Below are 222,697 nucleotides of genomic sequence, written 5' to 3'. Positions count from 1 at the left end.
GCGGTCGCAGAGCACCGTCGTGAGGTCGAGCACGTCCCACGAGGCCATCGCGACGTCGTCGAAGCCGATCACCGTGAGGTCGTCCGGCACGGCCAGCCCGAGGCTGCGGGCGGCGTTCAGAGCGCCGAACGCGAGGTAGTCGTTGCCGCACACGAGCGCCGTGGGCCGGTCGTCCTGGACGAGGATCTCGAGCGCCGCCGCACGGCCGCCGCGGGCGTCGAAGTCGATCCGTCGCGTCCACCGATCCGGGACCTCGACGCCCAGCCGCTCCAGCTCGTCTCGCAGCCCCTGCTCCCGCTCGATCCCCGTCGACAGGTTGGAGGCGCCGGCGAGCACGCCGACGCGCCGGTGGCCGAGGTCGTGCAGGAGGTGCGCGATGCGACCGGCGCCGTCGCGGTTGTCGAAGGCGCACGCGATGTCGTCGGGATCGTCGCGCACGCGGTTGACGAGCACGTACGGCAGCCCGTGCGCCAGCAAGGCGCCGGGCAGCCTCGAGGTGCGCGTGGCGGTCGTGATGATGACCCCGTCGTAGGAGCCGTCGGTGAGCGTGGCGGCAGTGAGCGCGTCGTCCTCGCTGTCGGCCACGAGCACCACCCGATAGCCCCGCTCCCCCAGGCGTTGGCGCAGGTGGTCGAGCAGCTCCGGGTAGAACGGGTTCATCGGCGCCTCGGAGACGATCGCGATGCGCCGCGTCACGCGCGTCGAGAGGGCGCGGCCCGACTCGTGGGGCACGTAGCCGAGCTGCTCGGCGGCGCGGGCGACGCGCTCGCGCGTCTCCGGCGTGATGTTCGGCAGATCGCGGAGCGCACGCGAGACGGTGGCCTGCGAGACGCCCGCGAGCCGCGCGACATCGAAGCTCGTGACCCGCTTGCTCATGCCGCAACGATAGGCGTCCCTCGACTCGAGATCGGTTCCCGAGCGTCGACGAGGACGACCGCTGGTGGTCGCGCCTTCGCATGACCCTCTACGCCTCGAAGCGCTCGTGGTTGCCGTCCGTGACGACGACTGACCTCCTTGCGTAGGCTCTGCCCATGCGAGCGATGCCCACCATCAGCGCCGAGCTCGTGCTCGAGAGAACCCGGGAGCTCCTGGCCGCACCCGAACGGCGGTCGCACATCACGTGGGTCTGGGGAGGCACCTACCGCGACTCGATCGTCGTCGTGTACCGATGGCTGCGTGAAGCAGGCCTCTGCGCGTACTCACGAGACATGGCCGAGTACGCGCAGCTGTTCGACCCGGTGGATGAGACGCTCCTCGCAGAGATCGCTTCCCTCGAGATCGAGGAGCCGGGCAAGAGGCCGGTGCACGTCGACGACGCCGTTCGGGCGATCGTGCCACTGCATCTCCAGCCCGGTCTTGCCTGGGACATCTGAGGCTCGAGCCGCTTCCCTCTGGTCGTGGTGAGCGCGCCTTCTCGAGGATGACCCGACGACGGATCCGGGCAACGCGAGCGGCCGGGCAGTCGAGGACCGCATCAGGTCCGATCCCCGGCGCTGCGCATCTCGACCCAGCGGAGCGGTGGATCCATCGCCAAGGCCGTCACGACACGGCGAGCACGGCTACAAGGCGTGCGCTGCAGGGGCGCAGCGCGCTCGACGGATCGCCCGCGCAGAAACCAGAAGAACCGCGGTCACCCGCGGTTCTTTGGTGGATCTGGGGGGACTCGAACCCCCGACCCCCTGCATGCCATGCAGGTGCGCTACCAGCTGCGCCACAGACCCTCTGCTGCTCTCGGAGCAACCAGATAACTCTACAACACGTTGGGACGGGAAGTCACATCGGCGGGCGTATAGTCGTCGCTCGTGCACGCCACGCGCCCCCACCGGGGGCTCACCCACTTCTGGCAACGCCAGCATCCCGCTCGTCGAATCTTCACCGGCTTCGTCGTGCTCAACCTCACCGGTTGGGCACTGCTCATGCTGCCGATGTCGAAGCAGGGTCCGGGCGGCGCCAGCTGGATCGAGGCGCTGTTCACCGCCGTCTCCGCTGCGTGCGTGACCGGCCTCACGGTCGTCGACACGGCGCTGTACTGGACGCCCTTCGGCCAGGTGGTCATCCTGCTGCTCATCCAGCTCGGCGGTCTCGGCGTGATGGTGTTCGCGAGCCTCGTCGGCATCGCCATCGTGAAGCGCCTGAGCCTCGGCTCGCGGCTGACGACCGCGCAGGAGGCGCACGCGACCGGCATCGGCGGGCTGCGCCAGCTGGTCATGAGCATCCTGCGCATCGCGCTCGTGGTCGAGGGCACCGTCGCCATCATGCTGTGGCTGCGGTTCTGGCTCGGCCGTGGCGAGGATCCCCTGCACGCGCTGTGGCTCGGGGTGTTCCACGCGGTCTCGAGCTACAACAACGCCGGCTTCGCGCTCTTCAGCGACAACCTCATGGGATTCGTCGACGACCCCTGGATCCTGCTGCCGCTCGCCGGCGCGACCATCGTCGGCGGCCTCGGCTTCCCGGTCATCATGCAGGTCCTCAAGCACGCGCCGCACCCGCGCCGGTTCTCGATGCACACGTGGCTCGTGCTGGTGGGAACGGTGGCCCTCCTCACCCTCGGCACGGTCGCGATCGCGGTGCTGGAGTGGGCCAACCCCGCGTCACTCGGCGCGCACCCGACGGGCGTGCGCATCCTCGAGGCATTCTTCCACTCCGTGCAGACGCGCACCTCGGGCTTCAACGCGCTCGACATCGGCACCTTCCGCCCCGAGACACTGCTCGTCATGGATGTGCTGATGTTCATCGGCGCCGGACCGGCCGGCACCGCCGGCGGCATCAAGATCACCACCTTCGGCGTGCTCGCGGCGATCATCATCGCCGAGGTCCGCGGCGACCCCACCGTGACGCTCTTCGGCAAGCGGCTCTCGCGCGCGGTCCACCGCGAGGCGATCACCATCGCGCTGCTCTCGGTCGGGCTCTGCTTCGTCGCCACTCTCGCGATCATGCACCTCACCGACGTCGACCATGACCGCGTGCTCTTCGAGGTCATCTCCGCGTTCGGCACCGTCGGCCTCTCGACCGGCATCACGGCATCCGTCGGCACGCCGAGCCAGCTGATCCTCGTCCTGCTCATGTTCATCGGCCGCGTCGGGCCCATCACGGTCGCCACGACGCTCGCCCTCCGACCCCGCAGGCTCGCGTTCGAGCTGCCGAAGGAAAGGCCCATCATTGGCTAGGCTCCGCAACCCCTTCGATCCGAGCACCATCGGATCCGCCTCCTCGGTCGCCGTCGTCGGCCTCGGCCGCTTCGGCACGTCGCTCTCACTCGAGCTCATGGCGCACGGCACCGAGGTGCTCGGCATCGACGCCGACGAGGAGGTCGTCCAGGCGCTCAACGGTCGACTCACGGCCGCGGTCACGGGCGACGCCACCAAGCCGGAGCTGCTCGAGCAGCTGGGCGTGGCCGACTTCGACCGCGTCGTGGTGGCGATCGGCACCGACGTGACCGCCAACATCCTGGTCACGAGCCAGCTGCTGCGCCTGGGCGTGCGCGAGGTGTGGGCGAAGGCGCTCGACGAGCGCCACGCGCTGATCCTCGACCAGCTGGGCGTGAAGCACGTCGTGCGCCCGGAGGCCGACATGGGCCGTCGCGTCGCGCACATGGTGCGGGGCGCGCTCGAGGACTTCATCGAGGTCGAGGCCGGGTACGCCGCGGTGCTGCTCGAGGCGCCCCTGCCGCTCCTGGGCGTGCCGCTGCGCGAGCTGGGGCTGCAGGCGAAGCACGGCGTCGGCATCGGCGCCGTCAAGCGCGAAGGCTCGTGGATCCTCTCGACGGTCGAGATCCGCTTCGAGCGGGGCGACATCCTGCTCGTGCACGGCCCGACGCCGAAGGTCGAGGCGTTCGCGGCCGCCGCGGCGAAGCTGCGGGCGAAGGCCTAGCGGCCGCTCCCTGGCCCAGCCGGATCAGGGGGCGGGGTGCTTGGGAGGCCACGGCGCCCACCCATCGGGGAGCCGCCGCAGCACGGGGGCGGCCGCGCGCACGCGATCGGCAGGCAGGTCCCGCGCCGACGTCCGACCGGAGGTAGAGCCGTCGGCGAAGGTGAGCGAGTGCTCGACCAAAGGACGGAATCCGGGCCCGATGTGCTCGCGGTAGTGCCCACCGACGACCGCGAGCACGAGCCGCTCCAGTTCGCCGGCCTCCGCCTTCCAGGTGGAATCGCATGCGTCGCAGCCGCAGACCGGGAAGTGGAAGTCGTGCAGCAGGCCGGCATGCACGAAGACGCCCGGGTAGTCGGTGAAGACGACGGTGAGCGACGCACTCGCCGGATCCCGAGGACGGATCCGGACCGCGCGCTCCAGGTCTCGGGCAGCGTGCAGGAGGTCCGCCACGACCTCATCCCCCTCGTCGAGGTCGACGTCGTAGGCGGCCCGCAGGTGGGCGATCAGCGCGTCGGCCACAGCGTGGATCGGTGCGAAGCGCTCCGGATGCGTGTCGACCGAGTAGGTGTCCTCTGGCGGCATCTCGCCGCCCCACCGATCGCCGTAGTCGATGACCTCGCCCGCGGCGTCGCGGAAGACGGCAACGTCGATCGAGGGTCGCTGGTAGCTGATCACCGGCTCATCCTCCAGCATCCGGATGCGGAGGTCGGCTCGGCCTACGCCGACTGCGCCGCGCTCGTCGCCGCCGAGCGCGTGAGCGTCTCGGCGCCGGGCACGACGAGCGCGGCGATGGCCGTCGTCGCGGGGATCGCCAGCACCAGGCCGATCGATCCCACGAGCGTGCGGACGATCTCCTCGACCACCTCACCGGTCGTGAGCTGCAGGTCGAGCGGCGCATCCGTCAGCGACAGCACGAGCAGCAGCGGCAGCGCGGCGCCGACGTAGGCGAAGGCGATCGTGTAGACGGTCGACGCGATGTGGTCGCGACCGATGCGCATCGCCCGCGAGAAGAGCTCCCGCCTCGACGCGCCCGGGGCGACGGCGCGCAGCTCCCAGACGGCCGACGCCTGCGTGATCGTCACGTCGTTGAGCACGCCCATGCCCGCCAGGATCAGCCCGCAGACGAACACGTCCGAGAGATCGACCGTGGTCTGGGTGAACAGCAGCCGCGACTCCTCGGTGCTCGTGCCGAGGATGCGCGACGAGCCCGTCGCGATCCAGGCGAGCGTCGCCGTGAGCGCGAGACCGAACATCGTGCCGAGCAGCGCTGTCGTCGTGCGCGTCGTGAAGCCGTGCGCCACGTAGAGCACGATGAACATCACGATCGACGCGGTGACGAGCGCGACCGGCAGCGCCGGCCGCCCGGAGAGCAACGCGGGCAGCGCGAAGCCCCAGATGGTCGCGAAGGCGCCGGCGAGCCCGACGATCGCCGCGAGGCCGCGCCACCGGGCCACGAGCACCACGACGAGCACGAACGCGGCGGCGAGCAGCAGCAGCGGCACCTCGCGCGCGAAGTCGACGAACACGTAGGAGGTGCCGAACCCCTCGGCCTCCGGGATGTCGAAGACGCGCATCCGGTCGCCGGGCCCGACCTCGGCGACCGCCTCGGGCGACATCACGACCTCGACGAGCGAACCGTCGTCCAGCTGCGCCGCGACGAGCGAGGTCTCGGGGTTTGCGGCGCCGATCGCGGTCGCCTGCAGCACGCTCGCGCCCTCGCCCAGGTACGCCATCCGCTCTGGCATCGCATCGGCTTGCGGCCACAGAGCGATCAGGCCGCCGAGCGTCGCGAGCAGCAGCGGCGCGAGGATCAGCCAGAGCACCATCCGCGACCGGCGGCTGACCGGCTGCGCCGTGCCGCCGCCGTGCCCGTGCCCGTGACCGCCGGCGCTGGCGCTGTCGCCGGCGTCGGCGCGCAGGATGCCGTGGCCCGTCGCCGCCTCATCGCGCGCGGCGACGCTGCGCGAGCGACGCTCGCCGCCCCAGGCGTGGATGGGCTCGTCGTCGTCGGCGGCGTGCCAGTCCGGCGAGTCGAGCGGGCCGCGGCTCCCGCGAGCGCGGTGGCGCTGGCTCCGGTAGCCGTCGTCGTCGCGTCGCTCGTCGTCCCCGTCAGTGCGCTCTCGCCCCACGCCGTCTCCCCCGCTGTCCGCTCGGCGCGCGCAGGCTATCAACGGCGCGTCGGCCGGGCGGCGAGCTGGCCCGCGCGTTGAGGGTTTGCGTCCGAGTTGCTCTCACCTCGGACGCAAACCCGCAACGCGCGCGGGTCAGGCGCCGAACGACTTCTCGAAGCCGAGCGAGCGGGCGATGATCGCGAGCTGCACCTCGGTCGAGCCCTCGCCCAGGGTGAGGATGCGGCAGTCGCGCAGGTGGCGCGCCACCACGTTCTCGTTCATGAAGCCGGCGCCGCCCCAGATCTGCGTCGCGTCGTTCGCATTCGCGACCGCCGCCTCGGAGCCGATGAGCTTGGCGAGCGACGCCTGCTCGGTGAAGGGCAGACCCTGGTCGATGCGGCGCGCCGCGTCGTGCATGACGGCACGCGCTGCGTGCACGCGCGACCGCATCCGCGCGATCGTGAAGGCGATGTGCTGGTTGTCGCCGATCGGCCGGCCGAAGACGACGCGCGTCTTGGCCCGCTCGATGGCCTGCTCCAGACAGCCCTGCGCGGCGCCGACGCACAGCGCCGCGAACGCGACGCGGCCCTCGTCCAGCACCGACAGGAAGTTCGAGAACCCCTTGCCGCGCGCGCCGAGCAGGTTGCCCTCGGGCACGCGCACGTTGTCGAAGACGAGCGGATGCGTGTCGGAGGTGTTCCAGCCGATCTTGTCGTAGGCAGGCAGCGCGGTGAAGCCGTCGATCGGCGTCGGCACGATGATTGTCGACAGCTCGGGCTTCTCCTGGCCGTCCTTGCCGACCTTGCGGCCGGTGACGCACGTGACCGTCACCACGGAGGTGATCGGCGTGCCGGAGTTGGTGATGTACTGCTTCGTGCCGTCGATGCGCCACCAGCCGTCCTCGAGCACGGCGGTCGTCTGCGTCGCGCCGGCGTCGCTGCCTGCCTGCGCCTCGGTGAGGCCGAAGGCGGCGAGCGCCTCGCCGCGAGCGAGCGCAGGCAGGTAGGTGCGCTTCTGCTCCTCGGTGCCGAACCGGTAGATCGGCATCGCGCCGAGCCCCAGGCCCGCCTCGAGCGTCACGGCGATCGACTGGTCGACCCGGCCGAGCTGCTCGACGGCGACGCACAGCGACATGTAGTCCTTGCCCTGCCCGCCGTACTCGACCGGGATCGGCAGGCCGAAGAGGCCCATCTTGCCCATCTGGGCGATGATCTCCATCGGCAGGCGGCGCGCGGTGTCGTACTCGTAGCTCGCGGGCGCGACGACCTCGTCGGCGAAGCGGCGGACGGTGCGGGCGAGCTCCTGGTGCTCGGGGCTCAGCATCTCGGTGCCGTCGACGACCTCGTCGGCGGCGGGGCGGTTCAGTGCCGTGGTGGTCATGGCGTGCTCCCATTCGTGGTGGTGGCTGCGGCCGATCCCCGGGCGACGACGCTTCTGGCGAGTCGGAGGATCGGTTCGTCGACCATGCGTCCCTCGAAGGAGAAGACGCCTGGCGTGGTCTCGGCGGCAGCGAGGATGCGCTGCGCCTCGTCGAGCTGCTCGGCCGTCGGCGCGAAGGCGCGGCGGTAGGGCTCGACGTGGTTCGGGTGGATCGCGGCCTTCGCGCCGAAGCCGGATGCCGCGGCATCCACCGCCTCGGCGTGGGCGCCGTCGAGGTCAGCGATGTCGGTGCGGATGGCGTCGATCGCGGTGACGCCGAACGCCCCGGCGGCGAGCAGGATGCGGCTGCGTGCGTGGGCGGCGACGTCGCGGTAGGCGCCGGTGTCGTCGCGGCTCGACGTGCCGCCGAGCGAGGCGACGAGGTCCTCCGCGCCCCACATCATGCCGACCACCGACGGGTGGGCGGCGAGCGCTTCGGCGGCGAGCACGCCGCGCGCCGTCTCGCACAGGGCAACGACGCGCACGCCGGGCAGCGCCGCGACGACGCGGTCGACCTCCTCGACCGACTCGGCCTTGGCGAGCATCACGGTGCGGAACGGAGAGCCGGCGACGGCGGTGAGGTCGTCGTCGAAGCCGTAGGCGGTGGCGGCGCTCACCCTGACGATCGTGCGGTCGACATCGAGCCGGGCAGCGACGATCGCGTCGCGGGCGGCGGTCTTCGAGTCCGCGCCCACGGCATCCTCGAGGTCGAGGATCACCGCGTCGGCACGATCGGCCGCCTTCTCGAAGCGATCGGGCCGGTCGCCCGGGCAGAACAGCAGCGCCGGTCCCATGCCCAGCTGCTTCGGAGAGAGCATGCTCACGACGCTCCCTCCGGGTCGGCCTGCATGAGCACCTGCCGCACCGCCTTCGCGACGACCTCGCCGTGCTGGTTGCGCGCGCGGTGCTCGAAGGTGGCGATCCCCTGCCCTGGCCGCGACCGGGACGCGCGCTTCTCGAGCACGCGCGTCTCGCAGTAGATCGTGTCGCCGTGGCGCACCGGCGCCGGGAACGTCACCTCGCTGAACCCGAGGTTCGCGACGATGGTGCCCTGGGTGAGCTGCCCGACCGACAGGCCGACCATGGTCGCGAGCGTGTGCATCGAGTTGACGAGCGGCTCGCCGAACTCCGTGGTCGCGCTGTACGCGCGGTCGAGGTGCAGCGGCTGCGTGTTCATCGTCAGCGTCGTGAAGAGCACGTTGTCGGTCTCGGTCATCGTGCGACCGGGGCGGTGCTCGTAGACCACGCCCTCCTCGAGCTCGTCGAACCAGAGCCCTCGCTGGGTGACGCGCCGCTCGGCGGGCTCGGTCGCGGGCCCTGCCGCGGTCGTCTCGTCGGTCATGCCGCTGCCTCCTCGGGGGTCACGGTCGCGAGCTCCTGCCCGCGCGTCACCTGCTCGCCGACGGCGGCGTACAGGCGCACGGTGCCGGCGACGGGTGCGCGCAGCACGTGCTCCATTTTCATGGCCTCGACGCTCACGATGGCCTGCCCCTCCGCGACCGTGTCGCCGTCGGCAGCGTGCGCGGCGACGACGGTGCCCGGCATCGGGGATGCGAGGGTCGGCTGCACGGGACCGCGGCCGCGGCGGATGCGCGCGGGCGCCTCGACGAGCCAGTCGCCTCCCTGCGTGCCGACCCACGTGCCCTCGTCGGTCCGCAGGATCGGCGCATCTCGCGGGGTCGTGATGTGGTCGACCTGGCCGTCAGCCCGAGTGACGATGCATCGGTCGCCGAGCACCTGCACAGCGGCCAGCCCGTCGCCGTCACGGAGGCGGACACGTCGCCCGACGGCTCCGCCGATGCGCCAGCCGTCCGGCCGCCAGGCGCCCAGGACGTAGGGCAGCAGGGCCATCGGGTCGGCTGCCGCCATCGCCAGCACATCGCTGGGGATCGGCACCGAGGCGATCCGCTCGCCCTCCCTGTCGATGAAGCCGGTGTCGAGGTCGCCCGCGCGGACGCTCGGCTCATCGAGCAGCGCGCGCAGGAATCCGCGGTTCGTGACGACTCCGAAGATGCTGGTCTCGGCGAGCGCGCCACGCAACCGCTCGAGCGCCGCGTCCCGCGTGGGGGCGTGGGCGATCACCTTCGCGATCATCGGGTCGTAGCTCGAACCGACCTCGGTGCCCACATCCACGCCGTCGTCGACCCGGATGCCGCCGTGCCAGTCGCCATCGAACGGCCAGGTGAGGTCGAGCACCGTGCCACCGGTCGGCAGGAAGCCTGCCGCCGGATCCTCGGCGTAGATGCGCGCCTCGATCGCGTGCCCCGTGAGCGTCACGTCGTCCTGCGCGATCGAGAGCGGCTCCCCTGCCGCCACGCGCAGCTGCTGCTCGACGAGGTCGATGCCCGTGACCATCTCGGTCACCGGGTGCTCGACCTGCAGGCGCGTGTTCATCTCCATGAAGAACGGCTCGTCCGGTCGGTCGGCCGCGACGATGAACTCGACCGTGCCCGCGCCGACGTAGCCGACGGAGCGGGCCGTCTCGACGGCGGCCGCGCCGATGGACGCGCGCTGCGCCTCGGTGAGGAGCGGGCTCGGCGCCTCCTCGATCACCTTCTGGTGGCGGCGCTGCAGCGAGCACTCGCGCTCGCCGAGGTGGATGACGTTGCCGTGCGCGTCGGCGAGCACCTGCACCTCGATGTGGCGCGGGTTCGTCACGAAGCGCTCGATGAAGAGCGTGTCGTCGCCGAACGACGACGCGGCCTCGCGCCGAGCTGCGGCGAGCGCCGAGGGCAGGCCTCCGGCCTCATCGACGCGGTACATGCCCTTGCCGCCACCGCCGGCGGCAGGCTTGATGAGCACGGGGAAGCCGACGCGCTCGGCGCCGGCGATGAGCGCCGCGTCGTCGAGCGCCGGCTCCGCGATGCCCGGCACGGTCGCGACACCACGCGACTCGACCGCGTGCCGTGCGGAGATCTTGTCGCCCATCGTCTCGATCGCCGAGGCGGGCGGTCCGATGAAGACGATGCCGGCGTCCGCGCACGCCTGCGCGAACGCGGCGTTCTCGGAGAGGAAGCCGTAGCCCGGGTGGATCGCCTGCGCGCCGGTGTCGCGCGCCGCCTGGATGATCTTCTCGATCGACAGATAGGTGTCCCGCAGCGGACCGGCGCCGAGCGAGACGACCTCGCTGAACCGCAGGTGGTGCGGCGACGGGTCGTCCTCGGCGCGCACGGCGACCGAGTGGATGCCCAGCTCGTCGAGCGTGCGGGCGATGCGGCTGGCGATCTCGCCGCGGTTGGCGACGAGGACGGTGTGGAACATCTGCGATGCCATGGCGCTCACATCCTGAAGACGCCGAAGCGCGGCTCGGGCAGCGGCACCGCGGTGACGACGTCGAGCGCCATCCCGAGGATCCGGCGCGTGTCTGCGGGGTCGATGACGCCGTCGTCCCAGAGCCTGGCGGAGGCGTAGTAGGGGTTGCCCTGCGTCTCGTACTGCTCGCGCACCGGGCGCTCGAAGTCGGCCTGCGCCTCCGCCGACCACTGGTCACCCGCGCCTTCGATCTGCTCGCGCTTGACGGTGGACAGCACGGATGCGGCCTGCGGCCCGCCCATGACGCTCACGCGCGCGTTGGGCCACAGCCACAGGAATCGGGGGTCGTAGGCGCGGCCGCACATCGAGTAGGTGCCCGCGCCGAACGAGCCGCCGACGACGACCGTGAGCTTCGGCACGCGCGTGGTCGCCACCGCGGTGACCATCTTGGCGCCGTGCTTGGCGATGCCGCCGCGCTCGGCCTCCGAGCCGACCATGAAGCCGTTGATGTTCTGCAGGAAGACGAGCGGCACGCCGCGCTGGTCGCACAGCTCGATGAAGTGCGCGCCCTTCATCGCCGACTCCGAGAAGAGCACGCCGTTGTTGGCGATGATGCCGACGGTGTGCCCGTGCAGCTCGGCGAAGCCGGTGACGAGCGTCTCGCCGTAGCCGGCCTTGAACTCGTGGAACTCGGAGCGGTCGACGATGCGCGCGATGATCTCGCGCGCGTCGTAGGGCGTCTGCAGGTCGGGCGGGATGGCGTCGTAGAGCGTCGACGCGTCGATGGCGGGCTCGTCGCTGCCGTCGCCGAACGCCGAACCGCTCAGCGGCGCGTAGGCGAACCATCCGGCCGAGTCCGAGCGCTGGGGCACGGTGCCCTGCGGACGGGCGCGGTCGGCATCCGGCAGCGCCTCCACCATGTCGCGCACGATCTCGAGCGCGTGCTCGTCGTCGTCGGCGAGGTGGTCGACGACGCCGGAGACCTCGGCGTGCAGCACGCCGCCGCCGAGCGACTCGGCGTCGATCACCTCGCCGGTCGCCGCCTTCACGAGCGGCGGACCGCCGAGGAAGATCGTGCCCTGGTCGCGCACGATCACCGTCTCGTCGCTCATCGCCGGCACGTACGCGCCGCCGGCGGTCGACGAGCCCATGACGGCCGCGAGCTGCGGGATGCCGAGCGCCGACATCTGCGCCTGGTTGAAGAAGATGCGACCGAAGTGCTCGCGGTCGGGGAAGACCTCGTCCTGCATCGGCAGGAACGCGCCGCCCGAGTCGACGAGCGCGATGCACGGCAGTCGGTTCTCGCGCGCGATCTGCTGCGCGCGCAGGTGCTTCTTCACCGTGAGCGGGAAGTAGGTGCCTCCCTTGACGGTCGCGTCGTTCGCGATCACCATCACGTGCCGGCCGTGCACGAGGCCGATGCCGGCGACCACGCCCGCCGACGGCGCATCCTGGCCGCCGGTGCCGTCGAGGTCCTTGCCGTAGACGCCCCACGCCGCGAGCGGCGCCACCTCGAGGAACGGGCTGCCCGGGTCGAGCAGCGCGTCGATGCGGTCGCGCGCCAGCAGCTTGCCGCGCGCGACGTGCCGCTGCCGCGACGCCTCGGGCCCGCCGAGCGCGACGAGGTCGAGCCGCTCGCGCAGCTCGGCGACGAGCGCCTCCATCGCGGCGCGGTTCGTGCGGGCGGCGTCGCCGCCAGGATCGACGTGGGTCGGGAGCCGGTGCATGCCCCTACCGTGCCAGTGCGAGGCTGGGACGCTCGAGCACCGCGGCGACATCGGCGAGGAAGCCGGCCGCCTCGCGCCCGTCGAGCACCCGGTGGTCGAACGAGACGGTGACCGTGCAGACGTCGCGCAGCACGATCTCGCCCTCGTGGGCCCACGGCATCTTCCGCACCGCGCCGAGCGCGAGGATGACCGACTCCCCCGGGTTGAGGATCGGGATGCCGCCGTCGACGCCGAAGACGCCGACGTTCGAGACGGTGATGTTCGACGACGTGAGCTCGGCCATCGACAGCGCGTTGTCGCGGGCGCGCGTGGCGCGGTCCTTGATCGCAGCGGTGAGCGCGAGCGCGTCCATCGCCTCCGCCTCGTCGATCGACGCGACCACGAGCCCGCGGTCGGTCGAGACGGCGATGCCGAGGTTGACGTGCGCGAAGCGCTCGAGCTCGTTCGTGTCGGCGTGGAACGACGACGTGACGTCGGGCCAGCGCTTCGCGGCGAGCAGGATCGCGCGGCACGCGAGCGCGAGGAACGACGCATCGCCCGAGCGGGCGAGCGCGAGCGTCTCGGTGACGTCGACCTGGTGGAAGGTCGCGGCGTGCGGCACCGTCAGCGCCGACTGCGACATCGCGGCAGCGGTGTGCTTGCGGAGTCCCGTCACCTTCTCGCGGGTGGACGCGGGCGCGGCAGCGGTGGCCGGTGCAGCGGATGCGCTGCCGTGCGACTCGAGGTCGGCGCGCGTGACGAGCCCGTCGGTGCCCGACGGCCGCACCGACTGCAGGTCGATGCCGCGCTCCTTCGCGAGCTTCCGCACCGGCGGCATGGCGCGGTTCGCGCGACGCTCGGCGGGGCGCTCGGTGCGCGAGAAGGGCGCGACGTCCCAGGTGCGCTTCGCGCGCACGGGCTTGCCGCCGTGCACCGTGATGGAGCCGACGAGCACCGAGACCTTCTCCGGCTTCGACTCGGGCTCGATCGCCGCGGGCGTCTCCTCGATCGTCTCGTCGGGGGTCGCGACCGGACCGGCCTCGGGCGACGGCACTGCTTCGTCGGCGATCGGCTCGTCGGCCGCCGGCGCATCCGCTGCCGGTGCACCGCCCGCACCGTCGACGTCGAACTCGATGAGCGGCGCGCCGACGGCGACCGTCTCGCCCTCGGCCGCGTGCAGCTTGGTGATGACGCCCTCGTAGGGGCTCGGCAGCTCGACGACGGCCTTGGCCGTCTCGATGTCGGCGAGCGGCTGGTTGAGCTCCACCGTGTCGCCCTCGGCGACGCGCCAGGAGACGACCTCGCTCTCGGTGAGGCCCTCGCCGAGGTCGGGCAGCAGGAACGTCTTCATCGGGCGGCTCCTGCCGTGACGAGTGCGGATGCCGAGTCGAGCTCGTCGCGCGAGCTGCGGCGGCCGAGCGTGCGGTCGACGGCGTCGAGGATGCGGTCGAGGCTCGGCAGGTAGTCGTGCTCGATCGCCGACGGCGGGTAGGGCGTGTCATACCCGGTGACGCGCTCGGGCGCCGCCTCGAGGCTCGAGAAGGCGCGCTCGACGACGGACGTGATGAGCTCGCTCGAGACCGAGACCTCGCCGGGCGCCTCGTGCGCGACGACGAGCCGGCCGGTGCGGCGCACCGACTCGACGACGGTGTCGACGTCGAGCGGAGAGATCGAGCGCAGGTCGATGACCTCGATCTTGATGCCCTCGTCGGCGGCGGCGATCGCGGCGCGCAGCGCGGTCTCGACCGTCGGGCCGTAGGCGGCGACCGTCACGTCGCGGCCGGCGGCCACGACGTTGGCGGTGTCGAGGTCGCGGACGATCGAGCGGTCGACCTCGCCCTTCGTGTAGTACTTGCCCTTCGGCTCGAAGAACAGCACCGGGTCGTCGCTCGCGATCGCGGCGCGCAGCGTCGAGTACGCCTCCTGCGGCGTCGATGCGGTCACCACGCGGAGGCCCGCGGTGTGCGCGAAGTACGCCTCGGGCGACTCGGAGTGGTGCTCGACCGAGCCGATCGCGCCGCCGAACGGCACGCGGATCGTGAGCGGCACCTTCACGCGGCCCTTCGAGCGGAAGTGCAGCTTCGCCACCTGCGCGACGATCTGGTCGAAGGCGGGGTAGATGAAGCCGTCGAACTGGATCTCGGCGACGACGCGGAAGCCGCGGTAGCCCATGCCGATCGCGGTGCCGATGATCGCCGACTCGGCGAGCGGCGCGTCGATCACGCGGTCCTCGCCGAAGCGAGCCTGCAGGCCGTCGGTGACGCGGAAGACGCCGCCGAGCTTGCCGATGTCCTCGCCCATGAGCAGCACGCGGTCGTCGCCCTCGAGCGAGTCGGCGAGCGCCGCGTTGACGGCCTTCGCGAGCGTGAGCGTCTCGGTGGTCATCGGTTCCCCTCGATGGATGCGGCGAACGCGCGGCGCTCGGCCTGCTGGCGCTGGATGCGCTTCGTCGGCTGGTCGTAGACGTGCTCGAACATCGCGTCGGCGTGCGGCGCGACGGCGTGCTCGGCGGCGGCGCGGAGCTCCTTGGCGAGCTCGTCGGCGCGGATCTTCGCCTCGGCGCGGACGGCCTCCATGTTGGCGCCCATCCGCTCCAGGGCGCGCTCGACGCGGTCGATCGGGTCCTTCGCGGTCCACTCCTCGAGCTCGGCCTCGTCGCGGTAGCGCTTGGGGTCGTCGGTCGTGGTGTGCGGGCCCCGGCGGTACGTGACGGCCTCGATGAAGGTCGGGCCGCCGCCGGAGCGGGCGCGCTCGAAGGCGATGCGCGCGGCGGCGTGCATCGCGAGCACGTCGTTGCCGTCGACGCGCATCGAGGGGATGCCGAAGCCGGTCGGGCGCAGCGCGAGCGGCGTGCCGGACTGCACGCGCACGGGCTCGGAGATCGCGTACTGGTTGTTCTGGCAGAGGAAGACGACGGGCGCCTGGAAGGCGGATGCCCAGACGAGCGCCTCGTTGACGTCGCCCTCGCTCGTCGCGCCGTCGCCGAAGCAGGCGAGCGCGACGTCGTCGGAGCGGTCGAGCTTCGAGGCCATGGCGAAGCCGGTCGCGTGGAGGCTCTGTGCGCCGATGATGATCTGCGCCGGCGCCATCCGGATCTCCTGCGGGTCCCAGCCGCCGTGCGCGTAGGCCTTCCAGACGTTGGCGAACTCGGCGAGGTCGACGCCCTTGAGCAGCGCGAACGCGTGCTCGCGGTAGGAGCCGAAGACCCAGTCCTCGGTGCGCAGCGCGCGGGCCGGGCCGACCTGCGCGGCCTCCTGGCCGAGCAGCGGCGGCCAGAGCACGAGGTGGCCCTGGCGGGTGAGGGCGAACGCCTCGGTGTCGAGCCGGCGCACGCGCACCATGTCGACGTAGAGGTTCGTGAGGGCCGACTCGTCGATGTCGGTCAGGTGCGGATCGAGCAGCGCATCCGGCAACCGGGAGCCGTCGAGGTCGAGCACGCGCAGCGGGCAGTCGAGGCCGACGGCGAGCGCGGGGTCAGGTGCTGGCACGGTGATCGACACGGTCGAACCTCCTCGTTCGAAGCGCCTCTTGAGCGCCTGTCGGCTGCGCCGGACGGGTGCATCCGGTGAGCGTGGCTCGACGCTACCTCGGGGGCGCACTTCGCGCAATCAGCGACACACCGCCTGCGCTTCTCGCCCATTCCGGTGCGCTCTGGGCTGCGCTAGATTGCGCACCATGCGCATCGTCGATGACACCGACCGCAGGATCCTGCTCGAGCTGACGCGGCATCCCCGGATCACGAACGCCGCGATCGCCGAGCAGCTCGGCCTCGCGCGCAACACCGTGCAGTCGCGCGTCGCCGCGCTCGAGGCGTCGGATGCGCTGCAGGGCTTCGACCGCCGGTTCCACGCCGCAGCCCTCGGCTACCCGCTCACCGTCTTCATGGCCACGCACGTCGACCAGCCGCGCATCGACGCCGTGGTCGAGCAGCTGCGCGAGATCCCGGAGGTCGTGCAGGCCTTCGGGCTCTCGGGGCAGGCGGACGTGCTCGTGCGCGCCGTGTGCCGCGACGCGGAGGACCTCTACCGGGTGAACAAGCTCGTGCTCGCGTGCGACGGCGTCGTGCGCACCGAGACGTGGCTGTCGATGGGCGAGCTCATCCCCTTCCGGCTCGCGCCGGTGCTGGAGCGCGACCTCGGGCGCCGCTGACGCAGGCGCCGACGACGTCAGCCGCGCGCGTCGAGCGCGTCGTCGAGCGCCGCGACGAGCCTCTCGCGCCGCTGCCGCAGGGCGGCGGATGCGTCGGACCCGTCGCGCTCGAGCGTCGCGAGGTTGAGGTCGGCCGCGCGGAGCGCTGCACGGGCGGCGCCGGCGATGAGGTCGCCGCCCGACAGCACGTCGCTGACGAGCGCGTGCTTGACGACCGGCTCGGCCTCCGCGGCGAGCGCGAGCGCGTCGACGAGCGCCGCCAGCAGCTCGAGCGGCCGCTCGGTCGCCGCGACCGTCGCCGACTCGAGGGCCGCGTCGTCGCCGCCGTCGCCGCTCGCCTCGATGACGGCGCCGAACGCGGCGACATCCGCGTCGGCGGCCGGCGTGACGCGCTCGAGGATCGCCTCGCCCCGCTCGCGCAGGCTCGCGGGCGCATCCTCGGTGATGCTCAGCGCCATGAGCACGAGCGCGATGCCGAACGCACCCGCGACCGCCGCGACCGAGCCGTTGCCAGGCGTCGGCTCCGACGAGGCGGTGCGCCGCAGCAGCTCGTCGGCACGCAGGGACCACACGCTGCTGCTCACGACCGAGGAGCCTAGCCGGGCGGTCCGGGCGCCCGCCCGGAATGCCGGCCGGCCGCGGGCGTTGCCTCCTGTGGAGGAACCATGACCACGATCGACCTGCTGCCCGACGCCACCGCGATGGGCCCCGTGATGCTGAAGACCGCGAAGCTCGCGCGGCTCGTGCACTGGTACACCACCGGTGTCGGCCTGCAGCACGTCGCCGAGCGGCCGGGCGCGGTCGAGCTGGGCGTCGACGGACGCACGATCCTCGTGCTCGAGGAGGCACCCGACCTGCGCGGACCGAACCCGTCCGACGCGGGGCTCTTCCACACGGCGATCCTCTACCCGACCCAGGCGGCACTGGCGGCAGCGGTCGTGCGGATGTCGCAGATCCCGGGCATCCAGTTCGCCGGCACCGGCGACCACCACGTCTCCGAGGCCTTCTACTTCGCCGACCCCGACGGCAACGGCGTCGAGCTGTACGCCGACCGGCCCCGCGATCGGTGGGAGTGGGCGAACGGGCACGTGCACATGACGACGGAGTTCATCGACCCGAACCGCTTCGTCGACGAGCACCTCGATCGCGGCGCGTTCGGCACCTCGCAGATCGCGCCCGCCGACGCGAAGGTCGGGCACGTGCACCTGCAGGTCGGCGACGTGCGGACCGCTCGGGCCTTCTACGTCGACGCGCTCGGCTTCGCCGAGACCGCGTCGCTCGGCGGCACCGCGCTCTTCGTGAGCGCGGGCGGCTACCACCACCACATGGCGATGAACGTCTGGAATTCGCGCGGCGCCGGCCGTCGCGCCGACACGCTCGGGCTCGGCCGCGTCGAGATCACCGTGCCCGATGCGGATGCGCTGGGCGCCGCCCGCCAGCGACTGGCGGCGCGCGGCGTGGCCGTCGCGGACGACGGCCGCAGCATCCGCTTCGACGACCCGTGGGCGAACGCGATCACCCTGACCCCCCTCGCCCCCGCCGAGTAGCAGCCGCCCCTCCCCGCTCGTCGCCGAAGGCCGCGTATCGAGACGACCTCGCGCTCCCGTCGAGTAGCCGCCCCTCCCCGCTCGTCGAGTAGCAGCCGAAGGCCGCGTATCGAGACGACCCCTCGCCGCCCGCCGAGGGGCGGCCGCCCAACCCCGCTCGTCGAGGAGCAGCCGAAGGCCGCGTATCGAGACGACCTCGCGCCGCCAGTCGAGGAGCAGCCCCTACCCGCTCGTCGAGTAGCAGCCGAAGGCCGCGCATCGAGACGAATCGAACCGTCACCTTGCACCGGTCTCGATACGGGCGGCTCCGCCGTCCTCCTCGACCAGCGGTGGAGGTCTCGATACGGGCGGCTCCGCCGTCCTACTCGACCAGCGATGGAGGCACCGACAAACTCTCAGCATCATCGCGAACACTGTTTGGAAACCGCGACGGGAGGGTGCGATGACCTCGGTGCAGAGGCGGAGGTCCGGGAGTCGGACCGTCGCTCCGGATGACATTCCGCCACGGAGCGCTATGCGAGCCCCGGGCAGGCGCTGGCCGCGCCTCGAACGATGAGCGGCCGGCACGCGCCCGACGAGCGCGCGCAGGCCGAGCGGCTCGTTCGCCATCGACGACGCGCCATGCGGTTCGTCGCCCTCGGCGTCGTCGTGACGGTGCTGGGGCTGGCGCTGCTCCCCCTCACCGAGCCCACCACGACCGCCGGGCTGGAGCAGCAGCCGCGCGCGTGGGCGGTCGGCGTCGTCGTGCTCGGTCTGTGCATGACCATCGCGTCGCTGCTCTCCCGCTCGGCGCCGTCGACGGAGCCGCGGTCGAGGCGACCGGGCCGACCCTCGTGGCTGCTGCTGGCGATCGCGGCGTGCGGGCTGATCACGCTGGCTGCGACCGTCAGCGCGGGCTACGAGCATCCATGGAGCTACGTCTCGCCCACCCTGCTGACCGTGTACCCGCTCGCGATGTACTCGCACCAGTCGTGGCGCTATCGGCGCTTCGTGAGCGCGCGAGCGGCCTCACCGCGGCGGCGCGCGGTGGGGTGATCTGCTCGATCACCCGTTCTGGCGGGCGAGGATGCGCTCCGCGCGCGCCCGCATCGCCTCGTCGACCATCTGGCCGTCAGCGAGCGTCGTGACGCCCCCGCCCTGGGCGAGCGCGGCGAGCACGCCATCCGCCCACGCCACGTCCTCCGCACTCGGCGCGAACGCCCGGCGGATGACCTCGATCTGCTTGGGGTGGACCGCCGTGCGCCCGCCGAAGCCGAGCGCCGCCCCCGCCCGGCAGTCGGCCTCGAGCCCGTCGAGGTCGGCGATCGCCGGGTACACCGACATGAGCGGCGCCGGCAGTCCCGCGCCCCTCGCGGCGAGCACGAGCAGGATCCGCAGGTGCTCGATCATCGCCGGGCTCGTCGCGCCGAGGTCGCTCCGCAGGTCGGACTCCCCCAGCGCCACCGAGGCGACGGCGGCGTGCGCGGCGATCTCGTCGAGCCGCGCGACGCCGACCGCATCCTCGACGATCGCGTGCAGCCGTCGCGAGTCGAGATCGAGTCGGTCGACGACCGCGTCGAGGTCGGCCGCGCCGCGCACCTTCGGCACCCGCAGCTCCACCTCGTGCGCCGCGAGCACCTCGAGGTCGTCGAGCCCGCCGATCCGCACCTGCAGCCCGCCCGGGCCGCGCTGCCGCAGGAACGCGTCGACCGCCTCTCGTGCGACCGCCTTGCGGTCCTGCCCCACCGCGTCCTCGAGGTCGAGGATGACGACATCCGCGCCCGACTCGACGGCCTTGCCGAAGCGGTCGGGCCGATCCCCCGGCACGTACAGCGCGACGGTCACACGATCCCCCGCTCCCGCAGCGCCCGAGCCTGCTCGGGCGTGATGCCGAGCTCGGCGAGCACCGCGTCGGTGTCCTCGCCGTGCCGCCTGCCGGTGTGGCGCACCTCGCCGGGCGTCGCCGACATCCGGAACAGCACGTTCTGCATGCGGATCTCCCCCAGCTCGGCGTCGTGGATGGGCAGGATCGTACCGAGCGACGCGTACTGCGGGTTCGTCATCACGCCCGAGATGTCGTCGACGACGCCGATCGCCGCCTCGACCCGCTCGAACTCGCCGACGACCTCGGCGAGCGTGCGCTCGCCGATCCAGCCACCGACCGCCGCATCCAGCTCCTCGACGTGCTCGACGCGCGTGCGGCCGGAGGCGAACCAGGGCTCGGCGATCACGTCGGGACGGCCGACGAGCGCCATGACGCGCTCGGCGACCGACTGCGACGACGTCGATACCGCCACCCAACGGCCGTCGGCGGTGCGGTAGACGTTGCGCGGCGCGTTGTTGACCGAGCGGTTGCCGACCCTCGGCTGCACGAGCCCCAGCTGGTCGAAGGCGGTGATCTGCCCGCCGAGCAGCATGAGGATGGGTTCGATGATCGCCATGTCGATCACCTGCCCCTCGCCCGAGCGCTCCGCGTGCCGCAGCGCGATCGCGCAGGCGTAGGCCGTCGCGAGCGCGGTGATGCCGTCGGCGAGGCCGAAGGGCGGCAGGATCGGCGGCCCGTCCGGCTCGCCGGTGATCGCGGCGAACCCGCTCATCGCCTCGGCGATCGAGCCGAAGCCGGGCTGGCGCGCCATCGGACCGGACTGCCCGAAAGCGGTGACGCGCGCGATCACGAGCGCCGGGTTCGCATCGTGAAGCTGCGCCGGCTCCAGGCCCCACCGCTCGAGGGTGCCGGGCCGGAAGTTCTCGATCAGCACGTCGGCGCCGCGCGCCAGCTCGAGCAGCAGCGCCGCACCCTCCGCCTGCGAGAGGTCGAGCGTCGTCGTGCGCTTGCCGCGCCCGAGCGTCTTCCACCACAGGTTCACGCCGTCCTTGGCCGGGCCGTGCCCTCGCGACGCGTCCGGGCGCCGCGGATGCTCCACCTTGATCACGTCGGCGCCGAAGTCGCCCAGGAAGGTCGCCGCGAGCGGGCCGGCGAAGAGCGTCGAGACGTCGAGCACGCGCACGCCCTCGAGCGGGCCGGTCATCGCGCATCCCCCTGCTCCGGTCCGGAGCCGGGCTCGAGGTCCCAGGCCAGCCGGAAGCCGATCGCGCTCGAGCGGTCGATGCCCGTGCGCAGCCATGCCAACGACCGCTCCGGCGGCTGCGGGCCGCCGTCGGCGTACCAGTCCGAGCCGGTGACGGCGCGCTCGCTGCCGCCCTTGAGGATCGTCCTCCGCGTGATGCCGTCGGTCATCTCGCTCTCCGTCCAGTTCCACACCCTCGGGCTGCGCCGCTCCAGCTCGGCGCCCGCGACCTGCCACTCGTGGTCCGTCGGCAGCCGCGCGCCGACCGCGGCCGCGAACCGGCGGGCGTCGTCGAGGTCGACGTGCGTCACGGGCGCGTCGGGCGCGCCTTCGCGCGGCTCGAGCCCCGCATCGCGGGCGGCCGCGTTCCAGTCCGCCACGCTCACCTCCCGGCGCGCGATCGCGACCGCGTCGAGCTCGGCGCGCACCTCGATCTCGCGCTCGTCGTGCAGCCGCGGCGGCAGCGGCTTCCACTCCTCGACGTACGGCGCCTCGCCGTAGAGGCCCGTCTCGCGCCGCCGCCACTGCACCCGCAGCTCGTGCACGCCGGCCGGCACGAGCACGGCATCCTCCGGCGGCGCGGCGCTCGACCTCGGCACGCGGATGCGCTCGGTCGCCCGGGCGGGGAACGCGGCATCCGCCCACGCCGGGTCGTCATGCGCAGGATCGGCGGCCGCCGCCTCGAGCAGCGCCGGCAGCCACGCCGGCGCCTCGCCGCGCACCGCGAGCACCGCGGCGATGCCGTGCGCGGGGATCGTCAGCTCGCCGTCGGTCGCAGCTCCCCGTGCCAGGTCCCACAGCGCGCCCTCGACCGGCGCGAGGAAGCGCCCGGTGACCGGCTCGTCGCCGCGATGCACGAGCGTCACGAGCGTGACGTCGCCGAACGTCCAGGTCGTGCCGTGGACGCCGAGCTCTGCCGCCTCGGCCGTCGCGCCGGCGAGCGGCGCCCACTCCCCCTGCTCGAGCAGCTCGTGGCACGCGCGCTGCACCCGGGAGATGGCGCGCAGCGTCGCGCGATCGCGCGCGCTCCAGCCCACCCACACGCCGAAGACCGCATCCCAGACGAGCACGCCCGTGCCGTTCATCCACGCCGTCTGCAGCTCCTCGGCGTGCGAGCGGTTCCAGCGCCGCACGCCGTGCAGCATGTGCCGGCGCTCGACGAGCCGCGCGCGCTGCACGCCCGGCGCGCGCGAGTCGGCGAACCACTGCGACCACGACAGCACGTGGTCGCGCAGGCGCTCGTTCGGCGCCCGCGACTCGCCCTCGAGCGCGAGCGGTCGGTCGCCGCCCACCGCCGCGAGGAACGCGGGATCGGCCTGCTTCAGCGTGTCGAGGAAGACGCCGTCGGCGCCGAGGTCGTCGGCGACGAGCCGCAGCGACTCGCCGTCCGAGCGCTCGCGGCCCGACGCATCCGTCTCGCGCCGCGTGCCGGTGTCCCACGGGTTGTAGTCGAGGAAGACGCGCACCCCGGCCGCGTGCAGGTCGGCGACGAGCGCGGCGAGGCCCGGCACGTCGCGGTACCAGTCGAACTGGTTGCGCTCGTCGATGCCGATGCACGGGTAGGCGTGCCAGAGCACGAGCCCGTCGAGGCCGCCGAGGTCGTCGTAGGCGGCGAGCAGCCGATCGGGCGTGAAGCGCCGCTCCCGCCAGTCCCACAGCCGCTCGTCCCAGAGCCAGATCTGCGCGGCGACGCGGCAGCGCGCGGCCCACGGGACGGCGTCGTAGGCGGCGTCGTCGTGCGCGAGCCGCGACCGCGCGTCGGCGGCGAGCGCGGCGAGCTCCTCGCGCCAGGCGGGCCAGTGCGCAGGGTCTTCGGGCGCGGCGAGGATCTTGGCGATGTCGACGGCCGCGGCGTCCAGCCGCTCGTCGCCGAGCGCGGGCAGCGGCACGGCGGTCGGCAGGTCGATCGGGCGCGGCACGAGCGGGTCGAACGCGTTCGTGGGCGCCTCGTCGGGGTCGATGGTCACGAGCCGGCCTCCGCGAGCGCGAGCGTGCGTGCGGCGAGGTCGTCGAAGCGCACGCCGTCGAAGCCGGCGAGGGTCGTGCGGTAGACGCCGCGGATGGGCGCGGCGAGGTCCGCGGGGATGGCGGCGGTGCCGGCGGCGCCGAGCAGCCCGCCGACGCTCGCACCGACCGAGTCGGTGTCCCAGCCGCCCGCGACCGCGAGCCCGACGCCGCGCGCGAAGTCGTCGCGGCCGCGGAGCGCCGCGAGCACGAGCAGCGCGGTGTTGCCCAGCACGTGCACCCAGTGGAGGTGGCCATAGGCGCGGTGCAGCTCGTCGAGGCATGCCTCGTCGTCGCGGTCGCTCGCGGCGAGCGACTGCCCGAGCCGCACGGCATCGGCGAGCCGCGAGCCGCTCGGCACGCAGCCGAGCCCTGCCTCGACCGCTGCCTCCACGCCTGCTCCGGCGACGGCCACCGCTGCGGCGCCGGCCATGAACGCTGCGCCGTGGACGCCGGCGCGACGGTGCGTGAGCTTCGCATCCGTCACCGCGAGCTCCGCCGCCGCGGCCGGATCGCCCGGATGCGCCCAGCCGTAGGCGTCGGCGCGGATGAGTGCGCCGATCCAGTCGACGAACGGGTTGCCGCGCACCGCGGCGACGTCGGGCTCCTCGCCCGAGAGCAGGTTGCGGTAGGCGATGCGCTCGGCCGTGAAGACACGGCCGGCGGGCAGCTGGTCGAGCCAGAGCTGCGCGATCGCGCTGGTGGTCAGCTCGCCTGCGGTCGCGCGCTCCTGCGCCACGAGCGCGAGGATCGCGAAGTTGAGGTCGTCGTCCTCGGGCATGCCGTCGATGACGCCGTCGAGGCTCGTCGGCCGCGAGCGCCGGTTCCACGGCCAGCGCGCCGCGATCTCCGGGTCGAGGCCCTGCTCGGTGAAGTAGCCGCGCACCGGCCAGCGGCCGGTCGACTCGGCGATCGCGCGGATGCCGTCTCGCGGGATCTTCTCGACCGGCTTGCCCACGAGGCAGCCGATGGCGCGGCCGAGCCACGCGCCACGGAGGCGGTCGTCGAGGCCGTCGGCGACCGGCACGGTCGGCGGCTCGAGCGCCATCGAGGCCCAGGCGTCGGGCTCCCGCTCCAGGAGCGAGGCGGGCCGCGGCAGCGCGGTCGCCGCCTCGGTGACGCGGGCAGCGGTCGCGCGCAGCCCCTCGTCGGCGCGGTCGGGGGTCGCGCCGCTCACCGGTGCGGTGAGCGACCCGCCGGCGGCGACGAGCTCGTCCTCGAGGGCCGAGACGTCGAGCCCGTCGAGCCGAGCGGCGACGAGGGCGTGCGCGGCGAGGTCCTCCGGCTGGGTCCAGCTCAGCCGCAGCATGGGGCCCGCGCTCACGCCTCGAGGCCCAGTGCGAGCGCGGCGCTCCGCCGCTCGCGGTGGCGCTCGTCGTCGGCGCGCCACACCTCGGCGGCAACGCCCGCCATGACGGCGCCGCTCGCGCGCAGGTCGAGGCGCGATGCCGTGCCGACCTCGTCGATCCACTCGGCGGGCACGCTGCCGAGACCCCCGAGCGCGCCGGCGACGGAGCCGGCCATGACCGCGATCGAGTCGGAGTCGCGTCCGTAGTTGACGGCGCCGAGCACGGCCTCGCGGTAGTCCCCGTCGCACGCGGCGAGCAGGCCGAGCGCGATCGGCAGCTCCTCGATCGCCTTCGTGCGGCTCGGCAGCCGGGCGTCCATCGCCGGCTGCCGGTACACATCCCCGACGGTGTCGAACGGGCGCACCGCGTCGCGCAGCACGGCGAGGCCGCCGTCGCGCCAGCCGTCGAGCCGGTGCCCTGCGCCGACGACCGCCTCGAGCGCCGCCCGGGTGCCGTCACGGGCGAGGCCGATCGCCGCGTCGAGCACGCCGTCGAGCGTGGCGCCGGGGGCGGATGCCGCGGCCACGGCGGCGGCGAAGACGCCCGCCGCCTCGCGGCCGTAGCTCGACTGGTGGGCGCCCGCGATGTCGATCGCCTCGGCGTAGGCGCCCCGCGCGTCGCCCGCGTTCACGAGCCCGACCGGGCCGACGTACATCGTGGCGCCGCAGTTCACGACGTTGCCGACCCCCGCCTCGCGCGGGTCGATGTGCCCGTAGTGCAGGCGGGCGACGAGCCACTTCTCGGCGAGGAAGACGCGCTGCAACGGCAGCGCCTCGGCTTCGAGCTCTGGGATCCACTGCACCTGGCCGATCATGCGCGGCACCAGGTGATCGGCGATGTCGTGCGCCGTCAGGTGCCGGCGCACCTCGGCGTAGACGTCGACGAGCAGGTTCGTCATGAGGGTGTCGTCCGTGACGTGGCCGTCGCCCTTGTGGTACGGCGCGATGGGGCGAGCGTGCCGCCAGTCGTCGAGGAAGGGCGGGACGATCCCCTCGATCGTGCCGCCGTAGCGCTGCTGGATCGTCTCGGGGGTGTTGCCCTCGGCCGCGCCGCCGAGGGCGTCGGCGACGGCCGCTCCCGCGAGCGACGCTGTCGCGATGTCTGCGAAGGATGCGTCGGTCATGTCGTCTCCGGATCGGTGCGGGCGTGCGCGGTCGGTGCCGCGCAGGGGGCGGCGTGCGCCCCCTGCGCGACGATGCGACTACTGGATGGAGTCCCAGCCCTCGGTCAGCTGCGTCGACAGCTGCTCGAGGGTGATGGCGTTCGAGAGGTACTGCTGGAACGCGGGCGTCGCGTACTGGTCCTTCCACTGCGGGTAGTTCACCGCGAGCTGGAACGGCGCAGCCTCGAGCACCGCGCCGGACGCGAGCATCTCGGCCCACCCGGTCTGGCCCTCGGTGGCGGTCGCGAGCGCGTCGCGTGCCGCGCCGGTCGTCGGGATCAGGCAGTCGCCCTCGCCGACGGCCGCGAGGTTCTCGGCCTGCATGTAGTAGTCGATGAACGCCGCGGCGCGATCCACGTACTCGGAGTCGGCCGAGACCGAGAGGGTCTGCGGCGAGGTGCCCTGCGCGGCGCCCGCGCTGCCCGCGAGCGGCGGCAGCACCGTCCACTCGAAGCCCTCGGGCGCGGTGTCGGCGATCTGCTGCGCGAGGAACGAGCCGCCGATGTACATGCCGTACGACCCGCCGAGGAAGCCCGGCAGCACGTCGGCGCCGGTCTGCGTGAGCGTGACGGGGTCGAGCGACTGGTCCTCGTAGGCCATCGCGTGCACCGTCTCGGGGATCGCGAGCTCGCCCTCGCCGATCTCGATCGTCGCCTCGCCCTCGGGGTCGACCTCGAAGAAGGTGCCCTCCTCGCCGAGCGCGAGGTTCATGAACGGCGCGGTCGGCGACTTCAGGCCCCAGCCGAGGCCGTAGGTGCCGTCGGCAGTGAGCTCCTGCGCGATCGAGCGCAGGTCCTCCCAGGCGAGCGACTCGCCGGTCGGCACCTCGACGCCGGCCGCCTCGAACGCCGCCGTGTTGGCGAACGCCACGTACGACTGCATGATGGTCGGCGCGGCGAAGATCTGGTCGTTCGCGGTCACCGTCGACCACACGCCCTCCGAGACGTCGCCCCGCAGCTCCTCGCTCAGGAACGGCGTCAGGTCGGCGAGGTAGCCGTCATGGGCGAAGCCGGCCATGTCGGACGCCTCGTTGTGGATGATGTCGGGCGCGTCGCCGCCCTGGAACTGCGTGACGAGCTGGTCGTGCACGTTGTCCCAGGAGCCCTGGACGAGGTCGATCTGCGTCTCGGGGTGCTCCGAGTTCCAGGAGTCGACGATCGACTCGGTCGCCGCGATCGTGGCGTCCTGGAAGGCGAGCGACTGGAAGGTGAGCGTGACCTCCTCGGTGGGGTCGGTCGTCTCGGTGGCGGTCGGCGCCTGGCCGCCGCCGAAGGCGCAGCCGGTCAGCAGCAGAGCGCCCGCCGCGAGCGTCATCGCGGCGCGGGGTGTGCGGTGCATGGTGTCTCCTCGGGATGGGTGGGGTGGAGATGGATGGATGGGTGGGTCGTCAGCCCTTGACGGCGCCCGAGAGCAGGCCCGACGTCAGGCGACGCTGGATGAGCGCGAAGAACAGCAGGCTCGGGATCGCGGCGAGCAGCGATGCCGCGGCGAGCTGGCCGAGCTGCACCTGGCCCTCCGCGCCCACGAAGAGCGCGAGCCGCTGCGGCAGCGTCTGCAGCGCCTCGTCCTTGATGAGCACGAGGGCGAAGAAGAACTCGTTCCACGACCCGATGAAGGCGAACAGGCTGGTCGCGACGAGCCCGGGGGCGAGCAGCGGCAGCACGATCGAGATCAGCACGCGCCACTTCGGCGCCCCGTCCATCGCGCCGGCCTCCTCGAGGTCGACGGGGATGGACGCGACGTAGCCCTGCAGCATCCAGAGCGCGAAGGGCAGCGACCAGACGACGTAGACGACCACGAGCCCGCCGAGCGAGTTGCCGAGCCCGAGCGGCTGCAGCATCAGGTAGAGCGGGACGATGATGAGGATGAACGGGAAGACCTGCGACAGCAGGATCCAGCCGGTCGCGAGCTTGCGGAGCCGGGTGCGGAAGCGCGCGAGCGCGTAGGCGGCCGGCAGCGAGACGGCGACGACGATGAGCGTCGTGACGAGCGCCACGATGAGGCTGTTGCCCGCCGCCTGGATGAGGTTCGCCCGGTCGATCGCGGCCGTGAAGTTGTCGAGGTTCCACTGCGCCGGCAGCAGCTGGGGATCGGGCGACTGCAGCTCGCGCTGGCTCTTGAAGGCCGTCGTGAACAGGAACAGCAGCGGGAACGCCAGGAAGATCATGAACAGCACGATCGCGACGTACTGGAGCATCCGTCCGATGCGGAAGCGGCGTCGTCTCATGCCTCTCGCCCCCTCGCCTGCGAGCGCAGGTAGAAGAACAGGAAGATCGCGATCACGATGACGATGACGTTGCCCATCGCGCTGGCGAGCCCGAAGTTGCCGTAGCGGAACGCCTCGTTGTAGGCGAAGAGCATCGGCAGCATCGTGCCCCACGCCCCCGCCGTCAGCACGTAGACCAGGGCGAAGGAGTTGAAGTTGTTGATGAAGTCGAGCGTGGTGATCGCGATGATCACCGGCTTCAGCGCCGGCAGCGTCACCGAGAAGAAGCGCTGCCAGGTGCCGGCGCCGTCGATCTGCGCCGCCTCGTGCAGCTCGGCGTTCACGCCCTGCAGGCCGGCGAGCAGCGTGATGGTGGTCTGCGGCATGCCGGCCCAGACGCCGACGACGATCGCGGCGGGGAGCGCCGTCGACGCCTGGCCGAGCCAGTTGATGGAGTCGGGCAGGCCGACCGCGCCGAGGCCCCCGTTCACCGCGCCGTAGGTCGGGTGCAGCATGAGGCGCCACATGATCGCGATGATCACCGGCGGCATCGCCCACGGGATGAGCGCGAGCGTGCGCGCGATGCCCTGGCCCCAGAGGTTCGCGTTCAGCAGCAGCGCGAGGCTCAGCGACGCGAAGAACTGGATGATCGTGACCGAGAACGCCCAGATGAGACCGATCCCGAACGAGTTCCAGAAGAGCTCGTAGCCGGCGAGCTCGACGTAGTTCTCGACCCCGGTGAACTCGACGGTCGCGTTCCGCGCGGCCGTCGCGTTCGTGAAGCCCAGCGCGATGCCCTGCAGCAGCGGCCAGACGCTGAAGACCAGGATCGGCAGCATCGCGGGCAGGAACAGCAGCCACGCGCCGCGCTCGGGACCGAACCGCGATCTGCGGGTCAGCCTCCGCTCGGCGACGACGACATCGACGGCGCTCATGGGCGGTCCCTCCTGGTGGACGACTCGCGCACGACGAGGCGCGGCACGACGGTGGCGTGCGAGGTGGCATCGGCGTCGCCGCGGAGCGACGCGAGCAGCTGCTGGGCGGCGAGCGTGCCGCGCGCCTCGGCGCCGAGGTCGACGCTCGTGAGGCTCGGGATCGCCATCTGCGCGAGCTCGGTGTCGTCCATGCCGACGACGAGGCAGTCGCCCGGCACCGCGATGCCGGCGTCCGACAGCACGCGCAGGGCAGCGAAGGCGATGAGGTCGTTCGCGGCGACGATCGCGTCGAACGATCGCGCGGACCGCTCGAGCAGCGCGTCGATGGCGGGCAGCGCGGCCGCGTGCGTGAAGTCGTCGGCGGCGACGACGAGCGCGGGATCGAAGGCCAGCCCCGCGGCATCGAGCGCCAGGCGGTAGCCCTCGAGGCGCATGCGCCCCGGAGTCGTGTCGACCGGGCCGTTCACGAACGCGATGCGCTGCGCGCCCTGCGCCACGAGGTGGTCGATCGCGAGCTGGACGCCGGCGCGCGAGTCGGCGCCCACGGCCCCGTGCACGGCCGTGGGCGGGAGCGAGCCGATCACGACGGTCGGCACGCGCGCCGCGTCGAGCGCCTCGAGCACCTGCTGCTCCGGGCGCAGCGGCACGACGATCAGGCCGTCGATCGTGCTCGGGCCGAAGCGGCCGATCGCCGCGGCGACGTCGGCGGGGTCCTGCGCCTGGGCGACGAGCAGGTGGCGGTCGTCGGCGGCGAGCTCGTGCTGGACGGCGCTCGTCATGCGGGCGTAGACGGGGTTGGCGGCATCCGGCACGATCATGGCGATCTGGCCGATCGTGCCGCCCTGCAGCGCACGGGCCACCGCGTTGGGCCGGTAGCCGAGCTGCTCGGCGACGAGGCGCACGCGCTCGGCCGTGGCGGCGGAGGCTCCCCCGCCGTGCAGCGCTCGGCTGGCGGTGGCGACGGAGACGCCCGCGACCTGCGCGACCGCGGTGATCGTCGGGAGACCGGCCATCCCCTGCTCCGCTCCGAGCGCCATCGCTCATCCCGTGGTCGTCCCGACTGGAAACGTTTCCAATCGGTCGAGTGCGACGATACGACACGGCCGAGGTGGAGCGCAAGCCCGACCTCGGAGCCGCCGATCACGAACCTCCCAAACGCGAAGCAGCGCGCGGCCGGGGGCCGCGCGCTGCTCGATCGTCGAAGGTGGAGGGCTACTGCGTGGAGGACTCCGGTGCCGCGGGCAGCTGCAGGTCGATCACGCCGGCATCGCGCCAGAGCCGCTCGAGCTGGTAGTACGTGCGCTCCTCCTCGTGGAAGATGTGCACGACGATGTCGGAGAAGTCGAGCAGCACCCAGCGGCCGTCGGCGCGGCCCTCGCGGCGCACCGGCTTCGCGCCGACGAGGATGAGCGCATCCTCGATCTCGCGGGCGATCGCGCTCACCTGGCGCTCGTTGCGGCCGGTCGCGATGAGGAAGACGTCGGTCAGCGGCAGCTGGCCGGAGACGTCGAGCCCGACGAGGTCGACGGCGAGCGCCTTGTCGGCGGCGAGCGCTGCGGCGCGGGCGAGCGCGACGGCCTTCTGGTCGGCGCTCATCGAGCGCCCGTGGTGTTCAGTGCCATACCTGGTCAGAGCCATCCCTGCGTGAGCGCCAGCGCGAGGAAGCCCGCGACGGCGACGGCGAATCCGCCCGCACCGACGCCGATGGCGATGGGCCACACGGTCGAGCGCTGCTTCTGGGGTGCGATCTGCACCCGAGCGTTGGCATAGGAGGAGACGGCCTTCGATGCGCGCACCGGCGCCGCCTCGGGGCTCGAGACCTCGCCGTCGGCGACGTCGGCGTCGACGTCGCTCCCGTCGATCGAGGCGCTGCCGCGGCCGGACGAGGCGAAGCCCTCCGGCACGTCGATCGAGCCGGTGACGAGGAGGCCGTCGGCGCCCTCGAGCTGGAAGTCGGGGGCGTCCGAGCCGGCCGGCAGCACGAGCGCGTTCGCCGTGATCGACGAGGCCGACGAGCCACCGGTGCCGGCGACGCCCTGCTCGCGCAGGTCGGCGATGTGGTGCTCGGAGGTGTCGGAGACGACGTTGACGATCACGGGGAGGCGCTGCGACTGCCCGCGGGTCGGCCCTGTCTGGATGAGCTCCTCGGCCTCCGCGGCGGCGCGGTGGTCCTCGAGCTCGGCGGGCGTCGACTCGGCGACGCGGCGCGACGAGACGCGGGGCAGCTCGACGATGACCTCGTCGATCTCGAGGCCGTCGACCTCGGCGTCGTCGACGGTGTCGAGGCCCTGCACGTCGTCGACCGGCACGGCCGAGCGGCGCGCGGACGACGGCGCGGGCACGGATGCCTTCGGCTCCGGCGCGATCTCCGCCTCGATGACGTCGAGCTCGTCGACCTCGTCGGGCTCGATGCGGTCCATCGCGACCGTGGCCTCGAGGACGGGCTCCTCGCGGACGGGCTCGTCGCGGACGGGCTCCTCGACCTTGGCCTTGCGGCGGCCGAAGAAGCGGCCGACCGGGTTCGCGGGGCGCTCCGGCTCGACGGCCGGCTCCGGCTCCGGCTCCGGCTCGGATTCGATGGCCTCAGCCTCGACCGGCTCGTCGTCGACGGGCTGCGCCTCGACGGCGTCGACCGGCTCGAGCGCGGGCGCTGCGTCGTCGAGCGGCTGCGCCTCATCCGGCGCGGCGGGCACGCTCGGCGCGGAGTGCCGACCCTCGTGGGCCGGAGCATCGCTCGGCCCGGGGTGCTCGGGCTCCTCGTCGGGAACCGGCGGCGCCTCGCCCGTGCGGGCCAGCTCAGCAGCGCGCTCGAGCTCTCGAAGCTGCCGTCGCGTCAGCGGGCGGCCCTCGTTCGCATCGGTCATGCTGTCAGTCTCCGGTACAAGTCGTGCTTGCTGATGTATTGAACCACCCCGTCAGGGACCAAGTACCAGACGGGATATCCGGCGCGGACGCGCGCACGGCAATCGGTCGAGGATATCGCAAGTGCCGGGATCTCCAGCAGTGAGACACGTCCCGGCGGGAATCCGGAGATCGAGAGGTGGTGCCCAGGGCGGGTGACGGCGACGAAGTGGGCGAGCTCCCAGAGCTCGTCCTGGTCCTTCCACTCCACGATCGAGGCGAACGCATCCGCCCCCGTGATGAAGAACAGCTCGGCCTCGGGATGCATCGCCCGCACGTCGCGGAGCGTGTCGATCGTGTAGGTCGGGCCGGCGCGATCGATGTCGATGCGGCTGACGCGGAAGCGTGGGTTCGACGCGGTCGCCACGACCGTCATGAGGTAGCGGTGCTCGCTCGGCGACGCGTGGCGCTTCTGGTACGGCTCCCCGGTCGGCACGAACACGACCTCGTCGAGGCCGAAGTGCTGCGCGACCTCGCTCGCCGCGACCAGGTGGCCGTGGTGGATCGGGTCGAACGTGCCGCCCATGATGCCAAGGCGGCGGCGACGCTCCGGTGCGGCGTCGATGTCAGGCGTTGCCGTGGACGTCGTGCCGCTCAGCGCGGTGCGAGACGTCGCGGAAGGAGCGCAGCACGATGGCCGAGATGATGAAGACGGCAGCGGCGATGCCGCCGGCGATGTACGGGCCAGCGCCCGCAGCCTCTTCGGCGTGCTCAGCCGCGGCGGCGAGGAGTGACAGGGTCATCATGGGTGTGCCTCCGATCCATGCCAAGCCTAGCGCGGGTCAGGCCCGCACCTGGCCCGTGCCGCGCACGATCCACTTGCTGCTCGTCAGCTCCGGCAGGCCCATGGGTCCGCGCGCGTGCGACTTCTGCGTCGAGATGCCGACCTCGGCGCCGAAGCCGAACTCGCCGCCGTCGGTGAAGCGGGTGGATGCGTTGTGCATGACGACCGCGGAGTCCACCTCCGCGAGGAACCGCGCCGCCGCATCCGCATCGTCCGTCACGATCGTGTCGGTGTGGTGCGTGCCGTAGCGGTTGACGTGCTCGATCGCCGCGTCGACGTCGTCGACGACGCCGATCGCGATGTCCATCGACAGGTGCTCGGTCGACCAGCCGCCCTCACGGAGCGGCGCGGCGTCGACGACGCCCGGGAGCTCGCCGTCGGCGTGGATCGTGACGCCCGCCTGCTGCAGGGCGAGCGCGATGGCCGGAACGGCCGTCGCGGCGATGTCGCGGTGCACGAGCACGGTCTCGAGCGAGTTGCAGACGCTCGTGCGCTGCGTCTTCGCGTTGAGCACGATGTCGAGCGCCATCGGCAGGTGTGCTGCGCGATCGACGAAGGCGTGCACGACGCCCGCGCCGGTCTCGATGACGGGCACGGTCGACTCGGTGACGACGCGCTCGATGAGGGCGGCGCTCCCCCGCGGCACGAGCAGGTCGATGAGGCCGCGGGCGCGCATGAGGCGGCCGGCGCCGTCGCGGCCGAACCGGTCGATGGTCTGGACTGACGCGCGCGGCAGGCCGGCGCGCTCGATGGCACCCTGCATCGCCTCGACGAGCACGGCGTTCGTCCGCTCGGCCGCGGAGCCGCCGCGCAGCACGACCGCGTTGCCGGAGCCGAGCGCGATGCATGCGAGGTCGACCGTGACGTTGGGGCGCGCCTCGTAGATGACGCCGATGACGCCGAACGGCACCCGCACCTCGGTCAGCTCGAGGCCGTTCGGCAGCGTGCGCTCGCGCAGCACCTCGCCGATCGGGTCGGGCAGCACGGCGAGGGCCCGTGCGGCGGCGGCGAGGCCGGCGATGCGCGAGGCATCGAGCAGCAGCCGGTCGAGCAGCCCCGCGTCGAGCCCGGACGCGCGGCCGCGCTCGAGGTCGTCGGCGTTCGCGGCGAGGATCGCGTCGGCGGCGTCCTCGATCGCGTCGGCGATCGCCTCGACGGCGGCGTGGCGCTGCTCGGCCGGCGCGACGCCGAGGCTGCGCGAGGCGCGCTTCGACTCGGTCAGCAGCGCGTCGAGCTCGTCAGGCATGCCTCGATCCTAGGAGGCCACGCCGACCCCTCCGCACCTGCCTGTTGAGGGTTTGCGTCCGCGTTGCCCGCAACTGGGACGCAAACCCTCAACACGGACGGCGAGCAGCCCAGCGCGTTGAGGGTTTGCGTCCGAGTTGGGCTCAACTGGGACGCAACGCCTTAACACGGACGACGGATCGCCCGCGCGGGCAGGCGGCGGTCAGCGGCGGGCGTCGGGGTTCGGCTCGAACTCGGTCCCGAGCCGCTCGCCGCTGATGAGGCGCTCGAGCAGCGGCGTCGCGGTGACCGTCACGCGCACGCCCGCGTCGGCCGCGAGCCGAGCGGCGTCGACCTTCGTCATGGCGCCGCCGGAGCCGATGTGCGAGCCGCTCGCGCCCAGGCGCACGCCGTCGAGCGGGTCGCCGTAGGCCACGTGCTCGATGGGCTCGGAGCCCGGCTCGTCCGGCGGCGCGGTGCGCAGCGAGGCGATGTCCGAGAGCAGGATGAGCCGGTCGGCGCCGACGAGCCGCGCGACGAGCGCCGCGAGCCGGTCGTTGTCGCCGAAGCGGATCTCGTGCGTCGCGACCGTGTCGTTCTCGTTGACGATGGGCAGCATCCGCAGCTCGAGCAGCCGCTCGAGCGCGTTCCGCGCGTTGACGCGGTGCGAGTCCATGTCCATGTCGGACGCGGTGAGCAGGATCTGCGCCGCGACCAGCTCGTGCCGCGTGAGGCTGCGCTGGTAGCGGTTCATGAGCACGTTCTGCCCGACCGCCGCGGCCGCCTGCTGCATCGGCAGGTCGGCGGGCCGGGCGTCGAGGCCGAGGTAGGGCATGCCCGTCGAGATCGCGCCGGACGAGACGAGGATGACCTGGCCCTCGCGGTGCAGTCGGGCGAGCCCGTCGACGAGCGGCTCGATCTGGCCGCGCCGCTCCCCCGAGATCGACGACGAGCCGACCTTCACGACGATCCGCTCCCCGGCCCGGAGGTCGAGGGTCGTCATGCCTTGTCGTCCCAGCGCTGGACCTCGAACCCCTCGTCGTCGGTCCAGACGCCGCCGTCGCGCTCGCCCAGCAGGTCGTCGCGCGCCGCCTGCTTGGCGTCCATGCGCTCGTGGTACTCGCGGCGGCGCTCCTCCGTCGTGCGACGGTCGTTGCGGTCGAGGCGCGGGTCCGTGCCGCGGTTGCCCACGAGCTCGGCGGCAGAGGCGATGGTCGGCTCCCAGTCGAAGACGATGCCGGCGCCCGGGCCGATCACGACGGTCGCACCCGCGACCGCGCCGGCCTTGAGCAGCGCGTCCTCGGTGCCGAGCTTCGCGAGCCGGTCGGCGAGGTAGCCGACGGCCTCGTCGTTGCGGAAGTCGGTCTGCGCGACCCATCGCTCCGGCTTCGCGCCGAGGATGCGGTAGACGGGTCCGTCGTGGCTGCCCTCGACCTTGACGACGTAGCCGTGGTCGTCGATCGCCTTCGGGCGCAGCACGATGCGCTCGGGCACCGGCTCGACGGCCTTCGCCGCGCGGTCGGCCTCGACGAGGTCGGCGAGCGCGAACGAGAGCTCGCGGAGGCCGGTGTGGGCGACCGTCGAGATCTCGAACACGCGGTAGCCCATCGCCTCGAGCTCGGGCCGCACGAAGTCGGCGAGCTCGCGCGCCTCGGGCACGTCGATCTTGTTGAGCGCGATGAGCTGCTGGCGCTCGAGCAGCGGCGTCTGGCCGTCGGGCACCGGGTACGCCTCGAGCTCGCGCAGGATGACCTGCAGGTCGCTGATCGGGTCGCGGCTCGGCTCGAGCGTGGCGCAGTCGATGACGTGCAGCAGCGCCGAGCAGCGCTCGACGTGGCGGAGGAACTCGAGGCCGAGCCCCTTGCCCTCGCTCGCGCCCTCGATGAGGCCGGGCACGTCGGCGATCGTGTAGCGGGTCTGGCCCGACTCGACGACGCCGAGGTTCGGGTGCAGGGTCGTGAACGGGTAGTCGGCGATCTTCGGCCGCGCGGCGCTCATCGCGGCGACGAGGCTCGACTTGCCGGCGCTCGGGAAGCCCACGAGCGCGACGTCGGCGACGGTCTTCAGCTCGAGTGTGACGTCGCCCTCGACGCCGGGGGTGCCGAGCAGCGCGAAGCCCGGGGCGCGGCGCTTCGTGCTCGAGAGCGCGGCGTTGCCGAGCCCGCCCTGGCCGCCGGCGGCGACGACGAGCCGCATGCCGGGCTGGTTGAGGTCGGCGAGCTGCTCCCCCGACGCATCCGTCACCACGGTGCCGACGGGCACGGGCAGCTCGAGGTCCTGGCCGGACGTGCCCGACTTGTGGTCGCCCTGGCCGGGCATGCCGTTGTCGCTCGAGCGGTGGGGTGCGCGGTGGTAGCCGAGCAGCGTCGTGATCTGCGGGTCGGCGACGAGCACGATGTCGCCGCCGTCGCCGCCGTTGCCGCCGTCGGGGCCCGCGAGGGGCTTGAACTTCTCGCGCTTGACGGAGACGCAGCCGTGACCGCCGTGCCCTGCGCGCAGGTGCAGCGTCACCTGGTCGACGAATGTCGCCATGAACTGTCTCCTTCGATGCGAGAGCGGGGCGGGCCGAAGCCCGCCCCGCTCATCGGATGCTGATGTGGTGCGTCAGACCGCTGCCACGATGTTGACGACCTTGCGGCCGCCCTTGTTGCCGAACTCGACAGCGCCGGCCTCGAGGGCGAACAGCGTGTCGTCGCCGCCACGGCCGACGTTGGCGCCGGGGTGGAAGTGGGTGCCGCGCTGACGGACGATGATCTCGCCGGCCTTGACGACCTGGCCGCCGAAGCGCTTCACGCCGAGGCGCTGCGCGTTCGAGTCACGACCGTTGCGGGTGGACGATGCGCCCTTCTTGTGTGCCATTGTCTGTCAGCCCCTTTACTTGATCTCAGTGACCTTGAGGCGCGTGAGCTCCGAGCGGTGGCCCATGCGGCGCTTGTAGCCGGTCTTGTTGCGGTAGTGCTGGATGCGGATCTTCGGGCCGCGGAGGTCGGTGACGACCTCGGCCGTGATCTTCACCTTGGCGAGCGCGTCGACATCCGTCGTCACCTTGTCGCCGTCGACGAGCAGCACGGGGGCCAGCTCGACGTTGCCGTTGTCGTCACCGGCGATGCGGTCGACGACGAGCACGGTGCCGACCTCGACCTTCTCCTGCCGGCCGCCGGCGCGCACGATTGCGTACACCACGATGGGATCCTCACTGTTGGTACGACTCCCGGCCGAACCGGGACGAAGCTTGTAGCGCGCGCGAAGTCGCGACGTGCGCCAGCGAACAACGATACAGGTTCGCAGCGCTCTCGGTCAACACGGCCGGGCCCGCGTGGCGCGGACTACGGTGGGCGGATGGCGATCCTCGTCGACGAGCCCCTGTGGCCGAACCACGGCACGATGTGGGCGCACCTCGTGAGCGACGCATCGCTCGACGAGCTGCACGCCTTCGCCCGCGCCGCGGGCATCCCGGCGCGCGGCTTCGACCACGACCACTACGACGTGCCGGCGGAGCGGATCGACGCGCTCGTCGCGATGGGCGCGCAGCGCGTGCCCCCGAAGGAGCTCGTGCGGCGGCTCATCGCGAGCGGGCTGCGCGTGAAGGAGCGCGACCGCCGCTAGCGCTGCTCGTCGGGCTTCGCGGTGATGACGCCCGAGGATGCGCGGCGCGAGCGCCGAGCGGCCTTGCCGGTGCCGGGCGCGGGCGTCGCGATGGCGTCGAGCGCGCTGCCGAGCAGCCCGTCGAGGTCATCGGGGGTCGCCTTCGCCGCGACGGGCTCGTGCGCCGGAGCGACCGGGATGTCGAGGATCGTGACGACCGGCTCGGCCGCGACGGCCTCGACCGCCGCCTTCGAGGGGGTCACGATGCCGCTGACCGGCTCGGCCTGCCGCTCGCTGCGCTGCTCGCGCTGCTCGACGGGCTGCTCGACGTGCTGCGGTGCCTGCTGCTCGTCGCGCGCATCGCCGGCCGGCGCGTGGTGGCCGTGCTGCTCGCCCTCGACCTTGCCCTTGCCAGCTGCGGCGATCTGCGAGAGGCCCTTGCGCAGGTCCTCCGTGATCGCGTGCGTGCCGCCCGCGGGCTGCTGGTGCTGGTGCTGGTCGGGCTGCTGCGAGTCCGACTGCTTGCCGCGGCCGCGTCGGCTGCGGCCGTTGCCGGCGCCGCCGCTCTCGGGCTGCTGCTGCTGGCGCTGCGACTTCGAGATGGGCTCGTGGTGCACGATCACGCCGCGGCCCGCGCAGACCTCGCACTGCTCGGAGTACGACTCGAGGAGCCCGAGGCCGAGCTTCTTGCGCGTCATCTGCACGAGGCCGAGGCTCGTCACCTCAGCCACCTGGTGCTTCGTGCGGTCGCGGCTCAGGCACTCGATGAGGCGCCGCTGCACGAGGTCGCGGTTCGACTCGAGCACCATGTCGATGAAGTCGATCACGATGATGCCGCCGATGTCGCGCAGCCGGAGCTGGCGCACGATCTCCTCGGCCGCCTCGATGTTGTTCTTGGTGACCGTCTCCTCGAGGTTGCCGCCGGCGCCGACGAAGCGGCCGGTGTTGACGTCGACGACCGTCATGGCCTCGGTGCGGTCGATCACGAGCGAGCCGCCCGAGGGCAGCCAGACCTTGCGGTCGAGCGCCTTGTCGATCTGCTCCGAGATGCGGAAGTGCGAGAACGGGTCGTCGGTGCCCTCGTAGGCCTCGACGCGGTCGAGCAGGTCGGGCGCGATCGCCTCGAGGTACTCGCGGATCGTGGTGAGCGCCTCCGAGCCCTGGATGACGAGCTTGTGGAAGTCCTCGTTGAACACGTCGCGGACGATCTTCACGAGCAGGTCGGGCTCGGCGTGCAGCCGCTGCGGCGCGGAGCCGATCTTCTTCTGCTGCTGGATGCGCTCCCACTGGCGGGTGAGCCGCTCGACGTCGCGCGTGAGCTGGTCCTCGGTCGCGCCCTCGGCGGCGGTGCGCACGATGACGCCCACGCCCTCCGGCAGCACCTGCTTGAGGATCTTCTTGAGGCGCGCGCGCTCGGTGTCCGGCAGCTTGCGCGAGATGCCGTTCATCGAGCCGCCGGGCACCGACACGAGGTAGCGGCCGGGCAGCGAGATCTGGCTCGTCAGGCGGGCGCCCTTGTGGCCGACCGGGTCCTTCGTGACCTGCACGAGCACGGTGTCGCCGGGCTTGAGGGCGAGCTCGATCTTGCGGGGCTGGCCCTCGAGCTCGGCGGCGTCCCAGTCGACCTCGCCGGAGTAGAGCACGGCGTTGCGGCCGCGGCCGATGTCGACGAAGGCGGCCTCCATGCTCGGCAGCACGTTCTGCACGCGGCCGAGGTAGACGTTGCCGATCAGGCTCGACTCGGATGCCTTGGCGACGTAGTGCTCGACGAGCACGCCGTCCTCGAGCACGGCGAGCTGCACGCGGTCGTGCTTCGAGCGCACGATCATCTGTCGCTCGACGGCCTCGCGGCGGGCGAGGAACTCGGTCTCGGTGACGACCGTGCGGCGGCGACCGGCGTCGCGGCCCTCGCGGCGGCGCTGGCGCTTGGCCTCGAGGCGGGTCGAGCCCCGCACCTTCTGCGGCTCGGTGATGAGCGGCTTCTCGTCCTCGGCCTCGCGGGGCGTGCGACCGCGCGTGCGGGTGCGACGCGAGCGGCGGCCGCCCTGCGGGCGCTCGTCGTCGTCGTCGTCCTCGTCGTCCTGCTCGTCGTCGTCGCGCAGCGACGGGAGGGCGGGCAGCGCGGCGAGGTCGGGCGCGTGGAACACGATCCCGAACGGGCTGGTCGGCAGCTCCGGGAGCGCCATCGCGGCGGCGCGCGGGTCATCCGCGGGCTCGTCGGATGCCGGGGCGTCGCTCGCCGGGTCGGTCAGGCCGGGCTCGTGGCCGGGCTCCGCCGGCTGCGAGCCGGCGAGCGCCGGCGCGGCGGTGTCTGTCGCTGCGGTGTCGGCCGCTGCGGTGTCGGCCGCTGCAGAGTCGACTGTCGCGGTCTCGGGCCGGACGCGCTCGAGCACGGTGTTGGCCGTGATCGGGTCGGCGGCGCCCGCCACGAGGTCGGTCGCAGCCGCCTCGGTGCCGGCATCCGGCGTCTCGGGCACCGCATCGAGCGTCGCGTCGTGCGCCGGCGCATCCGCTGCGGACCGCTTGCGCGTCGTCGCTCGCTTGCGCTTGGGCCGCTCGGCGGGCGCCTGGGCCTCGCCCGCAGTGCTCCCGGTCGGGAGGGTCGTGTCGTTGTCCACCATCGCTGGCGCTCTCCTGCCGCAACCGGCGCCGCCGGTCGCCATCTCGCTCGCGACCGGGGCGCGCCCCGGCGCGAATCCTTCCTGGCACCCCCTTGCGGGGATGGCCCGGGCTAGACGTGCTGCCCGGAAAACTGTGGTGTGCGCCCGGAGGGCGCGCTGCCGGGAAGTCTACCCCACGGCCGACGATCTCTCACGGCAGCACGACGCGCACCGCGAGGGCGACGAACGCGAGGGCCGCGACGAGGGTGGCGCCGATCGCCGGCCAGCCGTGCGGCTGGACGCTCCTGCCCACCTTCGCGCCGATCAGCACGACCGCCGCGAGGTAGGCGGCGGAGATGAGCTCGAGGATCAGCATGAGCACCGCGAGGTCGCCGAGCGGCGTCGGCGAGTCCGGGTCGATGAACTGCACGAAGAACGACGCGAAGAAGAGGATCGCCTTCGGGTTGAGCAGGCTCGTGACGAGCGCGGTGCGGAACGGCGCGAGCCGCGGGCGGGCGATGATCGGGTTCGGGGCGGTCGGCGGGTTCGTCGGGTTCTCGGTGGGGGCGGGCTCGGCGGAGCGGCGCCGCTTCGCCGCGATGCGGGCGACGGCGCTGCGCACGAGGCCGATCGCGAGCCAGCAGAGGTAGGCGGCGCCCGCCCACGTGAGGATGCGGAAGACGATCGGATTCGTCGAGAGCGCCTGCGCCGACAGCACCGCGAGCACCATGAGGATGGCATCGCCGAGGAAGACGCCGAAGGTCGCCCGGAAGCCTGCGCGGCGGCCGGCACGCAGGGCGGTGGTCGCGACGTAGAGACTGTTGGCGCCCGGCAGCAGCACGATGACGACGACGCCCGCGGTGAAGGCGGCGAGGGTGGCCGCGTCGAGGCTCATCGGGCCGACCCCGGGCGGATCGCATAGCGCGGGCTGGTTGGATGGGGCGCAGGAGGCTCCATGAACGACACCCGTCCCGCCCAGATCGCCGCACCCGTGTGGCTCGGCGTCGTGCTCATCATCACCGGCCTCCTCGGCCTGCTCGGGGCGTTCTCGCTCTCGGTCGAGCGCATCGAGCTGCTGCTGCACCCCGAGGAGGCGCTCGGGTGCGACCTGAACCCGTTCCTCACGTGCTCGGGCGCGATCGAGTCCGACCAGGGCGCCGTCTTCGGCTTCCCCAACCCGTTCCTGGGACTCATGGCGTTCCCGGCTCCGATCATCATGGGCGTCCTCACCCTCGGCCGCGTCGCGATGCCCCGCTGGGTGTGGACGGTCTTCTCGATCGGCGTGCTCGGCGCGATCGTGCTCGTGCTCTGGCTCGCGCAGCAGTCGATCTTCGTGCTGGGCTTCGTGTGCCCGTGGTGCTTCCTGGTGTGGCTCGCGATGTACGCGATGGCGTTCCCGCTCTGGACCTGGGCGTTCGGCGCCGGCGCGCTGCCGGCGCCCGCCGGGCTGCGACGCGTCGCGGCGCGCTACTCGGCGTGGGGTTGGGTGCTCTCGCTGACCCTCGCGGTGATCCTGGTCGTGACGATCATGATCGCCCTGCCCGGCATCCCCCGCTTCCTCTTCGCCTTCTAGGCCCCCGGTCTACGTCGAACTTCCCCGAACTCCGGGTTTCGGTCGTCGAAACCCGGAGTTCGGGGAAGCTCGGCGGATGCGGGACAGGTCAGGCGAACCAGAGCGCGAGCTCGCGCGCGGCCGACTCCTCGGAGTCGGAGCCGTGCACGAGGTTCTGCTGCACCTTCAGGCCCCAGTCGCGGCCGAGGTCGCCGCGGATCGTGCCGGGCGCGGCGGTCGTCGGGTCGGTGGTGCCGGCGAGCGAGCGGAAGCCCTCGATCACGCGGTCGCCCTCGAGGCGGATCGCGACCGACGGGCCGGAGAGCATGAACTCGACGAGCGGCTCGAAGAACGGCTTGCCGCGGTGCTCGTCGTAGTGCTCCTCGAGCAGCGCGCGCTCGGGCTGCACGAGCTTGAGGTCGGCGATGACGTATCCCTTGGCCTCGATGCGGGCGAGGATGGCGCCGGTCAGCTGGCGCTGGACGCCGTCGGGCTTGATGAGGACGAGGGTGCTCTGCATGCCGCCAGCCTACCGAGCCGCTCACGCACGCCCGTGAGCGGTCACTGCGGCACGTGAGCGGTCACTCCGGCACGTGAGCGGTCACTCCGGCGCCTGAGTGGTCACTGCGGCACCTGAGTGGTCACTCCGGCGCCTGAACGGTCACTCCGGCACCTGAACGGTCACTCCGGCACCTGAGCGGTCACGCAAGGCGTGAGTGCTCACTGCGACACCAAGGCTGAGCGCGCCTCTCGCACCGCGCATCCCGGATGCCCGACCCATCCGACGCCCGACCACCCCGACGCGCGCGCCGATCACCGTCACGAGTGACCACTCACGCGCGGGAGTGACCACTCACCCGCGGCAGTGACCACTCACCCGCGGGAGTGACCACTCAGGTGCCCGGGGCTCCCCGGGGGTCGAGGCCCTGCGCACGCCGCTGCCGCTCGATCTGGCGCGCCTTCACGAAGCAGTAGATCCACAGCCCCACGAGCACGATCGCGACGACGCCCCACACGGGCTCGAACCAGGTGAGCGCGACGACCGCGGCCTGCGTGACGAGGCTCACGATCCAGCCCCACGGGCGGCGCAGCAGCGGCATCGTCGCGATGAGCAGCACGCCGACGACCGCGAACGCGAGGGGCCCCGGCCAGTCGCGCGTCACGCCCCAGACGGCGAGCGCGCCGAACGCGATGCCGGCGGTCTGCAGCCCGTGCACGATGCGCAGCAGCGACTCCATCGCGCCGCGCGCCGGGCGCTGGCGCGGGCTCACAGCTGCTCCTCGTCGGTGATCTCGACGGTCGCGGCCTGGCGGCGCGCATCCGGTCGGCGCAGCCATCCCTGCTCGCGCGCGTGGCCGAGCACGTCGCCGAGCAGCGTGATCGAGCCCGTGACGACCACGGCGCCGTCGCGGTCCGCGGCCGCCTCGCGCGCCGCCTCGACGGCGGTGCCGAGCTCCGGCTCGACGAGCACGCGGTCGGCGCCGAGCACGGCGACGGCCTGCGCGGCGAGGTCGTCGGCGGGCAGCGCGCGCTCCGACGTCGACTGCGTCACGACGAGCTCGTCGATGACGGGCTCGAGCTCGGTGAGCACGCCCGTGACGTCCTTGCCGACGAGCACGCCGAGCACGAGCGTGACCTTCTCGAGCCCGAACACGTCGCCGAGCGCGGCACGCAGCGCGCGGGCGCCGTGCGGGTTGTGGGCGGCGTCGAGCACGACGAGCGGATGCGCGCCGACCACGTCGAGGCGGCCGGGCGAGGTCGCCGCGGCGAAGCCCTCGGCGAGCACCTGCGCGGTGAGCGGCTGCGAGCCGCCGCCGAGGAAGGCCTCGACCGCGACGAGCGCGAGGGCCGCGTTCGCGCCCTGGTGCGCGCCGAGCAGCGGCACGAGCTGGTCGATGTACTCGGCGGCGAGGCCGCGGACCGTGATGAGCTGCCCGCCGACCGCGACGGTCTGCGAGGCGAGCGCGAAGTCGCGGCCCTCGACGAGCAGCCGCGCGCCGACCTCGGCGGCGCGCTCCTCGAGCACCGCGAGCGCCTCGGGCTCCTGCGCTGCCGAGACGGCGATCGCGTCGGGCTTGATGATGCCGGCCTTCTCGCGCGCGATCGCCTCGACCGTCGTGCCGAGCCGGTTCGTGTGGTCGAGCGCGACGGGCGTGATGACGGCGACGTCGCCGTCGGCGACGTTCGTCGAGTCCCAGGTGCCGCCCATGCCGACCTCGAGCACCGCGACGTCGACCGGCGCATCCGCCATGATCGCGAAGGCGAGCACGGTGAAGGCCTCGAAGAACGTCAGCCGCCGCTCCCCCGCCGCCGCGAGCTCCGCGTCGACGAGGTCGAGGAACGGCGCGATGTCGTCGTAGCCGCGCGCGAACGCCTCGTCGCTCACCGGCTCGCCGTCGATCGCGATCCGCTCGTTGACGCGCTCGAGGTGCGGGCTCGTCAGCAGCCCCGTGCGCAGGCCGTGCGCTCGGAGCAGCGCATCCGCGATCCGCGCGGTCGAGCCCTTGCCGTTCGTGCCGGTGATGTGGATGATCCGGAACGCCCGCTGCGGGTCGCCGAGCAGCTCGACGGCGCGGCGGGTCGCCTCGATGCGGGGCTCGACGGCCTGCTCCCCCGCTCGCTCGAGCAGCGCCTGGTAGGCGGCCTCGGCCGCCTCGCGGTGCTCGAGCGACTCGAGGATGCGGTCGTCGATGCTGCCCTGGTCGTCGCTCCCCTGGTCTGCGGTGAGGTCGGTCATGCGGCCACCTTCTCGATCGTGATCGCGAGCGGCGACCCGTCGCCCACGCGGTGCGCGGTGCGGCCGTCGGCCAGCTCGCCCATGGTGTCGTCGATGCGCTCGACCGAGAGCTCGGTCGCGAGCGTCTCGGCGGCGACGAGCGCGCGGTTCGCCTCGAGGGCGGCGACGCCGTGGGCGTCGGACCCGAGGGCGAGGCGGATGCGGTCGGAGACGTCGAGGTCGGCCTCCTTGCGCGCCTGCTGCACGGCGCGGACGACGTCGCGCGCCAGGCCCTCGGCCTCGAGCTCCGGCGTCGTCGCGGTGTCGAGCACGACGAAGCCGCCGGTGGGCAGGAAGCCCACCGCCGCCGTCTCGTCGGCGACCTCGAGCGCGAGCTCGAACTCGCCCTCCTGCAGCGCGATGCCGCCGGCGACGACGGTCTCGCCGTCGGCCGTCCAGTCGCCCGCGCGCGCGGCCTGGATCGCGCGCTGCACGTCCTTGCCGAGGCGAGGGCCCGCGGCGCGCGCGTTGACCTGCAGGCGGCGGGAGATGCCGTAGCGCTCGAGCGCGTCGGGGCCGGCGGCCTCGAGCACGACCTCGCGCACGTTGAGCTCGTCCTGCAGCACGGCGGCGAACGGCGCCACGTCGACGTCGCCGACGACGGTGAGCGTCGGCAGCGGCAGCCGGACGCGCTTCCGCGCCTGCTTGCGGAGCGCGTTGCCGACGCTCGCGATCGCGCGCACGGCGTCCATCTGCGCGACGAGCTCGGCGTCGGCCGGGAGGTCCGCGGCATCCGGCCAGTCCGTCAGGTGCACCGAGCGGCCGCCGGTGAGGCCCTTCCAGACCTCCTCGGTGACGAGCGGCGAGAGCGGCGCGGCGACGCGGGTGAGCGTCTCGAGCACGGTGAAGAGCGTGTCGAACGCCTCGGAGCCCGAGCCGTCCTCCTGCACGCCCTCCCAGAAGCGGTCGCGCGAGCGGCGCACGTACCAGTTGGTGAGCACGTCGATGAACTCGCGCACGGCGAGCGTCGCGCCGGTCGCGTCGAGGCGCTCGAAGGCGGCGGTCGCCGTCTCGACGGTCTCGCGCAGCTTCGCGAGGATGTAGCGGTCGAGCACGTCGGTCGACGTCGTCGAGCGCTGCGCGAGGTACGGCTGCCCGCCGCTGGCGCGATTGGCGTACGTCGCGAAGAAGTACCAGGTCGACCACAGCGGCAGGTGGAACTGCCGCAGCGCCTCGCGGATGCCCTCCTCCGACACGATGAAGTTGCCGCCGCGCAGGATCGAGCCCTGCATGAGGTTCCAGCGCACCGCATCCGACCCGTAGGTGTCGAACGACTCGTTCACGTCCGGGTAGTTGCGGCGCGACTTCGACGCCTTGAACCCGTCGTCGCCGAGGATGATGCCGTGGCTGATGACGTTCTCGAACGCCGGGCGGCCGAAGAGCGCGACCGAGAGCACGTGCATGACGTAGAACCAGCCGCGCGTCTGGCCGATGTACTCGGTGATGTAGTCGGCGGGGCTGTGCTCCTCGAACCACTGCTCGTTCTCGAACGGGTAGTGGAACTGCGCGAACGGCATCGAGCCGGAGTCGAACCAGACGTCGAGCACGTCGGGGATGCGGCGCATCGTCGAGCGGCCCGTCGGGTCGTCGGGGTTCGGGCGCGTCAGCTCGTCGATCGCCGGCCGGTGCAGGTCGGTCGGGCGCACGCCGAAGTCGCGCTCGAGCTCGTCGAGCGAGCCGTAGACGTCGACGCGCGGGTGGTTCGGGTCGTCGCTCTTCCAGACCGGGATCGGGCTGCCCCAGTAGCGGTTGCGGCTGATCGACCAGTCGCGCGCGCCCTCGAGCCACTTGCCGAACTGGCCGTGCTTGACGTTCTCGGGCACCCAGTTGATCTGCTCGTTCGCGGCGAGCAGGTCGTCCTTGATCTCGGTGACGCGCACGAACCAGCTCGAGACCGCCTTGTAGATGAGCGGGTTGCGGCAGCGCCAGCAGTGCGGGTACGAGTGCACGTAGGAGGCCTGGCGCAGCACGCGGCCGGCGTCCTTGAGCAGCTTCGAGAGCGGCTTGTTGGCCTCGAACACCTGCATGCCGGCGACCGGCGCGACCGCGTCGAGGAAGCGGCCTCCGTCGTCGACCGAGAGGATGGTCGGGATGCCCGCGGCGTTCGACACTCGCTGGTCGTCCTCGCCGTAGGCGGGCGCCTGGTGCACGATGCCGGTGCCCTCGCCGGTGGCGACGTAGTCGTCGACGAGGATCTGGAAGGCGTGCTGGGTGCCCCAGGCTTCCGCGTCGGCGTAGAAGTCGAAGATGGGCGCGTAGCGCACGCCCGCGAGCTCGGCGCCGGCGAGCGTGCGCGTCGCGGCGTCGACCGCGTCCTCCGCGGAGTCGTAGCCGAGGTCCTTGAAGTAGCCCGCGATCGTGGCGGTCGCGAGCAGGAAGTCGCCGTCCCCGGCGCTCGTGCCCTGCGGGCCCGCGGGCACGACCGAGTACTCGACCGCGGGGCCGACCGCGAGCGCGAGGTTCGTCGGCAGCGTCCACGGCGTCGTCGTCCAGGCGAGCGCCTTGACGCCGGTGAGGCCGATCGCATCCGCCGCCTCGCCCTCGAGCGGGAAGGTGACGGTGAGCGTGGTGTCCTGGCGGTCCTGGTAGACGTCATCGTCCATCCGCAGCTCGTGGTTCGACAGCGGCGTCTCGTCGCGCCAGCAGTACGGCAGCACGCGGTAGCCCTCGTAGGCGAGGCCCTTGTCGTGCAGCGTCTTGAACGCCCAGATGACGCTCTCCATGTAGGTGATGTCGAGGGTCTTGTAGCCGCCCTCGAAGTCGACCCAGCGCGCCTGGCGGGTGACGTAGTCCTCCCACTCGTCGACGTAGCGCAGCACCGACTCCTTCGCCCGCGCGTTGAAGACGTCGACGCCCATCGCCTCGATCTCGGCCTTCTCGGTGATGCCGAGCTGCTTCATCGCCTCGAGCTCGGCCGGCAGGCCGTGCGTGTCCCAGCCGAACACCCGCGGCACCTGCTTGCCGCGCATCGTCTGGAAGCGCGGGAAGACGTCCTTCGCGTAGCCGGTGAGCAGGTGGCCGTAGTGCGGCAGCCCGTTCGCGAACGGCGGGCCGTCGTAGAAGACCCACTCCTCGCAGCCCTGGCGCTGCTCGAGCGACGCCTTGAAGGTGCCGTCGCCCTTCCAGAAGGCGAGGATCCCCTGCTCGATCGCCGGCAGGTCGGGGCTCGCGGCGACGCTGCGCTGGGCGCCGGCCTCGGAGGTGAGCGGGTATCGGCTCTGCTCGGTCACGCTGGGTCTCCTGCATCCTCGGAACTGTCGGATGCGGGGACGCTCTCGCGCGGTACCACCCCGCTTGCGGTCCGCACGCGGACCGCCGCTTCGTGCTCGGGCTGTGACGGGCCTGCCCCGTTCGGATCTACTGGGCGTCGCCGCCGTTCTCCCGACCGCTCCCCGGTGATGGCCGGATCGATGCGTGTGCCCCGATCCTACCGGCTCTCGCCCCGCAGCGCGACGCTGCCGGCGCTCACCTGCACGTCGATCGTGGCGCGCGCATCCGCGTCCTCGGCGACGTCGATCGTCGCGTCGCCCGCCGAGACATCCTGCGTCACGGCGTAGTCGCCGGCCGGGATCCCGAGCTCGATGCTGCCCGCGCTCACCTCGGCGTCGATCGACGTCGGCTGCTCGCCCGTGAGGGCGCCGATGATGCGGCCTGCGCTCACGTCGAGCACGACGGCGCCCGGAGTCGCGAGGTCGAGCCGAGCCTCGCCGGCGGAGACCTGCAGGCCGAGCGACTCGGCGTCGCCGGCGAGGTCGATGCTGCCGGCGCTCAGGCTCACGTCCGCCGTGCCCCAGGTCGCGTCGGCCTCGAAGCTGCCGGCGGCGACCTCGGCCGCGAGGTCGAGCCCCTCCCGCTCGAGCTCGGCGGGCAGGGTCAGCACGACGTGCTCCTCGCCGCCGCGGCCGCCGAACCAGCCGCCGAAGCCCCACCAGCCCCACCGGCGGTCGGTGTCGACGCGCAGGGTCGCGCCGTCGCGCTCGAGGCGCCACCGCTGCACGGGGCCGCCGTCGGTCGAGGCGTCGAGCCGGGCCTCGGCGACGTCGTCGAAGCGCACCTCGAAGCCAGCGGCCGCGCTGTCGATGCGCAGCGCCTGCACGCCGTCGGCCGACGCCGTCCACGACTGGCTCGTCGGGCTGTGCGCGGCGACCCCGCGGATGACGCCGCCGCCGACGGCGAAGACGAGGCCGATCGAGCCGAGCACGATCAGGATGATGCTGATCCACCGGCCGGGCCGGGTGGAGGTGGTGGGGATGGTCATCGGATGCCTCCGGGCTGGTCGTTCGGTCGGTGCGAGTCGTGGTCGGTCGGCGCGTCGAGGTGCGCGAGCACCGCGAGCACGCGGCGGTTGCCGTCCTCGGGCTCGAGCTCGAGCTTCTGGAACACCGCCGAGATGTGCTTCTCGACGCTGCCCGCCGAGACGTAGAGGCGGTCGGCGATCGCCTGGTTCGACGACCCCTCCGCCATGAGGGCGAGCACCTGCCGCTCGCGCGGCGTGAGCCGCTCCATCCGCGCGTCGCGCCGGCGACGGGCGAGCAGCTGGCTCACCACCTCCGGGTCGAGCACCGTGCCGCCCGCGGCGACCTGCTCGACCGCGCTCAGGAAGTCGCGGATGTCGGCCACGCGGTCCTTCAGCAGGTAGCCGAAGCCCGACGGGCCGCTCGCGATGAGGTCGGCGGCGTAGCGCTCCTCGACGTACTGCGAGAGCACGAGCACCCTCGGCCGGTCGCCGCGCGAGCGGATCCCGATCGCGGCGAGGATGCCCTCGTTCGTCCGCGTCGGCGGCATCCGCACGTCGAGGATGGCGAGGTCGGGGTCGGTGGCCGCGATCGCGGCCTCGAGCGCGCTCGCATCGGGCAGCTGCGCGATCACGTCGTGGCCGGCGTCGGTGAGGAGCCTGGCGATGCCCTCGCGGAGGAGCACGCTGTCCTCGCAGATCAGGATGCGCACGGGACCGTCACCTCGATCGCGGTCGGGCCGCCTGCGGGGCTCGTGAGGGTGAGGGTGCCGCCGACGCCCGCGACGCGGTGCGCGAGGCCGTCGATGCCGCCGCCGATCTGGCGCTCGGCGCCGCCGATGCCATCGTCCTCGATGCGCGCCCAGAGGGTCGCGACGCCGTCCTGCGTCTGCCGGGTGCGGATCGCGACCCGGATGCGGCTCGCCCTCGCGTGCTTCTGCGCGTTCGTGATCGCCTCCGCGATCGCGAAGTAGACGGCGGTCTCGGCGTCGCGGGAGCAGCGGCGGTCGAGCCGCGCATCCACTTCGACGGGGATGGGGCTGCGGGCGGCGAGCGCCGAGATGGCGGCGTCGAGGCCGCGGTCGTCGAGCACGGCCACGTGGATGCCGCGGGCGAGCTGCCGGAGCTCGGTGACCGCCGACTTCGACGAGGCGTGCGCCTCCTCGATGAGCGCCTTCGCGCCCTCGGGGTCCGCCTCGATGCGGTCGCGGGCCATGCCGAGCTGCATCGCGATCGAGACGAGGCGCGGCTGCACGCCGTCGTGGAGGTCGCGCTCGATGCGCGTGCGGTCGAGGTCGGCGGCGCGCACGGCGCCGTGGCGGCGGTCGCGCTCCTCGCGCGCCTCCTGCTCGAGCCGCTCGCGGTCGTCGGGCACGAGCAGGCCGAGGGTGACGTTGCGGTGCGCGATGGCGAGGCCGATCGTGCCGGCGACGCCGGCGGCGAGCGCGAGGATGCCCAGCAGCGGCGCCCACTCGACCGGGACGGCGAAGCTCGTGAGCGGCACGGTGACCGTCTCTGCGGCACCGAGGCCCGCGAGGGCGAGCGGCACGCCGATGCCGACGAGGCCGAGCAGCGGCAGGGTGATCGCGCCGAAGATGCTCGCGAGGAAGAAGCTGAGGAGCGCCCGCCAGTGCTGGCCGTCGGAGACGATGCGCAGCAGGCGGTGCGGCACCCGGAGCCAGTCGGTGCGCGGCGAGCCGCGCCAGACGGCGGCGGGCACCGGTGCGCCGTAGAGGCCGGCGATGCGCTCCCGCTCGAACCACGCGACGGCGAGCATCGCCAGCATCGCGAGCGCGAGCAGCAGGAAGCCGACGAGCACGACGAGCGTGGCGATGCCGGTGGCCGTCAGCACGGCGATCGTGGTGAGGACGGGGAGCCCCAGCGACCCGAGGAGCGCGAGGTGCGCGACGGTCGCGAGGATGGTGCCGGTTCGTTGCATGGCTCCACGCTAGGACTGGCGGGAGCGCCCGGTACGGCGGCTGTCCGGAAGCCTTGCGGGGGCTATCCCCCAGCAGCCGCCGGTCGGCGCATCCATGGCCCCCACCGGTACCCTCGCCCCATGATCGACACGCGCATCCGCACCGCCGCCGCAGCGCTCGTCCTCGCCGCCGGCCTCGTCGTGAGCGGCTGCGCGAGCGCGCCGACGCCGAGCCCCTGGGCGACGGCAGACGCGGCGACCCCGACCGCCGAGCCGCAGACGCAGGCGCAGCAGTGCGCGCAGCTCATGACGGATGTGCAGGGCATCGCCGCCGACGTGCCGCGCGTCGGCGAGCTGCTCGGCACAGACCCCTTCGGGGCGCTCGCGCTCGTCGGCGACATCTCGAACCGGGTCGGCGACCTGCACCTGCGGGTGACCGACCCGGAGCTCGTGCAGCGCATCGAGCAGATCCAGGCCGGCTGGGACGCGATCGTGCAGGACGCCCAGGAGTCGCTCGGCTCCGGCGACGTGACCGCGATCGAGCGCGTCAGCGCATCCCTCACCGAGCTCGGCCAGCAGGTGTCCGACCTGCAGCAGCTGTGCGCGGGCACCCCGTGATCGTGAACGGCACAAACGCCCGCGGCACAGGCGCCCGCGCTCGCCGTGCGGGCCTCGTCGTGCTCGCCGCGCTGGCGATGAGCGGCTGCGTGATCCTGCCGCCGCCGCTGCCGACGGCCGCGCCGGTCCCGGTGCCGACCGTCGCCGAGCCCGCCGTCCCGTCCCCGTCGGCGAGCGAGCCGGGGCCGGCCGAGCCCGAGCCGAGCGAGCCGGCGCCGAGCCCGGAGCCGGCTGAGACCGCGCAGGCGCCCGAGCTGCCCGAGCCGACGGCCGAGGAGTGCGCCGCGGCCGACCAGGCGCTCGCCGCGATCGTCACCCGCTCGTCGCAGGTGCTCGACGCGGTGCCCGCCGACGGCGAGCCCGACTGGGCGGCCGCCGACGCGGTGGTCGCCGAGCTGCCGGTCATGCGCGACGCGTTCATCGCCCAGACGACGAGCGTCGCGCTCGCCGAGAGCTTCCGCGAGCTCGACCAGCCCATCGTCGACATGACCGAGGCGGTCGGCACGCGCGACAGCCTGGTCGTGACGCTCTCGTCGGCATCCGTGGCGTTCGCGGCCCCCGCCGCGCTGCTGCCGTGCGCGGGCATCCTCTGATCGCGCCCCTACGCTGAGCGCATGGCCGCTCCCCTGCTCGCACTCCTCGACGGCACGATCGCCGACGTCACCTCCCCGCTCGTGCGGGCCGACGACCTCGGCGTGGTCCGCGGCGACGGCGTGTTCGACGCGACCCTCGTCCGACTGGGCGCCGACGGCGCGCCGCACGTGCGCGACCGCGAGGCGCACCTCGACCGGCTCGAGCGCTCCGCCGAGATCCTGCAGCTGCCCGCGCCCGACCGGGCGGGCTACCAGCGGGCGATCGACGCGCTCGTCGCGGCGTGGGACTTCGACACCCGCCCGGAGGCGCTCATCCGGCTCGTGCTGACGCGCGGTCCTGAGTCGGGCGGCGATCCGACCGCGTTCGCGCTCATGGCGCCGCTCGCGGGCTCAGCGGTCGAGGAGCGCGAGCGCGGCATCGCGATCACGCTGCTGGGGCGCGGCCACGACGGCGACGAGGTCGCGGCGATGCCGTGGCTGCTGCCGGGCGCGAAGAGCCTGTCGTACTCGATCAACATGGCGGCGAAGCGGCATGCCGTGCAGCACGGCTTCGACGACGTCGTCTTCGTCGCGCCCTCCGGCCGGCTGCTCGAAGGGCCGACGTCGACGCTCGTCATCGACCGCGGCGGGAGGCTCCTGACGCCGTCGCAGGACGGCATCCTCGCCTCGATCACGCTCGAGCACCTGATGCGCGACGCACCGGATGCCGGGCTCGAGGTGGCGTTCGCGGCGCTCGAGCCGGCCGACCTGCTGGGCGCCGATGGCGCGTGGCTGCTCTCGTCCGGGCGGCTGCTCGCCGCCGTCACGAGCGTCGACGGGGAGCCGCTGCCGCGCTCGCCGCTCGACGGCGAGCTGCGCCGCATCCTCGACGTCTGAGCCCGCCTCAGGGCACGGCCGCGACCTGCGCCCGCACGAGCGCGGTGACGGCCTCGGGCGGCGCGCCCTCGTGGACGACCGCGATGAGGATGGCGCCGTCCGCGGCAGCGTCGACCACGAGCGCGGCGCCGTCGCCCGACAGGACGGCGGCCGCCGCGAGCGTGGGGACACCGCTGCCGAGCGTGCCGTCGGGGGTCGCGACCCCCTCGCAGGCGGCGCCGAGCGCCTGGATCGCGGCGACGGCCGCTTGGGCGGCGGCCTCGCTCGGGTAGCGCACGACCACGAGGTCGATGGGCGCGCCGGGCGCGGGATCGGCGTGCAGCGTCGTGGATGCCGCCTCGAGCGCCTCGCCGTCGACCGCGTCGGCGGCGCTCGCGCAGCTGCCGGTCGCCGACCTCGCTGCCGCGACGTGCGGCAGCGCGACGCCGGGCGCGATGGCGCCGGGCGGCGCCACCTCGACCCAGGGGGCCGTGTGCGCACCGGTCGCGTCGGCCCACTCGAGCGGCGCGAGCGCCGCGGCGCGCGGCAGCAGCGCGACGAACGAGGTGGGTTCGGGCGTCGGCGAGGCCGACGGCGTCGGTGAGGGCGACGGCGGTCGCGACGACGTCGGGGTCGCAGGCCGCGGCGTCTCCCGCGACTCGGGCGGCGTCGCGCTCGGCCGGAGCGGCGTGTGGCGCACCGTCGGGGCCGGCGGCTCGGGCACGCCGGTCGGCGGGGAGAGCGAAGGAGGCTGCGCGACCGCGACGGGCGCCGGCGTGACGATCGGCGGCGGCGACACCACGGCGACCGGGGGCGGCTCAGCCGGCAGGGCGCAGCCCGCGAGCGCCGCGCCCGCCACGATGGCGGCGGCGGCCATCACCGAGCGAGGAGGGCGCCACACGAGCACCATGATGCGCCTCGATGGCGCTGTCCCCCATCAGCCGCGCGGATCGTTGCCCAACCGTGACGCCGCGGCGATCGGCTCGAGCGCGGCGCGCATCGCGTCGGCCGCTCGAGGACGGCCTGGTGTGCCGGCCCAGGCGACGAGCGCCGCGCACGCAGCGGCGACGATCGCGACCGGGGCGACCGCGGCATCCACCGACTCCGGCAGCGCGTCGCGCTCGAGCGCGAGCGCGAGCGCGGCGCGCTCGACGAGCGGCTGCAGGCGCGCGGGGGCGCCGTCGCGCAGCGCCTCCTCGGCGCGCATGGCGCGCGCATCCCGCAGCGCGGTCGGCGGGGTCGCGTTCCACGGCTCGACCGCGCGTGCGATCGCCGCGACGAGCCGGCCGACGGCATCCGGGCCACCGGCGTCGAGCGCCGCGCCGGCGCGCGCGATCGCGGCGTCGAGCTCGACCCAGAGCGCGTCAGCCTTCGAGTCGCAGTACGTGAAGACGGTGCCGCGGGAGACGCCCGCACGACGGGCGATGTCGTCAACGCTCACGGCGTCGTAGCCGTGCTCGAGGAACAGCTCGAGCGCTGCCTCGTGGATCGTCGCCGCGCTCGATGCGCGCGGCCGACCGGGGCCCTTCTTCGCGGTCATGGGAATCCTTTCGTGGCGCTATTGTTGCACTCGGTACGACAACCCCGCGCCGCGGACGGCGCGCCTGAGGAGCAACCGTGAGCACCACCACCGCGCCCGCGCGCACAGCCACGTCCCGGGTCGCGGCCGCCGCCACCGTCGGCACCGCGCTCGAGTCCTACGACTTCTACACCTACTCCTACTTCGCGGCGTTCTTCGCCGGGCCGTTCTTCTTCTCGGCGCTCGGCGCCACCGGCGCGCTGCTCGCCTCCTTCGCGACGATCGGCATCGCCTTCGTCGTCCGGCCGATCGGCGCGGTGCTCTTCGGCCACCTCGGCGACCGCATCGGCCGCCGCGCCACGCTCATCATCACGATCACCCTCATGGGCGTCGCGACGGGGCTCGTGGGCCTGCTGCCGACGGGCGAGGGCTGGGCGATGTTCGGCGGGGTCGCGCTCGTGCTGCTGCGCGTCGTGCAGGGGCTCTCGCTCGGCGGCGAGTGGGGCGGCGCCGTGCTGCTCGCGACCGAGCACGCCGATGCCCGTCGGCGCCCGTTCTTCGCGTCGCTGCCGCAGCTCGGCTCCCCCATCGGCTCGGTCGCTGCGGGCGGCCTGATGCTCGTGATGTTCTCCACCCTCGGCGGCGAGGCGATGGCCGCGTGGGGCTGGCGCATCCCGTTCCTGCTCGCGATCCCGCTCATCGCCGTCTCGCTCTACCTGCGCTGGTCGGTCGACGAGACGCCCGTCTTCAAGGCCATCGCCGCGCAGGGCACGCGCGAGCGCAACCCCGTGTGGGCCGCGGTCCGCACGCAGCCGGCCGCCTTCGGCGTCGCGATCCTCGTCGCGCTGCTCGGCATCGGCTCCTATTCGCTCATGAACACCTACACGATGGGCTACGGCGTCGCGGAGCTCGGCTACGACGAGATGCAGCTGCTCGCCGCGGCGACGATCGGCGGCCTGCTGCAGTTCGTGACCGTGCCGTTCTTCGGCTGGCTCGCGACGCGCATCGGCTCTGCTCGTGTCGTCGCGCTCGGCGCGGTCGGCACGCTGCTCATCGCCTTCCCGATCTACTGGCTGCTCGGCTCCGCGACCTTCGCGGTGCTCGTCGCGCTCATGGTGGTCGGCGGCATCCTGCCGACCGCGTCGTGGGCCGCGCTCGGCGGCACGATGCAGGAGCTCTTCCACGGCCGCCACGCCTACTCCGCGCTGTCGCTCGCGTACGCGATCGCCGCGGTGCTCTCGGGCTTCATCCCCTACCTCACGGCCGAGCTCGGCACCCTGACCGGCGGTGCATGGTGGCACCCGGGGCTCGTGCTCGCGGCGCTCTCGGCGCTCACGCTGATCGGCGCGATCGCGGCCGGCCGGATGCGTCGCCTCGGCGACGAGGACGCCGACGCCGCGCAGGCGATCGTCGCGGAGGAGCAGCCCGTCCCGGCCTGAGTTCGAGCCTGACCCTGAGCGGTCCAGGCGTCAGAGCTTCGGCGGCAGCGCCTGCAGCATCGCGGGCGTCGCGCGGTCGACGCTCGCGCCCCACTCGTCGGCGTGCCGCTCGACGTACTGCTTGACGAGCGGGCAGACGGCGACGATGCGGAGGCCCTCGTCGCGCGTCGCCGTCAGGGCGCGCTCGATCACGAGGTTCGCGAGGCCGTGACCCGAGAACTCGGCGCTCACGACGGTGTGGAAGAAGATGCGATGCCCGTCGTGGTCGTGGAACTGCGCGAAGCCCGCGGCGATGCCGTCGGCCTCGACGACGAACCGGTCCGGGCCGCTCTGCCTGCTGACGGAGGTCTCCATGCCGCCAGCCTGGCACCGCGGGCGCGCGACGGCGAGCCCCATCCGCGTCGTGCTCAGCCGAGCGTCCGGGCGACCTCGATCGCCCGCCCCGCGTAGCCGCCGCCGAACAGCAGCGTGTGCACGAGCAGCGGCTGCAGCTGCTGCATCGGGATGCGGCCCTGCCAGCCGTCGGCGAGCGGTGCCGCCTCGTCGTAGGCGGCGAGCACCGCGTCGAGGCGCGGCAGCCCGAAGAGCGCGAGCATCGCGAGATCCGTCTCGGCGTGCCCGCCCTGCGCGTGGGGGTCGATGAGCACCGCGCCGGTGTCGACGTCGCTCCACAGCACGTTGCCGCTCCAGAGGTCGCCGTGGATGCGCGCGACCGACGGCACGCCCGCCGGCTGCGGCGCGTCCAACGCGCCCTCGGCCATCCGATCGACGGCACGCGCGACGACGCGCGCCCCATCGGCGTCGAGCCTGCCGAGCGCGACGCAGCGCTCCAGGATCGGCCGCACCGAGGTGGCCGCCCACGCCTCGCCCCAGCCCTCGCCGGCCGGCTCGGCGGCGAGCAGCGTGCGCGACGAGCCCACCTCGAACGGTGCCGTCGCCCCGGGCGGCGGGCAGCAGTGCCAGCCGGCGCCGCTCGCGTGCAGCGCGGCGAGGCTGCGCCCGAGCGCCTCGGCGCGAGCGGGCGTCGCCGCAGCCTCCGCCACCCGGGCGACGTGCAGCGCCGAGCCGTCGAACCGGGCGCGCGCGATCCGCGTGCCGCCGACGTCCTCGGCCTCCGCGAGCCACGCGAGCCCGGCGGCCTCCATCGCGAGCGCGTGCGGCGCGCCCGCACGCGCCCGCTTCACCACGTCCATGGCGCAACCCTGGCACGGCGTGGCCGATAGCGTGGTCGGCATGGCACGCTCCCCCAAGCCCGCGCCGCTGTGGATCTGGATCGTCGCGGCGGCATGCTTCGCGATCGCCGCGCTGCTGCAGCGCGACATCCTCAGCCAGGTGCTCTTCGGCGTCGCCGCCGCAGCCCTCGCGGTCACCGCCCTCCTGCAGTGGCGCAGGTCCAGCGCGCGCTGACCGCCGTAGACTCTCCCCAGCACAACCAGGCATCAAGCCGCGGCCTCGTCCCGAGGCGGCAGCACAGACGCGATGCCGCGCACATCGAAAGCGAGACGCCATGAGCGCCATGCCCACGTCCGGGACGCCCGCCACGCCGGGGATGCCCGAGAAGCCCGCCCTCGAAGGACTCGAGGCCAAGTGGGGCGAGCACTGGGAGGCAGCGGGCACCTACCGCTTCGATGCCGCCGAGCTCGACCGCGACGCGATCTACTCGATCGACACGCCGCCGCCCACCGCATCCGGCTCGCTCCACGTCGGCCACGTGTTCTCCTACACGCACACCGACCTCATCGCGCGGTTCCAGCGCATGCGCGGCAAGCACGTCTTCTACCCGATGGGCTGGGACGACAACGGCCTCCCGACCGAGCGCCGCGTGCAGAACTACTACGGCGTGCGCGTCGACCCGACCCTCGCCTACGACCCCGACTTCACGCCCCCGCAGCAGGGCGGCGAGGGCAAGAGCTCGAAGGCCGCCGACCAGCTGCCCGTCTCGCGCAAGAACTTCATCGAGCTGTGCGAGCGCCTCACCGAGGAGGACGAGGAGCGCTTCGAGCACCTGTGGCGCACGCTCGGCCTCTCGATCGACTGGTCGCAGACCTACCGCACCATCTCCGACGACGCCCGCCGCACCTCGCAGCTCGCGTTCCTGCGCAACTTCGAGCGCGGCGAGGCGTACCAGGCGGATGCGCCGACGCTCTGGGACGTGACGTTCCGCACCGCTGTGGCCCAGGCCGAGCTCGAGGACCGCGAGCAGCCCGGGGCGTACCACACCATCGTCTTCACCAGTCAGGACGGCGACCTGCGCATCGACACGACGCGCCCCGAGCTGCTGCCGTCGTGCGTCGCCGTGGTCGCGCATCCGGACGACACGCGCTACCAGCACCTCTTCGGCACGACCGTGACGACGCCGGTCTTCGGCGTCGAGGTGCCGTTCGTGGCGCACGAGCTCGCGCAGATCGACAAGGGCACGGGCGTGGCGATGATCTGCACGTTCGGTGACGTGACGGACGTCACGTGGTGGCGCGAGCTGCAGCTGCCGAACCGCTCGGTGATCGGCTTCGACGGCCGCTTCGCCGCCGAGGCGCCCGAGGCGCTCTCGAGCGACGCCGCGAGGGCCGCCTACGCGGAGCTCGCCGGCAAGACGGTGTTCAGCGCGAAGAAGGCGATGGTCGAGCTGCTGCAGGCCGCCGGCCGCATGATCGGCGAGCCGAAGCCCATCCAGCACCCGGTGAAGTTCTACGAGAAGGGCGACAAGCCGCTCGAGATCGTCTCCACCCGCCAGTGGTACATCAAGAACGGCGGCCGCGACGAGGCGCTCCGCGAGCGGCTCGTCGAGCTCGGCCGCGAGATCGCCTGGCACCCGGAGCACATGCGCACCCGCTACGAGAACTGGGTTCACGGGCTCAACGGCGACTGGCTCATCTCGCGCCAGCGCTTCTTCGGCGTGCCGATCCCGGTCTGGTACGCGCTCGACGAGGAGGGCGAGCGCGACTTCGACCGCGTGCTGCTGCCGACGCCCGACCAGCTGCCGCTCGACCCGACGAGCGACCTGCCCGAGGGCTACGACGAGTCGCAGCGCGGCGTGCCCGGCGGCTTCGCCGGCGAGATCGACATCATGGACACCTGGGCGACCTCGTCGCTCACGCCGCAGCTCGCCGGCGGCTGGGCGCGCGGCTCCGAGCTGTGGGACAAGCTGACGCCCTTCGACCTGCGCCCGCAGGGCCAGGACATCATCCGCACGTGGCTCTTCTCGACGCTGCTGCGCTCGATGTTCGAGGACGGCCGCGCGCCGTGGCAGCACGCCGCGCTCTCCGGCTGGATCCTCGACCCGGACCGCAAGAAGATGTCGAAGTCGAAGGGCAACGTCGTCACGCCGCTCGGCATGCTCGAGGACCACGGCTCCGACGGCGTGCGCTACTGGGCGGCGTCGTCGCGCCTCGGCGTCGACGCGACGCTCGACCCGCAGAACCCGAAGATGATCAAGATCGGGCGCCGCCTAGCGATGAAGGTGCTCAACGCGGCGCGCTTCGTGCTGTCGATGGAGGGCGCGCCCGGCGAGGTCATCGAGCGGCTCGACCGCGAGATGCTCGCCGAGCTCGCCGCCGTCGTGCGCGCCTCGACCCGCGCGTTCGAGGGCTACGACCACGCGAAGGCGCTCGAGACCACCGAGGCCTTCTTCTGGACCTTCTGCGACGACTACCTCGAGCTCGTGAAGGAGCGCGCCTACTCGGGCGACGCGGCCGGCCGCGCCTCGGCGATCGCGGCGCTCCGCACGGCGATCGACGTGCAGCTGCGCCTGCTCGCGCCGTTCCTGCCGTTCGCGACCGAGGAGGTCTGGTCGTGGTCGCACGACGGCTCGATCCACCTCGCCGCCTGGCCCGAGGCCGACGAGCTCGCCGCGCTGCCCGGCATGACGGATGCCAGCCCGACCGGCATGCTGTCGGCCGTCGGCCAGGCGCTCATCGGCATCCGTCGCGCCAAGACGGATGCGAAGGCGAGCCAGAAGACGCCCGTCGCCTCCGCCGTGATCGCCGTGCCCGAGGCGCTCCGCGAGCACCTCGAGGCCGCCGCCGTCGACCTCAAGGCCGTCGGGCGCATCCGCGACCTGTCGATCGTCGAGGGCGACCAGCTCGCCGTCGGCGAGATCGTGCTCGAGGAGTCCTGATGCAGATCGGCACCCGGTGGGCGGTCGGCGGCGAGGCTCCGCAGACCGTGCCGGTCGCGATGCGCGCGGCCATCGACGACGAGGAGCGCACCCTCGTCGAGCTGGGTGCCGACACCTCGACGTGGCGCTGGACGCTCACGTGGCTCGAGGGGCTGCCCGTCGTCGAGCTCGACGACGGCACCACGATCCGCCTCGACGGCGACGACGTGCTGGTCACCCGAGCCGACTGACCCGATTCTCAACGTCGCGGGTGGTCGCGCGTCGCGCTCTGCGCCTCGAGCGACCACTGGCGACGTCGAGAGATCAGTCGCGGGGCGGTGGACCGCCGACGCGGATCAGGTTGTTGTCGGGGTCCATGAACGAGAACTCCCGCAGCCCCCACGGCTCGTCCTGCATCGGCGTCGCTCGAGCGAGCGACTCGCCCCGCGCCCATCGCGCGCGCAGCTCGGCATGGCTGAGCGCGAGCGCATCGTCGAGCTCGAGCGCGACGCGGACCGCCTCGACGTCGTCGACGAAGACATAGGCCATGCCCGCCTGCGAGAAGGGGTCGAAGCCGCCGGTCTCGGAGACGTGCAGCTGCACCCCCTCCGATCGCACGAACGCGTAGCGCCCCTCGGCGGAGATCTCCACGTCGAAGCCGATGCCGCGGTAGAACGTGACCGAGCGGTCGAGGTCGGCGACCGGCAGGATCGGGACCGCAGCTCCACGCCAGACCGCGACCATGGGCTGCACGCTACCCGGCGGTTCCGTCGCTCGCCAGGATCCAGCCGTGGATCATGGCCATCCAGCCGTCGTCGTCGGCCGTCCAGTCTGCCCAGGCGGCCGCGATCGCCTCGCGCTCCCGCGCGTCGGCGAGGCCGTGGCGCTCCGTGCCGTCGGCGAACGCCGAGTGCAGCGCGCGCTCCTGCCACTGCCCGCCCCAGAACGCCCGGCCGCGCTCCGACTCGAAGCACCACGTCTCGACGTCGGTCTCGATGCGGCCGAATCCCGCGGCGCGCGCCCAGGCCTTGAGCCGCGCGCCCGCGTCGCCATCGCCGCCGTTCGCGCCCTGCAGCGCCACCATCAGCTCGCGCCAGCGCGCGAGCTCGGGCGAGAGCGGATGGATCGTCGTCGCGGAGTAGATGACGTCGCGGGCCGCGACGAGGTCGCCGGCGGCCCGCCAGGCGGTCAGCGCCGCGACCGGGTCGCCGAGGTGCTGCAGCACCTGGTGCGCGTGGACGACGTCGAAGCGCTCGCCCGGCGCGGGATCGTAGGCGTCGCCGACGCGGAACTCGACGTTGGGCACGCCCGCCTGCTCGGCCGCCGCGCGCGCCGTCTCGACGACCTCCGCGCTCATGTCGATGCCGACGACGCGGCCGGTGGTTCCCACCCGGCGGGCGAGGTCGATCGTGATCGAGCCGGGGCCGCAGCCGACGTCGAGCACGCGCATCCCCGGCGCGAGCAGCGGCGAGAGGTAGGCGGCGGAGTTCGCGACGGTGCGTGCGGCATGCGCGGCGACGACGCTCGCGTGGTGGCCGTGGGAGTAGGTGGCGTGCCCCATCCCCGGAGTCTACGACCGCTGCAGGGTGGGCGTCCTAGGGTGGTGGGATGACCAATCCCTTCCTCTCGCCCAGCACGCTCCCCTACCAGCTGCCGCCGTTCGCCGACATCCGCGACGAGCACTACGAGGAGGCGCTCGAGGCCGGGTTCGCCGAGCAGTCCGAGGAGGTGCGCGCGATCGTCGAGGCTGACGACGAGCCCACCTTCGAGAACACGATCGAGGCGCTCGAGCGCAGCGGCCAGGTGCTCTCGCGCGTCGCCCACGTCTTCTTCAGCATGACCTCGACCGACTCGTCGCCGTTCCTGCAGGAGCTCGAGGAGCGCTACGCCCCCCGCTTCGCCGCGCACGCCGACTCCATCACGCTCGACCCGCGCCTCTACGCCCGCGTCGCCGCGCTGCACGAGTCGCCCGACCCCTCCTGGACCGAGGAGCAGCGCTACCTCGTCGAGCGCAAGCACACGGAGATGACGGTCGCCGGCGCAGGCCTCGAGCCCGAGGCGCGCGAGCGGCTCAAGGAGCTCAACCAGCAGCTCGCGACCCTCTCGGCGCGCTTCGACAAGCACCTGCAGGCCGACACGAACGACCTCGCCGTGGTCATCGACGACGCCGCCGCGCTCGACGGGCTGTCCGCCGGCGAGATCGAGGCGGCCGCGCAGGCCGCAGCCGACCGAGGCCTCGAGGGCAAGCACCTCGTCACGCTCCCGCTCTTCTCGGGCCACCCGTGGCTCGCGTCGCTCACGAACCGGGGCGTGCGCCAGCGCATCATGGAGGCGTCGCTCGCCCGCGGCACGCGCGGCAACGAGCACGACAACCGCGCGACCGTGCTCGAGCTCACCGCGCTCCGCGCCGAGCGCGCCGCGCTGCTCGGCTTCGCGACCCACGCGCACGCGATCATGGCGGATGAGACGGCGCGCGACCCCGAGCGCGTGCTGTCGATGCTCACCCGGCTCGCGACGCCCGCCGCGGCGAACGCCGCCGCAGAGGCCGCGGCGCTGCAGGCGCAGATCGACGCATCCGGCGAGTCCTACGAGCTCGCCGCCTGGGACTGGGACTACTGGACCGAGAAGGAGCGCACCGCGCGCTTCGACGTCGACACCGCGGCCCTCCGCCCCTACTTCGAGGCCGAGCGCGTGCTGTGGGACGGCGTCTTCCACGCCGCGAACCAGGTGTACGGCATCACGTTCGAGGAGCGCGCGGACCTGGTCGGCTACCACCCGGAAGTGCGCGTGTTCGAGGTGCGGAACGAGGACGGCAGCGAGGTCGGCCTCTACCTGCTCGACCTCTACACGCGCGACTCGAAGCGCGGCGGCGCCTGGATGAACTCGCTCGTGCAGCAGAACGCGCTGCTCGGCCAGCCCACCGTCGTGATGAACAACCTCAACGTGCCGAAGCCCCCGGCCGGCACGCCGACGCTGCTCACCTTCGACGAGACCACGACGCTCTTCCACGAGTTCGGGCACGCGCTCCACGGGCTCTTCGCCCAGGTGACGTACCCGTCGTTCGGCGGCACGAACACGTTCCGCGACTTCGTCGAGTTCCCGAGCCAGGTGAACGAGATGTGGATGCTGTGGCCCGGCATCGTCGAGCACTACGCGAAGCACATCGAGACGGGCGAGCCGCTCCCCGCCGACGTCATCGAGCGCCTGCAGGCCTCCGAGTCGTTCAACCAGGGGCACGACACGAGCGAGTACCTCGCAGCCTCGCTGCTCGACCAGGCATGGCACGCGCGCACGGCCGGCGACGAGGTGACGGATGTCGCGGCGTTCGAGCGCGACGCCCTCGAGCGGGTGGGCCTCCTGAGCGACACCGTGCCGACGCGCTACTCGACCGGCTACTTCCAGCACGTCTTCTCGGGCGGCTACTCCGCCGGCTACTACTCGTACATCTGGTCGGAGGTCATGGACGCCGACACGGTCGAGTGGTTCAAGGCGCAGCCGTCGATCCGGGAGGCCGGGCAGCGCTTCCGCGAGCGGCTGCTCGGCGTCGGCGGCTCGAAGGACCCGCTCGAGGCGTTCCGCGACTTCCACGGCCAGGACGCCGACCTCACGCACCTGCTGAAGCGCCGGGGGCTCGACGCCGCGGCCTGACTCGCGCGTCCCACCGGCCGGCCGCTGACCCGCGAGGAGGGTCAGCGGCCGCGTCAGCGGGAGCGGCCCGCCTGCAGCACGAGCCAGATGAAGTACGGGATGCCGACGAGCGCGGTCATGATCCCGGCCGGCAGCTGGGCCGGCGCGATGAGCGTGCGGCCGAGGGTGTCGGCGAGCAGCGTCAGCGATCCGCCCAGCAGCGCAGCGAGCGGCAGCAGCACCCGGTGCCTCGCGCCGACGATCGCCCGCGCGGCATGCGGCGCGACGAGCCCGACGAACGCGACGACGCCGATCGCGGCGACCGCCGTCGAGGCCAGCACGACCGCGATGGCGAGCGCGACGATCTGCACGGCCGTGAGCCGCACCCCGAGGAGCCTCGGCGTGGCCTCGTCGAGCTGCGCGAGGTCGAGGTCGCGGTGCATCCAGGTGAGCGCGAGCAGCGACAGCACCACGGCGATCGCGACCGGGATCACATCCTCGAAGCCGCGGCCGTAGGTCGAGCCCGAGAGCCAGACGATCGCCTTGCCGCGGTTCCACGGGTCGGTGATGACGATGAGCATGCTCGTGAGCGCCGCGGTCGCGGCCGAGAGCGCGAGCCCCGTGAGCACGAGCCGGAGGCTGCCGAGCCTGCGCCAGCCGACGAGCACGAGCACGAGCACACCCGCGATGGCGCCGCCGGCGAGCGCGCTGCCCGCCACGAGCCAGCCGGTCGCGACCGGCACCAGGGTGATGATGCTCACCGCGCCGAGCCCTGCACCGCCGGCGACCCCGAGCAGGTAGGGCTCCGCGAGCGCGTTGCGCGCGACCGCCTGTACGAGCGCGCCGGAGAGCGCGAGCGCGACGCCCGCGAGCACCGCGGCCGCGACCCGCGGGGTGCGGGTGTCGAGCGTCACGCGCACAGCATCGCCGGCGCGACCGGCGAGCCAGTTGACGACGTCGCCGAGCAGCAGCAGCCGGTCGCCCAGCAGCACGGCCGCGACGGTCATCGCCGTGAGCACGACCGCCGCGATGACGATCGGCACCCACGCGTGCTTCGCGATCGTGCGGGCGCCGAGCACCGACATCGACTCGGTCTCGGCGGCACCGGCCATCGTGCGGGCGAGCACGATGATGCAGACGGCGCCGACGAGGCTCGTCACGACACCGGTCGGCACGTCGAGCGAGGCCGAGCCGGGCAGCGCCGCACGCAGCAGCACATCCGCGCCGACGACGAGCACGGCGCCCGCGAGCGCGGCGAGCGGGATCGCGACGACGTGGCGGGCGGCACCCGGGATGCGGCGCGCGACCATGCGGATCACGATCGGCGCGGCGAGGCCGACGAAGCCGATCGGGCCGGCGATCGCCACCGCGGCCGCGGCGAGCGCGACCGAGGCGATGAGCGTGCCGAGCCGCAGGCGGCCGACGCCGACGCCGATCGTGGTCGCGGCCTCCTCGCCGAGCGCGAGCACGTCAAGCCGGCGAGCGAGCACGAGCAGCACCGCGATGCCGACGAGCACGATCGGCAGCAGCTGGGCGACGGTCTCGATGCCGTTCTGCGACAGCCGTCCGACGCCCCAGGCGTAGAGGCCCGCCGTCTCCTGCTCGTTGAGGATGATCGTGACGGTCGTCACCGACTGCAGCGCGAGCGCGAGCGCGGTGCCGACCAGCACCATCTGGGTCGTCGACCCCCGCCCGCGGCCGATGGCCACGACGGCGAGGGCGGCGATGAGGCCGCCGGCGAAGGCGATGCCGGCGCCGCCGATGCCCGGCAGGCTGATGCCCGCGACGGCCGCGATCGCGATCGCCGCGCTCGCGCCGCCGTTGACGGCGAGCGTGTCGGGCGAGGCGAGCGGGTTGCCGGTGAGGGTCTGCATCGCGTAGCCGGCCGCGCCGAGCGCGAGCCCGACGACGATCGCCGCGGCGATGCGCGGCAGCCGGCTCTCGACGATCACGGACGCGTGGCTCGCGTCGCCGCCGAGCCAGCCCAGCAGCTCCTGCAGCCCGAGGTCCGTCGTGCCCTGCGTGGCGTGCCACCCCGAGAGGGCGACGAGGCCGACGAGGAGGGCCGCGCCGAGCGCGAGCCCTCCCGGTCGGATGCGTGTCACGGGGCGGGCGAGAGCGCCGCGACGAGCGCGTCGAGGTAGGCGGTCATCGACTCGACGCCGCCGAAGAGCCAGATGCCGTCGGGCAGCCGGTGCACGTTGCCGGCCTGCACGGTCGGCAGGTCGGTGTAGATCGCGTTCGACGCGAGCTGCTGGGTGAAGACGTCGCGCTCGCCGACCGTCATGTAGACGATGTGCGTGCCCTCCTCGAGCGCCGTCAGGCCCTCGACGTCGGTGACGCCGAGCCCGTACTGCGCGTCGCCCTCGCCCGGCCAGCCGTTGACGAAGCCGATCGACTCGAAGGCGGCGGGCAGCAGCGCGCCGTCGGCATAGGGCCGGATCTCGACCTGGCCGCCGTTCTCGTAGCCGTCCATGTGCGCGAGCGGCGTGCCGGTGAGGCCTGCCTCCTCGACGGTCGCCGCGAGCTCCTCGACGTGCGCCTCGTACTCGGTGATCGCCGTCTCGACGGCGTCCTGGCCGCCCACGGCCTCGCCGACGAGGCGGAGGTCGGCGTACATCGTGCCGATCGGGTCGGCGGCGTCGGCGCCCTGCAGCACGAGGACGGGCGCGATCGCCTCGAGGTCGGCATAGGCCGCGTCGTCGGCGCCGAGAACCGTGACGATGAGGTCGGGCGCGAGGCCGGCGATCGCGTCGATCGAGGGCTCGATGCGCGTGCCGACATCGGTCGGCTCGCCCTCGAGGGGCGCGCCGGTGCCCGACCAGTCGGTGTAGCCCGCGACGTCGGCGACGCCGACCGGCGGCAGGCCGGCGACCTGCAGGTGCTCGACGGCGGCCCACTCGAGCGCCACCACGTCCTCGACCTCGGCGGGGATCTCGACCTCGACGCCGCGCGCGTCCGTCAGCGTGACGGCCTCGCTCGAGGCGCCGGGCGCGGCGCTCTCGGCGGGCGCCTCGGTGGTGCCGCACGCGGCGAGGGCGAGCGCGGTGAGCACCGCGACGCCGGCCAGGACGGGCCTGGCGGGCAGGATTCGCTGGGACATGGTCAGCCTTCCTCGGCCCGAGGCGGAGCCTTCGGGCCTGATGTGGAGCGAGTCACGCGGCGCGGGACACGGTGAGCCGGCGGCGGAGCCGCTGCGGCCGGATGCGCAAGCCCTCTGCGAGGGGCTCGACGTCGATGGGCACCTCGTACGCGGCGCTGAGGCGCTCGGCCGTCAGCACCTCCGTGGGGGTGCCGGTGGCGATGATGCGGCCGTGCACGAGCAGCACGACCTCGTCGGCGACCTCGGCCGCCTGCTCGAGGTCGTGGAGCACGATGCCGACGGCGACGCCGTCGTCGGCGAGGTCGCGCACGATCTCGAGGATCTCGCGCTGGTACCGCATGTCGAGGTAGGTCGTGGGCTCGTCGAGCAGCACGATCCCGGTCTGCTGCGCGAGGCATGTGGCGAGCCAGACGCGCTGGCGCTGCCCGCCCGAGAGCTGCGAGACGGGGTGGTCGGAGAGCTCGGCGATGCCGGTCGCGGCCATGGCCCGGTCGATGACGTCGGCGCCCTGGGGGTCGCCCGCACGGAAGCGGCCGCGGTGCGCGAAGCGGCCGTAGGCGACGACCTCGCGCACGCTCACGCCGGAGGGGTCGGGGTGCGACTGGGCGAGCAGCGCGATCCGGCGGGCGAGCTCGCGCTCCCCCAGTGCCGACGCGCTGGCGCCGTCGGCGAAGACGACGCTGCCGTGGGTCGGGCGGTGCAGCGCGGTGAGGCCGCGGAGCAGCGTCGACTTGCCGCTGCCGTTCGGGCCGACCAGCGCCGTGACCGAGCCGGGCTCGAGCGCGATGGATGCGTCGTGGACGATGCGCTCGCGCCCATAGGCGAGGCTGACGTCGGTGGCGCGCAGTGCGCCGGGTCCCGTGGAGGTCACGAGGTAAGGATAGCCTTACCTCAGCGCTGGGAGCAATCCGGGCGGCGAGGCGGCCTCGGATCCGCTCAGGCGGAGAGCTCCTCGATGTCGTCGGCCGTGAGGATCACCGGCGACTCGGCGCCGGCGACCGACTCCTTCGTGACGATGACGCGCTCGACGGAGTCCCGCGAGGGCACCTCGAACATCACCGGCGCGAGCACGGTCTCGAGGATGGATCGCAGGCCGCGGGCGCCGGTCTTCCGCTCGACCGCGAGGTCGGCGATCGCCTCGAGCGCCTCGGCCTCGAAGTCGAGCTTCACGCCGTCGATCTCGAACATCTTCTGGTACTGCTTGACGAGCGCGTTGCGCGGCCCGGTGAGGATCTCGACGAGCGCCGACTGGTCGAGCGGCGAGACGGTCGCGATCACCGGCAGGCGCCCGATGAACTCGGGGATGAGGCCGTACTTGTGCAGGTCCTCGGGCAGCACGTCCTGGAAGACGTCGAGGTTGGGCTTGAGCGACGCCACCGGGGCGCCGAAGCCGATGCCGCGCTTGCCGGAGCGGTTCGCGATGATGTCCTCGAGGCCCGCGAACGCGCCGGCGACGATGAACAGCACGTTCGACGTGTCGATCTGGATGAACTCGGAGTTCGGGTGCTTGCGGCCGCCCTGCGGGGGCACCGACGCGACCGTGCCCTCGATGATCTTAAGCAGCGCCTGCTGCACGCCCTCGCCGGAGACGTCGCGCGTGATCGAGGGGTTCTCGGCCTTACGCGCGACCTTGTCGATCTCGTCGATGAAGACGATGCCGGTCTCGGCGCGCTTCACGTCGTAGTCGGCGGCCTGGATGAGCTTCAGCAGGATGTTCTCGACGTCCTCGCCCACGTAGCCGGCCTCGGTGAGGGCTGTGGCGTCGGCGACCGCGAAGGGCACGTTGAGCTGGCGCGCGAGCGTGGCGGCGAGGTACGACTTGCCGCAGCCGGTCGGGCCCACCATGAGGATGTTCGACTTCTGGATCTCGACGCCGTCGCCGGCCTTGTCCGCCGACTCGAGCTGCTGCATCGCGGCGATGCGCTTGTAGTGGTTGTAGACGGCGACCGCGAGCGACTGCTTCGCGCTGCGCTGCCCGACGACGTACTCCTCGAGGAACGCGAAGATCTCGCGCGGCTTCGGTAGCGTGAAGCCCTCCTGCGCCGTCGTCTCGCCGGCCTCGGCCATCCGCTCTTCGATGATCTCATTGCACAGCTCGACGCACTCGTCGCAGATGTACACCGCGGGCCCCGCGATCAGCTGCTGCACCTGCTTCTGGCTCTTGCCGCAGAACGAGCACTTGAGCAGGTCGCCGCTCTCTCCGAGTCGCGCCATGTCGCTTCTCCACATCGTCGTAGGCGCAGGCCGCGCCCGTGCTACGAGCCTAGGACACCCCGGTGACACGGGCGACGCCCACGCCGAGGCGGCGCAGATCCGCGGCGCGTACGCTGAGCGCATGATCGCCGCCATGACCGCCGTCGCCGTCGCCCTGCTCCTGCCCGCCCACGCATCCGTCATCGGCTCGACGCCCGAGGACGGGGCCACGATCACCGAGCAGCCCGGCTCGCTCAGCGTCGTGCTCAACGAGGCGATCATCGACGTCCCGGGCGCCGAGGGCGGCAACGCCCTCGAGATCACGGATGCCGCGGGCCTCTACTACGGCGACGGCTGCACGACCGTCGACGGCGACACCATCTCGCTCGACGCCGAGCTCGGCGCCGCGGGCGACTACACGCTCGCCTACCAGGTGGTGTCGGCCGACGGCCACGCGGTCTCCGGCGAGATCGCCTTCGCGTTCGAGCCCGTCGACGCCGTCGGCGGCCCTGACGGCGCGGCCGCCGCGCCGGTGTGCGACACCGCCGCCGCCCCCGTCGAGACGCCCTCCGGCACGACCCCCGCGACCGCCGAGCCTGCGACCTCGGCCCCCGCCGAGACCCCGTCCTCGAGCGGCGAGGTCGCCGCACCGCAGACCACGGCGACCGGCCCCGACGAGCCCGAGTCGACGGATGCGCCGGGCGTCGACCCCGGCACCGACTCGACCGGCCCGTGGCCGACGGTCGCCGTCTTCGTGCTCGCGATCCTCGCGGCGCTCGCCTTCATCGCCTACCGGGTGAACCGCCGTCGCAAGGACCGCGGCAACGCCTGACGCCCGCTGCGCACGCAAGAGGGCCGGCCCCGCGGGGCCGGCCCTCTTCCATGCGATCGCGCTGCGGTCAGACGACCAGCTGCGCGGTCTTCCGGCTGCCGAGCACCTGGTCGATGAGCCCGTACTCGAGCGACTCCTCTGCCGACAGGAACGTGTCGCGCTCGATGTCCTTCGACACCCGCGCCACATCGTGGTTCGAGTGCTTCGAGAGCGTCTCCTCGAGCCATCCGCGCATCCGCAGCACCTCGCGCGCCTGGATCTCGATGTCGGAGGCCTGGCCGCGGCCGGCGTCCGAGGTCGCCGGCTGGTGGATGAGGATGCGGGCGTTCGGCAGCGCCAGGCGCTTGCCGGGCTCACCGGCAGCGAGCAGCACGGCAGCGGCGGAGGCCGCCTGGCCGAGGCACACGGTCTGCACCGCGGGACGGATGTACTGCATCGTGTCGTAGATCGCCGTCATGGCCGTGAACGAGCCGCCGGGCGAGTTGATGTACATCACGATGTCGCGGTCGGGGTCCTGCGACTCGAGCACGAGCAGCTGGGCCATGATGTCGTCCGCGGACGCGTCGTCGACCTGCACGCCGAGGAAGATGATGCGGTCCTCGAAGAGCTTCGCGTAGGGGTCCTGGCGCTTGAAGCCGTAGGGCGTGCGCTCCTCGAAGCTCGGCAGGATGTAACGCGAGCTGGGCATCTGCAGCGCGTTGCCGCCCGCCTGGAACGTGGGAGTGTCCATCAGTTGCCCTCCTGGCCGGTGATGTCGTCGAAGGCTGAGCCCTCCTGGTCGGTGCCGCCGCCGCCGGTGACGTCGGTCGCGGAGTCGCGGACGTGGTCGACGAAGCCGTACTCGAGCGCCTGCTGCGCGGTGAACCAGCGGTCGCGGTCGCCATCCTCGTTGACCTGCTCGACGCTCTTGCCCGTGCGCTCGGCGGTGATCTCGGCGAGGCGCTTCTTCATGTCGAGGATGAGCTGCGCCTGCGTCTGGATGTCGCTCGAGGTGCCGCCGAAGCCGCCGTGCGGCTGGTGCAGCAGCACGCGCGCGTTGGGCGTGATGTAGCGCTTGCCTGCGGTGCCGGCGGTGAGCAGCAGCTGCCCCATCGAGGCGGCCATGCCGATGCCGACGGTGACGATGTCGTTCGGCACGAACTGCATGGTGTCGTAGATCGCCATGCCGGCCGTGATCGAGCCGCCGGGCGAGTTGATGTAGAGGTAGATGTCCTTGGTCTGGTCCTCAGCCGCGAGGAGCAGGATCTTGGCGCAGATCTCGTTCGCGTTCTCGTCGCGCACCTCCTCGCCGAGCCAGATGATGCGATCGCGCAGCAGTCGGTCGAAGACCGACGGCGCGAAGACGGGTTCAGCCACGGGTGACTCCTTCTCTCGATTCGTCTCCAACCCTAGGCGGCGAACACGACGCGATCTGCCGTGTTCGCCGCAGGCGGAGGGTGCGGCGGAGGACGGCCCGAGCACACGAGAGGGGCCGGGCGCGCAGCCCGGCCCCTCGTCGTGGATCAGTCCTCGGTGTGCTGCGCGGCGAGCTTCGCCTCAGCCTCGCGGATGGCGCCCTCGACGTCGTCCTCGTCGACCTCGTTCGACGGCAGGAAGTCCGACAGGTCGACCGTCTCGCCCTTGTCGTCGACGACCGTGACGCGGCCGAGCAGCGTCGAGAGCGTCTTGCCGCGGAGGATGTCGCCCAGCAGCACCGGCAGCTGGCCGTTCGCCTCGAGCGCGGTGACGAGCTCCTGCGGCGCCATGCCGTACTGCGCGGCCTGCTGCACGATGATCTGCGTGAGCTCCTGCTGCGTGACCTGCAGGCCCTCCTCCTCCGCGAAGCGGTCGAAGATCATCTGCTGCTTCAGCACCTTGCGGGTCTCCTGGCGGACCTCCTCGCCGTGCTCGGCGTCCTCGGCGCGGTTCTCGGCCTCGAGGTGGCGGACCACCTCGTCCTCGACGACGGCCGAGGGGATCTCGATCTCGACGGCGTCGACGAGCTCGTCCTGGAGGCGCTGGCGCGCCTGCTCGGCCTGGCCGAGGCGGCCGCTGCGGCCGGCCTGCACCTTGAGGTCCTCGCGCAGCTCGTCGATCGTGTCGAACTGGCTCGCCATCTGGGCGAAGTCGTCGTCGGCCTCGGGCAGCTCGCGCTCCTTGACGGCCTCGACGACGACCTTGACCTCGGCGTCCTTGCCGGCGTGGTCGCCGCCGACGAGCGTCGAGGTGAAGGTGGTCTCCTCACCGGCGGTGAGCGACTCGACGGCCTCGTCGATGCCGTCGATCAGCTCGCCGGAGCCGACCTCGTACGAGATGCCGCTCGCGCTGTCGACGACCTCGCCGTCGATCGACGCCGTGAGGTCGAGCTGCACGAAGTCGCCGTTGGCGGCCGGGCGGTCGACCGTCACGAGCGTGCCGAAGCGGCCGCGGAGCTCGTCGAGCTCCTTCGCCACGGCCTCCTCGCCGACCTCGATCGCGTCGACGGTGATCGTGCGGCCCTCGACGGTGGGCAGCTCGAAGTCCGGGCGGACGTCGACCTCGATCTCGAGCACGAGGTCGCCGGAGAAGTCCTTGACCTCGGGCCACGCGGTGACGTCGGCCTGCGGGCGGCCCATCGGGCGGATGCCGGCCTCGGCGACGCCCTGGCGGTAGAACTCGTCGATCGACTCGGAGACGGCCTGGTTCAGGATGTCCTCGCGGCCGACGCGCTGGTCGATGATCGCGGTGGGCACCTTGCCCTTGCGGAAGCCGGGGACGCTGATCTGCTCGGCGACGGTCTTGTACGCCTGGTCGATCGCGGGACGCAGCTCTGCCGGCTCGACCGCGATGGTCAGCTTCGTGCGCGTGTTCTCGATCTTCTCGACCGTGGTCTTCACGAGGTGGTCTCCTGTGGTTCGTCGTTGGGCGGGCACTGGATGCCCGCGGCGCGCGTGGGCACGCCGGATCCGCCGCGAGAGGGCGGACCACCGCCCGAGTCTACCCGCTGCTCCGCCGAGTCCAATCCGAGAGGGCGCATGTGACGAACCACCGTCATGACCGCGCTCGCCCTCGTCGCTCCGCCTGCAATACTCAGGCGCGTGGAGACGACCCTCGAGCAGTGCCTCGTGCGCGCCGCTGACGGCGACCAGCGCGCCTTCGCGGAGCTGTACGACGCGACGTCGTCGCGCGTCTTCGGGCTCGTGCTGCGCATCCTGGTGGATCGCGCGCAGGCCGAGGAGGTCGCGCAGGAGGTCTACCTCGAGGCCTGGCGGCAGGCGAAGCGCTTCGACCCCGACCGCGGCGCCGCCATCAGCTGGCTGCTGCAGATCGCGCACGCCCGCGCGGTCGACCGCGTGCGCGCCTCGCAGTCGCAGCGCGACCGCGACGCCCGCATCGGCGTGCGCGACACGGCGGTGCCGGTCGACATGGTGTCCGAGCAGGCGGAGATCTCGCTCGAGGCCGCTCGCGCCCGGAAGGCGCTGCGCGAGCTGAGCGACACGCAGCGCGAGGCGATCGAGCTCGCGTACTTCGACGGGCTCACGCAGACGGAGATCGCCGAGCGCGTCGGAGCGCCGCTCGGCACGGTCAAGACGCGATTGCGCGACGGCATGGTCCGTCTGCGCGGCATCCTGGGGGTGACGGCATGAACGGCGACCAGCGGTCCATCGACGACCTCGCCGCGGCGTATGCGCTCGACGCGCTGAGCGCAGACGAGCGGGCCCGGTTCGAGGCGCTCGCCTCGCCCGAGGCGAGGGAGGAGGCGGCGGCGCTCGCCGACACCGCCACGCTGCTCGCGGGCGACGCCGTCGCGCCCCCGCCCTCGCTGCGCGCGTCGGTGCTCGACGCGATCGGGCGCGAGCCGCAGCTGCCGGCGGCCGAGCCGGCAGAGCCCGCCGAGCCCGTGCGTCTCCCGTCGGTCCAGCCGGCCGCGCTCACGCCCGTCTCGATCCAGCCCGAGTCGTTCGGCGGCGGGTCGGTCGACCCGAGCCGCACGCGACGGCCCACCTCCGGCGGCCCCGGGCCGGCCGAGCGCCGTGCCCGCGCGCGCTGGCGCCCGCTCCGCGCCGTCGGTGCGGTCGCGGCCGGAGCCGCGCTGCTCCTCGGCGGCGTCGCCCTCGGCACGCAGCTCGGCGGCGACTCCCGCCAGGAGGCGCTCGGCGCTGTCGTGAGCGCGTCCGACGCGGAGCGCACCGAGGTCGAGATGCCCGACGGCTCGATCGCGACGGTCGTCTGGTCGGCCGAGCGCGGCCAGTCGGCGATCCTCTTCGACGGGCTCAGCGCCGCACCGGAGGGCAGCACCTACCAGGCCTGGTACATCGACGCCGACGGCCCGCAGAGCGCCGGCACGTTCGAGGCCGGCGGCGGCGCGACCGCGTTCCTGCTCGACGGCGCCCTCACCGCTGGCAGCGCGGTCGGCGTGACGGTCGAGCCCGACGGCGGCTCCGACGCCCCGACGACCGACCCCATCCTCGTCGTCGAGACGTAGGCCACACCGACCCTGCGATACTCGGCAGGATGTCCGAATCGCCTGCCTCGCACGAGCCCGACGCGTCGCGAGGCCGGCTCGGCCCCGTCGCCATCGCCATCGCGGCCGTCGCGCTCATCGCCACGTGGAGCTCCGGCTTCGTCGGCGCCGAGCTCGCGGCACGCGCGGGCGGCGAACCCGTCACCGTGCTCGCGTGGCGATTCCTCGTGCTCGCGGCGCTCCTCGCCGTCGTGATGCTCGTGCTGCGGCGCCACTGGCCCGGTCGGCGCAGCTGGCTTCGGCAGGGCACCATCGGGCTGCTCAGCCAGGCCGGCTACCTGCTGCTCGTCTTCGAGGGCGTGCGCGCCGGTGTCGACGGCGGCACCGCATCCCTCATCGCCGCCCTGCAGCCCATGCTCGTCGCGACGATCGCGGGCCGCGTGCTCGGCGAGCGCGCCACCCGGTGGATGTGGTGCGGCATGGTCGTGGGGCTCGCGGGCGTCGCCCTCGTGGTCTCCGGCGCGCTCGGCGGCGGGGGCGCACCGCTCTGGGCGTACGCGCTGCCGTTCGGGGCCGTCCTGTGCCTCGGCACCGGCACCGTGCTGCAGCGCCGCTGGCACCTCGACGACGACCTGCTGCAGACGATCACGATCCAGGCCGTGGTCGCCGCCGTCGCCTTCATGGCCGTCGCGCTGCTCCGCGGTCAGGCCGCGCCGCCGACGACGCCCGAGGTCTGGTTCGCCATCCTGTGGCTCGTGCTGCTCGCGAGCCTCGGCGGCTACGTGCTCTACATCACGGTCACGCGCTCGCACGGCGCGACGTTCGTGAGCACGCTGCTCTACCTGACGCCGCCGACGACGATGCTCTGGGTGTGGCTGATCTTCGACGTGCCCGTCACGCCGCTCGGTCTCGCGGGGCTCGCGGTCGCCGCCGCCGGCGTCGCCATCGTGCTCGTGGCGCAGCGGCGGGCTGCTCGGGGCGACTGAGCTCGTCGATCAGTCGATCGGCTCGACCCCGGTGAGCCGCAGCTCCTCGACGTCGAGCCGCGACTGCACGCGCCTGGCGACCGCGTCGTCCACGACGCCCTCGCGGCGCAGCTGCTGCAGCACCTCCCGCTTGCGATCGAGCAGCGCGAGCCGAAGGTGCGCGTACTGCTCGTGCCGCGCACGGGGAGGCGCGGGCTGCGGCCGCGGAGCGTCGACGAGCACGGCGGACTCCCCCGCCTCCGTCTCGGCGCGCGCAGCCGACTCGTCGCGTGCATCCGTCGTCACCAGGTGGTCCTCGTAGTCGCGCAGCAGGCGGGCGCGCGTCTCGTCGTCGATGCCGTGCTTCGCGGCGAGCTCCCCCATCGCCGCGAGCGCCGCATCGGTGATGGCGCGCTCGGCCAGCTGCAGCTCGCGCTGCTCGGAGGCGTCCTCGGGCAGCCGCGCCCAGCGCACCACCGCGGGCAGCGCCGGCCCCTGCACGAGGAGCGTCAGCACGATGACGCCCGCAGCGACGAAGATGATGTCCTCGCGGCCCGCGAGCGGCGTGCCGTCCGGGGCGACCGTCGGCACCGAGAGCGCGATCGCGAGCGACACCGCGCCGCGGAAGCCCGCGACCGAGCTCACCACCCGCGCGCGGTAGGTCATGCGGCGTGCGCGCTGCGACGGCCGCCGATCGAGCATCCGGATCGCGTAGGCGCTCAGCGACAGGAAGGTGAAGCGCACGAGCAGCAGGCCGGTCCAGACCGCGACGGTGAGCGCGACGAGCCTGCCGAGCGCGGCCGCGTCGGTCTGGTGCGCGATGAGCTGCACCTCGAGGCCGATGAGCACGAAGAGCGCGCCGTTCAGCACCGCGGCGCCGAGCGGCCACGCCGCCTCGGTCTGCCGGCGCGACGCCGCGGTGCTGATGCGGCTGCTGGCATAGGAGACCGCGAGGCCCGCGACGACGACGGCGAGCACGCCGGAGCCGTGGATGAGCTCGGCGGCGAGGAACGCGGCGAACGGTGTGACGAGCAGGGCGATGTTGATCGACATCGCGTCGCGCACCCGGCGCAGCACCAGCAGCGCGAGGCCTGCGACCGCGAGCCCTGCCGCGGCGCCGCCGAGGTACGAGAGCAGCACCATCCCGGTGATGTCGAGCGGCGTGAACCGGCCGCCCACGGCGACGCCGACCGCGATCGCGTACACGACGAGCGCGGTGCCGTCGTTCGTGAGGCTCTCGGCCTTCAGCAGCATGAAGTTGCGGCGCGGCAGCGAGCGTCCGAGCGCGGCGACGGCCGTCGCATCCGGCGGCGCGACCGCCGCACCCAGGATGAGCGCGACCTCCCACGGCACCCCGAACAGGTGCGCGATACCCGCGACGGCGAAGGCCGTCGCCACGACGAGCAACGTGCTGGCGATGACGATGCCGCGCAGGTCGCGCCGGATGGAGCGGAGCGAGGTGGTGAGGCTCTCCCAGAAGAGCATCACCGGCAGGAAGACGAGCAGCATCGTCTCGGGCGGCAGCTGGATCTCGCGCAGCTCCGGCACGAAGCCGAGCAGCAGGCCGAGCAGCACGAGCAGCAGCGGCGCCGCGAGGCGCAGCCTGGGTGCGAGCAGCACCCCCACGAGCACCGATGCGCCGAGCAGCACCGTCACCTCGAGTCCATCCATCGCGCACCTCCCCTGCAAGCGTCCCGCGCGGCCGTGTCGCCGCGATGACGCAGCGATGTCGCTTCGGCGACGGATCTCCATGGTGCGGCCGGTGGGGACGACCGCGGCAGGGCCTGTCGGTGCCCCTCTCGCGCTGCCGGTCGCGCTCACGGGGCCGCACGGCGAGACTGGGAGCCGATCCAGGAGGACGCCATGGCCGCCGATCTGCTCTCGAGCCTCGACCTCGCGCGGCGCGACGAGCCCACGCCGCAGCCGGACGTGCACGCGAGCCTGCTCGACTGGCTCGCGTTCCAGCGGCACGAGTTCCGCCGCAAGTGGCGCGACCTCTCCCCCGAGCAGCTCGCCGCGTGGTCGGTGCCGCCGGCCGAGCTGTCGGTGCTGGGCCTGATCCGTCACATGCAGCAGATGGAGCACCACTACCTGACGTGGGGACTCGGCGGCGGCGAGCGCATCGAGACCTATGGCGACGACGACTACGCGGGCGGATCCGCGGCGACCGTCGAGGACGACGTGCGGCTGTACCTCGCGGAGATCGAGCGGGCGGACGCCGCCATCGCCGCCATGCCGGCGCTCGACGCTCCCGGGCGCGGCAGCGCGGCACCGCTCTCGCATGTGCTCATCAAGATGATCGACGAGTACGCGCTGCACGCTGGCCAAGCGCACATGCTGCGCTTCGCGGCGCTCGGGCGGGTGCAGCGGTAGCGACCGCTACTTCAGCTGCCCGCGGATCTCACCCGGCGGGTTGGTCGGGGTGTGCACGTTGACGTAGTAGCCCCGCGGGTTCGCCTCGATGGCGGCGAGCAGCATCGGATCGGCGGTCGTGCACGTGTCCACCTCGAAGCTCGTGGCGGCGACGACGGACAGCGGGACGACCACACGACCGGGCGCGTTGCGCGGTGCCACATGGATGTGCGCGGCGACGGCCGGAGCCGACAGGCCGTCGACCTCGAGCGTGTAGCAGAGCTGGTCGCCGTCGATCTCGTAGCTGAACCAGCCGTGCGCGCCGAAGTCGTTCGGTGCGGGCACCTCCTGCCCGCCGTTCAGCGGGATCGCGGGCGCGGCATTCGCGGCACCGGCGGAGGCGAGCGTCAACGCCGCAGCTGCGGCGAAGGTGAGGGCGGTGATGCGGGTGGTGCGTGTCGTGCGCATGGCGTGTGCTCACTTCTCAGGGCCGACCCCTGGTCGATCCGGACGCTACGCCGAGCACGTGCCGCGCACAATGCCCCGTTCAGCCGCTCAGGGTTCAGCAGCTCAGCGCTCAGGCGTGAGGTCGTCGAGGATCTCGGCGATCGGCGCCTGCCTCGCCTCCCGCCAGCCTTCGCCCGCCCAGAGGTGCAGCCGCGACGCGTCGCCCGCGGCTGCCGCCTCGGCGCGCATCGCGCGCGTGAGGTGGTGCAGCGCCGGGTAGCCGGAGGGCGCGCCGGCGTCATGCCGCTCGACGAAGCCGTTGACGAGCGCCCGCGCCGGACGGCCGGTGAAGGCGCGCGTGAGCGTCGTGCGCTCGAACGGGGGGTCGGCGAGCGCGGCGCGATGCGTCGCGGAGGTACCCGCCTCGTCGGCGAGGAGGGCGGCGGTGCCGATCGCGACCGCATCCGCGCCGGCCCCGAGCAGCGCCCGCACCTGCTCGCGGCGGGCGATGCCGCCCGCGGCGACGATCGGCAGCGTCGATGCGGCGCGCACCTCTGCCACGAGCTCGAGGAGCGGCATGTCGACCGGCAGCGCGTCCTGCGCCCAGATGCCGGAGTGCCCGCCTGCGGCGGAGCCCTGCACGACGAGCGCGTCCACGCCGGACGCTGCGGCGTCTCGAGCCTCGTCGACCGAGGTGACCGTCTGCATCGTCGCGATGCCGGCGTCCGCGAACGCGGCCAGGACCGCGCGGTCCGGCAGCCCGAACGTGAACGACACGAGCGGCACGCGTGCCTCGAGCAGCAGCGCGACCTTCGCATCCCACGCGTCGTCGTCCTCGCGATTGGCGGCGACGGGTCCGGCCCCGAGCTCGTCGCTGATGCGCTCGGCGTAGGCCTCGTAGTCGGCGTCGGCGATCGGGTGGAGGTTCGGCACGAAGAGGTTGACGCCGAAGCGCTCGATCCCGCGAGCGCGCACCTCGTCGATCTGGCTCGCGAGCGCCTCCGCGCTCTTGTAGCCGCCGGCGAGCTGGGCGAAGGCGCCCGCCGTGGCCGCCCGTGCGACCAGCTCGGGCGTGCTCGGCCCGCCCGCCATCGGCGCGACCATCACCGGGCGGGCGTCGTGCAGCAGTGCGGCGAGGGTCACGCCTCCATCCTGTCGCAGGGCCGACTCCGCCGGTGCGGCCTCGCTACGCTCTGCCCATGCGCGCGGCTGCCTTCGGCGGGATCCTCCTGGTGACGCTCGCTGTGGGAGCCTGCGCATCGGCGGAGGAGGACCGCCTCGAGCGTCCGCGCATCGCGAGCGCGAGCGTCGTGACGTGCGATCTGCAGACCAACGACGTCTTCCTCCCACCCGGCAGCGAGCAGATCGCCGCCGCGCTGCGCTCGGCTCCCCTGCCCGAGGGCATGCACCTGTCCACCCGGACGATCGTCGAGCGGACCGATGCCGACCCGACCATGCTCGAGGCCCACGTGCGCCTCTGCGCCGAGGAGCCGCCGACTCGGGACGAGCTCATCGTGGCGGGCACGGCGCTCGCCGTCGCGATCGGCCAGAGCGAGGTCAGCGACCTGGTCCAGCAGGTGAGCGTGCGGGCATGGCACGCCGACGCGTCGGGGACCCTCGTCGACGCCGGGGAGCCGGTCCGCACGGACTTCCAGGCGCGCGATTGGGCGCCCGGCGACCCACCGGATCCGAGCCGCTGGGAGTAGCGGCGCGCCGACTCGCGCCCGCAGCGGCCGATCGCGAGGACGGCACTGTGGCACGCCTGCCCTCGCCGGATGCGGCGGCAGACCTCAGCTCGCAAGCCGCTCCCGCGTCTGGTCGTGCGATGCGTCGATCGCGTCGATGTAGGCGGTGATCGCGTCGCGGTTCTGCGTCAAGAAGGCGATCTTCTCGGTCATGCGGTCACGCTCGCTGACGAGCAGCTGCCGCAGGCCCGGTTCCGCGTCATGGACGACGATCGTGCGCGACTGATGCAGGCACGGGAGGATGTCCGCCACGATCCGAGTGGGGATGCCCGCATCCACGAGTCCCCGGATCTTCTGCACCCGGTCGACGAGGTACTCGTCGTAGTCCCGATAGCCGTTGCTCAGCCGATGGGGCGTGATGAGTCCCTGCTGCTCGTAGTAGCGCAGCATCCTCGCCGGCACCCCGGTCTTCGCAGCGAGCTCTCCGATGCGCATGTGCACGATCCTGACGTCGACTTGACCTTGACACTGATGACAACGTTGAGACTAGCAGTGCACGTTCGGACGCCAACAGGAGGAGCACCATGACGACCATCGGCTTGATCGGCAGCGGCAACATCGGCGGCGGGATCGCGCGCCTGGCGATCGCCGCGGGCTACGAGGTCGTGCTGAGCAACAGCAGGGGTCCGGAGACGCTCGCTGACCTGGTCGCGGAGCTCGGTCCCGGTGCACGAGCCGCGACGCCGGCAGAGGCCGCAGCCGCGGGCGACCTCGTGGTCGTCTCGGTGCCGCTGCGCGCCTACCCTGACGTGCCGGTCGCCGAGCTGCGCGGCAAGACCGTCATCGACACGAACAACTACTACCCCGAGCGCGACGGTCACATCCCTGCGCTCGACGACGAGTCGACGACCACGGCGGAGCTGCTGCAAGCCCACCTGCCGGAGTCGACCGTCGTGAAGGCGTTCAACAGCATCTACTTCCCGCACCTGGCGAGCCTGGGCCGGCCGTCCGGCGACCCCGACCGCTCGGTGCTCCCGATCGCCGGTGACGACACCGCGGCGAAGGCGGCGGTGACGGCGTTCCTCGATGCGATCGGCTACGACGCGCTCGACGTCGGGCCGCTGGCCGAGGGGTGGCGCTTCCAGCGCGACATGCCCGCGTACACCGCCCCCTACTTCGCCGGCACCGACCCGAACGAGGGCGGACCCGTCGGGCGGGAAGAGCTGAGCGACCGGCTCGCCGAGGCCAAGCGGTACCGCGACCTCTGAGCCGGCACCACCCAATGCCGCGGGACGCCCCGCGGCCGATCCGCCGCGCCTCGGCACGCCTGCCGAGCGCCGCATCCACGAGAAGGACGAACTTGAGCAACGACCGCACGATGATCCTGGGGATGCACCTGGGCAACGGATACGGATCCCAGGGAGCCGCGTGGCGCTTCCCGGGCGTGGATCCCGCGAACTACGCCAGCTTCGACGCGCAGGTGCGCTACGCGCAGGCCGCGGAGCGCGGGAAGCTCGCCTTCCTGTTCCTGCCCGACTTCCCCGGCCTGCAGGGCGATCTCGCCAGCGAGTCTCCCCAGATCACGCTCGAGCCGATGCTGACGCTCGCGGCGATCGCGCGCGAGACGGAGCGCATCGGCCTGGTCGCCACCGGCTCCACGACCTTCAACGAGCCGTTCAACATCGCCCGGCAGTTCAAGGCGCTCGACGTCATGAGCCACGGGCGCGCCGGCTGGAACGCCGTCACCACGAGCGACCCCGGCGCGGCCGCCAACTACGGCCAGGCGATCGCGCCCCGGCCGGAGCGCTACCAGCGGGCGCACGAGACGATCCAGATCGCGCAGGCGCTCTGGGGCAGCTGGCAGCGGGACGCGTGGCTGCGGGACGTCGAGGGCGGCCGGTTCGCCGACCCCGAGAGGATCCAGCCGATCAACCTCCAGGGGCAGCACGTCGCCTCCCGCGGCCCGCTGCCGATCCCCCCGTCCGAGCAGGGGCAGCCCGTCATCTTCTCCGCGGGCGGCGGAGCGAACGGCGTGGAGCTCGCCGGACGCTACGCGAGCGGCGTCATCGGCGCGGCCTTCACCATCGAGGATGCGCGCAGCCAGCGCGACGCCGTCCGGGACGCCGCACGCCGGGCCGGCCGCGACCCCGACGAGGTGAAGTTCTTCGCCGGGGTCATGCCGGCGATCGGCCCCACGAAGCGGGCGGCGCTCGATCGACGAGTGATGCTCGGCCAGCACAGCGCCCCAGCCCGCGTGTCCTACCTGGGTTCGATGCTGGGCCTCGCCCTCGACGCGAGGCAGCTCGACGACCCGCTGAGCGCGTCGCAGCTCGCCATCGCGCGCGCCAGCGAGTTCGACCCGCGCTCCGCACACGCGCTCGAGGTCGCGCTGGAGGGGTGGACGCTGCGCGAGATCCTCGCCCACGGCGTCATCGACTACCACCCGACCCCCGTCGGGACCGCCGCCGTCACCGCCGACCACATGCAGGAGTGGTTCGAGGCGGGCGCCTGCGACGGCTTCTGGGTCTCGATCGACGTGAACGAGGACGGCATCGACACCTTCGTCGACGAGGTGGTGCCGATCCTGCAGGAGCGCGGGCTCTTCCACCACGACTACGAGGGAGCCACCCTCCGCGACCACCTCGGGGCGCCGGCGCAGTACGGCCTCGACCCGCGCGTCTCATAGGTGGGCCGCGAGATGCCGCACCAGCACGCGCAGTCCCCGACCGTCGAGGCGGTCCTCGACCAGGATCGGTACCGCGCGATCTTCCGCCAGCATGCAGCCGCGGTCGCGGTGGTGACGCTCGAGGGGTCGACGGGGCCCGTCGGCTTCACCGCGACGTCGGTCATCTCCGTCTCCGCCAGCCCGCCGGTGCTCGCCTTCTCCGTCGCCGGCACGTCATCGTCCTGGCCCGCGCTCTCGACTGCCGAGACGATCGTCGTCAACTTCCTCTCGGCCGACCAGGCCGACGTGTCGGCTCGCTTCGCGACGCCCGGCATCGACCGGTTCGCCGACCGCGGGTGGGATCGCCTGCCGACAGGCGAGCCCGTGCTGCATGGCGTGCGGGCGCGGGTGCGGGCCCGTGTCCTCGACCGGATCCCCGCCGGGAGCAGCTTCCTCGTCACCCTGCTCGGCCTCGAGAGCGATGCTCCGCGGCGCGACGCACGACCGCTCATCTACCTCGACCGCACGTACCTCGGGCTGCGCAGCCAGGGCACGTACGATGCAGCGTCACACCGTCCACCAGCCGCGGGCTGACCTGCCACTCGTCTTCCCCGGGAGCGCACCGCCCGTGCCGATCCTCACCCGAGCGTTCGCGCGATCTCGGCGATGGCGGTTGGGCCGACTCGACAGCATCCGCCGATGAAGCGGGCGCCCGCCTCGGCCCAGGAGCCGGTGAGCGCGGCGTCGAATCCAGGCTCGCCGATCCATCGACGGCCTGCGCCGTCCCAGCTCTCGCCGGAGTTGGGGTAGACGACAGCGGGTTTGCCGCTCGCCGCGACCGCGGCGCGCACCGCCCGCAGCGCATCGCCGGGCGCACAGCAGTTCACGCCCACCGCCACGATGTGCTCGCGGTCGGCGGCGAGCGCGAACGCCTCGGCCATCGGACGACCGTCCCGCAGCCGATCTCCGGCGATGGTGCACGACAGCCAGGCGGGCGTTCCGAGCTCCTCAGCGAGATCGAGCAGGACCGAGACCTCGTCGAGATCCGGGATCGTCTCGAGTGCGAGCAGGTCGGGCCCGGCGCTCACGAGCAGCTCCATGCGTGGCCCGTGGAAGTCGCGGAGCGCGTTCCGGGTCATGCCGTAGCGGCCGCGGTACTCCGACCCGTCGGCGAGCACAGCGCCGTACGGGCCGACGGATGCGGCGACCAGCCGGACCGCGCGGTCGCCGGTCACAGCGGTGACCTCGTCACGCGCCTCGCGGGCGATCGTCACGCTCCGCCGGATGAGCGCCTCGGCCTCCGCCCGAGCCATGCCCGCGTGTTCGAACCCGTCGACGCTCGCCTGGTAGCTCGCCGTCGTCGCGACCTGCGCGCCCGCCTCGAAGTACGCCCGGTGCACGGCAGCGATCTCGCCGGGTGCATCGCGGAGCAGGCGGGCGGTCCACAGCTCGTCCGTGAGGTCGTGACCGCGGTCGGCGAGGGCATTGGAGAGCCCGCCATCGAGGACAACGACCGGCGACGTCTTCGGTGCCACCACGAGCACATCCTCTCCGAAGGTTGGAGTCGGGGCGACAGGATTCGAACCTGCGACCTCCCGCCCCCAAAGCGGGCGCTCTAGCCAAGCTGAGCTACGCCCCGTAGGGATCGCTCCCGTACGAGTGGCGAGTCTACCGGCGGCTGAGGCGACGCCATCCACAGCCGACGCGACCCCTTCCCGCCAACCGGACCCGTTGCAGCGGGTCGAGTCGACGGGAAGGGGTCGAGTCGGCAGAGCGGGGAGCCCGAGATGCGCCGGACTCCCCGCAGCCTGCGACGCGGTCGATCACCGCGTGCGCTCAGCGCCCGCCGATCACCCGAAGGTGAACGAGTAGGCCTCGACGCCCGCCGGCACCGTCACCTCGATCGTGCCCTCCTGGCTCGCATCGGCTCGCAGCAGCTCGTACGACCGCGGCGTGCCCGAGACCGGGATCTCGACGCGCTCGCCATCGACGTCCGCGACGACCGTGCCCTCGCCTGCCAGCACCATCCGCACCTCCTGGCCGCGGTACTGCAGCCGCACGTCCGCCGAGTCACCGCGCGGGGTGACGAACTGCGTCTCGAGCTGCCACGCGCCGTCGAGCGCGAAGGTGTCGGCAGCCTGCTCGGCCGGGTAGGCGAAGTCCTCGGTCTGCGTGGAGTAGCGCTCCTCGCCACCGAAGTTCTGCACCTTGGTCGTGCCGAGGTACGACTCGGGCGTGATCTCGGTGTTCACCGGCGTCTCGTCCGACATCTCGGTGACAGGGGGCAGCTCGACGTCCGGGTTCGCCTGCTGCAGCAGCTCGCGGATCATCTGCTCGCCCTCGCGGTACTGCCCCTCGCCGAAGTGCACGTTGCGCACGGTGCCCTCGGCATCGATGAGGTAGCGCGCGGGCCAGTAGGCGTTGCGGTAGTTCGTCCACGTGGAGAGCGAGTTGTCGATCGCGACCGGGTACTCGATGCCGAGCGCTTCGGCGCCCTGGATGACGTTCGGGCGCTCCTTCTCGAACGCGTACTCGGGGCTGTGCACGCCGATCACCTGCAGTCCGGCATCCGCGTAGGCGTCGTACCAGGCGTTCATGTGGGGCGTCGAGCGCTGGCAGTTGATGCACGAGTATGCCCAGAAATCGACGAGCACGACCTGGCCGCGCAGCTCCGCGAGGTCGATCGGCTGATCGCCCTCGGTGTTGAACCACGAGTCGATGCCGCGGATGCTCGGAGCCGTGCCGCACTCCTGCAGCTCGGTCGCGCCCGGGTCGCACAGGTCGAGGTCCTGGTTCTCCTCGGTCTCGAGGCCGCCGATCGAGATGGCCTCCTGCACCTCCTCGTTGCCGGCGATGTACTCCTGGATCGCCGACGTGTAGTCGGGCACCAGCCGCTGCAGCCGTGCGGGCACGTCGAAGACGAGGCCGAGCGCGAGCAGCAGCATGAGCGCACCCGAGACGGTGCGGATGACGCCCTGGCGCTTGCGGAACGCCTTGATGCGCTCGGCGAGGCCGCGGCCCGCGAGCGCGAAGAACAGCAGCGGCAGCGCCGCGCCGATCGCGAAGGAGACGGTGAGCACGACGGTGTCGGCGCCGATCTGGCCCGTGGAACCGGCGACCGTGATGGCCGCGAGCACGGGTCCTGCGCACGGCACGTAGACGGCGCCGAGCGCGAGGCCGAGCGGGAAGCCCTGGAGCTTCGACGACTTCTCGCCCGCGGTCTGCAGGAACGGGAGCTTCTCGAAGGGCTTCTCGAGCAGGTGCTGGAACTGCGGCACGATGAGGCCGACGCCGATGAGCGCGAGCACGATGATGCCCGCCCAGCGCAGCACGTCCTGCGGGAGGCCGAGGAGGCTCAGCACCAGGCTGCCGGCGAGCGTCATGAGCGTGAAGCTCACGACGATGCCCGAGATCACGAGGTAGGGCCGCCAGCGCGAGATCGACCGCTGCTTGACGCTCGCGCGCGTCGCGGTGGCGACGCCGCCGCTCCCCTGCGCGGCGTCGGCGGACGCATCCGACGCCTGCTCGTCGCGCGCGGACTGCATGCCGCCGGAGAAGAGGATGACGGGCAGCACCGGGATGATGCAGGGCGAGATGCCGGTGATGAATCCACCCAGCAATCCGATCAGGGCGAGCATGGTGCCTCCTTGGCGAGTTGCCGTTGGTTCGGCGCGGCGGCCCTCCCGGATGGCCTCGGATGTCGATGAGCGATCTTCCAATCCGCGCTCCGCACGCCTCCGAACCCCTGGCATCACCGGCTCGCACGGGCCGGCAACCCAACAGGGAAGGAGAGCAGCGATGCTCACCAAGAAGAACCCCAAGATGGCCGGGCTCGTGCTCGTCGGCACGGCGACGCTCGTGCTCGCGGGCTGCTCGATGGGCGGCTCCACGACGGCCGACGAGACGATGGAGCCGACGACGGCCCCCAGCGCCTCCGAGGAGTCGATGGAGACCGAAGCCGCGATGGACCCCGCCTACGACAACCTTGTCGGCGCCGGCTGCGCGATGTACGACGAGGCGGTGCCGGACGGCGCTGGCTCGATCGTCGGCATGTCGCAGGACCCGGTCGCGGTCGCGGCCTCGAACAACCCGATGCTCACGCAGCTCGTCGCGGCCGTCTCTGGCCAGCTGAACCCGGATGTCGACCTCGTCGACACGCTGAACGGTGACGAGTTCACCGTCTTCGCACCGGTCGACGACGCCTTCGCGGCGCTGCCCGCTGAGACCGTCGAGATGCTGCAGACGCCCGAGGGCGCCGAGACGCTCGAGTCGGTGCTGACCTACCACGTCATCCCCGGTCAGATCGCGCCCGACGCGATCGCCGGCACGCACATGACCGTCCAGGGCGAGGAGCTCATGGTCGAGGGCGACGCTGACGAGCTCATGGTCAACGGCGACGCCGCGACCGTCGTCTGCGGTGGCGTCCAGACCGCCAACGCCACGGTCTACCTCATCGACTCGGTGCTCATGCCGCCGTCGATGGGCTGATCCAGCAGCACACGCATCGAAGGGGCCGGTCCGAGAGGATCGGCCCCTTCGACGTGCGTGCCTTTCACCGGCTGAACGCGTTCAGCCATGATGGGTGCATGACGAACCAGCGCGGGGCCACGAAGGGCGCCCGCACCGCAGCCCGCATCCGCGAGGTCGCGTTCGCCGCGCTGCGCGAGGACGGGTGGCGCACGACGACGATGCGCGGCATCGCCGACCGCGCCGGGGTGTCGCCCGGCACGATCTACCTCTCGATGCCCTCGAAGGACCACCTGCTGCTCGCGCTCTACGACGAGACGGTCGTCCGGATCGAGCAGCGGGCGACCGAGGCCATCACGGGCGTGCGGCCGTTCGCCGCGCGGCTGGGCATCGCGCTCGACATCGCGCTCGACGAGATCGCGCCGTTCCACCGGGTGGCCACCGAGGCCATCGGGCAGGCGATCACCGCCGACTCCCCCGTCAGCCCGTTCGGCGAGGCGTCGAGGGCGTCGCGCGAGCGGATGGTGGCGCTGTTCACGACCCTCGTCGAGGGATCGGACCTGCTGACCGACCGCCAGCTGCGCCGAGCCCTCCCCGAGCTGCTCTGGGGATTGCTCATGGCAGGCATGCTGGCGTGGACGAGCGACCGCAGCCGCGACCAGCGGCGCACCCGGGCGCTGCTGCAGCAGGCGGTGCCCATGATCGACCGCGCGATCCGGATCACCGCGGTGCCGCTGCTGCGGGCGCAGGTGCGGGACCTGCTCGCCCTCACGGCAGCGCTGAAGCAGCTCCCCGATGACGACGCGTGAGCGGCGCCACCGCGCCAGCAGCTAGAGCGTGCGCTCCCGGATCATCCGCGCGAGCTCGAGCCCGGAGTCCTTCACGGTGCGCTCCTGGGTGTCGTAGTCGACCCGCACGATGCCGAAGCGCTTGTGGTAGCCCCATGCCCACTCGTAGTTGTCCATGAGCGACCAGTAGAAGTAGCCCTTGACGGGCACGCCCGCGTCGATGGCGTCGAGCACCGCGCCGACGTGGAGGCGGAGGAACTCGACCCGCTCGGCGTCGTGGACGCGCTGCTCGCCCGTCGCCGCATCCGTGTCGAGCACGTCGTCGTACGCCGCGCCGTTCTCGGTGACCCAGAGGTCGACACCCTTCGGGCCGGCGTAGTCCTCGTGGAGGCGGCGCAGCAGCCGGGTGAGCCCCTCGGGCTGCACCTCCCAGCCCATGGTCGTCGTCGGCAGCCCGCGCGGGTGGATCTCGACACCGTCCGCGGCAGGGAACGGGCTGCGGATCGGCCGGTCAGTCGGCGCATCCTGCAGCATCGGCTCCGCCAGCGGCTCGAACGAGCACGCGTCGCCGTGGTAGTAGTTCACGCCCAGGACGTCGATCGGCGCGCCGATGATCTCGAGGTCGCCGTCCTGCACGACGGCGTCGAGGCCGAGGTGGCCGACGTCGGCGAGCAGCGTCTCGGGGTAGCTGCCGCGCAGGATCGGGTCGACGAAGAAGCGGTTGTACTGCTCGTCGATGCGGCGGGCGGCGTCGACATCCGACGGATTGGTCGGGTCGACCGGGTCGGCGACCGTGAAGTTGAGCGTGATGCCGAGCCGCTCCGCGCCGGCGTCGCGCAGCGCCTGCACGGCCATGCCGTGCGCGAGCAGCAGGTGGTGCCCGGCAGCGAGGCCGTCGGCGACGCTCTGCCGGCCGGGCGCGTGGGCGCCGGCGATGTAGGAGAGGAACGACGAGCACCACGGCTCGTTGAGGGTCGTCCAGTTGTCGACGCGGTCGCCGAGCTTCTCGTGCACGGCCAGCGCGTAGTCGACGAAGCGGCTCGCGGTGTCGCGCGACGGCCAGCCGCCCGCCTCCTCGAGCACCTGCGGCAGGTCCCAGTGGTAGAGCGTGAGCCAGGGCATGATGTCGGCGTCGAGCAGCTCGTCGACGAGCCGCGAGTAGAAGTCGAGGCCGGCGGGGTTCGGCGCGCCGCCGTCAGGGCATACGCGCGACCAGCTGGTCGAGAAGCGGTACGACTGCAGCCCGAGCTCGCGCATCATCGCCACGTCGGCGGGCATGCGGTGGTAGTGGTCGCACGCGACGTCGCCGGTGTGGCCGTCGATCACGGCGCCCGGCACGCGGGCGAACGCGTCCCAGATGCTGGGGCGACGGCCGTCCTCGGCCGCGGCGCCCTCGATCTGGTAGGCGGCGGTCGCGCCGCCGAGGATGAGGTCTGTGGGGATGCTGCGCTGCACCGCACGAGCGTATCCCGCCATCCGGGGTGCCGATGTGCATGCCGGATGCGGTGCGGATCGCGCCGACCGGATGCGGTAGATTCGACCAGTCCCGACGCGCGAGCACGGGGCACGCGGGCGTAGCTCAATGGTAGAGCCTCAGTCTTCCAAACTGATTACGCGGGTTCGATTCCCGTCGCCCGCTCCGTCAGCGGTACAGCTCGAGCGCAGGCTCCTCGGCGTCCAGGGAGCTCCAGCCCTGCACCTCGCTCCACGCGAGCGGAGCGTCGGCGTACATCGGCTCGATGATCGACCACATCGCCGCATGGTCACTCCCGCCGAAGAAGACCTGGTAGATCTCACCGTCGGATCCGTTGCCGTCGAGATAGCCGACGCCCGCATCGAGCAGCGCCTCACCAGCCTCGAGCTCGAGCGCGAACATGTCGTGCCACACAGCGTCGTCCGTCTCTGCGGGCCAGCCGGTGAACGTCATCATGATCGACTGCCCGGCCTCCTCCAGCGCAGGGTCGATCGCCTCCCAGTGCTCCTCGACGCGCTCGACATGCTGGACGTCGGTGATCGGCACGCCGCCGGGCGACGATGGCGGGGGCGTGATGCACGCCGTCATGCCCATGAGCGCCACGAGCACCGCGCCCGCGCCAGCGGTCCGACCTGACAGAGCACGTCGACCGCGCGCAGTCGTGTCTCGTGCGAGCATCCGAGGCTCCTGTGATCGATCGGTCGTGCGTCTGGGAGAGCATATGTGGCTCGCGAGCAGTGGCCCGCATGAGGCACGAGGATGCGATCTCGGCCGTCGAGGGCAGTGCTCTCCACAGGCCCTTCCACGTCGCGCTGATCGGCCGCCCCATGTCAGTGGCCGGTGGGAGACTGCGCCCATGTCGACGGAGATCCAGGCCTCGCGGTGGCCGACGCACCGGCAGCTGCCGGTGCCGCTCGACCCCGCCGCGGCGCAGGGTCCGCTGTGGCTGCGGGGTCCGCGACCCGGCGATGTCGCCGAGTCAGGCGCCCCCGCGGTGACGCCGGTCGAGGCAGGCACGGAGATCGCGCCCGTGCCCGTGCCGACGGTGCAGGATGTGCGCGCGTCGGCGATCAAGATCGTCGTCGACCTCGACGCCGCGATCGCCGGGCTGCAGGCGATGCGCACCCATGCGCTCGCAGGTCTCGGGCTGCTGGCGCTCGAGGAGGCAGGCGACGCGCACCTCGACGCCGGGATCGTCATGCGCGACCTCGCGAACGAGCTCGCCCTCCGCCAGCGCCGCAGCGACCGCACCGTCGAGGCAGAGATCGACCGCGCCATGCGGATCCTCGACGAATGGCCCGCAACGCTCCGCGCCTGGGGCGAGACCCGCATCCACCAGGGCCACCTCCGCGTCATCACCGACATCGGCGCACCCCTCAAGACGCCGGAAGCCCGAGCCGCGTTCGAGGCTGCGCTGCTTCCGGTCGCGGAGACGACGACGCCGGCGCGGCTGGCGAGGATCGCCCGCCGCGAGCTCGAGAAGCTCATCGAGGAGCCGCTGACCGAGCGGCACCGCGTCGCCCGGGACGGTCGCGAGGTGTTCGTCACCGACCTCGCCGACGCCATGTCGAGACTCGTGCTCGTCATCCCCACCGTCCTCGCCCACGGCATCCTCGACCGCTCCATCGAGATGGCGCGCGCCGCCGACCCCGACGACCCGCGCACCGTCGACCAGCGCCGAGCCGACGCCTGCTGCGACCTGCTCCTCACGGGCGAACCCACCGACCGGGCGTTAGCAGGCATCCGCGCACAGGTCAGCATCGTCATCCCGGCGACCGTGCTCCTCGGCGAGGACGGCAGCGACGACAGCAGCAGCGGTGACAACGCCAGGCTGCGCAGCGGCGCGCTCGTCGACCCCGACACCGCCCTATGGCTCGCGGGGGTGACCAAGACGTGGACCCGCGTGTTCACCGACCCCGTCAAGGGACATGTCATCGCCGCCGACACCTACCGGCCATCGCGCAAGGTCCGGCGGCTGCTCCGCGAGCGCGACCAGCGCTGCCGATGGCCCGGCTGCTGCGCCAAGGCCGAGCACGCCGACATCGACCACACCATCCCCTGGATCGACGGAGGCAAGACCACCCCCGGCAACCTCGCCCACCTCTGCCGACGACATCACATGCTCAAGGGCGCCGTGCTCCCCGCCGGCAGACGATGGAAGGTCACCCAGCTCGAACCCGGCGTGCTGCGGTTCGAGTCGCCCATGGGCGCCGTCTACGTCGACGAGCCGGAGCAGGTCGGACCCCGGTTCACCGAGAGCCACACCGAATGGCTCTGGCGAGGCACGTTCGGGCCGGCACCGAAGGCGCCGTTCTAGTCGATCGGTCTCGATACGCGTGCCGCTTCGCGACGCGCTACTCGACCAGCGTGGTGGCGGCGCCCGCGCTCACAGCCGCACGCAGTAGCGTGCCGGTGTGCAGGCCAGGCTCGTCTCCCGTCCCCGCCGGCAGGGCTCGACCCGGCTCGGCGCGGCCCTCGTCGCGATCGCATCGCTCGCTCTCGCCGCCTGCGTCGCGATGCCGCCCTCGACGCCCGACGACCCGGCCATCCCTGCGAGCCCCACGCCGGTCTTCAGCGACATCGCGCCCGCGCCGACCACCAACGGTCCCACCGACCCCCCGGTGCCGACGACCGCCCCTGGCGAGTTCTCCTACGGCGACACCGTAACGATCCACACCGACCGCGGGTCCACGTGGGAGGTCACGGCCCTGCGCTCGATCGACCCGGCCGACGACCTGGCCGCGATGACAGGCGGAGTGCCGCGCGCCGGCGAGCGCTTCGTCATCCTCGAGCTCGAGATCACGAACGTCGGCGTCATCACGACGCATCCGATGCACGACATGACCTTCGCCTACCAGCCCGACGGCGGACCCTTCACCGACCAGAACTCCGCGTCGACCGCCGCAGCGCCGAACGACCTCGGCTACATCTACGACTTCGCGCCCGGCGACAGCGAGGTCGCGCAGGTGATCGTCGCGGTGCGCGCCGACGACCCGACCGGGTCGTGGGTCATCAGCCCGTCGGAGTCGGGGATCGACGCGGCGACGCTGTATCGGTGGCGCTGAGGCGCGACGTCAGAGCTGGCAGCCGGGGCACCAGTAGAGCTTGCGCCCCTGCATCGTCTCGAGCGCGATCGAGGTGCCGCAGCGACGGCACGGCTGCCCCTCGCGCTTGTAGACCCAGTGCCGGTCGGCGCGGTTCGCGAGCGCCGCGGCCCGACGCGCGCCGCGCAGCCCGTCGATCGTGAGCATCTGCCCGGTCTCGACGCCGATCCGCAGCAGCTTCACCCAGTCCCGCCAGAGCCGGCGCAGCTCGTCCTCCGGCACGACGTTGCCGGGGCGATGCGGATCCATCCGCGCCCGGAACAGCAGCTCGGCCCGGTAGACGTTGCCGATCCCGGCGACCACCGACTGGTCCATGAGCAGCTGTCCGATCGCCTGGCCCGACCGCGCGGCGCGCGCGACGAAGCGGTCCTCCGCGCGCCGACGCGACTCGGTCGGCGCCTCCGGATCGGGCCCCAGCCGATCCGCGAGCGCCCGCACCTGCGCGGGCTCGAGCACCTCGCACACGGTCGGACCGCGCAGGTCGGCGACGGCGGCCGCGGTGAGGATGCGCACGCGCACCTGCCCGACCGGCTCCGGCGGGAAGTCCGCGACCTCGCTCGCCGTCTCGCGCTCCCCCGCTCGCAGCCGGGCGAGCCGCGGCGCTCCGATCGAGGCGATCGAGTCCTCGTGCTCGCCGTCCGTGCCGGCGCCGCCGCCGACGCCGCGCATGCCGGTCTGCCCCATCCGGGCGGTGCCGACCGCGAGCGTGCTCGCGAGGATCGTCGGATCGACCGAGATCGCGCCGGCGAAGTCCCACGCGCCGTAGATGCCGAGGTGCACGTGCAGGACGCGGTCCGGCGCCGCCGCGGTGCCGTCGAACCCCAGCAGCAGGTGCTTGCCGATCGCCTCCGACGAGGTGATGGTGCGGCCGTCGAGCTCGGCGGCGCCCACCTCGAAGCGGCCCTGCGGACTCGTCACGGCGGCGCGGCTGCCGACGAAGTTCGCCCCGAACTGCCGGGCGATGCGATGGACGGAATGCCCCTCAGGCATCGGAGCCTGCCGCCATCAGTGGATCTCGTGGCCCGCGATGCTGCCGGTCGTCTCGTACTCCCCCAGCTGCGCGATCCGCCGCGCGTGGCGCTCAGCACCGGAGAAGGGCGTCGCGAGGAAGGCGTCGATGATGTCGAGCATCTCCTGCTCGGAGTGCTGACGCGCACCGACGGCGACCACGTTCGCGTCGTTGTGCTCGCGCGCGAGCTCTGCGGTCGGCAGGCTCCAGGCGAGCGCCGCACGCACGCCCTCGACCTTGTTCGCCGCCATCTGCTCGCCGTTGCCGGAGCCGCCGAAGACCACGCCGAGCGCCTCGACGCCCGCACGCTGGTCGCGCACGACCGCCCGCGCGGCGTTGATGCAGAAGGAGGGGTAGTCGTCCTCGGCGTCGTACTCGGCCGGGCCGTGGTCGACGACCTCGTGGCCGGCGGCCTCGAGGTGGGCGACGAGCCGCTTCGACATCTCGAAGCCAGCGTGGTCGGTGCCGACGTGCACGCGCATCAGGCGACCTGCGGCTCGTCGGCGACGCGGTCGAAGACGGGACCGCGCGTGCGGGAGCGCTTGAGCTCGAAGAAGCCGTCGATCGACGCGGCCGCGACGACGCCGTCGAAGAGCCGCAGGGCCTCCTCGCCGGTGGGCGCCGGGCTCACGACCGGTCCGAAGAACGCGACGTCGTCGACCGCGACGACCGGAGTGCCGACGTCGTCGCCGACGAGGTCGATCGCCGCCTGGTGGGTGCCGCGCAGCGTCGCGTCGCGCGCATCCGTCTCGTCGGCGAGCGACGCGTCGAGGCCGACCTCGGCGAGCGCCTCGGCGACGACCGCGTCGTCGTCCTTGCGGCGGTCGTGGTGGATGCGCGTGCCGAGCGCGTCGTACAGCGGCTTCACGACCGCGTCGCCACCGGCCTCGCGAGCCGCGGTCACGAGGCGCGTGAGGCGCATCGACCGCGGCATCCGTGCCAGGTACTCGGCGGGGAGGTCACGGCCCTCGTTCAGCACGGCCAGGCTCATCACCTGCCAGTCGACGTCGAAGCCGCGGGTGTCGGCGACCTCGCCCAGCCAGCGGGACGTCATCCACGCCCACGGGCAGGTCGGATCGAACCACATCCGCACGCGCGGCTGGGCCTCGGGGACGGTCTCGATCGGGGTCGTCGCACTCATGCCTCGATGCTAGCGACGGCACGGCGGGGGCCGCGCCGCGCGGCACTACGCTGGTCGCACCTGCACCACAGTCACAAGGAGTCCAGCGTGCCCGGAGAGAACCTCACTCGCGTCGAGGCCCAGGAGCGCGCGGCGCTCATCCAGGTCGAGAGCTACGACATCGCCCTCGACCTCACCACCGGCGACGAGGTGTTCCGCTCGACGACGAGCGTGCGCTTCACCGCGGAGGCCGGCGCCTCGACGTTCATCGACCACATCTCCCGCACCGTGCACTCGGTCACGCTCAACGGCGCCGAGCTCGACGTCGCGAGCGTGAACGACGGCGTGCGCATCCAGCTGGACGGCCTCGCGGCCGAGAACGAGCTGACGGTCGTCTCCGACGCGCTGTACGTCAACACCGGCGAGGGCCTGCACCGCTTCGTCGACCCGGTCGACGGCGAGGTCTACCTCTACTCGCAGTTCGAGGTGCCCGACTCGCGCCGCGTCTTCGCGGTCTTCGAGCAGCCCGACCTCAAGGCCACGTTCCGCTTCACGATCACCGCGCCCGCTCGCTGGCAGGTCGTCTCCAACCAGCCCACGCCCGAGCCGGCCGTCGACGGCGAGACCGCCGTCTGGTCGTTCGAGCCGACGCCGCGCATCTCGAGCTACATCACCGCGCTCGTCGCCGGGCCCTACGAGGTCACGCGCTCCGAGCTCACGTCGAGCGACGGCCGCGTGATCCCGCTGGGCATCTTCTGCCGCGCGTCGCTCGCAGAGCACATGGACGCCGACTACCTCTTCGACATCACCCGCAAGGGCTTCGCCTTCTTCGAGTCGCAGTTCGGCGTCGCCTACCCGTTCGAGAAGTACGACCAGCTCTTCGTGCCGGAGTTCAACGCCGGCGCGATGGAGAACGCCGGATGCGTGACGTTCACCGAGTCGTACGTGTTCCGCGCCCAGGTGACCGACGCCATCCGCGAGCGCCGGGTCGTGACCGTGCTGCACGAGCTCGCGCACATGTGGTTCGGCGACCTCGTGACGATGCGCTGGTGGAACGACCTGTGGCTCAACGAGTCGTTCGCGGAGTGGGCGTCGACGCTCGCGACCGCCGAGGCGACCGAGTGGACGAACGCGTGGACCACGTTCCAGGCCATGGAGAAGACCTGGGCCTACCGCCAGGACCAGCTGCCCTCGACGCACCCGATCGTCGCCGAGATCCGCGACCTCGAGGACGTGCAGGTCAACTTCGACGGCATCACCTACGCGAAGGGCGGCTCCGTCCTCAAGCAGCTCGTCGCCTGGGTGGGGCTCGAGGCCTTCATGCAGGGCGTCGGCGCGTACTTCCGCAAGCACGCGTGGGGCAACACCGAGCTCGCCGACCTGCTCGCCGAGCTGGAGACGGCGAGCGGGCGCGACCTCACCGAGTGGAGCCGGCTGTGGCTCGAGACGGCCGGCGTCAACACGCTGCGCCCGCGCATCGAGACGACCGCCGACGGCATCATCTCGTCGTTCACCATCGAGCAGACCGGCCCCGCCGAGTGGCCGACGCTCCGCCCGCACCGCCTCGCGATCGGCTTCTACGAGCAGGAGGACGACGTGCTGCGCCGCACCCACCGCGTCGAGCTCGACGTCGACGGTGCCGAGACCGCCGTGCCCTCCCTCGTGGGCCACATCCGCCCCTCGCTGATCCTCATCAACGACGAGGACCTCGCCTACGCGAAGATCCGCCTCGACGAGTCGTCGATGCGCGCCGCGCTCTCGGGCCTCCGCACGATCGAGGACCCGCTCGCCCGCGCGCTCGTCTGGGGCGCGGCATGGGACGCGACGCGCGACGCCGAGACGCCCGCGAGCGACTACGTCGAGCTCGTGCTCGCCAACATCGGCGCCGAGACCGAGTCGACCACCATCCGCCTCGCCCTCGCGCAGCTCGGCCTCGCGGCCCGCTCGTACGTGCACCCGTCGCGCCGCGCCGAGACGATCCGACGGGTGGGCGACGGCCTGTGGGAGCTCGCCGCCTCCGCCGAGGCGGGGTCGGACGCGCAGTTCCAGTTCGCAGGCGCCTTCGCGGGCCTCGCGTCGACGCCCGAGCACGTCGAGATCCTCCGGGGTCTGCTGAGCGGCGGGACCTCGCTCAGCGGCCTCGAGATCGACGCCGACCTGCGCTGGCAGCTGCTCGACGGGCTCGTGCTGAACGGCGCGGCCGGCGAGGAGGAGATCGCCGCGGAGCTGGCGGCCGACGACACCGCGACCGGCCGGCAGTTCGCCGCTCGTGCGCGCGCGACCATCGCCACGCCCGAGGCGAAGGAGGCCGCGTTCGCGTCCGTCGTCGACGAGGCCGGCGCCTCGAACATGATCGTGCGCTACACGGGCCTGGGGCTCGCGCACGTCAACGACGCCACCGTGCTGACCGGGCTCATCCCCCGCTACCACGACGCGATCCAGCAGATCTGGGACTCGCGCACCTACCAGGTGGCCGAGGGGCTGCTCGTCGGCCTCTACCCGGCGTCGCTCGCGAGCGAGGAGCTCGCGGATGCCACCCGCGGCTGGCTCGCGGACAACACGTCGGCCGTGCCGGCGCTGCGCCGCATCGTCGTCGAGCACCTCGCGGGCGTCGAGCGCGCGCTCGCCGCACAGGAGCGGGACGCCTGATCGGGGCCGCCGGGATGAGGTTCGAGACGAGCACGCCGCCCGACGGCGTGGACTGGGCCGCGGTGGCGGGCTGGTGGGACGTGTGGGGCGCGCCGATCGGCATCCTCATCGTCATCGTCGGCGCGTTCATCGCGTTCCGGATCGTGAGGACGATCATCGGCCGTGTGGTCGGCGGCGTGGTGAGCGGCGTCAAGCGCCGCGCCGACGCCGCCGACACCGAGGCCCTCTCGAACTCCCCGCTCGCGCAGGTGCGCGTCGTGCAGCGCACCCGCGCGATCGGCAGCGTGCTCAACACGATGCTCGCGTGGGTGACCGCGGCGCTCGCGCTCATCCTCATCCTCAGCATCCTGGGGGTGAACGCCGCGTCGCTCGTCGCGATGGCGAGCTTCCTGGGCGCCGCGGCGGGCATCGGCGCGCAGGGCGTCATCAAGGACTTCCTCAACGGGCTGTTCATGGTCTTCGAGGACCAGGTGGGCATCGGCGACCTCGTCGACCTCGGCGCCGCATCCGGGGTCGTGGAGTCGGTCGGCATCCGCGTGACGCAGGTGCGCGACGTCGAGGGCACCCTCTGGTACGTGCGCAACGGCGAGATCCTGCGGGTCGGCAACCGGTCGCAGGGCTGGGCGCGCGTCATCATCGACCAGGCGGTGCCCTACGACGCCGACGTCGACCTCGTCGAGCGGCAGCTGCTCGACGTCGCGACAGCGATGAGCGAGGAGCCCGCGTGGCTCGGTCGCGTCATCGACAAGCCGGAGACCTGGGGCATCGAGTCGGTCTCGCCCGATGCGGTCGTGCTGCGGCTCGTCGTGCGCACGCGCGCCAACGCGCGCGATGACGTCGCCCGCGAGCTGCGCCGCCGCGTCAAGGCAGGGCTCGACGAGCTCGGCCTCGACCTGCCGTCGGTGCAGAAGGTCGTCGGAGACGGGCTGGAGGCGAAGCCGTGATCCAGTCGCTGCACGAGGCCGTCGGCGGCGAGCCCTTCTTCCGCGCGCTCGTGCACGAGTTCTACGAGCGCGTGTGGGCCGACGACGTGCTGCGGCCGATGTATCCCCAGGACGACCGCGCGGGTGCCGAGGAGCGCTTCCGGATGTTCCTCGAGCAGTACTGGGGCGGGCCGCAGACGTACAGCGAGCAGCGCGGCCACCCGCGACTGCGGATGCGCCACGCGCCGTTCCCCGTCGACCCGGATGCGCGCGAGCGCTGGCTCGCCGCGATGCGCGGCGCCCTCGACGCGCTCGATCCTGCGCCGCTGCACCGCGCTGAGCTCGACGAGTACTTCGAGCGAGCCGCGACGGCCATGCTCAACCGCAACCCGCTCATCCGCTGATGGACGTCATCGTCATCGGCGCGGGCCTCGCCGGCCTCGTCACCGCGTGCGAGGCGCTCGATCGCGGCCGCACCGTGCGCATCGTCGAGCAGGAGGGACCGCAGTCGATCGGCGGCCAGGCGTACTGGTCGTTCGGCGGCCTGCTGCTCGTCGACTCCCCCGAGCAGCGCCGCCTCGGCATCGCCGACTCGCTCGAGCTCGCCAGGGCCGACTGGCTCGCGAGCGCCGGCTTCGACCGCGACGAGGATGCCTGGGGCCGGCGGTGGGCGGAGGCCTACCTCGACTTCGCCCACCGCGAGCTGCGCCCGTGGCTGCGCGAGCTCGGCGTGCGGCTCTTCCCTGTCGTCGGCCACGCGGAGCGCGGCGCCCGCACGCCCGGCGGGCACGGCAACACCGTGCCCCGCTTCCACATCGTCTGGGGCACCGGGCCAGGCCTCGTCGCGCCGTTCACGCGACGGCTTCGCGACGCGGTGGCCGATGGCCGCGCGTCCCTGTCCTTCCGGCACCGCGCGACGCGCCTGCTCGTCGAGGACGGCCGGGTCGTGGGCGTCGCCGGCGACCGGCTGGCCGACGACCTGACCGTGCGGGGCGAGCCGTCGAGCCGCGACGTCACGGGCTCGTTCGAGCTGCGCGCCGAGTCGGTCGTCGTCGCGACCGGCGGCATCGGCGGCGAGCTCGAGCGCGTGCGCGAGCTGTGGCCCGCGCGACTCGGCGCGGCGCCGCGCGAGGCCGTGCGCGGCGTGCCGCTCCACGTCGACGGCTCGGGCCTGGCGATCGCGAACGACGCGGGCGCCCGGCTCGTGAACGGCGATCGCATGTGGCACTACACCGAGGGCATCGCGAACTGGGATCCGGTCTGGCCGCAGCACGGCATCCGCATCCTGCCGGGTCCGTCGAGCCTGTGGATCGATCACCGCGGGCGCCGGCTGCCCTCGCCCAACTACCCCGGCTTCGACACGCTCACGACGCTCGAGCACCTGCGGTCGGTGGGCGCAGAGCACTCGTGGTTCGTGCTCACGCAGTCGATCGTCGAGAAGGAGTTCACGCTCTCGGGCTCGGAGCAGAACCCCGATCTCACCGGCCGCAGCATCCGCCGGCTCGCGCAGCGCGTGCTGCCCGGTGCGCCCGCGCCGGTGCAGGCGTTCCTCGACCACGGCGAGGACTTCGTCGTCGCGCACAGCCTCACCGAGCTGCTCGACGGCATGCAGCGGCTCGAGGACATCGACCGCGCCGCCGTGGTCGCCGCGATCGAGGAGCGCGACGCCGCGGTCGCCGACCCGGCGTCCACCGACCCGCAGGCCGTCGAGATCCGCCGCGCGCGCGAGTACGTCGGCGACCGGCTCGTGCGCACCGCGGCGCCCCACCGCATCCTCGACGAGCGCCACTGGCCGCTCATCGCGGTGCGGCTGCGCACGCTGACCCGCAAGACGCTCGGCGGCATCCAGACCGATCTCGACGCGCGAGCGCTCGGCGCCGACGGCGCACCCATCCCCGGGCTCTTCGCCGTCGGCGAGGCGGCGGGGTTCGGCGGCGGCGGCGTGCACGGCTACCGCGCGCTCGAGGGCACCTTCCTCGGCGGCTGCCTGCACACCGGGCGCCGCGCGGGTCGCGCCGTCTGACCTCAGGAGCGCCTCAGGCGATCCACCGGGCCCGCCCGCAGGAGCGCCGCATCACCTAGGCTCCCCTCGTCGGACCGCTCCGGGGAGGCCCTGTTGTCGACGCTCGCACTCCCCGTCTCGCGCCGCTCCGCGATCAGCTGGATCATGCGGTCCGGCATCCGCTACTGCCTCGCCATCTGGCTGCTGCAGCGCATCGGCATCCAGCTCGTCGGGCTCGTCGTCGTGCTGGTCGCGGGCGGGCCGGAGTACGCCCCCGACGGCTTCTTCGGCCTCTTCTACCGCTGGGACAGCGGCTACTTCGCGTGCGTCGCCTCCTACGGCTACGTCGGGCAGCCGTGCGACGGCGGCTCGGGCATCGAGCGCATCGCGTTCTTCCCGCTCTACCCGATGCTGTCGTGGGCCGTCGCCTGGGTGGTGTCGCTCGGCGCCGTCGGCCTCGACAGCATCGCCTTCGGCATGTGGCTCGTGGCCGCGATCGCCTCCATCGTCGCGACCGTCGGCGTCTACCGCATCGCGCAGCACCAGTTCGACGCCGGCACGGCCCGCCGCGCCGCAGCGCTCTTCGCCTTCAGCCCCTACGCCGTCTTCCTGGTCGCCTCCTACTCGGAGGCGCTCTACCTCGCCGGCGCGGTCTGGGCCTGGCACGCGTGCCTGCGCGGCCGGTACTGGCTGGTCGGCGTCCTCGGGATCGTCGCGACCGCGAGCCGCGCGAGCGGCATGTTCCTCGTCATCGCGCTGCTGGTGCTCTACCTCGTGGGCCTCAAGCGCCGCGGCGAGCGGTTCCGCGTCATCGACCTCATCGCCGTCGGCAGCTCCGGGCTGGGCGTGCTCGCCTACTGGGTGTGGCTCTACGTCGCGACCGGCGACCTGCTCGCGTGGTTCCACGCGCAGAGCGAGGGATGGAACCGGCGCACCCGCTGGCCCTGGGAGACGCTCTTCAACCAGGGCATCCACGTGCTGCGCGAGCCGAAGCTCGACTGGCAGATCCAGGCGGTCCTCGAGGTCGTCGCGGCCGTCGGCATCGCCATCTGCGTCGTCGTGCTCGCCCGCCGCAAGGACTGGGGATCGGCGACGCTCGTCGGCACCACCGCCGCATCCCTGATGACGAGCAACAGCTACCTGTCGCTCGCCCGCAACACGCTCACGATGTTCCCGATCTTCATCCTGCTCGCCGACCTCACCCGCGGCCGGCGGAGGCGCTGGTTCTGGGTCGCGCTGTGGCTCGGATGCGCGCTGCTGCTCTACAACACCGTGCAGCTCGCGCTCGGCAACTGGGCCGACTGAACGACACAGCGCCCCGTCCGATGGACGGGGCGCTCTGTCGTTCGAGAAGGAGGTGCGTGCGTCAGCGGCTGAAGTTGCCGCGGTAGTACTCGTACACCCAGCCGACCAGCATGATCAGCAGCAGGCCCGCGCCGATCGGGATGAGGAAGGTCGGTCCGGCCAGCGAGACGAACAGCAGCGCGAGCGAGCCCGCGAGCAGGATCGGCCACCAGCTCCACGGCGAGAAGTGCCCCTCGTCCGGGTCGGCGTCGTCGATGTCGGCGTCGAGCAGGTCGGAGGGGTGCTCCGCGTGCTGCGAGCGGCGCGTCAGCACCAGGTAGAAGCCGATGAACGTCGACATGATGCCCGTGAGCGCGAGGCCCAGCGTGCCGGTCCACTCCACCGTGCCGTCGTAGGCCGCCATGTGCCACAGCGTGTACACCGCGGCGGAGAGGAAGAAGAACGCGGCGAGCACGCCGAGGATGATGATGTTCGCGCGCATGTCAGCGCACCTCTCCGTCTGCCAGGTCGACCACCGGTCGCTGCGGGGCGTCCTTCAGCGGCCCCACGCCGACCCCGTACTGCGGACCCGCGTTCGGGTGGTGCAGGTCGAAGGCGGGCGACTCCGAGCGGATGCGCGGGATCGAGGTGAAGTTGTGGCGCGGCGGCGGGCAGCTGGTCGCCCACTCGAGCGAGCGGCCGGTGCCCCACGGGTCGTCGACGGTCACCTTCGGCGCGGTGCGCGCGGTGATCCAGACGTTCCAGAGGAACGGCACCATCGACAGCGCCAGCAGCATCGCGCCGATCGTCGAGACCTGGTTCATCCAGGCGAAGCCGTCCTCCTCGAGGTACGTGTAGTACCGACGGGGCATGCCGATGACGCCGAGCCAGTGCTGCACGAGGAACGTCATGTGGAAGCCGATGAAGAGCATCCAGAAGTGCACGTGACCGAGGCGGTCGTTGAGCATCTTGCCGGTCCACTTCGGCCACCAGAAGTAGAAGCCCGAGAACATCGCGAAGACGACCGTGCCGAACACCACGTAGTGGAAGTGCGCGACCACGAAGTACGTGTCGGAGATGTGGAAGTCGAGCGGCGGCGAGGCGAGGATGACGCCGGTGAGGCCGCCGAAGGTGAACGTCACGAGGAAGCCGAGCGCCCACAGCATGGGCGACTCCCACGTGATCGAGCCCCGCCACATCGTGCCGATCCAGTTGAAGATCTTCACGCCGGTCGGCACCGCGATGAGCATCGTCATGAGCGCGAACCACGGCAGCAGCACCGTGCCGGTGACGTACATGTGGTGCGCCCACACCGTCACCGAGAGGGCAGCGATCGAGATCGTCGCGCCGACGAGCGTGTTGTAGCCGAAGATCGGCTTGCGCGAGAAGACCGGGATGACCTCGGAGATGATGCCGAAGAACGGCAGCGCGATGATATAGACCTCGGGGTGCCCGAAGAACCAGAACAGGTGCTGCCAGAGCACGACGCCGCCGTTGGCCGGGTCGTAGACGTGGCCGCCGAAGATGCGGTCGACCGCGAGGCCGAAGAACGCCGCCGCCAGGATCGGGAACGCGATCACGACGAGGATCGACGTGATGAGGATGTTCCAGCTGAAGATCGACATCCGGAACATCGTCATGCCGGGCGCGCGCATCGTGATGATCGTGGTGATGAAGTTGACGCCACCCATGATCGTGCCGAAGCCCGAGAGCGCGAGGCCGAGGACCCAGAGGTGCCCGCCGACGCCGGGCGAGAAGGCGCTGTCGCTCAGCGGCGTGTAGGCCGTCCAGCCGAACGCGGCCGCGCCCTGCGGGGTGAGGAAGCCGGCCACCGCGATGAACGAGCCGAAGGAGTACATCCAGAAGGCCATCGCGTTGAGGCGCGGGAAGGCGACGTCGGGTGCACCGATCTGCAGCGGCATGAGCACGTTGGCGAAGCCGGCGAAGAGCGGCGTCGCGAACATCAGCAGCATGATCGTGCCGTGCATCGTGAAGAGCTGGTTGTACTGCTCCTCGGTCGGCACGATCTCCAGGCCCGGCGCGAACAGCTGGGCGCGGATCAGCAGCGCCATGACGCCGCCGATCAGGAAGAACACGAACGACGCGATCAGGTACATGTACCCGATGGTCTTGTGGTCGGTGGAGGTGATCCACTTGACCAGGACGTTGCCCTTGCGCTCAGCGGTCGGGCTGACCGCGGGTCGGGTCGCCGTGGCGGTCATCACTCGCCCTCGCCTTCATTGGTCGTGTCGACGCTCTCGTCGCGCTCCGGGTCGATGTTGCCATCGCCCGTGTGGGTGTTGAGGGTCTCGTCGATCGGGCCGACGAAGCCCTGCTGCTCGAGGCTCTCGAGGTAGGCGTCGTACTCCTCGGGGCTGACGAGCTCGACGTTGAAGAGCATGGCCGAGTGGAACTCGCCGCAGAGCTCCGCGCACTTGCCGGCGAGGATGCCCTCCTGGTCGCCCGTCTCGAAGTACATGTGGTTCGTGACGCCCGGGAGCATGTCCTTCTTGTAGAGGAACTCCACGATCCAGAAGGAGTGCGCGACGTCGCGCGACTCGAGGGTGATCTCGATGGACGAGTTCGTCGGCAGCACGAGCGTCGGCAGGGTGCTCGCGTCGAGCTGGCTCGAGTCGGGCTCCTCCTGCACCTGGATGCTCTGGTAGTGCACCGGCTCCTGGCCCTCGCGGTCGTACACGAAGTCCCACGCCCAGCGCTTGCCGTAGACGGTGATCGAGTAGTCGGGGTCCTCGATGGGCTCCTCGATGATCGCCTGGTCACGCGCCGTGAACGCGAAGAAGCCGGCGACGAGGATGACGGGGACGATCGTGAAGAAGATCTCGATCGGCATGTGGTAGCGGAGCTGCACCGGCAGGCCGGTCTGGCCCTTGCGACGGCGGTAGGCCACGGCGGCCCAGATCATCAGGCCCCACGTGATGAGGCCGACGGCCAGCAGCACGATCCAGGAGGTCGTCCAGAGGCCCATGATGCGGTCGACGTGGTTCGTCAGGCCCGGCTGCGACGGCATCCATCCCTGGAGCTGCGCCTGGGTGCATCCGGCCAGCGCAAGCGCGACCACCACCGCCAGCGGGGCAGCGATCAAACGGGTTCGACGATTGCGCAATGTCTTCCTCCGGGTCTGTCAGCGTCTCCCTCGATCCTAGTACCCACAGACCCCGCTCAGGCGCCTGCGACGCGGCCCACAAGGCCCCGTGGAACGCGACGACGCCGCCGATCCGGAGGGGATCGGCGGCGTCGGTCGGCCGTGCGTCGGGGATCTAGTGGAACGAGTCCCCGCAGGCGCACGAGCCCTGCGCGTTGGGGTTGTCCATCGTGAAGCCCTGCTTCTGGATGGAGTCCTCGAAGTCGATCGTGGAGCCGTCGAGGTAGGGCACGCTCATGCGGTCGACGACCACGCCGACGCCGTCGAAGTCGCGCACGACGTCGCCGTCGAGGGTGCGCTCGTCGAAGTAGAGCTGGTAGATCAGGCCGGAGCAGCCGCCGGGCTGCACGGCGACCCGCAGCCGCAGATCGTCGCGGCCCTCCTGGTCGAGCAGTCGACGCACCTTGTCGGCGGCCACGTCGGTCAGGGTCACCCCGTGCGTCGCCACCTCGGACACCTGCTGATCCGTCATCTGCTGCTCCTCTCGCCAGTCTCTGCCGGGACAACGCCCGACAGCACCATCCTATTCCGCGCTGCTACCGGCCGTGCGATCCCCTGCGCGGGCGAGCAGCAGCGCCTCGGCGCCGATGGCCCGGCGCAGCACGCCGAGGTGCTGCGACTCGTTCGGGCTGTGCGCCATCGTGGCGGGGTCCTCGACGCCCGTCACGAGGATCTGCGCGCCCGGGAACTGCTGCACGAGGTCGGCGATGAACGGGATCGAGCCGCCGATGCCGGTCTCCACCGGGTCGGCGCCCCACGCATCCGCCATCGCCTGCTTCGCCTCGGTCGCGCCCCAGCCGCTCGCGTCGACGAGGAAGGGGTCGCCGAGGTCGATGCTGTCGAACTCGATGTGCGCGCGGAACGGCGTGTGCGCCCGGATGTGCCGCTCGATCGCCGCGAACGCGTCGGCGGCCGACTGGCCGGGTGCGATGCGGGTGGAGAGCCGGAACCGGACGGTCGGCAGGATCGTGTTGGACGCATCCGGCACGCTCGGCGCGTCGACGCCGGTGATCGTCGCGGCCGGCTTCGCCCAGAGGCGGCGCAGCAGCGGGCCGGTGCCGATGAGGTCGACGCCGTCGAGCACGGCGCCCTCCTCCCGGATGTGCGCCTCCGACTGCTCGGGCACGTCGAGGTCCGCCTCGGTGAGGCCCTCGATCGCGACCGAGCCGTCCTCGCTCCAGAAGCTGGCGGCGAGCTTGGCGAACGCCATCATCGCGTCGGGCACGACGCCGCCGAGCATGCCGGAGTGGCTGGCGTGCCCGAGCGTCGTGAGCCGCACGTTGAGGGCGACGTTGCCGCGCAGCGCGATCGTCAGCGACGGCACCTCGGTCGACCAGTTGTCGCTGTCGGCGACGACGATGAGGTCGGCGCTCAGCACGTCGGCGTGCTGCTCGAGGAAGCGCTTGAAGGAGCGCGAGCCGTGCTCCTCCTCCCCCTCGATGAACAGCGCGATGCCGACCTCGGGGTCGAGCACCTCGGCGAGCGCGCGGACGGCGGCGATGTGCGCGATGACGCCCGCCTTGTCGTCGGAGGCGCCGCGGCCGTAGAGGCGCTCGTCGACCTCGATGGGCTCGAACGGCGGCGTGCGCCACAGCGACTCGTCGCCCCACGGCTGCACGTCGTGGTGCGCGTAGAGCAGCACGGAGGGGCGGCCGGCCTTGGCCGCGCGGGTCGCGAGCACGGCGGGCTGGCCGAGCGCATCGGTGTCGCCGATCGGCGCGCGCTCGATCGACACGCGCTCGAAGACGCCGGTGCCCTCCGCGAGGGCGGCGACGGCTTCGGCGCTCGCCTGCACGTGGGCGGGGTCGTAGGCGTCCCACGCGACGCTCGGGATGCGCACGAGGGCCTTGAGGTCGTCGACGGCGCGGTCGAAGCCGGCGTCGACGGCGGCGAGCACCGCGCGGTCCCTGTCGGAGAGTCCGGCGCGCTCGGAGGGGTCTGTCGGAAGGGTCATGCGCTCGATCCTAGGCGGCGCGCCCGCACATGCTCGGCGGTACCATGGGATGCTGCCGCCGGGGCGATCCGACGGCGCAGCCCTCCGGCGCCGACGCACTCCGCGTCGACGCATCCGACGTCGAGAAGGACCTCACGTGCCGCTCTTCAGCCGCTCCGACGCCAGCAAGGCTCAGCCCGAGCCGCAGCCGGAGGTGCGCCGCACGCCGAAGCAGTCCGAGCAGGTCGCGCGCAACCGCCGGCCGCTCGTGCCCGCCGACCGCAAGGAGGCGCGCAAGCAGTCGCAGGACAAGATCCGCGCCGAGCGCGAGAAGGCCCGCCGGGGCTTCGAGCAGGGCGACGAGAAGTACCTGCCCGCGCGCGACAAGGGCCCCGTGCGCCGCTACGTGCGCGACTTCGTCGACGCCCGCCTCTCGATCGGCATGCTCGCGATGCCGATGATGATCGTCGTGCTCGTGCTGACCTTCATCAACGACCCGCAGTGGCGCATCATCGCGAACCTCGTGCTGTGGGGCTTCGTCGTCGTGGTGATCCTCGACTCGGTGCTCATGGCCTGGCAGCTGCGCCGCGCGATCCGCGCGAAGTTCGGCGACAAGGATGCGAAGGGCCACGGCTGGTACGCGACCATGCGGTCGGTGCAGCTCCCGTTCATGCGCATGCCGAAGCCGAAGACGACGCTCTTCAAGTACCCGGTCTGAGCCCGGCCCTCGCGCGAGTGGTCAGGACACGCCGCGAGCCGCGACTGTGAACCGACGTGTCGTGACCACTCGGCCTAAGCGTGCGGGGCGAGCAGCCCGCGGTTGATCTCGCGCGCCCAGCCGGGACCGCGGTAGATGAAGCCGGTGTAGCCCTGCACGAGGCTCGCACCCGCGGCGATGCGCTCGCGCACGTCGTCGGCCGTCTCGACGCCGCCGACCGAGACGACGTCGACCTCCGCGGGCAGCGCCGCGCGCAGCAGCCGCAGCACCGCGAGCGAGCGAGCCGCGACGGGCGGGCCCGAGAGGCCGCCCTGACCTGCCGAGGCGACGGCATGCGCCGGGCTCCGGAGGCCCTCGCGGCTGATGGTCGTGTTCGTCGCGATGACGCCGGCGAGGTGCACCCGTGCAGCGAGCGCTGCGATGCCCTCCACCTGCTCGTCGTCGAGGTCGGGCGCGATCTTCACGAGCACGGGCACGTCGCCGGCCGCGCCGCGGATCGCCGCGAGCAGCGGTTCGAGGAGCCGCTCGTCCTGCAGGCCGCGCAGCCCCGGGGTGTTCGGCGACGACACGTTGACGGCGAGGTAGTCGGCCACCGGCGCGAGCGCCCGCGTCGACGCGAGGTAGTCGCGCTCGACGGCGGGGGCGTCGTCGGCGTCGACGATGCGGCTCTTGCCGATGTTCACGCCGATCACGGGGCGCGAGACGGCTTCGCGGGCCGCCGCGATGCGATCGGCTGCTGCTGCCGCTCCCCCGTTGTTGAAGCCCATCCGGTTGACGAGCGCGCGGTCGTCGACGAGCCGGAACAGCCGCGGCTGCGGGTTGCCGGGCTGCGCGTGCGCGGTCAGCGTGCCGACCTCGATGTGACCGAAGCCGAGCGCGCCGAGGCCGGCGATCATCGTGGCGTCCTTGTCGAAGCCGGCGGCGATGCCGAACGGCGTCGGGAACTCGCGCCCAAGTGCCCGCGTCCGCAGCCCGGCATCGGTGCGGACCCCCGGGCGGGCCGCACCGATCGCGCGGATCGCGCGCGCGCCGAGGTGGTGCGCCGCCTCCGGGTCGACGCGCGAGAAGCCGTGCCGGAACAGCAGGTCGTAGGCGGTCACTGCTGCACGGGTCACTGGTGCTCCTCGTCGGGCCGCTGGTCCTCGCGCAGCGCGCGGATGGCGTCCTCGAAGTCGTCGAGGGAGTCGAACGCGTTGTAGACGCTCGCGAACCGCAGGTAGGCGACCTCGTCGAGCTGCCGCAGCGGCGGCAGCACCGCGAGGCCGATCTCGTTCGCGTCGATCTGGCTCGCGCCGGTCGCGCGGATCGTCTCCTCGACCGACTGCGCGACGCCCGCGAGGTCGGCGTCGGTGACGGGTCGGCCGCGCACGGCCTTCCGCACGCCCTCGATGACCTTCTCGCGGCGGAAGGGCTCGAGCACGCCCGACCGCTTCACGACCGAGAGGCTCGCCGTCTCGGTCGTGGTGAAGCGACGGCCGCACTGGGTGCACTGGCGGCGACGGCGGATGGAGGTGCCGTCGTCGCTCGTGCGCGAGTCGACGACGCGGGAGTCGGGGTTGCGGCAGAAGGGGCAGTGCATCAGCGCGCCTCCTCGAAGCGCGCCTCGATCGCCTCGCCGTGCGCGGGCAGCCCTTCGGCGGCGGCGAGCGCGGTGACGGCCGCGCGCACCTCGGCGAGCGCGGCGCGGTCGTAGCGCACCACCTGCTGCGGGCGCAGGAAGGTGGCGGCGCCGAGCCCGGCGACCCTGCGCGCCTGGCCGCCCGTGGGCAGCACGTGGTTGGAGCCGGCCGCGTAGTCGCCGAGGCTCACGGGCGCGTGCGGGCCGACGAATATCGCCCCGGCGTGGTGGATGCGCGCGAGCAGCGCGTCGTCGTCCGCCGTCAGCAGCTCGAGGTGCTCGGGCGCATAGGCGTCGCTCACGCGCGCCGCGGCCGCGAGGTCGGCGACGAGCACGATCGCGGACTGCTCCCCCATCAGCGCCGCACGCACCCGCTCGGCCGCGGGGGTCTCCGCTGCACGGCGCTCCACGGCGGCGTCGACGCGGTCCGCGAGCCCGGCGTCGTCGGTGACGAGCACCGCGCTCGCGAGCTCGTCGTGCTCGGCCTGGCTGACGAGGTCGGCGGCGACGAGCTCGGCGTCGGCGCTCGCGTCGGCGATGACGAGGATCTCGGTCGGCCCCGCCTCGGAGTCGACGCGCACGACGCCCGAGACGAGCCGCTTCGCGGCGGCGACGAAGACGTTGCCGGGGCCGGTCACGACGTCGACCGCGTCGAGGCCGATGCCGGCCACGCCGTGCGCGAGGGCAGCGATGGCGCCGGCCCCGCCCATCGCGTAGACCTCGTCGACGCCCAACAGCGCGCACGCGGCGAGGATGGTGGGGTGCGGCAGCCCGCCGTGCTCGGCCTGCGCGGGGCTCGCGACCGCGATCGAGGCGACGCCGGCCGCCTGCGCCGCCACGACGTTCATGACGACGCTCGACGGGTAGACGGCCTTGCCGCCGGGCACGTAGAGGCCGACCCGGTCGACCGGCTGCCAGCGCAGCTCGACGACCGCGCCGGGCGCGAGCTCGACGCGCGAGGGCGGCGGCACCTGCGCCGCCGAGCCGACCCGCACCCGGGCGATCGCCGTCTCGAGCGCGTCGCGCACCGCGGGCGCGAGCGACGCCAGCGCACCGGTGATCTCGGCCACCGGCACGCGCACCGCCGCCGGGCGGACCCGGTCGAAGCGCTCGGCCTGCTCGACGAGCGCCGCCTCGCCGCGCTCCCGCACGTCGCGCACGAGCTCGGCGACCGCGGGCAGCGCCGCCTCGACGTCGACCGCCGGCCGCGGCAGCAGCGCGCGGAGCGTGCGGTCGTCGGGCAGAGAGGTCAGGTCGAGGCGTCGGAGCACGTGCTCCATCGTATTCGCGCGGCACCCGCTGCCGCCCCGAGCGGTCACTCCCGCGCGTGAGCGGTCACTCCCGCCCGCGAGCGGTCACTCCCGCCCCCGAGCGGTCACTCCCGCCCCCGAGCGGTCACTCCCACGCCCGAGCGGTCACTCCCGCACCTGAGAGGTCACTCCCGCGCCCGAGCGGTCACTCGCGCACCTGACCCGCTAACCCGAGGGGCGCGGGTCCTTGGCGTCCGCACGACGGAGCGCCCGGCCCTCGCTTCCCGGATGCGCACCGCATCCACCGCACTCGCGACACGCTGCGCGCACGACTCACCCGCCGAGTGACCACTCACCCGCCGGAATGACCACTCACCCGCGGTCATGACCACGCACGTGCGCCAGCCGGCCGCACCAGGTCAGGCGATGGACGCCGGGCCCAGCAGGCTCTTCAGCTCGCCGAACAGGTCGCTCGAGACGCGCACCTGCTGCGGCAGCGCGAAGACCCGCTCGATGTCGGGGCGCTCGAGCGCGAGCCGCACGTCGGTCGGGCCGGCGTGCCGCTCGAGCAGGCCGCGCAGCTCGCGCATCGCGGTCATCGACGCGCGCCGCTCCGGGATGCGCAGCTCGAGCGGGCGGGTCTCGTCGACCGGCTGCACGTCCGGCGTGTCGATGCTGTTCGCGTGGATCGTGAAGCTGTCGTCGCGGGTGCGCACGCGGCCCCGCACGACCACCACCTGGTCGGCCTGCAGCGTGTGCCGGAACTCCGTGTAGCTCTTGCCGAGCACCATCACCTCGAGCTCGCCGCCGAAGTCCTGCAGCGCGAAGATGCCGTACGGGTTGCCGGAGTTGCGGGCGACGCGGTGCTGAACGCTCGTGACGAGCCCGGCGAGGATGACGGTGTCGCCGTCCTCGGCGGTCTCGGCGAGGTCCTGGATCTGGTGCGTCGCGTGCTTCGCGAGCTCGAGCTCGAGTCCCGCGAGCGGGTGGTCGGAGACGTAGAGGCCGAGCATCTCGCGCTCGAACGCGAGCTTGTCCTGCTTGCCCCACTCGGGCCGGTCCGGCACCCGGTCGGCGACCGTGTCGAGGTCGTCGAAGATGTCGCCGAAGAGGTCGACCTGGCCGTTCGCCTCGTTGCGCTTGATCGAGACGGCCGCGTCGACGGCATCCTCGTGGATCTCGAGCATCGCCCGCCGCGTGGCGCCCATGGTGTCGAACGCGCCCGACTTGATGAGCGACTCGACGGTCCGCTTGTTGGCGACCCCGAGCGGCACCTTCTTCAGGAAGTCGTGGAACGACGTGTAGGCGCTCTCGCGCTCGCGCGCCGCGATGATGCCCTCGACGACGCCCTCGCCGACGTTCCGCACGGCGCCGAGGCCGAAGCGGATGTCGTCGCCGACGGCGGTGAAGTAGAGCGTCGACTCGTTGACGTCCGGCGGCAGCACCGTGATGCCCATCCGCCGGCACTCCGACAGGTAGATCGCCATCTTGTCCTTGGAGTCGCCGACGCTCGTCAGCAGCGCCGCCATGTACTCCGCCGGGTAGTGCGCCTTGAGGTAGGCGGTCCAGTAGGAGATGACGCCGTAGGCGGCGGAGTGCGCCTTATTGAACGCGTAGTCCGAGAACGGCAGCAGCACGTCCCAGAGCGCCTTGACCGCGCCGGCCGAGTAGCCGCGCTCGAGCATGCCGCCCTCGAAGGCCGCGTACTGCTTGTCGAGCTCGGCCTTCTTCTTCTTGCCCATCGCGCGCCGCAGGATGTCGGCCTCGCCGAGCGTGTATCCGGCGACCTTCTGCGCGACCGCCATCACCTGCTCCTGGTAGATGATGAGGCCGTAGCTCTCCCCCAGGATCTCGGCGAGCGGCTCCTCGAGCTCCGGGTGGATGGGCGTGTTCTCCTGCAGCCCGTTCTTGCGCAGCGCGTAGTTCGTGTGCGAGTCGGCGCCCATGGGGCCGGGCCGGTAGAGCGCGATGACGGCCGAGATGTCGCCGAACGAGTCGGGCTTCATGAGCCGCAGCAGCGAGCGCAGCGGCCCGCCATCGAGCTGGAAGACGCCGAGGGTGTCGCCGCGCTGCAGCAGCTCGTAGGCGCCGCGGTCGTCGAGCGGCAGCGTCTCGAGGTCGATCTCCTCGCCGCGGTTCGCGCGGATGTTGTCGAGCGCGTCCGAGACGATCGTGAGGTTGCGGAGCCCCAGGAAGTCCATCTTGATGAGGCCGAGCGACTCGCACGCCGGGTAGTCGAACTGGGTGATGATCGCGCCGTCCTGCTCGCGCTTCATCACCGGGATGATGTCGATGAGCGGGTCGGACGACATGATGACGCCGGCCGCGTGCACGCCCCACTGGCGCTTGAGGTTCTCGAGCCCTCGCGCGGTCTCGAAGACCGTCTTCGCCTCCGCGTCCGTCTCGATGAGGGCGCGGATGTCGCCCGCCTCCTTGTAGCGCGGGTGGTCCGGGTCGAAGATGCCCGAGAGCGGGATGTCCTTGCCCATCACCGCGGGCGGCATCGCCTTCGTGAGCTTCTCGCCCATGCCGAAGGGGAAGCCCAGCACGCGCGACGAGTCCTTGAGCGCCTGCTTCGACTTGATCGTGCCGTAGGTGACGATCTGCGCGACGCGCTCCGATCCGTACTTCTCGGTGACGTAGCGGATGACCTCCGGCCGGCGCCGGTCGTCGAAGTCGATGTCGAAGTCGGGCATCGAGACGCGGTCGGGGTTGAGGAAGCGCTCGAAGATCAGGCCGTGCTCGAGCGGGTCGAGGTCGGTGATGCGCATCGCGTACGCGGCCATCGAGCCCGCGCCGGAGCCGCGGCCGGGGCCGACCCGGATGCCGTTGTCCTTCGCCCAGTTGATGAAGTCGGCGACGACGAGGAAGTAGCCGGGGAAGCCCATGTTCGAGATGACGTCCATCTCGTAGTCGGCCTGGCGGTGCACCTTCTCGGGCACGCCGCCCGGATAGCGGCGCTCGAGGCCGACCGCGACCTCGTGCCGGAACCAGGTGTCCTCGGTGTGGCCCTCCGGCACCGGGTAGCGCGGCATGTAGTTGGCCTGCTCGTCGAACGTGACGTCGCAGCGCTCGGCGATGAGCAGCGTGTTGTCGCACGCCTCTGGCATGTCGCGGAAGAGGTGCCGCATCTCGGCGGCCGACTTCACGTAGTAGCCGCCGCCCTCGAGCTTGAAGCGGTTCGGGTCGTCCATCGTCGAGCCCGACTGCACGCACAGCAGCGCCTCGTGGCTCTTCGCGTCCTCGGCGTGCGTGTAGTGCAGGTCGTTCGTCGCGAGCAGCGGCAGCTCGAGCCTGCGGCCGATCTCGAGCAGGTCCTCGCGCACGCGCTTCTCGATCTCGAGGCCGTGGTCCATGATCTCGAGGAAGTAGTGCTCGCGGCCGAACAGGTCGCGGTACGACGCGGCCGCCTCGACGGCGGCGTCGAACTGGCCGAGCCGCAGGCGCGTCTGCACCTCGCCGGAGGGGCAGCCGGTGGTCGCGATGAGGCCGCTCGAGTGGCGCTCGAGCAGCTCGCGGTCCATGCGCGGCTTGAAGTAGAAGCCCTCCATCGACGCGTACGACGAGAGTCGGAAGAGGTTCTTCAGCCCCTCGTCGTTCTCGGCGAGCAGCGTCATGTGCGTGTACGCGCCGCCGCCCGACACGTCGTCGCCCGAGGATGCGTCCTGGCCGCCCCACTTCACGCGCGTCTTGTCGGACCGGTGCGTGCCGGGCGTGATGTAGGCCTCGGTGCCGATGATGGGCTTCACGCCCTGCGCCCGCGCGGCCTTCCAGAACTCGTAGGCGCCGAAGACGTTGCCGTGGTCGGTCATCGCGACGGCCGGCATCCCCTGGTCGCCGACGGCCTTCATGAGCTCGCTGATGCGAGCTGCGCCGTCCAGCATCGAGTACTCGGTGTGGACGTGGAGGTGCGCGAAGGAGTCTGCCATGGCCCCTCGATCCTACGGGCGGGGGCCGACGCGACAGGCCGGGGTTACTCCTCCCGGAGCTGCTCGAGCGCGCCCGCGAGGTCGACGGGGTAGGTCGACTCGAAGACCACCTGCTCCCCCGTTCCGGGGTGCCGGAAGCCGAGCCGCATGGCGTGCAGCCACTGCCGCGAGAGGCCGAGCCGGGCGGCGACGGTGGGGTCGGCGCCGTACATCGTGTCGCCGAGGCACGGATGCCGGCGGGCTGCCATGTGCACGCGGATCTGGTGGGTGCGGCCAGTCTCGAGCTCGATCTCGAGCAGGCTGCCGCCGCGGTACGCCTCGAGCGTCTCGTAGTGGGTGATCGCGTGCTTGCCGCTCGACACCACCGCGAAGCGCCACTCGTGGCTCGGGTGGCGGCCGATCGGCGCGTCGATGGTGCCGGTGAGCGGATCCGGGTGGCCCTGCACGGCGGCGTGGTAGATCTTCTCGACCTCGCGGTCGTGGAACGCCGCCTTGAGCGCCGAGTAGGCGCGCTCGCTCTTCGCGACCACCATGAGCCCGCTCGTGCCGGCGTCGAGGCGGTGGACGACGCCCTGCCGCTCGGCGGCGCCCGACGTGGCGACCTGGAAGCCGGCGGCTGCGAGCGCGCCGACGACGGTCGGCCCCTGCCAGCCGACGCTCGGATGCGCCGCGACGCCTGCGGGCTTGTCGACCACCACGATGTCGTCGTCGTCGTGCACGATGCCGAGGTCCGGCACGGGCGTGGCGACGAGCCGGGGCTCCTCGCGCGGCCGCCAGCTGAGGTCGAGCCACGCGTCGGCACGCAGGCGGTCGGACTTGCCGAGCACCGTGCCGTCCTGGACGGCGCCGCCGTCGTCGAGCATCGTGACGACCGCGGTGCGCGACAGGCCGAGCAGCTTCGCGAGCCCGGCGTCGGCGCGGGTGCCGTCGAGCCCCGGCGGCACCTGCAGGAAGCGCGACTCCATCAGGGCCGGTCCTCCGGGTCGAGCGGCTGCGTCGCGTCGAGGTCGACCGGTCGCCGGCGCTTCGGCTCGTCCGTGCGGCGCACGCCGTCGAGCCCGATGTTCAGGAGCACGAGCAGCACGACGCCGATCATCGACGAGACGATGAAGATGTCGGCGATGTTGAAGATCGCCGGGAAGCCCCAGACCTGGATGAAGTCGATCACGTGCCCGACGAAGAAGCCGGGCTCGCGCGTCAGCCGGTCGGTGAGATTGCCGAGCGTGCCGCCGAGCAGGCCGCCGAACGCGATGGCCCAGAGCGGCGAGCGGATGCTGCGCAGCTGCGTGACGATGAAGACCACCACGGCGGCGGCCAGGATCGTGAAGATCCAGGTCGAGCCGGCCGCGAACGAGAACGCCGCGCCGGGGTTGCGGACGAAGTGCCACTGCAGCAGCTCGCCGAGCACCGGCCGCTGCTCGCCCTCCGCCATCGAGGCGAGGACCCACTCCTTCGCGAGCAGGTCGGCGCCCCAGACGACGACAGCGGTCCCGAGGACGAGGCCCAGCATCCGCCAGGCGGTCGACCTCGGGACCGTCGTGCTGTCGCCAGCCGTGCTGTCCTCAGGCAAGGAGCGCGCGCTCAGCTTCCGCCCTGGCCGCCGAAGGCGAGCGAGGACGAGCGGTCGAGGTCGCGGAGCTGGCTCTCGATGTAGCCGCGCAGCTTGAGGCGGTAGTCGCGCTCGAAGCTCTTGAGCTCGTCGATCTTCGCCTCGAGCGCGGTCTTCTGCTGCTCGAGCTTGCCCTTCTGGTCGTCGAACTCCTGCTCGAGCACGACCTTGCGCTGCCGGGCGTCGTCCTCGATCTGCTGCGCGGCGGCCTCGGCCGCGGCGATGAGCTCGTCGCGACGCTGCTCGCCCGCGGCGACGTGCTCGTCGTGCAGGCGTGTGGCGAGGGCGATGAGGCTGTTGGCCTCGGTGCTGCCGGCCGCGGCGGCTGCGGGCACCTCGGCGATCGGCGCGGGCTGCTCCTCCTGCTGCTGCTGGGGCTCTGCGGGCGCCTCGGCCGGCGCTGCGTCGCGCTCGGCGAGCTGCTGCTTGAGCTGCTCGTTCTCGGCGCGCAGGCCGTCGAGCTCTGCGGTGTCGACCGGTGCCTGGACGACCGGGGCGGCGACCTCGCCGCCGGACCGGAGCGTGGCGTTCTCGGCGCGGAGCGCGTCGTTCTCCTCGGTGAGGCGTCGCAGCTCCGTGACCACCTCGTCGAGGAAGTCGTCGACCTCGTCCTGGTCGTAGCCGTCGCGGAAGCGCGTCGTCTCGAAGCGCTTGTGGACGACGTCGTCAGGAGTCAGAGCCATGGCATGCCTTTCTTGCTCGGCTGCGGCCCCGATCGGGCCTGCAGCGCAGATTCACTGTACCCGTCGCGGACGGCGTGGTGACGATCCTAGCCCGAGGGCCCGATCCACCCCGGCGTCAGGCGAAGCGGAAGGGATTGACGATCGCGATGAGGATGATCAGCGCGAGCATGAGCACGAGCATCGCGAGGTCGAGCATGACCCCGCCGACGCGCACTGGCCGCACGACGCGGCGCACGAGGCGCAGCGGCGGGTCGGTCACGCGGAGGAGCCACACCGACAGCACGAGCCAGAAGCCCGAGGGCTTCCAGTCGCGCCGCAGCTGCCGCACCAGGTCGAGGATGATGCGCGCCCAGAGGATGTAGAGCGCGAGGTTCGCGGCGGTGTAGACGATCCACGCGAGGATCGAGACGAAGGGCACCCGTCAGTGCGCGAAGACGGCCGAGTCGGTGTCCTCGTCGACCGAGCGGCCGCCGGAGACGGCGATGTGCTCGGGCGTCAGCAGGTACACCTTCGTCGTGACGCGCTCGATGCGTCCCTCGAGCCCCTGCGTGAGGCCCGCGGAGAAGTCGATCAGCCGACGGGCGTCGCCGTCGGTCATCTGCGACAGGTTGATGATCACGGGGGTCCCGTCGCGGAACGCCTCCGCGATCGCCTTGGCATCCTTGTACTGGCGCGGGTGCACCGTCAGGATCTCGCTCATGTCGCTCACCTTCTGCGCCGGGCGGAGCTTGGTGACGGGCGCGCGACGCGGCTCCTCCACCCGCTCCCGCGGCTGCGGGGCACGGTCGTGCCGGTCCTGCTCCTCGGTCCGCTCAACAGGGCGGACCTCCTGGGTCAGCTCGTCCTCCTCGGCGAAGCCGAAGTAGATCGCCGCCTTCTTCAGTGCGTTGCTCATGGGTCCTCCTCGTGGCTGGATTCACGCTATCCGTCGGCCGGACGGTTTCCGGTGATTGCGGTGCCGATCCGCAGGTGTGTCGCGCCGTGCTCGAGCGCCTCGCGCCAGTCGGCGCTCATGCCTGCCGAGATCCACCGCGCATCGGGGTCGATGGCGCGCACGCGCTCCGCGTGGCGGGCGAGGCGCTCGAAGGCCCTGCCCGGCTCCTCGCCGAGCGGCGCGACCGCCATGACGCCGCGCAGGCGCAGCGCCGGCGAGGCGGCGACGCGCTCGGCGAGCGCGTCGAGGTCGGCCGGCGCGACGCCGCCGCGACCGGGATCGTCGGTGAGGTTGATCTGCACGAGCGCGTCGCGCTGCGGCCGCTCGTCGCCGCCCTCGAGCACCTCGACGAGCTCGGTCGAGTCGATCGAGTGCAGCACGTCGGCGTAGCGCGCGACCTGCCGCGCCTTGTTGCGCTGGAGCTGGCCGACGAAGTGCCACGTGAGCCCGAGGTCGGCGAGCTCCTCGGCCTTGTCGCGCGACTCGGGGTGCCTGCTCTCGCCGAAGTCGCGGTGCCCCGCCTCGGCGAGCTCGAGGACGAGCGCGGCGGGATGCCGCTTCGTCACCACGATCAGCGTGACGCCGCGCGCCCGGCGCGCGTCCTCGAGCTGCTCGAGGAACGCGGCCAGGCGCGCGGCGGGGGCGTCGGTCACGTCAGCGGAGGAAGTCGGGGAGGAACTCGTCCTCCTCCTCGTCCACCTGCGTGAGCGGCTGCACCGGACCGGTGAGGTGATCGGCGACCGGGGGCGTCGGGACGACCCGGCGCTCCGGCTCGGCCGCGGGCGTGCTCGAGCTCGCGGGGCGGAGCCCCATCTCGGTGCGCGCGGCGGTGCGGATGACGGAGTCGTCCTCCTTCGCCACCGGGCCGGGGCCGTCGAAGCCGGCGGCGATGACCGTCACCCGGACCTCGTCGCCGAGCGTGTCGTCGATGACCGTGCCGAAGATGATGTTCGCCTCGGGGTGCACGGCCTCCTGCACGAGCTTCGCCGCGTCGTAGGTCTCGTGGATGCCGAGGTTGCTGCCGGCCTGGATCGACAGCAGCACGCCGTGCGCGCCGTCGATCTTCGCCTCGAGCAGCGGGCTCGCGACCGCGAGCTCCGCAGCCTTGATGGCGCGGTCGGCGCCGCGCGACGAGCCGATGCCCATGAGGGCGCTGCCCGCACCCTGCATGACGCTCTTCACGTCGGCGAAGTCGACGTTGATGAGGCCCGGCGTGGTGATGAGGTCGGTGATGCCCTGGACGCCCGCGAGCAGCACCTGGTCGGCGGTCTCGAAGGCCTCGACCATCGAGATGCCCATGTCGCTGATCTCGAGCAGGCGGTCGTTCGGCACGACGATGAGCGTGTCGACCTCGTTCTTGAGCGCCTCGACGCCGGTCTCCGCCTGCTGCCGGCGACGGTTGCCCTCGAACGAGAACGGCTTCGTCACGACGCCGACGGTGAGCGCACCGAGGCTCTTCGCGATGCGCGCCACGACGGGTGCGCCACCGGTGCCGGTGCCGCCGCCCTCGCCCGCGGTCACGAAGACCATGTCGGCGCCCGCGAGCGCCTCCTCGATCTCCTCCGCGTGGTCCTCTGCTGCGCGACGGCCGACCTCGGGGTCGGCGCCCGCGCCGAGGCCCTTGGTGAGCTCGCGGCCGACGTCGAGCTTGACGTCGGCGTCGCTGAGCAGCAGCGCCTGCGCGTCGGTGTTGATGGCGATGAACTCGACGCCTCGCAGGCCGAGATCGATCATGCGGTTCACGGCGTTCACGCCGCCGCCGCCCACGCCGACCACCTTGATGACGGCGAGGTAGTTGTTGTTGGAAGTCACGGTTCCGGCCCCTCGATCGAAGTCTCAACCTCTAGTTGAAGTTTAGAGAATTCCTCACTTCATGTTGACGAGGACGACGCTACGGGCGGGGGCGGCATGCGCTCGGGAGCGACTCGGTGTGTCGCGACCCGATCTCGCAAGAAAAAGAATCGTCAGGTTCGAGCGGGCTCAGGAGCCGCGCACGACCGGGTGCTCGGGGGCGCGCACGTCGAGCACGCGGGCGACCGCGGGGTCCTGCGTCGCGAGCAGCGCGGCGACCACGTCGGCCTTGAGCCGGCTCTCGTCGGCACCGCCCCACTGCACGACCTGCCCGCTCGCGAGGGTCAGGCGGATGTCCGAGGGAGAGCCCGCCTCGATCGTCTGCGTGGCGGAGAGCACCTCGGTCGGCACCGACACGAGCACGCTCGCGACGGCGTCGAACTCCTCGCTCCCCGGCTCGATCCCGACGAGCCGCGGCAGCGACCCGGTGTCGGCGGCCACGCCCCCGAGCACCACGCCCGCGGCGTCGATCACGGCCTCGCCCCCGTCGCCGGGCACGATCGCGACCGGCCGGCGCTCGACGATGTGGACGATGACGGTCGACGGCGGCACGACCTCGAGCCGGAACGACTCCACCTGCGGGATGGCCTGCAGCCGCTCGGCGACGCCCGCCTCGGTGACGGTGGCGATCGGCTCGCCGACGCTGTCGGCGAGCGCCGCCTGCACGGCAGCCGGGTCCAGCCGCTCGGCGCCCTCGACGCGCACGTCGCGCACCGACATCAGCGGCGACCACACGAGCCCGACGAGCAGCAGCAGCGCGAGCACGAGCCCGCCGACGCTCAGCAGCGCCGTGCGCAGCTGGCGGCGACGGCCGGCGGTGAAGCGCCGCACCTCCGCCCGCTCGCTGCGGACGCGCGCGCGCCGCGCCTGCGCGGCGGCACGCCGGGCCTCGCGGGCCTCCTCGCGCTCGTCGGCGCGCTGCGCCTTCTGGGCGGCGCGCCACGCGCGGTCGACGCGCTGGGCGTGCGAGCCGCGCTCGGGCACGGGCTCGGCCGCGGGCTCGACGACCGGCTCGTCGTCGAGGTCGGCGTAGGCACTCAGCGCCCAGCGTCGCTGCGGCGGCTCCGCGTCCTCGGCGGGCATCACGGCGGGATCCACGACCGGGCCGCGCGGCGACGCGCCCGGCTCCGCCTGCTCGGCCGGCTCGTCGAGCCGGTCGAACCCGTCAGGTCGCCTCACGCGCCGTCGCCCACCTCGAGCGCCGACAGCACCTGCGGGATGATCCGGTAGACGTCGCCGCACGAGAGCGTGACGATGATGTCGCCCTCGCGCGCGATCGCCGCGGCCCGCTCGGCGGCCTGCTGCCAGTCGGGCAGGAAGTCGACGTCGCTCGGGTCCTCGAAGCGCTCCGCGACGAGCGCGCCGGTGACGCCCGGGATGGGGTCCTCGCGCGCGCCGTAGACGTCGAGCACGACCGTGTGGTCGGCGACCCGCTCGTAGACGGCGGCGAAGTCGCCCGCCATGTCGCGGGTGCGCGAGTAGAGGTGCGGCTGGTGGATCGCGATGATGCGGCCGTCGCCGATGACGGTGCGGGCCGCGGTGAGCGCGGCGTCGACCTCGGCGGGGTGGTGCGCGTAGTCGTCGAAGACGCGCACGCCGCGCCGCTCGCCGTGCAGCTCGAAGCGGCGGCCGGTGCCGCGGAAGGCCGCGAGCGCCCTGGCGCCGTCGACCGGCGCGACGCCCATGGCGACGAGCGTCGCGAGCGCACCGGCGGCGTTCACGGCGTTGTGCCTGCCGGGGACGCCCGCCTCGAGCTCGAAGCGCTCCCCCGCGATCTCGACGGTGCACGACGCGACGGCGCCCACGCGGATGTCGACGATGCGCACGTCGGCGCCCTCGGCCTCGCCGAAGGTGATGACGCGCTCGTGGCGCATGAGCGCGCGCACGCGCTGCGCGCCGGGGTCGTCCGCCGAGATGACGACCGCCTCGCTCGCGCGGTCGGCGAACTCGGCGAACGCGGCGTCGAACGCCTCCGGCGTGCCGTAGTGGTCGAGGTGGTCGGTGTCGATGTTCGTGATGAGCGCGACCGCGACGTCGTAGAGCAGGAACGAGCCGTCGGACTCGTCGGCCTCGAGCACGAACGCGTCGGAGGTGCCGTGGCCGCTCGAGGCGTCGAGGCCGCCGATGACGCCGCCGTTCACGAAGCCCGCGTCGATGCCGAGCCCGTGCAGGCCGACGACGAGCATCCCGGTCGTGGTCGTCTTGCCGTGGGCGCCCGCGACGGCGATGACGCGCTTGCCGCGCGCGAGCACGTGCAGCGCCTGCGAGCGGTGCAGCACGGGCACGCCGCGCTCGCGGGCGGCGACGAGCTCGGGGTTGTCGGGCCACAGCGCGCTCGTGACGACGACGGCGTCGACCTCGGCGGGCAGGTGCGCGGCGTCGTGGCCGATGCCCACGGACGCGCCGCGCTCGACGAGCCGGTCGACGGTGGCGGAGCCCGAGCGGTCCGAGCCCGACACGGCGATGCCGGCGTCGAGCATCATGTGCGCGATGCCCGACATGCCCGAGCCGCCGATGCCGATGAAGTGCACCCGCTCGATCGTCTCCGGGATCGGCTGGGTGAGGTCCGGTTCGATCACGACTGCCTCCTCGTGGCTGCGGCCCGTTCGATGAGGTCGCTCATCCGGTCGCTGCCGTCCGTCGCGCCGGCTCCCGCGCTCGCGGTGGCCATCGTGGCGATGGCGTCTGCGTCCCGCAGCAGCGGCACGAGCCGTGCGCGCACCCATTCTGCCGTGAACTCGGCGTCGGCGACGAGCAGTGCGCCACCAGCGGAAACCTGATCGGCCGCGTTCATCCCCTGCTCGCCGTTGCCGTACGGCAGCGGCACGTAGACCGCGGGGAGGCCGACGGCCATGAGCTCCGACACCGTGAGGCTGCCGGCGCGGCAGACGACGAGGTCAGCGGCGGCGAGCGCGAGGTGCATGCGGTCGAGGTACTCGATCGCGACGTAGTGCGGCACCCGGGCGGGCTCGAAGTCGGTCTGCCGCCCGCCGGAGAGGTGCAGCACCTGCCAGCCGGCGTCGACGATGTCGGGGGCGGCGGCGACGATCGCGCGGTTGATCGAGCGCGCGCCCTGCGAGCCGCCGGTGACGAGCAGCGTGGGCCGCGCGGGGTCGAGGCCCAGCTCGACGCACGCGTCGTCGTGCAGGCCCGCCCGGTCGAGGCCGGTGATCTCGGGGCGCAGCGGCATGCCGACGAGCTCGCCCTCGAGCCTGGTCGACCGGTACGAGAGACCGACGAAGTCGGTCCAGCGCGCGCCGAGCAGGTTGGCCATGCCCGGCTTCGCGTTCGCCTCGTGGATGACGATCGGCACGCGCTCGAGCCGCGCGGCGCGGTAGGCGGGCGCGGACGCGTAGCCGCCGAAGCCGACGACGACGTCGATCCGACGCTCACGGATGAGCGCCCGCACGTCGCGGACGGCGCGCCGCCAGCGCGCGGGGAAGCGCAGCGCGGCGAGGTCGGGCCGACGCGGGAAGGGCAGCTTCTCGATCGTCACGAGCTCGAGCCCGGCGCGCGGGACGAGCTCGCGCTCGAGCCCCTCGCGGGTGCCCAGCACGACGAGCTCGGCGTCGGGGTGCCGCTCGCGCAGCCGCTGCGCGGTCGCGAGCAGCGGGTTGACGTGGCCGGCGGTCCCTCCGCCGGCGAGCAGGACGCGCACGTCAGCCCCTCGCCGGGAGCTCGCCGCGGTAGCGGGGGTTGTCGACCCGCTCGAGCGAGAGCACGATGCCGATGATGAGGAGCGCGGCGATGAGCTGCGAGCCGCCCGACGAGATGAAGGGCAGCGGCACGCCGAGCACCGGGAGCAGGCCGAGCACGACGCCGATGTTCACGATGGCCTGGCCGATGAGCCAGACCGTCGCGGCGCCGGTGACGACGCGCGTCATCTGCAGCGTCGCCTGCCGCACGATGCGCAGCATCGTCCAGGCGAGCAGCGCGAAGAGCGCGAGCACGACGGCCGCGCCGAGCAGCCCCAGCTCCTCGCCGATGATGGCGAAGATGTAGTCGTTGTCGGCCTCGGGCAGCCACGACCACTTCGCGCGCGAGTTGCCGAGCCCGACCCCGAAGAGGCCGCCCGCGGAGAGCGCCCAGGTGCCGTGCAGCTGCTGCCAGCATCCGGAGTAGTAGTCGGCGTCGGTGCAGCCCTGCACGAAGGCCGAGATGCGGCGCACGCGCGAGGGGCTCGAGAGCACGACGGGCACGGCGAGCAGCACGAGGCCCGCGACGGGCAGCAGCAGGTGCCACCACTTGACGCCCGCGAACCAGAGCGCGCCGAACGACAGCATCACCATGATGACGACGGTGCCGAGGTCGCTGCCGAGCAGCACGAGCCCGATCGAGAGCCCGGCCACGGGCGCCGCGGGGATCCACGCCTGCCAGAAGCTGTCGATGCGCTTCTGCTTGCGGGTCATGATCATCGCGAGCCACACGCACAGCGCGACCTTCACGAACTCCGACGGCTGCAGCGAGAAGCCGCCGATGCCGATCCAGTTGCGGTTGCCGTTCGCGCCGAATCCGAGCGGCGTGAAGACGAGCATCTGCAGCGCGACGCCGAGCCCGACGCCGATCCATGCGAGGCGCTGCCAGATCGTGGCCGGCATTCTCGCGGCGAGCAGCATGAGCACGATGCCGATCGCCGCGAAGGCGCCCTGCTTCGCGAAGTCGGTGAAGAAGGAGGCGTTCGCGACGTAGCTCTCGACCGACGACGACGAGAGCACCATGATCAGCCCGAAGGCGACGAGGAACATCGTCGTGCCGAGCAGCAGCGCCGCGTTGAGGGTCGGCGCGCCGAACATCGACCGCACGCGCACGAGCGCGCGCCTGCCCATCCGCTCGGCGCGGCCGCCGTCAGTGGTCGAGGCGGGAGCCGTCGTCGTCACCATGGGCTCCCCCTTCTCGATCTCGCTCGGTTCGATCTCGCTCGGTTCGATGTCGCTGTGCTCGCACGGCCTCGGCGAAGCGGTCGCCTCGGGCTGCGTAGTCCTCGAACTGGTCCATGGATGCGGCCGCCGGCGCCAGCAGGACCGTGACGCCGGGCGCGGCGTGCGCTGCGGCGGCCTCGACGGCCAGCCGCATCACGGCTCCAGTGTCCGCCGTCTCGACCTCCACGAGCGGGATGCCCGGCGCGTGTCGCGCGAACGCCTCGCGCACGGGGCCGCGCTCGACACCGATCGCGACGGCTGCCACGATGCGGCGGGCGTGCCGCTCGACGAGCGGCGCGACGTCGGCGCCCTTGAAGAGCCCGCCGACGATCCACACGACCCGCTCGAAGGCGCTCAGCGAGCCCTCCGCCGCGTGCGGGTTCGTCGCCTTCGAGTCGTCGACCCAGCGCACGCCGTCGACGTCGGCGATGAGCTCGGTGCGGTGGCGGTCGAGGCGGAAGGAGCGGATGGCGTCGCGCACGTGCGCCGGCTCGGCGCCGAACGCCCGGGCGAGCGCCGCCGCGGCGAGCACGTTGCGCGTCATGTGCGGCGACCGCAGGCCGCCGGGCTCGAGGTCGTCGAGGCTGCCGAGCTCGAGGGCCTGGCGGTGCCGGTCGTCGAGGAAGGCGCGGTCGACGAGGATGCCGTCGACGAGGCCGAGGTCGCTCGGCCCGGGCACGCCGAGGCCGAAGCCGATCGCGCGGCAGCCCTCGACGACCTCCGCCTCCTCGACCATGTGCTGCGTGGCCGGGTCGTCGATCCCGTAGACGGCCGCGATGCGAGCGTTGTGGAAGACCTTCGCCTTCGCGGCGCGGTAGGCGGCCGCGGAGCCGTGCCAGTCGATGTGGTCGTCGTCGATGTTGAGGCACGCGGCCGAGTGCGGCCAGAGCGCACCGGGTCCGTCGTCGGCCATCGCGTGCAGCTGGAAGCTCGAGAGCTCGACCACGAGCACGTCGAAGCCCTGCGGGTCGCGGACGGCGTCGAGCACGGGGGTGCCGATGTTGCCGACCGGCGCGACCCGGAGCCCTGCCGCGCGCAGCATGTGCGCGGTGAGCTGGGTCGTGGTGGTCTTGCCGTTCGTGCCGGTGATGAGGATCCACTCGGCCGCGCGCACCTTGTCGCGCACGCGCCAGGCGAGCTCGATGTCGCCCCACACCGGGATGCCGCGGTCGGCCGCGGCGACGAGCCACGGGTGGTCGGGGCGCAGCCCCGGCGACGCGATCACGAGCTCCGCGTCGGCGAGGGCGTCGGGCACCTCGTCGCGGCCGGCGTCGACGATCGGCACGTCGAGCACGCCGAGGATCGAGCGGCGCTCGTCGTCGACGCGCTCGGCGACCGCGGTGACGGCGGCGCCCAGCTCGGCGAGGGTGTCGACGGCCGCGAAGCCGGTCACGCCGAGGCCGAGCACGGCGACGCGCAGCCCCGACCAGTCGTGGTGCCAGGAGGCGAGGTCGTCGACGCGGGTCATCGCGGATGCACCGTCCACTCGAAGTAGAACGCGCCGACGGCCGCGGCGACGAAGAGCCCGGTGATGATCCAGAAGCGCACCACGATGGTGACCTCCGCCCAGCCCTTGAGCTCGAAGTGGTGGTGCAGGGGCGTCATGAGGAACACGCGCTTGCCGCCGGTCGCCTTGAAGTAGGCGCGCTGCACGATCACCGACCCGGTGACGATGATGGGCAGGCCGGCGATCACGATGAGCAGCAGCTGCGTGTCGGTCATCACGGCGAAGCCGGCGAGCGCGCCGCCGAGCGCGAGCGAGCCGACGTCGCCCATGAAGATCTGCGCGGGGCTCGTGTTCCACCAGAGGAACCCGATGAGCGCGCCCATGACCGTCGCGGCGAGCGTGGCGATGTCGAGCGGCTGCGCCACGTCGTAGCAGCGGGCGGCGTCGCCGGGCGGGAGCTGGCTGAGGCACGACTGGTTGAACTGCCAGAACGCGATGAACACGTAGCCCACCATCGACAGGATCATCGAGCCGGTCGCGAGCCCGTCGAGGCCGTCCGTGACGTTCACCGCGTTCGCCGCGGAGACGTTGATGACGGTGATCCAGAGGACGAACAGGATGATGCCGAGCGCGCCGAGCGGCGCGAGGTCGAGCCACGGGATGTCGCGCACGCCCGAGATCACCGGGTCGGCGAGCGGCATGCCCGTCGATCCCGCGGGGATCGTGAGCACGAGCACCGAGAACACGACCGAGACGATGAGCTGCCCGGCGACCTTCGCCCAGCCGCCGAGGCCGAGGGATCGCTGGTTCGAGATCTTCAGGTAGTCGTCGACGAAGCCGACGGCGCCCATCCCGACGATGAGCAGCAGCACGAGCAGCGCCGGCAGCGTGGGCGGGTCCTGCCCCAGCAGCTTGCCGCCGAAGTAGCCGACGAGCGTCGCCACGATGAAGATGAGGCCGCCCATCGTGGGCGTGCCGCGCTTGACGTGGTGCGACTGGGGGCCGTCGTCGCGGATGAACTGGCCCCAGCCGATGCGGGCGAAGCCGCGGATGAACAGCGGCGTCGCGAGCAGCGACACGAGCAGCGCGATCCCCGCGGAGGCGAGCAGCACGAGCATCAGCGGCCGCCGATCCGGTCGGCGAGGGGCTGCAGGCCCGACACGTTCGACGACTTGAACAGCACGACGTCGCCGTCGACGAGCTCGCGGCGCAGCAGCGCCTCCGCCTCGTCGGCGGTCTCGACCCACGTGGTCTCCTGGCCGTACGACGACTCGAGCTCCGCGGCGTCGTGGATGGCCTTGGCACCCGCGCCGACGACGACGAGCCGGTCGATGCGCACGCGCACGGCGAGGCGACCGAGCCGGTCGTGCTCCTCGACCGCGTGCGGTCCGAGCTCCGCCATCTCGCCCAGCACCGCGATCGAGCGGCGGCCGGCCTGGCGCGTCATGTGCGCGAGCGACCGCAGCGCCGCCGCGGTCGAGTCGGGGCTCGCGTTGTAGGCGTCGTTGATCACCGTGATGCCGCCGCCCGGCTCCAGCAGCTCCATGCGACCGCGCTCCGCGCGCTCGAGCGTGCCGAGCGCCTCCACGGCCCGCCCGAGGTCGAGCCCGAGCGCGTCGGCGACCGTGAGCGCGGCGAGCGCGTTCATCACGTGGTGCTCGCCGAGGATGCGCATGCGCAGCGGCCAGGTCTCGTCACCGCGATGGATGGTCGCGATCGTGCCCTCGAGGGTCGAGTCGATGCCGCTCGCCCACAGCGCGGTCGGCTCGTCGTCGCTGCCCGCGTCGGTCCCGAACCACGCGATCCGCGCTCGCGTCGATGCGGCCATGCCCGCGACGCGCTCGTCGTCGCGGTTGAGCACGGCCACGTGCTCCGACCCGAGGTCACGCACCATCTCGGTCTTCGCGCGCGTGGTCGCCTCGACACCGCCGAACTCGCCGGCGTGCGCGAGCCCGACCTTGAGCACGACGCCCAGGTCCGGGCGCGCCATCGCGGTCAGGCGCGCGATGTCGCCCTCGACGCTCGCACCCATCTCGAGCACGAGGTAGCGGGTCGCCTCGTCGATGCGGAGCATCGTCATGGGCGCGCCGACCTCGTTGTTGAACGACTTCACGGGGCTCACCGTGGGCCCGTGCTGCTCGAGGATCGCCTGCAGCATGTTCTTCGTCGTGGTCTTGCCGTTCGAGCCGGTGATGCCGATCACCGTGAGCTCCCCGGCCGCGCGCACGCGTCGGATGACCTCGGCGGCGAGCGCGCCGAGCGCCACCACGCCGTCGGGCACGACCACGTGCGGCACGTCCCGCTCGAGCGGCCGCTCGGCGACCACGAGGGCGGCGCCCGCGGCGATCGCCGCGTCGATGAACCGATGCCCGTCGGTGACCTCGCCCGGCATCGCGAAGAACACCGCGCCGTCGGCGACGAGCCGGGAGTCCGTCTCGACCGAGCCGGTCACCGCGACGTCGTCGCCGTGCAGCGTGCCGCCGACGGCAGCCGCGATCTCGCTCGCGCGCATCGTCAGCATCAGTTCCAGCCCGCCTCGTGCAGCGCGAGCCGCGCCTCGTCGCGCGCGACGAACGGCTCGCGGCGGCCGGCGACGTCGCGGTAGTCCGCGTCGCCGGGGCCGGCCCACAGCACGGTGTCACCCGGACCGACGAGCGCGAGCGCGGCGCGGATGGCGTCCTCCTCGGGCGACGACTCGATGACCGGCTTGTCGCCGGCTGCGGCGCGCGCGCCCTCGAGCACCTGGGCGCGGATGCTCGCGGCGTCCTCGGTGCGCGGGTTGAAGTCGGTGACGACGACGGCGTCGGCGAGCTCGGCGGCGATGCGCCCCATCTCGGCCCGCTTCGTCGTGTCGCGGTCGCCGTCGGCGCCGAAGAGCATGACGAGCCTGCCCTCGGTGACGCGGCGGAGCGCCTGGAGCGTCTGCGCGAACGCGTCGGGGCTGTGGCCGTAGTCGACGAAGACCGACGGCCCCTCGTCGCCCGAGACGCGCTCGATGCGGCCGGGCAGGGTCGCGCGCATGCCGCGGTCGATGACCTCGGCGACGCCCTCGATCTCGAAGCCGTCCTCGACGAGCATGAGGATCGCGATCGCCGCGTCGACGGCCATGTGGCGGCCGATGAACGGGATCTGCACCTCGATCGCGCCGCCGTCGATGCCGGTGAGGGTGAACGAGGTGGAGACGGCCGTCTCCTCCCAGATGTCGACGTGCCAGTCGGCGCTGCGGTCCGGGTCGCTCGTCACGGTCGTGACGGGGATGCGGCTGCGCTCGGCGACCTTGACGCCCCAGTCGGTGTCGACGCACACGACGCCGCGCTCGGCGCGGTCGGGCGTGAAGAGGTCGAGCTTCACGTCGAAGTAGGCGTCCATCGAGCCGTAGTCGTCGAGGTGGTCGTGGCTCAGGTTCGTGAAGGCCACGACGTCGAACACGACGCCGTCGATGCGGTGGCGCTCGAGCGCCTGGGCGCTCACCTCGAGCACGGCGGCGCGGACGCCCGCCTCGCGCATACGCGCGAGCAGCGCGTGCAGCTCGCTGGCCTCGGGCGTCGTGAGCTTCGAGGTGACGACGAGGTCGCCGACGTGCCGCTCCGCGGTGGTCGAGAGGCCGGTGACGAAGCCGAGGTCGGCGAGCAGGCCCTCGAGCATGAACGCAGTCGAGGTCTTGCCGTTCGTGCCGGTGATGCCGAAGAGCTTCGGCGGCTGCTCGTCGGTGCGGTAGACCCACGCGGCGATCTCGCCGAGGGCCGCGCGCGGCTCGTCGACGACGATGACGGGCACGTCGGTCTCGAGCATCGCGGCGCCGGCCGGGTCGGTGACGACGGCGACGGCGCCCCGCTCGAGCGCCGCGGCCGCGAACTCGGCGCCGTGCCGGTGCGCGCCCGGCAGCGCCGCGAAGATGTCGCCCGGCTGCACGTCGGAGGAGTCGATCGTGATGCCCGTGACCTCGACGCCGTCGAGGTCGGCGTCGACCTGCAGGTCGAACTCGTCGACGAGCCCGGCGATGGGCCGCGGAGCGGGATGCTCCGGACGCAGGATCCTCGGGGTCACGCCCGCCACGGACATCCTCTCCTCAGTGCTGTCACGCCCGCCGCCGTCTCGCCGGTCAAGGCTGCTCCTCCGCCGGCCACTCGAGCGGCACATCGGATGCCGGGGTGGTGCTCGGGGGGATGTCGTAGTGGCGGATCAAGAGGTTCACCATATCGTGGAAGGCCGGGATCGCCCCGCCGCTGGTGCGGATGGTCTGGGGGCTGTCGAAGAGCGTCAGCACCACGAACTGCGGGTCGTCGACCGGGAACACGCCGGCGACGGAGATCATCATCCGCGCCGGGTCGTAGCCCGAGCCGTCCTCGTAGGCCATCTGCGCGGTGCCGGTCTTCGCGGCGATCCGGTAGCCCTCGATCGGGAACGTCTCGTAGCCGTAGTCGGTGACGACGTGCTCGAGCACCTCGAGCGTCTGGCGCGCGGACGACGCGCTCACGACGCGCTCCCCGTCGCCCGTCTCGGGCGACGTCACGGTGCCGTCGGCGGCCGTGCAGCTCGCGATCAGGCGTGCGGGGAGGTGCTCGCCGCCGTTCGCGAGCGCCTGGTAGGCGGAGGCGAGCTGGATGGGCGTGGCGGCGATGCCCTGCCCGAAGAGCACGTTGAGCCGGGTCTGCGGGTCGAGCGCCGACGCGTCGCGCAGCGGCACCGCCTGCTCGCCCGCGAAGCCGACGGCCGACTGCTCGCCGAAGCCGAAGCGGTCGAGGTAGTCGAAGTAGTCGGCGCGGTCCATGTCCTCCGCGAGGCGCACCATGCCCGAGTTCGACGAGTTCACGAGGATGCCGGCGGCCGTCCACTGCTTGACCTCGTGTGAGTGGGCGTCGCGCACGCGCACGCCCGGCTCCGTGTAGGTCCACGGCACGCTCAGCTGGTCGCTCGGCTCGACCAGGCCGAGGTCGACCATCGCGGCGAACGAGAAGGTCTTGAAGATCGAGCCGGGCTCGTAGGCGGCGGTGAAGGCGCGCGAGCCGCGGTCGCGCTGGTCGGTCGCGGTGGGGTCGTTGGGGTCGACCGTCGACGACTCCGCGACGGCGGCGATCGTGCCGTCGGTGCGCATGATGATCGTGGTGCCGCTGCGGGCGCGCAGCTGCGCGGTGTACTGCTCGGTGAGCTGCTGCGCCTGGTACTGCACGTCGGCGTCGATCGTGAGCTGCACCGTGCCGCCGTCGACGGCCGGGTCGGTGAGCATCGAGCCCGGGATGGGCGTGCCGTCGGCGCCGCGGTCGAAGGTGCGGCTGCCGTCCTGCGCGTCGAGGCAGGCATCCTCGCTGCGCTCGATGCCGGCGAGCGGCTCGCTCTGGCCCATGAAGCCGACGAGGTTCCCGCCGACGGAGCCCGCGGGGTAGACCCGCTGCGGGTTGAGCCGCAGGTAGACGTACGGCAGGTTCAGGTCGCGCACCGCCTCGTACTGCGTCGCGGTGAGGCCGCTCGCGAGCAGCAGGTAATCGGACTCCGGGTTGCGCTCGAGCTCGGCGAGGATCATCGCCTGCAGGTCGAGCGGGTCGTCGCCGGTGATCGCGGCGATGCGCTCGAGCGCCTCGCCGCCGGTCACGGTCGCGTCGACGCCGTCCACCTCGGGCACGAGGTCGCGCGTGTACTGCGGCGAGATCGTCAGGTCCCAGCGGTCGACGCTCTCGGCCAGCACGGTGCCCGCGGCGTCGACGATCGGGCCGCGGGTGCCGAAGATCGTCTGCGAGACGCCCCGTCGGCCATCCGCCTCGGCGTTGAGCGCCTCGGCGCGCACGAGCTGGATGTCAGCGAGCCGCACGACGAACGTCGCGAGCAGCGCGAACGTCAGCGCGGCGACGAGCATCGTCCGCACCCGGTTCCGGCTGCGGTTCCGCTTCACGGCCAAGGGCACCTCCGCTTCAATCGCTCGCATCGGCGAGCCTCGGTCGAGTCACCGCACGCTAGCGGCCCGGCGGCCTCCAGGCGGGCCGCCACGCCCTCACTCCCCCGTGGTGGTCGGGAGGAGCGTGCCGGGCGCGGGCTGGTCGGCCGCCTCGGCGGCGGCCGGCGCCGCGGCGGCGCTCACGCCCGCGGGGAGGAGCATGCCCGGGTGCGGCCGCACCGCGGCGGCCTGCACCTGCTGCACGGTCGCCGCAGCCTGTGGCGCCTCCGCGAGCAGCGCGTTGGGCACGTGCATGCCGAACTGGTCGACCGCGGGCACCTGCATGTGGAGCGCGTCCGGTCCGCCCGCGGTCACGGCGCCGCCGAGCGTGAGGAACTGCGAGGGCTGGCCGGCGAGCATGCCGAGCTCGTCGGCGGCGACCGCGACGTGCTGCGGCGACGACAGCACCGCGATCTCCTCGGCGAGCGTCTGCTCGGTGCGGGCGAGCGCGGTCGACTCGCCCTGCAGCGCGCTCAGCTGGTAGGCGCCCTCGCTGATGACGACCGAGAGGCCGAGCTGCGCGACGATGATGCCGGCGAGGCCCACGAGCCCGACGATGCCGTGCACGAGGCGCGGCGCGCGACGCGGCGCGATCGCGGGCAGCGCCCGCAGGTGGCGCTCGCGCTCCGGCCGCTCGGCGGTCGGCAGGGGGCGCAGGTCGATGGCGGCGTGGCTCTGCACGGCGGCGGTGCTCATGACAGCTCCTCGGTGGTCGATGCGAGTCGGATGCGCTCGGCGGCTCGGAGCCGGACGGGCGCGGATCGGGGGTTGGCGGCGCGCTCGGCCTCGTCGGCGAGCTCTGCGCCCTTGACGAGCAGCCGCAGCTGCGGTGCGTGCTCGGGCAGCTCGGCCGGCAGGTCGAGCGGTGCGGTCGAGGATGCGGCGGCCTGCAGCGCGCGCTTCACGATGCGGTCCTCGAGCGACTGGTACGCGAGCACGACGAGCCGGCCGCCCTGCCCGAGCGCGCCGATCGCGGCGGGCATCGTGCGCTCGAGGATCGCGAGCTCCTGGTTGACCTCGATGCGCAGCGCCTGGAACACGCGCTTCGCGGGGTGGCCCTGGTTCGACAGCGCGCGCGGCGTCGCCGCCTGCAGGATGTCGACGAGCTGCTTCGAGGTCTCGATGGGCGCGGTGTCGCGAGCCGCGACGATCGCCCGGGCGTAGCGGTCGGCGAGCTTCTCGTCGCCGTACTCGCGGAAGAGGCGAGCGAGGTCGCGCGCACCGCGCTCGGCGAGGATCGTGGCGGCCGTGACGTCGCCGTCCTGCCCCATGCGCATGTCGAGCGGCGCGTCCTTCGCGTAGGCGAAGCCGCGGTCGGCGGCGTCGAGCTGCAGGCTCGAGACGCCGAGGTCGAGCAGGATGCCGTCGGCGGCACGCACGCCCGCGGCGCGCGTCGCGAGGTCGATGCGGTCGTAGGTCGCCTGCACCGGGCGGAAGCGGCCGCCGAAGCGCGCGAGGCGTGCGCCCGCGAGCCGGATGGCGTCGGGGTCGCGGTCGATGCCGGCGACCACGAGCGTCGGGTGCGCGGCGAGCATCGCCTCGGTGTGGCCGCCCATGCCGAGCGTGCCGTCGACGACGACCGGGGTGCGGCCGGCTGCGGCGGCGGCCTCGATCGCGGGGGCGAGCAGCTCGAGCGTGCGCTCGAGCATGACCGGGGTGTGGAGATCGGCTGCGTCCATGTCGTGCCCTGCTCCCGTCCCGGCCCCTGATCCCCATCCGTTCGACGCGCCACCGGGGAAGGTGCGGCGCGGCGGACAGCTGGGAGTCACGAGCCGGGTCAGAAGATGCCGGGGATCACCTCCTCGGTCGTCGAGGCGAAGTCGGCCTCCTTGGCCGCGTAGTACTCGTTCCAGGCGGCGGTGTCCCAGATCTCGGCGCGGGTGCCCGCGCCGATGACCGTCAGGTCGCGGCCGAGGCCCGCGTAGTCGCGAAGGTTCGCGGGGATGGTGATGCGGTGCTGGCTGTCGGGCTGCTCGCTCGACGCGCCCGACAGGAAGAGGCGGAGGAAGTCGCGGGCACCGGACGACGTGAGCGGCGCCTGCCGGATCTGCTCGTGCAAGTGCTCGAACTCGCGCATCGAGAAGACGTAGATGCAGCGCTCCTGGCCGCGCGTGAGCACGAGGCCGCCCTCGAGCTCCTGGCGGAAGCGGGCGGGGAGGATGACGCGGCCCTTGTCGTCGAGCTTGGGCGTGTGGGTGCCGAGGAACACATCGCCCCCTCTCGTCCGGCCTGCGAGATGCGCCGACGTCTGCCGACATCCTCCACTCTACTCCACTTGCCGCCACTAAGCCCGTGTTTCATTCCCCGAATCGCCGCAGTTCCCAAGCGTTTCCTGCGCTGCGTCGGTGGAGGGGTTCGACGGCCGATCGGGCGCGTCGGCAGCCCCACCCGCGTCCGGGCACGCGAAAGGGGCCAGCGCTCATCGCGCTGGCCCCGTCGTGGAGGTGTGTGGAGGGACTAGCCCCTGGTGTTCCGGTCGTCCCACTCCTGGGCGAGCCGGTCCATGAGGCCGGGTCCCTGCTTGGCGGCGGCCGGACCCTCGCCCGGACGCCCGCGGCCCACGGCGTCGTCGCCGGTGGCGGGCTTCGAGGCCGACAGCGCCCACAGCGCTCCGACGACCGCGACGCCGAAGCCGGCGACGCCGATGATCGCGAGCTTCATGAGCACGCCGACGACGATGAGCACGAGGCCCACGGCGATGCCGAGCACGCCGATGGCGACCTTCGTGTAGTCGACGGTGCGAGGACCGCTCGACGTGTTCACGATGTCTGCCTCGTGCTTGTAGAGATTGCGCTCCATCTCATCGAGCAGACGCTGCTCGTGCTCGGAGAGGCCCATCTCGCACCCCCTTCGCTCGACCGGTGCGGATGGAAGTCTACGCGTGTCTGCTGTCAATAGCATGTGGGTTGTGTCGGCACAGCAGCGCTTCGCCCGAGCCGTCGAGGGCTCGATCCACCAGTACCTCGATGCGCGCGAGCGCGCCCTGACGGAGATCTCGCCGGATGCCGCGACGCTGCTGCGGCTCGTGCGCGAGATGGTCTCCGGCGGCAAGCGGGTCCGCAGCGCGTTCGTGCTGTGGGGCTGGCACGCCGTGACGGCGGCGCGGGCGGATGCCGACCGCACCGCGGGCACGGAGCAGGACCCGGAGTGGGCCGACGTGATCGGGATCGCGACCGCGATGGAGCTCTTCCACGCCGCCGCGCTCGTGCACGACGACATCATCGACGCCTCCGACACCCGCAGGGGCAGGCCGGCCATGCACCGCGCGCTCGAGTCGGTGCACCGCGACGGCCAGTGGGTCGGCGACGCCGCGTCGTGGGGCTCGAGCGCCGCGATCCTGGTCGGCGACCTGCTGCTCAACTGGGCGGACGACCGCATGCTGCTCGCCTGCCGCGGCGCGGCGCACGGCGACGCCGTGCACGACGCCTACCGCCGCATGCGCGAGGAGGTCACGTTCGGGCAGTACCTCGACGTGCTCGAGGAGGCGGCCTGGATCCGGCAGGACCCGGAGGCGCTGCTCGACCGCGCCCACACGGTCGCCGTCTACAAGTCGGCGAAGTACTCGGTCGAGGCGCCGCTCACCCTCGGCGCGCTGCTCGCGGGGGCCAGCGACGCCCAGCTCGACGCGCTCGCCGGCTACGGGCTGCCGGTCGGCGTCGCGTTCCAGATGCGCGACGACCTGCTCGGCGTCTTCGGCGATCCGGAGGTCACCGGCAAGCCCGCCGGCGACGACCTCCGCGAGGGCAAGCGGACGGTGCTCATCGAGATCGCGCGGCAGCGGCTCTCCCAGGGCGTCCGCACGATGCTCGACGAGCTGCTCGGCGACCGCGAGCTCGACGAGCGGCAGGTGGCGATCCTGCAGGACGCCATCCAGCGCTCCGAGGCGCCGACGCGGCTCGAGGCGCTCATCGACCGAGCGGTCGGCGAGGCGCTCGAGGCGCTGCACGAGGGCGAGCTGTCGCGGTCCGCGGTGCTCGAGCTCGAGCGGCTGGCCGACACGGTCGCGAAGCGCGACCGGTAGCGCTCAGCCGAGCAGCTGGGCCGCCTTGCGCACCGAGGCCTTGCCGCCGGCGCGCATCGCCGCGATCGGCGACATGCCGAGCGAGTCGTCCTCGGCGAGCAGCCAGTCGATCGCCTCGTCCTCGGTGATCCCCTGGTCGAGCAGCACGAGCAGCGTGCCGCGCAGCTCGGTGAGCGGCTCCCCGTCGCGGATGCACAGGGCGGGCACCTGGAGCGGGCCGTTGCGCCGCGTCGCGGGCAGGCGGTGCTCCTCGATCAGGCGGTGGATGCGTCCGACCGGCTGACCCAGGAGGGTCACGAGGTCGGGCACGGCGAGCCAGGCGTTGTCTTGCGTCACCCCTCCATCCTGCCATTCCGGCGTGGGTGCCTGGCAAGCGCGCCGGCGCCGCCTATCCTCGCCATCGTGCCCGTCGACCCCCGCGATCCCGTCATCGGACGGACGATCGACCGTCGGTACGCCGTCGGCGAGCGCATCGCCCGCGGCGGCATGGCGAGCGTCTACGAGGGGCTCGACATGCGGCTCGACCGCAAGGTCGCCGTCAAGGTCATGCACCCGCACCTGGGCGACGACGAGCACTTCCGTGAGCGCTTCATCCAGGAGGCGAAGGCCGCCGCGCGGCTCGCGCACCCCAACGTCGTCAACACCTACGACCAGGGCGAGGAGGACGGCCTCGCGTGGCTCGTCATGGAGCTCGTGCCGTCGATCACCCTGCGGGACCTGCTCGTCGACCGCGGCCGCATCACCCCCGAGCAGTCGCTCGACGTGCTCGAGGCGATCCTCGCCGGGCTCGCCGCGGCGCACCGCGCGGGCATCGTGCACCGCGACCTCAAGCCCGAGAACATCCTGCTCGCGCACGACGGCCGCATCAAGATCGGCGACTTCGGGCTCGCCCGCGCGGCGACCGCGAACACCGCGACCGGCAAGGCGCTGCTCGGCACGATCGCCTACCTCTCCCCCGAGCTCGTCACCCGTGGCCTCGCCGACGCCCGCAGCGACATCTACGCCGTCGGCATCATGCTCTTCGAGATGCTCACCGGCACCCAGCCGTTCACCGGCGACGAGCCGATGCAGATCGCGTTCCAGCACGCGAACGAGCAGGTCCCGCTGCCCTCGAGCGTGACGCCCGGGGTGCCGGAGGCGCTCGACTCGCTCGTGCACTGGGCGACGCAGCGCGATCCCAACCTGCGCCCGGCCGACGCGTCCGAGATGCTCGCCGAGCTGCACGCCGTGCGGGAGCGCGGCATCGACCGCCCGACGACCGTGCTGCCCGTCGTCGGCGAGGACGACCGGTCGACGACGATCATCGAGCGGCCCCGGCCGCAGCGCCGCCGCCAGCTCGTGGCCGAGCCGCAGGTCGTGGAGGATGCCGGCGACGGCGTCGCGACGACGGCCCTCGCGCGCCGGGTCACCGTGCGCCGGCGGCGCGGCATGCTGTGGCTCGCCGTCGTCATCATCGGCGCGCTCGTCGCCGCCGGGGTCGGCTGGTGGTTCAACCTCGGGCCGGGCGGCAGCGCCACCGTGCCCGCCGTGACCGGCGAGACGCAGGACGCGGCGGTCGCGCTGCTCGCCGAGCACGGCATCGAGGTGGCCGGCACCGTGTCCGAGCCCGACTACGACCTGCCGGCCGGCCATGCGCTCCGCACCGATCCGGACGCGGGCACGGTGCTCGCGAATGGCGAGGCGGTGCAGCTCGTGCTGTCCTCCGGCCGCCGCAGCCTGCCGCCCCCGGCCGTCGCGGGGAGGCCCGTCGACGACGCGCGCGCCGCGATCGAGGCGGCCGGCTTCGCGGTCGCCGAGGGCGAGCCCGACGCGATCTTCGACGGCGCCACCGCCGGCACGGTGCTCGCCGCCTTCACGCCCGACGGCACCGACGTCACGCAGCTCGAGGCGATCGAGGAGCGCACGCCGATCGCGCTGCGCGTCTCGCTCGGCCCCGTGCCCGCCGAGGCCGGCCAGGTCGCCGCCGAGGCGGAGGCGGCGCTCGTGCAGGCCGGGCTGGTCGTCGACTTCTCGGCCGAGGAGCACTCGACCGAGGTCGAGCAGGGCCGCCTCATCTCGCTCGCGATCCCCACCGACCGGCCGCTCCGCAGGGGCGAGGCGGTGAGCGGCGTCGTGTCGCTCGGGCCGCGCATGCTCGAGGTGCCGGACGTCGTCGGCAAGCCCATCACCGAGGCGGTGCAGGCCATCCGCGACGCCGGCCTCGTGCCCGACCTCCGCACCAACGTGCCCGAGCCGCTCCAGGCCCTCGCGACCATCCTGTCGCAGGACCCCGGAGCGCCCGGGCCGGTCGTCGAGGGCTCGACGATCGTGCTGGACGCGACCTACTAGCCGGCGCGGCGCTACGGCCGCTGCGCCGCCCGCAGCTCCTCGGCGACGAGGAACGCGAGCTCGAGCGACTGCATGTGGTTGAGCCGGGGGTCGCACAGCGACTCGTAGCGCGTCTCGAGCGCGAGCTCGTCGATCTCCTCCGCGCCGCCGAGGCACTCGGTGACGTCGTCGCCCGTGAGCTCCACGTGGATGCCGCCGGGGAACGTGCCCACCGCGCGGTGCGCCTCGAAGAAGCCGCGCACCTCGTCGACCACGTCGTCGAAGCGGCGCGACTTGTAGCCGTTCTTCGTCGTGATGCCGTTGCCGTGCATCGGGTCGGTGACCCACAGCGGCGTCGACTCGAGCGACTTCGAGGCCTCGAGCAGCGGCGGCAGCGCGTCGCGGATGCGACCGGCGCCCATCCGGGTGATGAAGGTGATGCGGCCGGGCTCGCGCTCGGGGTCGAGCTTGTCGACGAGCGCCTCCATGTCGGCGGGCGTCGTCGATGGCCCGAGCTTCACGCCGATCGGGTTGCGCACGCGCGAGAAGAAGTCGACGTGCGCGCCGTCGATCTCGCGGGTGCGCTCACCGATCCACTGGAAGTGGCTCGAGGTGTTGTAGGCGAGGCCGGTGCGCGAGTCGATGCGCGTGAGCGGGCGCTCGTAGTCCATCAGCAGGCCCTCGTGGCCGGTGAAGAACTCCACGCCACGCAGCTCGTCGAAGTTCGCGCCAGCGGCCTCCATGAAGCGCACGGCGCGGTCGATCTCGCCGGCGAGCGCCTCGTAGCGCGCGAACGACGGGTTCTGCGCGAAGCCCTTGTTCCACGAGTGCACCTGGCGCAGGTCGGCGAAGCCACCCTGCGTGAAGGCGCGCACGAGGTTGAGGGTCGACGCGGCCATGTGGTAGCCGCGCAGGATGCGCTGCGGGTCGGCGGTGCGCGACTCGAGCGTGAAGTCGAAGCCGTTGACGATGTCGCCGCGGTACGCGGGCAGCGTGAGGTCGCCGCGGGTCTCGGCGTCGCTCGATCGCGGCTTCGCGAACTGGCCCGCCATGCGGCCCATCTTGATGACCGGCATCGCCGAGCCGTAGGTGAGCACGACCGCCATCTGCAGGATCGTCTTCACCCGGTTGCGGATGTTGTCGGCCGTCGCGCCGGCGAACGTCTCGGCGCAGTCGCCTCCCTGCAGCAGGAAGGCGTGGCCCTGCGCCGCCGCGGCGAGCCGCTCGCGCAGCATGTCGACCTCGCCGGCGAAGACGAGCGGCGGCGCGCTGCGCAGCTCGCGGCGCACGTGCTCGACCGCATCCTCGTCCGGCCACGCGGGCTGCTGCTTGATCGGCAGCGCGCGATACGCGTCGAGGCCGTGCTCGAGGGAGCGTCGCTCGTCCGGGTCGGTGATCGCGATGGTGTCGGTCATGCCAGCCTCTGCTTCATGCGGCGCCGAGCGCGCCGCAGATCAGTCTAGCGAGCGGGTCATCGCCCGCGCTTCCCGGCGAGCGCGCTGCGCTCCGCCTCGACGCGCGACTTCACGCTCGACGCGTACACGTCGACGTACTCCTGGTCGGAGATGCGGTTGAGCGCCACCATGATCTCGTCGGTGATGGAGCGCAGCACGAAGCGGTCGCCCTCGAGGTTGTAGTAGCGCGAGAAGTCGAGCGGCTCGCCGAAGATGATGCCGATGCGGCCGACCTTGGGCAGCCTGCGGCCGATGGGCATGATCTTCTCGGTGTCGACCATGACGCACGGCACGACCGGGACGCGCGCGTCGAGCACCATGCGGGCGACGCCCGTGCGGCCGCGGTACAGCTTGCCGTCGGGGCTGCGCGTGCCCTCGGGGTAGATGCCGATGAGGCCGCCGTCCTGCAGCTGCTGGAGCGCGGCGTTGAGGCTCTGCGAGCTCTTCTCCCCGCCCGAGCGGTCCATCGGCAGCTGCCCGACCGCGAGGAAGAACCAGCGCACGAGCTTGCCCTTGAGGCCGGGGCCGTTGAAGTAGTCGGACTTCGCGAGGAACCAGACGCGGCGGTCGATGACGAGCGGCATGAGGAAGGAGTCGATGACCGAGAGGTGGTTGCCGGCGATGATCGCGCCGCCGTGCTCGGGGATGTTGTCGAGGCCGACCACCCAGGGCCGGAAGACGCGCGTCATGAACGGGCCAACCACCCAGTGCCGCAGCAGCCAGTAGAACATCGCACCTCCTTCGCGCCCCGAGCCTAGGGCAGGTGTGGACGCCCGACGGACATGCGCCCCGCCTGCCGCCGACCGGCGCGCTCGACCATAGGATGAGCCCAACGCACGACAGCCGAAGGAGTCGCAGTGCCAGAGATCACCGTCCCCGAGGGCGTCATGCCGCCGGTCGTCGCCGCTGACCCGGAGGCGAACGTCACCGACCTGCTCGAGGAGACGCTCCTGAACCACCCGGACGCGCCGCTCTTCGCGGTGCCGGAGGGCGAGGGCTGGCGCGACATCCCGACGCGCGAGTTCCACCGCCAGGTGATCGCGCTCGCGAAGGGCTTCGTGGCGGCGGGCGTGCAGCCCGGCGACTTCGTCGGCTTCATGTGCAAGGTGCGCTACGAGTTCTCGCTCGTCGACTTCGCGCTCTGGTACGCCGGAGCCCGCATGGTGCCCGTCTACGAGACCTCAGCGCCCTCGCAGATCCAGTGGATCCTCTCCGACGGCGGCGCGACCCGCGTCATCCTCGAGGACGCCGACCTCGTCTCGCGCTTCGACGAGGCGCACGGCGACCTGCCGGCGATCACCGACGTGTGGCGCATCGACCGCGGCGACCTCGACCGGCTCGTCGAGCGCGGCGTCGACGTGCCCGACGACGAGATCGAGCGGCGCCGCTCGATGGCCCGCGGCAGCGACCTGGCGACGCTCATCTACACGTCGGGCTCCACCGGCCGCCCCAAGGGCGTCATGCTCACGCACGCGAACTTCGTCGAGCTGTGCCGCAACGCGCGCGTCGTGATGGCGGATGTCGTGGGCCCCGGCACGTCGACCCTGCTGTTCGTGACGCAGGCGCACGTCTTCGCCCGCTTCATCTCGGTGCTCGCGATCGCCGCGAGCGTGCGCGTCGGCCACCAGTCCGACACGAAGAAGCTGCTCGCGTCGCTCGGCTCGTTCAAGCCGACCTTCTTCCTCGCTGTGCCGCGCGTGTTCGAGAAGGTCTACAACGCGAGCGAGCAGAAGGCCGAGGCCGGCGGCAAGGGCAAGATCTTCCTGCGCGCCGCGCACGTCGCGGTCGCGCACTCGAAGGCGCTCGACGCCGGCCACGTGCCGCTCGGCCTCAAGCTGCAGTTCGCGCTCTTCGACCGGCTCGTGCTCAACAAGCTGCGCACCGCGATGGGCGGGCAGGTGCGCTACGCCGTCTCCGGCTCCGCGCCGCTGTCGACGTTCCTCGCGCACTTCTACCGCTCGCTCGGCATCCGCATCCTCGAGGGCTACGGCCTGACCGAGACGACGGCGCCGCTCACCGTGAACGTGCCCGACCGGTTCAAGATCGGCACCGTCGGACCGGCGCTGCCCGGCAACGGCGTGAAGATCGCAGAGGACGGCGAGGTGCTCGGCAAGGGCGTCGCCGTGTTCGACGGCTACTGGCACAACGAGCAGGCGACGAAGGATGCCTTCACCGAGGACGGCTGGTTCCACACCGGCGACATCGGCTCGCTCGACGCCGACGGCTACCTGACGATCACGGGCCGCAAGAAGGAGCTGCTCGTCACCGCGGCGGGCAAGAACGTCGCGCCGAACACGCTCGAGGACCCCATCCGCTCGAACACGATCATCGGCCAGCCGGTCGTGGTCGGCGACCAGAAGCCGTTCATCGCCGCCCTCATCACGCTCGACGGCGAGATGCTCGCCACCTGGCTCGAGAACCACGGGCACGACCGCACGATGTCGCTCGAGCAGGCGGCCGCGCACCCCGCGGTCGTCGAGGAGGTGCGCAGCGCCATCCAGAAGGCGAACACGCTCGTCTCCCGCGCCGAGTCGGTGCGGAAGTTCGCGATCCTGCCGGTCGAGTTCATCGAGGCCAACGGCCACCTGACGCCGAAGATGTCGATCAAGCGGCAGAACATCATGGACGACTTCAAGGCGCAGATCGACGACATGTACGCGTCGAACTCGACCGCGCACGACGTCGGCGCGTGACCGGCATCGCATGATCGTCCCCGCCACCGCCCACGGCACCGCGGCGGTGGCCGACCACTACGACGAGCTCGACGCGGTCTACCGCAGCCTGTGGGGCGAGCACGTGCACCACGGGCTGTGGACGACCGGTCGCGAGCGGCCGGCCGAGGCGGTCGAGGCGATGGTCGACGCGGTCGGCGAGCGCCTGCGGCTGCAGCCCGGTGCCCAATGCGTCGACATCGGCTGCGGCTACGGCGGCACCGCGCGGCGGCTCGCCGCGACGCGCGGGGTGCGGGTCGTCGGGTTCACGCTCTCGGGCGAGCAGGCGAGGCACGCCGCCACGATCCCCGCCGCCGACGTCGACATCCGGGTCCGCGACTGGCTCGACAACGGCCTCCCCGACGCCTCGGCCGACGCCGCGTGGGCGATCGAGTCGAGCGAGCACATGGCCGACAAGCAGGGCTTCTTCGACGAGGCGCACCGCGTGCTGCGTCCCGGCGGCCGCCTCGTCGTCTGCGCGTGGCTCGCCGAGACGGGCGCGCGGGGCTGGAAGGTCCGCCACCTGCTCGAGCCCATCTGCAGCGAGGGCAGGCTGCCCTCGATGGGCACGCGCGAGGAGTACGCCGCGATGGCGCGCACCGCGGGCTTCGAGGTGGTCGGCTACGACGACGTCAGCCGCCGCGTCGCCCGCACCTGGACGATCTGCACCGGCCGCATGCTGCGCGCGGTCGTCGTGGATCCCGAGATCCGCCGGCTCGCCCGCACCGCGCGCAACCGCGTCTTCGCGCTGTCGCTCCCCCGGCTGATGCTCGCGTACCGCACCGGCGCGATGCGCTACGGCATCTTCACGCTCGAGAAGCCGGCCTAGTACCAGGGAGCCTTGCGCACCTCGGCCATCGCGACCGAGCGCATCGGCTTCTCGAGCGCCTGCAGGTACAGCTTGCCGTCGAGGTGGGCCACCTCGTGCTGCAGCATCTGCGCCATGAGCCCCTCGCCCTCGAGCACGACCTCCGCGCCGTCGAGGTCGACGCCCTCCACGCGGCAGAACGGGTGCCGCGGGGTCGGGAAGCCCAGCTCCGGCACCGACAGGCAGCCCTCGTCGACGAGCACCGGCTCCCCGCGCACCTCGACGATGCGCGGGTTCAGCACGTAGCCGACCTCGCCGTCGACGTTGTACGAGAAGGCGGCCTTCGCGACGCCGATCTGGTTGGCGGCGACGCCCGCCCGGCCGGGCACCTGCACCGTGTCGAGCAGGTCCTGCACGAGCGCGGCGGTCGCGGGCGCCGCCGGGTCGACCGCCGCGGCGCGCTCGCGCAGCACCGGGTCGCCGAAGACGCGGATGTCTCGGACGCTCATGCCGGGCGCACGACCGCGATGAGGTCGCCGGCCTCGACGGGCGTCGTGCCGCTGAGCGCCATCCGCTCGACCGTGCCGGCGATGGGCGTCGTGATCGCGGCCTCCATCTTCATGGCCTCGATCGTCGCGATCGGGTCGCCCGCGGCGACCGTGTCGCCCTGCGCGACCTTGACCGTCACCGCGCCCGCGAACGGGGCCGCGACCTGGCCGGGCACCGAGGCGTCCGCCTTCTCCGCCCGCGGCTTGTCGACCGTGACCGAGCGGTCGCGCACGTACACCGGGCGCAGCTGGCCGTTCAGCACCGTCATGACCGTGACGATGCCGTCGTCGTCGGGCTGGCCGACCGCTTCGAGCTCGACGTTGAGGGTCACGCCGCGGCCGATGCCGACCTGGTGCTCCTCGCCCGGCTGCATGCCGTAGAGGTAGTCGATCGTGTCGACGACCGACAGGTCGCCGAACTGCGCGCGCGTCTCCTTGAACGCCCGCGTGGGGCCGGCGAAGAGCAGCTCGTTGAGCGCGTCCTGCCGGTCGGCGCCGGGCGTCTCGAGGCGGGTGCGCTGCTCCCCGGTGAGCGGCGTGATCGAGATGTCGACGTCGCGCCCCTCGAGCACCTTCGAGCGGAAGGGCTCGGGCCAGCCGCCCGGCAGGTCGCCCAGCTCGCCGGCCATGAAGCCGATGACGGAGTCGGGGATGTCGTACTTGCGCGGGTCGCGCTCGAAGTCGTCCGGGTCGACGCCCTGCGCGACGAGCTGCAGCGCGAGGTCGCCGACGACCTTCGACGAGGGCGTCACCTTCGTCGGGCGGCCCAGGATGCGCGACGCGGCCGCGTACCAGTCCTCGATCTTCTCGAAGTCGTCGGCGAGGCCGAGCGCGATCGCCTGCTGCCGCAGGTTCGAGAGCTGGCCGCCCGGGATCTCGTGGCGGTACACGCGGCCGGTGGGGCCGGGCAGGCCCGACTCGAACGGCTTGTAGAGGCGGCGGACCGCCTCCCAGTAGGGCTCGAGGTCGCTCGCGGCGTCGAGCGAGAGCCCGGTGTCGCGGTCGGTGTGCGCGACCGCGGCGATGAGCGCCGAGAGCGACGGCTGGCTCGTCGTGCCCGCCATCGGCGCGCTCGCGACGTCGACGGCGTCGACGCCCGCGGCGGAGGCGGCGAGCAGGGTCGCGAGCTGGCCGCCGGCGGTGTCGTGCGTGTGCAGGTGCACGGGCAGGTCGAAGCGCTCCCGGAGCGCGGCGACGAGCTTCGATGCGGCACCCGCGCGCAGCAGGCCCGCCATGTCCTTGATCGCGAGCACGTGCGCGCCTGCGTCGACGATCCGCTCGGCGAGCGCGAGGTAGTAGTCGAGCGTGTAGAGGTCCTCGGCGGGGTCGAGCAGGTCGCCGGAGTAGCAGAGCGCCACCTCCGCGACCGTCGTGCCGGTCGCGAGCACCGCATCGATCGCGGGGCGCATCTGGTCGACATCGTTGAGCGCGTCGAAGATGCGGAAGACGTCGATGCCGGTCGCGGCGGCCTCCTCGACGAAGGCCTCGGTCACCTCGGTCGGGTACGGCGTGTAGCCGACGGTGTTGCGGCCGCGCAGCAGCATCTGCAGCGGGATGTTCGGCATCGCCTCGCGGATGGCGACGAGCCGCTCCCACGGGTCCTCGCCGAGGAAGCGCAGCGCGACGTCGTACGTCGCACCGCCCCACGCCTCCATCGACAGCAGCTGCGGCGTCATGCGCGCGACGTGCGGGGCGACCGCGACGAGGTCGGCGGTGCGCACGCGGGTGGCGAGGAGCGACTGGTGGGCGTCGCGGAAGGTGGTCTCGGTGACCGCGAGCGAGGTGCGCTCGCGGAGCGCCTTCGCCCAGCCGGCCGGGCCGAGCTCCTGCAGGCGCTGGCGCTCGCCGTCGGGCGCGGGCGCCTCGAGGTCGATCGCGGGCAGCTTGATCGCCGGGTTGATGACGTCGACGGCCTCGCCGTTCGGCTGGTTGACGGTGACGTCGGCGAGCCAGGCGAGCACCTTCGACGCCCGGTCCTTCGGCGGGTTGATGCGCGTGAGCTCGGGGTGCTCGTCGATGAAGTGCGTCGACACGTCGCCGGCGCGGAAGTCGGGGCTGTCCAGCAGGTTGAGCAGGAACGGGATGTTCGTGGCGACGCCGCGGATGCGGAACTCGCTCACCGCGCGGTGCGCGCGGCGGATCGCGGTGTCGAGGTCGCGGCCGCGACACGTGACCTTCGCGAGCATCGAGTCGAAGTGGGCGCTCACCTCGGTGCCGGGGTTGATCGTGCCGCCGTCGAGGCGCACGCCCGCGCCGCCCGGCGAGCGGTACGCGGTGATGCGGCCGGTGTCGGGGCGGAAGCCGTCGGCGGGGTTCTCGGTCGTGACGCGGCACTGCAGGGCCGCGCCGTGCATCTGGATCTGGTCCTGCGTGAGGCCGAGGTCGGCGAGCGACTCCCCCGCGGCGATGCGGATCTGGCTCGCGACGAGGTCGACGTCGGTGATCTCCTCGGTGACCGTGTGCTCGACCTGGATGCGCGGGTTCATCTCGATGAAGACGTGCTGGCCCTCGCGCTCGCCCGCGGTGTCGAGCAGGAACTCGACGGTGCCGGCGTTGACGTAGCCGATCGAGCGCGCGAAGGCGACCGCGTCGCGGTAGAGCGCGTCGCGCTGCTCCTGCGAGAGGTTCGGCGCCGGCGCGAGCTCGACCACCTTCTGATGGCGGCGCTGCACCGAGCAGTCGCGCTCGAACAGGTGCACCGTCTCGCCCGACGCGTCGGCGAGGATCTGCACCTCGATGTGGCGGGGGCGCACGACGGCCTGCTCGATGAACATCGTCGGGTCGCCGAAGGCGCTGTCGGCCTCGCGCATGGCGGCCTCGAGCGCGTCGCGCAGGTCCTCGCGGCGCTCGATGAGCCGCATCCCGCGCCCGCCGCCGCCGGCGACCGCCTTGCAGAAGACCGGGAAGCCGAGCTCATCGGCGCCCGCGACGAGCGCCTCGAGGTCGGTCGTCGCGGGGGTCGAGGCGAGCACGGGCACGCCGGCTGCGATCGCGTGCTCCTTGGCCGTCACCTTGTTGCCGGCCATCGCGAGCACCGTCGGGCCGGGGCCGACGAACGTGATGCCCGCCTCGGCGGCCGCGGTCGCGAGCTCGGGGTTCTCGCTCAGGAAGCCGTAGCCGGGGTAGATGGCGTCGGCGCCGGCGTCCCTGGCGACGCGGATGATCTCGCTCACCGTGAGGTAGGCGCGCACCGGGCGGCCCGGTTCGCCGATCTGGTACGCCTCGTCGGCCTTCTGGCAGTGCAGCGAGTTGCGGTCCTCGTGCGCGTACACCGCGACCGTGCGGATCCCCAGCTCGTTGGCGGCCCGGAAGGCGCGGATCGCGATCTCGCCACGGTTGGCGACAAGCAGCTTCGAGAACATGGCGGATTCCTCCGAGAGGTGCGGCGACGCGGTCTTTCCAATCTAGTGCCGCTAGGCTTGGCCGCCGTGCACGTACTCTCGATCAGCTCCCTCAAAGGCGGTGTCGGCAAGACGACCGTGACCCTCGGTCTCGCCTCCGCAGCCTTCGCCAAGGGCCTCCGCACGCTCGTGGTCGACCTCGACCCGCAGTCGGACGCCTCGACCGGCATGGACATCGAGATCGACGGGCGCCTCAACGTCGCCGACGTGCTCGCGAACCCGAAGGACAAGATCGTCCAGCAGGCGATCTCGCCGTCCGGGTGGACGCAGGGCCACGGCGGCACCATCGACGTGCTGATCGGCTCGCCGTCCGCGATCAACTTCGACGGCCCGCACCCGACCATCAAGGACATCTGGAAGCTCGAGACGGCCCTGACGACCGTCGAGGACGACTACGACCTCGTGCTCGTCGACTGCGCCCCGTCGCTCAACGCCCTGACGCGCACCGCGTGGGCCGCCTCCGACCGCGTGCTCGTCGTCACCGAGCCCGGCCTGTTCTCGGTCGCGGCCGCCGACCGCGCGCTGCGCGCGATCGAGGAGATCCGCCGCGGCCTCAGCCCGCGCCTGCAGCCGCTCGGCATCGTCGTGAACCGCGCCCGCCCGCAGTCGCTCGAGCACCAGTACCGCATCCAGGAGCTCAAGGACATGTTCGGGCCGCTCGTGCTCGAGACGATCCTCCCCGAGCGCACGTCGATGCAGCAGGCCCAGGGCGCTGCCCGCCCGCTGCACGTGTGGCCCGGCGAGGGCGCGCAGGAGATGGCGCTGCAGTTCGACGAGCTGCTCCAGACCGTGCTCACCGCCTCCGGCCGCGCCGGCGACGAGGCCGCGTCGGGCCGCAAGGTGCCCGCGCCGACCGCAGCGGTCGACGCGACGGCGGCTGCAGAGCTCGAGGCAGCGGCGGAGGCTGACGCCGACGGCACCGCCTCCTCGGCGCCCGCAGCCGACAAGCGCCAGTAGGAGCGCCCGCTCCGTGAGTGGTCACTCCGGCACGTCAGTGGTCACTCCGGCATGTGAGTGGTCACTCCGGCAACGTGAGTGGTCACTCCGGCACGTGAGTGGTCACTCCGGCACGTGAGTGGTCACTCCGGCACGTGAGTGGTCACTCCGGTACGTGAGTGGTCACCCGGTAGGTGAGCGGTCACTCCAGTAGGTGAGTGGTCATTCCAGGACGTGGGCACTCCGGATGCGTGACGTTGCTCTGTGATGCGAGCCGCGGCTCTGGGAAGTGACCACTCGGGCGCGGAAGTGACCACTCAGGCGCGGAAGTGACCACTCAGGCGCGGAAGTGACCACTCAGGCGCGGAAGTGACCACTCAGGCGCGGAAGTGACCGCTCAGGCGCGGAAGTGACCGCTCAGGCGCGGAAGTGACGGCTCGCGGGCGGAAGTGCCGCTCGCGCTGCGGACGCACCGCAGCGACGTCAGGCCGTACGGCTCCGGCGCGCGCGGCGCGCCGCGAGCTCGTCGACGTGGCTGTCGTCGACCGGGGTGACCTCGAGCTCGATGAGCTGGGTCTCGACCTCGCGCAGCACCTTGCCGACGGCGATGCCGAACACGCCCTGGCCGCGGCCGAGGAGGTCGATGACCTCGTCGCTCGACGTGCAGAGGTAGACGCTCGCACCGTCGGAGATGAGCGTGGTCTGCGTGAGGTCGCGCACGCCGGCCTCGTGGAGCTGCTGGATGGCGACGCGGATCTGCTGCAGCGAGATGCCGGTGTCGAGCAGGCGCTTGACGAGCTTCAGCACGAGGATGTCGCGGAACGAGTAGAGGCGCTGGCTGCCGGAGCCGTGCGCGGGGCGCACGGTCGGCTCGACGAGGCCGGTGCGCGCCCAGTAGTCGAGCTGGCGGTAGGTGATGCCGGCGGCGTCGGCGGCGATCGCGCCGCGGTAGCCCACCGCGTCGGTCTCCTGCGGCAGCCCGTCGGTGAACAGCAGGCCTGCCTCGAAGCGGCCGCCCTCGGTGGTGCCGGTGCTGCCCTGGGTGTCATCCCGGCTGCCGTCACGCATGGCCGTTCCTTCCGCTGGCTGGGCTCAACCTTCAAGAAGAGATTGAGTGTTCGGCCCTACCGTAGCGACCAGCTCCCCCGTCGCCCCGCATCTGGCTCGCGGTTCGGCGTGTCGGAGCCGAGTCTACGCCCTGGCGCTCACGCGCGCCCTCAGGCGTCGAGCGCGTCGCGCGTGAGGAGCTCGCGGACCGACTGGATCTGGCCGGCGAGGTCGCGAGCGGCCTCGGCCGCCTTCGCCTGGCTGCCCGTCTCGCGGCGGCCGCGCATGGGCTTGAGCGCCGACTCGATGAGCGCCGCCTCGCGCTGCGCCGACTGGCGCATGCCGCGCAGGTGGCGCGGCTCGATGCCGTAGCGCTGCAGCTCGACGAGCGCGCGCAGCGCCTGCACCGCTTCGTCGCCGAACGGCTCCGCACCCGGGAGCAGCTGGGCGGAGAGCGCGTCGGTGAGCAGCTGCTTCGAGGCACCGGCCTCGGCCTGCAGCTCCGCGCGCGACAGCCGGCGCTCGGCGGTGAGGATCGACGGCGCCTCGACGCGCACGTTGGCACCCGGGATCTGCGGCGTGCGCCCGTGGTCGATGTCGTCGAGGTGACCGAGGATCACCTTGAGCGGCAGGTAGTGGTCGCGCTGGAGCGTGAGGATGTAGCGCAGTCGCTCGAGGTCGGCGGCGTCGAACTTGCGATAGCCCGACGGCGTGCGCTGCGGCGAGATGAGCCCCTGGTCCTCCAGGAACCGCAGCTTCGACGGCGACAGGTCGGGGAACTCCGGTCCGAGCTTCGCGAGCACCTGACCGATCGAGAGGAGGCCGGCAGGCTTCCTCGCGGCTTGGGCGCTCACGCCCGGGCGTCGAGGTCGAGGCGGGAGCGGTAGAAGGTGAGGCGGAACTTGCCGACCTGGACCTCGGCGCCGTCGCGCAGCACGGCGCGGTCGACGCGCTCGCCGTCGTGGTACGTGCCGTTGAGGGAGCCGAGGTCGCGCAGCTCGAAGGTCGTGCCGTCGCGCGTGAACTCGGCGTGACGGCGCGAGACGGTCACGTCGTCGAGGAAGATGTCGGCGTCGGGGTGACGACCGGCGATCGTGGAGTCCTGGTCGAGCAGGAAGCGCGCGCCCACGTTCGGGCCGCGTCGCACGACGAGGATGGCGGAGCCCGACGGCAGCGATGCCACGGCCTCGCGGTCCTCCGCCGAGGTGCCCGACAGCATCGCGGCGAGCTGCGCGCGATAGTCGTCACCCCACGACTGCGTGCTCTCGCCGTCGCCCCTGCGCGGGTCCTGCTCGGTCATGCGCTTCCTCCACGCGATGGCGCCGGCGGTCCGGCGGTGACGATCAGCATACGGTCTCGAGGCGGCGCCCGGACTCGGAGCCGGCATCGCCTGAGAGGCCCACCCTAGCGAATCCGGCGGGCTCGTGGCGCCGTCACGGCAGCCCCGCGAACTGGCGCAGCAGCGCGGCCGTCGCGGCGGCCGCGGCGACCGCCACGATGAAGGGCGCACGCACCGCGAAGAGCCCCGCCGCGACCGCGACCGCGGGGATGCGCGCGTCGAGCACGATGCCCGCGTCGCCGCCCAGCATCTGCACGGCGACGAGCCCCGCGAGCAGCGACACGGTGAGCAGCTCGAGCGTGCGGCGCGGCCGCGGCTGGTCGAACAGCCGCGGCGGCACGGCGTAGCCGAGCAGCTTGATCGCGAGCACCGCGATGCTCGCGAGCAGGATGAGGTGCCAGGTCGTCATGGGCGCCCGCCTCGCGGATGCGTCGGACCGGCGTGGCGGGAGCCGTGCACCTCGGCCGGACCCGGGTCGGGCAGCCGCGACTCGTGCTTCGGGCCGAGCCAGTTCGTCAGCCCGACGATGACCCCGATCGCCGCGGCCACGATCACCGGGAGCCCGGCGGGCAGCACGGGCAGCAGCGACGCCGCGACCACCGCGCTCGCCGCGGCGACCGCGATCGCCTGCCGCGCGCGCAGCCGCGGCCAGAGCAGGCCGACGAACGCGGCCGCGGCAGCCGCGTCGAGCCCCCACTGCTTGGGGTCGCCGAGCAGGTCGCCGAGCAGCGCGCCCGCGAGCGTCGCGAGGTTCCACCCCACCCAGATGCCGACGCCCGTGACCCAGAAGCCGACCCTCTGAGCGCGCGCATCGGACTGGGCGAGCGCCACGGCCGTCGACTCGTCGATCGTCACGTGCGCCGCGACCGGGATCATCGCGCCGCGGGGCGCCACCACCCGGCGCATGCTCATGCCGTAGAGCGCGTTGCGCAGCCCCAGCATCGCCGCGCTCGCGACACCCGCGATGCCGCCGCCCGCGGCCATCACGCCGATGAACGCGAACTGCGAGCCACCCGAGAACATCAGCGCGCTCAGCACCATCGTCTGCCACAGGTCGAGCCCCGCGGTGATCGAGAGGGCGCCGAACGAGAGCCCGTAGGCGCTCGTGGCGATGACGACGCTGAGCCCCGCGCGCCACGCGCGCCGCTCCGCATCCGTCTGCACCGGACCAGCGTACGTTGAGGGCATGCACCTGATCGTCGGCGACGACCGCCTCGCGCGCCCGGTGTGGGCCGCGTCCGACCCGCTGCTGCGCGACTACTACGACCGCGAGTGGGGCATGCCCGTGCGCGACGAGACGGGCCTCTTCGAGCGGCTCTCGCTCGAGGCCTTCCAGTCGGGGCTCTCGTGGTCGACCATCCTGCGGAAGCGCCCGGCGTTCCGCGCGGCGTTCGCGGGCTTCGACCCGGATGCCGTCGCCGCGTTCGACGACGCCGACGTCGCGCGACTCATGGACGACGCCGGCATCGTGCGCAACCGCCGCAAGATCGACGCCACGATCGGCAACGCGCGCGCCACGGTGGCGCTGCGCGCGGAGGGCGGGCTCGCGGCGCTCGTCTGGTCGTTCCAGCCGGAGTCGACGCCTGCGCCCGAGACGTTCGCCGACGTGCCGACGCAGTCGCCGGAGTCGATCGCGCTCTCGAAGGCGCTCAAGCGTCGCGGCTTCGCGCACGTCGGCCCCACCACGATGCACGCGCTCATGGAGGCGGTCGGGATCGTCGACACCCACCTGGTCGGCTCGCACCGGCGCGGCTCGAGCGGCGTCTGGACGGCAGAGGGGCAGCGAGCATGAGCCGCATCCTCATCGTCCAGTCGCGGCCCGAGGACGACGTCGCCGCGGCCGAGCTCGAGGCGATGGTGCGCTTCGGGCGCCTCGACGATGCCCGCGTCGAGCGCATCCGCCTCGACCGCGACCAGCCGGCCATCGACCTCGCCGGCGTCGACGCCGTGCTCATCGGCGGCGGCCCCGCGAACTTCAGCGACGACCCCGAGCTGCGGCCCGCGGCCCACGCGGGCGTCGTGCCGTGGCTCACCGCGCTCGCGACGCAGGTGATCCGCGACGACATCCCCTACCTCGGCGCGTGCCTCGGCCTCGGCGCGGTCGTGCACGCGCTCGGCGAGCGGATGGTGCGCGGCATCGCGGAGTCGGTCGCGCCCGTCGAGCTGAGCCTCGTCGGCGAGGACTGGCTCATCGAGGGCCTCCCCCGCGCGTTCACGGCGTTCGGCGGCCACAAGGAGGGCATCCGCGAGGCGCCTGCGGGCTCGGCCGCGCACCCCGTCACGACGCTGGCCGTCTCCGCCGCGTGCGTGCACATGCTGCGGGTGGGCGAGCACGTCGTCGCGACGCAGTTCCACCCCGAGCTCGACGCCGACGGCCTCGAGCAGCGCATCCGCGCCTACCGCGACCACGGCTACTTCTCCCCCGACGAGGTCGACGACCTCGTGCGGGCCGGCCGGGCCGCGCACGTCGAGCACCCGCAGGCCATCCTCGCCCGCTTCGCCGAGCGGTACGGGCTCACGCGATGACCCGGGTGGTCGCGGCGTTCGACGCGTTCAAGGGCAGCCTGACGGCGCTGGAGGCATGCGAGGCGGCCGCTCGCGGCGTGCGCGCCGCGGTGCCCGCCGCCGAGGTCGTGCTCGTGCCGATGGCGGACGGCGGCGAGGGCAGCCTCGACGCGCTGCTCGCGCGCGGCGGCGAGCTGCGGTCGACCGAGACCGTCGACGCGATCGGCAGGCCCGCGGCCGCGCAGTGGACGCTCGACGGCGGCCACGCGGTGATCGAGCTCGCGCAGGCCGCCGGCCTGCCGCAGGTCGAGGACGCGCTGCTCCGCCCGCTCGAGGCGTCGACCGCCGGGCTCGGCCGCGTCGTGCTCGACGCCCTCGATGCCGGCGCGACGGAGCTGACCCTGCTGCTCGGCGGCTCCGCCACCACCGACGGCGGCGCCGGGGTGCTCACCGCGCTGGGCGCGCGGCTGACGGATGCCGCGGGCAGCGCCGTCGCCGCGGGCGGCGGCGGCCTGGGCGCGCTCGAGCGCATCGACGTGACCGCGATCGATCCGCGAGCGCTCGCCGCGCGCTGGCGCTTCGTCACCGACGTCGACGCACCCCTCACCGGGCCGCGCGGTGCCGCGGCGGTCTTCGGGCCGCAGAAGGGCGCGACGCCCGCCGATGTCGCGACCCTCGACGCCGCCCTCGGCCGGTTCGCGAGCGCCGCGGCCACCGCCCTCGGCGTCGAGCGCGCGGCGATCGCCGACGTGCCGGGCGCCGGTGCGGCCGGGGGCGCCGCGAGCGTGCTGCGCGCCCTCACCGGCGGCGAGATCGTCGCGGGCGGCGCCTGGTTCGCCGGGCTCGTGGGCCTCGACGAGTCGATCGCCGGCAGCGCGCTCGTGCTCACCGGCGAGGGCAGGTTCGACGGCCAGTCGGCGGGCGGCAAGGTCGTCTCGGTCGTGCACGCGGCTGCGCGAGCGCAGCGCGTCCCGCTCTGCGTGCTCGCCGGTGCGGTCGACGCGGACGCCGCCGCGGCGATGGGGGTGCCTGCGATCTCGATCGCGGCCGGGCCGGCGGACCTCGTCGCGCTGCAGCGCGACGCGGCCGACCTGCTCGCCGCGGCCGCCGCATCCGTCGCCCGGCTCGCCCTCGGCTAGGCGCCGAGCCGGCACGCGACGGCTGGACACGCCGCGCGCGGGGAGTCAGACTGCGTGCATGGATGAGGCGGACACGCCGATCCGCACGCCTGACCAGCGGCTGCGCGTCTTCGTCAGCTCCACGCTGAAGGAGCTGGCCGCCGAGCGCCAAGCGGTCCGGTCGGCGATCGAGGGGCTGCAGCTCGCGCCGGTGATGTTCGAGCTGGGATCCAGGCCGCACCCGCCCCGCTCGCTCTACCGCTCCTACCTCGCGCAGAGCGACGTCTTCGTGGGCATCTACGGCGAGCGCTACGGCTGGGTGGCGCCGGGCGAGGCGGTCTCGGGGCTCGAGGACGAGTACGCGCTCTCGGGCGAGCTGCCGTCGCTCATCTACGTGCTCGACCCCGCGCCCGAGCGCGAGGCGCGGCTCGAGGCGCTGCTCGACCGCATCCGTGCGGACGACCGCGTCTCGTACCGCGCCTACCGCGACCCCGACGAGCTCGCGACACTCGTGCGGCAGGACCTCGCGACGCTGCTCGCGGAGCGCTTCGACGCCGGCCGGCCGCGCGGTGCGATGCGCGCCGACGCGATGCCGGGCATCCCCGCCCCCTACAGCGCGATCGTCGGCCGCGACGCCGAGCGCGACGCGCTGCTCGCGATGCTCGCGCGCCCCGACGTGCGGATCGTGACGATCGTGGGCGACGGCGGCATCGGCAAGTCGCGGCTCGCGATCGAGGTCGCGGGGGCAGCCGCGGCCGTCGGTCGCCCGGTCGCGTTCGCGATGCTCGAGACGATCACCGTGCCGGAGCGGGCCATCACCGTGATCGCCCGCTCGCTCGGCGTGCGCGACACCGGCGACGCGCCGCTCGAGCAGAAGGTCGTCGAGGCGCTCGCCGATCGCGACGTGCTGCTCGTGGTCGACAACCTCGAGCACGTGCTGGGCGCCGTCGGGCTGCTCGTGCGGCTCATCGGCGCCGCACCGCGGCTGACGCTGCTCGTGACGAGCCGCTCGCCGCTGCGCGTGCGCGCGGAGCGGCTCTTCCCGCTCGGACCGCTCGACGCCGCCGCAGCGGCCGCGCTCTTCGAGGAGCGCGCGGCCGCCGTCCGTCCGGGCTTCCGGCTGGGCCCCGAGAACGAGGCGACGGTCGCCGAGATCTGCCGCCGGCTCGACGGCAGCCCGCTCGCGATCGAGCTGGCCGCCGCGCGCATGGTGTGGATGCCGGTCGACGAGCTGCTGCGCCGGCTGGAGTCGGCGCTCACGCTCCTCGTCGGCGGCGCGCGCGACCTGCCCGAGCGCCAGCGGGCGCTGCGCAGCACCATCCAGTGGAGCGTCGACCTGCTCGATCCGAGCGCGACCGAGGCGCTCACCGCGCTCGCCGTGCCAGCCGGCCCGTTCGCGGGCAGCACCGCGGAGCAGGTGCTCGGCGCCGCCGGCATCGCCGACCCGACCGCCGCGATCACTGCCCTCGCCGAGGCGAGCCTGCTGCGCCACGAGGACCATCGGGGCGCGCCGATGCTCGCGCTGCCCGTGCTCGTCCGCGCGTTCGCACGCGAAGCCGGACCCGCGTCGCTGCTCGAGACCGCCAGGGCGGCGTGGATCGACCACTACCGGCGGGTCGCGTCGGATGCGGAGGCGGCGATGCGCGGCGCGTCGCAGCTCGCGACGCTGCGGCGGCTCGACCTCGAGGCCGAGAACCTCGGCGGCGTCGTGCGGCTGCTGCTCGACGACCGCCGGCTCGACGACGCGGCCGAGCACGCGTGGTCGCTCTACCTGTACCACTGGATCGCCGGCCACCTCGGTCTCGTGCGCGAGTGGATGACCGAGCTGCTCGCGCTCTCCGAACGCGAGTCGATCCCGCTCGGCGTGCGCACGCGAGCGATCGCGCTCTACTACACCCACGCCATCCGCTTCTGGCAGGAGCCGACCTCGGACGTCGTGCCCGGGATGCAGGCGTCGCGCGACCTCTTCGCGGAGGCGGACGACCCCGGCGGCGCGGCCCTCGCCGACGTCTCGATCGGCCTGGGACTGCTGACGCTCCCGGACGGGCCCGACGTGCCGGCCGCGACCGCCGTGCTCGAGCGCAGCCGCGCCGGCTTCCGTGCGGTCGGCGACGCGTGGGGCGAGGCGATGACGCTCGTGATGCTCGGCCGGATCGCGCTGCTCACCGGCGACATCGGCGGAGCGCGCGAGCGCTTCGAGGAGAGCCTCGCGCTCGCGACCGCGCAGCACGAGCTGCTCGGCATCGGCATCGCGCGCAACCACCGCGGCTGGGCGCGGCTGTTCGCGGGCGACGTCGAGGGCGCGGCGGACGACCTCGGCACGAGCCTCGACGAATCCCTCGCGCTCGGGCACGACGAGGGCGTCGCCTACGGCCTCGAGGGGTTCGTGGGGGTGCGCGGCGCCCAGGGCGACGCGGCGACCGCCGGCGTGCTGCAGGGCGCGGCGCAGGCGCTCCGGCGCCGGAAGGGTGCGCTCAACCGCAGCGGGTTCGACTTCTCGACCATGGTCGTCGCGCGGCTGCGGGATGGCGGGGCTGGCGACGCGTTCGACGCCGCGGCCGAGCGCGGCGCGACCATGCCGCTCGTCGACGTGCTCGCGCTGGTCCGCGCACCATGATCGAGCGGCCACTGCCGGCGACGCGCTGGATCGCGCTCGCGATCGTGCCGTTCCTCGTCGTCGCCGTCGTCGTGCTCTTCGCGGCGCCCGAGCGCACCGGCGAGCTGTTCGCGTGGCCGATCGCGCCGCCGCTCTCGGCGTTCCTGCTCGCCTCCGCGTACCTCGGCGGCATCGCCTACTTCCTCGCCGTCTGGCGCACGCCGAGCTGGCACCGCGTGCGGCACGGGCTGCCGGCGGTGGCGGTGTTCGCCACCGCCCTGCTCGTCACCACGCTGCTGCACCTCGACCGCTTCTCGTCGAACCTGCCGTTCGCCGTGTGGCTCGTGCTCTACGCGACCACGCCGATCGCGGTGGTGTGGCTGCTCGTGCTCCAGCGCGGGCACGATCCCGGCGCGCGGCAGGGTGCGCTGCCCGAGGCCGACGTGGCGATCCCGGCCGCGGTGCGCGTCGCGCTCGCGGCGATCGGGCTCGCGGCGCTCGCGGCCGGCGCCGCAGCGCTCGTGGCGCCCGCGTGGCTCGCGGAACTCTGGGCGTGGCAGCTGACGCCGCTCACCGCTCGCGCGACCGGCGCCGTGCTCACCCTCACCGGCGTCGTGAACCTCGCGATGCTGCGCGACCGGCGCTGGAGCGCCTTCCGCATCCTGTACGGGGCGCAGCTGCTGAGCCTGGCCGCGATCGTCATCTCGCTCATCATCCGCCGCGACGACCTGCTGTGGGACCGCCCCCTCACGGTGCCGTTCCTCGCCCTCGTGGCCGCCGCCGCGCTCGCCTACAGCGCGTTCACCGCGTGGTGCGAGCTGCGGCTGCGGCGCGCGAGCGCCGCAGCCTGACTCAGGCCGCCGCGTCCCGGAGTGCGCCCGCCGCTTCGAGCAGCTCGATCGCGCGGATGCGCTCCGCGGTCGTGCCGTGCACGGCCATGATGAGCTCGTCGGCGTCGGCCTCCAGCTGGAAGCGGCGGAGGGTCGCCACCGCCTCGTCGCCGGTGCCGAGGGCCGTGTTGCGCACCATCGTCGCGATGTGCGCCGCCTGCGGGCTCGCGGCGAGCGCGTCGAGCTCGTCGTCGCCGACCTGCTGCGCGATCGGGCTGTCGCGCAGCAGCAGGCCGCGCACGCGCGCTCGCACGAGCTCGCGCTGCATCTGCATCGCCTCGTCGCGCGAGGGCGCGACGACCGCGTTGATGCCGGCGATCACGAAGGGCGCGTCGAGCTGCGCGCTCGGCTCGAACCGCTCGCGGTAGACGGCGACGGCCTGGTGCAGCGCATCCGGGGCGAAGTGCGACGCGAAGGCGTACGGGAGGCCGAGCGCGGCCGCGAGCTGCGCGCCGAAGAGCGACGAGCCGAGGATCGTGAGCGGCACGTTCGTGCCGTGGCCGGGCACCGCCTTGATGCCGGGCACCGTCGGCGTGCCCGACAGGTAGCCCTGCAGCTCGACGACGTCCTCCGGGAACCGCTCGGAGGCGCGGATGTCGCGGCGCAGCGCCGTCCACGTGCGCTGGTCGGTGCCCGGTGCGCGGCCGAGGCCGAGGTCGATGCGGCCGGGGTGCAGCTCGGCGAGCGTGCCGAACTGCTCGGCGATCACGAGCGGCGAGTGGTTGGGCAGCATGACGCCGCCCGCGCCGAGCCGGATCGTCGACGTGTGCGCGGCGACGTGCGCGATGAGCACGCTCGTCGCGCTCGACGCGATCGTCGCCATGTTGTGGTGCTCGGCGTACCAGACGCGGGCGTAGCCCAGGCGCTCGGCAGCCTGGGCGAGCTCGACGGAGCCGGCGAGGCTGGCGCCTGCGGTCTCTCCAGGGGCGATGGGGGCGAGATCCAGCACAGACAGACGCATCCGCCCAGCCTAGGCCGGGCGGATGCCGGGCGTCGGCGCCCTTCGCTCTCAGCGGATCAGATCGCCTCGAGGACGACCGCCGAGCCCTGGCCGCCGCCGCCGCAGATGCCGCTCGCGCCGATCGCGCCGCTGCCGAGCTGCTGCAGGCGGCGGGCGAGGTGCCCGACGATGCGCGCGCCGGAGGCGCCGATCGGGTGACCCAGCGAGACCGCACCGCCGTTGGCGTTGACGATCTCGGGGTCGACGCCGAGCTGCCGCGTCGACGCGACGCCGACCGCCGCGAACGCCTCGTTGATCTCGACCGCCTGCAGGTCGCTCGTCGACTTGCCCGCGCGTCCGAGCGCCTGCTCGATCGCGTCGGCCGGCTGCGAGTGCAGCGACACGTTCGGGCCGGCGACGAAGCCGGTGGCGAGCACGCGGGCGAGGCCCGTGATGCCGTGCTCGCTCGCGTAGGCGTCCGACACGAGCACGACCGCAGCGGCGCCGTCGGTGATCTGCGACGCGTTGCCTGCGGTGATCGACCCCTCCGGGGTGAACGCGGGGCGCAGTGCGGCGAGCGACTCGACGGTGGTCTCTGCGCGCACGCCGTCGTCGACGGCCACGGTCACGGTCTTCCGGCCGGCCTTCGCCTCGAACGGCACGATCTCGCCGTCCAGCGTCCCGTCGGCCTGCGCGCGCACGAGGCGGGCGTGCGACGCGGCGGCGAACTCGTCCTGCTGCTCGCGGGTGACCTCGAACGCCGCGTTGTAGCCGTCGGTCGACTCGCCCATCGGCACGTGCTCGAAGGCATCCGTCAGCCCGTCGAACTGCATCGTGTCGGTGAGCGAGAGCTGCCCGAACTTCGCGCCCGCGCGCATCGGCGCGGCGTGCGGCGCGAGCGTCATCGACTCCTGGCCGACGGCGACGACGACGTCGGCCTCGCCGAGCTGGATCATGCGGTGGCCCGTGACGATCGCCTCGGTGCCCGAGAGGCACACGGCGTTGACGCCGAGCGCCGGCACGGTCATCGGGATGCCGGCACCCACAGCCGTCTGGCGCGGCGGGTTCTGCCCCACCGCGGCCTGCAGCACCTGGCCGACGATGACGGCGTCCACCTCGGTCGCGGCGATCCCGGCCTTCTCGAGCGCGTGCTTCGCCGCGTGGGCGCCGAGCGCCGTCGAGGGCACCTGGGCGAGCTGTCCCAGGAACTTGGCGAACGGGGTGCGCGCGTAACCGGCGATGATCGTCTCGGGCATGGGGCTGCTCCTTCGCAGTCGGGATGCGACCAGGGTACCCGCGCTCACCCGGTCTGCGAGTGCTCACGGTACTCCCGGGATCGGGGAGTAGAACGGGAGGTCCCGACGAGAGGAGTCGCAGCGATGAGCGACCAGCAGAGCCCCGACGAGCGCACCGTCGACCCCGAGGACCGCGACGCGCAGCCGCTCGACGAGCAGCAGCAGGACGCCGAGACCGAGGAGGACACCGCCTCGGGCGGTGCCCCGCAGCCGCCGGCCTGACGACGGCAGCACGAAGGGCCGGGCGCGCTGCCCGGCCCTTCGTCGTGTCAGGCGATGGTCAGCGGTCGGTGCGCTGCTCGTCCGCCGGCCACTGGTCGGCGGTGTCCTCGTGCCCCGCGGTCTCGTCGGGCTGCGCGCCCTCCTGGTACCACTGCTGCGCGGAGTCCTGGTGCCCGCCCTCGGTGGCCACCTCGTCGGCACCCGCGGCGCCGGTGGTCGTCGCGGCGCTCGAACCGTCGCCGCCGCTCGCCTCGCCCGCGATGTTCACCATCCACAGCACGCCCCAGCGGTCGACGAGCATGCCGAAGGTGTCGCCCCACGGCGACTCCACGAGCGGCTCCAGGACGTTCGCGCCGTCGCGGAGCGCCTCCCAGTAGCGGGTGAGCGCGACGGCGTCGTCGCCGGAGAGCGAGACCTGCTGCGTGCCGGTCGGCTGCGGCATCGTCGGGGGCGTGTCGGCACCCATGAGCGTGTGCCCGTCCGCGGTCGTGAGCTGCGCGTGCATGACCAGGTCGGCGTCGTCGGCGCCCTGGCTCATGCCGGACTCGCCGAAGGTGCTGACGACCAGGTCGCCGCCGAACACGCCGTGGTAGAAGTTCATCGCCTCGCGCGCTTGGCGGCCGAACGCGAGATAGGGGTTGAGCAGGGTTGCCATTCGGACTCCTCGGTCTTGACTCCGTGCGGCGGTCGGCCGCGTGCCGCCAGCATGGCGCAGGCGCACCCCGTGCGCCAGAGCGGAGGCTGGACGGACCGGGCTGCGCGGTCGCGTAGCGTTGCAGGCATGACCGACTCGACGATCCAGGTGTACGGCGCCGACTGGTGCAGGGACTGCCGACGCACGAAGCAGCAGCTCGACGGCCTCGCCGTGGACTATGCCTACATCGACGTCGAGCATGACGACGCGGCGGCGCAGCGCGCGCAGCAGATCGCCGGTCGGATGAACATCCCGGTGGTCGTCTTCCCCGACGGCACCCACCAGGTTGAGCCGTCGAACGCCGACGTCGAGGCGAAGCTGCGCGAGCTCAGCCTGCTCTGAGCCGCGTCACGCGGGGAGCGGCAGCCGCAGCTCGGCCGTGAGCCCGCCGTCGTCGTTGCGCGCGAGCTCGACGTCGCCGCCGTTGCGACGGGCGAGCTCCGCGACGATCGCGAGGCCGAGCCCTGTGCCTGCCACGTTCGCGCGCTCCGCGCCCGGTGCGCGGTAGAAGCGCTCGAACGCCTGCGCGAGCTCCTCGTCGGTCATGCCCGGCCCGGTGTCGGCGACCACGAGCAGCGCCATGCCGTCGTCCTCACGTGCGGCGAGGCGGATGCGGCCGTCCTCGGGCGTGAACTTGATCGCGTTCATGAGCAGGTTCGTGATCGCCCGCAGCACGTCGCCGCGCGCGCCGAGCACGGCCACGTCGCCGGGCGCGATCGAGACCTCGATCCCCTTGGGATCGCTGACGACCCGCAGGTTCGCGACGACCTCCTCGAGCACCGCGACGCCGCTCAGCTCGTCGAGGTGCTGCGGCCTGGTCGGCGCGGTCGCGCCGCCGCTGAGCGTCAGCAGGTCCTCGACGAGCTCGGCGAGGCGGTGCGCGTTGCGATCGATCACGTCGAGCCAGCCGCGCTTCGCTGGGGTGACGGCCTCGGAGTCCGCGAGCAGCTCGGTGTACCCGACGATGCTCGTGATCGGGGTGCGCAGCTCGTGGCTCGTCGTCGCGAGGAAGTCGTCCCGCTGGCGCTCGAGCTCGGCGCGGATGGAGCGCGCCGACTCGCGCTCGACCTCCGCCTCGACCTGCGTCTGCTGCGCCTGCAGGATCGAGGTGACGTCGAGCAGCTGCACGGCGAAGCGGTCCTCGTCGCCCTCGATGGCGTTGGCGGCGACGGTGATCGAGCGGCCGCCGACGGTCGTGACCGAGGTCTGCTCGGCGCTGTGCAGCGCCTGCACCGCGGCCGCCTCGATGCGGCCGGCCCACACGTCCCGATGCCCCAGCTCGGCGTCGAGCAGCGAGCGCGCCGCGCGGTTGGTCCAGACGACCTGCGTCTCGTCGGCGCGCCGCACCGCGATGGCGAGGCCGATGCGCGCGTCGACGAGGCTGCCGCTGAGCAGCAGCGTCGAGGCGTCGAGCCGGCGGGAGAGGGCGCGCAGCTCGTACTGCGCCGCGCACAGCACCACACCGAACCCGGCGAAGCTGACCAGCAGCACCTCGAGCAGCGCGGCGCCCTCGACGAGGCCGATCGCCTCGCCGCTGAAGGGACCGCCGCCGGCGAGCGTCAGGACGAGCATCGCGAGCGACGCGACGAGCGTCTCGAGCAGCACGAGCCGGATGGGGAACCGGAAGGCCGCCCACGCCAGGAACGGGTAGAGCGTGAAGGCGAGCGGCAGCGACACCTCCGGGTGGAACACGACGGCGATCGCGAGCGCGAGCAGCGCCGCCTGCACCGTCATCTCCAGGACGCCGGCGCGCACCGGGATGCGCGGCGGCAGTGCGGCGAAGGGCGCGATCGTGAGCATCGCGGCCGCGTGCGACGCGGCGACGAACGGCGCGGTCGGCCAGAGCTCGCCGTCGCCGACGACGGCGCGCGCGGCACCGATGAGCGCACCCCCGACGACGGCGGAGACCGCGGTCGCGCACGCGAACCGCAGCGCGGCCCGCAGCGACGAGAGGCGGAAGGTGTGCCGCCACGCCTGCAGCACGCCGAGCGCGGCCGCCGTGCCGATCGTGTCCGCGACGCCGAAGGCGATCGCGAGCGGGAGCGGCCGGCCGCCGATCGCGTTCGCCGCGGCGGTGGTGACGAGCGCCAGCGCGAGCGCGAGCGGGATGCGACCGGCCGGCTGCAGCATGGCGAAGCCGAGGGCGATGCCGGCCGCCGGCCACCAGACGGCCAAGCCGGTGCCAGGCGGCGCGAAGGCCGCGCCGCCGATGCCGGCCGCGAGGAGCAGCGCGGCGGCGAGCACCCAGCCCCACCACGGCACCGGGCGGTGCGGCGGGTGCGCGGCGTCCGCGTACGGCGCCGCGGCTGCGGGCGTGGTGCTCATGATCCAGAAACCTACGCGCCCGGCGGCCCGCGCGGCGCACGACGCCGCCGTACGCTGGTTCAGAGCGAAGGAGCATGGCCATGCGAGACCGCACCCGCCCCGGCGCGTCGACGCGTGCGGCCGTCGTCATCGGCGTGGTCGCACTGACCGCGACCGCTTGCGCACCGGCCGATCCGGCGACGCCGAGCTTCAGCCCGATCGCGACGGGCGCGCCGACCGAGCCCGAGCCATCCGCCGCCTTCGACCGCGGATCGCTCGAGGCGCCCGCCGAGGTCGCGACCGGGCTCGAGGCGCCGTGGTCGATCGCGTTCACCGACACCGGGGCCGCGCTCGTGAGCGAGCGAGACTCCGCCACGATCCTCGAGCTGGCGCCGGGCGGCGGGTCGACGGCCATCGTGCAGGTCGCGGGCGCGGCGCCGCGCGGCGAGGGCGGGCTGCTCGGCATCGCCGTCGGTGATGGGCACCTCTACGCATACGTCACGACCGCCGAGGACAACCGCGTGCTGCGCACGACCGTCGCGGGCGACCCCGGCAGCCTCGTCTTCGGCGAGCTCGAGACGGTGCTCGAGGGGCTGCCCGCCGCGGGCAACCACAACGGCGGTCGCATCGCCTTCGGCCCGGACGGCATGCTCTACGTCACCGCGGGCGATGCCGGCGAGCCCAGCCGGGCCCAGGATCCCGAAAGCCTCGCGGGCAAGATCCTGCGGCTCGAGCCCGACGGCAGCATCCCCGCCGACAACCCGACCCCCGGCTCCGCCGTCTACTCGCTCGGGCACCGCAACCCGCAGGGGCTCGCGTGGGACGACGACGGTGCGCTCTGGGCGACCGAGTTCGGCCAGGACACCTGGGACGAGCTCAACCGCATCGAGCCGGGCGCCAACTACGGCTGGCCGACCGTCGAGGGCATCGCGGGCGACGAGCGCTTCGCCGATCCCGTGCAGCAGTGGCCGCCGAGCGAGGCGAGCCCGAGCGGCATGGCGCACGCCGACGGCCGGCTGTGGATCGCGAACCTCCGAGGGGAGTCGGTGCGCGAGGTCGACCTCGGCTCCCCCGCCGAGTCGACCGTGCATTGGCTCGGCCGCTTCGGGCGGATGCGCGACGTCGTCGCCGCGCCGGACGGCGCGCTCTGGGCGCTCACGAGCAGCACCGATGGCCGCGGCTCGCCGGCCGAGGGCGACGACCGCATCCTCACGTTCGCGCCGTAGCCGGATCACGCCTGCCGGAGCATCCCCTCGACGTCGGGCAGCGACGCGAAGCCGGTGAACGTGCCGGCGTCGGCGATCTCCCTCGCGACCTCGAGCCATCCGCCCCACGCCGCCCGCGCGAGCGTGCCGCCGACGCTGATGCGCCGCACGCCGATGCCGGCGGCCTCCCCCACCGTGATGAACGGCGCGTTGATGAGCAGGTTCACCGGCTTGGGCGCGACCGCGTCGACGATCGCCACGACCTCGTGGAGCGTGCTGATCCTCGGCGCGTAGAGGCAGTCGGCGCCGGCGTCGGCGTAGGCGCGGAGCCGCCGGATCGTGGCGTCGAGGTCGGGCACGCCGACGACGTAGCCCTCGGAGCGGGCCGTGAGCACGACGCCCGAGCCGCTCTCGTCGATCGCTGCGCGGGCTGCGGCGACGCGCTCGACGGCGAGCCCGAGGTCGTGCAGCGGGCGGTCGGCGTCGCCGGTCGAGTCCTCGACGGAGAGGCCGGCGATGCCGGTCGCGGTCGCCGCGAGCACGTTCGCGTGGACCCCGTCGGGGTCGACCGCGAAGGCGCCCTCGAAGTCGGCGTTGAGCGGCACCGAGACGGCCTCCGCCAGTGAGCGCAGGTGCGCGAGGGTCGCGTCGAGCGAGAGCCCGTTGTCGGGACGGCCCGCCGACCACGCAGCGCCCGCGCTGGTGCTCGCGAGCGCCGGGAAGCCCATCCGCTCGAGCACGACCGCGCTGCCGACGTCCCACGGGTTCGGCATGACGAACGTGCCGTCCTCGTGCAGCCGGCGGAACTCGGCGACCTTCGCGGTGGTCGGCATCGCGTCCCTCACCTTCCAGCGGCACCGTACGGCGGCCTGCAACGCGCCACAAGGTGCCGGTTCCGCGTCAGAGCTCCTCGTACACCCGCGGGTCCTGGTCGGCGAGCCGGCCGTCGGGGCGCCCGAGCGCGGTGATGGCCGCGACCTCGTCGTCGGTGAGCGTGACGTCGAGCGCGCCCAGGTTCTCGCGCTGGCGCTCTGGCGACGCCGCCTTCGGCAGCGGCACCGCGCCGCGCGCGATCGCCCACGCGAGCACGACCTGCCCGGCGGTCGCCCCGTGGGCGGCGGAGATCTCGGTGATCTCCGGGCGGTCGAGGATGTCGTTGCCGCGTCCGAGCGGGCTCCACGCCTGGGTGATGATGCCGTGCTCAAGGTCGAAGGCCAGCTGCTCCTCCTGCGGGAAGTACGGGTGCAGCTCGATCTGGTTCACCTCCGGCAGCACGCCGGTCTCCGACCGCAGCCGCTCGAGGTGCTCGGGCAGGAAGTTGCAGACGCCGATCGCACCCACGAGGCCGCGCTCCTTCGCCTCGACGAGCGCGCCCCACGCCTCCACGTACTGCCCGATCCTCGGATTGGGCCAGTGGATGAGGTAGAGGTCGAGCGATGCGAGGCCCGTCCGCGCGACGCTCTCCTCGATGGTCGCGATCGCGGCGTCGTGCGCGTGGTGCCGTCCGGGCAGCTTCGACGTGACGATGAGGTCGCCGCGATCGACGCCATGGCGGTCGGTCGCACGGGCGGCGGCGCCGACCGAGCCCTCGTTCTCGTAGTTGAACGCGGAGTCGAGCAGCCGGTAGCCGCCCTCGATGGCGCGCTCGATCGCTGCCGACCCCGTCTGGCCCTTGAGCCGGTAGGTGCCGAAGCCGAGCACCGGGAGGGTGAGACCGCTGTGCGCGGTGGTGGTGGGGATCATCGGATGCTCCTCTCCCGTGCACCCTACGCGGGGCGGCCGTCAGTGGTGCGCGGGATGCCGCCGCTCGAGCGCGGCGCCCTCGACGTCCACGTTCGGGATGATGCGGTCGAGCCAGGGGGGCAGCCACCACGCGCCCTTGCCGACCAGGTGCATGATCGCCGGCACCAGCAGCATCCGCACCACGAACGCGTCGAGCAGCACGCCGAGCGAGAGGCCGAGGCCCATCGCCTTGATGATGACCGACTCCGAGGCGATGAAGCCCGCGAAGACGGCGATCATGATGAGGGCGGCCGCGATCACGACGCTGCGGCCGGCCCGGAAGCCGCGCGCGACCGCGAGGCGCGCCTCCGCGCCGTGCACGTACGCCTCGCGCATCCCGGTCGTGAGGAAGAGCTGGTAGTCCATCGCCAGGCCGAAGAGGATGCCGACGAGGATGACCGGCAGGAAGCTCAGGATCGGGCCCGGCTGGTGCACGCCGAACAGCTCGCCGAGCCAGCCCCACTGGAACACCGCGGTGACGGCGCCATAGGTTGCGAAGAGCGAGAGCACGAAGCCGCCGGTGGCGATGAGCGGCACGAGCAGCGAGCGGAAGACCATCACCATGATGAGGAACGAGAGCCCCACGACGACCGCGAGGTAGAGCGGCAGCGCGTCGGCGAGCCCCTCGGAGATGTCGATGTTGCTCGCGGCCTGGCCGGCGACGCCGAGCGCCATGTCGCCGTCGACCGGCGGCATCGTGCGCAGCTCGCGCACGAGCGCCTCGGTCGACTCGCTGTTGGGGCCCTCGGCCGGCACGACCTGGAACACCGCGAGGCGCTCGTCGTCCGAGACGGCGATCGGGGCGACCGCGACGACGTCGTCCTGCGCGGCGAGCTCCCGCGCGACGGCGAGCTGCCGCTCCTCGACCTCGAGCTCGTCGAGGTCGCCCGGCAGCGCGGCGGTCACGAGGAGCGGGCCGTTCTGGCCCTCGCCGAAGGCAGCCTCGGTGAGCGTGAACGCGCGGTAGGCGGTCGAGTCGGCAGCCTCCGAGCCGCCGTCGGGCAGGCCGAGGCGCATCGAGAGCGACGGGACGGCGATGGTGAGCAGCACCGCGACCGCGAGCACCGCGCTGATGATCGCGCGTGCGTTCGACATCGGGCGCACCGCCTGGAGCGCATCCGCCGTGGAGCCGTCGGCCTCGGCCGCGGCGGCCTTCTCGATCGCGCGACGGCTGAGGATGCGCCGGCCGGCGAGGCCGAGCAGCGCGGGCGTCGCCGAGATGGCGATGAGCACCGCGACCGCGACGCTCACGGCGCCCGCGACGCCCATCAGGCCGAGGAAGGGGATGCCGGTGATGCCGAGCGCGAGCAGCGCGACGATCACGGTGATGCCGGCGAAGACGACCGCGTTGCCCGCGGTGCCGTTCGCGAGCCCGATCGACTCGACGACGTCGGCGCCGCGCAGCAGCTGCTTGCGGTGTCGGTAGATGATGAAGAGCGCGTAGTCGATCCCGACCGCGAGGCCGAGCATGAGGCCGAGGATGGGCGTCACCGACGCCATCTGCACGAGCCCGGAGAACGACAGCATCGCCATCGCGCCGATCGCGACGCCGAAGATCGCGGTGACGATCGGGAGCGCCGCCGCGAGCAGCGAGCCGAGCACGACGACGAGCACGACCGCCGCGAGCGCGACGCCGACCGCCTCGCCGACGCCGACGATCTCCGGCACGCCCTGCGCGATGTCGGTCGAGAACGAGATCTCGACACCGTCGATCGGCTGTGACAGGAAGTGCGCCATGGTGGCGTCCTTCGACTCCTGCGGCAGCTCGAGGCGCGTCTCGGTGTACGAGACGGTGACGAGCGCCGTGGCGCCGTCGTCCGAGACGAGGCGGATGCCGTCGGCGAGCTCGAGCAGCTCGGCGCCGCGCTCGAGGCGGGCTGCCTGGTCGTCGAGCTCGGCCTGGCCTTCGTCGAGCTGGGCGCGCTGCTCCTCGACGACCGCGCGCTGCGCATCGAGCTGCGCCTGCTGGGCGTCGAGCTGGGCGGTCGGGAAGCCCGCGGCCTCCGCCTGCGCGCGGCCGGCGTCGAGCGCGGTCTGGCCGGCCTCGAGCTGGGCGGCGCCCGCCTCGAGCTGTGCGCGGCCGTCGTCGATCTGCTGCTGTCCGGCCTCGAGCTGCGCGCGGCCGTCCTCGAGCTGGCGCTCCTGCTCGGCGCGCTCCTCCTCGGTCGCGAAGGGGTCGTTCACCGCGGCGACGTCGGGCAGCCCCTCGGCGCCGTCGATGAGCGCGGTGACCTGCTCGCGCTGCTCGTCGGTGATCGCGCCATCGGTGGCGTGCACGACCACGGTGCCCGTCGCGCCGGCGAAGTCGGGCAGCTCCTGCTCGAGCTCGGCGATCACGTCGCCGGAGGCGGTGCCGGGGATGTCGAAGCTCGACGAGAGCCCCTTGAAGCCGATCAGGAAGCCGCCGACGGCGACGCCGAGGATGACCATCCAGGCGATGAGGACCGTCCACGCGCGACGTGCGGCGAACGTTCCGAGGCGGTGCAGCAGCTCGGCCAATGGGTGCCCTTCCAGCTCCGCGAGAGCGCGTGGCCGGGCCAGGCGCTCCCGACTCCGACAAGCCCGCCTAAGATAACACGCAACGTCTCGTCTATTCCTGACACCGAGGAGGATCCGTGGCTCTCCCCCGCACCGGCCCCGTCCGCAGCCAGCCGGCGCGCGTCGCCATCCTCGACGCGACCGCCGCGCTCTTCGCCGAGGTCGGCTACGACCACCTCACGATCGAGGGCATCGCCGCACGCGCGGGCGTCGGCAAGCAGACGATCTACCGCTGGTGGGGCTCGAAGGGACCGCTGGTCGCCGAGTGCCTGCTCGAGGGCCGGCTGCTGCCCGGCCGCCTCACGCTGCCCGACACCGGCGACGTGCGCGCCGACATGGCCGCGTGGCTCACGACCGTCTTCCGCGTCATGGAGGCCGAGCAGCGCCTCGTGCTCTCGCTCATCGCGGCAGCCGCTGAGCATCCGGAGGTGGGCGCGGGCCTCCGCGACAGCCTCACGGGCTCCGCGTCGATCTCCGGCCGGCTGGACGCCGCGATCGGGACGACCGCCAACCTCCAGCCGGGCGCGCTGACCGGCGAGCTCGCGGAGGCGCTCATCGGCGCGGTGGTGCTGCGCGCGCTCAGCCGCGAGCCCGCCGGGCCGGCCGACGCTGAGCGCCTGCTCGACGCCGTGCTCGGCCCGGCGACTTCTCGAGGCCGCCTCAACTCAGCGTGAGCCGCAAATTCAAGAGAGCGCAGGGCGAAGTGCGAACCTTCGGGCCGAAGCCATTCGAGCCACAGCCACTCGACGCTAGTGAATCAACCCTCGACTATGCGCGATGTTGTCGGCTTCCTCCACGAATCCTCTCAGCCGCTCTCGCGCCGTCGCATCATGCACTTTGGACGCCCATACCTGCGCCTTATAGATTCTCTGTTTGACCTGCCGGACGTCGGCCGCGGTCGCCCGGCGGTTCTCAATGAGACGGTCCAAGTCGATCTGTGCGAGCGTCTGCGAAGCGTGAACTAAGTGCCGATAGTCTCGAAGCTCTTCGCCGAGTGACACGCTCTGAACAGCGTGTTGCCAAGCCGCTAGAGAGTGCTGCGGAAGCCGCCGCTCGATGCTCGCCAGGATATTCAAGCCTTGTGCTAGTTGAAAGTCGCGCCGGTTCGTCGCAAGAGCAGACTCAACTGCCGAATGTAAGACGTCACGACCTTTAGCTGGCTGGTCGTTGTCCCGATATAGTGCCGCGAGCACCACCCGCACCCACATCGCGCTGCTCGGGTTCGAGTGCAGAGCGTCCAGAGCACTGCGAACGCGCTCGATGCCGAGCTCTCGATGGCCGAGCGCAAACTCGGCTTGTCCTTCGCCAAGAAGGATCCGGCCTTCGGAGCGTCTTGCTTCACCCTCGGTCGTCGCCGGGTCCGCCAAGAGAGCAGCGCGAGCACTGGCGTACTTCTGCAATGAATGCTCGAGCCCTGGCTCATCGAGGGCGGTCTCGCGAATAACTTGAGCGAACGACGTGCGTGTAATAGCGAGGCCGCGGTAGTCCCCGAGGGCTTCCAAAATGCGCTCGGACTGCTCAAGAAGCGCTACGGCCCGCGGGTCGCGTCCTTGTCGATGTAAGTGTAGTCCCAACAGATGGCTTGCGATGCCCGCAGCTTTATCTTCAGAATCGCTCGCAAGCACTTCGTCGAAGATTGGCGCGGCAGCTTCGTGATCGTCGACCTGCCATCTCGCCAGACCCTCTAGGAAGAGCAGCCGACGGTCGGAATTCAAGGAATACCGGCGAAGGATGTCAGCTGCAGCACTCGCGTCATGCCGTCGACCAACTCGAGCGGACCGATGCACGGTGTCAATCAGTTCATCGAAGGCGTCGACCGAATCGGGATTGGAGGCCGCCCTCAAGGACCGTACGACGACCCGGCTGCCAGAAGGCCCCATAACGGCCGCGAGAGGCTTCTTGAGGGTGGATACAGCTCGAGTGACAAACAGGTTGAGCGCACGATTGACTGTTTCGCGGTCCGCTGTGATGGCAAGTTCTGCTTCCGTTTCGCGCAACGATGCGTGAATGCGGTGCATGCCGCCCACGCGCTCTAGGAGCCCCGTGGCCGCCAGCTCACTTACGAAGTCGCGCGTCCATTGCCGGGAGATCTCGGACACAATTGACTCGTCCGCCAACTCGGCGATGTCGGCAGCCGTCTCCAAGTCGAAGAACGGCACAGTGCTGAGCAAACGGATAGCACGCTGACTGGCGGGCGGGGCCTCAGCGAAAGCAGCCGTCGCCATCGTCACATGCCTCTTCCCGTTATCGTCGCCTGCTCCCGCCGCAGGGCGTAACGTCGGGTGCTGAGGTAGTCGTCGAGCGTCGGCACTACTGTGTCGGCTGCCGTTGCCTCGATATAGCGTGAGACGTAGCGCAACTTGGCTTCATCTGTCAACGCGTGCACGTGCACAGTGTCGCACGTTAGGCCGACGGGTTCTACCAGGCGTTCCAAGGATGTGGTAAAAATCAGCCGCGTTGCCGTGTGAGAGGCGAGCGCTGGGATCGCGACCGTCTGGAACCAGGCCTGCTGCGGGTGCGCTAACCGGTCCCAACCGCTCAGCACCAGCACTACTGGTCCACTCTGCTGCGCCTGCCAGCCGAGCAGCCTCCCCAGCCCTTCGTTGGCCTGCGTCTCTCCATCGAGGTCCGCGGCGACGTCGACGCTCTCGCTGTTCTCGCCGGCAAGGTCGCACCAAGCGTAGATCACGGAAGCGGCGGTGGCCTCGATCATGAGCCCCATCGCGGAGTACTCGAGCACGGCCGCTCCAGCAGCGGCAAGTCTGGATACCACTCGCCTGCTCACATCTTCACGGCCGTCGCGGTCACCACCCGAAACGTTCAGGCCGCCAACGATCTGGACGAGTTGCCCGGCGCCTACCGCATCGCGAACAGTGCTTGCGTGATTGACGAGTCGACACGCATCAATCTCGCTCGCGATTACGGCGCGCACGTCGTCCGTCACCAGTTCACTGCTGTTCGCGCTAGAGAAAACGGTCCAGCGAACGTTCCTGTCGAAGACGAAGTGGCCGTTGAACCCCTCCTTGACTTGGGGTTCCGTCAGCGCGATTTGCATTCGGAGCTTCGAAGTCACCCACTCCCGGATCTGCGCAGCCAGGCCGTCGTCCACGTCGGCGAGCTGAGTCATTTCCAAGTGGATCTCAATGGAGCCGACGGATGTCACAACGAGCTCGACGCCAGAGATGCATCGATGCTTCAACCAATGCGCCGCACTCACCGCCGGTAGACTCGCGTCGGTCCTCGGCTTCAACGCCCGCTCGTTGCGGAGGTCTAACTCGTCCGCCATGAGAAGCAGTGCCGCTAGCAGCCGCAGACGAACTTTCTCACCCTTGACCTGCCGGATTGCAGGCAGCGCAGCCACCACCGCTTCGTAGTAGTCGGACCCGTGCGCCTTCGCCACCTCAGATATCGCATCGCTGAGAGTGGTATCTCGGATCAGGTGATTGAAGGCACCGCCGGTGATCAGATCGCGGGTGCGGGCCGGGTGCGCGCGTCGCACGGCTTCCTGAGCCTCTTCATTCAAGGGAGGTGCCGATCCTTGCATGCCCAGGTCGTGGACCCACGCGGCCGCCTCGAGGATCACGCGCTCGACAGTTGATAGCGCGACGTTGTCGGGAAGCGAGCGAACATCCACGAAGGAGTCGCACATCTCGGCGACGCGCTGCGAGTGAGCATGCGTGTGGTCCGTGTACCACCAAAGGTGCGGCGTTTCCCACCACCGGATAGTCTCCCGCTCGATGTCTTCAAGGAGCTCCTTGAGATCGGGGTACTTCGGCAGCAGTTTCGTCCGGTCCATAGCTCTCGTCGCCCTCCACCTACTCCCGCCTTGGCGTGCGAGCGGCCGCCTCCGCGGCTCGATGCAGTCAAGCACGAAAAGCACGGCCGGGCCGCTGGTGAGGACGTGTCCGACTGAACTTTCCTGGACGGCAGCGACCAGCGCGCGTCGGTCCTCGCATCCCGGCACAATCAGAACTGCCCAACTAGTGGAGCCGAGTGAGGCATTTCGAAACCCGGCGACCGCCCCGCAGCGCACCGCTATGGCCGCAGCAGCACCTTGCCGACGCGGCCGGGCGTGAGGCTCGCGAGCACGGCGCCCCGCACGTCGTCGAACCCGTGCACGCTCGAGACGGGCAGCGTCAGCTCCCCCGCGCCGATCCGCTCCGAGAGCTCGGCGAAGAGCCGCTGCTTGAGCGCCGGCGCCATCTGCCGGCTCACCACGCTGCCCCAGAAGCCGCGCACCGTCGCCTGCTTGAAGATGAGGTCGCCCGACGACAGCTCGAGCGTCGGCGAGCCCATCGCGCCGAACGCCACGAGCGTGCCGCCCTCGGAGAGCACCGACAGCACGTCGCCTGCCGACGAGCCGCCGACCGAGTCGACGCCCGCGACGATCGGCGCGCCGCCCGTGATCGTGCGGATGCGATCGGCCCAGCCGTCCTCGGAGGTCGCCACGATGTCGTCGATGCCCGCGTCGCGCAGCTCGTCGACGCCCGCGGGCCGGCGCACGAGACCGATGACCCGCACGCCGCGCGCTCGCGCGAGCTGCGCGACCATCCGGCCGACCGCGCCGTTCGCCGCGTTCTGCACGATCCACTGCCCGGGCTCGAGCGAGAGGTCCTCGAGCAGGCTGATGGCGCTGAACGGCATCGCGACCAGCTGCGCGGCGGCCTCGTCGGGCAGCCCCGCCGGGGCGGGCATGAGCGCAGCCGCGTCGGCGACGAACTGCTCGGCCCAGACGCCGAAGATCCCGCCCGCGATCACGCGGTCGCCGACCGCGAGCGCCTCGACCCCCTCGCCGACCGCGTCCACCACGCCGACCGCCTCCGTGCCGCTCGCCGCGGGCAGCTCCGGCTTGAAGCCGTAGGTGCCGCGCACGGTCCAGAGGTCGTGGTTGTGGATGGTGGCGAGCGTCGTGCGCACGCGCACCTGGCCGGGGCCGGGCTCGGGGGTGGGGCGATCGGCGACGTGCAGCACATCCTCCGGCTCGCCGAACTGCTCATGGACGATGGCACGCATGCGTGCTCCTCTCGGTCGGTAATTCGGGCGGGGCTCAAGTGCCGGATCCGTAGCGGTCGACGTGGCCGGCCGGCGCGTGACCCGTAGCTCTACCCGACGAAGTGGTTGCTCTTGCCGAGGTTGCACGTCTGGCAGAGGGCCTGGAGGTTTTCCGGCACCGTCAGCCCGCCCCGACTCACCGGCAATTTGTGATCGACGTGCAGCGTCGCGCCTTCACTAGCGGAGGCGCCGCACATACGGCACCGAAACTGATCGCGCCGGAGGATGTCCATGCGCATCCGGCTGTTCATGGCCGCTCGTTCTCGCTGTCGGAGGTACTGCGCGGTCGACTGGCTTGCTCGTTGCTGCTGAGCGTGCCGAAGTCCCGCATGAAGCGCATCGAACCCCCACTCAAAGGAGCGCGCGTATGCGTTCTTGCCCTGCGGGCTGGTGTACTTCACCGTCGAGCGAACCCGCGCCGTCGGCGTTGGTCGCAGCAGTCGTCTCTGCTTGTACAGACGCGCCTCGACGGCATCGAATCGCGACTGCCGCACGCCTTGGTGAGCACTCCTGCCGAGAAGAGAGCCGACCCTCCAGTACGCTCGCTCGTACTCCAGATACTGCTCCAGCACGTGACGGCGCGTAGCGATGCCCGCCTCGAGGATGGCTTCCCGCTCGAGCACGCAGCGAAGCATGAACGCCTCGAGGTCGAACCCGTCGAACTTCGACTTCGAATTCACACGGTCGACGAAGTGGAACTCGAGCGGCGGGTGATGCGCGACCGCGTGGCCAAAGCGGCTGTTGAGCTGATTGAGCTCCTGCAGTGCGGTACTGGCACTCTCGACCTGAGCACGCACGCGCGCCGAGACTGCCCACAGAATTAGCGCGATCACCGCTGCCAAAGCCAGCGCCACGAGGATCGCCGTGAGGATGCTGGCCGATGTCGCGGGGGCGAGCGCTCGCGCGCTGAGTTGCACCGCGTTGGCCGCCGGCGCCAAGAGATGTTCCACGCCGATGACCTTCCCATAGGTGAATCGCATTCATCATAGGCGCCCGGCACGAAGCGAGAGGCTCGAACCGCATCTCAGGGAGCGACCGGTGCTCACGCCGCGGGGCGGCGACGCGCGCGCCACCGGCGACGGAGCGCATCCCATGCGCCGGTCGACCAGAGGGCGACCGCGACGAGCACGGGCTGGAAGAACAGGCGGCCGAAGCGCGCGGCATCGGAGTCGAGGCCGAAGCCGTCGCGCCCCTCCGCCCATTGCGCGATGTTGCCGGGGAAGACCGCGACGAAGAACGCGGCCACGATCCATCCCACGAGCGCACGGTGGCGCCTGACGACGATGAGCGCGATGCCCAGGACGATCTCGACGACGCCGGACGCCACGACGGTGACGTCGGGGTCGAGCGGCACGAAGCCGGGCACCTGCGCCTGGAACTCGGTGCGGGCGAACGTGAGGTGGCCGATGCCGGCGAAGGCGAGCGCCGCGCCGAGCAGCACCCGCACGATCGCGCGCGCCACGTCAGTCGTCCGAGACGGCGATGGAGACCTCGATGTTGCCGCGGGTCGCGTTCGAGTAGGGGCAGACGGTGTGCGCGGCGTCGACGAGCTCGCGGGCGCGGTCCTCCGCGACGCCGGGCAGCACGACCTCGAGGTGCACCGACAGCTGGAAGCCGCCGGAGCCGTCCGGGCCGATCTGCACGCGGCTGCCGACGCTCGAGTCGGTGAGGCGCTCTCGCTGCGACCGCGCGACCGACTGCAGGGCGGAGTGGAAGCACGCGGCGTAGCCGGCGGCGAAGAGCAGCTCGGGGTTGGCGCCTGCGCCGGAGCCGCCCATCTCCTTCGGCACGGCCATCTCGAGGTCGAGCCGGCCGTCGACCGTCGTCACGCGGCCATCACGGCCAGCTCCGGTCGACAGTGCCTCTGCGGTGTACAGCACGTCCATGGTGCTCCTCTCGTCTCGACGGCGCGGATGCGTCGTCATCGTCCTCCGGTGACCGACGAGGGATCGTCGGTCACCGCATGCATCGATGCGGTGATGCCGTGCAGGGTCGCCAGCATCCGCTCGCCGTCGACGTCGCCGTCGAGGCCGAGCCCGCGCGCCACCGCGGACGGGATGTGCGCGAGCTCGGCGCGGAGCGCGGCGCCGCGCGCGGTGGCGCGCACCTCGACGACGCGGGCGTCGGCGCTGCTGCGCTCGCGCACGACGAGGTCGTCACGCTCCATGCGCGCGAGCAGCGGCGACAGAGTGCCGCTGTCGAGCTGCATCTGCTCGCCGAGGTCCTTCACGCTCTGCGGTCCCTCGACCCACAGCGTGACGAGCACGAGGTACTGCGGGTACGTGAGGCTCCACGGCTCGAGCAGCGCGCGATACGCCTGCGTCGTGGCCCGAGCGGCGGAGTAGAGCGCGAAGCAGACCATCTGGTCGGTCACGGGCTGCGGGGGCATGGCTCGAGCCTCGCACAGAAATCAGTTGTGCACAACCGATCGGTCCCGTTGCTTCCTTTACGGTCGCGTCGGTGCGCTGCGCGTGCAGGATGGCTGCCTCGAGGTGTCGCTCGTCGACGATCCCGCGCGATACGGGGTCGTGCTGACCGGTGGTGTCGGCATGGGTGCCGCACACTTGGTCATCGAAGGGTCGGTCCTGCGCTTCGACGACTCGCTCGATCTGCCTCGCCACCAGGCGTTCCCCATCGATGACGCCCCCGAGGCGTACCGCGCCGCGTGTCCTGCTGTCACCGGCCTGATCGGCATGGGACCCTGACGCCTCAGCGCTCCGGCTCACGACGCGCCCGCATCTGCGCGAGGGGCAGCGCGAGCCGCGGGTTGCCCTCGAGCACCGCCTCGTGCCGATGCAGGAAGTCCCAGTAGCCCTCGGTGAAGGCCGACTCCTTCGCCGCACGTGCGGACGGCCACCAGCGGCCCATCCGCTGCAGGTAGGCGCCGCCCGAGACGTAGGGCTTCGTGCCGACCATGCCGCCGTCGGCGAACTGGCTCATGCCGAAGACGTTGGGCACCATCACCCATTCGTAGGCGTCGACGAAGAGCGAGAGGAACCAGCGGTTCACCGATGCCGGCGCGTAGCCCTCGAGCAGGAACCAGTTGCCGAGCACCATGAGCCGCTCGATGTGGTGCGCGTAGCCGTGCCGGAGCACGCGCTCGAGCACCGTGCGGACGGGGAGCGGCAGGTCGTGCGGGATGCCGTCGCCGGTGTACCACCACGGCTCGAGCTCGCGCGTGAGCCCGAGCGCGTTCGCGCCGTCGAGCTCGGGATGCGCGCGGTACATGCCGCGCATGTACTCGCGCCAGCCGATCACCTGGCGCACGAAGCCCTCGAGCGACGGCAGCGGCACGTCGCCGCTCGCCTCGAGCACCGCGTCGACGACGTCGTGCGGGGACAGCAGCCCGAGGTTGAGCGCGGGCGTCAGCACCGAGTGGAAGAGCACGGGCTCGTCGGCCGCCATCGCGTCCTCGAAGCGCCCGAAGTCGGGCAGCCGTTCGTCGACGAACGCGCCGAGCCACGCGCGCGCGTCCTCGTGCGTGACCGGGAGCCAGAAGTCGCGCGCGTCGCCCGGGTGGTCGGGGAAGCGCTCGCGCACCTCGTCGATCACCTCGAGCGTGATCGCGTCGGGCTCGAGCCGCGGCACGGGCGGGATGTCGATGCCGCCCTTCGGCAGCGGCTCGCGGTTGTCGACGTCGTAGTTCCAGCGACCGCCGGCGGGGCTCTCGCCCTCCATGAGGATGCCGGTGCGCTGCCGCTGCCAACGGTAGAAGTCCTCCATGCGGGCCCGCGGGTGGTCGCGGAACCAGGCGTCGAGCTCGGGCTCGGGCGTGAGGAACGCCCGGTCGGCCCAGCGGCGGGTGCGGATGCCGGCCCGCGCCGCGATCCGGTCGATGCGCCGGTCGACGCCGCGGTCGGCGGCGCGCATCCACGCCAGGCCCTCGGCGCCGTGCCGCTCGATGAGCCGGGTGACGCCGTCGGCGAAGGTGAGCCCCTCCCCCATGCGGATGCTGCGCACGGTTCGGCCCTCGCGCTCCAGGCGGTCGACCATGTGGCGCATCGCCGAGAGCACGAGCACGATCTTGTGCTGGTGGTACGGCAGCCGGTCGAAGAGCGCGGCCGACTCGACGAGGAACAGCTCGTCGATGTCGTCGTCGTCGAGCGCGGGATGCCGGTCGAGCAGCTGCGTGCCGAGGATGAGCGCGGCCTTCATCGCGCGCGTCGGGCCTTCGCCGCTGCCGCGCGGCAGGAGCGCGAGCAGTAGCGCACCTGCTCCCACTGATCGCGGCTCGCCCAGCGCTTGCGATCCTCGAACGGACGGCCGCAGTGCTCGCAGGGCTTCTGCTCGCGCGGTGGGCGGGGCATGGCGACAGTGTGCCGGATGCCGCTGACAGCGCTGGTCAGCGCACGTCGTCGTAGACCGGCATCCGCTCCCCCACGCAGACTCGCAGGTCGAGCCGGTTGCCGGGCGGCGGCATCGGGCAGACGTAGTGGTCGCTGAAGGCGCACGGCGGCAGGAACGCGCGGTTGAAGTCGAGCGTCGTGACGCCGTGCTCGTCGGGCAGCCGGGGGCGCAGGAAGCGGAACGGGTACTGCTCGTCGCCCGCCGCGTCGGCGAAGACGACCGCGAGCTCGCCATCGCCACGGGTCGCGATGAGCGAGCGCTCTCGGCCGCCGAGCTCGAACGCGAGCGTGCCGGCGTCGCTGCGGGTCGTCCGGTGGCCGTCGACCGCCTCCACCTCGAGCGGCTCGTCGTTCGGCGTCCAGCGCGCCGCCACCACCCACGCGGGGTCGGGTCGATGCGTCGCGATCTCGCGCAGGCGCACCCGGCGGTCGGTGTGCGGGTCGATGCGCCGCAGCGCCGGGATGCCCTCGCGCACGAAGGCGCGCAGCAGCACGTCGCCGGCGACGAGCGTCTCGCCCGCGTGGAGGGTCACGGTGTCGGCGACCTCCGAGCCGTCGCGATGCCGGTAGCCGGATGCCTGCAGGCCTGTCCCGACGACGAGGTCGCCGTCCGCGCGCCAGCGGCCCTCGACGCCGTCGACCGCTTGGTCGGCGTCGCTGAGCCAGACCGTCGCCGCGAGCGCCGCGATGCCGTGCGGGCCTGCGACGGTGCGCCAGCGCACCGCCTGCCAGCGCCGCCATGCTTCCTCGAACTGCGCTGCGTCGTCGAGGTCCGCTGCGTCGTCGACCTGGGAGTCCGTCACGGCCCCGAGCCTAGACTCGGAGGGTGACGTTCACCGGCAGCATCATCGCCGTCGCCGAGTCGGATCCCGGGCGGCTCGCGCTCGCCGGTGACGGGGAGCGCATCACCTACGGCGACCTGCGCGCAGAGTGCACGCGCATCCGCAGCGGCATCGAGCAGCTGCTCGGCGGGCCCGACGCGACACCTGCGGGGCGCACGAGCGCGGAGACCGGCGGCGTGCCGATCATCGCCGTCTCGCTGTCGCGCGCGATCGACATCGCGCGCTGGATCAGCGGCGTGACGTCGTTCCGCGCGATCATCGCGGTGCTCGACCCGCTGTGGCCCGAGCAGCACCGGCTCGAGACCATCCGCCGCGTCGACCCCGCGATCGTCGTGACCGACGACGCGAGCTTCGAGCACGCGCTGGCCGGGCTCGAGCCCTGGAGCGGCACCGCCGTCTCGCTCGACCGCTTCGACGCGGTCGCGGCGGAGGCGCCGGCATCGGCCGGTCCGGAGGTCCGGCCGCGCGACGAGCCGTTCCTGCTGCTGTTCACCTCCGGCACGACCGATCTGCCGAAGGGCTTCCTGCGCACGCGGGGCAGCTGGGACATCAACGTCGGCGTGAGCCGCGCCTTCCTCGGGGCGGAGGAGGGCACGCGCACGCTCGCGCCGGGGCCGGTGTCGTACAGCCTCACGCTCTACGCGCTCGTCGAGGTGCTGGCGACGGGCGGGTCGTTGCACCTGCAGTCGGGCTTCGACGCGGTCGCCGCGGTCCGGACGATCGAGGAGGAGCGCGTCGAGCGCTTCGTCGGGGTGCCGGCGATGCTGCTCGCGCTCGTCGCGGCCGCCGAGCGCTCGCCGTCGGGCATGCGAGCCCTCGCATCGCTCCGCACGGTCATCACCGGCGGCGCGAACCAGGGCGAGCGCATCCGCGCCGTGTTCGAGGCCGCGGTCCCGGGCGCGCGGCTGCGCAGCTACTACGGCGCCTCCGAGATTGGCTTCATCGGCTACAGCGACGTCGGCGACGGCACGCGGCTCACGCCCTTCGACGGCGTCGAGGTGGCTGTGCGCGACGACGCGGGGCGGTCGCTCCCGGACGGCGAGATCGGCACGCTGCACGTGCGGGTCGAATCGGCGGTCGGGCGCTACGTCTCGGCGACGAGCGCCGAGCGCATCACCGATGCCGGCGGCTGGTCGAGCGTGCACGACCTCGCGGCGCTCGCGGACGGCACGATCGAGCTCGCGGGACGCGCGGGCGACATCGCCGTCTCGGGCGGCCACAAGGTGTCGCTGCCGCAGGTCGAGCGCGCGCTCGCGACCGTGCCCGGCTGCGAGTCGTGCTGCGCGGTGGCGCTGCCGGATGCGGCGCTCGGCTCGATCGTCGCGGTGGTCGTCGAGGGCGACCGCGACGCCGTGCCTCCGAAGCCTCAAATGCAGCAGGCGCTGCGGCAGCTGCTCGCCCCGCAGTTCCTGCCGCACCGCTACTACCGCGCGGCTGCGCTGCCGCGCACCGCGGGCGGCAAGATCCGCCGCGTCGCGGTGGCCGACCTCATCGCCGACGGCATCGCGGAGCGGCTGTGAACACCGCGGAGCGGCTGTGAACGCGGCGGAGCGGCTGTGACCGCCCGCGCCTTCGTCACCGGCATCGGCGCGGTGACGCCGAACGGCCTCGACATGGCGTCGACGTGGGACGCCGTCGTGAGCGGCCGCAGCGGCATCCGCGCCCTCGAGGGCATCGACGTCTCGGACCTCGCGGTCAAGGTCGGCGGGCAGGTGCGCGGCTTCGACCCGCTCGCGCACGTCTCGCGGAGCGACGCCAAGCGGCTCGACCGGCACGCGCTCTACGGCATCTCGGCCGCCGCCGAGGCGATGGCGGGCTTCGCCGCGCACGACCCGCACCGGTTCGGGGTGACCGCCGCGACCGGTTCGGGGGCGGTCTCGCTCACGCAGGAGGCGGTGCGGGCGCTCGACGCGCACGGCCCGCGCCGGGTCCCGCCCGGTGTCGTCGTCTACGGCGGGCCGGATGCGGCGGCCGCCTTCCTGAGTCAGCGGTACGGGGCGCGCGGGGCGGGCGTCGGCACCGCCGCGACCTGCGCGAGCGGCGCGGTCGGACTCGGCGACGCGCTCCGTGCGATCCGCCACGGCTACGCCGACGCGGTGCTCGTGGTCGGCGCGGACGACTGCCTCAACCGCGTCAACCTCGCGGTGAACTCGATGCTCGGCGCGCTCGCGCCGGGCTTCGCCGACGAGCCGTGGCAGGCGAGCCGCCCGTTCGATCGGGCACGCAGCGGCTTCGTCATGTCGGCCGGCGCCACCGCCCTGCTCGTCGAGTCCGAGGAGCACGCGCGCCGCCGCGGGGCCGACGTGCTGGGCGAGATCGCCGGCTACGGCGTGACCTCCGACGCGTACCACGCGACCGCGCCGCGCCCCGATGGCAGCGGGGCCGCCGCCGCGATGCGCCAGGCGCTCGCCGACGCGCGCTGCTCCCCGGCCGACGTCGACCACGTGAACGCGCACGGCACCGGCACGCCGCTCAACGACGCGATGGAGGCCGCGGCGCTCAGCACGGTCTTCGGCGCCGGGCTCGGCGCGGTGCCGGTGACGTCGACGAAGTCGACGACCGGCCACCTGCTCGGCGGCGCCGGCACGCTCGAGGCGGCACTGTCCCTGCTCGCGATGCGCGACGGCGTCATCCCGCCGACGATCAACCTCGACGATCCGGCGTTCCCCGAGCTCGACGTCGTCGCGCACGAGGCTCGGCCGGTGGCGCTGCGGACGGTGCTGTCGACGTCGTTCGGCTTCGGCGGCCACAACGCCGCGCTCGTGCTCTGCGCGGTCTGAGGCGACGAGCGGGCTCCGCTCAGAACGCCGGCGGCACTCCGAGTCCCTCGAGCACCTCGCGCACGCGGTCGCTCGTCAGCGCGCGCTGGAGGGCGGCGATCGCCGGCGACTCGGCGTTGCCGGCGCGCGTGACGAGCGCCACCTCGAAGCGCTCGTCCTGCTCGACGACGAGCCCGTCCTCCTGGGGCGTCAGCCCGATCTGGCGGGCGAACGACGGCAGGTTGTAGACCGCATCCGCCTCGTCGTAGGCCGTGTTGAGCTGCAGCAGGTCGACCTCGGTGATCTCGAGGTTCCGCGGGTTGTCGACGATGTCGCTCACGCGCGCGGCGAAGCGCTCGACCGCGGGGTCGAGGGTGATGATGCCGTTGTCGGCGAGCAGCTGCAGCGCACGGGCGGCGTTCGCCTTGTCGTTGGCGATCACGACGCTGCCGCCGTCGGGCAGGTCGTCGAGCGACTCGAGGGTGCGGGAGTAGAAGGCGACGACCGTGGCGTAGACGGGCTGCACGACGACGAGGTCGGCGCCGTTCCGCTCGTTGAACTCCTCCATGAACGACTCGAACTGCACGACGTTGGCGTCGATCTCGTCGTTCTGCACGAGCACGTTGGGCTGCACGTAGTCCGAGACGGGCACGAGCTCGACCTCGTAGCCCTCCTCGATCACCTCGGCGGCGGCCTCGACGGCGTTGGTCATGGGGGTGACGGTGGCCGCCACGCGGATCGTGACGGTCTCGGGCGCATCCGCGCCGCCCGGTGCGGCGCAGCCGGTGGCGAGCAGGCCGACGCCTGCCGCGAGGGCGGCGAGGGCGTGGCGGATGCGGTGGCGGGGTCGTGCGGATGCGCGGGTCATGGGAGCCTTCCGGGTCGTGCGGGTCATCGCTTGTCGAGGGCGCTCGAGACGCGCTCGCCGGCGGTCTGCAGCAGCAGGACGCCGATGATGACGATCGCGATGATCGAGTACATGAGGGGGTAGTCGTACTCCTGGTAGCCGAAGCGCAGGGCGAAGTCGCCGATGCCGCCGCCGCCGACGATGCCGAGCACCGTCGAGTACGAGATGAGGCTGATCGCCGCGGAGGTCAGGGCGTAGACGAGGCCCGACCGCCCCTCGACCAGGAGAAAGTGCACGACCGTCTGGCGCACATCCGCCCCCATCGACCGGGCGGCCTGGAGCACGCCCGGCGGGATCTCGAGCAGGATCTGCTCGACGAGCCGCGCGTAGATGGCGACGCCCACGAAGCAGAGCGGGAAGGTCGCGGCCTCGGTGCCGAAGGTCGTGCCGTAGAGGGCGCGGGTGAGCGGGATCAGGAAGACGACGAGCAGCAGGAAGGGGAACGAGCGGATGACCGACACGTAGAGGTTGGCGATGCGCCAGACGGGCTTGCGCTCCAGCGCACCGCCGGGTCGGGTGAGGAAGATCGTGACGCCGAGCGGCAGGCCGATGACGACGGCCGCCGCGAGCGAGAAGGCCAGCATGTAGCCGGTCTCGGCGAGCGCGATGCCGATCTGGTCGGCGTTGGCGGTGAGGGATGCGAGCAGGTCGTTCATGCGCCGAGCACCCGCTGCGCCTGCTCGAGGTAGCTCGCGTGCTCGCGGCCGTAGTCGGTCCTCACGACCGGGAAGACGCTCCGCAGCACGCCCTGCTCGAGCACCGCGACGCGGTCGCAGATCGCGCCGACCGCCTCGAGCTCGTGGGTGACGAGCACGACGGTCGTGCCGAAGTCGCGGCGGGCGTCGGCGAGCAGCTGCAGGATGCCCTCGGTCGTCCGCGTGTCGAGCGCGCTCGTCGGCTCGTCGGCGAGCAGCAGCCCGGGCCGCGTGACGAGCGCTCGGGCGATCGCGACGCGCTGCTGCTGGCCGCCCGAGAGCTGCGCCGGGTAGTGGTGCGCGCGATCGGCGAGGCCGACGTAGTCGAGCAGGCTGTCGACGAGCTCCGGGTCATTCGTGCGCTGCAGCTTGAGCGGCAGACCGACGTTCTGCCGCACCGTGCGGTTCGACAGCAGGTTGAAGCCCTGGAACACCATCCCGATGCGCCGGCGGAGCGCGCGCAGCTCGCGGGTCGCGAGCGCCGCGGGAACCGTGCCGAGCAGCCGGATGCTGCCCGCGGAGGGGTGCTCGACGGCGTCGAGCAGGCGCAGCAGCGTCGACTTGCCGGCGCCCGACTCCCCGATCACGCCGATGATCTCGCCGCTCGCGATCTCGAGCGTGACGTCGTCGAGGGCGGTCGTCGTGCCGTAGCTGACCGTGACGTGCTCGAGGGAGGCGACCGGTTCGCTCGTGGGCATGCGTCGGCCTTCTCTCGCGCGGCGGGCTTTGTTGGGCTGAGTCCAACAATAGCGGTCCCGATCAGGGCACGCCGGCACGCACCGCCTTCAGCCAGGCTGCGGTGAGGATGTCGACGCGCCCGAGGCGGCCGGTTCGCAGGCCCTTGCGCCGTCCGGCGAAGAAGTGGCGCTGGAACCGGTCGACGGCTCGCTCGGTGTAGAGGTCGAAGACGCCCAGCGCGCCGCCCGCCCGTCGCGTCGAGTAGCCGATGCGCTCCAGGTCTTCCTGGATCGCTCGCACCGGTGTGCCGGTGAAGCCCGGGCGGGCGACGCCGCCGAGGATCGCTGGCGTCGTCGCGGTCGGATCGCGGTCGCCGTTCCGCAGCACGGCGGGCGCGGGGCCGAGCGCGCCCGTGAACACGCTCGAGATCACGGAGCGGATGCCCGCGACCGCCTGCGGCACCATCCCGAGTCCGGCACCCTCGAGCGCCGCCCAGTCGAACTCGACGCCCGGGTCCTCCGAGCGGCGGTTGCTGAGCAGCGTGGGCGTGCCGTCCGTCGTCGCCATGTCGCTGTGCCCGATCACCGCGTGCGCTGGGATCGTCGGATACGCGGCACGCAGGGCCACCAGGAGGCTGACGAGCCGGGTCATCTGCCGGGGCGAGAACGCACCCCCGCCGTTGACGATCTCGATGCCGATCGACGGCCCGCTGACGCCGAGCCGCCCAGCCCATCGGCTGATGCCGGCATGGTTCGCGCGCCGGAGGTCCTCGGCCGTCTTGACGACGTGCCCGTCATGGTCCACGAGGTAGTGCGCGTTCGCGGCCGTCTGCGCGTTCACGAAGGTGTTGATCGCCGGCCCGATGCGGGGTCCGCCTGTGCGGTGCACGACCAGCAGGGTGATGGCTGCAGCGGTGCGAGCGCGCTCCCCCACCTTCATCGGCGATCGCATCCACACGGGCTTCCAGTCGACCGGCAGGTGGAGCGCCGAGAAGGTGCCCTGGGTGCGGTTGCCGATGCCGCCGTGCACGTCACCCGCGGCGATGGAGGCGCCCGCGAGCCGCGCGCCCGCGCTCCGCACTCGCACGTCGAGCGGCTGGTAGATCCTGTCGGGCCGTGTCGCGAGGCCGTCCGCGACCGCTGGGCCGGCGGGGCCCGCCGCGCTGCGCGCCGGGTCGGTGTGCGTGATGCGCACGACGTGGTCGCCGTCCGGCAGGCCGGTGACGTTGAGGCGAGCCGCGCCGCGGCCGTCGGTGACCGCGGCGATCGCGGTGCCGACGATCGCGACCCTCGCGCCGCGCACCGCTTCACCTGGTATCCAGTCGAACTCGGTGCGCCCGTTGCGTCGCACGCCGAAGTCGGTCCGGACGCTCACCGTCAGGGTGGTCACGACCGGCGCGCCGCCCTGCGGAGGGGCCGCGAGCTGCAGCTCGTCGGCGACCTGGAGCTCCCCCACGCCGCCCTCCTCGAGGCGCTCGACGAGCAGCGGCCCGTCCAGTGCCTCGTCCTCCGCCGACATCAGGTCCTCGAGCTCGCCCGCCTCCGAGCCCTCGGCCTCGAGCGCGTCCTCCGGCTCGCCCACGAGCGCCGCTGCGGCCTCGTGGACGGCATCGCGGAAGGGAGACGACTCGGCCGACGTCCACGCCGCCGCGACAGCGGCGGGCGCCTCGTGATCGAAGCTGACGAAGATCTCATCGATCTGGCTCTCGAGATCCATGGCGATCGCCTCACTGCTCGCCGTCGTAGCTCTCGCGGGAGACGGAGCCCGCGCTGAGGGCGCTGATCGGGACGCGAGACCTGCGCGGCGCCGGTGCGGCGTCGCGCTGCCGCCGCAGCTTCACGTTGCGCCCCGTCGCCGCCGACCAGTTGTTGATGACCGCGAGGATCGTCGTGCGGATCGGGTTGACCGCAGTGTTGTCGTAGAGCGCGGTGACGGTCGCGGGCGTGTTGAACGCGTCGAGCTCGATCGCGCGCAGGATCGCCGATGCTTCCGTGGCCATGTCGAAGAAGTTGCGGCTCCGCGGGTCGGCGGGCAGGCCGACGCGCTCGCCGATCTTGCGCAGTCGCTCTGCGGGACTCGGCGCCTGCGCGCGTAGCGCCTCGACGATGGGGGTGTCGTACTCGACCGTGAGGTGGAACCACGCCATCATCGCGACGAAGAAGAACTCCTCTCGCGCCAGGTTGCCCTGCAGCCTTCGCGCCTGCAGCATCCGGGACAGCGCCTCGGCGTGGTTGGCCACCGCCTCCGGATCCTCGCTGTTCTCGCCGCTGCTGTTGCGCCGGTTCAGGTAGCCCTGCCAGACCTCGCTCTGGAAGCGCTCCCACTGCTCGACGAAGGTGCGGTTCGCCCCGGCGCCGCGCACGTACGGCAGCGGACGGCCGTCGGCCTGCACCTGGTTGAGATCCATGCCGAACAGGCGCCAGTAGGCGTTCCGGCGCGTGGCGTCCAGGTCAGGGCGCACCGAGCTCGTGAGCGAGCTGACGTGGAACGGCGGCGGGTCTCGGAAGAAGAGCTCCTCCGTCGCCCGCAGCCAGAGTCGAGCCTCGTCGCCTGGCACCTCGAGCGCCTCGCCGACGGCGAACGCCTCGATCACGCGGCGGAAGACGCGCATGATGCCCGTGTTCTCGATGAGGTACGCGTACATCAGGTGATCCCACGGTGCCGCTGCCGCCACCAGCGGTGACGCGGCAGCGGCGGGCGGCGGCAGCGTCGGGAGCGGGGATGCCGTCTGGATCGCGGACGAGAGCGGCGCGCCGGCTGTCGTGAGCAGCGGGTTCAGCGCGAACAGCGATGGGACCCGCGGGTTGCCGAGGAACACCGCCCCCAGCGCCGTCGGCGGCGGCGGTTGGCCACCGGCCGCCCACGCCTCCTCCAGGTACCGGTGCAGCTGCAGGGGATGGATGTTGAAGACCATGCGTGCCCGGTCGAGGCCGAGGGATCCCCCGGCAGGAGGGGTGAGGCTGGTGGCGAGCTGGCGGAACATGGGGTGTCCTCGTACTGGGGGTGGCGGTTGTGGCGTCGGGGTCGAGTGGGTTGGCGTGCTCACGCCGCGGGCAGGACGCCTCGTGCGACGGTCCGGCCGCCGCGGAAGACGACGATGTCGGCGGGAAGCGCAACGCCCTGGTCGACGACCTGGTCGATCGTCAGGTTCCACTCGGTGTCGGGGTTCGCGGGCAGCTGGAGCTCGAGCTCGCCGATGCGCACGGCATCAGCGAAGGCGAGACCCGGCCCCTGCAGGTGCGCGTCCCCGGAGCGGGGGTCCACGGTCACCGAGAGGTAGAACGACGGGTCGGCGTGCCCGAGTCGCTCCCGCATCTCGCCGAACCAGTCCATGAGCGCTCGCTGCTCATCAGTGGGGCCCGAATCGCCGCCGCGCGTCCACACCCGCAGCATCGCGCGCTCGAGCTGGTCGGTGACGTCTGCCGCCGGCAGACCGCTCACGTCCTGCCGCAGCGTCGCGAGCTCCTGCTGCAGCGAGATCTGGGCCGACTGCATCTCCAGCAGCTGCGAGACGAGGTCGTTGATGTCCATGGCCATGGTCTTCTCCGATCAGGCGGCGTCCGCAAGGGCTGCGGGCTTGCCGATGTTCTGGGCGAACGATGCGAACTGCGCGGCGTGCTCGGCGGTGCGCAGCGGCTCGACGGCCATCCGCAGCGAGCTGAGCGCGAGGATCCGGAGCGCCTCCGTCTGCGCCCAATGCGGCGAGCGGAAGAGCGCGCCGCCGCTCGTGATGGCGAGCCGCTCGAGGGCCGTCGGACTGACGCGTCGGGGATCGATCAGCTCGCTGAGCGAGCGGCCGCCGAACGCGGCGAGGCGGGTCGACAGCAGCAGATCGACGAGCACGCCCAAGAAGGGCAGGCTGCGGTCGAGCGCGCTCGCGACCGGTCCCGGGGCTCGATCCAGCGGATGCGTCTGCCGCCAGGCGCTGCCCAGGTCGTTCCACGGCCCGTCTCCGAACACGCGCACGCACATCTCGACCCCGAGCAGGACGCGGATCCAGGCGACCGGGTGAGGATCGCCCGGGATCAGCCGCAGCACCATCGCCGGTTCGTTGGCCACCACGTCGTGCAGCGACGCCACGGCGCCATAGCCGCAGTGCGCGAACGCGAACGCGTCCGCCGTGATCTCGGACACCCACGATGCCCACAGCTCGGCGACCTGCGGTTCCCGGCGCAGGGCGTGCTCGATGCGCGCCGCGAGCTCGGTGTTCCAGCCGAGGATGTGGGCCACCTGGTGCCCCGTCTCGTGGATCAGCGACGTCGGTCGCAGCAGGTTGTGCCGCGTGATCTTGATGGACGCGACCGGGCTGGCGCCGCCGTCCCACAGCCGCACCCCGGCGCGCAGGATCGACGCCCCGAGCCCCTTGTCGATGTAGGTCAGGACCGGGGGCACCGGTCGACCGAGCGGACCGAGCGCGGCCGCCATGCTGAGCGACGCGATGCGATCGAGCGCCTGCAGATGGACGGCCAGCGAGGGGCTCGTGCGGCTGTTCACGGCGTCGCCGAAGAAGTCGACGACCGTCTCGACAGCGAGGTAGGAGCGTCGCAGGCGCTGCAGCCGCTGCGCCACCTCGACGAGCTGGGGCGCCGTGATGGCCGACTGCAGCTGGGTGCGGAGCCCTCGGACCTCGCCGCGCAGGCGCTCGGTCGAGTGGTGCAGCGACGAGCGCACGGCCTGGCCGAGGTAGCGCTCGACCGCCCGCCACGCCTCAGGCGCCGCGAAGTCGTCCGGTCGGCCGAGCGCCTCGATCGCCGCTTCCCAGTGCGAGACCTGGCGCTCGAGCTGGGTCCGCACAGCATCCTCGGGGATCATGGCGCCAGGGTCCTGATGAAGCCGGGCTGGGTGTCCATCGCGGGGAGCACACGTCCGGTCGCGAAGCCGGCGATGGTCCGCAGCACCCCGACCGTCGCGAGCGACGGCACGAGGCCGCCGCGCAGGACGACACCGAGGCCCGGCACCTGGAAGGTGATGATGACGGTCACCCCGAGCTTGGGGTTCTCCGCCGCGGTGGCGAAGTGGCCGGCCTTGAGCTTCGCGTAGTCGGTGCCCAGCCGCACGGCGGCGTCGAGGAGCTTGCCCACGACCATCTCGGCGACCTTCGAGGCGATGCCAGCCGCAGCCGCGGCGACCTGCTGCTCGAGCATCGGCGACGCCTCGCTCAGGATCTTCACGCGACTCATCGGGCTGCTCATCACGCTCCGGATCGCCGCTCCCCACGCGGCTCGCAGCGCGAGCACGATCGCGGTCGTGTCCTGCTTCCGGATGCGTGACGCGATGGCCTGCGCCTCCGGCTCGGAGATGAAGATGTAGAGACGGATCCAGTTCTTGCCGGGCCGGCCGTTCAGCTCGACGAACGCCTGGCTCGGCGGCGACTGCTGGATGACGCGACCGCCGCCACCACCACCGCCACCACCACCGGGGCGACCCGCTGCCTCGAGGAAGTAGAAGCGCTGCCCGGTGGCGATCATGTTGCGGTTGGCCGTGAAGCGCGGACCGACGTCCTTCCCGAGCCCGGGCTCGCCGAGCAGCGCGGTGGCTGCCTGGACGGTCAACGGGTGCAGCTGGCGCCAGTCCATGCCGGGCACGTGCTTCTCCAGCGCCGCGATGCGAGACAGGATGTTGCCGGGCAGCGCCTCGTAGAGGTGCACCCTCGCTCGCGCGGGCAGGGCCGCACCGGAAGCTCGGAGCTGGGCATCCAGCCGGGTGCCGCCGAACGACGTCACCGACGCGGCGATCTGGGGCGTCACCGTCGTCTCGAAGATCCTCGTGTACTTCTTGTACGAGTAGCCGCGCGGCCGCAGCACCCACACCGCCCGCGCGCTCCCCGACGCCTCCAGCTCGAGGAGGTCCGCCTTGAGCAGCGCTGGCGGGAAGTTCCGAGCGACGGCCTCGTTGAAGGCCATCGTCGCGGCCGTCTCCAGTCGAGCGGGGTCCTCGAACTCAGAATCCTCCGAGAGCACGGCGCGGCCCGTCTCCTCGACCACGGCAGCGAGCGCAGCCGGCCCCGCCAGGCGCTCGTCCTCGGCGTTGGGCGACTCGAGCGTGAGGAGCCGCAGTCCGGTGTCGATGACCGCGGTGGAGAGCGGCCGGGACAGCCGGGGGCCGACGAAGCGCTGCAGCGGCTTCGCGAGGAAGCCTGCCAGCAGCCGGATGACGCGGTCGCGTCCGGCGATGCGGATGCCGATCCGGAGCGCCGGCAGCAGGGCCGGCAGGAACTCCTCGAACGCCGGCGCCGGGCTCTCGCCGTCCTCGAGCTCGCCGAGCTCCCGGATGAGGCGGATGCGTGCGGCGTCCAGGTCCCCTGCGGATCCGCCTGCCTCGTCGGAGCGCTCGCCCTGGGCGGTCGCCTCGAAGGCGGTCTCGGCGTCGAAGGCCTCGAGCGCCTCGCCGTCCTCGGCCATCAGCATGTCCGCGAGCTGCATGGTGAAGTCCTCGTGCAGCACCTCGAGGCTCGCGACGGCCGGCGTCTCGTCAGCGCTGAGCAGCTCGGCGAGCTCCTCCGCCTCGGCGAGCACCGACTCGTCCTCGAACTTCAGGAGGCGCTGGCGCAGCCGATTCGCTGCCGGCCGGAGCGCGAGCGGGAGCCGGTTGATCGCGACCGAGAGCACGCGCCGCAGCAGCGGCTTGATGAGTCCCTTCAGCCGCTGCAGGATCGCGCCGATCGGGATCACCTTGCCGATCGCGCTGACGCCCTTGCGCGCCAGACCGACGGCCGCCGAGACGGCCTTGCCCGCCACCCGCCGCAGGCTCTTGAGGAACTCCTCCGACGCGGGCGAGACCCCCGGGGGGAGCTCGACCTGCGTGAACGACGCTGCGAGCCGGTCGGCCTCGTCCTCGCCGATCGAGCCCGCCTCGCGATCGCCTGCCATCTCCGCGAGCTGCTCGAGCAGGCGGTCGGCCTCTCGCTCGAGCGGCAGGAGGTGCTCGCGCACGGCCTCGGCCGCCGCGCTCGCACCCGACGTCTCGCCCGCGAAGACGGCACCGCGCTCGGCGTGCAGCGCGGCGGTCTCCTGGACGAGCTCGGCGATGGCGTCCTCGAACTCGGGCACCCGGAGCTCCTCGAGGAGCTCTCCGATCGCTCCGCTCTCCATGGACGGCCCGTCGAGGCCCTGGAAGGGCGACGCGAAGGGGCCCTCATGCGCGAGCAGCTCGTCGGTGAACCGGGACATCGGATCCTCGAGCTCGGCCGACTCCAACTCCGACTCCGCGAACGGGCTCGTGAGCCACAGGGACTCATCCTCTCCGGAGGGGGTCCACGTCTCGCCTGCACCGGTCAGGGCATCCGTCCATGTCATGGCTGCGCTCCCATCGCTCGATCGCTCTCGCGCTGGCCACACGCTAGGACCGCGCTCGGCGGCGCTGCATCGGGCGAACACCCGCATCCGCATCGGGAGATCGCCTGATGCCCGTCAGCCGCCTGGTGCGTAGCCTGGCCTCAGGCGCCGAGCCGTGAGCCGCGCGCCTGCCGGAAGCTGCTGGGATGGCACAGGACGCATGGTCGTTGAGCGGCGCGCTCACCTCGGGGGCGCGCCGCCATCTCGCGTCGACCAGCGACTCGGACCGCGTCCTCGCCGCGCTCCGACAGGGATCGCGCGTGACACTCGCGATCCGCGGCGAGACCGGCCAGGGGAAGACGACGCTGCTCGCCGGCATCGCGGCGCGCGCCGAGGAGGCCGGCATGGTCGTCCTCTCGCTCGAGGGGCGGGCGACGGAGCGGGACATCCCCTACACGGGCATCCGCTCGCTGCTGATGCAGCACGTGCCTGCCGTGCCCCCTGACGCCTCGCCCGTGCAGCGCATGATCCGCGCGCTGGTGGCGGACTTCGAGCCACCGCAGTCGCCGCTCGCCGTCTGCGGTGCGGTGAGCGTGTGGATCGGGTGGCTGGCGCCATCCGCCCCGTGCCTGATCTGCGTCGACGACGTGGACCAGGTCGACGAGGAGTCGATGCGCGTCCTCACCTACGTCGCTGCGCGACTGCCGGCCAGCCGCGTCGCGCTCGTATGCGCGTCCACCACAGCGGTGCCGCTCCTCGAGCGGATCGGAGCGAGCCAGCTCCTGCTCGAGGACCTCGATGAGGCTGCGGCGCACGGGCTGCTGCGCGCTTCGGGTGTGGGGCTGCACCTGAGCGGGTCGCTCGTCGCGCGACTCGGCGGGAATCCACTCGCGCTGACCTTCGCAGCGGAGTCCGTCAGCGCGGCGGCCACGACCGGCTTCGCCGAGCTCGAGCCTGCGCCCTTGCACCGCCGGTTGGAGGAGGACGTCCGGGCGCGCCTGGGCTTCCTGCCGCGACCGACCGCCTACCTGCTCGAAGCAGCTGCGGTCTCGCGCTCCCACGATCTGCACGCGCTGTCGTCGTGGAGCGAGCAACGTCAGCTCGGGCGCGCGGAGATGCTGCTCGCGCCGGCTGAGGACGTCGGCCTGGTGACCACGCATCTGGACCGCCTGCGCTGGCGGCGACCGTGGATGGCGGAGGCAGTCGTCCAGCTGTGCCCGCCCGGCCGACGCGAGCGGCTACGGAGTCAGGTGCTTGCCGTGGCGCCCGAGCCGAGCGGCGGCGGCGATCGCCTGACACGCGCGGAGGCGCGCGTCGCGGACGTCGTCGTGCGGGGCGCGAGCAACCGAGAAGCGGCTGTGCAGCTCTCGCTGAGCGAGAAGACGGTCGACTCCCACCTCCAGCACATCTACCGGAAGCTCGACGTGCGCTCGCGCTCGCAGCTCGTCGTCGCCCTGCTCTCGCGCCGCGACGGCCTCGACGGCGACCCCGGGCCGCGCCACGAACCCATCTGGTCCCGCTGATCGCGTCGCGCGGCGTCCGGCTGGATACGGTCGAGGCATGGCATCGCTGCACCGCGCCCGCTCGTCTCGACCCTCCCCGGCGGGCGCCGGCGCCGCGCTCGCACTCGACGTCGTGCTGGTCGTCGCGTTCGCCGCGGTCGGTCGCGCGAGCCACGAGTCCGGCGTGCTCGGCGAGGGCGGCCTCGGCCTGCTCACCACCGCGTGGCCCTTCGTCGTCGCCCTCGGAGTCGGATGGTTCGTGTCGCTCGCGTGGCGCCGACCGTTCTCGCCGCTGCGCACGGGTCTCCCAGTCTGGGCCGTGACGCTGGTCGGAGGGATGCTGCTGCGCGCGCTGTCCGGGCAGGGCACCGCGCTGCCGTTCGTCATCGTGGCGGCACTGACGCTCCTCGCGCTGCTCGTCGGGTGGCGGATCATCGCGCGCGCGGTCCGGCGCCGGTCGGCGTGAGACCATCAGGCTCTGCTCCGTCGCCGAGCAGCCGCCCTACGTCGGGATCGACATGACCCAGCAGCTCACCCGCAGGCAGCGCCTCCGCGAATGGAACGAGAAGTTCATCGTGGAGGAGCGCCGGCTCGAGCCGGCGGCGCGGAAGCGGCTCTACGTCACCGCCGCGGTGCTCGTCGCGGTGGGCGCGGTGCTCTTCGTGACGCTGCTGATCGGCGTCGTCACGCAAACCGGGTTCGAGCGCCTCGACGTGCCGGTCGACGCCTGGTTCGATCAGTTCCGGTCGCCGGACACCACCACCGCGATGATCGTGCTCGCGATCATCTTCGGTCCGGTCGCGCTGCCGATCATCGTGCTCGTCGTCGTCGTCGCCTGGTCGATCACCGCGAAGCACCTCTGGCGGCCGCTGCTGCTCGCGGGCGGCATGCTGACCGGCGTGCTCCTGGCGCTGACGATCGCGCCGATCGTCCAGCACCCGCGCCCGCCGATCGGCGAGATGCTGTTCGGCCCGGACCACACCTTCTCGTTCCCCTCGGGGCACGTGCTGGGCGCATCCGACTTCTTCCTGCTGCTCGCGTTCCTGATCGCGAGCAGGCTGCAGAAGACGTGGTTCACGGTGCTCTCGGTCGCGGTGGCGATCGCGATGATCGTCGCGCAGGCAGCCGGCCGCATCTACCTCGGCTACCACTACCTCACCGATGTCTCGGCTTCGATCGCGCTGTCGATGGTGATCGTCGGCGCGGTCATCGCGATCGACACCACGAGGACGGTCAAACTCCCGGGCGAAGCGCTCCGGGCCACGCCGATCGTCGCGGAGCGCTGACGCAGCGCCCGATCACCCTCGTTGTCCCGATGGAGCGATCGTCGAAGCCGCGAGCACTATCGCTCGGGATGCTCGGTGTGATCAGCGACGTCCGGCTCCGCCCGCAGCAGATCGGCGATCTGCTCCTCCGGCCGAGGCGGATCGGTCTGGTCCGCCTCGATCTCCGGGATGCTGTGCTCGCCCTGGCCGGGGATATGGTCGTCGGTGGCGTGGTGGTGTGGAGACATGGCGGATCCTTCGGTCGGTGTGATCCACAGGCTATGCAATCGCGTCGGCGCCACGTGCCCCTCAGGTGTGGAGCCGCACGACGAGGACGGAGCACGCCGCGTGCCGGACGCACTGCTCGCTGACCGAGCCGAGCAGCATCCCCGTGATGCCGCCACGGCCGCGGGTGCCGACGACGAGCATCCGTGCGTGTCGTGACACCTCGATGAGGCACACCACGGGGCTGGCGTGCACGGCGCGGTAGGTCACCGGGACCGCCGGATGCTGCGCGACGACGGCGTGGACGTCGTGCAGGAGTGCCTGGGTGACCGCGTCGGAGTACTCGGCGAAGGAGGAGACGTATCCGAACTCCCAGTCCGACGGGCGTGGCGCGGTGGCGATCGACCAGGCTCGCACCACCACGACCGGCAGCCGCAGCTGGTCGGCGAGCTCGAGAGCCTCGATCAGCGCATGCTTGGCGCCGACTGACCCGTCGTGCCCGACGACGATGCTGTCGTTCGGTGCGGGGACCGGTGCCACGCCGTCCACAGCCGCGGACTCGGGCCCATCGCCGGCACCGGGGGCGGTGTGCACGCCGTCGCCGCCCGGGATCTCATTGCTCGGCATGGCGAGACGCTAGCGGCAACACCGGCTGCGATCCAGCCGCCAGCTGGCGGCCCGCATCGCGCTCCGCGACGGAGATCAGAGCATCTCGAGCGGCTCCTTGCTGGATGGCGGTGGGAAGACCCGGTCGAGCTGTTCCAGCGGCTCCGTGCTGAAGCTGATCTCCATCGCGGCGCGATTCTCCGCCACACGTGCCGGAGTGGAGGCCTTCACGATCGCGAAGACGTCGGGGAGTCGAAGCACCCATGCCAGCGTCAGCTGAGCCGGGGTCACACCCATCGCCTCGGCCATGTCGAGGACCGTGGGGTGTTCGAGCAACCGGCCGTGATCGACCGGCGAGTAGGCCATCAAGGGCATGCCCGCCTGGCGACATCTTGGAAGCAGGTCGTGCTCGGGCCCCCGGCGGGCGAGGTTGTAGAGCACCTGATCGGTCTGCACCCGCGCTCCGCCCGGCACCGAGGCCAGCTGGTCGAGCTCCTCGGTGTCGAAGTTGCTGACGCCCCATCCGCGTATCAGCCCCGCCTGCACCAGGTCCTCGAACCCCGCCACTGTCTCGGCCAGCGGCACCCGGCCGGGCCAGTGCAGCAGGTACAGGTCGAGGTGATCGGTGCCCAACCGCCGCAGGCTCGCCTGGCAGGACGCCACCGTCCCCCGTCGGGTGGCATTGCTGGGCACCACCTTGCTGACGAGGTAGACGCTCTCCCGCCGCCCCGCGACAGCCTCACCGACGAGCTCCTCGGCGGCGCCGTCGCCGTACATCTCGGCTGTGTCGATCAGTGTCAAGCCGCCCTCGATGCCCGAGCGCAGGGCGGCCAGCTCCGTGGGGCGCCGGTCGGGCCGTTCACCCATGTACCAGGTGCCCATGCCAAGGGCCGGGACGATGTCTCCGTCGGGCAGAGACACGGCGCGGATGCTGGTCGTCATGTGCGGGTGTCCTCAGCGGTGCGGCGGATGAGACCATCGCAACAAGTCGCTTCCGATGACCTCGACGAGGAGAGCGTGAGACGGGAATGCATACAGAACGAGCAACCCTCGGTCTCCGCGGACGCTCAGGGCCATCTTGGTCCTGTGAGTGACGCTTGCAGCCACGAGATTCCGCGGAGTCCCGCGGTCTTCATCCCGCGATCGTACGGGATCGAACCCGGGCGTGCCAGCCCTCCTGTCGACGCCCATCGCGATGGGCCCATGCAAGCGCACAACGAGAAGAGTCCTGATGAACCGAAGCTCATCAGGACTCTTGTCGGGCTGACAGGATTTGAACCTGCGACCCCTTGACCCCCAGTCAAGTGCGCTACCAAGCTGCGCCACAGCCCGTCGATCTTGCGATCGAGCTGCCCGAAGGCAACTGCAACAGACTAGCGCATCCGCGGCGCGACGGCGGCACGGCGAGCACCGATCTCGCCCTGTTCGCGGTTGTCCACAGGCGCCTGACCGTGTCAGTGGCCGGTGGGAGACTGCGCCCATGTCGACGGAGATCCAGGCCTCTCGGTGGCCGACGCACCGGCAGCTACCGGTGCCGCTCGACCCCGCCGCGGCGCAAGGACCGATGTGGCTGAGGGGGCCGCGGCCCGGAGATGTCGCCGAGTCCGGCGCCCCCGCGGTGACGCCGGTCGAGGCAGGCACGGAGATCGCGCCCGTGCCGATGCCGACGGTGCAGGATGTGCGCGCGTCGGCGATCAAGATCGTCGTCGACCTCGATGCCGCGATCGCCGGCTTGCAGGCGATGCGCACCCATGCGCTCGCCGGACTGGGGCTGCTGGCGCTCGAGGAAGCCGGCGACGCGCACCTCGACGCCGGCGTCGTCATGCGCGACCTCGCGAACGAGCTCGCCCTCCGCCAGCGCCGCAGCGACCGCACTGTCGAGGCAGAGATCGACCGCGCCATGCGGATCCTCGACGAATGGCCCGCGACCCTGCGAGCGTGGGGCGAGACCCGCATCCACCAAGGCCACCTCCGCGTGATCGCAGACATCGGCGCACCGCTCAAGACGCCGGAAGCTCGTGCTGCGTTCGAGGCGGCGCTGCTGCCGGTCGCCGAGACGACGACGCCGGCCAGGCTCGCGAAGATCGCCCGCCGCGAGCTCGAGAAGCTCGTCGAGGAGCCGCTGACCGAGCGGCACCGCGTCGCCCGGGACGGTCGCGAGGTGTTCGTCACCGACCTCGCCGACGCCATGTCGAAGATGGTGCTCTACATCCCCACCGTGCTGGCACACGGCATCCTGGACCGCGCCACCGAGATGGCGCAGGCAGCAGGCGACGACGACCCGCGCACCGTCGACCAGCGTCGCGCCGACGCCTGCTGCGACCTGCTCCTCACCGGCGAACCCACCGACCGGGCACTCGCCGGCATCCGCGCCGAGGTGAGCATCGTCATCCCCGCGACCGTGCTCCTCGGCGACGACGGCAGCGACGACGGCCGCGGCGACAGCGCCAGGCTGCGCAGCGGCGCGCTCGTCGACCCCGACACCGCGCGATGGCTCGCGGGGGTGACCAAGACGTGGATCCGCGTATTCACCGACCCCGTCAAGGGACACGTCATCGCCGCCGACACCTACCGGCCATCGCGCAAGGTCCGGCGGCTGCTCCGCGAGCGGGACCAGCGGTGCCGATGGCCCGGTTGCTGCGCCAAGGCCGAGCACGCCGACATCGACCACACCATCCCCTGGATCGACGGCGGGAAGACCACCCCCGGCAACCTCGCCCACCTCTGCCGACGACATCACATGCTCAAGGGCGCCGTGCTCCCGGCCGGCAGACGATGGAAGGTCATGCAAATCGAACCCGGCGTGTTGCGGTTCGAGTCGCCCATGGGCGCCGTCTACGTTGACGAACCGGAGCAGGTCGGACCCAGGTTCACGGAGAGCTACACCGAATGGCTCTGGCGAGGGACGTTCGGGCCAGCGCCGCAGACGCCGTTCTAGCCGGCGGCGAGCCCCGAGCGCCGGCGCACGAAGTCGGCGAGGTCCGCCGACTGCGCGACGCGGGAGGGCTCGTGGACGTACATCATGTGTCCGGCCTCGTAGTAGCGGTGCTCGAGGTTGTCGCGCAGGGCCTCGGGGATCTGCAGGTGCGCGACCGAGTCCTCAGCCGCCGAGAACGGCGTCGCCCCGTCGAACCAGCCGTAGGCGAAGTGCACGGCGAGGTGCGGGTTCTGCCGCATCGCGCGGGAGAGCCGGTCGATCACGTAGACGGGCGCGTTCTCGAACTCCTTGTAGCTCCACTGCTCGTTCACGTTGAGGCCGAACACGTGGAACGGCCCCGTGTCGCGCACGCCGAGGTCGTGGTGGAGATAGTGCTGGAACGCTGCCGCGTACGGGCCGAGGATCGCGTCCATCGACGGGTCAGCGTCCATGTGCTCGGCGATGCCGCTCGCCGCCGGACCCGTGAACCGCGAGTCGAGCCGGCCGACGGTGAGCCCGCGGTCGCGCAGCAGCTCGCCGAAGTAGCGCCAGTGCTCGATCCGCAGATCGGCGCGATCGATGTACGACTCGCTGAGCCCCGTGAGCCGCGCCAGCGTCGCGATCGCCGCCGCGCGCTCCTCCGCGGTCAGCCGCGCCCCGCGCGTCAGCACCCACGGGTAGTCCCGCGCGGCGTACTCGCGCGCCTCCTCGACGACCTCCTCGAGCGATCGCCCCTCGTGGAAGCCGTGCTGCCAGGCGGTCGCCGCGTAGAACGGCAGGTACATCGCGTGCGCCCGGTCGCCGCCGCGCTCGAAGTTCGCGGTCGAGAAGTCGAGCACGCTCGAGATGAGCAGCAGCCCGTTCAGGTACATGCCGAGCTGCTCCTGCAGCAGCTGCGCGAGCCCCGCGGCGCGGGTCGTGCCGTACGACTCCCCCGCCAAGAACTTCGGGCTCATCCAGCGGCCCTCCGCGGTCACCCATTGGCGGATGATCTCGGCCACCGACTCGATGTCGGCGGTGAAGCCGTGGAACTCCTTCGCCTTCTGCCCCTCCACGGGCCGCGAGCGCCCCGTCGACACCGGGTCGATGAAGACGAGGTCGGAGACCGCGAGCAGCGACTCGGGGTTGTCGACGAGGCCGTAGGGCGGGGCGGCGAGCGATCCCGCGTCGCCCATGACAACGCGCTTCGGACCGAGCAGTCCCATGTGCAGCCAGACGCTCGCGGATCCGGGCCCGCCGTTGAAGGCGAACGTGACGGGCCTGGTCGTGGGGTCCGCGTCGTCGGCCGTATAGGCCGTGATGGCCACCTGGGCCCGCGGCTTCCGGCCGCGGAAGACGTCGTCCTCGACCTTCTCCTGCCACAGCACCACCCGGCCGGCGCGCGCCGTGTACGCGAGCTCACCCTCGGCGGTCGTCAGCGTGTGCTTCGTGATGACGAGCTCGTCGACCGCGTGCACCTCGGCCGTCTTCGTCGCGTCGTCGGCGGGCTTGGCATCGGTGCTGTCGGTCACCCGACCGACACTACCGAGGCGGCGTCAGACCCGCTCGATCACCATCGCCGAGGCCATGCCGCCGCCCACGCACAGCGTGACGAGCGCGCGCCGGCCACCGCGCCGCTCGAGCTCGTCGAGCGCGGTGCCGAGCAGCATCGCGCCGGTCGCCCCGAGCGGATGCCCCATGGCGATCGCGCCGCCGTTCACGTTCGTGCGGTCGGCATCGACGCCCGTCTCGCGCATCCAGTGCAGCACGACGGAGGCGAAGGCCTCGTTCACCTCGAAGAGGTCGATGTCGTCGATGCCGAGCCCGGCCCGCGCGAGCACGCGCTCGGTGGCGGCGACGGGCCCGGTGAGCATGAGCGTCGGGTCCGAGCCGATCGACGTCGCCGCCACGATCCGAGCCCGCGGCGGGAGGCCGAGCGATGCCGCGGCGGCCTCGCCCGCGATCACCACGAGCCCTGCCCCGTCGACGATGCCTGACGAGTTGCCCGCCGTGTGCACGTGCTCGATCCGCGCGAGCTCCGGGTGCCGCTGCCGCACGACCTCGTCGAACCCGCCCTCGCCGAACGCCGCGAACGCGGGCGCGAGGCCCGCGAGCCCCTCCAGGGTCGTGCCGGCGCGCGGATGCTCGTCGCGGTCGAGCAGCACCGCGCCGTCGCCGGCGACGACCGGCACGATGGACCGCGCGAAGCGCTGCTCGTCCCACGCCGCCGCCGTGCGCTGCTGCGACTGCAGCGCGAAGCGGTCGACGTCATCGCGCCCGAAGCCGTCGAGCGCGGCGATCGCGTCGGCGCTCACGCCCTGCGGGATGAGGCTCCACGGCTCGAGCGCCCTCGCATCGGTCGCGTACGGGCCACCGTCGCTGCCGAGCGGCACGCGCGTCATCGCCTCGACGCCGCCCGCGACGATCAGGTCGTCGAAGCCGGCCGCGATGCGCGCCGCCGCAGCCGTGACGGCCTCGAGGCCGGATGCGCAGTACCGGTTCACCTGCATGCCTGGCACCGCGTCCGGAAGGCCGGCCGCGTGGACGGCCGCGCGCGCGAGCACGCCGCCCTGCTCCCCCACGGCCGAGACCGTTCCCAGCACGACGTCGTCGATCCGGTCGCCGGGGACGCCGCGCGCCTCGAGCGAGGCGAGCAGCCCGCCCGCGAGCCGGACGGGGTGCACCTCGGCGAGCGCGCCGCGGCGCCGGCCGCGCGGCGTGCGCACGGCGTCGAGGATGAAGGCGTCAGCCATGCAGCAGCCGCCCGCCTCCGACCACGGCGAGCCGCGGCGGTACGCGCACGAGCGCATCCATCGCGTGCTCCGCCTCGACGAGCACGACATCCGCTCGCGCGCCGACGACGAGGTCGTGCTGCTCGCGGCCCGCGAACCGCCCGGCGCCCCGGGTGGCGATCTCGACCACGCGATGCAGGTCCTCGTCGCGCACGAGCGACGACGCGCGCGCGTACTGCCTCGCGATCCCCAGGGTGTCGCCGGTGCCGTAGGGGCTCCATAGGTCGCGGATGCCGTCGGTCCCGAACGCGAATCCCACCCCGGCCGCGTCGAGCTCGTGCAGCGGCAGCTGCGGCAGCCGCAGCGGTGCGACGGTGGTGAAGGTGATGCCGAGCTCGCCCATCGCCTGCAGCAGGTCCCGCCGCCGCCCGTCGGGCAGCTGGGCGATGGCGAAGCCGTGGGCGATGTTCACGCGCCCCTCGAGGCCGAGCGCCTGCGTGCGCTCGACGATGAGCTCGAGCTGGAAGGCGCCGAGCTCGGCCGCGTCGTGCAGGTGGATGTCGATGCCGACGCCGTGGCGCTCCGCGATGGCGAAGATGCCGTCGAGCTGGCCGACCGGGTCGCGATCGATCGACGCCGGGTCGAGCCCGCCGACGTGCTCCGCCCCGGCCGCAGCAGCCGCGTCGAGCAGCGCCAGCACCCCGGGCCGCCGCAGCACCCCGTCCTGCGGGAACGCGACGATCGTCGCCGCGATGGCGCCGTCGTAGGCCGCGACCGCCTCGCGCACGACCTCGATGCCGCGCGTGCCGAGCTCGAGGTCGACGTCGACGTGCGTGCGCAGGAGCGTCGTCCCGTGGCGCACGTGCGCGTCGAGCACGGCCGCCGTGCGCTCCACGCTCGGGATGCCCAGCTCGGCGCGCCGCGCGCGCTCGTGGCGGATGCGCCCGTCGGTGCCGCCATCGCCGCCGTACGGCTGCCACGGCAGTCCGAGCCATGACTTGTCGACGTGGGCGTGCGCGTTGACGATCGAGGGCAGCGCGAGGAGTCCCCGGCCGTCCAGCGTCCGTCCTAGCGAGGGAGGCGCTGCGGGGTCGTGCGGCACGATGGCACCAATCCGGTCCCCGTCGATCTCGAGGTCGACGGCGGCACCGCCCCAGGGCCGCACGTTCGCGATCCGTGCGAGCCGCGACTCCTCACTCATGCAGCGCCTCAGCCATGCAGCGCCTCAGCCGTCCAGCGCCTCGCGCAGCGCGCGCTCGACGCGGGCGGCGAAGCCGGTCACGCGGCCGTGGAGCCCCTCGGCGCGCGACGCGATTCGGTCGCGGTTCAGCAGGTGCGGCGGCCCGGTGCGGATGATGTGCGAGCACGACAGGTCCTCGCAGATATAGGTGCCGATCGAGCTGCCGGTGTCGCCGCCGGGTCCCGCGAGCCGGGCGCTGAACATGCGCACCTGCGTGGCGGGCTGCGTCGAGTGGCACAGGGCGCACATCGCGGCGATGCCGGGCCGCATGCCGCCGGGCGCGGCGCGCACGACGAGGCCGACGAGCCGGTCGCCCTGCCAGAGCACCATGTAGCCGAGCCGCGACGAGTGCGGGTCGCGCCAGCCCAGGTACTCCCGCTCGGCCCAGATCGTCTCGTGGAGTCCGGGGATGGGCAGCTGGTCGAGCTCGCGCGGCGTGGCGTTCACGAAGCACGCCCGGAGCTCGGTCTCGGTCACCTCGCGCATGGCGTCGAGGCTAGCGGACGCCCCTGGACGAGGAGGGGGTTTGCCGCCGTCGGGCCTCCACCCAGGAGAGTCCCGACGGCGGCAAGTCTGTGTCAGGCGGGCAGCAGCTGCCGCGCCTTGGCCATCTGGTCGGCCATGTGCTCGATGACGCGCACGACCTGCGACGAGTAGCCGTACTCGTTGTCGTACCAGACGTAGAGCACGAGGTGCCGGCCGGTCGCGATCGTCGCGAGGCCGTCGACGATGCCCGCCCGGTTGTTGCCGACGAAGTCGGTCGAGACGACCTCGGCGGAGTCGGTGAAGTCGATCTGCGCGCGCAGCGCGCCGGTGAGCGACGTCCGCCGCAGCAGCTCGTTCACCTGGTCGCGGTCGACGGGCCGCTCGAGCGTCAGGTTGAGGATCGCCATCGACACGTCGGGCGTCGGCACGCGGATCGCGTTGCCGGTGAGCTTCCCCTCGAGGGCAGGCAGCGCCTTCGCGACCGCCTTCGCTGCGCCGGTCTCGGTGAGCACCATGTTGAGCGCGGCCGAGCGGCCGCGCCGCGCGCCCTTGTGGAAGTTGTCGATGAGGTTCTGGTCGTTCGTGTACGAGTGCACCGTCTCGACGTGGCCGTGCTCGATGCCGTACGCCTCGTGGACGACCTGCAGCACCGGCGTGATCGCGTTCGTGGTGCACGACGCCGCGGTCACGATGGTGTCGGTCGCGGCGATGTCATCGTGGTTGACGCCGAAGACGATGTTCTTGAGCGGGCTCTTGCCGGGCGCGGTCAGCACGACGCGCTCGACGCCCGGGCGCTCCAGGTGCTGCGCGAGGCCGGCCTCATCGCGCCACCGCCCGGTGTTGTCGACGACGATCGCGCGGTCGATGCCGTGCGCCGCGTAGTCGACCGTGGTCGGGTCGTCGGAGTAGATGACCTGGATGAGCGTGCCGTTCGCGAGGATCGTCGACGCCTCGCGGTCGATCTCGATCGTCCCCTGGAAGGCGCCGTGCACCGAGTCGCGGCGCAGCAGGCTCGCGCGCTTCTCGAGGTCGTCCTCGCCCCCGCGGCGCACCACGATCGCGCGCAGGCGCAGCCCCAGGCCGCTGCCCGCGTGGCCGATGAGGATGCGGGCGAGCAGGCGACCGATGCGGCCGAAGCCGTAGAGCACGACGTCGGTCGAGTCGTCCTGCGACCACGACGGCAGCTCGGCGACGTGCTCGCGCACCCATGCCTCGAAGCCGTCCGCCGGCGCCTCGCCGAGGATCAGCCCGAGGTCGAGGGAGATGCCGCGGAGGCCGAGCTCGTCGACGATGCGCAGCACGCGGATCGAGTCGTCGATGCTCAGCACGCGCTCGTCGACGCGGCGCGCCCACCGGTGCGCCTTCAGGATGTCGACCGGCGACTGGTTGACGAGCTTCTTGCCGTGCACGTGCGTGACGACGTCGCGCTCCCGGTAGAGGCGGCCGAGGATCGGCACCGCGGACTCTGCGAGGGCGAGGCGGTCGAGCCACGCCTGGTGGGCGTTCTCGACTGCAGGGGATGACGTCGTGGGCACATCTTCACGATAGGCAAGGCAGGAGTCGGCCTCGGCCGTTCCGGGCGTCAGGATGCGTCCAACGTCACGGTGGCGAAAGTTCCGCGGAACTTTCCCCCATGCGGCTCAGTCGACGTAGGACTTGCCGAGCTTCCAGTAGCCGGTGAACGTGATGCGGCGCTTGTCGATGCCGCGGTCGCGCACGAGGTGGCGGCGGGCGCCGGTCGCGAGCGACTGCTCCCCCGCGTTGTACGCATAGCCGAACTCCTCGGGCATCCGCAGCCCGCGCAGCTCCTCGAGCGCGGCCTGGCCCTCGCGCACGTCGCCGCGCTCGACCCAGCGGATGTCGATGCCGGCAGGGCGGGCGAACTCCTGGATGTCGTCGCGGTGGCCGATCTCGATGACGGCGGTGCCGCGCGCGTCGTCGGCGAGCGAGCCGCAGATGCCCGCGATGGCCGGGAGCACCGACTCGTCGCCGACCATGAGCACCTCGCCCTCGAGGCCGTCGTCGTTGTAGAGCAGGCCCTCGTCGAGCAGCACGGCGCGCTCGCCCGGTCGTGCGGCGATCGCCCACGCGGCGCCGGGGCCCGGGTCCTCGTGGCAGACGAAGTCGATGTCGAGCTCACCCGAGTCGAGGCGGAAGTCGCGCACCGTGTAGTTGCGGATCCACGGCCGGTGGGATGCGCGCATCGCCAGGTACTGCGGGAACCAGGTCGACGGGCTCTTCGGCACGCGCAGCTCGTCCTGGTCCTCGCGGCGCATGAAGAAGCGGAACCACTGGTCGTAGCCCTGCGGCGTCATCGCGTGCACCTCGTCGCCACCGAGCGTGACGCGTCGGATGTGCGGCGACACCTGCTGGTTGCTGAGCACCTCGAGCTCGACGAACTTCGGTGCGACTGCTGCGACGCGCTCTGGTCCCGCCATGATGCTCCTCGGTGCTTCATCCTGTGGTGCGCCTCAGGTGAGGCAAGCCTTACCTGACAATGTAGCAAAGGGTCGGGACCGCCGTACGATCGAGGGAATGCAGCTCACTCCCCCTCGACGCCTCGCCGCGCTCTTCACCCTCGCGCTCGGCGGATTCGGCATCGGCACCACCGAGTTCGCGACCATGGGCATCCTCCCGCTCGTCGCCGCCGACCTCGTGCCGGGCTTCGGCGCCGATCCGGCGGCCGGCATCGCCCACGCGGGCTGGATCATCACCGCCTACGCGCTCGGCGTCGTCGTGGGCGCCCCGCTCGTGTCGATCTGGGCGGCGCGGATGTCGCAGCGCACGCTCGTGCTGCTGCTCGTGGCCGCGTTCGCGGTCGCCAACCTCGCGAGCGGGCTCATGCCGAGCTTCGAGCTCACGCTCGTCAGCCGCTTCCTCGCAGCGATCCCGCACGGCGCCTACTTCGGCGTCGCCTCGCTGCTCGCGGCGCGCATCATGGGGCCCGGCAGGCAGGGCGCCGGCGTCGCGCTCGCGCTCTCGGGTCTCACGATCGCGAACGTGATCGGCGTGCCGCTCGGCACCTGGCTCGGCCAGGTGGCGGGCTGGCGCTGGACCTACGTCGCGGTCGCCGTCATCTTCGCCGCCACGCTCGCCCTCGCCCTCGCCTTCCTGCCGAGCGTCCCCGGCGACCCGACGCGCAGCGCGCGCCGCGAGCTCACGGCGTTCCGCAACCCGCGGCTGTGGCTCATGATCGCCGTCGCGTGCATCGGCTTCGGCGGCTTCTTCGCCGTCTACTCCTACGCCGCCGAGATCGTCACGCGCGTGGCGCTGCTCCCGGAGTCGGCGATCGCCTGGCTGCTCGCGACCGTCGGCCTCGGCATGACGATCGGCAACATCATCGGCGGCTGGGCGAGCGACAAAAGCATCCGCCGCACGATCATGACCGCGTTCCCCCTCTTCATCGTCACGCTCGTGCTGCTCGCGCTGCTCGGTGCGATGCCGGTCGCGCTCTACGTGCTCGCCTTCTGCTTCGGCGGCTCGAGCTCCGCGCTCATCCCGACCATCCAGGCGCGCATCATCCGCACGGCGGGCGAGGCCGAGCTGCTCGGCGCCGCGACGAATCACGCGGCCTTCAACGTGGGCAACGCGCTCGGCGCGGCGCTCGGCGGCGCGGTCATCGCGGCGGGCTTCGGCTACCTCGCGCCCGCGTGGCTCGGCGTCGTCCTCGCCGCCATCGGCTTCGGGCTCGCGCTCTGGAGCCTGCGCGTCGACCGCGGCCACGACACCGCCGCGCACTCGATCGTCGCCACCGTCCTCGGGCCGACGACCGCAGGCATCGAGGTGATCGACCGATGACCGACGACGCGCAGCGCAGCGACACCTGGTCGACCGTGCTGTGGGACGACGAGGTCACGCTCCAGCCCTACGTCGTGCACGTGCTGATCCACCGGTTCGGGCTCGCCCGCGAGCGCGCGCTCGCGCTCATGGAGCTCGCGCAGCGCGAGGGCCGAGCCGTCGTCGCGCACGGCTCCCGCGAGGAGCAGGAGATGCACGTCGCCGGCCTGCACGGCGACGGGCTGCTCGCGACGCTCGAGCGGGCCGCCTCGTGAAGTCGTGGCAGGCCGACGGCGACGGCGCCGCGTGCTCGATGCTCGCCGAGGAGGCCGACATGCTCGCGACGCTCGGCCGCCAGGTGCTCGGGCTCCACCGCGCCGTCATCGACCGCACGGCCGTCGAGTCCGATCCCGTGATGGCACGGCTCTACCCGGACGCCTACGAGGATGCCGCCGACGCAGCCGAGTTCCGCCGGTTCGCCTCCGGCGACATCGCCTACGCGCGCATGCAGTCGATGACCCGCATGGTCGTCGACCTCGAGTCGGCGCTGCCCACCGAGGAGGGCGGCGACGTCGTGCGCATCGAGGTCGACGCTGAGGGCGCGGATGCGTGGCTGCGTGCGCTCGGTGAGGTGCGGCTCGTGCTCCACGTGCGCACCGGGCAGGACCGGGCAGAGCTGCCCGACGACGTCACCGACGACGACATCGCGCAGCTGCGCGACGTGATCGACTGGGTCGGCTTCGTGCAGGGGACGCTGCTCGAGGCGCTGGATGGGAGGATGCAGGGATGAGGTTCCTGTCGATCCAGTCGCACGTCGCCTACGGCCACGTCGGCAACTCCGCCGCCGTCTTCCCGCTCCAGCGCATCGGCCACGAGGTGTGGCCCGTGCTCACCGTCAACTTCTCCAACCACACGGGCTACGGCTCGTGGGGCGGCCCGCTCATCCCAGCCGATGACGTGCGCGCCGTCGTGCAGGGCATCGAGGACCGCGGCGTGCTCGGCACCGTCGACGGCGTGCTCTCGGGCTACCTCGGCGGCGAGGAGATCGTCGATGTCGTCATCGACGCCGTCGCGCGGGTGAAGGCCGCGAACCCCTCGGCGACCTACACGTGCGACCCCGTGATGGGCAACGCGACCTCTGGCTGCTTCGTCGCGCCGACGATCCCGCCGCTCATCCGCGAGAAGGCGCTCCCCCACGCCGACATCCTCACGCCGAACCAGTTCGAGCTCGGCTTCATGACCGAGACGTCGCCCGACACCATCGACTCGACGCTCGAGTCGGCCGACCGGGTGCGCGACCTCGGACCCCGCACCGTGCTCGTGACGAGCGTGCTGCGGCCGGACCGCGAGGACGACACGATCGAGATGCTCGCCGTCGACGACGAGGGCGCCTGGATCCTGCAGACCCCGCGTCTGCCGTTCAAGGCGAACGGCTCGGGCGACGTCACGAGCGCCGTCTTCACCGCGCACTACCGCGAGACCGGCTCGGCCGCGACGGCGCTCGAGCGCACCGCGTCGAGCGTCTTCGACCTGCTGCAGACGACGCTCGACTCGGGCGAGCGCGAGCTGCGCCTCGTGCAGGCGCAGGACGCGTTCGCGCACCCGCGGATGCAGTTCAGCGCGCGGCAGGTGCGCTAGCTTCACGCTCGTCGAGTAGCAGCCGGCGAAGCCGGCCGCGTATCGAGACGACCTACGTGCGGCGCTCGCGCTTCTCGCGCACGCGCATGTTCACCTGGATCGGCGAGCCCTCGAAGCCGTAGTCCTCGCGCAGGCGACGGGTGATGAAGCGGCGGTACTGCGGGTCGAGGAAGCCGGTCGTGAAGAGCACGAAGGTCGGCGGCCTGGTCGACGCCTGCGTCGCGAAGAGGATGCGCGGCTGCTTGCCGCCGCGCAGCGGGTGCGGGTGGGCGGCGACGATCTCGGCGATGAAGGCGTTGAGCTTGCCCGTCGGGATGCGGGTGTCCCACGACTCGAGCGCCTGCTCGAGCGCGGGCACGAGCTTCTCGAGGTGGCGCCCGGTGCGCGCCGAGATGTTGACGCGCGGCGCCCAGTCGACGTGCGCGAGGTCCTGCTCGATCTCGCGCTCGAGGTAGCGCCGGCGCTCGTCGTCGAGCTGGTCCCACTTGTTGAACGCGAGCACGAGCGCGCGGCCCGACTCGAGCACGAGGTCGACGATGCGCACGTCCTGCTCCGAGAGCGGCTCGGTGACGTCGAGCATCACGACCGCGACCTCGGCCTTCTCGAGCGCGGCCTGCGTGCGGAGCGTCGCGTAGAAGTCGGCGCCCTGCTGCAGGTGCACCCGGCGACGGATGCCGGCCGTGTCGACGAAGCGCCACACCCGGCCGCCGAGCTCGATCTGCTCGTCGACGGGGTCGCGCGTCGTGCCCGCCATCTCGTTGACGACGACGCGCTCCTCGCCGGCCGCCTTGTTGAGGAGGCTCGACTTGCCGACGTTCGGGCGTCCGAGGATGGCGACGCGGCGGGGTCCGCCGATCTCCTCCTTCGCGACCGCCGAGATCTCGGGCAGCTTCTCCATCGCGAGGTCGAGCATGTCGGCGACGCCGCGGCCGTGAACGGCCGAGACCGGGATCGGCTCGCCGAGGCCCAGGCTCCACAGCGACGAGGCCTCGAGGTCCTTGCGCGAGTCGTCCGACTTGTTGGCGACCAGCAGCACGGGCCGGTTCGACTGCCGCAGCATCCGCACGACGTGCTCGTCGGTCGAGGTCGGGCCGACGTTGACGTCGACGACGAAGAGCACCGCGTCGGCGAGGTCGACGGCGATCTCGGCCTGCTGCGCGACCGACTTGTCGATGCCGCGCGCGTCGGGCTCCCAGCCGCCCGTGTCGACGAGCGTGAACTGGCGACCGGACCACTCCGCCTTGTACGAGACGCGGTCGCGCGTGACGCCCGGCGTGTCCTCGACGACGGCCTCGCGGCGGCCCAGGATGCGGTTCACGAGCGCGGACTTGCCCACGTTCGGGCGGCCGACGATCGCGAGCACCGGTAGCGCCGGCATGATGCGGATCGCGTCGGGCCCTGCGTCGGCCAGGTCGAGGAGAGCGGCATCCTCGTCGTCGAGCTCGTAGTCGGCGAGGCCGGCGCGCAGCGCGGAGACGCGTGCCTCCTCGGTCTCGGTGGCGTCGATGGCGTCGTCGGACGCGAAGTTCTCGTCAGTCATGGCTCTCCTCGGTCACGAGGCGCACGATGGCCTCGACCGTCTCGTCGAAGGTCAGGTCGGTGGAGTCGACGACGGTCACGCCGTCGGCTGCGGTCATGAAGTCGGACACCGTCGAGTCGGCGGCGTCGCGGGCGGTCAGCCGGGCGCCGACCTGCTGGTGGTCGCCGCCCACGTCGCCGAAGCGGCGGCGGATGCGCACGGCCTCGTCGGCGGTGAGCAGCACCCGCACGTCGGCGTCGGGCGCGACGACGGTGGTGATGTCGCGACCCTCCGCGACGATGCCGGGCTCGGCGTCGCGGATGATCGCGCGGAAGCGCTCGTTGACGGCGGCGCGCACCGCCTGCACCCGGGCCACGCCCGAGACTGCGGCGGAGATGCGCTCGGTGCGGATCGGCTCGGTCACGTCGTGGCCCGCGATCGTGACGCGCTGACCGGCCGCATCGACGGTGACGTCGACGTCGAGCCCCTCGAGGGCCGCGATGACGGTCGGCTCGTCGTCGGTCGAGCCGCCGCGCTCGAGCACGAGCCAGGCGATCGCCCGGTAGGCGGCGCCGGTGTCGAGGAAGCGGAAGCCGAGCTCGCGCGCGACCGCGCGCGCGACCGACGACTTGCCGCTGCCCGCGGGCCCGTCGATCGCGACGACCGTGCTCGAGCGGCTCATGCGACGACCTGCCAGCCGAGCGCCTCGAGCGCGTCGTGCAGGTGCACGACGGCCTCGGGCAGCACCGTGATCTCGGCGACGCCGAACTGGGCGCCCTCCGCGTGGTCCATCCGCACGTCCTCGAGGTTCACGCCCGCGTCTCCGATGTCGACGAGCAGCCGCGCGAGCTGGCCGGGGCGGTCGTCGACGCGCACCTGCACGCGCGTGAAGCGCGTGTGCGTGCCGTGCTTGCCGGGCAGCCGCGCGACGCCCTCGTTGCCCGCCCGCAGCGCATCCGCGACGGCCTTGCGGCTGCCGGCCGCGTCGACGTCGTCGAGCGCGTCGACGAGCGTCGCGAGGTCGACCTGCAGCGCGCGCAGCTGCTCGACGACCGCGGGCGCGTTCGCGCCGAGGATCTGGATCCACAGCGCCGGGTCGCTCGCCGCGACGCGCGTGACGTCGCGCACGCCGCCGCCCGCGAGGCGGAGCGCCTCGTCGGGCGCGTCGGCCAGGCGCGCGGCCATGAGCGACGACACGAGCTGCGGCACGTGGCTGACGATCGCGACCGAGCGATCGTGCTCGTCGGGGCTCGACTCGATCGGCACCGCGCCGAGGTCGAGGATGAGGTCGTCGACGAGGCTGCCGCGCTCGTAGGAGATGGCGTCGTGGCCGGCGATCACCCACGGGCGCCCGACGAACAGGTCGCCGGAGCCGGCGAGCGCGCCGGAGCGCTCGCGTCCGGCCATCGGGTGCGTGCCGAGGTAGCGGCTGATGTCGGCGCCGAGCTCGCGCAGCTGCGCGAGCGGCACGGCCTTGACCGACGCGACATCGGTGACGACGGCGTCCGGGAAGGCCGCGAGCTCCGCGGCGACGACCTGCGCGGTGACGTCCGGCGGCACAGCCACGACGATGAGCTCCGGGCGATCGCCGTGCTCGGCGAGGCGGCCGGCACCGTAGTCGGCGGCGAGCCGCATCGCGGTCGGGCTCGCGTCGGCGAGCTGCACCTCGACGCCGCGCGCGGCGAGGCCCAGGCCGATCGACGTGCCGAGCAGCCCGGTGCCGACGATGCGCACGGGGCCGCGCAGGCGGTGGGTCACGAGTGCTCCTCGCAGGCGGTGGGGTGGGGGGTCAGCGCTGCGACCTCGAGATCGTGAGGATGGCGCCGCGTTCCATGGTAGTGAGTTCCCGCACCTGCCCCGACCGCAGCGTGCCGAGGTGCAGCGGGCCGAAGCTGCGCCGCACGAGCTCGACCACCGGGTGGCCGACGTGGTCGAGCATCCGGCGCACGATGCGGTTGCGGCCCGAGTGGAGCGTCAGCTCGACCATCGAGTGCCCGCGCGACGGCGTGCCGACGAGCCGCGCCGCGTCGGCGTGGATCTCGCCGTCGTCGAGCTCGAAGCCGTCGAGCAGCCGGCGGATGACCCGCTGGTCGACCGTGCCGCGCACCTTCGCGACGTAGGTCTTCTCGACGCCGAACGAGGGATGCGCGAGCACGTGCGCGAGCTCGCCGTCGTTCGTGAGCAGCAGCAGCCCGGAGGTGTCGGTGTCGAGCCTGCCGACGTTGTACACGCGCTCCTCGATGGGGTCGGTGAACTCGCGCAGGTCCGGCCGCCCCTGCTCGTCGGCCATGGTCGAGACGACCCCGGTCGGCTTGTTGAGCATGAGGTAGCGCTTCGTCGCGTCGAGCTGGATGGCCGTGCCGTCGACGAGCACCTGCGCGTCGGGGCGGATGCGGCTGCCGAGCTCGGTCACGACCGCCCCGTCGACCGAGATGCGGCCGGCGACGATCATGTCCTCGACGACGCGGCGGCTCGCGACGCCCGCGGCGGCGAGCACCTTCTGCAGGCGCTCGCCCTCGGCGCTCGGATCGGTGGGGGTCACAGGCTCAGCTCCTCTTCGCCGTCGGGCAGCAGCGGCGAGATCGGCGGCAGCTCGTCGAGCGAGTTGAGGCCGAGCTGCGTCAGCAGCAGCTCGCTGGTCTCGTAGTGGATCGCGCCCGTCTCGGCGTCGGCGAACGCCTCGCGGATGAGGCCGCGGCCGAGCAGGGTGCGCACGACCGAGTCGACGTTGACGGCGCGGATGGCGGCGACGGCACCGCGGGTGATGGGCTGCTTGTAGGCGATCACGGCGAGCGTCTCGAGCGCCGCCTGCGACAGCCGGGTGGGCTGCTGCGTGAGCACGAAGTCGGCCGCGTCGACGTCGTAGGCGGCGCGCACGTACACGCGCCAGCCGCCGCCGACCTCGCGCAGCTCGAAGCCGCGCTCCGGCCCCTCGCCGAGCCCGTCGTAGTCGGCGCGGAGCGCCTCGATCGCGGCCTTGACGTCCTGCACCGGCGCGCGCAGCGCGGTCGCGAGGTGCACGGCGCCCTGCGGCTCGTCGGCGACCATGAGGATCGCCTCGATGCGCCGCTCGAGCGGCAGGTGCGATCGGTCGGCGACCACCTCGTCGGTCGCCGCATCCGTCTCATGCATGGTCATAGTCTGCCCCCAGCGCGACGAGGTCCTCGTCGCGGAAGTCGTGGCCGGTCCAGCTGATCGAGAGCTCGCCGAGCGGCTCGAGCTGCTCGAAGGTGACGGCGGCGTGGCGGTAGAGCTCGAGCACGGCGAGGAAGCGCGCGACGATGACGCCGCGCGTCGCCTCGCCGGCGATGAGCTCGCGGAAGGTGGTCGTGCCCGACTGCCGCAGCCGCGCCACGATGTGCGCGGCCTGCTCGCGGATCGAGACGAGCGGCGCGTGCAGGTGCGCGAGGCCGACCGTCGGCAGCTCCTTCGGCGTGAGCGCGAGCAGCGCGAGGGCCGCGAAGTCGTCGGCCGAGAGCGTCCACTTGAGCTCCGGCGTGCGCTGCCGGAACCGCTCCTCGAGCCGCACCGAGCGCGCGTGGCGGTTCGACTCCTCGCCGATGCGCTCCGACATCCACAGCGCCGCCTGCTTGAACGCGCGGTACTGCAGCAGCCGCGCGAACAGCAGGTCGCGCGCCTCGAGCAGCGCGACGTCCTCGCTGTCGACGACGTCACCGGCGGGCAGCAGCGAGGCGATCTTGAGGTCGAGCAGGGTCGCGGCGACGACGATGAACTCGCTCGCCTGCTCGAGCTCCTCGTGCGTGTCGAGCGTGCGCACGTAGGCGATGAACTCGTTCGTGACGCGGCCGAGCGAGATCTCGGTCACGTCCATCGACCGGTTGCCGATGAGCGTCAGCAGCAGGTCGAACGGACCGTCGAAGTTGTCGAGCGCGAGGCGGAAGCCGCGAGCCTCTTCCTCAGGCTCGACCTCGTCAGGCGATCGCGCCACGGGCGATCAGCTCGCGCGCGAGCTGGCGGTGCGCCTCGGCGGCCGCATGCTCGGGCGCGAACTGGGTGACGGGCTGGCCGGCGACGGATGCGTCCGGGAACTTCACCGTGCGGCGGATGACGGTCTCGAGCACGATGTCGCCGAAGGCCCCCACCACGCGATCCATGACCTCGCGCGCGTGCAGCGTGCGGGCGTCGTACATCGTGACGAGGATGCCGTCGAGCTGCAGGGCGGGGTTCAGGCGGTCCTGCACCTTGTCGATCGTCTCCTTGAGGAGCGCGACGCCGCGGAGCGCGAAGAACTCGCTCTCGAGCGGGATGAGCACGCCGTGCGCGGCCGTGAGCGCGTTCACCGTCAGCAGGCCGAGCGAGGGCTGGCAGTCGATGAGGATGAGGTCGTAGTCGTCGGCGACCCGGCGCAGCACGCGGGCGAGGATCTGCTCGCGCGCGACCTCGTTGACGAGGTGCACCTCGGCGGCCGAGAGGTCGATGTTCGCGGGGATGACGTCGAGGCCCTCGACGCTCGTGTGCTGGATGGCGTCCTTGGGGTCGAGGCGCGGGTTCAGCAGCAGGTCGTAGATCGTCGTCGCGTCGTGGTTGTCGACGCCGAGTCCCGCGCTCAGCGCGCCCTGCGGGTCGAAGTCGATGGCCAGCACGCGGCGGCCGTACTCGGCGACGGCGGCGCCCAGGTTGATGCTCGTCGTCGTCTTGCCGACGCCGCCCTTCTGGTTGCACATCGTCACGATGCGCGCGGGGCCGTGGCTGCGCAGCGGCTTCGGCTCCGGGAAGTCGCGCATCGGGCGCCCGGTCGGCCCGAGCGCGGGCGCCTCCATGCCGGCCAGGGTCTCGTTGCGCGTGCTCACGCATCCGAGTCTAGGAACGCCCGGCCGCTTCGCCGCGCAGGCCGTCGCGGCGTGTATCTCAACCTCTGGTTGAGCCTCAGGCCCCCGGGAGGGAGGCGTAGAGGTCGACACCGTAGCCGTCGGGATCGGCGACGGTCGCGTATCGCTGTCCCCAGTGGGCGTCCCACGGTTCGCGGATCACGCGGTGGCCGAGCGCCGCGAGCCGGGCGACGACCTCGTCGACCTCCGCGGCGCTGTCGCAGCGCGCCGCGAGGGTGTGGCTCTGGCCCGGCTCCCGCTCGTAGTCCGGCACGAACGAGCGGATGGTCGCCTCGGTGTCCCACATGAGCCGCAGTCCGCCGGGGAGCGTCGCCTCCGCGTGCGGCGCGCTGTCGGCATCGGCGGGGATGTCGAGGCCGAGCTCGCGGTAGAACGCGAGCGTCGCGGGCAGGTCGACCGCGACCATGCCGATGGCGTCGAAGGTGATCATGCGAGCCGCCTCAGCTCCACGGGAAGACGCCGGAGTAGGCGTTGAGCGCCGGCTGCCCGCCGAGGTGGGCGTACAGCACCGTCGAGTCGCGCGGGATGTCGCCGGAGCGCACGAGGTCGATGAGGCCGGCCATCGACTTGCCCTCGTACACGGGGTCGATGATCATCGCCTCGGTGCGGCCGGAGGTGAGGATCGCGTCGATCGTCGAGGCGACGGGGATGCCGTACAGGTCGCCCGCCCACCCCTCGAGCACCGTGATCTCGTCATCGCGCAGCTCGCGCTCGAGCCCGATCAGCGCGGCGGTGTGCCGGGCGATGCGCGCGACCTGGTCGCGGGTCTTCTCGATGGTCGCGGATGCGTCGATGCCGATCACGCGCCGCGGCCGGCCGCCGGCGTCCTCGAGCGCCGCGAAGCCGGCGATCATCCCCGCGTGCGTCGAGCCGGTGACGGTGCAGACCACGATCGTGTCGAAGAAGACGCCGAGCGCGCGCTCCTGCTCGGCCACCTCGTAGGCCCAGCTCGCGAAGCCGAGACCGCCGAGCGGATGCTCGCTCGCGCCCGCCGGGATGCCGTAGGGGGTGCCGCCCGACTCCTCGACCTCGCGCAGCGCCTCCTCCCAGGAGTCGCGGATGCCGATGTCGAAGCCGGCCGGGTCGAGCCGGCTGTCGGCGCCCATGATGCGCGAGAGCAGCAGGTTGCCGACCGTGTCGTTCACCGGGTCGTCCCACTCGACCCACCGCTCCTGCACGAGCCGGCACCTGAGGCCGAGCTTCGCGGCCACCGCCGCGACCTGGCGCGTGTGGTTCGACTGGACGCCGCCGATCGAGACGAGCGTGTCGGCGCCCGAGGCGAGCACGTCGGGCACGATGTACTCGAGCTTGCGGGTCTTGTTGCCGCCGAACGCGAGCCCGGAGCTCACGTCCTCGCGCTTCGCCCAGATGGCGGCGCCGCCGAGGTGCTTCGTGAGGTTCTCGAGCGGGTGCACCGGGCTCGGCCCGAAGGTCAGCGGGTAGCGGTCGAAGTCCGTGATGGCCATGGCCGATGCTATCTAGCGAGCCCTCGGATGCGCGGTCGTGTACATGTCGCGCAGCGTGTCCGCGGTGACATGCGTGTAGATCTGCGTCGTCGCGACGGAGGCGTGCCCGAGCAGCTCCTGCACGACGCGCACGTCGGCGCCGCCCTCGAGCAGGTGCGTCGCGAACGAGTGCCGGAAGGTGTGCGGCGAGACGTGCGGCACCTCCGCCTCCTCGGCGACGCGCTGGATGACCTCCCAGGCGGCCTGCCTGCTGAGGCGGCCGCCGCGGGCGCCGAGCAGCAGCGCGGGCGTGCCGCGCCCCTTCGCCGCGAGCGCCGCCCTCCCCCGCACGAGCCACGCATCCGTGGCGGCGCGCGCGAACGAGCCGACCGGCACGAGGCGCTGCTTGCCGCCCTTGCCGGTGACCTTCACGAGCGACTCGCCGATGTCGTCGACGTCGAGGGCGACGAGCTCCGAGATGCGGGCGCCGGTCGCGTAGAGCAGCTCGAGCAGCGCGCGGTCGCGGAGCGAGGCGGGGTCGTCGCCGACCACCGCGTCGAGCAGCCGCTGCATCTGCGACACCGAGATCGCCTTCGGCAGCCGGGACGGCAGCTTCGGCGGGCGCTGGTCCTTCGCGACGTCGTCGGCGGCGACGCGCTCGTCGACGAGCCAGCGGTGCAGCGCCTTCACGGCCGACAGGTGCCGCGCCACCGACGATGCGGCGAGGCCACGGTCGGCGAGGGACGAGCGGAAGGCGGCGACGTCATCGGCAGAGATCGCCGACGCATCCGTCACGCCGCGCGCCTCGAGCACCTCGAGGTAGCCGGTGAGGTCGCGCCGGTAGGCGGCGATCGTGTGCTTCGACAGGCCGCGCTCGATCGCCAGCTGCCGCAGCAGCCGCTCGACGGCCTGCTGGGGGCTCACCGGTGCAGCGGATGCCAGTCGAACGGCACGTCGACGGGGTGTGCATGGACGCGGTGCGCCTCGAGCCGGTGCGCCGTGCCGCCAGCCGTGCGCATCGCCGCGAGCGCGAGCGCCGCCGACAGCAGGGTCGCGTTGTGGATCCGCATCGCGAGCGCCGCCTCGACGATCTCGTCGAGCGGCACCCAGCGCCGCTCCATCTCGGCCTCCTCGTGGAAGCGGTCGAAGGCGTCGGGCAGCTCGCGCACGTCGGTCGCGAGGTAGACGCGGATGATCTCGGTCGAGCCGCCGCCGCTCGTCGAGACGTCGAGCAGCGTCTGCCAGCCGTCGGCCGCGAGGTCGGTCTCCTCGGCGAGCTCGCGCTTGGCGGCGTCGAGCGGGTCCTCGCCATCCACGTCGAGGAGCCCTGCCGGCAGCTCCCACAGCGTGCCGCCGGCGGGATGCCGGTACTGGTGCACGAGCATGAGCTCGTCGCGCTCGTTGACCGCCGCGATCGCGACGGCACCGGGGTGCACGACGACCTCGCGGCGGATGCGGGTGCCGCCGAGCTCGAACTCCTGCGCCTCGACGTCCCACACCCGGCCGTCGAACAGCCGCTCGCGCGCGAGCACGGGCTGCGCGCCGAGCGCGTCGGCGATCATCAGTCGGTCGCCGCGTCGGTCTCGTCGGTCTCGTCGAACAGCTTCGACGCGCGCTGGCGGTCGAGCGCCGCCGCGACGAGGCCGCGGAAGAGCGGATGCGCGCGGTTCGGCCTGCTGCGCAGCTCGGGGTGCGCCTGCGTGGCGATGTAGAACGGGTGGCCGGGCAGCTCGACGTACTCGACGAGCGTGCCGTCGGGCGACAGGCCGCTGAACGCGAGGCCGGCGGCGCCGATCTCCTCGCGGTAGGCGTTGTTCACCTCGTAGCGGTGGCGGTGGCGCTCGTGCGAGACCTCCTCGCCGTACAGACGGGCGGCGAGCGAGCCCTCGGCGAGCTTCGCCTCGTAGAGGCCGAGGCGCATCGTGCCGCCCAGGTCGCCGCCGTGGATGTGCTGCTCCTGCTCCGCCATCGTCGCGATGACCGGCGCGGGCGTGGCCTCGTCGAACTCGGTCGACGACGCGCCCTCGATGCCGGCGAGGTTGCGCGCCGCCTCGATGACCATGCACTGCAGGCCCAGGCAGATGCCGAGCGTGGGGATCTCGTTCTCGCGCGTGAACTTGAGCGCGCCGAGCTTGCCCTCGATGCCGCGGATGCCGAAGCCGCCGGGGATGATGATGCCGTCGAGGTCGCCGAGCGCGGCCGCAGCGCCCTCGGGCGTCTCGCAGTCGTCCGAGCGCACCCAGCGCACGTTGACCTTCGACTGGTTCGCGAATCCGCCGGCCTTGACCGCCTCGGTCACCGACAGGTAGGCGTCCGGCAGGTCGATGTACTTGCCGACCAGGCCGATCGTGACCTCGTGCTTGGGCTGGTGCACGTTGTCGAGCACGGGCTGCCAGCGCGACCAGTCGATGTCGCCGGCCGTGAGGCCGAGCTGCTGGATGATGTAGGTGTCGAGGCCCTGCTCGGTGAGCATGGTGGGGATGTCGTAGATCGAGGGCTTGTCGATCGCGTTGACGACCGCCTCCTCCTCGACGTCGCACATGAGCGCGATCTTCTTGCGGTTCGAGTCCGAGACCGGGCGGTCGCTGCGCAGCACGAGCGCGTCGGGCTGGATGCCGATCGAGCGCAGCGTCGCGACAGAGTGCTGCGTCGGCTTCGTCTTCTGCTCGCCGGACGCGCCGAGGAACGGCACGAGCGAGACGTGCACGAAGAAGACGTTGCCGCGGCCGAGCTCGTGGCGGATCTGGCGGGCCGACTCGATGAACGGCTGCGACTCGATGTCGCCGACCGTGCCGCCGATCTCGGTGATGATGACGTCGGGCTGCGGGTCGCCCTCCGACTGCAGGCGCATGCGGCGCTTGATCTCGTCGGAGATGTGCGGGATGACCTGCACGGTGTCGCCGAGGTACTCGCCGCGGCGCTCGCGCTCGATGACGCGCGAGTAGATCTGGCCGGTGGTGACGTTGGCCGCCTGCGACAGGTTCACGTCGAGGAAGCGCTCGTAGTGGCCGATGTCGAGGTCGGTCTCGGCGCCGTCGTCGGTCACGAAGACCTCGCCGTGCTGGAACGGGTTCATCGTGCCGGGATCGACGTTGAGGTACGGATCCAGCTTCTGCATCACGACGTGCAGGCCGCGGGCGGTGAGGAGGTTGCCGAGCGATGCGGCGGTGAGCCCCTTGCCGAGCGACGAGACGACACCACCCGTGACGAAGATCTGCTTGGTCACCTTGGGTCTGGCGGCGGTCCCGTTTGCACTTTGGTTCACGGGCTTCGAGCCTATCCCACGACGGTGCTGTGAGCCAGCAGCTCGAGGGCGTGGGCGAGGGCCGTGTCGGATGCGCTGCCCGACAGCATGCGGGCGAGCTCGGCCAGGCGCTCGTCGCCCTCCACCAGGGCGACCTGCGACGCGGTGATGCGGCCGTCGGTGCCCTTCACGACGCGCACGTGGCTCTCGGCGAAGGCGGCGACCTGCGCGAGGTGCGTGACGACGATCACCTGGCAGTGCTGCGCGAGCCGCGCGAGCCGGCGGCCGATCTCGGTCGCGGCAGCGCCGCCGACGCCCGCGTCGACCTCGTCGAAGACCATGGTGGGCACGCTCTCGTCGGCGAGCGCGACCTCGATCGCGAGCATGATGCGGCTGAGCTCGCCGCCGGACGCGCCCTTCTGCACCGGGCGCGGGTCGGCTCCAGGATGCGGGGCGAGCAGCATCGTGACGCGGTCGCGGCCGTGCGCGCCGAGCTCGGGCAGCTGCTCGACCTCGACGACGAGCCGCGCGTCGGGCATCGCGAGCGCGCGCAGCTCCGCGCCGACCGCCTGCTCGAGGTGGCGGGCGGCGTCGTGCCGCATCGCGCTCAGCCGGTCGGCGACCGCGGTCGCGGCCTCGAGGTGGGCCGCCTCCTCGGCGTCGAGCCGCGCGAGCTCCGCGTCGTCGCCCTCGAGCTCCACGAGCCGGAGCGCCGCGGCGGGTGCCGCCTCGAGCGCCTCGTCGAGCGGCCTGCCGATGCGCCGCTCGAGCGCCGTCAGCGCCGCGCGCCGCTCCTGCACCTCGTCGAGGCTGCGCTCGGGGCGCTCGAGGTCGTCGAGCGCGCGGACGATCGCCGACGACGCCTCCTGCAGCAGCGCATCCGCCTGCACGAGCAGGTCGAGCGCGTCGGCGAGGGAGCCGTCGTCGCCGGCCGCGCGCTCGACGAGGCGCCGCGCGTGCCCTGCGAGCGTCACCGCGTCCGGCTCGTCCTCGTCGTTCGCGAGTGCGGCGCGCGCCTCGGCGAGCTGCAGCCGCAGCCCCTCGGCATGCTCGAGCCGATGCGCGAGCGCTGCGAGCGCGTCCTGCTCCCCCGGCTGCGGGTCGACGGCCTCGAGGTCCTCGAGCTCGACCCGGATCGTGTCGGCCTCAGCCGCGCGCGCGTCGTGCTCGGCGCGGATGCGCGCTGCCGCGTCGCGCGCGTCTGCCCAGGCCGCGTGCTCCGCCCGGTACTCGGCGAGCAGCGCGCGGAGCGGCTCGCCTGCCGCGCGGTCGAGCGCATCCGCCTGCGCCTCCGCGGAGCGCAGCCGCTGCTGGTCGGACTGGCCGTGCACCGCGACGAGCCGGTCGGCGAGCTCGCGGAGGAGCCCTGCGGGCACGGCGGCACCGCCGGCCTGCGCTCGGGACCTGCCGGCACCATCCCCCGTGCGGGTGAGTGCGCGGCCGAGGATGAGCTCGCCGTCGTCGATGCTGCCGCCCGCGTCCTCGACGAGCGCGACCGCCTCCGCGTCGTCGACGATCCAGACGCCCTGCACCGCCGCGCGCTCCTCGCCGGCGCGGATGACGCCCGCGTCGGCGCGCTCGCCGCGCAGCAGCGCGAGCGCCTGCACGAGCATCGTCTTGCCCGCGCCCGTCTCGCCGGTGATGGCGGTGAAGCCCGCGCCCACCGGCACGCGGGCCTCGTCGATCACGCCCAGCGAGCGGATCGTCAGCTCGTCGAGGCGGGTCACGGTCGCGGCCGCCGGAAGCCCTCGACGGGCAGGTGGAACTTCGCGACCAGCCGGTCGGCGAACGGTGCCCGAGAGAGGCGCGCGAGGCGCAGCGGACGCGCGTCGCGGGTCGCCTCGATGCGCGAGCCCTGCGGGAGCGGGAACGAGCGGCGCGAGTCGCACCACAGCATCGCCGCGCTCGTGGAGTCCTCCGCGATCGTCACCGCGAGCGTCGACGTGGGCGCGACGACGAGCGGCCGGGTGAAGAGGGCGTGCGCGCCGAGCGGCACGAGCAGCAGCACCTCGGCGGTCGGCCAGACGATCGGGCCGCCGGCCGAGAACGAGTAGGCGGTCGAGCCCGTCGGGGTCGCGAGCAGCACGGCGTCGGTTCCGAACGACGAGATGGGGCGCCCGTCGATCTCGAGCAGCGTCGAGATCATGCGGCCGGCGCCGACCTTCTCGATCGCCGCCTCGTTGACCGCCCACGTCTCATGCACGAGCTCGCCGTCGTCGAAGACGCGCACGCGCAGCGTCAGCCGCTGCTCGACCTCGTAGTCGCGCAGCAGCGCGCGCTCGACCACCTCGGCGGTCTCGGCGACCTCGGCCTCCGCGAGGAAGCCGACGTGTCCGAGGTTGATGCCCAGCAGTGGCGCCCCGATCTCGCGCTGCAGCTCGGCTGCGCGCAGGATCGTGCCGTCGCCGCCGAGGGTCATGATGAGCTCGACCTCGTGCTCGTCGCCGGGGTGGTGCGGCTCGACCGCGTCGAGGCCGTCGCGGCTGGCAAGCAGCACGGCGCGGTCCTCGCCGAGCACGACCGGGATGACGCCCGCCTGAAGCAGGCGGGCGGCGATGGACGCGGCCGTCGCGACGGCCTCCTCCCGTCCGGGGTGGAACGCGAGCAGGAACCTGCGGTCGCTCACCGTGCCTCCCTCGACAGTCGTGCGGATGCGTCCAGCCATTCTGTCGGATTCGCCCCGCCCGTCGCCGTGAGGTGCGCGAGGTACTCGAGGTTGCCGCGCGCCCCCAAGATCGGGCTGCCGATGAGGCCAGCGGTGCCGAGCCCCGCATCCCACGCCGACCACAGCACCTGCTCGATCGCCTGCGCGCGCAGCCCCGGATCGGTGACGATGCCCTCGCGCACGCCCGTCCTGCCAACCTCGAACTGCGGCTTGATGAGCACGATCCAGTCGGCGTCGGGCGCTGCGACGCCGCGGAGCGGCGGGATGGCGAGGCCAAGGGAGATGAACGAGAGGTCGGCCGTGACGATCGTCGGCGGCGGCGCGATCGCGCCGGGTTGCAGGTCGCGCACGTTCATGCCCTCGATGAGCGTGATGGGATGCGCCGCGACGTCGAGCTGGAACTGGTCGTGCCCGACGTCGAGCGCCGTGACGTGCTCGGCGCCCCGCGCGAGCAGCACCTGGGTGAAGCCGCCCGTCGAGGCCCCGGCGTCGAGGGCGCGACGTCCGGCCGGATCGACCGCGAACGCGTCGAGCGCGGCGAGCAGCTTGTGCGCCGCGCGCGAGACCCAGGCATCGCCGCCGGAGACCGCGACGTCCGCATCGGCCGCGACCCTGTGGCTCGGCTTCAGGACCGTCCGGCCGTCGACCGCGACGAGCCCCTCGGCGATGCGCTGCTGCGCCTGCGTGCGGCTGCGCACGAGGCCGCGCTCGACGAGCGCCTGGTCGAGCCGGACGGCGCCGGCACCGGGCTCGTCAGCCACGCACCGCGCCGAGCTCGGCCTGCAGCCGGTCGTGGATGCGGGCGAGCTGGTCGGCGCGCTCCTCGAGCGGCTGCTGCTCGAGCAGGTCGAGCTCGTCGACGAGTCCGTCGACCGCGCTGTCGTGGTCGGTCATGCCTCCGAGGCTAGCGAATCGATCGCGGCGAGCTCGTCGGCGCGCGAGAGCCGCGTCGGGGTGTCGCGACCCGGGCCGAGGGCTCGCTCGTCGACGAGCGCCGCCTCGAGCGTCGCCCGCAGCGCGCGGTGCGTCCCGCCCGCCGCGCGGTAGCGGGCGCTCGAGCGCTGGGCGTGCGAGGCGATCGCCGCGGGCAGCGTGAGCGGCAGCGCGCGCGGCCCCGCCCAGTGCCCGATGTCGAGCGCGGCCAGTGCGTCGTCCGAGGCGAGCACGAGCTCGCCCGAGTGGCCCGTGAGCTCCCTGGCCGTCGCGATGAGCCGGTGCAGCGTCATCTCGGCGCCGACCGCGTTCACGACGTCGCTGCGCTCGGGTGCGCGTTCCACCAGGAACGCGGCGAGGTCGCGCACGTCGATCGTCTGCGTCGGCTGGTCCCGGGCAGGCACGAGCACCGGTCCGGTGCCGGCGAGCGCGAGCCTGCCGACCCAGTACCCGAAGCGCCCGCTCGGGTCGCCGGGCCCGCCGATGAGCCCCGGCCGGACGATGGCGAGCCGCTCGCCGAGCCGTGCGCGGGCGGCGCGCTCGATCCAGGCCTTCGCCCCGGCGTAGTCGTCGCCGGAGGCGTCCTCGGGCACGAGGTCGTCGTCCTCGTCGGCGCCGACGGGCGCACCCTCCACGCGCTGCGCCGAGACCGACGAGACGAACGTCCAGTGCCGCACCCGGTCGCCGAGCTCGTCGAGCGCGCCGGCTGCGTGCGCGGGCACGCTGGTGACGTCGACGACCTCGTCCCACTCCCCCTCGAGCGCGTCGTAGGCGCCGTCGCGGTCGCGGTCGCCCACCACGAGGTGGGCGCCGTCGGCGACCGGTTCGCCGGTCCCGCGCGCGAGGCACACCACCTCGGCGCCCCGCGCGACATGGCCGGACGCGATGAGCGCACCGAGCCAGCGCGTGCCGCCCAGCACGAGCACGCGCCGGGGAATCGTCAATCGACGCCCGCTGCCCGCGCAGCAGCGACCGCGCTGCCGATCCCCTCGAGCCACGCGTCACCGTGGCCGGGCAGCACCGCCTTCGCTCCCGTGCCCTCCAGCACATCGAGCGACGCGAGCGCGAGCTCCGGATCGTTCGTGGCAGCCGCCGCGACGACGCGCGGACCCGTCTTGGCCGTGTAGGGGTCGAGGGTGACCAGGGCGTCGCCCACGATGACCGCATCGCGGTCGGGCAGGTGTAGGGCGACGTGCCCGTCGGTGTGCCCGGGCGTCGCGAGCACGCGCGGCGCGCCAGGCACGTCGAGCGTCGTGCCGTGCTCGAGCGCGGTGTGCTCGCGGATGCCCTGGACGCCCAACGCCCCGACGTTCACCATCGCGGTGAGGATCGGCAGCGCCGCCGGGAAGCGGAGCGGATAGAGCAGCCTCGGCCGCGCCTGCCGATAGCTGTAGGGATGCGCCGCGATCGGCGCGTCCGCTGGGTGGAGCCAGATCGGCACACCCGCGTCGCGGAGCCCGGCGGCCATCCCGAGGTGGTCGAAGTGCGCGTGCGTCAGCACGAGGGCTCGCACATCCGCGGGGCTGCGGCCGATCGCCGCGAGCGCCCGCCCGAGGTGCCGATGGCTCGAGGGGAAGAGCGCGTCGACGAGGGTGATCGCACCGCCGTCGTCGATGAGGTACGCGTTCGTGGAGGCGTGCTGCAGCATGTGCACGCCCGGTGCGATGTCGCGGCGGAGCACCGCGCGCTGCCGGCGCCGCACGGCACCGAGCGGTCGTTCCGAGGGAGTGGTTCTGCTCATGGCCCCCATCCCACTCCAGCGGCCTGACAACCGCCAGAGCGCTCCTCGGAAGCGGGCATGAAAAAAGGGGCCCCAGATGAATCTGGGGCCCCTTTCCAAGGTAAGTCCGGCGGTGTCCTACTCTCCCACAGGGTCCCCCCTGCAGTACCATCGGCGCTGAGAGCCTTAGCTTCCGG

214 protein-coding genes, 4 tRNA genes and 1 rRNA gene (1 of these 219 cut by a window edge) are annotated in these 222,697 nt (G+C 72.5%); 61 read left to right on the top strand and 158 right to left on the bottom strand.

What is annotated here, in order from left to right:
- Positions 1-876, bottom strand: the 5' portion of a protein-coding gene (locus ACVWW9_RS11315; protein WP_456515592.1) for a LacI family DNA-binding transcriptional regulator. It extends 126 nt beyond the left edge of the window; the window shows 876 of its 1,002 coding nt (coding positions 1-876); its start codon is at positions 874-876; its stop codon lies off the left edge, out of view.
- 155 nt (positions 877-1,031) lie between these two features.
- Between ACVWW9_RS11315 and ACVWW9_RS11310 the strand changes: the two genes are divergently transcribed.
- Complete coding sequence (locus ACVWW9_RS11310; RefSeq protein WP_456515591.1) at positions 1,032-1,373, top strand: hypothetical protein; 342 nt, start codon at positions 1,032-1,034, stop codon at positions 1,371-1,373.
- A 272-nt stretch (positions 1,374-1,645) separates the two neighbouring features.
- On the opposite strand, the gene ACVWW9_RS11305 is transcribed toward ACVWW9_RS11310, so the two are convergent.
- Positions 1,646-1,721 (bottom strand) — tRNA-Ala (locus ACVWW9_RS11305).
- An 81-nt stretch (positions 1,722-1,802) separates the two neighbouring features.
- Here ACVWW9_RS11305 and ACVWW9_RS11300 point away from each other — a divergent pair.
- Together ACVWW9_RS11300 and ACVWW9_RS11295 are read left to right on the top strand one after the other, a co-directional pair.
- A complete protein-coding gene (locus ACVWW9_RS11300; RefSeq protein WP_456515590.1) occupies positions 1,803-3,167 on the top strand; it encodes a TrkH family potassium uptake protein in 1,365 nt (454 codons plus the stop codon).
- On the top strand, positions 3,160-3,870 hold the full coding sequence (locus ACVWW9_RS11295) for a potassium channel family protein (RefSeq protein ID WP_456515589.1): 711 nt from the start codon (positions 3,160-3,162) through the stop codon (positions 3,868-3,870). Before ACVWW9_RS11300 ends, ACVWW9_RS11295 begins: the two co-directional genes overlap by 8 nt.
- 24 nt (positions 3,871-3,894) lie before the next feature.
- On the opposite strand, the gene ACVWW9_RS11290 is transcribed toward ACVWW9_RS11295, so the two are convergent.
- From ACVWW9_RS11290 to pdhA, 10 genes are all read right to left on the bottom strand, one after another.
- On the bottom strand, positions 3,895-4,545 hold the full coding sequence (locus ACVWW9_RS11290) for a DUF6226 family protein (protein WP_456515588.1): 651 nt from the start codon (positions 4,543-4,545) through the stop codon (positions 3,895-3,897).
- A 41-nt stretch (positions 4,546-4,586) separates the two neighbouring features.
- A complete protein-coding gene (locus ACVWW9_RS11285) occupies positions 4,587-5,999 on the bottom strand; it encodes a YibE/F family protein (protein WP_456515587.1) in 1,413 nt (470 codons plus the stop codon).
- 135 nt (positions 6,000-6,134) lie between these two features.
- Positions 6,135-7,304: an acyl-CoA dehydrogenase family protein gene (locus ACVWW9_RS11280; protein ID WP_425453460.1), complete on the bottom strand. Its 1,170-nt coding sequence runs from the start codon at positions 7,302-7,304 to the stop codon at positions 6,135-6,137.
- 53 nt (positions 7,305-7,357) lie between these two features.
- Positions 7,358-8,218 carry an HpcH/HpaI aldolase/citrate lyase family protein gene (locus ACVWW9_RS11275; RefSeq protein WP_456515586.1) on the bottom strand — a complete coding sequence of 287 codons (861 nt, stop codon included), beginning with the start codon at positions 8,216-8,218 and terminating at the stop codon, positions 7,358-7,360.
- Between the two features lie 2 nt (positions 8,219-8,220).
- Positions 8,221-8,742, bottom strand: coding sequence for a MaoC family dehydratase (locus ACVWW9_RS11270; protein ID WP_456515585.1), 522 nt, complete (start codon positions 8,740-8,742; stop codon positions 8,221-8,223).
- Entirely contained in the window at positions 8,739-10,673 is a 1,935-nt protein-coding gene (locus ACVWW9_RS11265; protein WP_456515584.1) for an acetyl/propionyl/methylcrotonyl-CoA carboxylase subunit alpha, read from the bottom strand. The genes ACVWW9_RS11270 and ACVWW9_RS11265 overlap by 4 nt, the downstream gene beginning before the upstream one ends.
- A gap of 5 nt (positions 10,674-10,678) precedes the next feature.
- Positions 10,679-12,379: a carboxyl transferase domain-containing protein gene (locus ACVWW9_RS11260; RefSeq protein ID WP_456515583.1), complete on the bottom strand. Its 1,701-nt coding sequence runs from the start codon at positions 12,377-12,379 to the stop codon at positions 10,679-10,681.
- 4 nt (positions 12,380-12,383) lie between these two features.
- Positions 12,384-13,709 carry a dihydrolipoamide acetyltransferase family protein gene (locus ACVWW9_RS11255; RefSeq protein ID WP_456515582.1) on the bottom strand — a complete coding sequence of 442 codons (1,326 nt, stop codon included), beginning with the start codon at positions 13,707-13,709 and terminating at the stop codon, positions 12,384-12,386.
- Positions 13,706-14,743: an alpha-ketoacid dehydrogenase subunit beta gene (locus ACVWW9_RS11250; RefSeq protein ID WP_456515581.1), complete on the bottom strand. Its 1,038-nt coding sequence runs from the start codon at positions 14,741-14,743 to the stop codon at positions 13,706-13,708. Before ACVWW9_RS11250 ends, ACVWW9_RS11255 begins: the two co-directional genes overlap by 4 nt.
- Positions 14,740-15,858, bottom strand: a complete 1,119-nt coding sequence (gene pdhA / locus ACVWW9_RS11245; RefSeq protein WP_123697719.1) for a pyruvate dehydrogenase (acetyl-transferring) E1 component subunit alpha — start codon at positions 15,856-15,858, stop codon at positions 14,740-14,742. The genes ACVWW9_RS11250 and pdhA overlap by 4 nt, the downstream gene beginning before the upstream one ends.
- Positions 15,859-16,033: 175 nt before the next feature.
- On the opposite strand from pdhA, the gene ACVWW9_RS11240 reads away from it, so the two are divergent.
- Positions 16,034-16,507 (top strand): Lrp/AsnC family transcriptional regulator, encoded by a 474-nt coding sequence (locus ACVWW9_RS11240; protein WP_123697718.1) that lies wholly within the window; start codon positions 16,034-16,036, stop codon positions 16,505-16,507.
- A 17-nt stretch (positions 16,508-16,524) separates the two neighbouring features.
- Here ACVWW9_RS11240 and ACVWW9_RS11235 read toward each other — a convergent pair whose 3' ends face one another.
- Positions 16,525-17,091, bottom strand: coding sequence for a cyclodeaminase/cyclohydrolase family protein (locus ACVWW9_RS11235; protein ID WP_456515580.1), 567 nt, complete (start codon positions 17,089-17,091; stop codon positions 16,525-16,527).
- An 81-nt stretch (positions 17,092-17,172) separates the two neighbouring features.
- Between ACVWW9_RS11235 and ACVWW9_RS11230 the strand changes: the two genes are divergently transcribed.
- Together ACVWW9_RS11230 and ACVWW9_RS11225 are read left to right on the top strand one after the other, a co-directional pair.
- Complete coding sequence (locus ACVWW9_RS11230) at positions 17,173-18,054, top strand: VOC family protein (RefSeq protein WP_456515579.1); 882 nt, start codon at positions 17,173-17,175, stop codon at positions 18,052-18,054.
- 621 nt (positions 18,055-18,675) lie between these two features.
- Positions 18,676-19,089 (top strand): hypothetical protein, encoded by a 414-nt coding sequence (locus ACVWW9_RS11225; RefSeq protein ID WP_456515578.1) that lies wholly within the window; start codon positions 18,676-18,678, stop codon positions 19,087-19,089.
- A 9-nt stretch (positions 19,090-19,098) separates the two neighbouring features.
- Here the strand turns inward: ACVWW9_RS11225 and ACVWW9_RS11220 are convergent, their stop codons facing one another.
- The 18 genes from ACVWW9_RS11220 to rplU all read right to left on the bottom strand — a co-directional run bounded on the left by ACVWW9_RS11220 (position 19,099) and on the right by rplU (position 36,849).
- Positions 19,099-19,878 carry an HpcH/HpaI aldolase/citrate lyase family protein gene (locus ACVWW9_RS11220; protein ID WP_456515577.1) on the bottom strand — a complete coding sequence of 260 codons (780 nt, stop codon included), beginning with the start codon at positions 19,876-19,878 and terminating at the stop codon, positions 19,099-19,101.
- On the bottom strand, positions 19,875-21,062 hold the full coding sequence (locus ACVWW9_RS11215) for a CaiB/BaiF CoA transferase family protein (RefSeq protein ID WP_456515576.1): 1,188 nt from the start codon (positions 21,060-21,062) through the stop codon (positions 19,875-19,877). Before ACVWW9_RS11215 ends, ACVWW9_RS11220 begins: the two co-directional genes overlap by 4 nt.
- A complete protein-coding gene (locus ACVWW9_RS11210; RefSeq protein WP_456515575.1) occupies positions 21,059-23,068 on the bottom strand; it encodes an SUMF1/EgtB/PvdO family nonheme iron enzyme in 2,010 nt (669 codons plus the stop codon). The genes ACVWW9_RS11215 and ACVWW9_RS11210 overlap by 4 nt, the downstream gene beginning before the upstream one ends.
- Positions 23,065-24,429, bottom strand: a complete 1,365-nt coding sequence (locus ACVWW9_RS11205) for an ADP-ribosylglycohydrolase family protein (RefSeq protein ID WP_456515574.1) — start codon at positions 24,427-24,429, stop codon at positions 23,065-23,067. The genes ACVWW9_RS11210 and ACVWW9_RS11205 overlap by 4 nt, the downstream gene beginning before the upstream one ends.
- Positions 24,426-25,577, bottom strand: a complete 1,152-nt coding sequence (locus tag ACVWW9_RS11200; protein ID WP_456515573.1) for an ADP-ribosylglycohydrolase family protein — start codon at positions 25,575-25,577, stop codon at positions 24,426-24,428. Before ACVWW9_RS11200 ends, ACVWW9_RS11205 begins: the two co-directional genes overlap by 4 nt.
- A gap of 78 nt (positions 25,578-25,655) precedes the next feature.
- Positions 25,656-26,954 (bottom strand): ABC transporter substrate-binding protein, encoded by a 1,299-nt coding sequence (locus tag ACVWW9_RS11195; RefSeq protein ID WP_123697711.1) that lies wholly within the window; start codon positions 26,952-26,954, stop codon positions 25,656-25,658.
- Positions 26,955-27,003: 49 nt separating this feature from the next.
- Positions 27,004-27,843: a carbohydrate ABC transporter permease gene (locus tag ACVWW9_RS11190; RefSeq protein ID WP_456515572.1), complete on the bottom strand. Its 840-nt coding sequence runs from the start codon at positions 27,841-27,843 to the stop codon at positions 27,004-27,006.
- Positions 27,840-28,757 carry a carbohydrate ABC transporter permease gene (locus ACVWW9_RS11185; RefSeq protein ID WP_456515571.1) on the bottom strand — a complete coding sequence of 306 codons (918 nt, stop codon included), beginning with the start codon at positions 28,755-28,757 and terminating at the stop codon, positions 27,840-27,842. The genes ACVWW9_RS11190 and ACVWW9_RS11185 overlap by 4 nt, the downstream gene beginning before the upstream one ends.
- Positions 28,754-29,794 carry a LacI family DNA-binding transcriptional regulator gene (locus tag ACVWW9_RS11180; protein WP_456515570.1) on the bottom strand — a complete coding sequence of 347 codons (1,041 nt, stop codon included), beginning with the start codon at positions 29,792-29,794 and terminating at the stop codon, positions 28,754-28,756. The genes ACVWW9_RS11185 and ACVWW9_RS11180 overlap by 4 nt, the downstream gene beginning before the upstream one ends.
- 175 nt (positions 29,795-29,969) lie before the next feature.
- Positions 29,970-30,353, bottom strand: coding sequence for a ribosome silencing factor (gene rsfS, locus ACVWW9_RS11175; RefSeq protein ID WP_123697707.1), 384 nt, complete (start codon positions 30,351-30,353; stop codon positions 29,970-29,972).
- A gap of 32 nt (positions 30,354-30,385) precedes the next feature.
- Entirely contained in the window at positions 30,386-31,621 is a 1,236-nt protein-coding gene (locus ACVWW9_RS11170; RefSeq protein ID WP_456515569.1) for a hypothetical protein, read from the bottom strand.
- The gene (gene nadD, locus ACVWW9_RS11165; RefSeq protein ID WP_354261632.1) at positions 31,618-32,223 is read right to left on the bottom strand and encodes a nicotinate-nucleotide adenylyltransferase; all 606 of its coding nucleotides are present in this window, start codon (positions 32,221-32,223) and stop codon (positions 31,618-31,620) included. The genes ACVWW9_RS11170 and nadD overlap by 4 nt, the downstream gene beginning before the upstream one ends.
- 1 nt (position 32,224) lies before the next feature.
- Positions 32,225-32,404 carry a hypothetical protein gene (locus tag ACVWW9_RS11160; RefSeq protein WP_123697704.1) on the bottom strand — a complete coding sequence of 60 codons (180 nt, stop codon included), beginning with the start codon at positions 32,402-32,404 and terminating at the stop codon, positions 32,225-32,227.
- A gap of 36 nt (positions 32,405-32,440) precedes the next feature.
- A complete protein-coding gene (locus ACVWW9_RS11155; protein WP_456515568.1) occupies positions 32,441-33,688 on the bottom strand; it encodes a glutamate-5-semialdehyde dehydrogenase in 1,248 nt (415 codons plus the stop codon).
- Between the two features lie 201 nt (positions 33,689-33,889).
- On the bottom strand, positions 33,890-34,669 hold the full coding sequence (proB, locus tag ACVWW9_RS11150) for a glutamate 5-kinase (protein ID WP_354261185.1): 780 nt from the start codon (positions 34,667-34,669) through the stop codon (positions 33,890-33,892).
- Positions 34,666-36,198, bottom strand: a complete 1,533-nt coding sequence (gene obgE / locus ACVWW9_RS11145; RefSeq protein ID WP_456515567.1) for a GTPase ObgE — start codon at positions 36,196-36,198, stop codon at positions 34,666-34,668. Before obgE ends, proB begins: the two co-directional genes overlap by 4 nt.
- Positions 36,199-36,270: 72 nt before the next feature.
- The gene (rpmA, locus tag ACVWW9_RS11140; RefSeq protein ID WP_123697700.1) at positions 36,271-36,525 is read right to left on the bottom strand and encodes a 50S ribosomal protein L27; all 255 of its coding nucleotides are present in this window, start codon (positions 36,523-36,525) and stop codon (positions 36,271-36,273) included.
- A 15-nt stretch (positions 36,526-36,540) separates the two neighbouring features.
- A complete protein-coding gene (rplU, locus tag ACVWW9_RS11135) occupies positions 36,541-36,849 on the bottom strand; it encodes a 50S ribosomal protein L21 (protein WP_123697699.1) in 309 nt (102 codons plus the stop codon).
- A 156-nt stretch (positions 36,850-37,005) separates the two neighbouring features.
- Between rplU and ACVWW9_RS11130 the strand changes: the two genes are divergently transcribed.
- The gene (locus tag ACVWW9_RS11130) at positions 37,006-37,272 is read left to right on the top strand and encodes a DUF4031 domain-containing protein (RefSeq protein WP_123697698.1); all 267 of its coding nucleotides are present in this window, start codon (positions 37,006-37,008) and stop codon (positions 37,270-37,272) included.
- Here the strand turns inward: ACVWW9_RS11130 and ACVWW9_RS11125 are convergent.
- Together ACVWW9_RS11125 and leuE are read right to left on the bottom strand one after the other, a co-directional pair.
- The gene (locus ACVWW9_RS11125) at positions 37,269-39,872 is read right to left on the bottom strand and encodes an Rne/Rng family ribonuclease (RefSeq protein ID WP_456515566.1); all 2,604 of its coding nucleotides are present in this window, start codon (positions 39,870-39,872) and stop codon (positions 37,269-37,271) included. The genes ACVWW9_RS11130 and ACVWW9_RS11125 overlap by 4 nt on opposite strands.
- Before the next feature lie 190 nt (positions 39,873-40,062).
- Positions 40,063-40,746 (bottom strand): leucine efflux protein LeuE, encoded by a 684-nt coding sequence (gene leuE / locus ACVWW9_RS11120; protein WP_456515565.1) that lies wholly within the window; start codon positions 40,744-40,746, stop codon positions 40,063-40,065.
- Between the two features lie 60 nt (positions 40,747-40,806).
- Between leuE and ACVWW9_RS11115 the strand changes: the two genes are divergently transcribed.
- Positions 40,807-41,424, top strand: a complete 618-nt coding sequence (locus ACVWW9_RS11115) for a vitamin K epoxide reductase family protein (RefSeq protein ID WP_456515564.1) — start codon at positions 40,807-40,809, stop codon at positions 41,422-41,424.
- Between the two features lie 88 nt (positions 41,425-41,512).
- On the opposite strand, the gene ndk is transcribed toward ACVWW9_RS11115, so the two are convergent.
- The 7 genes from ndk to ACVWW9_RS11080 all read right to left on the bottom strand — a co-directional run bounded on the left by ndk (position 41,513) and on the right by ACVWW9_RS11080 (position 50,352).
- Positions 41,513-41,923 carry a nucleoside-diphosphate kinase gene (gene ndk / locus ACVWW9_RS11110; protein WP_456515563.1) on the bottom strand — a complete coding sequence of 137 codons (411 nt, stop codon included), beginning with the start codon at positions 41,921-41,923 and terminating at the stop codon, positions 41,513-41,515.
- 373 nt (positions 41,924-42,296) lie between these two features.
- Positions 42,297-42,674 (bottom strand): M50 family metallopeptidase, encoded by a 378-nt coding sequence (locus ACVWW9_RS11105; protein WP_354261200.1) that lies wholly within the window; start codon positions 42,672-42,674, stop codon positions 42,297-42,299.
- Positions 42,671-44,140: a bifunctional folylpolyglutamate synthase/dihydrofolate synthase gene (locus ACVWW9_RS11100; RefSeq protein WP_456515562.1), complete on the bottom strand. Its 1,470-nt coding sequence runs from the start codon at positions 44,138-44,140 to the stop codon at positions 42,671-42,673. The genes ACVWW9_RS11105 and ACVWW9_RS11100 overlap by 4 nt, the downstream gene beginning before the upstream one ends.
- Positions 44,137-47,409, bottom strand: coding sequence for an isoleucine--tRNA ligase (ileS, locus tag ACVWW9_RS11095; protein WP_456515561.1), 3,273 nt, complete (start codon positions 47,407-47,409; stop codon positions 44,137-44,139). The genes ACVWW9_RS11100 and ileS overlap by 4 nt, the downstream gene beginning before the upstream one ends.
- Positions 47,410-47,606: 197 nt before the next feature.
- Positions 47,607-48,437, bottom strand: coding sequence for a DUF4097 family beta strand repeat-containing protein (locus tag ACVWW9_RS11090; RefSeq protein ID WP_456515560.1), 831 nt, complete (start codon positions 48,435-48,437; stop codon positions 47,607-47,609).
- The gene (locus ACVWW9_RS11085; RefSeq protein WP_456515559.1) at positions 48,434-49,126 is read right to left on the bottom strand and encodes a LuxR C-terminal-related transcriptional regulator; all 693 of its coding nucleotides are present in this window, start codon (positions 49,124-49,126) and stop codon (positions 48,434-48,436) included. The genes ACVWW9_RS11090 and ACVWW9_RS11085 overlap by 4 nt, the downstream gene beginning before the upstream one ends.
- Positions 49,114-50,352 carry a histidine kinase gene (locus tag ACVWW9_RS11080; protein ID WP_456515558.1) on the bottom strand — a complete coding sequence of 413 codons (1,239 nt, stop codon included), beginning with the start codon at positions 50,350-50,352 and terminating at the stop codon, positions 49,114-49,116. The genes ACVWW9_RS11085 and ACVWW9_RS11080 overlap by 13 nt, the downstream gene beginning before the upstream one ends.
- A 120-nt stretch (positions 50,353-50,472) precedes the next feature.
- Here ACVWW9_RS11080 and ACVWW9_RS11075 point away from each other — a divergent pair, with 120 nt between their 5' ends.
- The 3 genes from ACVWW9_RS11075 to ACVWW9_RS11065 are packed head-to-tail and all read left to right on the top strand — an operon-like array spanning position 50,473 to position 52,418.
- Complete coding sequence (locus tag ACVWW9_RS11075; RefSeq protein WP_456515557.1) at positions 50,473-50,949, top strand: hypothetical protein; 477 nt, start codon at positions 50,473-50,475, stop codon at positions 50,947-50,949.
- 2 nt (positions 50,950-50,951) lie between these two features.
- A complete protein-coding gene (locus ACVWW9_RS11070) occupies positions 50,952-51,542 on the top strand; it encodes a hypothetical protein (RefSeq protein WP_456515556.1) in 591 nt (196 codons plus the stop codon).
- Between the two features lie 21 nt (positions 51,543-51,563).
- Positions 51,564-52,418, top strand: a complete 855-nt coding sequence (locus ACVWW9_RS11065) for an aminotransferase class IV (RefSeq protein ID WP_456515555.1) — start codon at positions 51,564-51,566, stop codon at positions 52,416-52,418.
- A gap of 7 nt (positions 52,419-52,425) precedes the next feature.
- Here ACVWW9_RS11065 and ACVWW9_RS11060 read toward each other — a convergent pair whose 3' ends face one another.
- Together ACVWW9_RS11060 and ACVWW9_RS11055 are read right to left on the bottom strand one after the other, a co-directional pair.
- Positions 52,426-53,307, bottom strand: a complete 882-nt coding sequence (locus ACVWW9_RS11060; protein ID WP_456515554.1) for a hypothetical protein — start codon at positions 53,305-53,307, stop codon at positions 52,426-52,428.
- A gap of 27 nt (positions 53,308-53,334) precedes the next feature.
- On the bottom strand, positions 53,335-53,937 hold the full coding sequence (locus ACVWW9_RS11055) for a helix-turn-helix domain-containing protein (RefSeq protein WP_456515553.1): 603 nt from the start codon (positions 53,935-53,937) through the stop codon (positions 53,335-53,337).
- Between the two features lie 77 nt (positions 53,938-54,014).
- Here ACVWW9_RS11055 and ACVWW9_RS11050 point away from each other — a divergent pair, with 77 nt between their 5' ends.
- Positions 54,015-55,355, top strand: a complete 1,341-nt coding sequence (locus tag ACVWW9_RS11050; protein ID WP_456515552.1) for an MFS transporter — start codon at positions 54,015-54,017, stop codon at positions 55,353-55,355.
- A gap of 30 nt (positions 55,356-55,385) precedes the next feature.
- Here the strand turns inward: ACVWW9_RS11050 and ACVWW9_RS11045 are convergent, their stop codons facing one another.
- Together ACVWW9_RS11045 and ACVWW9_RS11040 are read right to left on the bottom strand one after the other, a co-directional pair.
- Complete coding sequence (locus tag ACVWW9_RS11045) at positions 55,386-55,709, bottom strand: GNAT family N-acetyltransferase (RefSeq protein ID WP_456515551.1); 324 nt, start codon at positions 55,707-55,709, stop codon at positions 55,386-55,388.
- A gap of 53 nt (positions 55,710-55,762) precedes the next feature.
- A complete protein-coding gene (locus tag ACVWW9_RS11040) occupies positions 55,763-56,548 on the bottom strand; it encodes a fructosamine kinase family protein (protein ID WP_456515550.1) in 786 nt (261 codons plus the stop codon).
- A 40-nt stretch (positions 56,549-56,588) separates the two neighbouring features.
- On the opposite strand from ACVWW9_RS11040, the gene ACVWW9_RS11035 reads away from it, so the two are divergent.
- From ACVWW9_RS11035 to ACVWW9_RS11025, 3 genes are all read left to right on the top strand, one after another.
- Positions 56,589-56,762, top strand: coding sequence for a hypothetical protein (locus ACVWW9_RS11035; protein ID WP_354261228.1), 174 nt, complete (start codon positions 56,589-56,591; stop codon positions 56,760-56,762).
- 100 nt (positions 56,763-56,862) lie between these two features.
- Entirely contained in the window at positions 56,863-59,469 is a 2,607-nt protein-coding gene (gene valS, locus ACVWW9_RS11030) for a valine--tRNA ligase (RefSeq protein WP_456515549.1), read from the top strand.
- On the top strand, positions 59,469-59,699 hold the full coding sequence (locus tag ACVWW9_RS11025; protein WP_456515548.1) for a hypothetical protein: 231 nt from the start codon (positions 59,469-59,471) through the stop codon (positions 59,697-59,699). The genes valS and ACVWW9_RS11025 overlap by 1 nt, the downstream gene beginning before the upstream one ends.
- 73 nt (positions 59,700-59,772) lie before the next feature.
- On the opposite strand, the gene ACVWW9_RS11020 is transcribed toward ACVWW9_RS11025, so the two are convergent.
- Together ACVWW9_RS11020 and ACVWW9_RS11015 are read right to left on the bottom strand one after the other, a co-directional pair.
- Positions 59,773-60,192: a bleomycin resistance protein gene (locus ACVWW9_RS11020; protein ID WP_456515547.1), complete on the bottom strand. Its 420-nt coding sequence runs from the start codon at positions 60,190-60,192 to the stop codon at positions 59,773-59,775.
- 10 nt (positions 60,193-60,202) lie between these two features.
- A complete protein-coding gene (locus ACVWW9_RS11015; RefSeq protein ID WP_456515546.1) occupies positions 60,203-61,009 on the bottom strand; it encodes a class I SAM-dependent methyltransferase in 807 nt (268 codons plus the stop codon).
- A 47-nt stretch (positions 61,010-61,056) separates the two neighbouring features.
- Here ACVWW9_RS11015 and ACVWW9_RS11010 point away from each other — a divergent pair, with 47 nt between their 5' ends.
- Entirely contained in the window at positions 61,057-63,096 is a 2,040-nt protein-coding gene (locus ACVWW9_RS11010; protein ID WP_456515545.1) for a M3 family metallopeptidase, read from the top strand.
- 53 nt (positions 63,097-63,149) lie between these two features.
- Here ACVWW9_RS11010 and ACVWW9_RS11005 read toward each other — a convergent pair whose 3' ends face one another.
- The 4 genes from ACVWW9_RS11005 to clpX form a co-directional block, all read right to left on the bottom strand.
- A complete protein-coding gene (locus ACVWW9_RS11005) occupies positions 63,150-65,180 on the bottom strand; it encodes an iron ABC transporter permease (protein ID WP_456515544.1) in 2,031 nt (676 codons plus the stop codon).
- Complete coding sequence (locus tag ACVWW9_RS11000) at positions 65,177-66,178, bottom strand: ABC transporter substrate-binding protein (RefSeq protein WP_456515543.1); 1,002 nt, start codon at positions 66,176-66,178, stop codon at positions 65,177-65,179. The genes ACVWW9_RS11005 and ACVWW9_RS11000 overlap by 4 nt, the downstream gene beginning before the upstream one ends.
- A 52-nt stretch (positions 66,179-66,230) precedes the next feature.
- The gene (locus tag ACVWW9_RS10995) at positions 66,231-67,049 is read right to left on the bottom strand and encodes an ABC transporter ATP-binding protein (protein ID WP_456515542.1); all 819 of its coding nucleotides are present in this window, start codon (positions 67,047-67,049) and stop codon (positions 66,231-66,233) included.
- A gap of 65 nt (positions 67,050-67,114) precedes the next feature.
- A complete protein-coding gene (gene clpX / locus ACVWW9_RS10990; RefSeq protein ID WP_456515541.1) occupies positions 67,115-68,392 on the bottom strand; it encodes an ATP-dependent Clp protease ATP-binding subunit ClpX in 1,278 nt (425 codons plus the stop codon).
- Positions 68,393-68,513: 121 nt separating this feature from the next.
- Between clpX and ACVWW9_RS10985 the strand changes: the two genes are divergently transcribed.
- Complete coding sequence (locus ACVWW9_RS10985) at positions 68,514-69,203, top strand: copper resistance protein CopC (protein WP_456515540.1); 690 nt, start codon at positions 68,514-68,516, stop codon at positions 69,201-69,203.
- A 67-nt stretch (positions 69,204-69,270) separates the two neighbouring features.
- On the opposite strand, the gene ACVWW9_RS10980 is transcribed toward ACVWW9_RS10985, so the two are convergent.
- The 3 genes from ACVWW9_RS10980 to tig form a co-directional block, all read right to left on the bottom strand.
- Positions 69,271-69,933, bottom strand: a complete 663-nt coding sequence (locus ACVWW9_RS10980; RefSeq protein ID WP_456515539.1) for an ATP-dependent Clp protease proteolytic subunit — start codon at positions 69,931-69,933, stop codon at positions 69,271-69,273.
- Positions 69,933-70,559, bottom strand: coding sequence for an ATP-dependent Clp protease proteolytic subunit (locus ACVWW9_RS10975; RefSeq protein WP_123697673.1), 627 nt, complete (start codon positions 70,557-70,559; stop codon positions 69,933-69,935). The genes ACVWW9_RS10980 and ACVWW9_RS10975 overlap by 1 nt, the downstream gene beginning before the upstream one ends.
- Before the next feature lie 146 nt (positions 70,560-70,705).
- Positions 70,706-72,058: a trigger factor gene (gene tig, locus ACVWW9_RS10970; protein ID WP_456515538.1), complete on the bottom strand. Its 1,353-nt coding sequence runs from the start codon at positions 72,056-72,058 to the stop codon at positions 70,706-70,708.
- Between the two features lie 201 nt (positions 72,059-72,259).
- On the opposite strand from tig, the gene sigK reads away from it, so the two are divergent.
- From sigK to ACVWW9_RS10955, 3 genes are read left to right on the top strand one after another with little or no spacing between them, the layout of a single operon-like run.
- Entirely contained in the window at positions 72,260-72,808 is a 549-nt protein-coding gene (gene sigK, locus ACVWW9_RS10965) for an ECF RNA polymerase sigma factor SigK (RefSeq protein WP_456515537.1), read from the top strand.
- Complete coding sequence (locus ACVWW9_RS10960; RefSeq protein WP_456515536.1) at positions 72,805-73,647, top strand: anti-sigma factor; 843 nt, start codon at positions 72,805-72,807, stop codon at positions 73,645-73,647. The genes sigK and ACVWW9_RS10960 overlap by 4 nt, the downstream gene beginning before the upstream one ends.
- A 29-nt stretch (positions 73,648-73,676) precedes the next feature.
- A complete protein-coding gene (locus tag ACVWW9_RS10955) occupies positions 73,677-74,612 on the top strand; it encodes a DMT family transporter (RefSeq protein ID WP_456515535.1) in 936 nt (311 codons plus the stop codon).
- A 9-nt stretch (positions 74,613-74,621) separates the two neighbouring features.
- Here ACVWW9_RS10955 and ACVWW9_RS10950 read toward each other — a convergent pair whose 3' ends face one another.
- Positions 74,622-76,262, bottom strand: coding sequence for a Na+/H+ antiporter (locus ACVWW9_RS10950; protein ID WP_456515534.1), 1,641 nt, complete (start codon positions 76,260-76,262; stop codon positions 74,622-74,624).
- 192 nt (positions 76,263-76,454) lie between these two features.
- Between ACVWW9_RS10950 and ACVWW9_RS10945 the strand changes: the two genes are divergently transcribed.
- Complete coding sequence (locus tag ACVWW9_RS10945) at positions 76,455-76,964, top strand: mycothiol transferase (protein ID WP_456515533.1); 510 nt, start codon at positions 76,455-76,457, stop codon at positions 76,962-76,964.
- Positions 76,965-76,970: 6 nt separating this feature from the next.
- On the opposite strand, the gene ACVWW9_RS10940 is transcribed toward ACVWW9_RS10945, so the two are convergent.
- Positions 76,971-77,411 carry a CHRD domain-containing protein gene (locus ACVWW9_RS10940; RefSeq protein WP_456515532.1) on the bottom strand — a complete coding sequence of 147 codons (441 nt, stop codon included), beginning with the start codon at positions 77,409-77,411 and terminating at the stop codon, positions 76,971-76,973.
- A 102-nt stretch (positions 77,412-77,513) separates the two neighbouring features.
- Entirely contained in the window at positions 77,514-78,533 is a 1,020-nt protein-coding gene (locus tag ACVWW9_RS10935; protein ID WP_456515531.1) for a nitronate monooxygenase, read from the bottom strand.
- A 56-nt stretch (positions 78,534-78,589) separates the two neighbouring features.
- Between ACVWW9_RS10935 and ACVWW9_RS10930 the strand changes: the two genes are divergently transcribed.
- Complete coding sequence (locus ACVWW9_RS10930; protein ID WP_456515530.1) at positions 78,590-79,096, top strand: hypothetical protein; 507 nt, start codon at positions 78,590-78,592, stop codon at positions 79,094-79,096.
- An 84-nt stretch (positions 79,097-79,180) separates the two neighbouring features.
- On the opposite strand, the gene ACVWW9_RS10925 is transcribed toward ACVWW9_RS10930, so the two are convergent.
- On the bottom strand, positions 79,181-79,570 hold the full coding sequence (locus ACVWW9_RS10925) for a MerR family transcriptional regulator (protein ID WP_456515529.1): 390 nt from the start codon (positions 79,568-79,570) through the stop codon (positions 79,181-79,183).
- An 89-nt stretch (positions 79,571-79,659) separates the two neighbouring features.
- Here ACVWW9_RS10925 and ACVWW9_RS10920 point away from each other — a divergent pair, with 89 nt between their 5' ends.
- From ACVWW9_RS10920 to ACVWW9_RS10910, 3 genes are all read left to right on the top strand, one after another.
- The gene (locus tag ACVWW9_RS10920) at positions 79,660-80,343 is read left to right on the top strand and encodes an NADPH-dependent F420 reductase (RefSeq protein ID WP_456515528.1); all 684 of its coding nucleotides are present in this window, start codon (positions 79,660-79,662) and stop codon (positions 80,341-80,343) included.
- Positions 80,344-80,435: 92 nt separating this feature from the next.
- Positions 80,436-81,761: an NtaA/DmoA family FMN-dependent monooxygenase gene (locus ACVWW9_RS10915; protein WP_456515527.1), complete on the top strand. Its 1,326-nt coding sequence runs from the start codon at positions 80,436-80,438 to the stop codon at positions 81,759-81,761.
- 12 nt (positions 81,762-81,773) lie between these two features.
- Positions 81,774-82,334 (top strand): flavin reductase family protein, encoded by a 561-nt coding sequence (locus ACVWW9_RS10910; protein WP_456515526.1) that lies wholly within the window; start codon positions 81,774-81,776, stop codon positions 82,332-82,334.
- A 44-nt stretch (positions 82,335-82,378) separates the two neighbouring features.
- Here the strand turns inward: ACVWW9_RS10910 and mmuM are convergent, their stop codons facing one another.
- From mmuM to ACVWW9_RS10895, 3 genes are all read right to left on the bottom strand, one after another.
- Positions 82,379-83,278: a homocysteine S-methyltransferase gene (gene mmuM / locus ACVWW9_RS10905; RefSeq protein WP_456515525.1), complete on the bottom strand. Its 900-nt coding sequence runs from the start codon at positions 83,276-83,278 to the stop codon at positions 82,379-82,381.
- A gap of 26 nt (positions 83,279-83,304) precedes the next feature.
- Positions 83,305-83,379: transfer RNA gene (locus tag ACVWW9_RS10900), tRNA-Pro, on the bottom strand.
- A 211-nt stretch (positions 83,380-83,590) separates the two neighbouring features.
- Positions 83,591-85,378 carry a redoxin domain-containing protein gene (locus ACVWW9_RS10895; protein WP_456515524.1) on the bottom strand — a complete coding sequence of 596 codons (1,788 nt, stop codon included), beginning with the start codon at positions 85,376-85,378 and terminating at the stop codon, positions 83,591-83,593.
- Between the two features lie 160 nt (positions 85,379-85,538).
- On the opposite strand from ACVWW9_RS10895, the gene ACVWW9_RS10890 reads away from it, so the two are divergent.
- Positions 85,539-86,228, top strand: a complete 690-nt coding sequence (locus tag ACVWW9_RS10890; protein WP_354261282.1) for a fasciclin domain-containing protein — start codon at positions 85,539-85,541, stop codon at positions 86,226-86,228.
- Between the two features lie 98 nt (positions 86,229-86,326).
- Positions 86,327-87,016 carry a TetR family transcriptional regulator gene (locus tag ACVWW9_RS10885; RefSeq protein ID WP_456515523.1) on the top strand — a complete coding sequence of 230 codons (690 nt, stop codon included), beginning with the start codon at positions 86,327-86,329 and terminating at the stop codon, positions 87,014-87,016.
- A 21-nt stretch (positions 87,017-87,037) separates the two neighbouring features.
- Here ACVWW9_RS10885 and ACVWW9_RS10880 read toward each other — a convergent pair whose 3' ends face one another.
- Positions 87,038-88,471: a GH1 family beta-glucosidase gene (locus tag ACVWW9_RS10880; RefSeq protein WP_456515522.1), complete on the bottom strand. Its 1,434-nt coding sequence runs from the start codon at positions 88,469-88,471 to the stop codon at positions 87,038-87,040.
- Positions 88,472-88,563: 92 nt separating this feature from the next.
- Between ACVWW9_RS10880 and ACVWW9_RS10875 the strand changes: the two genes are divergently transcribed.
- A tRNA-Gly gene (locus tag ACVWW9_RS10875) sits at positions 88,564-88,634 on the top strand.
- 3 nt (positions 88,635-88,637) lie between these two features.
- Here ACVWW9_RS10875 and ACVWW9_RS10870 read toward each other — a convergent pair.
- Positions 88,638-89,147: a hypothetical protein gene (locus ACVWW9_RS10870; RefSeq protein ID WP_456515521.1), complete on the bottom strand. Its 510-nt coding sequence runs from the start codon at positions 89,145-89,147 to the stop codon at positions 88,638-88,640.
- A gap of 178 nt (positions 89,148-89,325) precedes the next feature.
- On the opposite strand from ACVWW9_RS10870, the gene ACVWW9_RS10865 reads away from it, so the two are divergent.
- Positions 89,326-90,786 carry a DUF222 domain-containing protein gene (locus ACVWW9_RS10865; protein ID WP_456515520.1) on the top strand — a complete coding sequence of 487 codons (1,461 nt, stop codon included), beginning with the start codon at positions 89,326-89,328 and terminating at the stop codon, positions 90,784-90,786.
- Between the two features lie 97 nt (positions 90,787-90,883).
- Entirely contained in the window at positions 90,884-91,534 is a 651-nt protein-coding gene (locus ACVWW9_RS10860) for a hypothetical protein (RefSeq protein ID WP_456515519.1), read from the top strand.
- A gap of 9 nt (positions 91,535-91,543) precedes the next feature.
- On the opposite strand, the gene ACVWW9_RS10855 is transcribed toward ACVWW9_RS10860, so the two are convergent.
- Genes ACVWW9_RS10855 through ACVWW9_RS10845 form a run of 3 tightly spaced genes read right to left on the bottom strand, consistent with a single transcriptional unit; the run spans position 91,544 to position 93,723 of the window.
- Positions 91,544-92,563, bottom strand: coding sequence for an Fpg/Nei family DNA glycosylase (locus ACVWW9_RS10855; RefSeq protein WP_456515518.1), 1,020 nt, complete (start codon positions 92,561-92,563; stop codon positions 91,544-91,546).
- 15 nt (positions 92,564-92,578) lie between these two features.
- Positions 92,579-93,064: a ribose-5-phosphate isomerase gene (locus ACVWW9_RS10850; RefSeq protein WP_456515517.1), complete on the bottom strand. Its 486-nt coding sequence runs from the start codon at positions 93,062-93,064 to the stop codon at positions 92,579-92,581.
- Positions 93,064-93,723, bottom strand: a complete 660-nt coding sequence (locus ACVWW9_RS10845; protein ID WP_456515516.1) for a mycothiol-dependent nitroreductase Rv2466c family protein — start codon at positions 93,721-93,723, stop codon at positions 93,064-93,066. Before ACVWW9_RS10845 ends, ACVWW9_RS10850 begins: the two co-directional genes overlap by 1 nt.
- Before the next feature lie 87 nt (positions 93,724-93,810).
- Between ACVWW9_RS10845 and pepN the strand changes: the two genes are divergently transcribed.
- The 5 genes from pepN (at position 93,811) to ACVWW9_RS10820 (ending at position 100,581) form a co-directional block, all read left to right on the top strand.
- Positions 93,811-96,351 carry an aminopeptidase N gene (gene pepN, locus ACVWW9_RS10840; RefSeq protein ID WP_456515515.1) on the top strand — a complete coding sequence of 847 codons (2,541 nt, stop codon included), beginning with the start codon at positions 93,811-93,813 and terminating at the stop codon, positions 96,349-96,351.
- Between the two features lie 14 nt (positions 96,352-96,365).
- Positions 96,366-97,295 carry a mechanosensitive ion channel family protein gene (locus tag ACVWW9_RS10835; protein ID WP_456515514.1) on the top strand — a complete coding sequence of 310 codons (930 nt, stop codon included), beginning with the start codon at positions 96,366-96,368 and terminating at the stop codon, positions 97,293-97,295.
- Complete coding sequence (locus ACVWW9_RS10830) at positions 97,292-97,678, top strand: globin (RefSeq protein ID WP_354261304.1); 387 nt, start codon at positions 97,292-97,294, stop codon at positions 97,676-97,678. The genes ACVWW9_RS10835 and ACVWW9_RS10830 overlap by 4 nt, the downstream gene beginning before the upstream one ends.
- Entirely contained in the window at positions 97,678-99,297 is a 1,620-nt protein-coding gene (locus tag ACVWW9_RS10825) for an FAD-binding dehydrogenase (RefSeq protein WP_456515513.1), read from the top strand. Before ACVWW9_RS10830 ends, ACVWW9_RS10825 begins: the two co-directional genes overlap by 1 nt.
- 93 nt (positions 99,298-99,390) lie before the next feature.
- Positions 99,391-100,581: a mannosyltransferase family protein gene (locus tag ACVWW9_RS10820; RefSeq protein ID WP_456515512.1), complete on the top strand. Its 1,191-nt coding sequence runs from the start codon at positions 99,391-99,393 to the stop codon at positions 100,579-100,581.
- A gap of 61 nt (positions 100,582-100,642) precedes the next feature.
- On the opposite strand, the gene ctaF is transcribed toward ACVWW9_RS10820, so the two are convergent.
- From ctaF to ACVWW9_RS10795, 5 genes are all read right to left on the bottom strand, one after another.
- Positions 100,643-101,062, bottom strand: coding sequence for an aa3-type cytochrome oxidase subunit IV (ctaF, locus tag ACVWW9_RS10815; RefSeq protein WP_354261310.1), 420 nt, complete (start codon positions 101,060-101,062; stop codon positions 100,643-100,645).
- A 1-nt stretch (position 101,063) separates the two neighbouring features.
- Complete coding sequence (gene ctaD / locus ACVWW9_RS10810; protein WP_123698543.1) at positions 101,064-102,782, bottom strand: aa3-type cytochrome oxidase subunit I; 1,719 nt, start codon at positions 102,780-102,782, stop codon at positions 101,064-101,066.
- Entirely contained in the window at positions 102,782-103,639 is an 858-nt protein-coding gene (gene ctaC, locus ACVWW9_RS10805; RefSeq protein WP_456515511.1) for an aa3-type cytochrome oxidase subunit II, read from the bottom strand. Before ctaC ends, ctaD begins: the two co-directional genes overlap by 1 nt.
- A gap of 199 nt (positions 103,640-103,838) precedes the next feature.
- Entirely contained in the window at positions 103,839-104,195 is a 357-nt protein-coding gene (locus tag ACVWW9_RS10800) for a HesB/IscA family protein (RefSeq protein ID WP_123697646.1), read from the bottom strand.
- A gap of 51 nt (positions 104,196-104,246) precedes the next feature.
- A complete protein-coding gene (locus ACVWW9_RS10795) occupies positions 104,247-105,677 on the bottom strand; it encodes a M20/M25/M40 family metallo-hydrolase (RefSeq protein WP_456515510.1) in 1,431 nt (476 codons plus the stop codon).
- A gap of 136 nt (positions 105,678-105,813) precedes the next feature.
- Between ACVWW9_RS10795 and ACVWW9_RS10790 the strand changes: the two genes are divergently transcribed.
- The gene (locus ACVWW9_RS10790; RefSeq protein WP_354261316.1) at positions 105,814-106,374 is read left to right on the top strand and encodes a DUF3043 domain-containing protein; all 561 of its coding nucleotides are present in this window, start codon (positions 105,814-105,816) and stop codon (positions 106,372-106,374) included.
- A gap of 74 nt (positions 106,375-106,448) precedes the next feature.
- Here the strand turns inward: ACVWW9_RS10790 and ACVWW9_RS10785 are convergent, their stop codons facing one another.
- The 24 genes from ACVWW9_RS10785 to ACVWW9_RS10670 all read right to left on the bottom strand — a co-directional run bounded on the left by ACVWW9_RS10785 (position 106,449) and on the right by ACVWW9_RS10670 (position 133,381).
- Positions 106,449-107,489: a quinone-dependent dihydroorotate dehydrogenase gene (locus ACVWW9_RS10785; protein ID WP_456515509.1), complete on the bottom strand. Its 1,041-nt coding sequence runs from the start codon at positions 107,487-107,489 to the stop codon at positions 106,449-106,451.
- Complete coding sequence (nrdR, locus tag ACVWW9_RS10780; RefSeq protein ID WP_456515508.1) at positions 107,486-107,953, bottom strand: transcriptional regulator NrdR; 468 nt, start codon at positions 107,951-107,953, stop codon at positions 107,486-107,488. The genes ACVWW9_RS10785 and nrdR overlap by 4 nt, the downstream gene beginning before the upstream one ends.
- Positions 107,953-109,272, bottom strand: a complete 1,320-nt coding sequence (gene hisD / locus ACVWW9_RS10775; RefSeq protein WP_456515507.1) for a histidinol dehydrogenase — start codon at positions 109,270-109,272, stop codon at positions 107,953-107,955. The genes nrdR and hisD overlap by 1 nt, the downstream gene beginning before the upstream one ends.
- Positions 109,273-109,661: 389 nt before the next feature.
- A complete protein-coding gene (dnaE, locus tag ACVWW9_RS10770) occupies positions 109,662-113,171 on the bottom strand; it encodes a DNA polymerase III subunit alpha (RefSeq protein WP_456515506.1) in 3,510 nt (1,169 codons plus the stop codon).
- A gap of 44 nt (positions 113,172-113,215) precedes the next feature.
- On the bottom strand, positions 113,216-114,136 hold the full coding sequence (locus ACVWW9_RS10765; RefSeq protein WP_456515505.1) for an RluA family pseudouridine synthase: 921 nt from the start codon (positions 114,134-114,136) through the stop codon (positions 113,216-113,218).
- Entirely contained in the window at positions 114,136-114,741 is a 606-nt protein-coding gene (gene lspA / locus ACVWW9_RS10760; RefSeq protein WP_456515504.1) for a signal peptidase II, read from the bottom strand. The genes ACVWW9_RS10765 and lspA overlap by 1 nt, the downstream gene beginning before the upstream one ends.
- A gap of 11 nt (positions 114,742-114,752) precedes the next feature.
- Positions 114,753-115,463 carry a DivIVA domain-containing protein gene (locus ACVWW9_RS10755; protein WP_456515503.1) on the bottom strand — a complete coding sequence of 237 codons (711 nt, stop codon included), beginning with the start codon at positions 115,461-115,463 and terminating at the stop codon, positions 114,753-114,755.
- 115 nt (positions 115,464-115,578) lie between these two features.
- Positions 115,579-115,881 (bottom strand): YggT family protein, encoded by a 303-nt coding sequence (locus ACVWW9_RS10750; RefSeq protein ID WP_211333853.1) that lies wholly within the window; start codon positions 115,879-115,881, stop codon positions 115,579-115,581.
- A gap of 3 nt (positions 115,882-115,884) precedes the next feature.
- Positions 115,885-116,358, bottom strand: coding sequence for a cell division protein SepF (locus ACVWW9_RS10745; protein ID WP_123697635.1), 474 nt, complete (start codon positions 116,356-116,358; stop codon positions 115,885-115,887).
- Positions 116,359-116,384: 26 nt separating this feature from the next.
- On the bottom strand, positions 116,385-117,050 hold the full coding sequence (locus ACVWW9_RS10740; protein WP_456515502.1) for a YggS family pyridoxal phosphate-dependent enzyme: 666 nt from the start codon (positions 117,048-117,050) through the stop codon (positions 116,385-116,387).
- 1 nt (position 117,051) lies between these two features.
- Positions 117,052-118,209: a cell division protein FtsZ gene (gene ftsZ, locus ACVWW9_RS10735; protein ID WP_245989851.1), complete on the bottom strand. Its 1,158-nt coding sequence runs from the start codon at positions 118,207-118,209 to the stop codon at positions 117,052-117,054.
- A 168-nt stretch (positions 118,210-118,377) separates the two neighbouring features.
- A complete protein-coding gene (locus ACVWW9_RS10730; protein ID WP_456515501.1) occupies positions 118,378-119,427 on the bottom strand; it encodes a cell division protein FtsQ/DivIB in 1,050 nt (349 codons plus the stop codon).
- Entirely contained in the window at positions 119,424-120,827 is a 1,404-nt protein-coding gene (murC, locus tag ACVWW9_RS10725; RefSeq protein WP_456515500.1) for a UDP-N-acetylmuramate--L-alanine ligase, read from the bottom strand. Before murC ends, ACVWW9_RS10730 begins: the two co-directional genes overlap by 4 nt.
- Positions 120,824-121,906, bottom strand: a complete 1,083-nt coding sequence (locus tag ACVWW9_RS10720) for a UDP-N-acetylglucosamine--N-acetylmuramyl-(pentapeptide) pyrophosphoryl-undecaprenol N-acetylglucosamine transferase (protein WP_354261334.1) — start codon at positions 121,904-121,906, stop codon at positions 120,824-120,826. Before ACVWW9_RS10720 ends, murC begins: the two co-directional genes overlap by 4 nt.
- 1 nt (position 121,907) lies before the next feature.
- Positions 121,908-123,128 (bottom strand): putative lipid II flippase FtsW, encoded by a 1,221-nt coding sequence (gene ftsW, locus ACVWW9_RS10715; RefSeq protein ID WP_456515499.1) that lies wholly within the window; start codon positions 123,126-123,128, stop codon positions 121,908-121,910.
- On the bottom strand, positions 123,094-124,635 hold the full coding sequence (murD, locus tag ACVWW9_RS10710; RefSeq protein WP_456515498.1) for a UDP-N-acetylmuramoyl-L-alanine--D-glutamate ligase: 1,542 nt from the start codon (positions 124,633-124,635) through the stop codon (positions 123,094-123,096). Before murD ends, ftsW begins: the two co-directional genes overlap by 35 nt.
- Positions 124,632-125,732: a phospho-N-acetylmuramoyl-pentapeptide-transferase gene (gene mraY, locus ACVWW9_RS10705; protein ID WP_123697629.1), complete on the bottom strand. Its 1,101-nt coding sequence runs from the start codon at positions 125,730-125,732 to the stop codon at positions 124,632-124,634. The genes murD and mraY overlap by 4 nt, the downstream gene beginning before the upstream one ends.
- Positions 125,732-127,135, bottom strand: a complete 1,404-nt coding sequence (locus tag ACVWW9_RS10700) for a UDP-N-acetylmuramoyl-tripeptide--D-alanyl-D-alanine ligase (protein WP_456515497.1) — start codon at positions 127,133-127,135, stop codon at positions 125,732-125,734. Before ACVWW9_RS10700 ends, mraY begins: the two co-directional genes overlap by 1 nt.
- A complete protein-coding gene (locus tag ACVWW9_RS10695; RefSeq protein WP_456515496.1) occupies positions 127,135-128,676 on the bottom strand; it encodes a Mur ligase family protein in 1,542 nt (513 codons plus the stop codon). Before ACVWW9_RS10695 ends, ACVWW9_RS10700 begins: the two co-directional genes overlap by 1 nt.
- A gap of 40 nt (positions 128,677-128,716) precedes the next feature.
- Positions 128,717-130,501, bottom strand: coding sequence for a peptidoglycan D,D-transpeptidase FtsI family protein (locus ACVWW9_RS10690; protein ID WP_354261636.1), 1,785 nt, complete (start codon positions 130,499-130,501; stop codon positions 128,717-128,719).
- Between the two features lie 99 nt (positions 130,502-130,600).
- Positions 130,601-131,239 carry a hypothetical protein gene (locus tag ACVWW9_RS10685; RefSeq protein ID WP_354261344.1) on the bottom strand — a complete coding sequence of 213 codons (639 nt, stop codon included), beginning with the start codon at positions 131,237-131,239 and terminating at the stop codon, positions 130,601-130,603.
- Positions 131,236-132,222, bottom strand: a complete 987-nt coding sequence (gene rsmH, locus ACVWW9_RS10680; protein ID WP_456515495.1) for a 16S rRNA (cytosine(1402)-N(4))-methyltransferase RsmH — start codon at positions 132,220-132,222, stop codon at positions 131,236-131,238. Before rsmH ends, ACVWW9_RS10685 begins: the two co-directional genes overlap by 4 nt.
- Before the next feature lie 98 nt (positions 132,223-132,320).
- A complete protein-coding gene (gene mraZ, locus ACVWW9_RS10675; RefSeq protein WP_456515494.1) occupies positions 132,321-132,752 on the bottom strand; it encodes a division/cell wall cluster transcriptional repressor MraZ in 432 nt (143 codons plus the stop codon).
- Between the two features lie 248 nt (positions 132,753-133,000).
- Positions 133,001-133,381, bottom strand: coding sequence for a DUF3040 domain-containing protein (locus ACVWW9_RS10670; protein ID WP_123697622.1), 381 nt, complete (start codon positions 133,379-133,381; stop codon positions 133,001-133,003).
- Between the two features lie 70 nt (positions 133,382-133,451).
- Here ACVWW9_RS10670 and ACVWW9_RS10665 point away from each other — a divergent pair, with 70 nt between their 5' ends.
- Positions 133,452-134,564, top strand: a complete 1,113-nt coding sequence (locus tag ACVWW9_RS10665) for a polyprenyl synthetase family protein (protein WP_456515493.1) — start codon at positions 133,452-133,454, stop codon at positions 134,562-134,564.
- A 3-nt stretch (positions 134,565-134,567) separates the two neighbouring features.
- Here ACVWW9_RS10665 and ACVWW9_RS10660 read toward each other — a convergent pair whose 3' ends face one another.
- On the bottom strand, positions 134,568-134,900 hold the full coding sequence (locus ACVWW9_RS10660) for an Rv2175c family DNA-binding protein (protein WP_123698539.1): 333 nt from the start codon (positions 134,898-134,900) through the stop codon (positions 134,568-134,570).
- A gap of 66 nt (positions 134,901-134,966) precedes the next feature.
- Here ACVWW9_RS10660 and pknB point away from each other — a divergent pair, with 66 nt between their 5' ends.
- Positions 134,967-136,892 (top strand): Stk1 family PASTA domain-containing Ser/Thr kinase, encoded by a 1,926-nt coding sequence (pknB, locus tag ACVWW9_RS10655; RefSeq protein ID WP_456515492.1) that lies wholly within the window; start codon positions 134,967-134,969, stop codon positions 136,890-136,892.
- Positions 136,893-136,903: 11 nt separating this feature from the next.
- Here pknB and ACVWW9_RS10650 read toward each other — a convergent pair whose 3' ends face one another.
- Both ACVWW9_RS10650 and ACVWW9_RS10645 read right to left on the bottom strand, forming a co-directional pair.
- A complete protein-coding gene (locus ACVWW9_RS10650) occupies positions 136,904-138,286 on the bottom strand; it encodes a class II 3-deoxy-7-phosphoheptulonate synthase (protein WP_123697619.1) in 1,383 nt (460 codons plus the stop codon).
- Positions 138,287-138,342: 56 nt separating this feature from the next.
- Positions 138,343-139,056, bottom strand: a complete 714-nt coding sequence (locus ACVWW9_RS10645; RefSeq protein ID WP_456515491.1) for a lysophospholipid acyltransferase family protein — start codon at positions 139,054-139,056, stop codon at positions 138,343-138,345.
- Positions 139,057-139,212: 156 nt separating this feature from the next.
- Here ACVWW9_RS10645 and ACVWW9_RS10640 point away from each other — a divergent pair, with 156 nt between their 5' ends.
- Entirely contained in the window at positions 139,213-141,018 is a 1,806-nt protein-coding gene (locus ACVWW9_RS10640; protein WP_456516023.1) for an AMP-dependent synthetase/ligase, read from the top strand.
- Between the two features lie 10 nt (positions 141,019-141,028).
- Positions 141,029-141,865, top strand: coding sequence for a class I SAM-dependent methyltransferase (locus ACVWW9_RS10635; RefSeq protein ID WP_456515490.1), 837 nt, complete (start codon positions 141,029-141,031; stop codon positions 141,863-141,865).
- Here ACVWW9_RS10635 and ACVWW9_RS10630 read toward each other — a convergent pair.
- Entirely contained in the window at positions 141,862-142,353 is a 492-nt protein-coding gene (locus ACVWW9_RS10630; protein WP_456515489.1) for a peptide deformylase, read from the bottom strand. The two genes, ACVWW9_RS10635 and ACVWW9_RS10630, sit on opposite strands and share 4 nt — an antisense overlap.
- On the bottom strand, positions 142,350-145,754 hold the full coding sequence (locus tag ACVWW9_RS10625; protein WP_456515488.1) for a pyruvate carboxylase: 3,405 nt from the start codon (positions 145,752-145,754) through the stop codon (positions 142,350-142,352). Before ACVWW9_RS10625 ends, ACVWW9_RS10630 begins: the two co-directional genes overlap by 4 nt.
- Before the next feature lie 66 nt (positions 145,755-145,820).
- Between ACVWW9_RS10625 and ACVWW9_RS10620 the strand changes: the two genes are divergently transcribed.
- A complete protein-coding gene (locus ACVWW9_RS10620) occupies positions 145,821-146,750 on the top strand; it encodes a ParA family protein (protein ID WP_456515487.1) in 930 nt (309 codons plus the stop codon).
- Between the two features lie 462 nt (positions 146,751-147,212).
- Here the strand turns inward: ACVWW9_RS10620 and ACVWW9_RS10615 are convergent, their stop codons facing one another.
- The 5 genes from ACVWW9_RS10615 to ACVWW9_RS10595 all read right to left on the bottom strand — a co-directional run bounded on the left by ACVWW9_RS10615 (position 147,213) and on the right by ACVWW9_RS10595 (position 150,303).
- Positions 147,213-147,797, bottom strand: coding sequence for a MerR family transcriptional regulator (locus ACVWW9_RS10615; protein WP_123697613.1), 585 nt, complete (start codon positions 147,795-147,797; stop codon positions 147,213-147,215).
- Positions 147,798-147,946: 149 nt separating this feature from the next.
- Positions 147,947-148,630 carry a transcriptional regulator FtsR gene (ftsR, locus tag ACVWW9_RS10610; RefSeq protein ID WP_123697612.1) on the bottom strand — a complete coding sequence of 228 codons (684 nt, stop codon included), beginning with the start codon at positions 148,628-148,630 and terminating at the stop codon, positions 147,947-147,949.
- Positions 148,627-149,076: an FHA domain-containing protein gene (locus tag ACVWW9_RS10605; RefSeq protein WP_456515486.1), complete on the bottom strand. Its 450-nt coding sequence runs from the start codon at positions 149,074-149,076 to the stop codon at positions 148,627-148,629. Before ACVWW9_RS10605 ends, ftsR begins: the two co-directional genes overlap by 4 nt.
- 133 nt (positions 149,077-149,209) lie before the next feature.
- Positions 149,210-149,524: an AzlD domain-containing protein gene (locus ACVWW9_RS10600; RefSeq protein WP_456515485.1), complete on the bottom strand. Its 315-nt coding sequence runs from the start codon at positions 149,522-149,524 to the stop codon at positions 149,210-149,212.
- A complete protein-coding gene (locus tag ACVWW9_RS10595; protein WP_456515484.1) occupies positions 149,521-150,303 on the bottom strand; it encodes an AzlC family ABC transporter permease in 783 nt (260 codons plus the stop codon). The genes ACVWW9_RS10600 and ACVWW9_RS10595 overlap by 4 nt, the downstream gene beginning before the upstream one ends.
- On the opposite strand from ACVWW9_RS10595, the gene ACVWW9_RS10590 reads away from it, so the two are divergent.
- From ACVWW9_RS10590 to ACVWW9_RS10570, 5 genes are read left to right on the top strand one after another with little or no spacing between them, the layout of a single operon-like run.
- Positions 150,302-150,907 (top strand): DNA-3-methyladenine glycosylase I, encoded by a 606-nt coding sequence (locus ACVWW9_RS10590; protein ID WP_456515483.1) that lies wholly within the window; start codon positions 150,302-150,304, stop codon positions 150,905-150,907. The two genes, ACVWW9_RS10595 and ACVWW9_RS10590, sit on opposite strands and share 2 nt — an antisense overlap.
- On the top strand, positions 150,904-151,641 hold the full coding sequence (locus ACVWW9_RS10585) for a glutamine amidotransferase-related protein (protein WP_456515482.1): 738 nt from the start codon (positions 150,904-150,906) through the stop codon (positions 151,639-151,641). Before ACVWW9_RS10590 ends, ACVWW9_RS10585 begins: the two co-directional genes overlap by 4 nt.
- The gene (locus tag ACVWW9_RS10580) at positions 151,638-152,759 is read left to right on the top strand and encodes a glycerate kinase (protein ID WP_456515481.1); all 1,122 of its coding nucleotides are present in this window, start codon (positions 151,638-151,640) and stop codon (positions 152,757-152,759) included. Before ACVWW9_RS10585 ends, ACVWW9_RS10580 begins: the two co-directional genes overlap by 4 nt.
- A gap of 58 nt (positions 152,760-152,817) precedes the next feature.
- Entirely contained in the window at positions 152,818-155,355 is a 2,538-nt protein-coding gene (locus ACVWW9_RS10575; RefSeq protein ID WP_456515480.1) for an ATP-binding protein, read from the top strand.
- Complete coding sequence (locus ACVWW9_RS10570; RefSeq protein WP_456515479.1) at positions 155,352-156,185, top strand: hypothetical protein; 834 nt, start codon at positions 155,352-155,354, stop codon at positions 156,183-156,185. The genes ACVWW9_RS10575 and ACVWW9_RS10570 overlap by 4 nt, the downstream gene beginning before the upstream one ends.
- Before the next feature lies 1 nt (position 156,186).
- Here the strand turns inward: ACVWW9_RS10570 and ACVWW9_RS10565 are convergent, their stop codons facing one another.
- Together ACVWW9_RS10565 and ACVWW9_RS10560 are read right to left on the bottom strand one after the other, a co-directional pair.
- Entirely contained in the window at positions 156,187-157,185 is a 999-nt protein-coding gene (locus tag ACVWW9_RS10565) for an LLM class flavin-dependent oxidoreductase (RefSeq protein WP_456515478.1), read from the bottom strand.
- A 56-nt stretch (positions 157,186-157,241) separates the two neighbouring features.
- Positions 157,242-158,420 (bottom strand): acetyl-CoA C-acyltransferase, encoded by a 1,179-nt coding sequence (locus ACVWW9_RS10560; RefSeq protein ID WP_354261386.1) that lies wholly within the window; start codon positions 158,418-158,420, stop codon positions 157,242-157,244.
- Between the two features lie 123 nt (positions 158,421-158,543).
- Here ACVWW9_RS10560 and ACVWW9_RS10555 point away from each other — a divergent pair, with 123 nt between their 5' ends.
- A complete protein-coding gene (locus ACVWW9_RS10555) occupies positions 158,544-158,681 on the top strand; it encodes a hypothetical protein (protein WP_170165608.1) in 138 nt (45 codons plus the stop codon).
- Positions 158,682-158,739: 58 nt separating this feature from the next.
- Here ACVWW9_RS10555 and ACVWW9_RS10550 read toward each other — a convergent pair whose 3' ends face one another.
- Positions 158,740-159,336, bottom strand: coding sequence for a VOC family protein (locus ACVWW9_RS10550; RefSeq protein ID WP_456515477.1), 597 nt, complete (start codon positions 159,334-159,336; stop codon positions 158,740-158,742).
- A gap of 126 nt (positions 159,337-159,462) precedes the next feature.
- On the opposite strand from ACVWW9_RS10550, the gene ACVWW9_RS10545 reads away from it, so the two are divergent.
- Positions 159,463-159,717: a glutaredoxin domain-containing protein gene (locus ACVWW9_RS10545; protein WP_123697599.1), complete on the top strand. Its 255-nt coding sequence runs from the start codon at positions 159,463-159,465 to the stop codon at positions 159,715-159,717.
- A 6-nt stretch (positions 159,718-159,723) separates the two neighbouring features.
- Here ACVWW9_RS10545 and ACVWW9_RS10540 read toward each other — a convergent pair whose 3' ends face one another.
- Positions 159,724-161,700, bottom strand: coding sequence for an ATP-binding protein (locus ACVWW9_RS10540; protein WP_456515476.1), 1,977 nt, complete (start codon positions 161,698-161,700; stop codon positions 159,724-159,726).
- 80 nt (positions 161,701-161,780) lie between these two features.
- Between ACVWW9_RS10540 and ACVWW9_RS10535 the strand changes: the two genes are divergently transcribed.
- A complete protein-coding gene (locus ACVWW9_RS10535) occupies positions 161,781-162,905 on the top strand; it encodes a PQQ-dependent sugar dehydrogenase (RefSeq protein WP_456515475.1) in 1,125 nt (374 codons plus the stop codon).
- A gap of 5 nt (positions 162,906-162,910) precedes the next feature.
- Here ACVWW9_RS10535 and ACVWW9_RS10530 read toward each other — a convergent pair whose 3' ends face one another.
- The 3 genes from ACVWW9_RS10530 to ACVWW9_RS10520 all read right to left on the bottom strand — a co-directional run bounded on the left by ACVWW9_RS10530 (position 162,911) and on the right by ACVWW9_RS10520 (position 167,165).
- Complete coding sequence (locus ACVWW9_RS10530; protein WP_456515474.1) at positions 162,911-163,717, bottom strand: isocitrate lyase/PEP mutase family protein; 807 nt, start codon at positions 163,715-163,717, stop codon at positions 162,911-162,913.
- Positions 163,718-163,784: 67 nt separating this feature from the next.
- Positions 163,785-164,627, bottom strand: coding sequence for an aldo/keto reductase (locus ACVWW9_RS10525; protein ID WP_456515473.1), 843 nt, complete (start codon positions 164,625-164,627; stop codon positions 163,785-163,787).
- A gap of 39 nt (positions 164,628-164,666) precedes the next feature.
- Positions 164,667-167,165 carry an MMPL family transporter gene (locus ACVWW9_RS10520; RefSeq protein WP_456515472.1) on the bottom strand — a complete coding sequence of 833 codons (2,499 nt, stop codon included), beginning with the start codon at positions 167,163-167,165 and terminating at the stop codon, positions 164,667-164,669.
- A 116-nt stretch (positions 167,166-167,281) separates the two neighbouring features.
- Here ACVWW9_RS10520 and ACVWW9_RS10515 point away from each other — a divergent pair, with 116 nt between their 5' ends.
- The gene (locus tag ACVWW9_RS10515; protein ID WP_456515471.1) at positions 167,282-167,878 is read left to right on the top strand and encodes a TetR/AcrR family transcriptional regulator; all 597 of its coding nucleotides are present in this window, start codon (positions 167,282-167,284) and stop codon (positions 167,876-167,878) included.
- A gap of 75 nt (positions 167,879-167,953) precedes the next feature.
- On the opposite strand, the gene ACVWW9_RS10510 is transcribed toward ACVWW9_RS10515, so the two are convergent.
- The 7 genes from ACVWW9_RS10510 to ACVWW9_RS10480 all read right to left on the bottom strand — a co-directional run bounded on the left by ACVWW9_RS10510 (position 167,954) and on the right by ACVWW9_RS10480 (position 174,645).
- Complete coding sequence (locus tag ACVWW9_RS10510) at positions 167,954-169,363, bottom strand: hypothetical protein (RefSeq protein ID WP_456515470.1); 1,410 nt, start codon at positions 169,361-169,363, stop codon at positions 167,954-167,956.
- A 68-nt stretch (positions 169,364-169,431) separates the two neighbouring features.
- Positions 169,432-171,000, bottom strand: a complete 1,569-nt coding sequence (locus ACVWW9_RS10505; protein ID WP_456515469.1) for an HD domain-containing protein — start codon at positions 170,998-171,000, stop codon at positions 169,432-169,434.
- 239 nt (positions 171,001-171,239) lie between these two features.
- Positions 171,240-172,217: a zinc-binding dehydrogenase gene (locus tag ACVWW9_RS10500; RefSeq protein ID WP_456515468.1), complete on the bottom strand. Its 978-nt coding sequence runs from the start codon at positions 172,215-172,217 to the stop codon at positions 171,240-171,242.
- Between the two features lie 89 nt (positions 172,218-172,306).
- A complete protein-coding gene (locus ACVWW9_RS10495; RefSeq protein WP_456515467.1) occupies positions 172,307-173,236 on the bottom strand; it encodes an HNH endonuclease in 930 nt (309 codons plus the stop codon).
- Between the two features lie 62 nt (positions 173,237-173,298).
- Positions 173,299-173,718, bottom strand: coding sequence for a DoxX family protein (locus ACVWW9_RS10490; protein WP_456515466.1), 420 nt, complete (start codon positions 173,716-173,718; stop codon positions 173,299-173,301).
- Position 173,719: 1 nt separating this feature from the next.
- Positions 173,720-174,142, bottom strand: coding sequence for an organic hydroperoxide resistance protein (locus ACVWW9_RS10485; protein ID WP_123697591.1), 423 nt, complete (start codon positions 174,140-174,142; stop codon positions 173,720-173,722).
- Positions 174,143-174,177: 35 nt separating this feature from the next.
- Entirely contained in the window at positions 174,178-174,645 is a 468-nt protein-coding gene (locus ACVWW9_RS10480) for a MarR family winged helix-turn-helix transcriptional regulator (RefSeq protein ID WP_456515465.1), read from the bottom strand.
- A 103-nt stretch (positions 174,646-174,748) separates the two neighbouring features.
- Between ACVWW9_RS10480 and ACVWW9_RS10475 the strand changes: the two genes are divergently transcribed.
- Positions 174,749-174,961, top strand: coding sequence for a hypothetical protein (locus ACVWW9_RS10475; RefSeq protein WP_456515464.1), 213 nt, complete (start codon positions 174,749-174,751; stop codon positions 174,959-174,961).
- Between the two features lie 4 nt (positions 174,962-174,965).
- Here ACVWW9_RS10475 and ACVWW9_RS10470 read toward each other — a convergent pair whose 3' ends face one another.
- The 3 genes from ACVWW9_RS10470 to ACVWW9_RS10460 are packed head-to-tail and all read right to left on the bottom strand — an operon-like array spanning position 174,966 to position 177,405.
- Positions 174,966-176,411 carry a cryptochrome/photolyase family protein gene (locus ACVWW9_RS10470; protein WP_456515463.1) on the bottom strand — a complete coding sequence of 482 codons (1,446 nt, stop codon included), beginning with the start codon at positions 176,409-176,411 and terminating at the stop codon, positions 174,966-174,968.
- Positions 176,408-176,563: a DUF2256 domain-containing protein gene (locus ACVWW9_RS10465; RefSeq protein ID WP_354261420.1), complete on the bottom strand. Its 156-nt coding sequence runs from the start codon at positions 176,561-176,563 to the stop codon at positions 176,408-176,410. The genes ACVWW9_RS10470 and ACVWW9_RS10465 overlap by 4 nt, the downstream gene beginning before the upstream one ends.
- Positions 176,564-176,598: 35 nt before the next feature.
- Complete coding sequence (locus ACVWW9_RS10460) at positions 176,599-177,405, bottom strand: DUF1684 domain-containing protein (RefSeq protein ID WP_456515462.1); 807 nt, start codon at positions 177,403-177,405, stop codon at positions 176,599-176,601.
- A 23-nt stretch (positions 177,406-177,428) separates the two neighbouring features.
- On the opposite strand from ACVWW9_RS10460, the gene ACVWW9_RS10455 reads away from it, so the two are divergent.
- Entirely contained in the window at positions 177,429-178,964 is a 1,536-nt protein-coding gene (locus ACVWW9_RS10455) for a class I adenylate-forming enzyme family protein (RefSeq protein ID WP_456515461.1), read from the top strand.
- Positions 178,965-179,000: 36 nt separating this feature from the next.
- Positions 179,001-180,224: a beta-ketoacyl-[acyl-carrier-protein] synthase family protein gene (locus ACVWW9_RS10450; protein ID WP_456515460.1), complete on the top strand. Its 1,224-nt coding sequence runs from the start codon at positions 179,001-179,003 to the stop codon at positions 180,222-180,224.
- A 19-nt stretch (positions 180,225-180,243) separates the two neighbouring features.
- On the opposite strand, the gene ACVWW9_RS10445 is transcribed toward ACVWW9_RS10450, so the two are convergent.
- From ACVWW9_RS10445 to ACVWW9_RS10410, 8 genes are all read right to left on the bottom strand, one after another.
- Complete coding sequence (locus ACVWW9_RS10445; RefSeq protein ID WP_456515459.1) at positions 180,244-181,071, bottom strand: MetQ/NlpA family ABC transporter substrate-binding protein; 828 nt, start codon at positions 181,069-181,071, stop codon at positions 180,244-180,246.
- Positions 181,072-181,094: 23 nt separating this feature from the next.
- Positions 181,095-181,766 (bottom strand): methionine ABC transporter permease, encoded by a 672-nt coding sequence (locus ACVWW9_RS10440; protein WP_456515458.1) that lies wholly within the window; start codon positions 181,764-181,766, stop codon positions 181,095-181,097.
- On the bottom strand, positions 181,763-182,503 hold the full coding sequence (locus tag ACVWW9_RS10435; protein WP_456515457.1) for a methionine ABC transporter ATP-binding protein: 741 nt from the start codon (positions 182,501-182,503) through the stop codon (positions 181,763-181,765). Before ACVWW9_RS10435 ends, ACVWW9_RS10440 begins: the two co-directional genes overlap by 4 nt.
- Positions 182,504-182,564: 61 nt before the next feature.
- Positions 182,565-184,199: an N-acetylmuramoyl-L-alanine amidase gene (locus ACVWW9_RS10430; RefSeq protein WP_456515456.1), complete on the bottom strand. Its 1,635-nt coding sequence runs from the start codon at positions 184,197-184,199 to the stop codon at positions 182,565-182,567.
- 10 nt (positions 184,200-184,209) lie between these two features.
- Positions 184,210-185,466, bottom strand: a complete 1,257-nt coding sequence (locus tag ACVWW9_RS10425) for a hypothetical protein (RefSeq protein WP_456515455.1) — start codon at positions 185,464-185,466, stop codon at positions 184,210-184,212.
- Positions 185,467-185,525: 59 nt separating this feature from the next.
- Positions 185,526-186,020: a hypothetical protein gene (locus ACVWW9_RS10420; RefSeq protein WP_456515454.1), complete on the bottom strand. Its 495-nt coding sequence runs from the start codon at positions 186,018-186,020 to the stop codon at positions 185,526-185,528.
- A gap of 12 nt (positions 186,021-186,032) precedes the next feature.
- A complete protein-coding gene (locus ACVWW9_RS10415) occupies positions 186,033-187,295 on the bottom strand; it encodes a hypothetical protein (RefSeq protein ID WP_456515453.1) in 1,263 nt (420 codons plus the stop codon).
- On the bottom strand, positions 187,292-189,652 hold the full coding sequence (locus ACVWW9_RS10410; protein ID WP_456515452.1) for a hypothetical protein: 2,361 nt from the start codon (positions 189,650-189,652) through the stop codon (positions 187,292-187,294). Before ACVWW9_RS10410 ends, ACVWW9_RS10415 begins: the two co-directional genes overlap by 4 nt.
- Positions 189,653-189,963: 311 nt before the next feature.
- On the opposite strand from ACVWW9_RS10410, the gene ACVWW9_RS10405 reads away from it, so the two are divergent.
- Genes ACVWW9_RS10405 through ACVWW9_RS10395 form a run of 3 tightly spaced genes read left to right on the top strand, consistent with a single transcriptional unit; the run spans position 189,964 to position 192,545 of the window.
- A complete protein-coding gene (locus tag ACVWW9_RS10405; RefSeq protein WP_456515451.1) occupies positions 189,964-191,280 on the top strand; it encodes a helix-turn-helix transcriptional regulator in 1,317 nt (438 codons plus the stop codon).
- A 37-nt stretch (positions 191,281-191,317) separates the two neighbouring features.
- Positions 191,318-191,725 (top strand): DUF3054 domain-containing protein, encoded by a 408-nt coding sequence (locus ACVWW9_RS10400; protein ID WP_456515450.1) that lies wholly within the window; start codon positions 191,318-191,320, stop codon positions 191,723-191,725.
- A gap of 52 nt (positions 191,726-191,777) precedes the next feature.
- Positions 191,778-192,545 (top strand): phosphatase PAP2 family protein, encoded by a 768-nt coding sequence (locus tag ACVWW9_RS10395; protein WP_456515449.1) that lies wholly within the window; start codon positions 191,778-191,780, stop codon positions 192,543-192,545.
- 56 nt (positions 192,546-192,601) lie between these two features.
- Here the strand turns inward: ACVWW9_RS10395 and ACVWW9_RS10390 are convergent, their stop codons facing one another.
- The 4 genes from ACVWW9_RS10390 to ACVWW9_RS10375 form a co-directional block, all read right to left on the bottom strand.
- Positions 192,602-192,772 carry a hypothetical protein gene (locus ACVWW9_RS10390; protein WP_456515448.1) on the bottom strand — a complete coding sequence of 57 codons (171 nt, stop codon included), beginning with the start codon at positions 192,770-192,772 and terminating at the stop codon, positions 192,602-192,604.
- Between the two features lie 61 nt (positions 192,773-192,833).
- Complete coding sequence (locus tag ACVWW9_RS10385) at positions 192,834-193,376, bottom strand: universal stress protein (protein WP_456515447.1); 543 nt, start codon at positions 193,374-193,376, stop codon at positions 192,834-192,836.
- Positions 193,377-193,451: 75 nt separating this feature from the next.
- On the bottom strand, positions 193,452-194,297 hold the full coding sequence (locus ACVWW9_RS10380) for an aldo/keto reductase (RefSeq protein WP_456515446.1): 846 nt from the start codon (positions 194,295-194,297) through the stop codon (positions 193,452-193,454).
- Between the two features lie 316 nt (positions 194,298-194,613).
- Positions 194,614-194,687 (bottom strand) — tRNA-Pro (locus ACVWW9_RS10375).
- A gap of 148 nt (positions 194,688-194,835) precedes the next feature.
- On the opposite strand from ACVWW9_RS10375, the gene ACVWW9_RS10370 reads away from it, so the two are divergent.
- Positions 194,836-196,293, top strand: coding sequence for a DUF222 domain-containing protein (locus ACVWW9_RS10370; RefSeq protein ID WP_456515445.1), 1,458 nt, complete (start codon positions 194,836-194,838; stop codon positions 196,291-196,293).
- Here ACVWW9_RS10370 and ACVWW9_RS10365 read toward each other — a convergent pair.
- From ACVWW9_RS10365 to ACVWW9_RS10340, 6 genes are all read right to left on the bottom strand, one after another.
- Entirely contained in the window at positions 196,290-197,783 is a 1,494-nt protein-coding gene (locus ACVWW9_RS10365) for a S10 family peptidase (RefSeq protein WP_456515444.1), read from the bottom strand. The two genes, ACVWW9_RS10370 and ACVWW9_RS10365, sit on opposite strands and share 4 nt — an antisense overlap.
- Before the next feature lie 24 nt (positions 197,784-197,807).
- Positions 197,808-199,004, bottom strand: a complete 1,197-nt coding sequence (locus ACVWW9_RS10360; RefSeq protein ID WP_456515443.1) for an acetyl-CoA C-acetyltransferase — start codon at positions 199,002-199,004, stop codon at positions 197,808-197,810.
- The gene (locus ACVWW9_RS10355; protein WP_456515442.1) at positions 198,997-200,184 is read right to left on the bottom strand and encodes an amidohydrolase family protein; all 1,188 of its coding nucleotides are present in this window, start codon (positions 200,182-200,184) and stop codon (positions 198,997-198,999) included. Before ACVWW9_RS10355 ends, ACVWW9_RS10360 begins: the two co-directional genes overlap by 8 nt.
- Positions 200,185-200,208: 24 nt before the next feature.
- Positions 200,209-200,709: an FBP domain-containing protein gene (locus ACVWW9_RS10350; protein ID WP_123697576.1), complete on the bottom strand. Its 501-nt coding sequence runs from the start codon at positions 200,707-200,709 to the stop codon at positions 200,209-200,211.
- A 92-nt stretch (positions 200,710-200,801) separates the two neighbouring features.
- On the bottom strand, positions 200,802-202,244 hold the full coding sequence (locus ACVWW9_RS10345) for a glyceraldehyde-3-phosphate dehydrogenase (protein WP_456515441.1): 1,443 nt from the start codon (positions 202,242-202,244) through the stop codon (positions 200,802-200,804).
- A 105-nt stretch (positions 202,245-202,349) separates the two neighbouring features.
- Positions 202,350-203,147 carry a siderophore-interacting protein gene (locus ACVWW9_RS10340; RefSeq protein WP_456515440.1) on the bottom strand — a complete coding sequence of 266 codons (798 nt, stop codon included), beginning with the start codon at positions 203,145-203,147 and terminating at the stop codon, positions 202,350-202,352.
- A gap of 97 nt (positions 203,148-203,244) precedes the next feature.
- Between ACVWW9_RS10340 and ACVWW9_RS10335 the strand changes: the two genes are divergently transcribed.
- Genes ACVWW9_RS10335 through pdxY form a run of 4 tightly spaced genes read left to right on the top strand, consistent with a single transcriptional unit; the run spans position 203,245 to position 206,124 of the window.
- Positions 203,245-204,507: an MFS transporter gene (locus ACVWW9_RS10335; protein ID WP_456515439.1), complete on the top strand. Its 1,263-nt coding sequence runs from the start codon at positions 203,245-203,247 to the stop codon at positions 204,505-204,507.
- Complete coding sequence (locus ACVWW9_RS10330; protein WP_456515438.1) at positions 204,504-204,761, top strand: ATP-dependent Clp protease adaptor ClpS; 258 nt, start codon at positions 204,504-204,506, stop codon at positions 204,759-204,761. Before ACVWW9_RS10335 ends, ACVWW9_RS10330 begins: the two co-directional genes overlap by 4 nt.
- Positions 204,758-205,276 carry a DUF2017 family protein gene (locus ACVWW9_RS10325; protein ID WP_456515437.1) on the top strand — a complete coding sequence of 173 codons (519 nt, stop codon included), beginning with the start codon at positions 204,758-204,760 and terminating at the stop codon, positions 205,274-205,276. Before ACVWW9_RS10330 ends, ACVWW9_RS10325 begins: the two co-directional genes overlap by 4 nt.
- A complete protein-coding gene (pdxY, locus tag ACVWW9_RS10320) occupies positions 205,273-206,124 on the top strand; it encodes a pyridoxal kinase PdxY (protein WP_354261457.1) in 852 nt (283 codons plus the stop codon). The genes ACVWW9_RS10325 and pdxY overlap by 4 nt, the downstream gene beginning before the upstream one ends.
- A gap of 52 nt (positions 206,125-206,176) precedes the next feature.
- Here the strand turns inward: pdxY and der are convergent, their stop codons facing one another.
- The 19 genes from der to rrf all read right to left on the bottom strand — a co-directional run.
- Positions 206,177-207,664 (bottom strand): ribosome biogenesis GTPase Der, encoded by a 1,488-nt coding sequence (gene der / locus ACVWW9_RS10315; protein WP_456515436.1) that lies wholly within the window; start codon positions 207,662-207,664, stop codon positions 206,177-206,179.
- On the bottom strand, positions 207,657-208,325 hold the full coding sequence (gene cmk / locus ACVWW9_RS10310; RefSeq protein ID WP_123697568.1) for a (d)CMP kinase: 669 nt from the start codon (positions 208,323-208,325) through the stop codon (positions 207,657-207,659). Before cmk ends, der begins: the two co-directional genes overlap by 8 nt.
- On the bottom strand, positions 208,322-209,401 hold the full coding sequence (locus ACVWW9_RS10305; protein ID WP_456515435.1) for a prephenate dehydrogenase: 1,080 nt from the start codon (positions 209,399-209,401) through the stop codon (positions 208,322-208,324). The genes cmk and ACVWW9_RS10305 overlap by 4 nt, the downstream gene beginning before the upstream one ends.
- A 31-nt stretch (positions 209,402-209,432) precedes the next feature.
- Complete coding sequence (locus ACVWW9_RS10300; protein ID WP_245989845.1) at positions 209,433-210,185, bottom strand: pseudouridine synthase; 753 nt, start codon at positions 210,183-210,185, stop codon at positions 209,433-209,435.
- A complete protein-coding gene (gene scpB, locus ACVWW9_RS10295; RefSeq protein ID WP_456515434.1) occupies positions 210,182-210,781 on the bottom strand; it encodes an SMC-Scp complex subunit ScpB in 600 nt (199 codons plus the stop codon). Before scpB ends, ACVWW9_RS10300 begins: the two co-directional genes overlap by 4 nt.
- Positions 210,768-211,592, bottom strand: a complete 825-nt coding sequence (locus ACVWW9_RS10290) for a segregation and condensation protein A (RefSeq protein ID WP_456515433.1) — start codon at positions 211,590-211,592, stop codon at positions 210,768-210,770. The genes scpB and ACVWW9_RS10290 overlap by 14 nt, the downstream gene beginning before the upstream one ends.
- The gene (locus tag ACVWW9_RS10285; protein WP_123698533.1) at positions 211,576-212,424 is read right to left on the bottom strand and encodes a ParA family protein; all 849 of its coding nucleotides are present in this window, start codon (positions 212,422-212,424) and stop codon (positions 211,576-211,578) included. The genes ACVWW9_RS10290 and ACVWW9_RS10285 overlap by 17 nt, the downstream gene beginning before the upstream one ends.
- 106 nt (positions 212,425-212,530) lie before the next feature.
- A complete protein-coding gene (locus ACVWW9_RS10280; protein ID WP_456515432.1) occupies positions 212,531-212,923 on the bottom strand; it encodes a VOC family protein in 393 nt (130 codons plus the stop codon).
- 10 nt (positions 212,924-212,933) lie between these two features.
- Positions 212,934-213,959: a 1-aminocyclopropane-1-carboxylate deaminase gene (locus ACVWW9_RS10275; protein WP_456515431.1), complete on the bottom strand. Its 1,026-nt coding sequence runs from the start codon at positions 213,957-213,959 to the stop codon at positions 212,934-212,936.
- Positions 213,960-213,971: 12 nt separating this feature from the next.
- Positions 213,972-214,862, bottom strand: coding sequence for a site-specific tyrosine recombinase XerD (xerD, locus tag ACVWW9_RS10270; RefSeq protein WP_456515430.1), 891 nt, complete (start codon positions 214,860-214,862; stop codon positions 213,972-213,974).
- Positions 214,859-215,500 (bottom strand): NUDIX domain-containing protein, encoded by a 642-nt coding sequence (locus tag ACVWW9_RS10265; protein ID WP_456515429.1) that lies wholly within the window; start codon positions 215,498-215,500, stop codon positions 214,859-214,861. The genes xerD and ACVWW9_RS10265 overlap by 4 nt, the downstream gene beginning before the upstream one ends.
- On the bottom strand, positions 215,500-217,164 hold the full coding sequence (locus ACVWW9_RS10260; RefSeq protein ID WP_170165604.1) for a CTP synthase: 1,665 nt from the start codon (positions 217,162-217,164) through the stop codon (positions 215,500-215,502). The genes ACVWW9_RS10265 and ACVWW9_RS10260 overlap by 1 nt, the downstream gene beginning before the upstream one ends.
- Before the next feature lie 50 nt (positions 217,165-217,214).
- Entirely contained in the window at positions 217,215-218,909 is a 1,695-nt protein-coding gene (recN, locus tag ACVWW9_RS10255; protein ID WP_456515428.1) for a DNA repair protein RecN, read from the bottom strand.
- Positions 218,906-219,808, bottom strand: coding sequence for an NAD kinase (locus tag ACVWW9_RS10250; RefSeq protein WP_456515427.1), 903 nt, complete (start codon positions 219,806-219,808; stop codon positions 218,906-218,908). Before ACVWW9_RS10250 ends, recN begins: the two co-directional genes overlap by 4 nt.
- A complete protein-coding gene (locus ACVWW9_RS10245; protein WP_456515426.1) occupies positions 219,805-220,608 on the bottom strand; it encodes a TlyA family RNA methyltransferase in 804 nt (267 codons plus the stop codon). The genes ACVWW9_RS10250 and ACVWW9_RS10245 overlap by 4 nt, the downstream gene beginning before the upstream one ends.
- Positions 220,601-220,741: a hypothetical protein gene (locus ACVWW9_RS10240; RefSeq protein ID WP_170165603.1), complete on the bottom strand. Its 141-nt coding sequence runs from the start codon at positions 220,739-220,741 to the stop codon at positions 220,601-220,603. Before ACVWW9_RS10240 ends, ACVWW9_RS10245 begins: the two co-directional genes overlap by 8 nt.
- Entirely contained in the window at positions 220,738-221,724 is a 987-nt protein-coding gene (locus ACVWW9_RS10235) for an NAD-dependent epimerase/dehydratase family protein (RefSeq protein ID WP_456515425.1), read from the bottom strand. The genes ACVWW9_RS10240 and ACVWW9_RS10235 overlap by 4 nt, the downstream gene beginning before the upstream one ends.
- Complete coding sequence (locus ACVWW9_RS10230) at positions 221,721-222,521, bottom strand: MBL fold metallo-hydrolase (protein WP_456515424.1); 801 nt, start codon at positions 222,519-222,521, stop codon at positions 221,721-221,723. Before ACVWW9_RS10230 ends, ACVWW9_RS10235 begins: the two co-directional genes overlap by 4 nt.
- A 104-nt stretch (positions 222,522-222,625) precedes the next feature.
- Positions 222,626-222,697 (bottom strand): 5S ribosomal RNA (rrf, locus tag ACVWW9_RS10225); the annotation flags it as partial.

Source organism: Agrococcus sp. UYP33, from assembly GCF_054060915.1.
Note: the sequence above shows the minus strand (reverse complement) of the source record. Positions and strands in the feature narration are given on the sequence as shown.

Excerpts from the sequence above, each read along its gene's own strand:
- ACVWW9_RS11310 (WP_456515591.1), top strand. The coding sequence starts at position 1,032 with ATGCGAGCGATGCCCACCATCAGCGCCGAGCTCGTGCTCGAGAGAACC.
- ACVWW9_RS11280 (WP_425453460.1), bottom strand. The coding sequence starts at position 7,304 with ATGCTGAGCCCCGAGCACCAGGAGCTCGCCCGCACCGTCCGCCGCTTC.
- ACVWW9_RS11275 (WP_456515586.1), bottom strand. The coding sequence starts at position 8,218 with ATGCTCTCTCCGAAGCAGCTGGGCATGGGACCGGCGCTGCTGTTCTGC.
- ACVWW9_RS11270 (WP_456515585.1), bottom strand. The coding sequence starts at position 8,742 with ATGACCGACGAGACGACCGCGGCAGGGCCCGCGACCGAGCCCGCCGAG.
- ACVWW9_RS11265 (WP_456515584.1), bottom strand. The coding sequence starts at position 10,673 with ATGGCATCGCAGATGTTCCACACCGTCCTCGTCGCCAACCGCGGCGAG.
- ACVWW9_RS11260 (WP_456515583.1), bottom strand. The coding sequence starts at position 12,379 with ATGCACCGGCTCCCGACCCACGTCGATCCTGGCGGCGACGCCGCCCGC.
- ACVWW9_RS11255 (WP_456515582.1), bottom strand. The coding sequence starts at position 13,709 with ATGAAGACGTTCCTGCTGCCCGACCTCGGCGAGGGCCTCACCGAGAGC.
- ACVWW9_RS11250 (WP_456515581.1), bottom strand. The coding sequence starts at position 14,743 with ATGACCACCGAGACGCTCACGCTCGCGAAGGCCGTCAACGCGGCGCTC.
- ACVWW9_RS11240 (WP_123697718.1), top strand. The coding sequence starts at position 16,034 with ATGCGCATCGTCGATGACACCGACCGCAGGATCCTGCTCGAGCTGACG.
- ACVWW9_RS11230 (WP_456515579.1), top strand. The coding sequence starts at position 17,173 with ATGACCACGATCGACCTGCTGCCCGACGCCACCGCGATGGGCCCCGTG.
- ACVWW9_RS11225 (WP_456515578.1), top strand. The coding sequence starts at position 18,676 with ATGCGGTTCGTCGCCCTCGGCGTCGTCGTGACGGTGCTGGGGCTGGCG.
- ACVWW9_RS11215 (WP_456515576.1), bottom strand. The coding sequence starts at position 21,062 with ATGACCGGCCCGCTCGAGGGCGTGCGCGTGCTCGACGTCTCGACGCTC.
- ACVWW9_RS11200 (WP_456515573.1), bottom strand. The coding sequence starts at position 25,577 with ATGACCGACGCATCCTTCGCAGACATCGCGACAGCGTCGCTCGCGGGA.
- ACVWW9_RS11195 (WP_123697711.1), bottom strand. The coding sequence starts at position 26,954 with ATGCACCGCACACCCCGCGCCGCGATGACGCTCGCGGCGGGCGCTCTG.
- ACVWW9_RS11190 (WP_456515572.1), bottom strand. The coding sequence starts at position 27,843 with ATGAGACGACGCCGCTTCCGCATCGGACGGATGCTCCAGTACGTCGCG.
- ACVWW9_RS11185 (WP_456515571.1), bottom strand. The coding sequence starts at position 28,757 with ATGAGCGCCGTCGATGTCGTCGTCGCCGAGCGGAGGCTGACCCGCAGA.
- ACVWW9_RS11180 (WP_456515570.1), bottom strand. The coding sequence starts at position 29,794 with ATGGCGCTCGGAGCGGAGCAGGGGATGGCCGGTCTCCCGACGATCACC.
- rsfS (WP_123697707.1), bottom strand. The coding sequence starts at position 30,353 with ATGAGCGCCGACCAGAAGGCCGTCGCGCTCGCCCGCGCCGCAGCGCTC.
- ACVWW9_RS11170 (WP_456515569.1), bottom strand. The coding sequence starts at position 31,621 with ATGACCGATGCGAACGAGGGCCGCCCGCTGACGCGACGGCAGCTTCGA.
- ACVWW9_RS11160 (WP_123697704.1), bottom strand. The coding sequence starts at position 32,404 with ATGATGACCCTGTCACTCCTCGCCGCCGCGGCTGAGCACGCCGAAGAG.
- ACVWW9_RS11155 (WP_456515568.1), bottom strand. The coding sequence starts at position 33,688 with ATGCCTGACGAGCTCGACGCGCTGCTGACCGAGTCGAAGCGCGCCTCG.
- proB (WP_354261185.1), bottom strand. The coding sequence starts at position 34,669 with ATGACGACCCTCGACCTCCGGGCCGGGGAGCGGATCGTCGTGAAGGTC.
- obgE (WP_456515567.1), bottom strand. The coding sequence starts at position 36,198 with ATGGCGACATTCGTCGACCAGGTGACGCTGCACCTGCGCGCAGGGCAC.
- rpmA (WP_123697700.1), bottom strand. The coding sequence starts at position 36,525 with ATGGCACACAAGAAGGGCGCATCGTCCACCCGCAACGGTCGTGACTCG.
- ACVWW9_RS11130 (WP_123697698.1), top strand. The coding sequence starts at position 37,006 with ATGGCGATCCTCGTCGACGAGCCCCTGTGGCCGAACCACGGCACGATG.
- ACVWW9_RS11125 (WP_456515566.1), bottom strand. The coding sequence starts at position 39,872 with ATGGTGGACAACGACACGACCCTCCCGACCGGGAGCACTGCGGGCGAG.
- leuE (WP_456515565.1), bottom strand. The coding sequence starts at position 40,746 with ATGAGCCTCGACGCGGCCACCCTCGCCGCCTTCACCGCGGGCGTCGTC.
- ACVWW9_RS11115 (WP_456515564.1), top strand. The coding sequence starts at position 40,807 with ATGAACGACACCCGTCCCGCCCAGATCGCCGCACCCGTGTGGCTCGGC.
- ndk (WP_456515563.1), bottom strand. The coding sequence starts at position 41,923 with ATGCAGAGCACCCTCGTCCTCATCAAGCCCGACGGCGTCCAGCGCCAG.
- ACVWW9_RS11100 (WP_456515562.1), bottom strand. The coding sequence starts at position 44,140 with ATGACCGACCTCACCGCAGACCAGGGGAGCGACGACCAGGGCAGCATC.
- ACVWW9_RS11090 (WP_456515560.1), bottom strand. The coding sequence starts at position 48,437 with ATGACCATCCCCACCACCTCCACCCGGCCCGGCCGGTGGATCAGCATC.
- ACVWW9_RS11080 (WP_456515558.1), bottom strand. The coding sequence starts at position 50,352 with ATGCAACGAACCGGCACCATCCTCGCGACCGTCGCGCACCTCGCGCTC.
- ACVWW9_RS11075 (WP_456515557.1), top strand. The coding sequence starts at position 50,473 with ATGATCGACACGCGCATCCGCACCGCCGCCGCAGCGCTCGTCCTCGCC.
- ACVWW9_RS11065 (WP_456515555.1), top strand. The coding sequence starts at position 51,564 with ATGGCCGCTCCCCTGCTCGCACTCCTCGACGGCACGATCGCCGACGTC.
- ACVWW9_RS11060 (WP_456515554.1), bottom strand. The coding sequence starts at position 53,307 with ATGGTGCTCGTGTGGCGCCCTCCTCGCTCGGTGATGGCCGCCGCCGCC.
- ACVWW9_RS11055 (WP_456515553.1), bottom strand. The coding sequence starts at position 53,937 with ATGACCGCGAAGAAGGGCCCCGGTCGGCCGCGCGCATCGAGCGCGGCG.
- ACVWW9_RS11045 (WP_456515551.1), bottom strand. The coding sequence starts at position 55,709 with ATGGAGACCTCCGTCAGCAGGCAGAGCGGCCCGGACCGGTTCGTCGTC.
- ACVWW9_RS11040 (WP_456515550.1), bottom strand. The coding sequence starts at position 56,548 with ATGGACGTGGTGAAGCGGGCGCGTGCGGGCGCGCCGCACGCGCTCGCG.
- ACVWW9_RS11035 (WP_354261228.1), top strand. The coding sequence starts at position 56,589 with ATGGCACGCTCCCCCAAGCCCGCGCCGCTGTGGATCTGGATCGTCGCG.
- valS (WP_456515549.1), top strand. The coding sequence starts at position 56,863 with ATGAGCGCCATGCCCACGTCCGGGACGCCCGCCACGCCGGGGATGCCC.
- ACVWW9_RS11025 (WP_456515548.1), top strand. The coding sequence starts at position 59,469 with ATGCAGATCGGCACCCGGTGGGCGGTCGGCGGCGAGGCTCCGCAGACC.
- ACVWW9_RS11020 (WP_456515547.1), bottom strand. The coding sequence starts at position 60,192 with ATGGTCGCGGTCTGGCGTGGAGCTGCGGTCCCGATCCTGCCGGTCGCC.
- ACVWW9_RS11015 (WP_456515546.1), bottom strand. The coding sequence starts at position 61,009 with ATGGGGCACGCCACCTACTCCCACGGCCACCACGCGAGCGTCGTCGCC.
- ACVWW9_RS11010 (WP_456515545.1), top strand. The coding sequence starts at position 61,057 with ATGACCAATCCCTTCCTCTCGCCCAGCACGCTCCCCTACCAGCTGCCG.
- ACVWW9_RS11000 (WP_456515543.1), bottom strand. The coding sequence starts at position 66,178 with ATGTCCCAGCGAATCCTGCCCGCCAGGCCCGTCCTGGCCGGCGTCGCG.
- clpX (WP_456515541.1), bottom strand. The coding sequence starts at position 68,392 with ATGGCGCGACTCGGAGAGAGCGGCGACCTGCTCAAGTGCTCGTTCTGC.
- ACVWW9_RS10985 (WP_456515540.1), top strand. The coding sequence starts at position 68,514 with ATGATCGCCGCCATGACCGCCGTCGCCGTCGCCCTGCTCCTGCCCGCC.
- ACVWW9_RS10980 (WP_456515539.1), bottom strand. The coding sequence starts at position 69,933 with ATGGACACTCCCACGTTCCAGGCGGGCGGCAACGCGCTGCAGATGCCC.
- ACVWW9_RS10960 (WP_456515536.1), top strand. The coding sequence starts at position 72,805 with ATGAACGGCGACCAGCGGTCCATCGACGACCTCGCCGCGGCGTATGCG.
- ACVWW9_RS10955 (WP_456515535.1), top strand. The coding sequence starts at position 73,677 with ATGTCCGAATCGCCTGCCTCGCACGAGCCCGACGCGTCGCGAGGCCGG.
- ACVWW9_RS10950 (WP_456515534.1), bottom strand. The coding sequence starts at position 76,262 with ATGGATGGACTCGAGGTGACGGTGCTGCTCGGCGCATCGGTGCTCGTG.
- ACVWW9_RS10945 (WP_456515533.1), top strand. The coding sequence starts at position 76,455 with ATGGCCGCCGATCTGCTCTCGAGCCTCGACCTCGCGCGGCGCGACGAG.
- ACVWW9_RS10940 (WP_456515532.1), bottom strand. The coding sequence starts at position 77,411 with ATGCGCACGACACGCACCACCCGCATCACCGCCCTCACCTTCGCCGCA.
- ACVWW9_RS10930 (WP_456515530.1), top strand. The coding sequence starts at position 78,590 with ATGCGCGCGGCTGCCTTCGGCGGGATCCTCCTGGTGACGCTCGCTGTG.
- ACVWW9_RS10925 (WP_456515529.1), bottom strand. The coding sequence starts at position 79,570 with ATGCGCATCGGAGAGCTCGCTGCGAAGACCGGGGTGCCGGCGAGGATG.
- ACVWW9_RS10920 (WP_456515528.1), top strand. The coding sequence starts at position 79,660 with ATGACGACCATCGGCTTGATCGGCAGCGGCAACATCGGCGGCGGGATC.
- ACVWW9_RS10910 (WP_456515526.1), top strand. The coding sequence starts at position 81,774 with ATGCCGCACCAGCACGCGCAGTCCCCGACCGTCGAGGCGGTCCTCGAC.
- ACVWW9_RS10895 (WP_456515524.1), bottom strand. The coding sequence starts at position 85,378 with ATGCTCGCCCTGATCGGATTGCTGGGTGGATTCATCACCGGCATCTCG.
- ACVWW9_RS10890 (WP_354261282.1), top strand. The coding sequence starts at position 85,539 with ATGCTCACCAAGAAGAACCCCAAGATGGCCGGGCTCGTGCTCGTCGGC.
- ACVWW9_RS10885 (WP_456515523.1), top strand. The coding sequence starts at position 86,327 with ATGACGAACCAGCGCGGGGCCACGAAGGGCGCCCGCACCGCAGCCCGC.
- ACVWW9_RS10880 (WP_456515522.1), bottom strand. The coding sequence starts at position 88,471 with ATGGCGGGATACGCTCGTGCGGTGCAGCGCAGCATCCCCACAGACCTC.
- ACVWW9_RS10870 (WP_456515521.1), bottom strand. The coding sequence starts at position 89,147 with ATGCTCGCACGAGACACGACTGCGCGCGGTCGACGTGCTCTGTCAGGT.
- ACVWW9_RS10865 (WP_456515520.1), top strand. The coding sequence starts at position 89,326 with ATGTCGACGGAGATCCAGGCCTCGCGGTGGCCGACGCACCGGCAGCTG.
- ACVWW9_RS10855 (WP_456515518.1), bottom strand. The coding sequence starts at position 92,563 with ATGCCTGAGGGGCATTCCGTCCATCGCATCGCCCGGCAGTTCGGGGCG.
- ACVWW9_RS10850 (WP_456515517.1), bottom strand. The coding sequence starts at position 93,064 with ATGCGCGTGCACGTCGGCACCGACCACGCTGGCTTCGAGATGTCGAAG.
- ACVWW9_RS10845 (WP_456515516.1), bottom strand. The coding sequence starts at position 93,723 with ATGAGTGCGACGACCCCGATCGAGACCGTCCCCGAGGCCCAGCCGCGC.
- ACVWW9_RS10835 (WP_456515514.1), top strand. The coding sequence starts at position 96,366 with ATGAGGTTCGAGACGAGCACGCCGCCCGACGGCGTGGACTGGGCCGCG.
- ACVWW9_RS10825 (WP_456515513.1), top strand. The coding sequence starts at position 97,678 with ATGGACGTCATCGTCATCGGCGCGGGCCTCGCCGGCCTCGTCACCGCG.
- ctaF (WP_354261310.1), bottom strand. The coding sequence starts at position 101,062 with ATGCGCGCGAACATCATCATCCTCGGCGTGCTCGCCGCGTTCTTCTTC.
- ctaD (WP_123698543.1), bottom strand. The coding sequence starts at position 102,782 with ATGACCGCCACGGCGACCCGACCCGCGGTCAGCCCGACCGCTGAGCGC.
- ACVWW9_RS10800 (WP_123697646.1), bottom strand. The coding sequence starts at position 104,195 with ATGACGGATCAGCAGGTGTCCGAGGTGGCGACGCACGGGGTGACCCTG.
- ACVWW9_RS10795 (WP_456515510.1), bottom strand. The coding sequence starts at position 105,677 with ATGACCCTTCCGACAGACCCCTCCGAGCGCGCCGGACTCTCCGACAGG.
- nrdR (WP_456515508.1), bottom strand. The coding sequence starts at position 107,953 with ATGCACTGCCCCTTCTGCCGCAACCCCGACTCCCGCGTCGTCGACTCG.
- hisD (WP_456515507.1), bottom strand. The coding sequence starts at position 109,272 with ATGGAGCACGTGCTCCGACGCCTCGACCTGACCTCTCTGCCCGACGAC.
- dnaE (WP_456515506.1), bottom strand. The coding sequence starts at position 113,171 with ATGGCAGACTCCTTCGCGCACCTCCACGTCCACACCGAGTACTCGATG.
- ACVWW9_RS10765 (WP_456515505.1), bottom strand. The coding sequence starts at position 114,136 with ATGGAGTCGCGCTTCCTGCAGGTGCCGCCGGGGCTCGACGGCACCCGC.
- ACVWW9_RS10755 (WP_456515503.1), bottom strand. The coding sequence starts at position 115,463 with ATGGCTCTGACTCCTGACGACGTCGTCCACAAGCGCTTCGAGACGACG.
- ACVWW9_RS10745 (WP_123697635.1), bottom strand. The coding sequence starts at position 116,358 with ATGAGCAACGCACTGAAGAAGGCGGCGATCTACTTCGGCTTCGCCGAG.
- ftsW (WP_456515499.1), bottom strand. The coding sequence starts at position 123,128 with ATGGTGACGACGACGGCTCCCGCCTCGACCACTGACGGCGGCCGCGCC.
- murD (WP_456515498.1), bottom strand. The coding sequence starts at position 124,635 with ATGACCCGCGTCGACGACCTCGCCTCCTGGCACCACGACTGGTCGGGG.
- mraY (WP_123697629.1), bottom strand. The coding sequence starts at position 125,732 with ATGCTCGTGCTGCTCGCCTCCGCGGGGATCGCGCTGCTCGTGTCGCTG.
- ACVWW9_RS10700 (WP_456515497.1), bottom strand. The coding sequence starts at position 127,135 with ATGCTGACGATGCGCGCGAGCGAGATCGCGGCTGCCGTCGGCGGCACG.
- ACVWW9_RS10695 (WP_456515496.1), bottom strand. The coding sequence starts at position 128,676 with ATGTCCGTGGCGGGCGTGACCCCGAGGATCCTGCGTCCGGAGCATCCC.
- ACVWW9_RS10685 (WP_354261344.1), bottom strand. The coding sequence starts at position 131,239 with ATGAGCACCGCCGCCGTGCAGAGCCACGCCGCCATCGACCTGCGCCCC.
- rsmH (WP_456515495.1), bottom strand. The coding sequence starts at position 132,222 with ATGGACGCAGCCGATCTCCACACCCCGGTCATGCTCGAGCGCACGCTC.
- ACVWW9_RS10670 (WP_123697622.1), bottom strand. The coding sequence starts at position 133,381 with ATGGGCCTCTCCGAGCACGAGCAGCGTCTGCTCGATGAGATGGAGCGC.
- ACVWW9_RS10650 (WP_123697619.1), bottom strand. The coding sequence starts at position 138,286 with ATGACCGACACCATCGCGATCACCGACCCGGACGAGCGACGCTCCCTC.
- ACVWW9_RS10645 (WP_456515491.1), bottom strand. The coding sequence starts at position 139,056 with ATGTTCTACTGGCTGCTGCGGCACTGGGTGGTTGGCCCGTTCATGACG.
- ACVWW9_RS10640 (WP_456516023.1), top strand. The coding sequence starts at position 139,213 with ATGCCGCCGGTCGTCGCCGCTGACCCGGAGGCGAACGTCACCGACCTG.
- ACVWW9_RS10635 (WP_456515490.1), top strand. The coding sequence starts at position 141,029 with ATGATCGTCCCCGCCACCGCCCACGGCACCGCGGCGGTGGCCGACCAC.
- ACVWW9_RS10630 (WP_456515489.1), bottom strand. The coding sequence starts at position 142,353 with ATGAGCGTCCGAGACATCCGCGTCTTCGGCGACCCGGTGCTGCGCGAG.
- ACVWW9_RS10625 (WP_456515488.1), bottom strand. The coding sequence starts at position 145,754 with ATGTTCTCGAAGCTGCTTGTCGCCAACCGTGGCGAGATCGCGATCCGC.
- ACVWW9_RS10615 (WP_123697613.1), bottom strand. The coding sequence starts at position 147,797 with ATGCGTGACGGCAGCCGGGATGACACCCAGGGCAGCACCGGCACCACC.
- ACVWW9_RS10605 (WP_456515486.1), bottom strand. The coding sequence starts at position 149,076 with ATGACCGAGCAGGACCCGCGCAGGGGCGACGGCGAGAGCACGCAGTCG.
- ACVWW9_RS10600 (WP_456515485.1), bottom strand. The coding sequence starts at position 149,524 with ATGACGACCTGGCACCTCATCCTGCTCGCGAGCATCGCGGTGCTCGCG.
- ACVWW9_RS10590 (WP_456515483.1), top strand. The coding sequence starts at position 150,302 with ATGCACCTGATCGTCGGCGACGACCGCCTCGCGCGCCCGGTGTGGGCC.
- ACVWW9_RS10595 (WP_456515484.1), bottom strand. The coding sequence starts at position 150,303 with ATGCCCTCAACGTACGCTGGTCCGGTGCAGACGGATGCGGAGCGGCGC.
- ACVWW9_RS10585 (WP_456515482.1), top strand. The coding sequence starts at position 150,904 with ATGAGCCGCATCCTCATCGTCCAGTCGCGGCCCGAGGACGACGTCGCC.
- ACVWW9_RS10580 (WP_456515481.1), top strand. The coding sequence starts at position 151,638 with ATGACCCGGGTGGTCGCGGCGTTCGACGCGTTCAAGGGCAGCCTGACG.
- ACVWW9_RS10575 (WP_456515480.1), top strand. The coding sequence starts at position 152,818 with ATGGATGAGGCGGACACGCCGATCCGCACGCCTGACCAGCGGCTGCGC.
- ACVWW9_RS10570 (WP_456515479.1), top strand. The coding sequence starts at position 155,352 with ATGATCGAGCGGCCACTGCCGGCGACGCGCTGGATCGCGCTCGCGATC.
- ACVWW9_RS10565 (WP_456515478.1), bottom strand. The coding sequence starts at position 157,185 with ATGCGTCTGTCTGTGCTGGATCTCGCCCCCATCGCCCCTGGAGAGACC.
- ACVWW9_RS10560 (WP_354261386.1), bottom strand. The coding sequence starts at position 158,420 with ATGCCCGAGACGATCATCGCCGGTTACGCGCGCACCCCGTTCGCCAAG.
- ACVWW9_RS10555 (WP_170165608.1), top strand. The coding sequence starts at position 158,544 with ATGAGCGACCAGCAGAGCCCCGACGAGCGCACCGTCGACCCCGAGGAC.
- ACVWW9_RS10550 (WP_456515477.1), bottom strand. The coding sequence starts at position 159,336 with ATGGCAACCCTGCTCAACCCCTATCTCGCGTTCGGCCGCCAAGCGCGC.
- ACVWW9_RS10545 (WP_123697599.1), top strand. The coding sequence starts at position 159,463 with ATGACCGACTCGACGATCCAGGTGTACGGCGCCGACTGGTGCAGGGAC.
- ACVWW9_RS10540 (WP_456515476.1), bottom strand. The coding sequence starts at position 161,700 with ATGAGCACCACGCCCGCAGCCGCGGCGCCGTACGCGGACGCCGCGCAC.
- ACVWW9_RS10535 (WP_456515475.1), top strand. The coding sequence starts at position 161,781 with ATGCGAGACCGCACCCGCCCCGGCGCGTCGACGCGTGCGGCCGTCGTC.
- ACVWW9_RS10530 (WP_456515474.1), bottom strand. The coding sequence starts at position 163,717 with ATGCCGACCACCGCGAAGGTCGCCGAGTTCCGCCGGCTGCACGAGGAC.
- ACVWW9_RS10525 (WP_456515473.1), bottom strand. The coding sequence starts at position 164,627 with ATGATCCCCACCACCACCGCGCACAGCGGTCTCACCCTCCCGGTGCTC.
- ACVWW9_RS10505 (WP_456515469.1), bottom strand. The coding sequence starts at position 171,000 with ATGGACCGGACGAAACTGCTGCCGAAGTACCCCGATCTCAAGGAGCTC.
- ACVWW9_RS10500 (WP_456515468.1), bottom strand. The coding sequence starts at position 172,217 with ATGCGTGCCATCGTCCATGAGCAGTTCGGCGAGCCGGAGGATGTGCTG.
- ACVWW9_RS10495 (WP_456515467.1), bottom strand. The coding sequence starts at position 173,236 with ATGCGATTCACCTATGGGAAGGTCATCGGCGTGGAACATCTCTTGGCG.
- ACVWW9_RS10485 (WP_123697591.1), bottom strand. The coding sequence starts at position 174,142 with ATGGACGTGCTGTACACCGCAGAGGCACTGTCGACCGGAGCTGGCCGT.
- ACVWW9_RS10480 (WP_456515465.1), bottom strand. The coding sequence starts at position 174,645 with ATGCCCCCGCAGCCCGTGACCGACCAGATGGTCTGCTTCGCGCTCTAC.
- ACVWW9_RS10470 (WP_456515463.1), bottom strand. The coding sequence starts at position 176,411 with ATGAAGGCCGCGCTCATCCTCGGCACGCAGCTGCTCGACCGGCATCCC.
- ACVWW9_RS10465 (WP_354261420.1), bottom strand. The coding sequence starts at position 176,563 with ATGCCCCGCCCACCGCGCGAGCAGAAGCCCTGCGAGCACTGCGGCCGT.
- ACVWW9_RS10445 (WP_456515459.1), bottom strand. The coding sequence starts at position 181,071 with ATGACCCGCGCATCCGCACGACCCCGCCACCGCATCCGCCACGCCCTC.
- ACVWW9_RS10440 (WP_456515458.1), bottom strand. The coding sequence starts at position 181,766 with ATGAACGACCTGCTCGCATCCCTCACCGCCAACGCCGACCAGATCGGC.
- ACVWW9_RS10435 (WP_456515457.1), bottom strand. The coding sequence starts at position 182,503 with ATGCCCACGAGCGAACCGGTCGCCTCCCTCGAGCACGTCACGGTCAGC.
- ACVWW9_RS10430 (WP_456515456.1), bottom strand. The coding sequence starts at position 184,199 with ATGGATCTCGAGAGCCAGATCGATGAGATCTTCGTCAGCTTCGATCAC.
- ACVWW9_RS10425 (WP_456515455.1), bottom strand. The coding sequence starts at position 185,466 with ATGTTCCGCCAGCTCGCCACCAGCCTCACCCCTCCTGCCGGGGGATCC.
- ACVWW9_RS10420 (WP_456515454.1), bottom strand. The coding sequence starts at position 186,020 with ATGGCCATGGACATCAACGACCTCGTCTCGCAGCTGCTGGAGATGCAG.
- ACVWW9_RS10415 (WP_456515453.1), bottom strand. The coding sequence starts at position 187,295 with ATGATCCCCGAGGATGCTGTGCGGACCCAGCTCGAGCGCCAGGTCTCG.
- ACVWW9_RS10410 (WP_456515452.1), bottom strand. The coding sequence starts at position 189,652 with ATGTCCCGGTTCACCGACGAGCTGCTCGCGCATGAGGGCCCCTTCGCG.
- ACVWW9_RS10405 (WP_456515451.1), top strand. The coding sequence starts at position 189,964 with ATGGCACAGGACGCATGGTCGTTGAGCGGCGCGCTCACCTCGGGGGCG.
- ACVWW9_RS10400 (WP_456515450.1), top strand. The coding sequence starts at position 191,318 with ATGGCATCGCTGCACCGCGCCCGCTCGTCTCGACCCTCCCCGGCGGGC.
- ACVWW9_RS10395 (WP_456515449.1), top strand. The coding sequence starts at position 191,778 with ATGACCCAGCAGCTCACCCGCAGGCAGCGCCTCCGCGAATGGAACGAG.
- ACVWW9_RS10390 (WP_456515448.1), bottom strand. The coding sequence starts at position 192,772 with ATGTCTCCACACCACCACGCCACCGACGACCATATCCCCGGCCAGGGC.
- ACVWW9_RS10385 (WP_456515447.1), bottom strand. The coding sequence starts at position 193,376 with ATGCCGAGCAATGAGATCCCGGGCGGCGACGGCGTGCACACCGCCCCC.
- ACVWW9_RS10380 (WP_456515446.1), bottom strand. The coding sequence starts at position 194,297 with ATGACGACCAGCATCCGCGCCGTGTCTCTGCCCGACGGAGACATCGTC.
- ACVWW9_RS10370 (WP_456515445.1), top strand. The coding sequence starts at position 194,836 with ATGTCGACGGAGATCCAGGCCTCTCGGTGGCCGACGCACCGGCAGCTA.
- ACVWW9_RS10360 (WP_456515443.1), bottom strand. The coding sequence starts at position 199,004 with ATGGCTGACGCCTTCATCCTCGACGCCGTGCGCACGCCGCGCGGCCGG.
- ACVWW9_RS10355 (WP_456515442.1), bottom strand. The coding sequence starts at position 200,184 with ATGAGTGAGGAGTCGCGGCTCGCACGGATCGCGAACGTGCGGCCCTGG.
- ACVWW9_RS10350 (WP_123697576.1), bottom strand. The coding sequence starts at position 200,709 with ATGCGCGAGGTGACCGAGACCGAGCTCCGGGCGTGCTTCGTGAACGCC.
- ACVWW9_RS10340 (WP_456515440.1), bottom strand. The coding sequence starts at position 203,147 with ATGGCGGGACCAGAGCGCGTCGCAGCAGTCGCACCGAAGTTCGTCGAG.
- ACVWW9_RS10335 (WP_456515439.1), top strand. The coding sequence starts at position 203,245 with ATGCAGCTCACTCCCCCTCGACGCCTCGCCGCGCTCTTCACCCTCGCG.
- ACVWW9_RS10330 (WP_456515438.1), top strand. The coding sequence starts at position 204,504 with ATGACCGACGACGCGCAGCGCAGCGACACCTGGTCGACCGTGCTGTGG.
- pdxY (WP_354261457.1), top strand. The coding sequence starts at position 205,273 with ATGAGGTTCCTGTCGATCCAGTCGCACGTCGCCTACGGCCACGTCGGC.
- der (WP_456515436.1), bottom strand. The coding sequence starts at position 207,664 with ATGACTGACGAGAACTTCGCGTCCGACGACGCCATCGACGCCACCGAG.
- cmk (WP_123697568.1), bottom strand. The coding sequence starts at position 208,325 with ATGAGCCGCTCGAGCACGGTCGTCGCGATCGACGGGCCCGCGGGCAGC.
- scpB (WP_456515434.1), bottom strand. The coding sequence starts at position 210,781 with ATGACCATGCATGAGACGGATGCGGCGACCGACGAGGTGGTCGCCGAC.
- ACVWW9_RS10285 (WP_123698533.1), bottom strand. The coding sequence starts at position 212,424 with ATGGAGGCGCCCGCGCTCGGGCCGACCGGGCGCCCGATGCGCGACTTC.
- ACVWW9_RS10280 (WP_456515432.1), bottom strand. The coding sequence starts at position 212,923 with ATGATCACCTTCGACGCCATCGGCATGGTCGCGGTCGACCTGCCCGCG.
- ACVWW9_RS10275 (WP_456515431.1), bottom strand. The coding sequence starts at position 213,959 with ATGGCCATCACGGACTTCGACCGCTACCCGCTGACCTTCGGGCCGAGC.
- ACVWW9_RS10265 (WP_456515429.1), bottom strand. The coding sequence starts at position 215,500 with ATGATCGCCGACGCGCTCGGCGCGCAGCCCGTGCTCGCGCGCGAGCGG.
- ACVWW9_RS10240 (WP_170165603.1), bottom strand. The coding sequence starts at position 220,741 with ATGACCGACCACGACAGCGCGGTCGACGGACTCGTCGACGAGCTCGAC.
- ACVWW9_RS10230 (WP_456515424.1), bottom strand. The coding sequence starts at position 222,521 with ATGAGCAGAACCACTCCCTCGGAACGACCGCTCGGTGCCGTGCGGCGC.